Origin of the sequence: Heliorestis acidaminivorans, assembly GCF_008933955.1 — a bacterium.
GTDB classification, from domain to species: Bacteria; Bacillota; Desulfitobacteriia; order Heliobacteriales; family Heliobacteriaceae; genus Heliorestis; species Heliorestis acidaminivorans.
On the sequence record NZ_WBXO01000002.1, the window covers coordinates 1 to 230,686 of the forward strand.

General features: G+C 41.6%; 196 protein-coding genes and 5 pseudogenes (1 of these 201 cut by a window edge). 24 read left to right on the forward strand and 177 right to left on the reverse strand.

The features are described from left to right. Positions 1-117: 117 nt before the first annotated feature. The 53 genes and pseudogenes from F9B85_RS02975 to fabZ all read right to left on the reverse strand — a co-directional run bounded on the left by F9B85_RS02975 (position 118) and on the right by fabZ (position 55,718). Complete coding sequence (locus tag F9B85_RS02975) at positions 118-1,056, reverse strand: transketolase family protein (RefSeq protein WP_151618427.1); 939 nt, start codon at positions 1,054-1,056, stop codon at positions 118-120. A gap of 172 nt (positions 1,057-1,228) precedes the next feature. Further along, positions 1,229-2,065: a transketolase gene (locus tag F9B85_RS02980; RefSeq protein WP_151618429.1), complete on the reverse strand. Its 837-nt coding sequence runs from the start codon at positions 2,063-2,065 to the stop codon at positions 1,229-1,231. Between the two features lie 190 nt (positions 2,066-2,255). Next, positions 2,256-3,357 (reverse strand): peptide chain release factor 2 gene (gene prfB / locus F9B85_RS02985; RefSeq protein WP_151618431.1). Its coding sequence is split into 2 segments (ribosomal slippage): positions 2,256-3,287 and positions 3,289-3,357, totalling 1,101 coding nucleotides; the frame shifts between segments, so codons are not numbered across the junction. Positions 3,358-3,532: 175 nt separating this feature from the next. Next, entirely contained in the window at positions 3,533-6,037 is a 2,505-nt protein-coding gene (gene secA / locus F9B85_RS02990; RefSeq protein WP_151618433.1) for a preprotein translocase subunit SecA, read from the reverse strand. A gap of 348 nt (positions 6,038-6,385) precedes the next feature. Further along, on the reverse strand, positions 6,386-6,925 hold the full coding sequence (gene hpf / locus F9B85_RS02995; RefSeq protein WP_151618435.1) for a ribosome hibernation-promoting factor, HPF/YfiA family: 540 nt from the start codon (positions 6,923-6,925) through the stop codon (positions 6,386-6,388). A gap of 300 nt (positions 6,926-7,225) precedes the next feature. Next, a complete protein-coding gene (locus F9B85_RS03000; protein ID WP_151619064.1) occupies positions 7,226-7,948 on the reverse strand; it encodes an amino acid ABC transporter ATP-binding protein in 723 nt (240 codons plus the stop codon). Positions 7,949-8,472: 524 nt separating this feature from the next. After that, the gene (locus F9B85_RS03005) at positions 8,473-9,138 is read right to left on the reverse strand and encodes an amino acid ABC transporter permease (protein WP_151618437.1); all 666 of its coding nucleotides are present in this window, start codon (positions 9,136-9,138) and stop codon (positions 8,473-8,475) included. A 325-nt stretch (positions 9,139-9,463) separates the two neighbouring features. Then, complete coding sequence (locus F9B85_RS03010; RefSeq protein WP_243138049.1) at positions 9,464-10,252, reverse strand: basic amino acid ABC transporter substrate-binding protein; 789 nt, start codon at positions 10,250-10,252, stop codon at positions 9,464-9,466. A gap of 329 nt (positions 10,253-10,581) precedes the next feature. Next, positions 10,582-10,800, reverse strand: a complete 219-nt coding sequence (locus F9B85_RS03015) for a hypothetical protein (RefSeq protein ID WP_151618441.1) — start codon at positions 10,798-10,800, stop codon at positions 10,582-10,584. Between the two features lie 6 nt (positions 10,801-10,806). Continuing rightward, positions 10,807-11,001, reverse strand: a complete 195-nt coding sequence (locus tag F9B85_RS03020) for a nucleotidyltransferase domain-containing protein (protein WP_151618443.1) — start codon at positions 10,999-11,001, stop codon at positions 10,807-10,809. Between the two features lie 223 nt (positions 11,002-11,224). After that, on the reverse strand, positions 11,225-11,662 hold the full coding sequence (locus tag F9B85_RS03025; RefSeq protein ID WP_151618446.1) for a YaaR family protein: 438 nt from the start codon (positions 11,660-11,662) through the stop codon (positions 11,225-11,227). Positions 11,663-11,955: 293 nt separating this feature from the next. Continuing rightward, positions 11,956-12,234 (reverse strand): annotated as a pseudogene (locus F9B85_RS15095) (flagellin); the annotation flags it as partial. Between the two features lie 1,653 nt (positions 12,235-13,887). Then, positions 13,888-14,289: pseudogene (locus F9B85_RS15100) on the reverse strand (flagellin N-terminal helical domain-containing protein); the annotation flags it as partial. A gap of 346 nt (positions 14,290-14,635) precedes the next feature. Beyond that, the gene (locus tag F9B85_RS14970; protein ID WP_341474374.1) at positions 14,636-16,654 is read right to left on the reverse strand and encodes a flagellin N-terminal helical domain-containing protein; all 2,019 of its coding nucleotides are present in this window, start codon (positions 16,652-16,654) and stop codon (positions 14,636-14,638) included. A gap of 144 nt (positions 16,655-16,798) precedes the next feature. After that, positions 16,799-17,224, reverse strand: coding sequence for a flagellar export chaperone FliS (gene fliS / locus F9B85_RS03045; protein ID WP_151618448.1), 426 nt, complete (start codon positions 17,222-17,224; stop codon positions 16,799-16,801). Then, positions 17,224-17,583: an EscU/YscU/HrcU family type III secretion system export apparatus switch protein gene (locus F9B85_RS03050; RefSeq protein ID WP_151618451.1), complete on the reverse strand. Its 360-nt coding sequence runs from the start codon at positions 17,581-17,583 to the stop codon at positions 17,224-17,226. The genes fliS (F9B85_RS03045) and F9B85_RS03050 overlap by 1 nt, the downstream gene beginning before the upstream one ends. Continuing rightward, the gene (locus F9B85_RS03055; protein WP_151618453.1) at positions 17,580-20,144 is read right to left on the reverse strand and encodes a coiled-coil domain-containing protein; all 2,565 of its coding nucleotides are present in this window, start codon (positions 20,142-20,144) and stop codon (positions 17,580-17,582) included. The genes F9B85_RS03050 and F9B85_RS03055 overlap by 4 nt, the downstream gene beginning before the upstream one ends. 259 nt (positions 20,145-20,403) lie before the next feature. Beyond that, the gene (locus tag F9B85_RS03060; RefSeq protein WP_151618455.1) at positions 20,404-20,847 is read right to left on the reverse strand and encodes a hypothetical protein; all 444 of its coding nucleotides are present in this window, start codon (positions 20,845-20,847) and stop codon (positions 20,404-20,406) included. 219 nt (positions 20,848-21,066) lie between these two features. Further along, positions 21,067-21,459: a hypothetical protein gene (locus F9B85_RS03065; protein ID WP_151618457.1), complete on the reverse strand. Its 393-nt coding sequence runs from the start codon at positions 21,457-21,459 to the stop codon at positions 21,067-21,069. Further along, the gene (gene fliS / locus F9B85_RS03070) at positions 21,452-22,012 is read right to left on the reverse strand and encodes a flagellar export chaperone FliS (protein WP_279237705.1); all 561 of its coding nucleotides are present in this window, start codon (positions 22,010-22,012) and stop codon (positions 21,452-21,454) included. The genes F9B85_RS03065 and fliS (F9B85_RS03070) overlap by 8 nt, the downstream gene beginning before the upstream one ends. Positions 22,013-22,057: 45 nt before the next feature. Next, the gene (gene fliD, locus F9B85_RS03075) at positions 22,058-23,653 is read right to left on the reverse strand and encodes a flagellar filament capping protein FliD (RefSeq protein ID WP_151618459.1); all 1,596 of its coding nucleotides are present in this window, start codon (positions 23,651-23,653) and stop codon (positions 22,058-22,060) included. Positions 23,654-23,665: 12 nt separating this feature from the next. Continuing rightward, on the reverse strand, positions 23,666-24,025 hold the full coding sequence (locus F9B85_RS03080; protein WP_151618461.1) for a flagellar protein FlaG: 360 nt from the start codon (positions 24,023-24,025) through the stop codon (positions 23,666-23,668). Positions 24,026-24,224: 199 nt separating this feature from the next. After that, positions 24,225-24,920, reverse strand: coding sequence for an acylneuraminate cytidylyltransferase family protein (locus F9B85_RS03085; protein WP_207707026.1), 696 nt, complete (start codon positions 24,918-24,920; stop codon positions 24,225-24,227). Further along, a complete protein-coding gene (locus tag F9B85_RS03090; protein WP_151618465.1) occupies positions 24,917-25,975 on the reverse strand; it encodes a nucleotidyltransferase family protein in 1,059 nt (352 codons plus the stop codon). Before F9B85_RS03090 ends, F9B85_RS03085 begins: the two co-directional genes overlap by 4 nt. A gap of 19 nt (positions 25,976-25,994) precedes the next feature. Then, positions 25,995-26,639 carry an acetyltransferase gene (locus tag F9B85_RS03095; RefSeq protein WP_151618467.1) on the reverse strand — a complete coding sequence of 215 codons (645 nt, stop codon included), beginning with the start codon at positions 26,637-26,639 and terminating at the stop codon, positions 25,995-25,997. Positions 26,640-26,653: 14 nt separating this feature from the next. Next, on the reverse strand, positions 26,654-27,823 hold the full coding sequence (gene neuC / locus F9B85_RS03100) for a UDP-N-acetylglucosamine 2-epimerase (RefSeq protein WP_151618469.1): 1,170 nt from the start codon (positions 27,821-27,823) through the stop codon (positions 26,654-26,656). Between the two features lie 39 nt (positions 27,824-27,862). Then, positions 27,863-28,855, reverse strand: coding sequence for an NAD-dependent 4,6-dehydratase LegB (locus F9B85_RS03105; RefSeq protein ID WP_151618471.1), 993 nt, complete (start codon positions 28,853-28,855; stop codon positions 27,863-27,865). Between the two features lie 50 nt (positions 28,856-28,905). Continuing rightward, the gene (gene neuB, locus F9B85_RS03110) at positions 28,906-30,003 is read right to left on the reverse strand and encodes an N-acetylneuraminate synthase (RefSeq protein WP_151618473.1); all 1,098 of its coding nucleotides are present in this window, start codon (positions 30,001-30,003) and stop codon (positions 28,906-28,908) included. A gap of 87 nt (positions 30,004-30,090) precedes the next feature. Next, positions 30,091-31,293 (reverse strand): LegC family aminotransferase, encoded by a 1,203-nt coding sequence (locus F9B85_RS03115; protein ID WP_151618475.1) that lies wholly within the window; start codon positions 31,291-31,293, stop codon positions 30,091-30,093. 41 nt (positions 31,294-31,334) lie between these two features. Beyond that, positions 31,335-32,345 carry a radical SAM/SPASM domain-containing protein gene (locus F9B85_RS03120; RefSeq protein WP_151618477.1) on the reverse strand — a complete coding sequence of 337 codons (1,011 nt, stop codon included), beginning with the start codon at positions 32,343-32,345 and terminating at the stop codon, positions 31,335-31,337. A gap of 105 nt (positions 32,346-32,450) precedes the next feature. Continuing rightward, positions 32,451-33,761 (reverse strand): motility associated factor glycosyltransferase family protein, encoded by a 1,311-nt coding sequence (locus F9B85_RS03125; protein ID WP_151618479.1) that lies wholly within the window; start codon positions 33,759-33,761, stop codon positions 32,451-32,453. Between the two features lie 7 nt (positions 33,762-33,768). Next, positions 33,769-34,128: a DUF8042 domain-containing protein gene (locus F9B85_RS03130; protein ID WP_151618481.1), complete on the reverse strand. Its 360-nt coding sequence runs from the start codon at positions 34,126-34,128 to the stop codon at positions 33,769-33,771. Positions 34,129-34,133: 5 nt separating this feature from the next. Further along, positions 34,134-35,906, reverse strand: coding sequence for a motility associated factor glycosyltransferase family protein (locus tag F9B85_RS03135; RefSeq protein WP_151618483.1), 1,773 nt, complete (start codon positions 35,904-35,906; stop codon positions 34,134-34,136). Positions 35,907-35,974: 68 nt separating this feature from the next. Then, the gene (locus tag F9B85_RS03140; protein ID WP_151618485.1) at positions 35,975-36,790 is read right to left on the reverse strand and encodes a flagellin N-terminal helical domain-containing protein; all 816 of its coding nucleotides are present in this window, start codon (positions 36,788-36,790) and stop codon (positions 35,975-35,977) included. A 382-nt stretch (positions 36,791-37,172) separates the two neighbouring features. Next, a complete protein-coding gene (locus F9B85_RS03145) occupies positions 37,173-37,538 on the reverse strand; it encodes a DUF8042 domain-containing protein (protein WP_151618486.1) in 366 nt (121 codons plus the stop codon). A gap of 94 nt (positions 37,539-37,632) precedes the next feature. After that, on the reverse strand, positions 37,633-38,547 hold the full coding sequence (locus tag F9B85_RS03150) for a MerR family transcriptional regulator (protein WP_151618488.1): 915 nt from the start codon (positions 38,545-38,547) through the stop codon (positions 37,633-37,635). Positions 38,548-38,709: 162 nt separating this feature from the next. Next, a complete protein-coding gene (locus F9B85_RS03155; protein ID WP_151618490.1) occupies positions 38,710-39,216 on the reverse strand; it encodes a ferritin in 507 nt (168 codons plus the stop codon). Positions 39,217-39,343: 127 nt separating this feature from the next. Then, positions 39,344-39,571, reverse strand: coding sequence for a carbon storage regulator CsrA (gene csrA, locus F9B85_RS03160; protein WP_151618492.1), 228 nt, complete (start codon positions 39,569-39,571; stop codon positions 39,344-39,346). A 2-nt stretch (positions 39,572-39,573) separates the two neighbouring features. Further along, complete coding sequence (fliW, locus tag F9B85_RS03165; protein WP_207707027.1) at positions 39,574-40,050, reverse strand: flagellar assembly protein FliW; 477 nt, start codon at positions 40,048-40,050, stop codon at positions 39,574-39,576. A gap of 151 nt (positions 40,051-40,201) precedes the next feature. Beyond that, positions 40,202-40,762: a DUF6470 family protein gene (locus F9B85_RS03170; protein ID WP_151618495.1), complete on the reverse strand. Its 561-nt coding sequence runs from the start codon at positions 40,760-40,762 to the stop codon at positions 40,202-40,204. A gap of 63 nt (positions 40,763-40,825) precedes the next feature. Further along, positions 40,826-41,722, reverse strand: coding sequence for a flagellar hook-associated protein FlgL (gene flgL / locus F9B85_RS03175; protein WP_151618497.1), 897 nt, complete (start codon positions 41,720-41,722; stop codon positions 40,826-40,828). Positions 41,723-41,748: 26 nt separating this feature from the next. Beyond that, positions 41,749-44,040, reverse strand: coding sequence for a flagellar hook-associated protein FlgK (gene flgK, locus F9B85_RS03180; RefSeq protein WP_151618499.1), 2,292 nt, complete (start codon positions 44,038-44,040; stop codon positions 41,749-41,751). A 53-nt stretch (positions 44,041-44,093) separates the two neighbouring features. Beyond that, positions 44,094-44,657, reverse strand: coding sequence for a flagellar protein FlgN (locus tag F9B85_RS03185; protein ID WP_151618501.1), 564 nt, complete (start codon positions 44,655-44,657; stop codon positions 44,094-44,096). 20 nt (positions 44,658-44,677) lie between these two features. Beyond that, on the reverse strand, positions 44,678-44,986 hold the full coding sequence (flgM, locus tag F9B85_RS03190) for a flagellar biosynthesis anti-sigma factor FlgM (protein WP_151618503.1): 309 nt from the start codon (positions 44,984-44,986) through the stop codon (positions 44,678-44,680). 203 nt (positions 44,987-45,189) lie between these two features. Then, entirely contained in the window at positions 45,190-45,618 is a 429-nt protein-coding gene (locus tag F9B85_RS03195; RefSeq protein ID WP_151618505.1) for a hypothetical protein, read from the reverse strand. A gap of 81 nt (positions 45,619-45,699) precedes the next feature. Then, positions 45,700-46,536 (reverse strand): ComF family protein, encoded by an 837-nt coding sequence (locus F9B85_RS03200; RefSeq protein ID WP_151618507.1) that lies wholly within the window; start codon positions 46,534-46,536, stop codon positions 45,700-45,702. Positions 46,537-46,634: 98 nt separating this feature from the next. Beyond that, a complete protein-coding gene (locus F9B85_RS03205) occupies positions 46,635-48,845 on the reverse strand; it encodes an ATP-dependent helicase ComFA (RefSeq protein ID WP_170270128.1) in 2,211 nt (736 codons plus the stop codon). 200 nt (positions 48,846-49,045) lie between these two features. Further along, positions 49,046-49,810 carry a response regulator gene (locus F9B85_RS14860; protein WP_279237706.1) on the reverse strand — a complete coding sequence of 255 codons (765 nt, stop codon included), beginning with the start codon at positions 49,808-49,810 and terminating at the stop codon, positions 49,046-49,048. Next, entirely contained in the window at positions 49,767-50,945 is a 1,179-nt protein-coding gene (locus F9B85_RS03215; protein ID WP_151618511.1) for a sensor histidine kinase, read from the reverse strand. Before F9B85_RS03215 ends, F9B85_RS14860 begins: the two co-directional genes overlap by 44 nt. A gap of 217 nt (positions 50,946-51,162) precedes the next feature. After that, positions 51,163-52,596 carry a phosphoglucomutase/phosphomannomutase family protein gene (locus tag F9B85_RS03220; RefSeq protein ID WP_151618513.1) on the reverse strand — a complete coding sequence of 478 codons (1,434 nt, stop codon included), beginning with the start codon at positions 52,594-52,596 and terminating at the stop codon, positions 51,163-51,165. A 558-nt stretch (positions 52,597-53,154) separates the two neighbouring features. Beyond that, complete coding sequence (locus F9B85_RS03225) at positions 53,155-53,835, reverse strand: SH3 domain-containing protein (protein WP_151618515.1); 681 nt, start codon at positions 53,833-53,835, stop codon at positions 53,155-53,157. Positions 53,836-53,958: 123 nt separating this feature from the next. Next, positions 53,959-55,041, reverse strand: a complete 1,083-nt coding sequence (locus F9B85_RS03230) for an MraY family glycosyltransferase (protein WP_151619075.1) — start codon at positions 55,039-55,041, stop codon at positions 53,959-53,961. 236 nt (positions 55,042-55,277) lie between these two features. Then, positions 55,278-55,718 carry a 3-hydroxyacyl-ACP dehydratase FabZ gene (gene fabZ, locus F9B85_RS03235; RefSeq protein WP_279237707.1) on the reverse strand — a complete coding sequence of 147 codons (441 nt, stop codon included), beginning with the start codon at positions 55,716-55,718 and terminating at the stop codon, positions 55,278-55,280. A 140-nt stretch (positions 55,719-55,858) separates the two neighbouring features. Between fabZ and F9B85_RS03240 the strand changes: the two genes are divergently transcribed. Continuing rightward, a complete protein-coding gene (locus F9B85_RS03240; RefSeq protein ID WP_151618519.1) occupies positions 55,859-56,365 on the forward strand; it encodes a DUF4330 domain-containing protein in 507 nt (168 codons plus the stop codon). 32 nt (positions 56,366-56,397) lie between these two features. On the opposite strand, the gene F9B85_RS03245 is transcribed toward F9B85_RS03240, so the two are convergent. Then, positions 56,398-57,546, reverse strand: a complete 1,149-nt coding sequence (locus F9B85_RS03245) for a glycosyltransferase (RefSeq protein WP_151618521.1) — start codon at positions 57,544-57,546, stop codon at positions 56,398-56,400. 222 nt (positions 57,547-57,768) lie between these two features. Between F9B85_RS03245 and F9B85_RS03250 the strand changes: the two genes are divergently transcribed. After that, positions 57,769-59,694 carry an O-antigen ligase family protein gene (locus F9B85_RS03250; protein WP_170270129.1) on the forward strand — a complete coding sequence of 642 codons (1,926 nt, stop codon included), beginning with the start codon at positions 57,769-57,771 and terminating at the stop codon, positions 59,692-59,694. Positions 59,695-59,844: 150 nt separating this feature from the next. Here the strand turns inward: F9B85_RS03250 and F9B85_RS03255 are convergent, their stop codons facing one another. From F9B85_RS03255 to F9B85_RS03270, 4 genes are all read right to left on the reverse strand, one after another. Next, complete coding sequence (locus F9B85_RS03255) at positions 59,845-60,693, reverse strand: class I SAM-dependent methyltransferase (RefSeq protein ID WP_151618525.1); 849 nt, start codon at positions 60,691-60,693, stop codon at positions 59,845-59,847. Positions 60,694-60,960: 267 nt separating this feature from the next. Beyond that, a complete protein-coding gene (gene murJ, locus F9B85_RS03260; RefSeq protein ID WP_151618527.1) occupies positions 60,961-62,532 on the reverse strand; it encodes a murein biosynthesis integral membrane protein MurJ in 1,572 nt (523 codons plus the stop codon). 9 nt (positions 62,533-62,541) lie between these two features. After that, positions 62,542-63,906: a glycosyltransferase gene (locus F9B85_RS03265; RefSeq protein WP_151618529.1), complete on the reverse strand. Its 1,365-nt coding sequence runs from the start codon at positions 63,904-63,906 to the stop codon at positions 62,542-62,544. A 60-nt stretch (positions 63,907-63,966) separates the two neighbouring features. After that, positions 63,967-64,671 (reverse strand): SLAP domain-containing protein, encoded by a 705-nt coding sequence (locus tag F9B85_RS03270; protein ID WP_151618531.1) that lies wholly within the window; start codon positions 64,669-64,671, stop codon positions 63,967-63,969. Positions 64,672-64,846: 175 nt separating this feature from the next. Here F9B85_RS03270 and F9B85_RS03275 point away from each other — a divergent pair, with 175 nt between their 5' ends. The 3 genes from F9B85_RS03275 (at position 64,847) to F9B85_RS03285 (ending at position 67,128) form a co-directional block, all read left to right on the forward strand. Further along, on the forward strand, positions 64,847-65,509 hold the full coding sequence (locus tag F9B85_RS03275) for a uracil-DNA glycosylase (RefSeq protein WP_151618533.1): 663 nt from the start codon (positions 64,847-64,849) through the stop codon (positions 65,507-65,509). 107 nt (positions 65,510-65,616) lie between these two features. Beyond that, positions 65,617-66,249 carry a 4Fe-4S binding protein gene (locus F9B85_RS03280; protein WP_151618535.1) on the forward strand — a complete coding sequence of 211 codons (633 nt, stop codon included), beginning with the start codon at positions 65,617-65,619 and terminating at the stop codon, positions 66,247-66,249. A gap of 147 nt (positions 66,250-66,396) precedes the next feature. Further along, positions 66,397-67,128 carry a copper amine oxidase N-terminal domain-containing protein gene (locus F9B85_RS03285; protein ID WP_151618537.1) on the forward strand — a complete coding sequence of 244 codons (732 nt, stop codon included), beginning with the start codon at positions 66,397-66,399 and terminating at the stop codon, positions 67,126-67,128. A gap of 190 nt (positions 67,129-67,318) precedes the next feature. Here the strand turns inward: F9B85_RS03285 and F9B85_RS03290 are convergent, their stop codons facing one another. The 6 genes from F9B85_RS03290 to F9B85_RS03320 all read right to left on the reverse strand — a co-directional run bounded on the left by F9B85_RS03290 (position 67,319) and on the right by F9B85_RS03320 (position 73,637). After that, complete coding sequence (locus F9B85_RS03290) at positions 67,319-68,131, reverse strand: ABC transporter permease (protein ID WP_243138071.1); 813 nt, start codon at positions 68,129-68,131, stop codon at positions 67,319-67,321. A gap of 68 nt (positions 68,132-68,199) precedes the next feature. Beyond that, on the reverse strand, positions 68,200-68,904 hold the full coding sequence (locus tag F9B85_RS03295) for an ABC transporter ATP-binding protein (protein ID WP_151618541.1): 705 nt from the start codon (positions 68,902-68,904) through the stop codon (positions 68,200-68,202). A gap of 17 nt (positions 68,905-68,921) precedes the next feature. Next, on the reverse strand, positions 68,922-70,157 hold the full coding sequence (locus F9B85_RS03300) for an ABC transporter permease (protein WP_151618543.1): 1,236 nt from the start codon (positions 70,155-70,157) through the stop codon (positions 68,922-68,924). Further along, a complete protein-coding gene (locus F9B85_RS03305) occupies positions 70,154-70,747 on the reverse strand; it encodes a Fe-S-containing protein (protein ID WP_151618545.1) in 594 nt (197 codons plus the stop codon). Before F9B85_RS03305 ends, F9B85_RS03300 begins: the two co-directional genes overlap by 4 nt. Before the next feature lie 272 nt (positions 70,748-71,019). Beyond that, positions 71,020-72,528 (reverse strand): CAP-associated domain-containing protein, encoded by a 1,509-nt coding sequence (locus F9B85_RS03315; protein WP_151618548.1) that lies wholly within the window; start codon positions 72,526-72,528, stop codon positions 71,020-71,022. 263 nt (positions 72,529-72,791) lie between these two features. Next, positions 72,792-73,637: a Dps family protein gene (locus tag F9B85_RS03320; RefSeq protein WP_243138050.1), complete on the reverse strand. Its 846-nt coding sequence runs from the start codon at positions 73,635-73,637 to the stop codon at positions 72,792-72,794. Positions 73,638-73,801: 164 nt separating this feature from the next. Here F9B85_RS03320 and F9B85_RS03325 point away from each other — a divergent pair, with 164 nt between their 5' ends. Next, entirely contained in the window at positions 73,802-74,497 is a 696-nt protein-coding gene (locus F9B85_RS03325; RefSeq protein WP_151618549.1) for an HAD family hydrolase, read from the forward strand. 91 nt (positions 74,498-74,588) lie between these two features. On the opposite strand, the gene F9B85_RS03330 is transcribed toward F9B85_RS03325, so the two are convergent. From F9B85_RS03330 to F9B85_RS03345, 4 genes are all read right to left on the reverse strand, one after another. Continuing rightward, a complete protein-coding gene (locus F9B85_RS03330; RefSeq protein ID WP_151618550.1) occupies positions 74,589-75,194 on the reverse strand; it encodes a VanZ family protein in 606 nt (201 codons plus the stop codon). Between the two features lie 304 nt (positions 75,195-75,498). Next, complete coding sequence (locus F9B85_RS03335) at positions 75,499-76,044, reverse strand: hypothetical protein (RefSeq protein WP_151618552.1); 546 nt, start codon at positions 76,042-76,044, stop codon at positions 75,499-75,501. 234 nt (positions 76,045-76,278) lie between these two features. After that, a complete protein-coding gene (locus F9B85_RS03340) occupies positions 76,279-76,959 on the reverse strand; it encodes a phosphoribosylaminoimidazolesuccinocarboxamide synthase (protein WP_151618554.1) in 681 nt (226 codons plus the stop codon). A gap of 157 nt (positions 76,960-77,116) precedes the next feature. Further along, the gene (locus tag F9B85_RS03345) at positions 77,117-78,934 is read right to left on the reverse strand and encodes a CHASE2 domain-containing protein (RefSeq protein ID WP_170270131.1); all 1,818 of its coding nucleotides are present in this window, start codon (positions 78,932-78,934) and stop codon (positions 77,117-77,119) included. Positions 78,935-79,168: 234 nt separating this feature from the next. On the opposite strand from F9B85_RS03345, the gene F9B85_RS03350 reads away from it, so the two are divergent. The 6 genes from F9B85_RS03350 to F9B85_RS14540 all read left to right on the forward strand — a co-directional run bounded on the left by F9B85_RS03350 (position 79,169) and on the right by F9B85_RS14540 (position 89,774). Beyond that, positions 79,169-80,035, forward strand: a complete 867-nt coding sequence (locus F9B85_RS03350; protein ID WP_151618557.1) for an MBL fold metallo-hydrolase — start codon at positions 79,169-79,171, stop codon at positions 80,033-80,035. After that, entirely contained in the window at positions 80,032-81,612 is a 1,581-nt protein-coding gene (locus F9B85_RS03355) for an HD domain-containing phosphohydrolase (RefSeq protein WP_151618559.1), read from the forward strand. Before F9B85_RS03350 ends, F9B85_RS03355 begins: the two co-directional genes overlap by 4 nt. 442 nt (positions 81,613-82,054) lie before the next feature. Continuing rightward, on the forward strand, positions 82,055-83,068 hold the full coding sequence (locus F9B85_RS03360) for a Wadjet anti-phage system protein JetD domain-containing protein (RefSeq protein WP_170270133.1): 1,014 nt from the start codon (positions 82,055-82,057) through the stop codon (positions 83,066-83,068). A gap of 43 nt (positions 83,069-83,111) precedes the next feature. After that, positions 83,112-84,611, forward strand: coding sequence for a hypothetical protein (locus tag F9B85_RS03365; RefSeq protein ID WP_151618563.1), 1,500 nt, complete (start codon positions 83,112-83,114; stop codon positions 84,609-84,611). Further along, on the forward strand, positions 84,608-85,384 hold the full coding sequence (locus tag F9B85_RS03370) for a DUF6063 family protein (RefSeq protein ID WP_151618565.1): 777 nt from the start codon (positions 84,608-84,610) through the stop codon (positions 85,382-85,384). The genes F9B85_RS03365 and F9B85_RS03370 overlap by 4 nt, the downstream gene beginning before the upstream one ends. Continuing rightward, positions 85,368-89,774 (forward strand): coiled-coil domain-containing protein, encoded by a 4,407-nt coding sequence (locus F9B85_RS14540; RefSeq protein ID WP_207707028.1) that lies wholly within the window; start codon positions 85,368-85,370, stop codon positions 89,772-89,774. The genes F9B85_RS03370 and F9B85_RS14540 overlap by 17 nt, the downstream gene beginning before the upstream one ends. Positions 89,775-89,882: 108 nt before the next feature. On the opposite strand, the gene F9B85_RS03380 is transcribed toward F9B85_RS14540, so the two are convergent. Beyond that, positions 89,883-93,917, reverse strand: a complete 4,035-nt coding sequence (locus F9B85_RS03380; protein ID WP_170270134.1) for an S-layer homology domain-containing protein — start codon at positions 93,915-93,917, stop codon at positions 89,883-89,885. Positions 93,918-94,333: 416 nt separating this feature from the next. Between F9B85_RS03380 and F9B85_RS03385 the strand changes: the two genes are divergently transcribed. Then, the gene (locus F9B85_RS03385) at positions 94,334-95,065 is read left to right on the forward strand and encodes a hypothetical protein (RefSeq protein ID WP_151618569.1); all 732 of its coding nucleotides are present in this window, start codon (positions 94,334-94,336) and stop codon (positions 95,063-95,065) included. 104 nt (positions 95,066-95,169) lie between these two features. Here F9B85_RS03385 and F9B85_RS03390 read toward each other — a convergent pair whose 3' ends face one another. The 10 genes and pseudogenes from F9B85_RS03390 to F9B85_RS03435 all read right to left on the reverse strand — a co-directional run bounded on the left by F9B85_RS03390 (position 95,170) and on the right by F9B85_RS03435 (position 108,301). Further along, positions 95,170-96,207, reverse strand: a complete 1,038-nt coding sequence (locus F9B85_RS03390; protein WP_151618571.1) for a copper amine oxidase N-terminal domain-containing protein — start codon at positions 96,205-96,207, stop codon at positions 95,170-95,172. An 88-nt stretch (positions 96,208-96,295) separates the two neighbouring features. Then, positions 96,296-96,781: a hypothetical protein gene (locus F9B85_RS03395; protein ID WP_151618573.1), complete on the reverse strand. Its 486-nt coding sequence runs from the start codon at positions 96,779-96,781 to the stop codon at positions 96,296-96,298. Between the two features lie 103 nt (positions 96,782-96,884). Beyond that, the gene (locus F9B85_RS03400; RefSeq protein ID WP_243138072.1) at positions 96,885-99,119 is read right to left on the reverse strand and encodes a tetratricopeptide repeat protein; all 2,235 of its coding nucleotides are present in this window, start codon (positions 99,117-99,119) and stop codon (positions 96,885-96,887) included. Between the two features lie 152 nt (positions 99,120-99,271). Then, positions 99,272-104,662: a S8 family serine peptidase gene (locus F9B85_RS03405; RefSeq protein ID WP_151618577.1), complete on the reverse strand. Its 5,391-nt coding sequence runs from the start codon at positions 104,660-104,662 to the stop codon at positions 99,272-99,274. 238 nt (positions 104,663-104,900) lie between these two features. Then, the gene (locus tag F9B85_RS03410) at positions 104,901-105,101 is read right to left on the reverse strand and encodes a hypothetical protein (RefSeq protein WP_151618579.1); all 201 of its coding nucleotides are present in this window, start codon (positions 105,099-105,101) and stop codon (positions 104,901-104,903) included. Positions 105,102-105,402: 301 nt separating this feature from the next. After that, positions 105,403-106,281 carry a Wzz/FepE/Etk N-terminal domain-containing protein gene (locus F9B85_RS03415; RefSeq protein WP_170270136.1) on the reverse strand — a complete coding sequence of 293 codons (879 nt, stop codon included), beginning with the start codon at positions 106,279-106,281 and terminating at the stop codon, positions 105,403-105,405. 170 nt (positions 106,282-106,451) lie between these two features. Continuing rightward, a pseudogene (locus F9B85_RS14715) lies at positions 106,452-106,559 on the reverse strand (UTP--glucose-1-phosphate uridylyltransferase); the annotation flags it as partial. A 136-nt stretch (positions 106,560-106,695) separates the two neighbouring features. Beyond that, the gene (locus F9B85_RS03425; protein ID WP_151618582.1) at positions 106,696-106,902 is read right to left on the reverse strand and encodes a hypothetical protein; all 207 of its coding nucleotides are present in this window, start codon (positions 106,900-106,902) and stop codon (positions 106,696-106,698) included. A gap of 306 nt (positions 106,903-107,208) precedes the next feature. Continuing rightward, positions 107,209-107,370, reverse strand: coding sequence for a hypothetical protein (locus F9B85_RS14285; RefSeq protein WP_170270137.1), 162 nt, complete (start codon positions 107,368-107,370; stop codon positions 107,209-107,211). 649 nt (positions 107,371-108,019) lie between these two features. Beyond that, complete coding sequence (locus F9B85_RS03435) at positions 108,020-108,301, reverse strand: hypothetical protein (RefSeq protein ID WP_151618585.1); 282 nt, start codon at positions 108,299-108,301, stop codon at positions 108,020-108,022. A 501-nt stretch (positions 108,302-108,802) separates the two neighbouring features. On the opposite strand from F9B85_RS03435, the gene F9B85_RS03440 reads away from it, so the two are divergent. After that, positions 108,803-109,606 (forward strand): DUF3800 domain-containing protein, encoded by an 804-nt coding sequence (locus F9B85_RS03440; RefSeq protein ID WP_151618586.1) that lies wholly within the window; start codon positions 108,803-108,805, stop codon positions 109,604-109,606. Between the two features lie 72 nt (positions 109,607-109,678). Here the strand turns inward: F9B85_RS03440 and F9B85_RS03445 are convergent, their stop codons facing one another. From F9B85_RS03445 to F9B85_RS15010, 11 genes are all read right to left on the reverse strand, one after another. Beyond that, the gene (locus F9B85_RS03445) at positions 109,679-109,906 is read right to left on the reverse strand and encodes a hypothetical protein (RefSeq protein WP_151618588.1); all 228 of its coding nucleotides are present in this window, start codon (positions 109,904-109,906) and stop codon (positions 109,679-109,681) included. A gap of 42 nt (positions 109,907-109,948) precedes the next feature. Beyond that, positions 109,949-111,100, reverse strand: a complete 1,152-nt coding sequence (locus F9B85_RS03450; RefSeq protein ID WP_170270139.1) for a recombinase family protein — start codon at positions 111,098-111,100, stop codon at positions 109,949-109,951. Continuing rightward, positions 111,073-112,287 (reverse strand): recombinase family protein, encoded by a 1,215-nt coding sequence (locus F9B85_RS03455; protein WP_151618590.1) that lies wholly within the window; start codon positions 112,285-112,287, stop codon positions 111,073-111,075. Before F9B85_RS03455 ends, F9B85_RS03450 begins: the two co-directional genes overlap by 28 nt. Before the next feature lie 115 nt (positions 112,288-112,402). Further along, positions 112,403-113,320, reverse strand: coding sequence for a recombinase zinc beta ribbon domain-containing protein (locus tag F9B85_RS03460; RefSeq protein ID WP_423245047.1), 918 nt, complete (start codon positions 113,318-113,320; stop codon positions 112,403-112,405). A gap of 261 nt (positions 113,321-113,581) precedes the next feature. Next, complete coding sequence (locus F9B85_RS14290; protein ID WP_170270140.1) at positions 113,582-113,743, reverse strand: hypothetical protein; 162 nt, start codon at positions 113,741-113,743, stop codon at positions 113,582-113,584. 189 nt (positions 113,744-113,932) lie between these two features. Next, complete coding sequence (locus F9B85_RS03470; protein WP_151618593.1) at positions 113,933-114,190, reverse strand: hypothetical protein; 258 nt, start codon at positions 114,188-114,190, stop codon at positions 113,933-113,935. 35 nt (positions 114,191-114,225) lie between these two features. Continuing rightward, the gene (locus tag F9B85_RS03475) at positions 114,226-114,567 is read right to left on the reverse strand and encodes a retropepsin-like aspartic protease (protein WP_243138052.1); all 342 of its coding nucleotides are present in this window, start codon (positions 114,565-114,567) and stop codon (positions 114,226-114,228) included. A 22-nt stretch (positions 114,568-114,589) separates the two neighbouring features. Beyond that, complete coding sequence (locus F9B85_RS03480; RefSeq protein WP_243138053.1) at positions 114,590-114,829, reverse strand: hypothetical protein; 240 nt, start codon at positions 114,827-114,829, stop codon at positions 114,590-114,592. 307 nt (positions 114,830-115,136) lie between these two features. Continuing rightward, the gene (locus F9B85_RS03485) at positions 115,137-118,400 is read right to left on the reverse strand and encodes a recombinase family protein (protein WP_151618597.1); all 3,264 of its coding nucleotides are present in this window, start codon (positions 118,398-118,400) and stop codon (positions 115,137-115,139) included. 169 nt (positions 118,401-118,569) lie between these two features. Next, the gene (locus F9B85_RS03490; protein ID WP_341474378.1) at positions 118,570-119,670 is read right to left on the reverse strand and encodes a recombinase family protein; all 1,101 of its coding nucleotides are present in this window, start codon (positions 119,668-119,670) and stop codon (positions 118,570-118,572) included. 6 nt (positions 119,671-119,676) lie between these two features. Continuing rightward, positions 119,677-119,853 carry a recombinase family protein gene (locus F9B85_RS15010; protein ID WP_170270142.1) on the reverse strand — a complete coding sequence of 59 codons (177 nt, stop codon included), beginning with the start codon at positions 119,851-119,853 and terminating at the stop codon, positions 119,677-119,679. A gap of 391 nt (positions 119,854-120,244) precedes the next feature. On the opposite strand from F9B85_RS15010, the gene F9B85_RS03500 reads away from it, so the two are divergent. From F9B85_RS03500 to F9B85_RS03520, 4 genes are all read left to right on the forward strand, one after another. Beyond that, a complete protein-coding gene (locus F9B85_RS03500; protein ID WP_151618601.1) occupies positions 120,245-120,595 on the forward strand; it encodes a helix-turn-helix transcriptional regulator in 351 nt (116 codons plus the stop codon). Then, on the forward strand, positions 120,588-121,472 hold the full coding sequence (locus F9B85_RS03505) for an ImmA/IrrE family metallo-endopeptidase (RefSeq protein ID WP_151618602.1): 885 nt from the start codon (positions 120,588-120,590) through the stop codon (positions 121,470-121,472). Before F9B85_RS03500 ends, F9B85_RS03505 begins: the two co-directional genes overlap by 8 nt. Beyond that, positions 121,462-122,160 (forward strand): hypothetical protein, encoded by a 699-nt coding sequence (locus tag F9B85_RS03510; protein WP_151618604.1) that lies wholly within the window; start codon positions 121,462-121,464, stop codon positions 122,158-122,160. The genes F9B85_RS03505 and F9B85_RS03510 overlap by 11 nt, the downstream gene beginning before the upstream one ends. A 737-nt stretch (positions 122,161-122,897) precedes the next feature. Continuing rightward, positions 122,898-123,095: a hypothetical protein gene (locus tag F9B85_RS03520; RefSeq protein ID WP_151618606.1), complete on the forward strand. Its 198-nt coding sequence runs from the start codon at positions 122,898-122,900 to the stop codon at positions 123,093-123,095. Between the two features lie 124 nt (positions 123,096-123,219). On the opposite strand, the gene F9B85_RS03525 is transcribed toward F9B85_RS03520, so the two are convergent. From F9B85_RS03525 to F9B85_RS03540, 4 genes are all read right to left on the reverse strand, one after another. Beyond that, complete coding sequence (locus tag F9B85_RS03525) at positions 123,220-123,495, reverse strand: hypothetical protein (protein WP_151618608.1); 276 nt, start codon at positions 123,493-123,495, stop codon at positions 123,220-123,222. Between the two features lie 213 nt (positions 123,496-123,708). After that, complete coding sequence (locus F9B85_RS03530) at positions 123,709-127,347, reverse strand: recombinase family protein (RefSeq protein ID WP_170270144.1); 3,639 nt, start codon at positions 127,345-127,347, stop codon at positions 123,709-123,711. A gap of 117 nt (positions 127,348-127,464) precedes the next feature. Beyond that, complete coding sequence (locus tag F9B85_RS03535) at positions 127,465-128,583, reverse strand: recombinase family protein (protein ID WP_151618610.1); 1,119 nt, start codon at positions 128,581-128,583, stop codon at positions 127,465-127,467. A 461-nt stretch (positions 128,584-129,044) separates the two neighbouring features. Beyond that, positions 129,045-129,935 carry a hypothetical protein gene (locus F9B85_RS03540; RefSeq protein WP_151618612.1) on the reverse strand — a complete coding sequence of 297 codons (891 nt, stop codon included), beginning with the start codon at positions 129,933-129,935 and terminating at the stop codon, positions 129,045-129,047. Between the two features lie 342 nt (positions 129,936-130,277). Here F9B85_RS03540 and F9B85_RS03545 point away from each other — a divergent pair, with 342 nt between their 5' ends. Continuing rightward, entirely contained in the window at positions 130,278-130,559 is a 282-nt protein-coding gene (locus F9B85_RS03545; protein ID WP_151618613.1) for a hypothetical protein, read from the forward strand. A gap of 235 nt (positions 130,560-130,794) precedes the next feature. Here the strand turns inward: F9B85_RS03545 and F9B85_RS03550 are convergent, their stop codons facing one another. From F9B85_RS03550 to F9B85_RS03560, 3 genes are all read right to left on the reverse strand, one after another. After that, positions 130,795-131,832: a bacteriophage abortive infection AbiH family protein gene (locus tag F9B85_RS03550; RefSeq protein ID WP_151618614.1), complete on the reverse strand. Its 1,038-nt coding sequence runs from the start codon at positions 131,830-131,832 to the stop codon at positions 130,795-130,797. 72 nt (positions 131,833-131,904) lie between these two features. Continuing rightward, positions 131,905-132,807, reverse strand: coding sequence for a GIY-YIG nuclease family protein (locus F9B85_RS03555; RefSeq protein ID WP_151618615.1), 903 nt, complete (start codon positions 132,805-132,807; stop codon positions 131,905-131,907). 896 nt (positions 132,808-133,703) lie between these two features. Beyond that, positions 133,704-133,907, reverse strand: a complete 204-nt coding sequence (locus tag F9B85_RS03560) for a hypothetical protein (protein WP_151618617.1) — start codon at positions 133,905-133,907, stop codon at positions 133,704-133,706. A 510-nt stretch (positions 133,908-134,417) separates the two neighbouring features. On the opposite strand from F9B85_RS03560, the gene F9B85_RS03565 reads away from it, so the two are divergent. Together F9B85_RS03565 and F9B85_RS03570 are read left to right on the forward strand one after the other, a co-directional pair. Beyond that, positions 134,418-136,091: a DEAD/DEAH box helicase family protein gene (locus F9B85_RS03565; protein WP_170270145.1), complete on the forward strand. Its 1,674-nt coding sequence runs from the start codon at positions 134,418-134,420 to the stop codon at positions 136,089-136,091. Beyond that, a complete protein-coding gene (locus F9B85_RS03570; protein WP_151618620.1) occupies positions 136,088-137,236 on the forward strand; it encodes a hypothetical protein in 1,149 nt (382 codons plus the stop codon). The genes F9B85_RS03565 and F9B85_RS03570 overlap by 4 nt, the downstream gene beginning before the upstream one ends. Before the next feature lie 298 nt (positions 137,237-137,534). Here F9B85_RS03570 and F9B85_RS03575 read toward each other — a convergent pair whose 3' ends face one another. The 26 genes from F9B85_RS03575 to F9B85_RS03695 all read right to left on the reverse strand — a co-directional run bounded on the left by F9B85_RS03575 (position 137,535) and on the right by F9B85_RS03695 (position 164,038). Then, positions 137,535-140,468, reverse strand: coding sequence for a recombinase family protein (locus F9B85_RS03575; protein WP_170270147.1), 2,934 nt, complete (start codon positions 140,466-140,468; stop codon positions 137,535-137,537). A gap of 12 nt (positions 140,469-140,480) precedes the next feature. After that, positions 140,481-141,182 carry a recombinase family protein gene (locus F9B85_RS03580; protein WP_170270148.1) on the reverse strand — a complete coding sequence of 234 codons (702 nt, stop codon included), beginning with the start codon at positions 141,180-141,182 and terminating at the stop codon, positions 140,481-140,483. Between the two features lie 115 nt (positions 141,183-141,297). After that, on the reverse strand, positions 141,298-142,983 hold the full coding sequence (locus tag F9B85_RS03585) for a recombinase family protein (protein WP_151618626.1): 1,686 nt from the start codon (positions 142,981-142,983) through the stop codon (positions 141,298-141,300). Beyond that, a complete protein-coding gene (locus tag F9B85_RS03590) occupies positions 142,976-144,619 on the reverse strand; it encodes a recombinase family protein (RefSeq protein WP_151618628.1) in 1,644 nt (547 codons plus the stop codon). The genes F9B85_RS03585 and F9B85_RS03590 overlap by 8 nt, the downstream gene beginning before the upstream one ends. Positions 144,620-144,842: 223 nt before the next feature. Continuing rightward, entirely contained in the window at positions 144,843-145,874 is a 1,032-nt protein-coding gene (locus F9B85_RS03595; RefSeq protein WP_151618630.1) for an N-acetylmuramoyl-L-alanine amidase, read from the reverse strand. Then, a complete protein-coding gene (locus F9B85_RS03600) occupies positions 145,840-146,253 on the reverse strand; it encodes a phage holin family protein (protein ID WP_151619080.1) in 414 nt (137 codons plus the stop codon). Before F9B85_RS03600 ends, F9B85_RS03595 begins: the two co-directional genes overlap by 35 nt. A 318-nt stretch (positions 146,254-146,571) precedes the next feature. Continuing rightward, positions 146,572-147,639, reverse strand: coding sequence for a hypothetical protein (locus F9B85_RS03605; protein ID WP_151618632.1), 1,068 nt, complete (start codon positions 147,637-147,639; stop codon positions 146,572-146,574). Then, positions 147,636-149,168 (reverse strand): phage tail spike protein, encoded by a 1,533-nt coding sequence (locus F9B85_RS03610; RefSeq protein ID WP_151618634.1) that lies wholly within the window; start codon positions 149,166-149,168, stop codon positions 147,636-147,638. The genes F9B85_RS03605 and F9B85_RS03610 overlap by 4 nt, the downstream gene beginning before the upstream one ends. Continuing rightward, a complete protein-coding gene (locus F9B85_RS03615; protein WP_151618635.1) occupies positions 149,168-149,875 on the reverse strand; it encodes a distal tail protein Dit in 708 nt (235 codons plus the stop codon). Before F9B85_RS03615 ends, F9B85_RS03610 begins: the two co-directional genes overlap by 1 nt. Beyond that, on the reverse strand, positions 149,875-152,397 hold the full coding sequence (locus tag F9B85_RS03620) for a phage tail tape measure protein (protein WP_151618637.1): 2,523 nt from the start codon (positions 152,395-152,397) through the stop codon (positions 149,875-149,877). Before F9B85_RS03620 ends, F9B85_RS03615 begins: the two co-directional genes overlap by 1 nt. Positions 152,398-152,442: 45 nt before the next feature. Further along, complete coding sequence (locus tag F9B85_RS14295; protein ID WP_170270150.1) at positions 152,443-152,598, reverse strand: hypothetical protein; 156 nt, start codon at positions 152,596-152,598, stop codon at positions 152,443-152,445. An 11-nt stretch (positions 152,599-152,609) separates the two neighbouring features. Continuing rightward, positions 152,610-152,909 carry a phage tail assembly chaperone G gene (gene gpG / locus F9B85_RS03625; RefSeq protein ID WP_151618639.1) on the reverse strand — a complete coding sequence of 100 codons (300 nt, stop codon included), beginning with the start codon at positions 152,907-152,909 and terminating at the stop codon, positions 152,610-152,612. Between the two features lie 68 nt (positions 152,910-152,977). Further along, positions 152,978-153,550: a major tail protein gene (locus F9B85_RS03630; RefSeq protein ID WP_151618641.1), complete on the reverse strand. Its 573-nt coding sequence runs from the start codon at positions 153,548-153,550 to the stop codon at positions 152,978-152,980. After that, positions 153,538-153,882: a hypothetical protein gene (locus F9B85_RS03635; protein ID WP_151618643.1), complete on the reverse strand. Its 345-nt coding sequence runs from the start codon at positions 153,880-153,882 to the stop codon at positions 153,538-153,540. Before F9B85_RS03635 ends, F9B85_RS03630 begins: the two co-directional genes overlap by 13 nt. Next, a complete protein-coding gene (locus tag F9B85_RS03640; protein ID WP_151618645.1) occupies positions 153,879-154,250 on the reverse strand; it encodes an HK97-gp10 family putative phage morphogenesis protein in 372 nt (123 codons plus the stop codon). Before F9B85_RS03640 ends, F9B85_RS03635 begins: the two co-directional genes overlap by 4 nt. Continuing rightward, on the reverse strand, positions 154,231-154,566 hold the full coding sequence (locus tag F9B85_RS03645) for a phage head closure protein (protein WP_151618647.1): 336 nt from the start codon (positions 154,564-154,566) through the stop codon (positions 154,231-154,233). The genes F9B85_RS03640 and F9B85_RS03645 overlap by 20 nt, the downstream gene beginning before the upstream one ends. 3 nt (positions 154,567-154,569) lie before the next feature. Further along, the gene (locus F9B85_RS03650) at positions 154,570-155,133 is read right to left on the reverse strand and encodes a head-tail connector protein (protein ID WP_151618649.1); all 564 of its coding nucleotides are present in this window, start codon (positions 155,131-155,133) and stop codon (positions 154,570-154,572) included. 25 nt (positions 155,134-155,158) lie between these two features. Beyond that, positions 155,159-156,355 carry a phage major capsid protein gene (locus tag F9B85_RS03655; RefSeq protein ID WP_151618651.1) on the reverse strand — a complete coding sequence of 399 codons (1,197 nt, stop codon included), beginning with the start codon at positions 156,353-156,355 and terminating at the stop codon, positions 155,159-155,161. A gap of 4 nt (positions 156,356-156,359) precedes the next feature. Next, positions 156,360-157,124, reverse strand: coding sequence for a head maturation protease, ClpP-related (locus F9B85_RS03660; RefSeq protein WP_151618653.1), 765 nt, complete (start codon positions 157,122-157,124; stop codon positions 156,360-156,362). A 72-nt stretch (positions 157,125-157,196) separates the two neighbouring features. Next, complete coding sequence (locus tag F9B85_RS03665; protein WP_151618655.1) at positions 157,197-157,478, reverse strand: AbrB/MazE/SpoVT family DNA-binding domain-containing protein; 282 nt, start codon at positions 157,476-157,478, stop codon at positions 157,197-157,199. 322 nt (positions 157,479-157,800) lie between these two features. Then, positions 157,801-159,060, reverse strand: coding sequence for a phage portal protein (locus tag F9B85_RS03670; RefSeq protein ID WP_151618657.1), 1,260 nt, complete (start codon positions 159,058-159,060; stop codon positions 157,801-157,803). Positions 159,061-159,070: 10 nt separating this feature from the next. Then, positions 159,071-160,627 (reverse strand): terminase large subunit, encoded by a 1,557-nt coding sequence (locus tag F9B85_RS03675; protein ID WP_207707029.1) that lies wholly within the window; start codon positions 160,625-160,627, stop codon positions 159,071-159,073. A gap of 24 nt (positions 160,628-160,651) precedes the next feature. Next, the gene (locus F9B85_RS03680; protein WP_151618661.1) at positions 160,652-161,158 is read right to left on the reverse strand and encodes a phage terminase small subunit P27 family; all 507 of its coding nucleotides are present in this window, start codon (positions 161,156-161,158) and stop codon (positions 160,652-160,654) included. A gap of 190 nt (positions 161,159-161,348) precedes the next feature. Beyond that, complete coding sequence (locus F9B85_RS03685; protein WP_151618663.1) at positions 161,349-162,236, reverse strand: hypothetical protein; 888 nt, start codon at positions 162,234-162,236, stop codon at positions 161,349-161,351. A gap of 87 nt (positions 162,237-162,323) precedes the next feature. Then, a complete protein-coding gene (locus F9B85_RS03690) occupies positions 162,324-162,710 on the reverse strand; it encodes a hypothetical protein (protein ID WP_341474376.1) in 387 nt (128 codons plus the stop codon). Between the two features lie 68 nt (positions 162,711-162,778). Next, positions 162,779-164,038, reverse strand: a complete 1,260-nt coding sequence (locus F9B85_RS03695) for a site-specific DNA-methyltransferase (protein ID WP_151619085.1) — start codon at positions 164,036-164,038, stop codon at positions 162,779-162,781. Between the two features lie 452 nt (positions 164,039-164,490). Here F9B85_RS03695 and F9B85_RS15015 point away from each other — a divergent pair, with 452 nt between their 5' ends. Continuing rightward, positions 164,491-164,631 (forward strand): pentapeptide repeat-containing protein, encoded by a 141-nt coding sequence (locus F9B85_RS15015; RefSeq protein ID WP_423245046.1) that lies wholly within the window; start codon positions 164,491-164,493, stop codon positions 164,629-164,631. Here the strand turns inward: F9B85_RS15015 and F9B85_RS03700 are convergent. From F9B85_RS03700 to F9B85_RS03965, 54 genes and pseudogenes are all read right to left on the reverse strand, one after another. After that, positions 164,618-164,980, reverse strand: coding sequence for an HNH endonuclease (locus tag F9B85_RS03700; protein WP_151618665.1), 363 nt, complete (start codon positions 164,978-164,980; stop codon positions 164,618-164,620). The two genes, F9B85_RS15015 and F9B85_RS03700, sit on opposite strands and share 14 nt — an antisense overlap. A gap of 206 nt (positions 164,981-165,186) precedes the next feature. Next, positions 165,187-165,609: a DUF1492 domain-containing protein gene (locus tag F9B85_RS03705; RefSeq protein WP_151618667.1), complete on the reverse strand. Its 423-nt coding sequence runs from the start codon at positions 165,607-165,609 to the stop codon at positions 165,187-165,189. Continuing rightward, complete coding sequence (locus F9B85_RS03710) at positions 165,610-165,840, reverse strand: hypothetical protein (RefSeq protein ID WP_151618669.1); 231 nt, start codon at positions 165,838-165,840, stop codon at positions 165,610-165,612. Between the two features lies 1 nt (position 165,841). Then, the gene (locus F9B85_RS03715) at positions 165,842-166,258 is read right to left on the reverse strand and encodes a DUF7768 domain-containing protein (RefSeq protein WP_151618671.1); all 417 of its coding nucleotides are present in this window, start codon (positions 166,256-166,258) and stop codon (positions 165,842-165,844) included. Between the two features lies 1 nt (position 166,259). Beyond that, positions 166,260-167,627: pseudogene (locus F9B85_RS03720) on the reverse strand (SNF2-related protein). Continuing rightward, positions 167,624-167,914, reverse strand: coding sequence for a VRR-NUC domain-containing protein (locus tag F9B85_RS03725; RefSeq protein WP_151618673.1), 291 nt, complete (start codon positions 167,912-167,914; stop codon positions 167,624-167,626). The pseudogene F9B85_RS03720 and the gene F9B85_RS03725 overlap by 4 nt, the downstream one beginning before the upstream one ends. A gap of 144 nt (positions 167,915-168,058) precedes the next feature. Further along, the gene (locus F9B85_RS03730; protein ID WP_151618675.1) at positions 168,059-170,302 is read right to left on the reverse strand and encodes a phage/plasmid primase, P4 family; all 2,244 of its coding nucleotides are present in this window, start codon (positions 170,300-170,302) and stop codon (positions 168,059-168,061) included. Between the two features lie 102 nt (positions 170,303-170,404). Continuing rightward, entirely contained in the window at positions 170,405-172,345 is a 1,941-nt protein-coding gene (locus F9B85_RS03735; protein WP_151618677.1) for a DNA polymerase, read from the reverse strand. Beyond that, positions 172,342-172,899, reverse strand: coding sequence for a DUF2815 family protein (locus F9B85_RS03740; protein WP_151618679.1), 558 nt, complete (start codon positions 172,897-172,899; stop codon positions 172,342-172,344). Before F9B85_RS03740 ends, F9B85_RS03735 begins: the two co-directional genes overlap by 4 nt. A 13-nt stretch (positions 172,900-172,912) precedes the next feature. Then, positions 172,913-174,034 carry a DUF2800 domain-containing protein gene (locus F9B85_RS03745; RefSeq protein WP_207707030.1) on the reverse strand — a complete coding sequence of 374 codons (1,122 nt, stop codon included), beginning with the start codon at positions 174,032-174,034 and terminating at the stop codon, positions 172,913-172,915. Continuing rightward, positions 174,027-174,359, reverse strand: coding sequence for a DNA ligase (locus F9B85_RS03750; protein WP_151618683.1), 333 nt, complete (start codon positions 174,357-174,359; stop codon positions 174,027-174,029). The genes F9B85_RS03745 and F9B85_RS03750 overlap by 8 nt, the downstream gene beginning before the upstream one ends. Further along, positions 174,343-174,525, reverse strand: coding sequence for a hypothetical protein (locus F9B85_RS03755; RefSeq protein ID WP_151618685.1), 183 nt, complete (start codon positions 174,523-174,525; stop codon positions 174,343-174,345). Before F9B85_RS03755 ends, F9B85_RS03750 begins: the two co-directional genes overlap by 17 nt. A 150-nt stretch (positions 174,526-174,675) precedes the next feature. Continuing rightward, the gene (locus tag F9B85_RS03760; protein ID WP_151618687.1) at positions 174,676-175,161 is read right to left on the reverse strand and encodes a sigma factor-like helix-turn-helix DNA-binding protein; all 486 of its coding nucleotides are present in this window, start codon (positions 175,159-175,161) and stop codon (positions 174,676-174,678) included. Positions 175,162-176,036: 875 nt separating this feature from the next. After that, positions 176,037-177,152: a phospholipase D-like domain-containing protein gene (locus F9B85_RS03765; protein WP_151618689.1), complete on the reverse strand. Its 1,116-nt coding sequence runs from the start codon at positions 177,150-177,152 to the stop codon at positions 176,037-176,039. A 329-nt stretch (positions 177,153-177,481) separates the two neighbouring features. Beyond that, the gene (locus F9B85_RS03770) at positions 177,482-177,703 is read right to left on the reverse strand and encodes a hypothetical protein (protein ID WP_151618691.1); all 222 of its coding nucleotides are present in this window, start codon (positions 177,701-177,703) and stop codon (positions 177,482-177,484) included. Next, a complete protein-coding gene (locus F9B85_RS03775; RefSeq protein ID WP_151618693.1) occupies positions 177,703-178,971 on the reverse strand; it encodes an FRG domain-containing protein in 1,269 nt (422 codons plus the stop codon). Before F9B85_RS03775 ends, F9B85_RS03770 begins: the two co-directional genes overlap by 1 nt. A 151-nt stretch (positions 178,972-179,122) precedes the next feature. Further along, the gene (locus tag F9B85_RS03780; RefSeq protein ID WP_151618695.1) at positions 179,123-180,127 is read right to left on the reverse strand and encodes a toxin-antitoxin system YwqK family antitoxin; all 1,005 of its coding nucleotides are present in this window, start codon (positions 180,125-180,127) and stop codon (positions 179,123-179,125) included. 340 nt (positions 180,128-180,467) lie between these two features. Further along, positions 180,468-182,249, reverse strand: coding sequence for a DUF4209 domain-containing protein (locus F9B85_RS03785; protein WP_151618697.1), 1,782 nt, complete (start codon positions 182,247-182,249; stop codon positions 180,468-180,470). 486 nt (positions 182,250-182,735) lie between these two features. Further along, a pseudogene (gene galU / locus F9B85_RS03790) lies at positions 182,736-183,640 on the reverse strand (UTP--glucose-1-phosphate uridylyltransferase GalU). A gap of 20 nt (positions 183,641-183,660) precedes the next feature. Further along, entirely contained in the window at positions 183,661-184,647 is a 987-nt protein-coding gene (gene galE / locus F9B85_RS03795; RefSeq protein ID WP_151618699.1) for a UDP-glucose 4-epimerase GalE, read from the reverse strand. Positions 184,648-184,714: 67 nt separating this feature from the next. Then, entirely contained in the window at positions 184,715-185,740 is a 1,026-nt protein-coding gene (locus F9B85_RS03800; RefSeq protein ID WP_151618700.1) for an SDR family NAD(P)-dependent oxidoreductase, read from the reverse strand. Further along, positions 185,721-187,091: a UDP-glucose dehydrogenase family protein gene (locus tag F9B85_RS03805; protein ID WP_151618702.1), complete on the reverse strand. Its 1,371-nt coding sequence runs from the start codon at positions 187,089-187,091 to the stop codon at positions 185,721-185,723. Before F9B85_RS03805 ends, F9B85_RS03800 begins: the two co-directional genes overlap by 20 nt. A 185-nt stretch (positions 187,092-187,276) precedes the next feature. Next, positions 187,277-188,503: a DegT/DnrJ/EryC1/StrS family aminotransferase gene (locus F9B85_RS03810; RefSeq protein ID WP_151618704.1), complete on the reverse strand. Its 1,227-nt coding sequence runs from the start codon at positions 188,501-188,503 to the stop codon at positions 187,277-187,279. A 126-nt stretch (positions 188,504-188,629) separates the two neighbouring features. Further along, positions 188,630-189,274, reverse strand: a complete 645-nt coding sequence (locus tag F9B85_RS03815; RefSeq protein ID WP_151618705.1) for an acetyltransferase — start codon at positions 189,272-189,274, stop codon at positions 188,630-188,632. Next, entirely contained in the window at positions 189,271-189,879 is a 609-nt protein-coding gene (locus F9B85_RS03820; RefSeq protein ID WP_207707038.1) for a sugar transferase, read from the reverse strand. Before F9B85_RS03820 ends, F9B85_RS03815 begins: the two co-directional genes overlap by 4 nt. Before the next feature lie 148 nt (positions 189,880-190,027). Further along, positions 190,028-191,248 carry a glycosyltransferase family 4 protein gene (locus F9B85_RS03825; RefSeq protein ID WP_151618709.1) on the reverse strand — a complete coding sequence of 407 codons (1,221 nt, stop codon included), beginning with the start codon at positions 191,246-191,248 and terminating at the stop codon, positions 190,028-190,030. 21 nt (positions 191,249-191,269) lie between these two features. Then, a complete protein-coding gene (locus F9B85_RS03830) occupies positions 191,270-192,484 on the reverse strand; it encodes a glycosyltransferase (protein WP_151618711.1) in 1,215 nt (404 codons plus the stop codon). Between the two features lie 61 nt (positions 192,485-192,545). Further along, positions 192,546-193,811 carry an O-antigen ligase family protein gene (locus F9B85_RS03835; protein WP_151618712.1) on the reverse strand — a complete coding sequence of 422 codons (1,266 nt, stop codon included), beginning with the start codon at positions 193,809-193,811 and terminating at the stop codon, positions 192,546-192,548. A gap of 35 nt (positions 193,812-193,846) precedes the next feature. Beyond that, the gene (locus tag F9B85_RS03840) at positions 193,847-194,959 is read right to left on the reverse strand and encodes a glycosyltransferase family 4 protein (protein WP_151618714.1); all 1,113 of its coding nucleotides are present in this window, start codon (positions 194,957-194,959) and stop codon (positions 193,847-193,849) included. A 56-nt stretch (positions 194,960-195,015) separates the two neighbouring features. Next, positions 195,016-195,987 (reverse strand): SDR family NAD(P)-dependent oxidoreductase, encoded by a 972-nt coding sequence (locus tag F9B85_RS03845; protein ID WP_151618716.1) that lies wholly within the window; start codon positions 195,985-195,987, stop codon positions 195,016-195,018. 3 nt (positions 195,988-195,990) lie between these two features. Next, the gene (locus F9B85_RS03850) at positions 195,991-197,304 is read right to left on the reverse strand and encodes a nucleotide sugar dehydrogenase (RefSeq protein ID WP_151618718.1); all 1,314 of its coding nucleotides are present in this window, start codon (positions 197,302-197,304) and stop codon (positions 195,991-195,993) included. 513 nt (positions 197,305-197,817) lie between these two features. Continuing rightward, positions 197,818-199,098: an asparagine synthase-related protein gene (locus F9B85_RS03855; RefSeq protein ID WP_151618720.1), complete on the reverse strand. Its 1,281-nt coding sequence runs from the start codon at positions 199,096-199,098 to the stop codon at positions 197,818-197,820. A 7-nt stretch (positions 199,099-199,105) separates the two neighbouring features. Continuing rightward, the gene (locus tag F9B85_RS03860; protein WP_151618722.1) at positions 199,106-200,125 is read right to left on the reverse strand and encodes a glycosyltransferase family 2 protein; all 1,020 of its coding nucleotides are present in this window, start codon (positions 200,123-200,125) and stop codon (positions 199,106-199,108) included. Positions 200,126-200,255: 130 nt separating this feature from the next. Continuing rightward, positions 200,256-201,716, reverse strand: coding sequence for an MOP flippase family protein (locus F9B85_RS03865; protein ID WP_170270153.1), 1,461 nt, complete (start codon positions 201,714-201,716; stop codon positions 200,256-200,258). 86 nt (positions 201,717-201,802) lie between these two features. Further along, positions 201,803-202,033 carry a DUF1413 domain-containing protein gene (locus F9B85_RS03870; protein WP_151618726.1) on the reverse strand — a complete coding sequence of 77 codons (231 nt, stop codon included), beginning with the start codon at positions 202,031-202,033 and terminating at the stop codon, positions 201,803-201,805. 673 nt (positions 202,034-202,706) lie between these two features. Beyond that, the gene (locus F9B85_RS03875) at positions 202,707-203,303 is read right to left on the reverse strand and encodes an acyltransferase (protein ID WP_170270155.1); all 597 of its coding nucleotides are present in this window, start codon (positions 203,301-203,303) and stop codon (positions 202,707-202,709) included. A 27-nt stretch (positions 203,304-203,330) separates the two neighbouring features. Continuing rightward, positions 203,331-203,570 carry an acyl carrier protein gene (locus F9B85_RS03880; protein ID WP_151618729.1) on the reverse strand — a complete coding sequence of 80 codons (240 nt, stop codon included), beginning with the start codon at positions 203,568-203,570 and terminating at the stop codon, positions 203,331-203,333. 5 nt (positions 203,571-203,575) lie between these two features. Next, positions 203,576-204,508, reverse strand: coding sequence for a ketoacyl-ACP synthase III (locus F9B85_RS03885; protein WP_151618731.1), 933 nt, complete (start codon positions 204,506-204,508; stop codon positions 203,576-203,578). A gap of 615 nt (positions 204,509-205,123) precedes the next feature. Further along, positions 205,124-205,822, reverse strand: coding sequence for a WbqC family protein (locus tag F9B85_RS03890; protein WP_151618733.1), 699 nt, complete (start codon positions 205,820-205,822; stop codon positions 205,124-205,126). 96 nt (positions 205,823-205,918) lie between these two features. Then, positions 205,919-206,998 carry a DegT/DnrJ/EryC1/StrS family aminotransferase gene (locus F9B85_RS14720; RefSeq protein ID WP_151618734.1) on the reverse strand — a complete coding sequence of 360 codons (1,080 nt, stop codon included), beginning with the start codon at positions 206,996-206,998 and terminating at the stop codon, positions 205,919-205,921. Next, positions 206,995-208,020 (reverse strand): dTDP-glucose 4,6-dehydratase, encoded by a 1,026-nt coding sequence (rfbB, locus tag F9B85_RS14725; RefSeq protein ID WP_151618736.1) that lies wholly within the window; start codon positions 208,018-208,020, stop codon positions 206,995-206,997. The genes F9B85_RS14720 and rfbB overlap by 4 nt, the downstream gene beginning before the upstream one ends. After that, positions 208,017-208,892, reverse strand: coding sequence for a glucose-1-phosphate thymidylyltransferase RfbA (gene rfbA / locus F9B85_RS03905; RefSeq protein ID WP_151618738.1), 876 nt, complete (start codon positions 208,890-208,892; stop codon positions 208,017-208,019). The genes rfbB and rfbA overlap by 4 nt, the downstream gene beginning before the upstream one ends. Before the next feature lie 236 nt (positions 208,893-209,128). Next, the gene (locus F9B85_RS03910) at positions 209,129-209,512 is read right to left on the reverse strand and encodes a prepilin-type N-terminal cleavage/methylation domain-containing protein (protein WP_151618740.1); all 384 of its coding nucleotides are present in this window, start codon (positions 209,510-209,512) and stop codon (positions 209,129-209,131) included. Positions 209,513-209,640: 128 nt separating this feature from the next. Then, positions 209,641-211,800 (reverse strand): polysaccharide biosynthesis protein, encoded by a 2,160-nt coding sequence (locus F9B85_RS03915; protein ID WP_279237710.1) that lies wholly within the window; start codon positions 211,798-211,800, stop codon positions 209,641-209,643. Between the two features lie 286 nt (positions 211,801-212,086). Continuing rightward, a complete protein-coding gene (locus tag F9B85_RS03920) occupies positions 212,087-212,863 on the reverse strand; it encodes a tyrosine-protein phosphatase (RefSeq protein ID WP_151618742.1) in 777 nt (258 codons plus the stop codon). Between the two features lie 39 nt (positions 212,864-212,902). After that, on the reverse strand, positions 212,903-213,619 hold the full coding sequence (locus F9B85_RS03925) for a CpsD/CapB family tyrosine-protein kinase (RefSeq protein ID WP_151618743.1): 717 nt from the start codon (positions 213,617-213,619) through the stop codon (positions 212,903-212,905). Position 213,620: 1 nt separating this feature from the next. Further along, the gene (locus F9B85_RS03930) at positions 213,621-215,162 is read right to left on the reverse strand and encodes a GumC family protein (protein WP_151618745.1); all 1,542 of its coding nucleotides are present in this window, start codon (positions 215,160-215,162) and stop codon (positions 213,621-213,623) included. A gap of 59 nt (positions 215,163-215,221) precedes the next feature. Beyond that, positions 215,222-215,932, reverse strand: coding sequence for a hypothetical protein (locus tag F9B85_RS03935; protein WP_151618747.1), 711 nt, complete (start codon positions 215,930-215,932; stop codon positions 215,222-215,224). Positions 215,933-216,135: 203 nt separating this feature from the next. Next, a complete protein-coding gene (locus F9B85_RS03940) occupies positions 216,136-218,610 on the reverse strand; it encodes an S-layer homology domain-containing protein (protein WP_151618749.1) in 2,475 nt (824 codons plus the stop codon). A 358-nt stretch (positions 218,611-218,968) separates the two neighbouring features. Next, positions 218,969-221,644 carry an O-antigen ligase family protein gene (locus F9B85_RS03945; protein WP_151618751.1) on the reverse strand — a complete coding sequence of 892 codons (2,676 nt, stop codon included), beginning with the start codon at positions 221,642-221,644 and terminating at the stop codon, positions 218,969-218,971. A gap of 304 nt (positions 221,645-221,948) precedes the next feature. Next, positions 221,949-222,929 (reverse strand): stalk domain-containing protein, encoded by a 981-nt coding sequence (locus F9B85_RS03950; RefSeq protein ID WP_151618753.1) that lies wholly within the window; start codon positions 222,927-222,929, stop codon positions 221,949-221,951. Between the two features lie 190 nt (positions 222,930-223,119). Beyond that, entirely contained in the window at positions 223,120-225,390 is a 2,271-nt protein-coding gene (locus F9B85_RS03955) for a copper amine oxidase N-terminal domain-containing protein (protein ID WP_151618755.1), read from the reverse strand. Between the two features lie 261 nt (positions 225,391-225,651). Then, positions 225,652-226,731: a TolC family protein gene (locus tag F9B85_RS03960; protein WP_151618757.1), complete on the reverse strand. Its 1,080-nt coding sequence runs from the start codon at positions 226,729-226,731 to the stop codon at positions 225,652-225,654. 234 nt (positions 226,732-226,965) lie between these two features. Next, on the reverse strand, positions 226,966-229,203 hold the full coding sequence (locus F9B85_RS03965) for a copper amine oxidase N-terminal domain-containing protein (RefSeq protein ID WP_170270157.1): 2,238 nt from the start codon (positions 229,201-229,203) through the stop codon (positions 226,966-226,968). Positions 229,204-229,538: 335 nt separating this feature from the next. Between F9B85_RS03965 and F9B85_RS03970 the strand changes: the two genes are divergently transcribed. Beyond that, positions 229,539-230,162: a sigma-70 family RNA polymerase sigma factor gene (locus F9B85_RS03970; protein WP_151619090.1), complete on the forward strand. Its 624-nt coding sequence runs from the start codon at positions 229,539-229,541 to the stop codon at positions 230,160-230,162. Continuing rightward, positions 230,159-230,686 carry the beginning of a zf-HC2 domain-containing protein gene (locus tag F9B85_RS03975; RefSeq protein ID WP_151618761.1) on the forward strand. It continues 633 nt past the right edge of the window, so 528 of the gene's 1,161 nt are visible here — the first part of the coding sequence; the start codon lies at positions 230,159-230,161; its stop codon lies off the right edge, out of view. Before F9B85_RS03970 ends, F9B85_RS03975 begins: the two co-directional genes overlap by 4 nt.

Here is a 230,686-nt window from a genome sequence, read left to right on the forward strand (position 1 = left end):
ACCGCAGAGACGCAGAGTGTACAGAGGACTAATTTATTAATAAATTAGTCCTCTGTACACTCTGCGTCTCTGCGGTTTTTTCCTCTATCCTTCTGTGTTTTCCTAGCACCTTTTAAGTTATTTCTTCCGTGCCATAGCCTTTTTAGCTGAAGCTACGATGTTTTGGGCGGTGAGGCCGTATTTTTCTAGTAGTGCGTCTGGTTTGCCTGATTCGCCGAAGCTGTCTTGGATACCTACGCGCTCTAGTGGTGCTGGATTAGTTTCTGCTAAGACTTCAGCAACAGCAGAGCCTAGTCCTCCGATGATGGAGTGTTCTTCTGCAGTAACAGCACAACCTGTTTTGCCTACTGAAGTACTGATGCCAGTCTGGTCGATTGGTTTAATAGTGTGGATATTAAGCACTTCAGCGCTAATTCCTTCTGCTTGTAAGAGCTCTGCCGCTTCTAAAGCCACAGCGACCATAAGTCCAGTAGCAATGATCGTTACATCAGAGCCTTCACGACAAGTGACGGCTTTGCCAAAGCTAAATTCATAATCTTCATTGTTGAGAACAGGAACAGCTAGTCTACCTAGGCGAAGATAAACAGGGCCATTATAAGAAGCAGACCAGCGCACAGCCGCCGCTGTCTCTACTGCGTCTGCTGGAACGATGACAGTCATATTAGGGATGGAACGCATAAGTGAAATATCTTCTACCGTCTGGTGAGAAGCGCCATCTTCACCTACCGAGATACCGGCATGGGTAGCCGCTACAGTAACATTTAGTTTGGGGTAAGCAATGGTGTTGCGAATTTGCTCAAAGGCTCGTCCCGTAGCAAACATGGCAAAAGTGCTGGCAAAAGGAATCTTGCCTACTGAAGCAAGACCTGCCGCTGTACCCATCATGTTCTGTTCTGCTATACCCATGTCAAAAAAGCGGTCACCATGTTTTTTGGCAAAGTCGATCGTTTTAGTTGACTTGGCAAGGTCTGCGTCTAGTACAACAATATCTTGATTTTCGTCCCCCAGTTGAGCCAGCGTCTGGCCGTAGGCGTCCCGGGTGGCAATTTTTTTCATGCTCTGTAAAACCTCCGTAAGAATACAGTTCCTCCACAAGATATCTGCTTAAGCAATATCTTGCTTGCTTGTGAAAAGTTAAAAAAGCACATCAAATAACATTTATGATTATAGCTTTTGAAGATTATAGCTTTTGAAGATTATAGCTTTTGAATTTTCCTTTTGCTTTTGGCTAACTCAGTTCAGCTATTGCTTTTTCGTATTGCTCTGCATTTGGTGCGTTGCCGTGCCAGCCGACTTGGTCTTCCATGAAGGAGACACCTTTGCCTTTGATTGTTTTGGCAACGATGCAAGTAGGCTTACCTTTAGTTTCTTTTGCGGTAGCAATGGCTGACAATATTTCAGCTATATTGTGTCCATCGATTTCGATGACCTGCCAACCGAAAGCTTGGAACTTTTCTGCAATAGGGTCACAGGACATGACTTCCTCCAAAGTGCCATCGATTTGTAAGCCATTGTAATCAACAAAAGCGGTCACGTTGTCGAGCTTGTAGTGGGACGCCGCCATCGCCGCTTCCCAGATCTGACCTTCTTGCAGTTCGCCATCGCCAAGTAAGGCCCAGACGCGGCTCTCTTTTTGGTCGAGCTTGAGAGCAAGAGACATGCCGATAGCCGTAGAAAGGCCTTGTCCTAAAGAGCCTGTAGACATGTCGACGCCAGGGACTTTCTTCATGTCAGGGTGACCTTGTAGAAAGTGTCCTATTTTGCGTAGGTTTTTAATCTCTTCTAAAGGGAAGAAACCTTTTTCAGCCAAAGCCGCATAGAGAACGGGAGCGGCATGACCTTTGCTGAGCACAAAGCGATCACGGTCGGGCCACTGTGGGTTTTGGGGATCAACTTTAAGTTCAGCGAAAAAAAGAGCCGAAACGATATCAGCCGCTGATAAAGACCCACCGGGGTGTCCACTGCCGGCTGAATGGGTCATGGTGATGATGTGGCGGCGAATCTTTCGAGCTCTGTCTTCAAGACTATCGATTAAGTCTTGAACGACTATACGTTCCTGGTTCATTTTGCAGAATACCTCCTGTCATATATCTCGACAATATTCTGCGCTATTTTGTCGAATACCTGCATGGATAGGTAAAAGTTTTTACGAAAAACCTTAGTTTTTGATATATCCTGCGCACTCTGCGTCTTAGCGGTTTTCCTTCATAAACTAATCTAATGTTTCAAAACTACTTTATTGTTTCAAAACTTCTCTACTGTTTCGAAGCCCAGAGAAGGTAGCTAGAAATGAAAGTTTCTAGATCGCCATCCATTACTCCGTGGACGTTGCCTACTTCAGCATTGGTGCGGTGATCTTTGACCATATTGTAAGGGTGAAAGACGTAAGAGCGGATCTGACTGCCGAAGGCTATATCTTGTTGATCGCCTTTTAATTTGTTATATTCTTCTGCTTGCTTTTGTCTTTCTCTTTCGAAGAGTTTGGCTTGTAGCATTTTCATGGCCATGGCTTTGTTTTGGATTTGCGATCTTTCATTCTGACAAGCTACGATAATACCTGTCGGCAAGTGGGTAATGCGGACGGCTGAGTCCGTTTTGTTGACGTGCTGTCCACCAGCGCCTCCAGCACGATAGGTATCTACTTTCAAATCTTCTGAATTGATTTGGATATCAATATCGTCGCTCACCTCAGGTAGTACTTCTACAGAGGCAAAGGAGGTGTGCCGTCTTCCTGAAGCATCAAAAGGTGACAAGCGCACGAGGCGATGAACACCCATTTCTCCTTTTAGGTAGCCGTAAGCGTTTTCTCCCGTTATAGACAGGGTGGCTGATTTGGTGCCTGCTTCTTCACCGGCTAAGTAGTCTAAGACTTTTACTTTATATCCCTGCGCTTCTGACCAGCGAATGTACATGCGCATAAGCATATCGTTCCAGTCCATCGCTTCTGTCCCACCAGCGCCAGCATGTAAAGAAAGTAGGGCGTTATTGCGATCGTATGGACCGTTGAGCAAAAGGGCCAGATGCCACTGCTCAAGCTCTGCTTTGATAGAAACTATGCCTTTTTCTAGTTCCTCTAAAATTGATTCATCATTTTCCTCAGCGCCTAATTCTTGTAGCACTTGTAAGTCTTCGTAACGGCTGTATAAGTCTTGATAGGATCGTTCTTTCTCTTTGAGGCCGTTGAGCTCTTGCATGATCTTTTGTGCTTCATCGGGATCATCCCAAAAAGTAGGATCTTGGATCATTTGCTCAAGCTCAGCGATGCGTGCTTCTTTCGAAGCTAGGTCAAAGTGAATCCCTCAGTTCATGCAACGGCGCCTTCAGTTCAGCCAATTGCTTTTTTGTTTCTGAAAACAACGGTGTTAAACTCCCTTCGAAAATAACTATGAGCTTATTATTGGTTATGATTAACCTATAATTAACCACAGAGACACAGAGGGCACAGAGGTTTTCATCACTTAACCAGTTAATGGTGTAGGTTAAACAAATCCTCTTGTGTTCCCTGTGCCTCTGTGGTTTTATTATTTATTTGCTATTTACCGCAACAACGTTTGTATTTTTTGCCGCTACCACAGGGGCAGGGTTCGTTGCGACCAATTGAATCAGAAGAACGAACTGGTTGCTTGGGGCCTTCTTCTTCGTAACGATTTTCGGTGGCTTTGGAAAGCACCGTTTCTTGTTGTTCTTCAATTGGCTCTTTGACAACGTTGACGCGATACATATAGCGCAGGAAGCTTTCTTGAATGTTGTTGATCATTTCGTTAAACATGTCGTAAGCTTCGTATTTGTACTCTACTAATGGATCTTTTTGTCCGTAAGCTCGCAAACCAATACCATGGCGCAGTTGGTCCATCGCATCTAAGTGATCCATCCAGTTTTGGTCTACCATTTGTAGCATGATCATGCGCTCTAGATCTCTGATAATTTCAGTACCTAGTTCAGCTTCTCTATCTTCGTAGCGCTCTTTGCCTTTTTCTTGGAAGAGCTCGATGATTTCTTCTTTTTCCATCTCTTTAAGCTCTTCTTTGTCAATAGCACCTTGCTGTAAGAAAACGTCTTCAGCATAGGTTATGAGAGCATCAAGATCCCAGTTCTCTGGGAATTTCTCATCGCCGGCGATGCGGTTAACTTGGTTGGCAACGATGTTATCGATAAAGCTGTGTACTGTTTCTTTGAGATTGCCTCCGTCAAGAACTTGACGGCGCTGATCGTAGATAACTTCCCGTTGTTGGTTCATTACATCGTCATATTGTAAAACGTGCTTACGAATGTCGAAGTTGCGATCTTCTACACGTTTTTGGGCTTTTTCTATGGCTCTGCTGATGACGCCTGACTCAATAGGTATGGAATCATCCATGCCTAAGCGATCCATGAGACCTTGAATGTTATCTGAGCCAAATAGTCGCATAAGATCATCTTCTAAAGAGACATAAAATTTCGTTTCACCAGGGTCGCCTTGACGACCGGAACGACCACGAAGCTGGTTGTCGATACGTCTTGATTCGTGTCGCTCTGTGCCGATGACGTAGAGTCCTCCTACATCGGCAATGTCATCTCCTAAGACGATGTCAGTACCACGACCGGCCATGTTGGTGGCAATAGTGACCATGCCTTTTTGGCCTGCGTTTTTGATAATTTCGGCTTCTTTTTCATGATGTTTGGCGTTTAGGACCTGGTGAGGTACGCCTCGTTTTTTCAGTTTATCTGAGAGAATTTCTGATTTTTCGATTGATACAGTACCGACGAGCATAGGTTGTCCTGTACGATGATGCTCGATAATATCTTCTACGACCGCGTTAAACTTGCCTTCTTCGGTACGATAGACTACGTCAGAGTGATCAAGCCTTTGAATAGCTCTGTTGGTAGGAATGGTGACAACATCCATTTTGTAGATCTGGATAAATTCTTGCTCTTCTGTCTTCGCTGTACCGGTCATGCCCGAAAGCTTCTTGTACATACGGAAGTAGTTTTGTAAGGTGATAGTAGCTAGAGTTTGAGATTCATTCTGAATCTTCAAGCCTTCTTTGGCTTCAATAGCCTGGTGCAAGCCTTCGGAGTAGCGGCGACCAAACATGAGGCGTCCTGTAAATTCATCTACAATGACTACTTCGCCATCTTTGACGACATAATTGCGATCGCGCTTCATTAAGGCATGAGCTTTTAAGCCTTGGTTTACATGGTGAGCCCATTCTAAAGAGTCAGCTAAGTTTTCTATGCCTAGCATGCGTTCTACTTTGGACACGCCTTCTTCTGTAAGGGTAACTACGTGAGCTTTTTCATCTACTTTATAATCATCTTCTCTTTTCAGACGAGGAATGATGCGAGCTACGGCATAATATTTTTCCGTCGGTTTGTCAGCTTGTCCGGAAATGATTAGAGGCGTACGAGCTTCATCGATTAAAATAGAGTCAACTTCGTCGACGATGGCGTAGTGTTGTGGACGTTGTACCATGTTTTCAGGACGAACTACCATGTTGTCTCTAAGGTAGTCGAAACCGAATTCGTTATTTGTTCCGTAGGTAATGTCGGCATTATAAGCCGCTTTGCGCTGTTCAAAAGACAACCCATGGACGATTAGGCCAACTTCAAGACCTAGGAAGCGATGAATTTGCCCCATCCATTCAGCGTCACGACTAGCTAGGTAATCGTTGACAGTAACTACGTGAACGCCTTTACCTGTTAGTGCATTGAGGTAAGAGGGTAATGTAGCAACTAGTGTTTTACCTTCACCAGTACGCATCTCAGCAATTCTGCCTTGGTGTAACACAGTTCCACCGATAAGCTGGACGTCAAAGTGACGCATACCTAGTACTCGACGAGAAGCCTCACGCACAGTGGCGAAGGCTTCTGGCAAGAGATCGTCTAGCGACGCTCCCTTACTGAGGCGCTCACGAAACTCTACAGTTTTGTGCTGTAATTCATTGTCTTGCAGTTTTTGAAAGTCTGGTTCTAAAGCATTGATCTTGTCTACCGTTTTCTGTATTTTTTTGATTTCTTTAGGGTTGTCGTCGAGTAGTTTTTTCAGGAAGCCAAACAAAACAAAGACCCCTTTCTCTTTATCCCGTAGCGGTTTCTCTTCTCGTCATGAATTGCTTTTTCAGCGAAGTTCGATTATCAATTTTTCCGATATTGGTTGTATCTGGTTGTGTCTAGTTGAATCTAGCTGTATCTAGCTGTATCTGGCTTTATCTGGCTTTATCTAGTATTAAGTCTCCTTTAATAGGTCATATCTACTAGTGCTTGTAAGAAAAAATAGATGTGAAATTATTTATATACATTATAGTATTGTAACATCCGCTCTGCGCTGGTGCAATGTGAAGAGAATAAGGGCGATAAAAAAAGGATGCCCCGAAGGCATCCTTTTACTTTATTCTATTAAGTTGTATTAGTAGTCAGACTCAATTAGACCGTAGTTACCGTCTTTGCGGCGATAGACGACGTTAACTTGCTCTGTCTCAGCATTGGTAAAGACGAAGAAAGTATGACCAAGTAGGTTCATTTGCATGACAGCTTCGTCTACAGGCATAGGCTTGAAGGAAAAGCGCTTGGAGCGGACAATTCTAGGTCCGCGATCTTCTTCAACTTCCCGCTCAGGAGCGAGGTTCTCATAGATAAACTCTCTGAACCCATGGTTTTTGAGACGACGGGAAAGACGAGTTTTATATGCATCAATCTGTTTGGTTAACTTCTCAATGACCAGATCTATGGCTGCGTACATGTCAGGATGAGATTCTTCAGCACGCATGACAAGGTCGGAGGCCGGTACGGTTACCTCAACTTTATGCATATCCCCCTCTACAACTAGGGTAACGCGTATTTCTCCTATGTGGTTAAAGTATTTCTCCAGTTTCGATAAGCGCTTGTTGACATAGTCTCGTAGTGCTGGGGTGACTTCGATATTTTTGCCGCGTACTTGAATATTCATCTGGACACCAACTCCTTTATGAGTCTTGGCTTTGACCTTGTTCTTAGTATTCCCGATCACCAGCGGAAATTCCTGCCTCATCTTAGAAGTTGTTAGTTAAAAATTCTATAAAGTTTAAAAATGTTTGCAAAATTCTCTTAGCATACTAAGCAATTTTTGTTCTTTGTAACTATTATTGTCTATTGTGTATTTTTTAGTAACTCTGAATGTTATTAGCGATAATAGTTTTCCCCTTGTGATTAAAAGCTTTATTGCTTAAAAGCTATACTGCTAAAAAGCTTTTAAGCAAAGCTTTTCCCTTTACAGGATTTTGCTGAGAAAAAGTTTGGTTCTTTCTTGTTGGGGATTGCTAAATATTTCGTTAGGTAGGCCTTCTTCTACAATCATGCCTTCGTCCATGAAAATAACTCGATCGCCTACTTCTCTGGCAAAAGCCATCTCATGAGTTACTACGACCATGGTCATGCCTTCGCGAGCTAGATCGCGCATTACGTTAAGGACTTCTCCTACCATTTCAGGGTCTAGAGCTGAAGTTGGTTCGTCAAAAAGCATGATTTTCGGTCTCATGGCTAAAGCGCGGGCAATGGCTACTCGCTGTTGCTGTCCACCTGAGAGTTGTTCGGGGTAAGCTGTTGCTTTTTCGGATAGGCCTACTTTGGCTAACAGTTGCTGAGCTATTGTTGTTGCTTCTTCTCTAGTCATGTTGCGCACTTGCATAGGAGCTAAGGTGATGTTCTCAAGTACAGACATATGGGGAAAGAGATTAAATCGTTGGAAGACCATGCCAACTTCGGAGCGCACTTTGTTTAGCTCTGCTTCGTTGTTACTTAGATAAGTGCCGTCAATGTATATCTGGCCGCCGTCAGGTTTTTCTAGATGGTTGATACAGCGCAATAAGGTGCTTTTGCCGGAGCCTGATGGTCCGATGATGCAGACTACTTCTTGTTCTTTTACTGATAAGTTTACGCCTTTGAGGACGTGGAGTTTGCCGAATTTTTTGTGCAGGTCTTTGATTTTTATGATCATCGCTATTTTTGCCTTTCCTTGCTGTTGTGGCTTTGTGGGCGTTGAGTTATTGGCTTTTTTAGCTTGAACTTTTAGGTTTTTTCTGGCTTTTTCCGGTTATTTTAGGGTTATTGCTCGTGGTTATTACTTATGGTTATTACTTGGGGTTACTGCTAGGGTAGGGGTTGCACTTAGCTGGGGGGTACTCCTAGTTCGGGGGTACTCCTAGGGGTTATTCCTAGGGTTACTCTAATGCAGGACTTGGGGCGCAATTCCCTCCGAACGGACTGTTCCCACGCCGTTACCGTCAGCAAGCTGACGACGGCTGAGGTCGCCAAGTCCTCTCTCCGGAAATTGCGCCCCAAGTCTAGGTAGTTTTTTCTCTTGGACTTTCTTTTTTGTGTGTCTTTCATGGTTTTGCGGTGCTTTCAATTTTGTGGTTTAATTTTTGCTCTTGCTTTTGTAGTTGCTTTCATAGATTAACAGTGATTTTTTATGGATTAACGGTGCGCTTTCATGGTTGGACAGTTATTTTTTATAGCTTAACGGTGTGCTTTCATGGCGATTCTATTCTCGTACCAGGCTAGTAGGCGGCTGAAGGTTAGGACTAGTACGAGGTAGATTGCCGCTACGGGAAGCCAGGCTTCCCAGACTCGGTAGTAGGCGCCGTAGACGATTTTTCCGCTCATGGCTAGTTCGGGGAGGGAGATGACGGATACTAGGGATGAGTCTTTGAGGAGGGCTATAAATTCGTTGCCCATGGGGGGGATGACTCGTCGGAAAGCTTGGGGGAGAATGATATAGCGCATTGCTTTTGGATAGCTCATGCCTAGGGAGCGGGCCGCTTCCATTTGGCCTTTGTCAATCGATTGAATGCCGGCGCGGAAGATTTCGGCTACATAGGCGCCAGAGTTGATACTTAAGGCGATGATGCCAGCTGTCATGGGGTCAAAGGGGCGGCCAAGTAGGCCAGGGAGACCAAAAAAGACGATAAAGATTTGGACTAGTAAGGGTGTGCCTCGAATGACGTCTGTGTAGATAATGGCGAGCCAGCGCAGTGGGGCGAAGGATGATAGGCGCATTAGGGCTATGGCAAGGCCAAGGACTGTACCGATGGCTACGGAGATGGCTGTGATTTTGATGGTAATCCAAGCACCGATTAGGAAAAGATCAGAGTAGCTTAGTACGATATCCCAACGAAAGTCCATGGCTTGGGCTCCTTCCTAGTATGGCAGGATGGGTTTGTTTTTTTAGTTCCTTTTTTAGCTCTTTTTTTAGCTTTTAAAGAAACCGCTTTAATAACTATCAAATCGCTTTAGTAACTGTCGAAAATTGTAGGCTAGTAAATAATTTGTAAGGCTAGATTGTTTTGGGGTGTATTATAGAAGTAGTCGCAAAGTTGTCGCATATTGGGCAAGCAAAGAAGAGGCGTAACAGGCTGAGAACCTGTTACGCCTCTTCTACTTTAGGAAAGCTTTAATTATTGAATTAGTGAGTTGGAATTAGGAAGTTGAGTTGCAATTAGAAAGTTAATTAGCTACCCATGTGGGTGTCTAGGAATTCTGCGATTTTACCTTCTTGTTCTAGCTTTTCTAGAGCTTCGTTGATTTTGGCCAACAGTTCAGGTGATGTTTTACGGACAGCTAGACCAAAGTATTCTGATTCAAAGCTGTCGTCAACGATCACTTTAAGGCCACTGTTCGGGTTGTTGGCAATAAAGCGTTCTGCTACGGGCTTATCAGCAATAACTGCTTCTACTTGTCCGACCAACTGACTGTTAAAAGCGTTGGCAATGGTGTCAAAGCGACTAATGTTTTGGTTTCTTTCACCAAGTAGTTGAGCGGCTACTTCGCTACCGGTAGTACCGTTTTGGACGCCTACTTTTTTGTCAAGCAGGTCTTCGGCACTGGCAATATCGGAATCTGCTTTTACGACGATAGCTTGTACAGACTCATAGTAAGGCTTGGAAAAGTCTACTGTTTCCTGGCGACGCTCAGTGATAGTCATGGCAGATGCGATGACATCGATGTTGCCGTTTTGGAGAGATTGAATGAGGCTATCGAAGGGAATGTTGCGAATTTCTACTTCGATGCCTAGTTCTTCGCCAATAGCGTTGATTAAGTCAATGTCAAAACCGACGATGTTTCCTTGCTCGTCTCTCCATTCAAAGGGACGGTAAGTTGCTTCTGTACCAACTACAATTTTGGTAATTTCACCTTCTGTGCTGGTGGAGCTTGTTTCTGTTTGGTTACAACCTGTTAATACTGCAAATAGGGCAACAATGAGGATACCTATGATGGTGATTTTTTGCCATTTCTTCAAATGCTTTGACCTGCCTTTCGAGTGCTGTAATGATGAATGGTGCAATTGAGTCTTTTGATGTAGGAAAAATGGTGCTAATTAAAAGTGGTTACAGTGGTACATATGAAACTATGAGGCCAGGAAGCATATGAGTCTACTAGTCAATGTCACAACGGCGTAATTATACCTTTTTTGTGCATGTGTTTTCAAGTGCAATTTGTGGTATATGGCTATTTATAAAGGCAGGGTGACAAGTGTATGCTGACTAGGTTTTTTGTGAACTTTTAGCATATTGCGTTATTACCTTTTTTATAGAGCAACGTAGCATTGCCGGCATACGTTGAGCACTTTCATATACTTGTTCTGCTGTGACACGATTGTATTAGAGCTTCTTCTAAGGTAGCTAGTGCACGTTGTAAAACTTCTAGGTGAATAAGGAGTTCTTCTTTTTTCTTTTCCATATGATCACCTCTTTTTATGATCACCTCTTTTTTGCGAATAGCCACTTCTAGAAAGTCTTCTGCTACATTCTTAAAATCAACTAATTCAACTTGAGAAGGTATGGGCATTTCTTCTCATTCTTCTTTTAATTTGTTTAACATACTTGAAGATACTTTCTCATCAGTATAATAACCAATATCATAATCTGAATTTGCACGATAGTTTTGGGAAGCTCTTGAGCCAAATAAAAAAAGATCAGCGTCCTTCCCCTTAAACGCTGAAATTACTTTTTGTCGGATGGCTTCTTTTTCGTGCCAAATTCGTGCCAAATTTTAAAACCATCACTATCTTTAACTCGATAGCCCTTGGCTTTAAAAGGACGCCACTCTTTTCTTCTTCTGATTGGATCTTTTTCTGATAGTACAATATATTTATCCAATATAATTCACTCCAAAGTTATGAAGCTTAAGAAAATGCTGAATATATAGCCACTTTGTTGTGATATATTTCCACCAACTTGTACAGTTATCTATGCTCTTGCTTTCTAGCTTTTTAGCTGTAAATATCTATCAATAATCCTTTGATCTGCCCCACCATATCGAGAATTTGTAAGCTTTTGGCTTGTTTTTTTAGCACTGCGTCGGTGAGATCTAATAGTTTCTGATCAACAGTCGCAACGATTTTGTAGATCTTGGTTTTACCTCTTCTAGTGTGGCCACGTCGTTCTTCTAGTTTTAGGCCGTATTTGATGGCTTCTTCCATGAATTCTTTGACTAGTTTTTTGTAGCGGTTGAGATCTTCGACGGTACGGGATTCGGCGAGGAGTTTGCCTTGGTCTTCTATGTCTTCGACGAGTTTGTTGAGTTTGTCGGCTTGTAGCTCATTGCGGCGAGCGGCCATGACTTCGGAGAAGCTGATTTTTTCAGTGAGGCCTTGTTGTTTGGACTTGGTTTTATCTAGACCGGCGCGGCCGATTTTGTTTACTTCCATGGTGATCACTCTCCTTTTTGTTGTACTTTCTACATATCCGGCGGAAGGAACGAGGGAAAACCGTAAAGACGCAGAGGATTTGAGTATAAGTATCAAGTAAGTTAATTTTTGCAATTTTAATGACTAATGGCTTTATCGATGGTTAGTAATCTTCAATTTTTATATTACCATAGATAAGGAAAAGGGAGATGAGCCTTGGGCTTATCTCCCTTATATTTTTTCGTTTGTGGGGTTGGTTTTGTGGTTACTGGAAGTTTACGCTGTTGTGCTCGCTCTGATGTTAGCTCTTATATTTACTGTAGCAGTTGTAAGATGCCCTGGGGAAGTTGGTTTGCTTGGGCGAGCATGGCTGTGGCAGCTTGGTTGATGATGTTGTTTTTGGTAAGGTTGGTCATCTCTAAAGCCATGTCAGCATCGCGAATGCGTGACTCGGAGGCTGTGAGGTTTTCGGTGAAGACTTTTAGGTTGTTTACTGTATATTCTAGGCGGTTTTGCATAGCGCCAAGTTTGGAGCGTTCAATTGAGATGGTATTGATGGCTCTGTCAATACGGGTAATTGCTTTGGCTGCATTTTCAAAGTCTGTAAAGTCGAGGGCTTTTTCTTTGGTAATCTGACTGACTCCATCGGTAACGTTGTTAACAGTAGAATAGCCTTCTGCTTGACCAAGAACAGTAAGTCCTAAGGCAAAAGAACGAGTATCGCCAATGCTAAGACCCATCGTTTGCCCTTCATTAGCACCAAGTTGTAAGTTAACAGCCGCATCGTGGTTTGAACCAGTGTCCCATTTGCCCATGTTTTGAACTGCAAAACCAAGAACAGTTGAAGCATCGCCTGCTGAACCAGTCAGAATGCGTAATTCACTTCCACTGCCATTTAAGGAGCTAGATATGGTGAAGCGAACTCCATCATAGGAAACGCGAACGTCAGCCGCTTTTGTCGTAGCTTTGTTAATGCTATCTTCTAATTCTCTTGCTAGCCTTTGGTAATCTTCCTGGCTATTATAAGCACCTTCTTTTATAACTGCTGTTACAGGTTCACCGTCTATTACGACTTGTAATTGCGAATTATCACTATTGATATTGAATCCATTAGCTGGGATGGCAAAACTACTTACTTCAGCTACGCGAGGTGCCGTTCCTATCGCCCGCATATTAGCTGTTAGTCCCAAAGTTTCTAATAGATCTGAAGTACTATTTTCTAAGACAGTTAACTCACTTCTGCTTCCTGTCAAACCGCTGGTAAAAATAAGTCTGTCGTTATCCATGGTCACAGATACATTTTGGGAGCCCTTTAGAGAACTGTTGATTTTGGTTTCAATAACGCCGGCCAGATCGTCCTTGGCAATTAGTTTACTATTAGAAAAATCTAGGCTGATTTCTTCGCCATCAATGAAGAGGCTCAAGGTCCCTTGGAGAGATATCTTATCATCAGGAATTATTGAAATAGTCGGTTCATCAGTGCCAAAATTAATGATTGTGCCATCAATAGTAGCTGAAGAATAATCCGTAGTAATATCATCATTATCATTTATTGCATCTAATAAGCTTGAAACCTGAGCACCATGAACTGCTTGGTAAATAATCGCTTTGCCGTCCTCTAGCATTCCTTCTATATCATCTGGATCAGGATCAGGAATTCCTTCTACAACTAAAATCTCTACTTCATCAATTACATATTTTTCTCCTACTTTAAGGTGTGGAATATTAGCATAATACTCATTCGTATCTTCATCCTCAATTACTTCGACTTTATAATTTTTTACGACCCCACCATACAACTGGGCACTTGTCTCCGGCTTGATCTTCGATTCCTGAGCACCATAAAGACCTAAGGCTTCAGTAGCTCCTACGCCTAGCTTGTTATAGATGCGGAATACCTTTCCGTCTCTCGCGTTCATATCGTTGATGATCATAAGGCGGGGGTTGCCACTTAGCTCACCCTGTAATAACACTTTTACCTCATTATCAGCACCATTACGCGCCAATGATTCATTAATAGCCTTCTCGACAGCTCCAGCTAGCTCTGCGTAGCTCTGAAAGCCTCTAGGATCGCCAACATCATCAAGTGGAAAAGGTACATTTACACTAACCATATTGGTATTTCTTTCGCCCTCGACTTCGATATTAAAATAGATATCTGCAATATCATTTATATCGCTAAGATCCTCCATTTGATTGCCCAAAAACTGTGTAACAGGCGCCGCTTCCATATCGCCGTTTAATAATTTTCTTGTATTAAATTCTGTTGTATTTCCAACACGGTTAATCTCCGACAGAAGCTGATTCACTTCTTGCTGAATAGCATCGCGGTCAATTTCCGCATAAGTTCCATTAGCTGCTTGCACAGCTAGCTCACGCATACGTTGAAGCATTTTGTGTACTGAATCTAAAGCACCTTCGGCCGTTTGAATTAAGGAAACACCATCTAAGGTATTGCGTTCAGCAGCATTAAGACCGCGGATCTGGGAACGCATTTTTTCTGATATGGCAAGCCCAGCAGCATCATCGGAAGCTTTGTTGATTCGCATCCCTGAAGAAAGTCTCTCTAAATGTTTCGATACTGTTATTTGGTTTTGTGATAATTGACGATAGGCGTTTAAGGCTTGTATGTTATGGTTAATTCGCATTTATGGGTCACTCCTTGAAGGCTTTTTGAATCCTTTGTCTTATCTTTTAATAAAATTGCTTCTATGCTATCTATCGTGATTTTTTTAAAAACATTTACTTTTGTTTGCTTTGATTTCAAAAGCACTTTCCCCTTTATCTATATTCATTTAAATAAAAAAAAGAAGTTAGTTTTTTATTCCTAACTTCTTTTGAGACTTATATTAAATATTTACACTTGCTTACCTATATTTATCGAAAAAACTTCTTTTCTCATAATACACTGACAAATATTCAAATCAATTAGCCTAGCGAAAAAGCTATTGAGAAAATAAGCTAAATGCGTAGATGTTCAAGTAAGTAGTCTATTTACTGCAACAACTGCAAAATCCCCTGTGGTAATTGATTAGCCTGAGCCAACATGGCTGTAGCGGCTTGGTTGATAATATTATTCTTAGTTAAGTTGGTCATCTCTAAGGCCATATCAGCATCACGGATACGAGATTCAGAAGCTGTAATGTTCTCAGTGAAGGCTTGCAGATTGTTAACCGTATGTTCTAAGCGGTTTTGCATAGCGCCAAGCTTAGCTCTTTCGGTAGCAATTTGGTTAATCGCTCGATCTATACGTGTAATTGCTTTCGAAGCATTTTCAAAGTCTGTAAAGTCTATAGCTTTTTCACGAGTGATCTGGCTCATCCCATCGGTTACATTATTTACCGTTGAAAATCCTTCTGCTTGCCCTAAAACGGTAAGTCCCAGAGCAAAAGCACGGGTATCGCCAATATTAAGCCCCATTGTTTGTCCTTCGTTAGCACCAAGCTGAAGGTTCAAAGCGGCATCATGGTTCGAGCCCGTGTCCCACTTGCCCACTTGAGACCCTTCGACAGCAAAACCTAGTGTAACAGAAGCATCGCCAGCAGAACCTGTTTGAATGCGAATCTCACTACCACTGCCTTGCAGAGTACTCGCAATAGTAAAGCGAGTTCCGTCAAAAGTAACTCGCACATCAGCGGCTTTCGTTGTTGCTTCATTGATGCTATTTTGTAACTCTTGTGCTAAATCACGATAATTTGCTTGACTGCCGTATGTAGCGTTAGTAATAACAGCCGTTACAGGCTCTCCATCGACAATTATTTGTAGTTGATTGTTCATATCATTTATCGTAAATCCACCATCGGGAATAGCAAAGCTCGTTACTTCAGCAGTTCGAGGTGCTGTTCCAACAGCTGACATCCCTTTTGTAAGACCAAGCTGATCTAAGAGATTACCAGAATCATCACCTAGTATGGTTATTTCACTACGGTTTCCGTTGAGTCCACTTGAGAAAACCAAACTATTTCCATCGAGAGTCACTTTCACTTTTTCAGAGCCTTTTAGAGAGCTATTAATCTTTGTCTCAATTACACCTGCTAGGCTATCTCTCGATACTATATCATTGTTATAATCGAGGCTTAACTCTTCTCCATCAATTAATAAGGAAAGTCGTCCATCTAAAGTAACATTACCAGCCAAATCTGTTTGCAATGGACCGCCAAACAATTGTGCATTTGTTTCTGGCTTAATCTTCGACTCTTGAGCACCGTAAAGGCCTAGGGCTTCTGTTGAGCCTACATCCCTTTTGTTATAAATACGAAAAACTTTAGCTTCCCGAGCGTTCATATCGTTGATGATTGACAAGCGAGGATTGCCATTTCGTTCTCCATGAAGAGCTACTTTCACTTCATTATCGGAACCATTGGAGGCAAGTACTTCATTAAGCGATTTCTCAATAGCACCCGCTAGTTCTGCGTAGCTATAAAAACCCCTTGTATTGTTGGCTCCATCGACAGGAAAAGGTACATTAACGCCCACAATATTAGTGTTGCGTTCACCTTCAATTTCAATGTTAAAGAAAATAGAACCTAAATTATTAATGTCAGCAAGATTAGCCATTTCATTACCAAGAAAATGCGCAACTGGCGCTGCTTCCATTTCGCCATTCAAAAGCTTACGCGTATTAAACTCTGTTGTGTTACCTACACGATTAATCTCTGAAAGCAGTTGGTTCGCTTCTTGTTGAATCGCGTCACGATCGATTTCAGCGTAAGTCCCGTTGGCCGCTTGTACAGCCATTTCACGCATACGCTGTAGCATTTTATGGACAGAATCTAAGGCACCTTCGGCAGTTTGGATTAGAGAAATACCATCAAGGGTGTTGCGCTCTGCGGCTCCTAGCCCGCGGATCTGAGAACGCATCTTTTCGGAAATGGCCAAGCCTGCCGCATCGTCAGCTGCACTGTTGATGCGCATGCCCGATGAGAGTCTTTGGAGATGTTTTGATACAGCAAGTTGGTTCTGCGACAATTGACGGTATGCATTCAGTGCTTGTATGTTGTTATTGATTCTCATCAGTAGTATGTTCTCCCTTCAACGCTGTTGTCTTTAATAGTGTGTCAGAAGCCTCGTTGCGGGACTAGGAAAGTCTTGACGGAATCTAGGAGTCTTGAAAAGATGTGCTTTTAGAGTGTCTTGTGCCAAAAAAGCTACTGTTCTTTAGTCATTTTCGTATGAGAGATTTCTTTCATATGCAGTTGTCTTTGAGCGAAGCTGCATGCCTTTATGGCTTGGTCCGTTGGCATTGGCTGTTTTCCAAGCATCAGCGATGATGGTAAGCAATTTGTGTACTTCTTCAATCGCTTTTTTGTCTTTGTTGTAGTTGCCTTGAATCAGCTTTTCAGCCATATAGTTATAGAGGGCATCAAGCTGTTCTGCCATAACTCCGGCTTCGTAATTGATACCCGCTCCAAGTCTGTAGAGAATATCGTTACATTTCTGCAGCAATACATTGGCTAAGCCATAATCTTTTCTATCAAGTGCTTCCATCGCTTTTTCTAACTTCTCAAGAGCTGATTGATATAGTAGGCTGGTCAGTTCATGAGAAGATTTTTTATACAATTGATCTTCTGTTAAGGACTCCATTATAAAATTACACCTCCCGGATTGAACTCTCTTGTTGTGCTGATTGGTTTCAGTTCATTATCACTTTTCATATCTGATTCCATTTCTTCTAACATGAGCAAAATCTCGGCAATGACAAGATAAAGCTGTGGTGGAATATTGTCACCGAGATCCATGTCAATTAAGTTTTCAATCAAAAGAGGATCTTCCTGTAGGGGGATGTTTTTTTCCTTCGCCATATCAATAATTTTTTGAGCTAGATGGCCTTTTCCCTGCGCAATTACAGTAGGTGCATCGTTAGCTTCATCGTACCGAATGGCAGCGGCACTAGGGCCCGTAAGCTCTTTTTTCTTTTTTTGGTTGAACCATTTATAATTCATATTTTGAAGTCATACCCCCCTGTGCTCTGCGACCTTGGAAGTTCTGATCTAACTTTTACAGTCTCCTCCTTCGTCGTCACAGAAGCCTCATTATTCTTATCGTGATTTAATGCAGAAAACTTTACACCTGTCACGTTGTAGCCAATGGCTTGTAAATGGTCTTTATATTTTTTCACAACCGGTTCAGCTTTTTCTGCAAAATTAGGGCTGTCATTTTTGACGACAATTGATAAATTACGATCGTTTGATGCAATAAGGATGCCTGTTTCACCCATGCTTTTGGTATCTAAAAGAAAGTAAAGGCTACAGTTTTCCCAATCTATTTTTAAGCCTTCTTTATGGGCATTGACATACACTTTTACACTTTCTAGCTTTTCACCCATAGGCAAAGGAATGTTAAAAAAGAGGGTTTGCATATTGGAGTTGCCGTCATGTTTGCTAAGTAGCTGTTGTCCTGTAAGGTTTAGAAGGACTTGCTCCATGGGGGCATCAATTTTGCCTTGAGCGCCTTCAGCGCCACGGAGAAGCTGAATCATGACCGCTTTCATATTCTGTTGTAGATTTTCTTGTTGCACTGTCTGGTTTTGTCCCTGTAGGTGAAAGTTATGGGGGCTGTTGTTTGGGCTGTTCGGAGTGCTCAGATTGTTATTGGAACTTTGTGGATTCGATTGCTGTCCTCCTGGGTTGTTGTGGTGGTGAGTAAAAAGCTCACTTTTGCCTGACCCGCTGGCTTTCTCACGTAGAGCCGCTACTTCGCTTTCTCGTGATACCTTTTGGGCTACTTCACTATCATAGTTTAGTCCTAAAGAACGGAAGAGTTCAAAAGTCTGTCGAGCCGAGGCTTCTTGTCTTTGCAAGGAGTTCGCCATAGATAAGACTTGATCGGTCAATCGATGATAAGAAGGCCTGTTGTCTGTTATGAAGTGACTTTCTTTAGTTAAAAAGTGTTGTACCTTTACATCGGCCGGGCGCCAGTTCATCTTATCTAACATGGTTTTGACTTGCTGTAGAATTTCAGCCGCTTTGACGTTATTTCCGTTGGCTAGATATTTACGAGCTTCTGCAAGTTGACTGCTTGCTTGCATCAGCTGTTTTTCCATTTTCATATCAGTGTATAAGGTAAGGTCGCTTTTTAATATTGCTCGATCGAGTCGATCGATGGCTGATTCTAAGGAAGGTCTCACAGCCTGATAGATGTTAGCTCTCGTAGCCTGGGCAACTTGAAGTATGTTATCGAGGTTGCGAGTGATTTCTCGTTTTATATCTCGAAAATCAATAGCCGCTCGATTAAGACGCTCGTTGATCTCTGTAACTATAAGGTCTTTCGTTGTTAGCTTTAGTACTGCTAACATCTCTTGGTTTAGCTGGTATTCTTGATTGGCATTTTGTTGCACCAAGCCAGTTGGGTCGAAAAGTGCTGTTGCCTGATTGGACATTTCTTTGGAATTTTGCTTGCTTTCTTCTGTCTTTGATGAAGCTACTTCTTGTAATGTTGTGTTTATTTCCTGGTTCAGACGCTGTTGTTCTGCTGTAGATGTTGTTCTTTCTATTTTAGGAAGACCTGCTTCTACTTTCTCAAGTTCTTGATTCAGGATCATACTTGCGATCTTATCGCTTCCTAGACGTTGAAATTGTTGAGCTTCCTTGATAGCTTTTTCTATTTGCTCCATACCTGGAGTAGCTCTTTGAGGATTTTGGACAATCTGCCTTAGTTGTTCTAAGGCTTTATTCAGGTTGCCATCTTGTTGAAGTGTACTTTTTATAAGTTTGAGCTTTTGTTGAACTTCAAAGGCTTGTTCTTGCTTGGTGATAAGGGTCTCTGGGCGAGATGTCGAAGTGCTCATTTCTCTAGTAGGGCTAGCGACGTCACGATTCACTGGCACTTCTTGGCGTGGTGCTTCTTGACGTGGCGCTTCTTGGCGTGGCGCTTCTTGATCCCGTTGGAAGACTCTTTCTTGGAGACGCTCTCTAAAGGTTGGATCTAGCTTTTCAGCGGCCTCACTGATGGCTGAGCTTATAGCCGAGCCATGTAAAGCCGTGTGAACAGGGCGCATATGATTTTGTGTTACTTCTAATCCTTTATTTGCTATAGCCTGCACTGTGGCCATTCGTTGCTCTATTGTACCAGGACCTTTTTCGATAAAAGTTTTTAGATCAGCCAAGTTCTCTTTGGTGAGAGGAATGCCGCGCTCTAGCAACATCTGCGTTGCCTGTCGCAATTCGGGAGATGTGAATAAGCCTTGACTATGGTGGCTTGGTGATGCAGTCCTATCTTGTCCTTGTGCTTGTTGAGCTGTCGATGGCGCTGGCGAGTCAGCTACTAAGCGAACTCTATGTAGATCGCCTTTTTGCTCAAGAACTTGCAAGTTCACTCGATCTTGTTCTGGCACTTTCCCTTCAAATTGCACATGAACATTTCGATTGCCAATTTGCACGATTGCTTCCTGTGAAGACAACCTTTCTCGAATAAGGCCACGGTGAGTTTCTCCACTTTTTATATCGGCAGGGACATCACCAGAAGCTTGCTGTCCCCTGTAGTGGCTGTGGTCTATCTTTATCATGCTACTTGCCTCCCGCCCTAACGGTTTCTTATCTATGCTATATCAGTAAAAAAGCCGCTCATAGCGACTTAACAATATTCTTCATGCTCACCTTGTTGAACCAACCCTTTCATAGCCTTGCATACTCTGAGCCATGCTTGCTTGAAGGCATAAAAACATTTCTTATAGACATTATCGACACATCAGTCTAAAAACTTTACTACCAAAAAAACCACAAAAAAAAAGAAGACAACTGTCTTCCCTAGAAGTCACAATTCAATTACACGACATAGTTCAAATACTTTCCCGCTCCACCGTAGTGGGGATGTTGAAATACATTGACGTTAGTAAAATACATATATTGATTCATCTTTTGTTGCATTAGCCAGTTCTGATGATGATGGTAGTCTTCTTTGTTATCTTCTTGCTGTTCAGTAATGGCTTTTTCTATCTCATTATAGTCAACTTCTAGACGATTCCTATCAAGAAGGAGCTCACTTTTTCCTGCTTCCCAGGTTGGCTTGAAAGAAAAAGCCGGCGGCATTTTTTTCGGCTTATCTTGTTGCTCTTCATCAGGCACTGTAAAGTAACGAAGAGGATCAATAATAGGAGCTGTTTTTTGGATAGCAGAGACGGCGTGAACGGGAGGGTCAAAAGCGACTCTTGACAGTCGGTGATCCCAGTAAGGGTTGTTGTAAACACCATAGCCAACACGACTGACCATAATGAAGTCCCCCTCTCCCTGTGATAATGTCTCTCTTTCTATATAGTATACCACATATTAGCAAAAATTTCATTTTCACAAGTTAAGAAAAAGCCACTTCCTATTGCTGTAAACTCTAGTGCAGATCTGCTAGAAGATCTGAAAAAGCATACTAAATAAGGAAGTGGCTTGTCGCGCTTTATTGTTATACTCTATTGCTTTCTTTTGACAAAGTAAAAATCAGCGCTGTCGGTCCATGCGCATTCCAGACATGGGGTAATTGGTACCTTCGTACGCTTTGGAGATATCATTGTGTTGGTGAAGCTTCTGATTAAAACGTCGCGCTTTTTGCATAATCTGGTCATTCAATGCTTTTATATCCCGTAGAAGTTGACGACCTTCTGCAGTCTTTAAGTAAGGTTCTGATGAAGGATTCTGCAGGGACTGCTCTTTTTGTACTTCTTCAATTCGCTTTTGCATTTCTTCTCGCTGGTCTAGCAGTTCTTGAAACATTTCACCGTCCTGACTATCGAGACACTTCATCAGTTCTTGTGTTAGAAAAAAGTAATCTTTCCACAAAGATTGCTCTGAACGAGGAGGGTACGACTCCTTATCGTGCAGAGTCTTATTCATTAACGACACCTCGCTCTTTGCGAGCTAATTTGACAGCTTCAGCCCAAGTATCTCGCATTTCTTCAAGCATGCCACGGGCTTCTTCTAACTGCACTTTATCTTTAGCAATATTTCCTTGAACAAGACGATGTTGAATGTACTCATAAAGAGAGTACAAGCTTTTAGAGATTTCCATATTCATATCTAGTGTAGACATCAATTCTAAAATAATATCTTGAGCACGAATATTGCTATTATGAGCTTCTTGTTTATCTCCTTTGTCGATGGCTTGTAAGCTTTGATTGATAAAGCGAATGGCACCACCGTAAAGCAAAAGAGGCAGTTCTTCTTTAGGTCGCGTCAACACTTGCTGTGTCTGGTAAGTACTTACAGGCTTAGCAGTTGCAATCGGTGCAGTTGATCCCGTTCCAGCCCCATTAGCTACCGTGGATTCGGATTGCACCGATACAGTTGACTTTGGAGTTAGAGGATTGTTGATCTGAATCGGTCTCTTGTTTACGCCATAAGTTCCTGTGGGGGAATTTGTTTTGTATGCACCATAGCTTCCGCTCATCAAAATGGCCTCCTTAAAAAAATGGGTCCCTAAAAAATATGTCATCTAAAAGTTGGCGAATTGTTGCATTAACCAGCTACTTTGACTATTCATCTTATCCATGGCTTTTTCCATGGCTGTAAATTGACGCCAATAGCGATCTTCTGTTCTTTTCATGCGATCTTCAAAAGTAGCTAGTTGTCGTTCAAAATTAGAAAGTCGTCTACCCAAAAAGCTATTCGGATCTGCCGCAGGGCTACTACCTGCATGATCACGTAACTGGTCCGTTGTCTTCTGTGCTGTATCACGAAGTCTGCTAATAACACCTTCTGAACCCATAAAGAGCTTCACAAGGATTTCTGGATCTTCTTCTAAAGCCGCTCTCAACTTCCGCTCACTCTCTGGGTTTTCCTCAAACTCCAAAAAGCCACCTTTGGTCCAATCTCGACTTGTGGTTATACCTATAGAAGCGAGAGACTTGTAATTGCTTTCTAGACCATCAATCGGTTCAGAGATATTTAATCGCATTGTAGATAAGAAGCTGTTCAACATTGAGTCATTACGAAGTAAGCCACTCCTGGCTTTTTCTTCCCACATCTCAACTTCACGATCGCTCATATCACGGCGCTGTTCTTCTGTAAGTGGGTTGAAGTCGCGGTAAAAAGGCTGTCGAGTTAAATCGTTTAGTTTGGTAACAAGTTCGTTGTATGTTTTGACAAATTCTTTAATTGTTTCAACGGCTCCGTCGATGTTGTTGCCGACGGTGATAGTGACGTCTGTATCTAATTCAACTTTCTGCAGGTTATAAGTGACACCGGCAACGGTTATATTGTTGGTTGCACCTTCAAAATCAAATCCGTTTACTTTGATTTTGGCGTTTTCACCGGATTGTTCTTCTGCTATGATTATAGCCGTTGTGCCCGTTCCTGTTGATTTGTGTAAATTCAATGCATTCCATAAATTCGCTTCACTAGCTGACATAGTGGGTTGTTCTTCTCCAGCTTCAAGCTCTTCTTCAGGAATTGGGCTGGGACCAAAGTTAATTGTAGCATTTGAACCCGTACTAGTTGTACGCAAGAAAAATTGATCATAGTTAGCATCGTAACTAGCTCGAACACCAACATTGGCATTATTTATTTTTCTTGCTAGATCGTTAATTGTTTCTTTTGCAGGGTTAATCTTAATTTCCGCTCCATTAATATGAAGAGCCAGATTTCCACCTTCATCTAGTTGCAAATCATTTTCTCGGAAACCTAAATGCGTTATTATACTCGATTTATCAACTATTGTTTTTCCATCAACGTTACTTTCTACACCAATCTTGCTACCACTCGTCAAATTAACTCCACTAGCCAACTGCTCCACACGAACCATATTAGTCACCGTACCTGCATCTGATGTAGCTGTTGCTGTCACAATATCATTATTAGAAGAATTAACCGTCTTCGGGTTCATCTTATTCGTTCTATTAAAGACATCAAAAAGTTTGTTGCGAAAACTAATAATATCATTGCGAACATTGTGATATTCTGCCTTACGCCACTCTGTTCGTGTTTTTTCATGGAAAAGTTTATCGCCTCGCATGCGGTGGGCACGCATCATTTCTTTGATGATGCTTTCCGTATCAAGACCCGATGCAATTCCCCCGAAGCGAATAGTCATAGAACCGCCCCCTTATACCCGTGCGTCAAGAAATATTCCAATCATGTTGCGAATCTTAGAGATGGTATCTAAGAATTCTCGTGGTGGAAACTCTTTAAGTACCGTCTTATCTTTCATATCTACCATCTGAACCATCATCATATCCGTATCTTCATGAATGGCAAACTGCAATGATGTGTTTAATGCCGCCATGGCTTTGTTCATCTTGTCAATAGCGCTATTTAGTTGTTCTGGCTCAAAAGATTGATCTTCTTTGCTTTTCTTAACATCTTTGACATTAGCCATTTCCACATTTTTGTCTGTAGCAGATAACTTTTGTACCCGATTCTCAAAGTTTGGAATGTCTACCTTCTTAATTCCTGAAATATCCATAATTCGCCCTCCTTAGCGTTGAACCTATCCTTGTGACTCTTAACTCTTATATATATTTATATCGGTTCAGACGGAAAAAAAGTTTAGTACTTTTTTGCTAATAGGTCCTTAAAAACAACTTTGGTGGATAAAGAAAATCCCACCACTCTAAAAGAATGACGGGTAATAGGTTTGAAAGAAAAAGGTACTATCTAACACTTCAGTTTTTCAGGCCATTATTTATAATTGTTTCAAAAAACACCCAGTCCCGTTGAGTGTCAATATCAAGAGAGCGTTCTTTCGGCATTTGAAAAGCTAAGGTTTCACTAGTCAAAAAAGACTTCTTGTCTTTTAACCACTTAGCACGAGCAAAGTAAATTGCACCGTTCAGCGCAAATATTGGAGGGGTTTCTTGTCTTTGATTATATAAAGTTTCTGATTGAATAATGGAGTCCATTTTATAGTCCTTGCCGACTCTATACATCCAATAAGGTGATTTATCTACAAGAGCTACGGACACGCAAGCTGAAGCGTTGTTTTGCCAGCATAGTTCGATACAATTGTCTATGTCTTGCTCAGATCGCAAAGGCGAAGTTGGCTGTAATAAGATGATATATTCATATTCAGGAAGCACTTCTAGCGCATGTAATACTGGCATAATCCCTGGTGTATCATCTTGAGCTAACGATTCAGGTCTAACAAAAGGAACGTCACAGCCCCAATTTTTTGCAATAGCAATAATCTCTTCATCTTCAGAAGAAAGCACTAAGCGATCAATATATTTAGATTTTTTGGCAGACTCTATCGTCCAAGCAATTAATGGTTTGCCTCCAACGTATCTTATGTTCTTACGAGGTATACCTTTTGAACCACCACGAGCAGGGATAAGGGCTAATACAGATCCTTTTTTGTTCACCTTACATTCCATACTTTTAAATAGTCTACATTGGCTTTCCAATAATCTTCCATATGCCCTATATCCATCCAGTATTCTTGTATAGGAAAGACCGTTATTTTCTTTTTACGCTCGTGCATGCTATTGAATAACTGTGGCATATCAAAAAAAACATTTTTAGGAATATAGTCAATTACTTCGGGATTTAATAGGTAAACACCTGCATTTATGTAATGGCGCATAACTGGCTTTTCTTGAATACCTAGAAAATTTTCTACTTTGCTGTCTACTACACCATAAGGTATTTGAAATTCATATTCACGAACACAGATGGTTCCTAAGGCGCTGTGATCGTCGTGAAACTTCAGTAGTTCTTCAAAGTTCAGCTGTGTCAATAAATCTCCATTCATAACGAAAAATGGGTTGTTCGGTCTTTCTGGAAAAAGTTTTATGGCTCCTGCCGTCCCTAAAGGCTTTTTCTCTTCAATATATTTAATCTCCACACCCCATCGAGAACCATCACCAAAATGATTTCGTATCATTTCGGCTTTGTAATGAACAGAAATGTAAAATTGGTAAAAACCATAAGAAGCAAAGCGTTCCAAAATCGTTTCAAGAAGTGGTCTTCCTCCCACACTTAATAGCGGCTTGGGGCATTCTTCTGTTAGTGGACGCAAGCGCTTTCCAAAGCCACCTGCCATAAGTAATACCGGATTATCTCTTTTTACTGGAGTTAAAATTGTATCAACTGTTTCTAAACCTATCACTCGTCCTTGTTCATCTATAACTGGAAATTGATAAATGTTGCACTTTTTTACCTTCTCAAGTAGTTTTTTTCTATCTTCCCCTACACTTGCAACAACAGGTTTTTTATTCATAACATTGCTCACCAGAGTATCCATAGGCAGTCCTCTTAGAATTGCTCTTCTTAAATCACCATCCGTCATTGCACCTTGTAAAGTCATATTTTCATCTACTACCAGTGCAATCTTTAAGGCGCCCCGTTCAATTACTTCCAAAGCTTCCATCATTGTAGCTTGAGGATTAAGCAGTGTCCCTTGCCAGCATCTTTTCATCTTGTTGTTGCACCACCTTTTAGCGAATAGTTTTTGCTGGTACTCCCATTACTAAAGAATCATCTTCCACATTTTTCGTAACAACTGCTCCGGCGGCAACGGTACAAGAAGTTCCAATTTTTACAGACTGAATAATTTTTGCGCCTACTCCAATGTGTGTGTTAGCTCCGACTATCACATTGCCTGATATAACGACACCAGGCGCTATATGAACATGTTTAGATATTTTGCAGTCATGTTCTATGATAGCACCCGTATTAATAATGCTATTAGAGCCAATACAAGCATCAGGCTGAATAATTGCGCCGGCCATGATTTGAGCTCCCTCGTCAATTTCGACTCGTTGAGCTATTATTGCTGATGGATGGACTAATGTTGCAAATTGATATCCTTTTGCTTTGAATGTGTCGAAAATAACTTTTCTTTTTAGAGAGCTTTTTATAGAACCAATTGCATTAACAAGTTGAACTTCTTCTGGTGAATAGTTGAATACTTTATCATCTAAACCAATTACGGATATACCCAAAAAATCTTTATTTATTTTTTCCTGATTTGCTTCCGTAATGCCTAAAATAGGCCATTCTAACACTCTGGCAACATTAATAACAACTTTGGCATGTCCACCTGAACCGATAATAATTAATGGTTTTTTCTGCTGTGACACGCTTTTCACCCTTACTATGCTCTAATTAGATCAAAAAAGGGTTTCCTTAAGAGAGAAGTTAAATCTATTCTTTTTAGTATTTCTTTTGTATTTTTAGATACTTCCCCCGTACCATAGGGCGATTTAGTTGACTCTAATGTTTTTTGAAAATCTTTGGAAAGCGCTTTTTCTATAGCTTGCTGGATGCTCTCACTGTTTTCAGCACAATTGATGACTGAGGAGGCACACAATCTACCTTTTTGACGGTCTCCTATGTTAACGGTTGGCTTTTGAAAGTAAGGGACTTCAATCAATCCACTAGATGAATTACCTAGCACGGCATCTACGTATTTTATGGTACTTAGATAACGAATTTGTCCCAAAGAAGTAAAAGCTTTTACTCTATCTTTTCTAGCACTTTCATATTGTTGAATCTTTTTTATTATTACTCTTCCATCTGTATCAGCATTTGGCATAGTGAATATTATTTTAGCTTCTGGAAACTGATCTAGTGCCTTCAAAAGTGATTCTACTGCTTGCTCAGGACCTTTTTTGTTTAAGGTAACTGGATGAAAGGTAACCAAAAATGTAGTTTTGCCAAACTGAAAATCTAATTCTTTTTCTAGCTCATCTTTGCTATGAAGCTTCATTCTTCGAATATTTTCCAAGCCAGGCGTCCCAAAGTTATAGACTTTTTCTGGATGCTCGCCCATTTGGATTACTCTTTGCCTGTATTGTTCAGTAGATGTAAAGTGAAGTTGAGCCATTTTGGTAATAGCATGTCGAATCGACTCATCAATACATCCTTCTGTAGTTTCTCCTCCATGAATATGAGCTACAGGAATACGCGCTACAAGAGCAGACTGAACAGGAGCAAGTATCTCAAACCGGTCACCTAGAACGACAACAATATCTGGTCTTAATCTATCTAAAGCTTCGGCAAAACCTATTAGTCCCAAGCCTATTGATTTAGTAATACCGACTGTAGTATCGCTAGATAAAAGCATTTCTACTTTTGCATCAATGGTAAAGCCATCTTGTTCAATCTTTTGATAAGTTAAGCCAAACTCTGGAGAGAGATGCATACCTGTTACGATAAGCTGGAGTTCTAAGTCAGGATCTTCTTTTATCTCATGTAGTAGCCCATAGAGTAAACCATAATCTGCTCTAGTACCTGTTACTATGCAGATTTTTCTTTTCTCCATATTTAGCATTCTGCCTTTCTAATAAATTAGAAGGGTCTTTTAGATATTGTAAATACTTGTCTTATAGCTATTTAAGTTTCCTATAATCCATTGTGCCGTTTCCGTCAGGCCCTTTTTTAGACCTTCTCTCCCAGCATAGTTAGGTTTCCAATTGAGAAGCTCATATGCTTTACTGTTATCAGCCCAGAGGCGTTCAACTTCGCTTTTTTCTGGACGTAGTCGCTGTTCTTCACTAACGATTTCTACAGAAGTTCCCATAACTTCTGCAATTAATTCTGTAGTTTCTTTTATAGATATTTCATAATTACTTCCTATGTTGATAACCTGACCGAGGGCTTCTTTTGATCTAGCAACGGAAATAAAACCTGCAACAGTATCTTTTACATAGTTAAAGTCACGAGTTGGATGTAAGGCGCCTAACTTTATTGTATTTTGTCCTTTGGCAATCTGTGTGATAATTGTTGGAATTACCGCTCGTGCTGATTGGCGAGGACCGTAGGTGTTGAAGGGGCGTATTATAGCTACAGGTGTCTGAAAAGAATGGTAAAAAGATAAAGCAAGTTGATCAGCCCCAATTTTGGTAGCTGAATAAGGGGATTGCCCTTGCAAGGGATGCTCTTCCTTAATAGGTACACAGCGAGCTGTACCATAAACTTCGCTGGTAGAAGTGTGCACTATTTTTTGCACTCCTAATTCTCTGGCCGCTTGAAGAACATTTAAGGTTCCTTTAATATTTGTATCTACATAAGTACTAGGAGAGTGATAGCTGTAAGGTATGGCAATCAATGCGGCAAGATGCAACACTGTGTCATAGCCCTTCATGGCTTCTTTTACACCATAGGGATCACGTACGTCACCGGGAAAAACATCTATTTCTTTTTTAACTATTTCTTCAGTATGGTCAAGCCAGCCCCATCTATTGTTAGAATTGTAATGAACAAAAGCTCGCACTTGAAAGCCTTGACGAACAAGTTCTTCTGTAAGATGAGAACCGATAAAACCTCCCGCACCTGTTACTAGTACTTTTTGCATCGGTGACTGCTCCATTCCCTAAAGTTAGATATGTGGTAATATAGACAAGATCATATCAGATCGTCTTTTTTATAATCCGTTTGCGCTATTTTTCCGAGCCATTGCCAATATTGCATTGGTGAAATTCCTATACCTGGCCGTTTACATGTTAGATTTTCTTCTGTAAAAACTTCACCTGCGAGAATCGATTGGGAAGCAACGAGACTTTTACGAGCTACATCTCTATTTCTAATTTCAGACGATGTAATAGTTTTAAGAGAAGAACCTATAGCCTTTTCAACTTGACGCACTGCCTTAACAAGTTCATTTAGTTCATCAGGCTCTAAAGATGCTTGATGATCAGGACCTAGCATGTTTTTATCTAAGGTAAAGTGTTTTTCTATAACAGTTGCCCCTCGAGCAACAGCGGCAATGGCAACTGCTATGCCTGTTGAATGATCAGAGTACCCTACAGAGAGATTAAAAGCTGACCTCAAAGTATCCATGGCTTTTAAGTTAATTTGATTAAATGGCGCTGGATATTCTGAAGTGCAGTGTAGGAGAGTAACTTTTTCTCTTAAAAGAGCTTGCCCTTCAGCAGATAGATAGGCTTTTTCTAAGTCATCGAGAGATGGATATTTTCTATCTTTCTTTCCTTCTAAATATCCATAGGCAAGAATGCTTAAAGCTTCTTCAATCTCTCCTATCTTACTCATGCCCGTTGATATGATGATGGGAAGACCTGTTGTAGCACTATTAAGGAGTAAAGGTCCGTGGGTTATTTCTCCTGAAGGTAGCTTTAATAAAGAAACTCCCAAGTCAAAGGCCAGATATTGTAAGCTCTCTATGTCAAAAGGTGTAGACAGAAAGTCTATTTTCTTTTCATGACAATATGCTTTTAGAACTAGATAAGCCTCTCTGTCTAGTTCTAGTTTCTTGAGCATTTCCCACTGGCTTTCTGATTTGTCCGTTCTGTTCATCTGATAACTTGCTTTAGGTGCTTGATAAGTAACTTGTTTTTCCGCTTTGAAAGTTTGAAATTTTACAGCATCAGCACCAGCAGAAACTGCTACATCAACAAGTTGTAAAGCTTTCTCTAAAGAGCCGTTATGATTTACTCCTGCTTCAGCAATGATGTATGTTTTTAAATTACCACCTAACTTTAGCATGGCTCTTACTCCTTAGTTTAAGATAATTTTCTGAATCTATCTTTTAAGAAGGTTATCGAATTTTAAGGTTATCGAAAACTTAATATTTTAAGCTTCTATGAGATTTGCACTGCTAGGGATGTTAATGATTCGCTGAGCAAGGCTTTCTGTAACTTCCAAAGTCATAGCAGGGCACTTTTTATAGATCGGTAGTTGGTGTAAAGGTGTCCACACTGGGCGAGTCATGATACCTGATTTATTAGTTAGGCTAAGTAGCTTCTCTAACTCCTTTGGCCCATTTTCATTCAAAATAAGAGTGTTTAACCAGTAATTGCTTTGGGCGAAAGAAGGTTCTGTAAAAAACCGAAGTCCCCTAAAGTTTTTAAAGGTTTCTTCGTACTTCTGCGCAAGCTCCCTCTTTCTTTTTACTAGGAAAGGCAGGTTTTCTATTTGTGCACAGCCTAAGGCAGCATTAATATTTGGCAGTCTATAGTTGTAACCAACACTATCGTGGTAATAGGCCCAAGGATGTGCCGTCTTCGCTGTTGTTGTCAGATGCTTAGCTAGGATAGCTAGCTCTTGATTATTCGTTAAAATAGCACCGCCACCGCCAGTTGTTATGATTTTGTTGCCGTTAAAACTAATAGCAGCTAGGTCGCTCATAGTACCTGTATGGCGATTTTTATAAAAAGATCCTAAAGATTCGGCGGCATCTTCAATTATTTTTATTCCAAATTGTTGAGAAAGTTCTACTAAAGGATCCATATCAACAGGATGGCCAAAGGTATGCATAGGAATGATCGCCTTAATAATACGACCTGTTTGGCGGTTTCTACAAAAAGACTTTTGATCATTATTTTCAATGGTCGCTATTTCATGCAAGTAAGAACGTAGTTTATTTGCATCAATACCTAAGGTAGCTTCGTCTACATCCACAAAATGAGGTATGGCGCCACAATAAGATATTGCATTAGCTGTGGCAACAAAAGTAAGACTGGGCAACAAGACTTCCTCATCTGGTTGAACCTTGGCCAGTAGAAGACACATATGAAGTGCCGATGTCCCATTAACGGTAGCAACAACATAGGGAGCACCAGTATATTCTGACAGTAAAGATTCAAAGCGCTCAACATAACTTCCCGCTGACGATACCCATCCTGTATCTAAGCAATCTTTTACATAATGCCATTCTTTACCCAAAAACTGCGGTTCCTGAAGCGGTATTGTCTTTATTCTGTTCTTAGACAAAATATTTTCAAGGCTATAAATAATTTTTTGCACATCAATTTTTTCTTCATTTGCTTTATCCATGAACTTCCTCAACTTAGCAATTTTCCGTTAATACAACGTTATTAAACATCACCATCTTGTTTTTTGAAGGGTAGATCGCATTTACTGCATATGGATACCTTTAAGCAATTTCCCTTTTTGTGCATATTCCTTATGTGCATATATTTATTATTTTGCCAAATATTTCGAATGCTATCTTTGTGTAGATTACCAACTACATATTCTTTTTCACTATCAACACAGCAAACAATTACGTCTCCATCGGCAGAAACAAACATTCTTTGCCATAATTGACTACATGAAAAGTCTATTATCTTATCATCCTCTACAATGCTTTCCCCGACAGGTGTTCTGTACTCAACATAGGCAACAACATCAACAATATCTTTGAAAAGATTGACATAGCCTTCATACTCATCTTGATTGTCTTTCATTAAGACCATGGAAACTCTCGTAAGTGGTGACGTTTTGCCCATCTTATTACGGATTTCTACAAATCTTTTTATGTTCTCTAAAGTGCTTTCATAGTCTGCACCGACTCTTATCTCTTCGTACTTTTCTTTGTATGGTGAGTCGAAGGAGAAGAATATTTTGTCCAAACCAGCTTCAATAAGATCTTTTGCGATTTTTTCTGAGAGTAATACAGCGTTTGTATTGAGCATAACGTCTATGATACCTTTATCTTTAGCATACTTGACCATGTTAACAAGCTCTGGATGAATTAATGGTTCACCTAGCCAGTTTAATTTTATGGAATAGACGCCTATTTCTGTTGCTTCATCGATTATTTTTCTATATAAGTCCATGTCCATTGTCGTAATAGGAAAAGAATTCTTTTTGTTACTATCTTGTAATAAGACGGTTCTTGCACACATGGGACATTTTAGATTACAAGCATTAGTAGGCTCGATATCTAGATGCAAGGGCACTTCTTCTAGAATGTGGTTCTTAGGATTATGAGACCATTTTTTTCTGTATTCCCTGTATTTTTTGCACTTTTTTTCTTCCCACATTTTAGCCGAATGGTTAATAGTTTCTTTGTATGTTGGATTTATCGGTACATTTATGCTCATTTTAATTACCCTTTCAGTTTATCCTTTAGAATCCCTAGCTTGATTTTTACATATCTCAATTTAACATTTTACATATCGGGATACGGGGATAGGTAACGGGCCTATTTATTCTTTATAAAGTTCGCAATCTTCTCCAGAAAGATGACTGGTAAGGAATGGTTTTTGGTTAGAGAAGTTTCTTAAGGCTTCATGTTTGCAACCTTTTATGTAAGCTCCACCTTCTGTACAATTCCAAACTTCTACTTTATCAAGTGTACTAATATAGTTTTCAAACCACTGCAAGTAGCTAAATAGACTTCTTGATGTTCTTACTTGACCATTTTGGTAATAGTTTTTCACCAGCTTAAAATCATAATGGTCGGTGATATCACTTTTTCTATAAGCCAGGTTTGAGTGACTCTTATTGTTAGTGTAAGCAAGATCTTGTCCTATCAGTGCAATTCTTTTAGCTCCCATTAATACCATAAGATCTAATAAACAAGTCGCAACAGAGCCTCCTGTTGCGATTAGTGGTTCTTTAAGTTCTTCAGATCTTTTTTCTCCTTCAGGAAAACCTTTTTGCCATACAATATAACGTTTACCTTTGAAATGCCTTACAGCGTTATGATTGGCGGTAGATAAGTAAAACAAGGGAAAGTCCTGCTTTTGTAGTATCAATTGTTCTTTAACCATGTCTTGTGGATCTGATATCATTGCAAAGTGAGGCTTAATATCCTCATTAGCTAAAGAGCTTAAGGCTGTTCCGACTGATCCTATTATTATATCTCTCTTCAAGGAGATTGCTTTCAACGTTAATAATTGCTTATCTAAGGAAGGGCCACTTGACACAAGGACAAAGTCTCTATCTTTAAATCGGTCTATCCAATTGCTAATACCTCTATCTTGTAGTTGCAGGTTATTATGATAGTTTTTTTCTAATAAGCTCTTGTTTCTATCTATGCTACTCTTGTTCATCTTGAATGTTTCTAGTAGCTCTTTGATTTTATACAAACTTTTTGGGATTACATGTAGTGCGGGACCATAAATCAATAATTCTGTATCTTGAAAATTAATATTTGATATAAAGCTTTCTTTAATCTTTTCAATGTTCTCTGATACGTAATAGTTAGGTAAAAAAGCTTTTATATTTGCTTCTTTGCTTAACCCACTCTCTACCAACCATTGACCATATAATTCATTGAAATCCCATATTTCTATATCTATATTCTCATATTGCTTTTGCAAAGCCCTAATATGATACCCTGCACCCATGCCGACGATGATAACTTTCCTAGTACTGCTTTTTAAAATTATTTGCTTAGCCCATCTTTGGGCTTCCTTAAGTGGATCATATCGACTGTGTAAATAAAGAACTTTATTATCTTTTTTTACCCCAATTGTAGGTTCTGTTTTGGTATTAACTAGTTCAAATTTCATAGATTATTCACCAAGAAAAATCTTTTTCAAAAGCTATGACTTTTTTCAACCAATCACTTAACAAGGGGCTAATTTCGTATTCGATTAAATCATTAAGCATTACATAGTCTCCTATTTTGAGACCTTCTTCTATCTCTAACAAGAAAGTGTTTACTTCATCTGTATCTATATTTAGCTCATGACCTAGATTTTGTATTTCTGTAAGAGCTTTTACAACCCATTGTAAGCCTTCAATGTATTGTACTAATATGGCAAAGGCTTCTTGTTGTTTTTCACTTTGTAACTTTTCTACAATTTGATCGGTTGCTGAGATTAACTTAGGAATATATTCAATAATAGTACCCAACGTTTCTTGAACAATTTTCAAAAAAATCACCCCATCTTATAATTAGTTTTGCTCTGTTCAATAATCTCTGTTAACCAACTGTACATTTTTTCTGACTTGCTTTTTAGCTCGCTATATAATTTCAAATTTTTATTATATATTCTCTCATTTGCTTCCTTAAAACTTTCATTCTCTTTCTCTAAGTAATTGTTATTAACAATGAATAAAGCTGGCTGAAGAATATGAGACATTATATTGTTTTCACAACTAGTAGTTATTTTTTTATCTAATTTCGCTAACTTATTAAGGGTAACAGAATTAAATTGAAGATCATTTTTATTTATTGCTTTTAATATATTGACCGCTTTTTCGCAATAGTTAATTAGCTCCCCTAGATTCTTTCTTTCCCTTTCATATATTTCGCAAACTCTCTCCCATTCATCAGCTTGTTCACTATTCTTATAAAACATTGTGCTAATTTCTTCTTCATAGTTCTTTTGACAATATTCGTTCACAAAAGAGGAAAAAGCTATATTCTCCATGCCTTCTATTTGCAAGCCACCTTCTGTTGCATTAAAAAATTCATGCTTATCACCTTGCTCATTTATAAAGCTAATATAGTTTTCAAAAGCTTTTTTCATGGAAAGAAAAACGTAATCAGTAGGAACGTCTTCTCCGTAATAACCCTTTTGTAAAATCAGCTTTCTTCCTCTGCTTTGCAGATATTTATCTGCATTTTGTTGATTTATAATACCTGTAGCGTGAGTTAAGTTATTCGTATAAGCTAAATCTTGTCCTATCACACAAATAGGTCCTGAAGTTATCTGCCTAGCAATATCGAGGCAGATGTTAGCGACAGAAGGCCCTCCAATAACAAAGCCTATAGGCTCTTGAAATACTTTCTCAGTAAGGCCTACAGCGCTGACTTGATCCTCAAAGATAACTTTTTTTCCTCTATGCTGTAAGGGTATGTCTTTATGGGTGATGGAGTGAAAAAATAAAGGTACGTGGTCAATCTTTATATCCCTAAAGTTTCTGTAATTTTCTTCTCCTCCGTCAATTGTAACAATAGCATCTGGCTGAATATGATTTTTTAACAGTGCATTAATTGTTGAACCTGCAGAGATAATAAATGCTTTATTTTTAATTAACTTTAATAAAGGTAATTGTTTTATAAGTGATGGACCACCTGAAGCAATAACAACAGGACAGCTTAATTTATTACTTAAGCTGGCAAGTGGCACAGCGTTATAGTTATAAAAAAGGTTATACAATAAATTACGTTGCCATTGTTCTGCAAAATAAAAAGTAGTATTTATGTTTAATATCTCTATGGCAGTTGAATTTTTAATAGTTTCAATTATATCTTTGCTCATTTCAGGGTAAATTTTGCCGTAATTTGGCGATTCTATGTATTCGATTTTTCCTAAATATTGCTTAACGTAAGGGTGTATTATACGGCTGAAATCTGAAATGTCATCGCCTTTAACAATCATTACTTTTTTATAATCAAGATCCTTTAAGTTAAGTTTAATTGCTTCCTTTAGTAGATTTTCATTTGGTTCTATTATGATTAACATTTCGTTATCTTTTAACAAACCTATCATATACTTGGCGTAATAACCTAGCCCTACCCCGAATAAAACATGAAGATGATTTTTTTTAATCTTATTCTTTACAAACTTCTCTGCTTCTTTTAAAGGATCAAACTTACTATGTAGTAAAAATCCTTGTAATTGTACCGTATAAGCGTCCTGAGCTTTAGATTTTATTAAACTATATTTTGATTTCTCAATTTCATTGTTAATGCTACATTTCAAGATTGACACCTCTTCTGTTGAAAAAAAGGCAACCCGCAGGTTGCCTTTTAATAGTTATAAAGATATTTTTAACGAAGTAGTTGAAGAATAGCTTGCGGTTGCTGATTAGCTTGAGCTAACATTGCTTGAGCCGCTTGAGATATGATGCTAGACTTGGTTTGATTCATAATCTCTTTAGCCATATCAACATCACGAATTCGGGATTCTGCGGCAGACAAGTTTTCTGCACCTGTATTTAAGTTGTTAATTGTATGCTCTAAGCGATTTTGATGAGCTCCAAGCTTTGAGCGTTCTTCTGATACTGTTTCAATCGCTTTATTAATATTGGTAATTGCCGTGTTTGCAGCTCCATTAGATGTCACTGAAATATTAGCTGTAGACAAGGACAATGCAGCGGCATCCATCTTATTGATTACAAGAACAATAGTTTGTCCTGAATTAGCTCCTACTTGGAAATTATAGGTTCCAGCAGTTGCAATTAATTTTTGGGTGTTGAACTCTGTTTCTGTAGCAATTCTTGTGATTTCAGTTTGAAGCTGAGATAACTCGTTAGAAATCGCAGTACGGTCTGCTGTCACGTTAGTGTCGTTTGAAGCTTGTACAGCCAGCTCACGCATGCGTTGAAGGATTGCATGAGTTTCATTCAAGGCACCTTCTGCTGTTTGAATCAAAGAAATACCATCTTGGGCGTTTCTTGAAGCTTGCTCTAAGCCTCTGATTTGGCCTCTCATTTTCTCAGAAATAGAAAGTCCCGCAGCATCGTCACCTGCACGGTTAATTCGTAAGCCAGAAGATAGTTTCTCCATAGAGCTTTGTTGCATACCGTTTGCTACGGTTAATTGACGATGTGTGTTCATTGCTGGAATGTTGTTGTTGATAATCATAGTTTATCTTCCTCCTTGATATATAAGGCCGGCATCCGTGCCGTGCCTGTCTAATATTTTGAAACTGAACTTGAGCCTATCCAGCGAAGCTAACCTAGCGAGGCTGTTCATCTTAGCGGCCGTCTAAGATGTTTCTTCTATTGGATTGCTCACTTATATCATCGGAGGACTTTCTCTAATTGCTGTTTCCCCTCTCTCTCCCTATAGGAGCACCTTAGAGTTTCTGCAAAAAAGTACAAACCCTCACATAGAGAAGTTTGTACTTTCTTTTCACTAGCTAGATATTCAAGTAAAGCTATTGCTCACTTATTCCTCAACCCTTATACAGTAACGCTATAGTTATCGTTTAAAATAAAAAAAGCCAGGTTTACACCTGAGCTTACTAATTGGTTACCAGAGGCAACAAAGATTTCTCTAATTCTTGCTCCCATCTTTGATACATAGGCAGTAAAGAAATCTCCATATACTTCATAACCTGTCTTATTTCCTTTTCACTATAAGCTGTCGTTACATAGTGCAAGCTATCGGCTACGTTTTCACCAATCATCATAATCTTATCGACTATAGATTCTTCTATACCATTTACTAAATCATAGATATGCCAATAGCGAGCTTCCACATCTTTAATAATCTCCATCGCCTCTGTAAAAAGACCCTGCTCTAGCTTAAACTGGCTGAGTATCAAAGCTCCTAGGCCAAACTCAGCTAGCTCTAGAATCATCTTAGCTTTTCCCTGCTCTAATTCCATCTATCTCCCTCAGACATTGTACAGAATACTTTTTCTCTATTGTACATCTTTTCAACACTGAAGGAAGATCTTTCTGCAATTTTCTGAAAAATTTTTAAAGCGAGTGACTATGAATCCATGCTTCCCAACTCTTCAAATCCATGCCTATAGCCTGAACATTAGTTCCTACCAGACCACGACCAGGTAGAATAAGTTCAAAAGCCAGCTCCCTTCCTTCGCGCCCTTTGCGCAAAGCATCAGAAAAAACTTGTGCTTCTTGTAAAAACACTTCTTCACCTTCATCAACAACATAAGCTATGTAAGCAGGACGCAAAGTTTCTGCCGCTTCCAAAAGCTCTTGAGAACTTAGATCACTACCGCCATAGATAACACGAAAGCCTCTTCTCTTCAAAAAAACAGAAAAGATTATGGAAGCCTGTTCATGCTGTTCTCCAGCAGGACAAGCAAGTAGTACCATAGCCTTGTCCATACTCATAGGCAAACCAGAAAGCACTGTAGCCAAGCGAAGATTAATAAAATGATTAGCAAAATTCATCTGACTCTGCGCAAGCTCGGCCTGATTATAACAAGCACGTAATTCGTCCATCAAAGGTACAATAAACTCTAAAGCAACTCGCTCCACACTGAAAAGAGAAAGCGCTTCTTCTAAGGCTAATCCTGCCCCTCTTTCATCATAAGCCTTCAAAGCTGTCAAAGCCCTGAGCCAGAGATCGCTCAAAACATTATTACCTTTCTCTTCAACAGGCGAAGGCAGAGCCGCCGATTGTTGAGCCTCCTGTTGGCGCAACATCTCGACGGCTTGTCCTATAGATACACCACTTTTCACTTGTTGAGAAAGCCAACGAATCATCTGCACATCTTCTTGAGAATAGACACGATAACCATTACGATTGCGCTCTGGACGCACTACCTGATAGCGGTGTTCCCAGATACGTAAAGTGCCTGCTGGCACACCCGTCATCTGTTGCACTGCTTTTATATTATAGATGCTCCGCTTTTTGGTACTCATTGCTATTCACCTCTAGAGTAAGGAACATTCTAGTTTACTTGCTAAGTCTATTAGTATTTCATCTTGAAATGTTTATATAGTATCAATTTATGAAAGCTTGAGTCCATTTCGGAACAAATCATACTTTGCAAGATAGCTTTCCAAAGTATTGACCACTCATATCTATTCTGTCGGTGCTACCCAGGTCCGCTGAGCCATTTCATTATCTAGCAGATACATAGCATTCACATCTTGGCCAATCATTTTGAGCTTTTTAATCACACCCTGGAACATAGCTTCTTCTTCTACCTGCTCGTCAATAAACCAGCGTAGGAAACTAATCGTTGCATGCTCCCGCTCATCCATGGCCAAATCCATCAAGCTATAGATCCGCTTGGTCACATGCTTTTCATGAGCTAAGCTCTTTTCAAAAACATCAAGCACAGAAGCATAATGAATCTCAGGATTTTCAAAACCTGTGATAACCACACGACCGCCCATCTCGTTGATAAAGTCAAAAAACTTCATGGCATGAAACTTCTCTTCTTCCGCTTGTACCTTGAAAAAGTTGGTAAAACCATCGAGATCCTGATCAGCACAATAGGCGGCCATGGCCAGATAGAGCTGAGAGGAAAAGAGTTCATACTTAATCTGTTCATTCAACTGCTCTTGTAACTTTTCTGAAAACATGAAACATCCTCCTTATAAACTCACCTTGCTATTCTATAAAAACATTCTTCTCTCTCTTGTTACATGATCCCTTTTATTCAACCATGCTATGCGAGAAAATTTTTTCATTCTTACCGTGAGAATCTTATTATTTACCCGCTAATAAGTCTTCAAGAGCTTTCGGTGTAGGAATAGAGGTCACAGCTTCTCTATTCGCTCGTTGAATCGCTTCATAAACTTCTCCACGATGGACCGATATACTGCGAGGGGCATCAATACCTAGACGAATCTGCTCACCTTTTGTCTCAAGCACAACCAGTTTGATATTATCGCCAATAAAAATGCTCTCTCCCGCTCGTCGTGTCAGTACCAACATGTTCAGCCCTCACCCCCTGCTTGGGCAATTTTTGCTTCAGCACATGATTTTGTGCTTTGTTCGCTTTTCTTTGCCTGTTGCTTTGGAATTCCTTCAGGAAAAACAGCATGACGAGTTGTATATTCCTTATTTTCCAAAACAACTTGTGCGGCCTTGCGCTCTTTAACGTTAAAAACAACAGGTGCAACCAAGTTCGCCGTCATCTTCTCAAATTTCTCGGGCACTGTTACAATCGCCCACACGTGTGCTGGATTCTCTTCAGAAAGAGCCAAATCTTCCACATCATCATCTCTTAACTTTACCTGATAGCCTTGGAAAAAGACAAAAGGATCGACGAGCATAAAAGTTAGCTCTGCCGTTATCACCGATTGCAAAAAGGCAAAAGGACTGTCCGGTTGGTAAGGCAGAAAGACAAATGCTTTCTCCTCAGGAAAACCGGGCAATCCTTTAGGAAATTGAAACACTTCTTTTTCATCCACTTCGATTTGTCCAAAGCGGGTAGTCTCTATGAGCATTAAAGTACACCTCTGCATCTTTATTATTTATTTAGAAAACATCTACTTTATATAAATACATCTATTTTGCAAATATAACATCCACTTATATAATTTATATAATTTCGCATAAGTATTACAATTGTCTATTTATAACAGATCCTGTCGTCCAAAAACGAATTGAAGGCTTCTGCTCTAAGTAAGCTCGCACTGAACCCCACTGGTGTTGTCCCTGTACTTGACCGGGAGCAAAGTGACCTTCTACTTTCCCATTATTAGCTTGTACTCGAAGTTCCCCTTTGCGATAGCGAATATTCGGACGTTCTAGATAGCCAATATTAATATCTACAGGTGGGTCTTCTGAATTGTTTTTGGCAATAGAAGCAATGGGATTGCCGCCATGCTCAATACGCATTAAGGCGTTACCTTCCTGAGCTCTGCGAGCCGCTCCTTCCAAAGCGGCTTTACGGCCAGCTTGGGCATAATCCTTTAAGGCATCAGTACGATTTTTCAGTCCGAGGGAAGCACGGCTTGGATATTGATCAATCTCTAATTGTCCTTCACTTTGTTGCATTTGCAATCGTGGTTCCGCTATTTTCAACTGCAACTGAGGATGGCGAATAGACAATCTGAATTCCGGCTTCTGGATAGATAAGTTAATTTTGCCATACTGTTGGTTTATATGCAACTGTACCATGGCAACAACCTCCTTCATCACAACCTGAAGCCGGATTCAAGCTAAACTCTTCTAAAAGCTGTATTAACGCAAAAAGTCATTTAAACTAGGCTGAATAATGCGAGCCCCAGCCGACAAAGCGGCTCGGTAAACATTTTCCTGGCTTTGCAGATCAGTGATAACTCGAGCAATATTTACATCTTCAGCATCACTGCGCGCGCTTTGTAAGCTAATATTCAAACTTTCCAAACGGTTGATTGTAAAGTCAAGACGATTTTCTCTAGCACCAAGATTCGCTTGTTCATCAACCATATTATTAATTTGTTCAGTTACCTTCGTAATAAATGGTGAAATCTCTGTCGATTCGTTTTTGGGATCTCGCAAAGTAGCTGTAATATTATCTAGCAACTTAAAAACATTGTTATTCTTATCAGGATAGTCAAATAGCTTAGCGCCTACTGTATTGACGGTTACATAATTGCGATCGCCTAGTTCTAGTTTAATCTCTCCAAGGTTGCCGTTCCAAGCACCATCTTTTTCCGCTGGTTGTACGAGTGTATTAGTTCCCCCAAATATATAGCGCCCTGCAATGGATGTGTTGGATAACTGAAGTAAGTGATCTCGCAATTCTTGAATTTCTTTGGCTATCGCTTCTTTGGCATCCCCATCTAAAGTGTCATTAGAAGCCTGCACCATAAGTTCTCTTACTCTATGAAGTACTTGCACTGAATCGCTTACAGCACCTTCTGTTTGTTCTAGCCATAGTTTAGCTTCGTAGGCATTTTCTGCATACTTTTGCACTTCCACCTGATTAGATCGGTAATACATAGAACGAGCAACAAGCACAGGATTGTCACCCGGTCTATGAATGGCTTTACCCGTCGAAAGCTGGTTCTGGAACTTTTCCATTTGCCGATAGCTTGATTCTAGGTTACGCATAAATGTATTATTCAACATTTGCTGTGTAACACGTGTTACCAATTCAGTTCACCTGCCTTATACGTATCTTAACGTCCCACAAGACCCATGCGGTTTACAATAGTTTCAATCATTTCATCCATTGTTGTAAGCATACGTGCCGCTGAGTTGTAAGCATGTTGAAGTTGAATCATATTGGACATCTCTTCATCTAGTGAAACGCCTGATACAGACATGCGATGATTGTCAACTACAGTAGCTAGTCTTTCCTGAGTCTCCATCATACGCCAAGCCTGTTGAGAATTAACACCAAGCTGAGCTACTGTAGCACGATAATAATCATCAAAAGTAGAAGACTCGGGCAAGCCGGCAATAGATTTATAACGCAGGGAAACCATATTCAAGACGTTGCCATTATCACCAGGTGCTAATTTCACCGCCCCAAACTCCATTGTACCTGGAGCGGCGGCGGCGATGTAATCAAGATCATACAAAATCTTATCGTTTATGACAATGCGGTCCAGCGCTTTGGTATTACCGCTGTTATCTTTACTATCAACAAAGAAATCTACAACACTATACAGACCCTCAGGGTCGAAATAAGCGCCGCCACTGCCTTGATTAGCTGTAATAAACTTCATATCCACGCCTTGCTTATGAGCTTCATTGACTTCATCAATGAAGTTGTAAGCTAAAACTTCCAGCTTACGGCGCATATCAGATATTAAGCCTTCTCGTTTACTAATATTAATGATTGGAGGATTTGGAGGAGAGCTAGCAAGCTCGGCAAGATCAAGACGCATAATCTCTTCGCCTGCAGAATCTACAACTTTTACGATATTGCCAGAACCATCTTCAGCAGAAACTACATCATATGTTTTTCCGTAAGCATTAATAGTGACACCAGCAAAGGAAGAGTGCCCAAGGGCATCATAACCAGAAAACTTCATCGGTGTAGCTGAAGTTTGACCTGCTGAAATAGAGTTCCCGAATAAACTTCCCCCACCTGTACCAGCCGCTTCTGCAAGTACAAAGTCAATTGTATGTTCGATTTTACCTGCTTTGTCGCTTATAAATTCTAATTTTGCAGTTGGAGCATTAGGATCGGTATTGTCAACTATGTAATTAACTTCAACACCTGTTATCTTTTTCATAGCGTTAATTCGCTTCTCAAATTCTGCTAAGTCCAGTATTTTTTGGCCATCTAAGGTTTCAGAAAAATCGTTATCTGTCAAAGTAAATTTATAACCGTTTATTACTATGGCATCGCCAACTTGCGGTAAGTTATTTCCCATAAGTGGAAAGTCCGCTGTACTATTATGACCTTGCGTTGCTAGTACAGGAGTAGTTGGTGAATGATTCGTTAGGGCAGTTAATAAATCAGCTATATTATACTCCCCAGCAGGTGCTAGATGAGTCACATTCAAAACAGCTTCAATATTAGATCGCCACTCAAATTGACCTGTATTAAAAAGAGTAGTACTACTAGGTGGAACTAAAGATCCTCTCGCCTCTAAAGTCCCTTTTAGAGCACCTGACTGGAAGACAACACGCTTATCTGTGCCAGCCCAATAGATTTCATTGAGTGCTTTCTTTTGACTATCTGTTTCAAGCCTCGTCTCTAACTTGTTAACAGTAGCACCGTGGACAAGAGTACCATTGCCAAGGGTGACAACAATCATGCCATCAGGCATTTCGTAAGTATTTATGTCTGACAGCTCCGCCAGCTGGTCAAGCAAAATATCTCGCTTATCCCGCAAATCATTAGCGCTATCATTGGACACTTCAGCACGCTGGATCTGCAGGTTCAGCGAACGAATCTGTTCTGCAATGTCATTAACTTGTGTAACCTTGATCCCAATTTCTCGATCTAGATCGCGTTCTAAGTCATCAAGTCGCTTAGAGATATGGTAAAAAGTCTCCGATACAGCCATACCGCGCTGACGAACAACACTACGATTAGACAAACTTTCAGGGTTCTTAGCAAGATCTTGCCATGATTCCCAGAACTGATCCAAGACAGCTTGTAATCCATCATCAGAAGGCTCATTCAAGATATGTTCAATCTTTTTAAGTGTATCAACTTTGGCCAACCAATAGCCATATTCCTTAAGCTCATTTCGATATTGCAAGTCTAGAAAAGCTTCCCGATAGCGCTTAATCTCATCAACTTGCACACCAGTACCAATTTGGCCTGTCATATTAGGCTTCGTCAACGAAGGCACGGGCATAGGCGTAGCCGTACCAAATACAGCCTTCTGCCGCGTATAACCAGGCGTATTAGCATTAGCAATATTGTGGCCCGTCACTTCTAAGCCCCTTTTCTGAGCTCCTAAAGCGGCAGACATCATATTAATTCCAAAAAAACTTGATATGGGCATTGGTTCACCTCTTTATCCACAAAGGGCTTTGATTTATGTTCTGCAGTTAAACTTTATATTCTTCGGTTAAAAAGGACAGAGCGATCTTTTCTTTCGCTTCCTTCCGCTGAATTCTTTGTAGGATCGTAAGTCGCCTCATCTTCCACATCACTCAACAAATCATAAAAATGCTGACAAAACTCCAGCGACTGCTGAATCAATTGGTGGTTAATCTCATTTTGTCTGTTCAAATCACTAATTTTATCTTGTAACAGTTGTACCGGTTCCATCAAGCGAGGTCTCCATTCTTCCGGCAGATGAGACATAATTTCCGATACTGTCTTACTTTGTGCAGAAGAAAGACCCATGCTTTGAATCAGTTCCTCTGTCACCTTCTGCCGTAGATTCTCCACCTGACCGGACTGATTGATCAAGGTATTTTCAGCTTCTGTAAGCTTCTTGATTTCTTCAATATTAGACTCAATCAGAGCTTTTTCTTTACTCTTAGCCAAAGCTAAAAGCCCCTTAAAGATCTGACCTTGCATATTCATAACACTTAATAAACGTTGAAAAAGGTCCTCTCGGGCATCATTCATTACTACTCCTGAACCCAAGGAGACCTTGCAGTTATCTGTCATTCCCTGACCCACCTTTTGAACTATTTCGACTCAAGGCGATCGATAAGGCTTCGTCCGATCATCTTTTCTGCTATCTTCTCACCGCTTACATTGTACGTACCACTCTCTATCTTCTGCCGCAACTTCTCTACTACCTCTTCACGAATCTCTGGTGTCTCCTGGATCACCTTAGAGGCGGCCTGCAAAAGGCGAGCATCTTCCGAAAGGCTTACTTTGTCCTTGCCCATCTTCTGTACTTTATCAGCTGGGCGAGCTTCAGTCTTCTTCTCCACTCGATCAACGCCGTACATCTTTAAGATGTTCTGGATCTGGTTTGATGATATCTTCATGTCCCTCACACCCCTACCTCACAGGTTGAAAAAACAACGCTGTCGCTTCCCATGAATTCTTATAAGTTACTTATCGTAAAGGTAGTCAAAAAACTTTAATAAAAATTTCTTTTTAACACTTTAACTCAGTATGGAAATAATCAAAAATTCATATCCCCTTAAAAGAACCCAAAAAGAAAAAAGCCAGCATAAGCCAGCTTTTTCTACCACTTTTTGCCCTTCTCTTTTTCCACTGCAAAGACACGCTCACGACGCATCTTATTATACTCTTCTTGTTCCGTAGCTTTCAGTGTCCCTGCCGCTTTTCTTAAGTCGGAAGCCAACTCATCCTGACATCTTAAACAGATATTACCCTTATCAATAGGCTCTTTACAATGATCACAAGGCCAAGTCGCCTTCAAAGTAGAAGTTGCTTCCAAGCGTCCCTCTTTGATATAGCGAACAATTGTATCCTCATCAACACCAGTTTCATTAGCCACATCAATAACATTAGCGCCAGGATTTTTACGCAAATAAGTGCGGACAGCTTCATAATGTTCTTCTTCTTCTCGAATGCAGTGGGGACAAAGATTGCGTGTTCCTGGATGATGGACAAAGATCCGGTCACAGCGAGGACAGTTTTTTACATTCATACATTTTGCCTCCTCACAGGATTCACTTTATTCTATTATATCCTGCCAGAAAGTAGATCGGCAATAGGAATAATAACTGCTCTATACTCCAATTCCGGCAGAAGCTGTTACCACATAAACAGAATCTACTCCACTTTGCCGTAACACCTTAGTTGCTTCAGTAACCGTTGCCCCGGTTGTATACACATCATCGACCAGAATAGCTACCTTAGCTTGCTGTCCAGCCTTATTAAGCAGTACTGCCCCTTGGGCAAGTTCAAACTGCCCCTCTAAGTTACGCAAACGCTCATATCGCCCTAAGTGAGCCTGCGTCTCCGTATCGCCTTTTCGGACTAACACATCAGCTACAGGCAGAGCCGTTTCCTCTGCAATACTCTTAGCCAGTAAGTAAGACTGGTTAAAATTCCGGCTATAAAGTTTATCGGCATGTAAAGGAATAGGAATAAGTACCGCTCCATAAAGATCGCCCCAAGGATTCATTAAAGAACTATTAGGTCCATAGAGCCAGATTTGTTGCGCCATCATCTTTCCTAAAGGCACAGCCACATTGCGTCGACCTTTGTATTTTAGATCATGAATAGCCTGACGCAATAGACCTTCATAAGGTCCAATATTCCAAGCACCTTGAAACAAAGGTTCCTGCTCACTACAGTTTTCGCAGATATGCTCCCTTGGGAGTCGCAGATCCTTAAGCTTTCTTGATTCCAAAAACTCCTTAGGCAACCGCAAATACTTACTACAACGTTGACATTGAACAAGATCTAGTTCCAAAGCTTCTATTTCTTGTATGCAATTACGGCAGAGCCCGGAACGTCCCCAGCTTTTGCCACTTTGCCCTAGTGGGTTCTGACAAAAAGGACAATCCTGCCAGGTAGGAAAAAAAGTTTCTTTCATTTCCGTCCAAATCTGCTGTAACAACGCTCTAACCCTCCTAGCTTCTAATCAAGCCTTATGTTTTAACGGTTAAAGGACTTCAGTTCTGGACTGTTTAGTGAGCTACAATTCTGAACTATTTTTCATGCTAAAGGCCTAATTCGTTCAGTACTTCCATGGAGATAACCTTTCTTACGTGCTTCTTCATTAAGCCATACAATAGAGCGCTCTGCTTCTTTCATCGACGCTGTCAAACGAGTTCCTACAAACCAGACATCTCCATAAGGTCGCTCTGTAGAGCGCCCAGCTCGTCCAGCCATCTGAATAAGGGTGCGCTCATCATAGATGCGTTCATTTTCCGCAAAAAGAACAACTACATTAGCTCGGGGGACTGTAATCCCCCGCTCCATAATAGAAGTAGTAACAAAAAAAGGGAAAAGCTGTTGACTAAAAGCTTGTCTTTTCGCTTCGCGCTGTGGATCTCTAGAATGACTATACTCTACCCAGCTTCCCTTAAAATCGTTAAAAGGCGGACCTTTCGTTGCCTCTTTCAGAGACTCTCCCACTCTCTGGGCCAAAAAAATAGAGGGCACGAAGATAAAAACCTGAGACAAATCGCCTTCTACAGTACGATGTAAAAAGTTCAGTAATTTATCGGGAAAAATTAACTGCTCCCGATTCCAGCGCCATTCTTTTTCCAATATCATTTGAGGTTCTGGCACAGGATAACCGTGATGACGAGCTGGAATAGTTACTAAAGAAAGCTTTTTTTCTTTTACTTTTTTCTTCATCACATGATCCGGAGTAGCCGTCATGAAAACTATAGAGCCTTCTTTTTTCTTAGAGCGCATTACAGCATGATAAAGCATCTCACTACCCTGATAAGGGAAGGCATCAACTTCATCAAGCACAACAAGATCAAAGGCACGGTAAAAACGGATCACCTGATGGGTTGTGGCAATCACTAACTGGGCCTGATCATATTTGCGTGGACTACTTCCATAAAGTGTAACCACGGAAACACCAGGAAAAGCTTTTTGAATCCTCGGTTCTAGCTCTAAGACGACATCGCGACGAGGTACAGCAAAAAGCACTCTTCCCCCTGCTTCTAATAGCTGGGCAATAGCCGCAAAAGAAACCTCCGTCTTGCCAGCTCCACAAGCGGCCCAGACGAGAGCTTCTTTATTTTTTTCTCCATCGAGCCACTTAAGTAGATCGTCGCTTGCCTCTTCTTGTGCTTCCGTAAGAGGAAAAGATAAAAGAGGCCAAGAGCGGTGATTTTTTTTCCTACTTTCTCGAAACTCTTGTCCATGCCACTCTTTCCCTTCCAAAATAGATGAAGCAGATGATGAAGAAGTAGCCGTAGAGGTAGTTGACGAAGTAGTTGAAAAAGTAGCTGACGAAATAGCTGACGAAGTGGCTGAAGACTTAAACCAAGGCTCTACCTTTTCCTGCCACTGCTCTATCCAGCCTTCATCACCAGCAAGCGCATAAAGAGGTCGGCAAAGGCGCGATTCTCCCATACTAAGGCAACCATCGCAGTAATAACACTTTTCTCGACCACAACGAACACAGGAACTGACAGCAATTTGCTTGTTTTGCCCACAACGTAGACAGCGTCCTTTATCTTTTCCTTCCATGATCAAGGAAGGAAAAACTTCTACAGCACCTACTAAAGCGAGTAAATGCATCATGTCTTCTAAGTTGCCCGTTGGATAAGAAAGACGCTCTCGGCGCCAGCGCTCAGTAAGTGCTTTTTCAATCTCTCCCATGTAGAGAATGCGCCCTTCTAGCGTCTCTGCCAGAACTCGTAAATCTACAAGTCCAGTGACCAGCTCGCTTTCTACAGTCTTACTACGAACGGGCCCATAGATATGCAGTGCATAGCGTTGTCGGAACGAATCAGGTAATTCCTGCATACTTTGCAAGATTTGAGCCGCTTGATGAGACCAATAGGTTAGCTCCTCATCAATATTTTTACTTTCGAATCTTCGTGAGCTAATCTTTCCATTACCATTATTATCATTAGCAGTTTTAGAACTTCCAGTCGAATCATCCTCTAAATCAACTAAAGGCAGTCCCCAACTTAAAGTCTGCAAAGTTTTTTTCCAGAGCCGTTCTGCCTGTAGAAGACTCTGATTAAAAAGACTTCTTTTCTGAAGTCCTGACAGTCCTCGCAATTCTTGAAGTACATACAGAGCTACACCTATTGGTAAGGTAGGCGTTAGAGAAACAACTGTTTCATAACCTTCCCTCTGTAAAATAGTCAGATCAAGGCCAGGATCATGGGTGAACCCAAGCCAACTCTTCCCTTTTCCTCGAGCTAGGTAGACAAAGCCTTTCAGACAGACCACGGCATTCTCACCTTTTCCGCGCATATCCTTTATTGCTATTTTCTACCTTTGATTCCATAATCCTTCTGTTTCATGGTAAAAATATTGCATTTTTCTTTTAAAAACATAAAAAAACCCTGTAATCAGACCAGTACTCTGTACAATAGTCTGATTACAGGGGCGTGACTATGACCGTTGTGTTCAATAAAATATAAGCTCTGTTATATTTTAACAAGACCATGCTTAATGGCATAAAGAGCCGCTTGCGTTCGATCTGCCACTTGTAATTTGCGAAAAATATTGGTTATGTGGTTTTTAACGGTCTTTTCACTTATGTATAGGGTCCCTGCAATAGTAGCATTGCTAGCACCCTGGGCAATTAAGTTAAGTACATCTTGCTCTCTGTCTGTTAAATCATCGCCAGGGTGGTTATCCCTTTTTCGCGGCCCTAAAAAGCTACTTTGCTTTTTTTCCGATTCAAGAGACTTATGTTTTTCTTGAGTCACCTCAACAGACTCAGAGGAACTTTGCTTAAATCTGTTAGAACGCATACGAGCCTGTGCTAAGGCTTTGGTTATTACCGTTGATGACAAAACTGATTCTCCCTGAGCTACACAATAAATAGTGCTGTATAGTGTGTTAGGGTTAACGTCTTTGAGCAAATAACCGTCTACACCACTATCGATAACTTTAATAATCTCTTCTTCCTCATCATGAGCCGTCAAAATAATAATCCCAATTTCCGGCATTTCTGTCTTGATAACTTTGCTAGCTTCAATGCCTGTCATACCAGGCATATGAATATCCATCAAAATAACCTGAGGCCTGACCTTGCGAGCTACGTTGACAGCACCTTGACCATCGCCAACTTCATCAACCACTTCCATACGCTCATCAAGCTCTAAAATTTTACGTAAACCCTGCCTCACGAGAGTGTGATCGTCAGCTAGCAGAATCCGAATTTTTTCCTTGTTGTTCATCGTCATCACTTTTCTCCTCCAAAGGAATCCGAATCAACAAGGTAGTACCTTTGCCTTCACTGCTACGAACCTCTACAGTTCCACCTAATAAGGCGGCCCGTTCTTTCATACCTAGAAGACCGAAGTGCTCACCTTGTTTCTTTAATGATTCCTCCACATTAAAGCCCACACCATCATCTCGAATCAACGCTGTTAGGGTTTCTGCAGTCATCTCAACTTGTACTTTCACCGATTTAGCTTTGGCATGCTTGCGTACATTATTAAGCCCTTCTTGAATCATACGAAAAAGAGCAACTTCATAGAGCGTGCTTAAGCGTTTCTCAGCACCTTTAAAATGCCGCTCTACAACTAGATCTTTTTTCTCTGCAAAATCATCAAGATACCTTTCAATAGCACCATACAAACCAACTTCTTCTAAAGCCATAGGGCGAAGGTCATAAATAATCTTACGAACTTCCAGCAAATTGGTCTTTACCAAGCCTTTGAGTTCCTGTAGTTCACTGCGCACTCGATCTGGAGCAAGATCTAGCAATCTCTCACAAAGCTCAGCCTGCATTACAATGCTAGACATCACTTGAGCAGGCCCATCGTGAATCTCTCGAGCCACCCGGCGACGCTCATCTTCTTGCGCTAAAATAACGCGCAAGGCCATCTCTTGCCTCTGCTGTGCTTCTTCAAGCTTACCGCTAATCTCCTTGAGATTGCCACCAATAAAATTAAGTATAACACCCATCTGCGACATAAGTTGCTCAGCCCGCTCAACCATCGCTTGTAAGTGGCGTAGTCTACGTTCTAAGTCGTCTCTTTTTGCTCTCAGCTGTTGTTCCCGCTCTCTTAACACAGCCAGCTTCACTTGAGTTTCCTGAGCTTCTTCATAAGCTTTGCGAATATCTTCTTCTGTATAGCGATCAAGTCCACGGCTCACTTCCATAAGCCGTACACGAGATCTTTTCTCTCGCTTATAAAATTCGTCAACTAACGTAATAACTTGATGGGTCTTTTCTCTAATTTCTTTTAAGTCCTCTTTTACACGATCACATTCGGAGCGGGCATCTTCTGCAATGGAAAATATTTGTTCTTTTGCCTTTTCCATCGCTCCGACGGTCTCTTGGACAACCTTATCTAGAGCACTAAAATCCAATAGACTTCCCTCCCCCCGACTTTATTATTTTCGACAAGAGCCGCTAAGTTCCTGCTTAACTCTACATTTGTCATGGATTAACAACATTTGAGATTAGATGGTTTATCAAGATGGTTTATATCAAGATGCTTTACCTCAAGAGAATTGAAAAAGCTCTCCGGTGTGAATCGGAGAGCGGGGGAACTATGTGAAAAAGATGAGCCTAAAAAACTAGTCTTTATAGACCTAGTGCCTGCTTTACGTCTTGTTGAATTGCTTTTAGCTCCTCTTCGCTGTTAGCTTCTACATAGAGGCGAAAGAGCGGTTCTGTGCCTGATGGACGGACAAGGGCATAGGAACCATCTTCTAGCAAGACTTTGACACCGTCGATAGCTAGGCGCTTGACGACTTTTTGCCCAGCAACTGTAGCAGGGTTGTAACTTTTGAGGGCTTCTAAGATAGTTGCCTTCTCTTCTGGCAAAGTATGCAAATCAAGTCGCTCAGAAACTAGTGTACCATACTCTGCCGATATTTCTGCCAGAATCTCTGTAAGCGGCTTTTGGGCAATAGCTCTTACTTCAACCATCAACAAGCAAGCTAAGATACCGTCTTTTTCTGGTAGATGGCCACGTATGGACAAACCACCCGATTCTTCCCCTCCTAAGAGGCAAGCAGGATCACGTAAAGATTGACCAATATATTTAAAACCTACAGGCGTTTCTTCTACTTCCAAGCCTGCCTTGCTGGCAATGCGATCTAACATATGGGTGGTAGCAACTGTTCTAGCCACTTTTCCACGCTCTTCTTTACGCGTTAAGAGATGATGGAAAAGTAATGTTAAGACCTGATTGGGATTGATATAAGAGCCATCAGCCTCAATAATCCCAAAACGGTCGGCATCACCATCTAAAGCAAGACCAAGGTCTGCACCGGTAGCCAAAAGCTCTTCTTTCAAGGCTGTCAATACAGACGCCGAAGGCTCAGGCATAATACCACCAAAGAGTGGATCACGATAGTCATGAATCGCTTTACCTTCTAAGCCCGCTTCTTTTAAGGAAGCTTCAATATAGCCGATACCAGCACCCCACATAGGATCGACGACTATTTTTAAGCCAGAAGCGCCAATGGCAGAGAAGTCAACTACTTGCTTTAAAGCTTCGATATAGGCATCGTGAGGCTCAATAGAGCGAACTAAACCTTGCTCTTGAGCTTTTGGGACTCGTAAGCGAGGAATAGTAAGACTCTTCTGCTCTCTCATAGCTAGCATTTCGTTAACGAAACTTTCTATGCGATCTGTAATCTCTGGCATAGCAGGCCCTGCATATTCAGGAATAAACTTAATGCCATTATACTCAGGCGGGTTATGACTAGCTGTTAACATAATAGCTCCCGCCGCCTTATAGTGCTGAATTGCAAAAGCAGTCACTGGCGTTGGCAACGTCTTCTTCGACATTAAGACAGCAATGCCATTCCCTGTTAAAACCTCAGCCGATCTCTCTGCAAACTTTTCTGCAAAAAACCGATTGTCGTAACCGATTACAACACCACGATCAGCCAAACCCGCTTCCTGAACATAACGGGCAATAGCTTGCACGACAATTTCTAGGTTGGCAAAAGTAAATTCTTCAGCCATAATAGCCCGCCAACCATCGGTACCAAACTTAATGGTCATGGAAGTCCCCCTATCCTTTGACTAAAAGTAGATTACCCGTTACTTTCCTTCTCTTATACGGTCTAATTTTCCTTCTTGTCCTGTTGTTAACATTAGAAATGCATCGTAGATAGGTAATTGGTTCCATAACAAGATTTCCTTCTTCATCTACAGAGAATCGAACGAGACTCCCTTTCGGGAATGCACTCCATAACTCAATAGGAAGGTCTACTTCACCTTCTGCCGTCATCTGAATCTGTGCCAATGACAAAACGGGAACACCTCCGCCATAAAATTATGTCCTTTCTCAACCAGTGAACTAGGCGGATCACTGACTGGCGATGTAAGCATAACATAGCATCGGACAAGATGTCTTTAAAAAGCCGTCGAAGATCTCTGTCGAAAATAGGTCTATATTGTCGCAAAAGCACTATTACTTTGTCTAAAAAGGTTAGTCTAAAACATTAAAAAGCACCTGAACCAAAGTGGTTACAGATGCTTTCTTAATGGTTTACTTCTTTGTTAATTAACTTAAGAAATTAATTAATAAGACTTTTTTATTTTTCTCTAGCTTCCTACTTAGCGGAAACTAACTAGATCTTGACGAATAAAGCCAGTTCGTCCATCTGTTAGTCGCACCTGATACCACTTCTCTTTATTCACACCATCGTGAACATTTAAGATCGTAAATTCTACGCCCTGATCAAGAGTCGTCACTGGTCTATAGTCAACACCGGGACCGTAACGTAAGAAAACACCTACAGAAGGTTTTACAGCACCTGTTTGACTATTCTGTTCTTCAGCACCACGGGAAGGATTGTTAACTGGTGTGGCTGGCTCAGGCGCTGGAACTACAGTAGGCTCAGTAGAACCGTTAGCTACCGGCATAGGAGGTAAGTCTATTTTCTTCCCTGTACTCTCCTCTACATTTTGGCGCAAAACTTCGACCCTTTGATTGAGGCCCTTGATTTGATTATGTAGATCTGCTGTTTGTTCACCTAGAATACGGTTAAAATAACTTCTTGAAATAAGCGGATCAGCATTACTACCTGGTGTAATGGCACTGGCTATCACCATTTGACCCAAAATAAATCCACTGATTGTGAAAGCCAGTCCAAAAGATGTCAGCTTAATCCACTTACGCATTCTTTTACTTGATTTGTCAGCTGTTTCAGAGAACAAGACTTTCTGCTCTTCTTCTGTTAAGCCTAAATCTAACTCTCTTTCATTGTTCTCTTCTTTTGTTCGAAGATCACTCATTGATTTTTATACCTCCCAGCAATCTGATGGGTTACGTGGTTACCACTTGCGGTTACACGTTTTCCCCAAGCCTATTTCCACCAGATGGCCTATGAATCCAGCCCCAACCTCTCTTTATATAGGCTATGACGTTTCTTTCTCTGTTTTTAAACCAACTTGACTAGCCGCTATCTCCTGAGCACTGCCAGTTCTCCCTAAAATACCGACTCGATCAGCCATCAACAACATGAAGCTAGAAAGCAAGATAAGAATAAAGAGACTTTGTGCTGTCGAAACGGTTGTAAGAACAATAGCTGTAACACCAAGTACAATGTTGATTCCATAAATAATTAGTACAGTTTGAGGGTGAGAAAAACCGAGAGCTAGCAAGCGATGATGGAGATGATCTTTGTCAGCCTGAAAAATAGGTTGGCCTTTTTGATAGCGTCGAAAAATGGCAAATCCTGTGTCCAGAATGGGAATACCTACAATTAAGATGGGAATGATGACGGATATAACGGTAGCAATTTTCACTAGACCCATAATAGAGAGACAACCAAGGGCAAAACCTAGAAACATAGCCCCCGTATCACCCATGAAAATTCGAGCTGGATGAAAATTATACTTCAAAAAACCTACAGAAGATGCGGCTAAAATCAGTGCTAAATAGACAATGAGCACTTGACCTTGTGTCCAAGCTACTATAGCCATTGTCAAAGCGGCAATTGTGGCTATTCCCGAAGCCAGACCATCAAGACCATCAATTAAATTGACAGCATTAGTGACAGCAATGATCCAGAAGATAGTAATAGGAACAGCCAACCAACCTAAATCGAAAGTATGGTAGTTATAAAAAGGATTCGTAACAAAGTCTACCGATATGCCAAAAGGAATTACAGAAGCAGCTGCCACAATCTGGCCAAGCAACTTCACTTTCGGTGGCAGGTCATAAGTATCGTCCACAATCCCGACGAGAACGATAATGGTAGAGCCAACAATCAACCCTAGAATGGGAGGCTGTAAAAAGTCTCCATTCCAAAAGCCCATGGCTAGTACAGTAAGTACAAAACCACCATAAATAGCCAGACCACCTAAACGAGGCATAGTTTGCTGATGAACTTTTCGCCCTGAAGGCTTATCAACAGCACCAATTTGAAAAGCGAGCCAGCGCGCTACGGGGGTCAACGCGAGGGCAACCATGAATGCAGCCGTGGCTGCCAGAGCCATCGACACCTGGAACCCTCCTTAAAGGTACATCATCTCTGAAGAGTACTTTTTCATAAATAACTCCGAAAACTCCATTTTGTACAAGTTCATCTATATTCGTATTGTACTGCATTGACTACTGACCCTTCAATAACTTCCCAAAAGGATTGGCAAATAAATTCCCGAAAAGACCAAAAGATCCCTCTTTTTTTGCGTAAAAAGGCCAAAAATCACTACAAGAGTCCTAAATTTCTCTCTTATCGTTCTACCGCAAAAGTTAGCTCTGCTTCACAGACTAGATCCTCTCCGACATAAGCTTTGCCTGTGGCTTTACCAATATTGCGGCGCAGAGCTTTCATCTCTACCTCTAAACGCAAAATATCACCGGGAAGAACTTGTCTACGGAAGCGTGCCCCATCAATGCCTGCAAAAAAAGCGATTTTTCCTGCATACTCAGGCATTTTCAACAAAGCAACAGCACCCGTTTGAGCCAATGCCTCAACAATCAACACACCAGGCATCACAGGATGACCGGGGAAATGACCTGGAAAAAAAGGTTCATTAATCGTAACATTTTTTATTGCTACGGCACTTTTGCCAACCTCGAGCTCTACAACTTTATCGATAAGCAAAAAAGGAGGTCTATGTGGTAGAATACCCTGAATTTCCTGAGCTGATAGATTCACTTTCTCCCTCATATTCATCAATCTTCCTTTCTGTAAATTTGTTGGAAAAAAGGAACGACGGCACTTCGTGTCGAACTTATTGTCGTCCAAGTGGACATTCTTGTCAAATTATCACAATATCAACATCATAATGTAGGAGGAACAGTGTCGTAATGAAAATCGTTGACGAAAAAGGGCGTCTCTTTGGTTTAGTCAACCCCCTTGATCTAATCATCTTAATTGCTGTCATCGCCCTGGTAGCAGGTCTAGCTACCAAGACTAAGACTATTGTAAGTACTACCGTTACAGAAGTAGAACTTACCGCTTTTTTCAAAAAAGTGGAGCCCGAACTGCTTGGTAATTTGAATACAGAAGATCCTCTCGTTGGAGCTGGTGGTTTTATCGATGATGCCAAAATTGTGGCTATCGACGTAAGACCACATATTGAAACATCTATCACTAACACCGGCGAGCGTATAACAGCAGAAGATCCCTACTACAAAGACGTCCGCGTTACTGTGCGTGGTATCTCCCGGTCAGCTACAGCTGACTTACGCGTAGGCTTGCAGGAAATCAAAGCAGGTCGTGAATACTGGTTAAAAACACAGTTCATTCAACTACAAGGCATTACTGAGTCCGTACAAGTCCTTGACTCTCGTGAAGTAATCGCCGAGGAATGATTTTCCCTTTATAGTTAACTATAACTTAACCTCTAAGCCAAAGTCGTGACCATATCAGACAAACGACTTTCCCAAGAATGGGCTTCCGCCATTTGGACTCGCTCCCTTGCTTTTTCGGGACTATTTTCTGCTAGAGCCTTGTCAATGTGCTGGAGAAACTCTGCTTCATTATAACCGACAGCAATAACTGGCTCAAAAGGAATGACTTCTGGAAGAGCTGTAGAAACAACAGGACAGCCCGCGGCTAGGTATTCATAGATTTTTACTGGGTTTACGCTCATGGTAAGCTCATTAAGCTTAAAAGGCGATAAGGCAACGTCAAAGTGCTGTACGTGACTAGGCAATTCCTGGTAAGGCTTACGCCCCAGCAAAAAGACGTTTTCCATACCTTCTAAAGGAGATAAGTCTGTTTCGGCTGGGCCAATTACGACGAGCGCACAATCTTGGCGGTGTTGAGCTACTTTCGCCATCAACTCTATATCGATCCAGTCACCTAGACCACCGACAAAGCCAATGATACGGTCATAATTTCGAGGCAAGTCTTTCCGTTTCTCTATATCTTTTTTTTCGAGACCTAAAGGTCGACGGAAATGTTCCACATCGGCACCGTTAGGCACAATTTTTACATCTGGTCGCACTTTTTTCATTTTCTCAGCTAACGCTTTAGCTGAAGCGAAAACTGCATGGGATTGCTTGGCCAGATCATTTTCCATGGCCTGCATAACCTTTTGATCGATAAGGCCTGTGAAAGCACCGTGATCATCGACACAATCGTAGATCACTTTTGACCAAGAAAGATTTTTTGCTTCTGTAAGATCACAAGAGCCTGGCAAGTATGTCCATAAGACAGCCTCAGACCAGTTAAGTTCTTGAAAAGCTTGTGACAGAGACTGCGCTAGTATTTGCTGATTAATGCGATTTACAGACCTGTTCATGCCGTGAAATGGAAGAAAAAGAGGCGGTTTGAGCAAATAGATCTGGTCTTTTTCGATAATTTGCAGACCTTTTTTCTCTTGCCAACGGCTTTTCCAGAGCGCTGGATTTTTTAAGGGCGCTATATAAGTAATCGGGGGATCGACATAAAGAATCTTGTGACCTTGCGCGGCTAAACGCACCATTAACTGCTGGGCTCGGGCCCACATCCCCTGCCATTCTGCCGCCGCGATACAAACTATATTCAATAAACTTCATCCTTTGTTAATCTGCTTTGTCTAATCTGCTTTGAAAATTACTTTATCTTGAATTCCTTAGAATTCTTCATTTGTGAGGTGACTCTTCTGAATACCATTCAAACGCTTCAGCTGATAATTGTCAACAGCTTCTTTGTCAGAATGTTGCTCTACCTCTATCGGGGACTCCTCCAGCTAGAAAAGCTGTGGCTCGCGGGACGGTTTCATCATTTTTTGGAGCAATCTGCCAAAGTCTCCTCACAAGGTGTCGTAGGGCGTTATTTTGGCTCAGATCCGCTGGAGCGCTTGCACCGTCAAAGATCATCGTCCTTTATCCTAGGACTTTGGAGTAAAGTTACTAAGCCACTAGAACAGCTTCGATTAAAGTTTATCGCTTTTTTAGAAGAACTATCAAGAGGCAGTCTCTTTGCTACCATAGTCAGGCATATGGCTTGCCCCGAAGGATGGCAACTAGGGGGACTCGCTCGCGCTGGTCTAGCTTTTATAGCTGGCTTAACAGTAGGCTTACTGCTTTTAGGTGCATTAACCATAAAAAAAGCCCTCGCCTTTGCTTTGGTAGTGGCATTATTTCTTTTCTGGCGTAACAGTACAGTAACAATTCTGCGCATCTGGCGTCAATCAGTACCTGCTCAAGTGGCTGACTTTTTCGTGCCTGCTCAAGTAGCAAGTCCATCGCCAGATTCTCAAAAAGACTATCCTGAAGAGTCAAGTTCTCACGAATCCAGACGAGACCGCTATGACGTTGTAGCGCCACCATTAGAAGGCCTAAGCGCCTACACCATGTATGGCCTACTTCTGCTCTTTGGCGCACTTATCGGCTTTTTATGGGTACGCATGAATAGCCCTTATGTACTTGCCCTACCTTTTATCTTACTAATAGTGCAATTACTCTTTTTCCGACCTCTTTTGGGACTCTGGGCACTAGCCCTTTATGGTCCTTTCGACTGGTTCTTACGGCAGTATGTAGACCGCTTTGGACTTCCCAATTGGTGGGATGAAGCACTCTTACTTCTCATGGCCAGTGCCATCGGTGCTCACTGGCTTAGTCAAAGAGATTTTCGCTGGAAGATACATCCTACTTTTTATGCCTTGACAGCTTTCATTGCCGTCATGCTCTTTATCTTCTTAATTGACTATACCTACCCCCGAATTCACGTTCCCATTGATGGTTTGCGCGTTATTGTGCAACATATGCTCTGGTTCTACCTAGCTGTACAACTGCTAAGACATTCGAAAGATTCACTGAACTTACTTGTCGGATTTACCTTAGCTACCACGATTATTGCCCTTTATGGCGTATATCAGTACATCACAGGAGCACCCATGCCTTCTACCTGGGTAGACCAAGCAGAAGTAGGCATTCGGACCCGAGCTTACTCCATCATCGGCAGTCCTAACGTTTTAGGAAGCCTACTCGTCCTCTCCACCCCCCTAGCATTAGCTCTAGCTTACCGTGGCACACCGACACAACGGCTTTTCTATCTAGGCTGTGCCGCCATCATGGGACTTTGCATGGTCGTAACCTTCTCCCGCGGTGCTTGGCTTGGACTAGCCCTAGCCATCGTCCTCTTTGGAGCAATCTACGATCGCCGTCTCATAGCAGGCCTATTGATCGGAGCAATCTTACTACCTATCGCCTTACCCTCCGTAGCCGACCGAGTCAGCTATCTCCTAAGCCCCGATTACTTCAGCAAATCAGCCCAAGGCGGTCGTATTGACCGCTGGAACATGGCATTAGAAAAAGTACAAGAAAAACCACTAACCGGCATCGGACTTGGCCAATTCGGTGGTGCCGCCGCCGATCATAACAAAGACTTCCTCAGCCACCCCACACTCTACACCGATAACTACTACCTAAAAACAGCAGCAGAAACAGGCCTCATCGGCTTCTTCTCCTTCATCTTCCTCATGATCGCCGTCATGCGCATGGCCTTCGGCGTAGCCGCCCATGCCCCACCCCACCTCAAAGCCCTAGCAACAGGAGTAGCCTGCGGCCTTACAGGAGTAGTCTTCCATAACGCAGTAGAAAACGTCTTTGAAGTACCCATGATGGTCGTACTCTTCTGGCTCTTCACAGCAATCGCCTGGAAGTTCCGTGGCGGGGAAAGCCCTATGGACGTAAGGATGGACCATAGATAAACTTACAATTTCATTAAGTAGACCATTGTCTGGACCGGGGAATAAGTAAAGCCACTTACCATAGAGCATTAAATGCTCTTGGTAGGTGGCTTTTTTAATGTGGCTTTTTAACGTGGTTTTTTAACGTGACTTGTAGTTCTAAAGACTTAATTACTTTTCTAAGACTACCACTACCATGCGGACAAAGTACTCTTTAGCACCATTGATTTTGCTAAGAGGAGCAAGAAAATCACGCAAAGGTGCTTCACGGTAGTAGGCAACTTTTAAGTATGGTGTGGCTTTTAGGATCTTTTGAAAACGCTCTATAGTCATACCATTAACGTAACTTAAGTACTCTCGCCCCTGAGCGTCTTTGCTAAAACGAAAAGCAATGCGTTTCTCACTATCAGGATAGACACGTACTAAGTCTTTATAAGCATCAATCATAGTCTGCTCAGAAAAAAGACTATGCACCCAAGGAATAGCAATAGCATCCGAAAGATGAGCACCGTAAGGATGATAATAAGGAGGGAAATTAACGAAAAGACGACCACCTTTTTTCAAAACCCGATGGGCTTCCCGCAAAGCTCCCTCAGGATCACCAACGTGCTCCATAAAATCATTAGCAATAATAACATCAAAAGTCTCATCAGCAAAAGGCATCGCCGTCGCATCAGCCGCCACAAAATCAACAGAATCCAGAAGGCCCTCTTGCTCCGCTAAAGCCCGTGCTTCCGCAATAAAATCAGGCAAAAGATCAAGGCCCACAACTTTTTTCACACCACGCGTTGCATAATAACAAGTCTTCCCACCAGGCCCACAACCCATATCCAGCACAACCCGATCCTCAAAAAGCTCCCGCTCCGAAACAGCCTGCAAAAAATAACGCAACGTCTCCCCGCCACGCTCCATCTGCCACTGAGCCGTACTCTTCGTACCATCTTGAGCCATATTAAGAGGATGAGCTGGTTGTGGGAACAAAGTATTCAAAAACTTGAGCATAGAAACTGCTAAGGCCACGACACTAACCTGCCTTTATCATCAAAAGTACGAGAACAACAAGAACTCACCCAGAAACAACCCCAAAAACACAAAGCCCTTAGACCAAAGCCCCTAGACCGGGGGAAGATATTTCTGGAGAGAGGGCTTGGCGACCTCAGCTGTCGACAGCTTGCTGTCGAAACAGCGTGGGAGACGCCCGTTCGGAAGAAATGGCTTCCACCGGTCCAGGCATAATGTATCTCCAGAAAGCACTCCATTTTATGAACTTACTGACAAGAGGCACTCTTAAGAACGCAACTTCCCAGCAACAGCAACAACCTTTTCCCGCGCCAGATCAATAGCCATATTGACCTCCTCAATGCGCATCAACCAAACCAACAAGGCATAAACGGCAAAGCCAACACCAATAGCACCTGCTAGCTGGATAATCTCACCAAGTCCACGCTGATAACCCATAGCATGATAAAGATAATCGTTGACGAAATAAACAACAATACCCATCACAGCAGAAGCCAAAGCCACTTTAGCAAAGACAACTATTTGGCCTGACAAATTCCAACCGCCAGTGCGCTTCCACAAAATCCACCCGAGGATAATCATATTAATAGCCGTAGAAATAGAAGTTGCCAAAGCAAGACCGCCATGACCCATAGGACCAATAAGTAGTAAGTTTAAGACAATATGCAATGCCACTGACAAAGCGCCAATTTTCACAGGCGTCTTCGTATCTTGTAGCGCATAAAAAACGCGAGTATAAAGGTCACGCATAGCCGCTGGCAAAATACCTAGAGCATACCAGAACAGAGCAATAGCCGTAACAATCGTATTTTCCGGTGTAAAAGCACCACGCTCAAAAATCACACGAATAGTAGGCACAGCTAGGACCATCATGCCTACAGTCATAGGAATTAACAAAAGAGTATAGTAATTAGTCCCACGACCAAAAGCTCTCTGCATACCTGCAAAATCACCGCGGGCTACCAAAGCCGACAAAGCCGGGAAGATAGGTACAGCAATAGCCTGTACAAAAATACCCATCGGCAACTGCATCACTTGATTAGCAAAGTTCAAAGCGGCAATACTACCCGCTTCAAGGCCCGAAGCGAGAATACGGTCAATTAAAATATTCACCTGACCGATGCCCACACCAATAATAACAGGCACAATCAGCAAGCCCACCTGGCGAACTAGAGGATCTTGAAGATCCATAGTCATCTTATAACGAAAACCATAGCGCGACAGCATAGGCACCTGAATAGCTAATTGCAAAAAGAGGCCACCTAGAATCCCTATCGCAAGAGCGTAAACACCCATAGTAGGCGAAAGAAAAATAATAGCCAAAATTACAGAAATAGAAGCCACCAGAGGACCTAGCGCAGGAACTAAGAAATGATCATAGGAATTAAGCATCCCCATTGTAATGCCTGCAACAGAAACAAAAATCAAAGTAGGGAACATAATCCGCATCAGATCAACAGTCAAGTCAAGACGTTCACCAGAAAAGCCAGGCGCAATCAACTTGACTACCACTGGTGCAAAAAGCATCCCCAGAATCACCAAAACGGTAAAAGCAATAAAAACAACATTAAAAACTGTAGATCCAAGACGCCAAGCTCGTTCTCTTTCATCAGCCACCAGCAATTTAGTGAAGGCAGGAATAAAAGCGGCCATAAAAGCACCTGTCATGGTAACACCAAAAATATTCGGTAGCGTATAAGCTACTACATAAGCATCTACAAGCTCAACAGGAAAATAGCGAGCTGTGAGCATTTCACGAATAAAACCGAAAAAACGCCCTGCCAGGGTCACCACCATAATGAGGGCCGCGGCTTGGGCGATACGATTCGCTTTGAGCATCTTACACTCCTAGATCCACTTGCTCTTCTTTACTTTATCTTTGAGCGCGTTTTTACTTTTTTCTACTATTTGCTTGTCCTCATCCATCATATGCTCATAAAGCGCTTCCGTCCGTTCCGCCATTTTTTTGACGGTAAAACGCTCATGTATTGTTTTCAAGGCTGTCTGACTGAGGCGCTTCATCTTTTCACGATCTTCCAGGAGGTTAACAATGCCTGCCGCTAAAGCCAGCGGATCGCCTGCGGTAATAAGGACACCATCTTTGCCATCAGTAATCACCTCAGGGATACCACCAACACGGCTAGCCACGACAGGGCATCCACTAAGCATACTTTCCATTACTGTCAGACATAGACCTTCCGACAATGAAGGCAAAGCTAAAATATCAATAGCTCTATAAACAGGTGAAACGTCATCACGAAAACCAGCAAAAATAAAATAAGGCGACAAACCTTCTGCAATGACCATTTCCTCTATTTCAGGACGGTGAAAACCATCGCCGACAAGTAGAAAACGTACATCGCGATGTAATTTAACAATCTCTTTAGCCGCTTTTACTAGTACAGCATGACCTTTTACAGGATGAAAACGACCAACCATGCCAACTAGCGGTGTACACTCATTCAAGCCATAGTGCTTTCGCAATTGTTGAGCTATCTGATCCCGTTGAACAGGATTAGGCAATTGATCAATGCTGAAAGAATTGACACAGTAGGCTAAGGAAACGGCATTAGCATCCTCTTTACCATTACTTCCTACATCTTGGTCATCTTTTTTCTTATCGATACAATTAGAAGGACAATAGCTCTTCTCATCTAAAGGCTCTACCAGAGCAGTAGTGAACTTTTCCAGTTCCACTCCATTATGAATAACTGTAACTTTTTCTCGAGGAATACCCTGCTCGACAAGTGAAGTTTTAATAAATTCCGATATAGCTATATAACGATCAGTCAATCCACTCGTAGCGCATTCTAACCAGTAGTTTAGCTTTCGAGCTACTTGATCTGGATAATCGTGCTCTAAAACACTGTGCACCGTCGTTATAATCTTTCTAGAACCAACAAGCGCCGCCGCCAAGCGACCAATCATATTAGCTCGAACCCCATGGGTATGCACAATCTGAGGATCGACCTTTTTAATAACCTGAGCTACTTTCCAGAGGCTAAATATGTCAAACTTGCTCCGCATAGGTACAGCAACAGCAGACACCCCTTGTTGTTGTGCCCACTGTAAAAGCGGGGCCGGAAAAAGACAGCACAAATGCACCTCGATTTTACCAGGTGAAAGATGTCTGGCTAAGTCCAGGATATGAATCTCGGCGCCGCCGATTTCCCCTCCGCCAATTATATGCAATACTCGGATAGGCCTGGACATGGACTCTCCCCCATTGCCAGAATCATACTCATTATAGCGATAAATGGACGTTAAGACAAGCTATACCTCTGTTGGAGTAGGACTTTTTACCTGTAAAGACCAACGACTGAGGTCTGGTTTTTTCTTTTTAATCATTTCTTGAGGGTAGACAAATGTCCACATGCGAGCCTTACCTGGTGAGACCAGAAAGTTTTGCAACTGAAACTGCGCCCTAGCCACTTCCTCTTCCTGTGCATCAAAAAGCACGAGAGGTAATTGCTCTATTTTCAAAGTTTTTTCACTGCCATTGCGAATCACCACAGCAACGAGCAGTTTTTCCCCTTCCATCTGGGCCTGTAGCGGTGTAAAGCCAATCTCGCCTGGTTTCACCAAGGGCATCTTCAACAGTATATTCTGCAGATAAGCAAGTCGCTCAGCCGGATAATCTTCTGGAATACCTTCTAACTCAAAATCTTTCCGACCTGTACTGACTTCTTCCATATCAAAAGCAATAGCCCAATCATCTTGTTGAACCTGCTCTACAGACACATTTTCCCGAGCAAAAGACAACTCCCACATCACTTTACCACCCGGTGGAATCTTGCCAAGTGCAGTAAGATCAAAAGATTGTTTAGCTAGAATACGATCTTCTTTGTCCTTTAAAATCAGGGGAATCTGCTCCAAAATTACAGGCTGTTTCATATTGTTGTGAAAAACTACACCAACCTGAATCTCATCATCAAAATTTAATAAAAAAGAACCTGTAACGGTAACTTCACCTTGCACGCTTTACGCCTGCCTTTCTCCTACTTGTAGACCCTAATAATTATACTTGATTTTTTACCATGGCCTTAGTATTCTTCGGATACCATCTAAATCCTGCAATTAAGCTAAGATCTATCAATCTTTGAAAATTCCTTAACATATGCCCCAAAAACAAGCCATAAAAGGAGGAAGGACCATGACCATTCTCAAAAACGACTGGGCAACACTTTTAGAAGAAGAGTTTCAAAAACCTTATTATATACAGTTACGCCAATTCCTAAAAAAAGAATACGATACAAGCACAGTTTATCCAGACATGTATGATATTTTTAACGCCCTTCATTATACACCTTATGAAGAAACGAAAGTAGTCATTCTTGGCCAAGACCCTTATCACGGCCCTGGACAAGCCCATGGCCTTAGTTTTTCTGTACAACCTGGCGTCCCACTTCCACCGTCACTACAAAACATCTACAAAGAATTGCAAAGTGATATGGGCTGTCCTGTACCCCCACAGGGTACTCTTACTAGGTGGGCTCAACAAGGTGTACTTTTGCTCAATGCCGTCTTAACAGTCCGAGCCGGTATGGCTAATTCGCATCAAGGTAAGGGCTGGGAAGTATTCACTGATCAAATAATTCGTAAATTGAACGCTCGCGAAAAACCGCTCGTCTTTATCCTCTGGGGCAAAAACGCTAGAGAAAAAGAAGCCCTAATCACTGCACCACAGCACTTAATCATTCAATCGGCCCATCCTAGCCCCCTTTCAGCATACCGCGGCTTTTTCGGCAGTCGTCCCTTTTCAAGAACTAATGCTTTTTTGCGCAGTCAGGGCATGACAGAAGTTTCATGGATTTAACAAACTTCTTTTCCAAAATTTTTTCACTTTTCTACCCATACCCCCCTACCGTATCACTTGTTGTTGTGTTATAATCACGATAGTTAATTTTCAGGGAGGTTAGGGGTATGCACAGTAAGTACAAGGATTACGCTTTTATCATTACACTTTCTTATCTTACCTTGGGACTATTTTATCCTCTTTTTGGCTATGTGATGGCCCTTTGTATGCTCACAGCCATTGGGATATCACTATTTGCTGGCCGTAAATGGTGTGGCACTCTTTGTCCGAGAGGTTTTCTATATGATAAGTTTCTTGGCCAAAACAAGAAAAAGTCCATTCCCGCTTGGCTGAAAACAAAGCAAGCTCGCTATGGTTTTTTCGCTATCTTTATGGGTGTCTTTATGTGGCGTCTCTACTTGACAGGCGGCGATGTTTACGCCATCGGATCTGTATTCATCACCATGGGCATTATCTCAGGTCTTATCGGCTTTGGCCTTGGTATGCTATACAAAACAAGAAGCTGGTGCGCTATCTGCCCCATGGGTACTATGGCATCTTGGTTTGCTAGCTTAAGAGCCAAACCAGCCGCTCTAACTCTGGCGGCCGATTGCAAAACTTGCCGAGTCTGTGAGAAAAGTTGCCCCATGGATGTGCCTATCGTAAGCTACAAAAGTACAGAACCTGCACCTGTAGCAGATCATAATTGTATCAAATGTAAAGTTTGCGTAAGCACTTGCCCTCGTGGCGCTATAGCTTGATTTACTTGATTAATAGCTTGATTTAATAGAATCTAAATAAAAATTTTTTTCTTACCACATTTTGTCTTCATTAGGTCCTCTTCTTTTTGTATAATAACGATGGATAATTAAACCATTCGTATTATTTCAATTAGGAGGGGACTTTCTGTGCGTAAAAAGCTAACCACAGCGGCTCTAACTGGTGCATTTACCCTTTCCATCGCTTTTAGTGCAACAGCCGCCGACAGCCAACAGGCATCTTTTGCTATTGGCGCTAATGAGTTTAAAGTAAATGGACAAGCCATCTCTATGGAACAAGGTGTTGTTGTAGAAAATGACCGTACTTTCGTTCCACTTCGTTACCTCTTACCTGCTCTTGGCCTCAACCAGGACAATGTAGCTCTTGACGCAGAAGCTCAAACTGCTACTCTAACAGCAGGCGACAAAATTGTTGTACTTACAGCTGACAGCACCGATCTACTCGTTAACGGTGAAGCTACTGCTATGGATGTTGCACCTCAGTTCACCGAGAATTGTGTATTAACACCCCTGCGCTTTGTATCCGAAGCTTTCGGCTTTACCGTTAGCTGGAATCAAGAAGAACAGGCTATCGTTATTACAAAAGAGTGTACTGAAGAAGCTGTAGAAGAAGTAGTTGAAGAAGCTACTGAAGAAGTAGTTGAAGAAGTTGCTGAAGAAGTAGCCGAAGAAGCTACTGAAGAAGTAACCGAAGAAGCTACTGAAGAAGTAACGAAGAAGACTGAAGAAGTAACTGAAGAAGTAACCGAAGAAGCTACTGAAGAAGTAACTGAAGAAGCTACTGAAGAAGTAACTGAAGAAACTGCTGAAGAAGTAACTGAAGAAGTAACTGAAGAAACTGCTGAAGTTACTGAAGAGTAAGAAATACTCTCTATAAATAAACTCATAAAAAGAAGCCTTCCGAGATCCCTTGCAAGGGAAACGGAAGGCTTCTTTTTTTCTAGCAAATCTTCTAGTAACTCTTCTAATAAATCTTCTAGTAACTTTCTAGTAAATCTCCGAGCAATTCTTCAAGCAATGCTTTTAGCAAACCTTTGATCAAAATCTGCTATCAAAGTTGTTCCATATGCTTACCCTGACTCCAGAAAAATTTGCTTAAGGAAAGCAAAGCACCTAGAACTGTAGCCAGAAGCAAAGGCGTAATAGTACTGATCAGATTGCTAAATGTCCATGTAGTCGTAATCCCCATAGCACCAAGATCAGCTACCACCGTAGCACCCCAGAAACCGAGTACCATACCGCCTAAAGCTCCAATAAGCGACATTAAAGCAATTTCGCCAACCATGATAGTTATTAAAGCACGACGAGGAAAACCAATTGCTCCGTAGATAGCCATTTCTTTTTTGCGCTCTTGAACAGAAAGATTAGTAAAGGCTGTTACCAGAGCTACAATAGCCAACGTAGTTAAAACTAACAAGTAGAGGCGAAACAAAGCCATCTGCTCCACTAGTTCTTGACGACCTTCTTCAGCATCACGAATAGGCACAATAGTAGCTTCCGTAATAAGCTCAGTCAATTCAGCTATCACAGTTTGCATAGCTTGACTATCACGAGCCTGCGCTTCAATACGCGTCAAAGCTCCCCTGCCTTCTGCTGAATCATCAGCACCGAAAGACTGTACCCAAAGCAAATCGCCTCGTTCTACAAAGCGCTCCACTTCTATCAAAGCGTCATTAGGCAAATCACGACCGCGATAGGAAAGATCGGCTTGAATAGGAAAGCCCCCATAACGCAAAACCATCTGACCACTTCCTGGCGTAATGGCTAGGCGATTTTCCTGCGAAGCCAGACCTTGTTGCAACTGTCCTTCGGCGCTTTCTGTTAATGCATTCAAGCCACCATAAAAAGCAGTAGCTAAAAGCATAATCAAGATAAAAAAGATAGACCTTCCCGGGCTTCTGAGAACTCCTTTAAGAATTAAGTCAAACAAATTCAAGAAACTTCACCGGGCCTTGTAAGAGACCCCGAACCTTCCACAATAGCACCATCTTGTAAGCGAATCACTCGATGGGCTAGCGGCTCATAAGCAGGATTATGCGTAACCATCACGATAGTATGACCTTGCTTATTTAAGTCTGTCAAAAGAGCCATAACACGATTGCCATTAGCTACATCAAGAGCACCTGTAGGCTCATCAGCTAAAAGCAAGGGCGGCTCATTAACGATAGCCCGCGCAATAGCCACCCGCTCCTGTTCACCACCAGAAAGCTGTGCAGGAAGACGATGGCCTTTTTCCTCAAGACCTACTTTGGCTAAAGCTAACCTAGCTTTCTCTTTTTGCTCTTTTTTCGATATAGAAGTCATAACCAACGGTAACATTACATTTTCCAAAGCTGTTAAATAAGGCATCAAATGAAACTGCTGAAAAACAAAGCCTACATACTCGCGGCGAAAACGAGCACGCTCTTCTTCACCAAGATTAGTAACATCAATGCCATCTATTTGCACTATACCTGAAGAAGCTTTTGTTAAAACACCTAAGATAGAAAGCAACGTCGATTTACCAGAACCAGAAGGACCTACAAGAGCAACAAATTCTCCTTCGGAAATGGACATATTAACTTTTTTCAAAGCTTCATAAGCCCGTTCACCACTATCGTAAACATGGCAAATATCTTTAGCAATAATTAAACTCATCGTCTTTTATTCACCTCCTATTGAGAACCAAGCAGACGAGCTGGATCTTTTTTGGCAGTCTGAGAAAAAATCGGATAACCTGCCGCCATCCCCACTAAGGAAGCCGCCAACACTGTGAGTAAACCTTCCAAAGGATAGAAAAAAGTAACAGGCGACATTACACCAGGTGCCAGATAAGGCCAGAGAACTAAGGACAAACCTAAAGCAGTGCTGTAGCCAAGTAAGCCAGCTAACAAACCAGCCAAGCCAATTTGAGCGCTTAACAACAAAGTCACCGTCTTACGACCAAAACCGATTGCTTGAAGTAAGGCAATTTCCCACTGTCGCTCCCGCGCTTGTGCCGCCGCTGTAAGGCCGACGAGCATAATACCAGCCATAGCTACAACAAAACCTGTTAAAGCACTAAAAACGGTAAAGCGACCAATAATCATTTGTCGCATCTCTGCCGCTTCTCGCACAGCCTCCACTTGATAGCCAGGCAATACTTCTTCTATCTGACTCACAATAACCTCAATAGGACAGGTAGCGCAGAGAGCCGCGATTTCAATCATAGAAAGTTGCTCAGGGCGCTCTAAGAGATGAGCGGCTAAAGCAATATCGATCAGAGCCATATTATCTTCTTCCGTACCAAGCGGATCTAAGATAGCTTGTACCCTAAAGTGATACCCCGCAATCTCCACTTGCTCACCAATTGCCCAACCTCGATCTTCAGCAAGGGAGCGACCAAGCACTAAGCTTTGCAATTGCTGGCCCGTCACTTGCTCTCCCAGCACTTGCTCTTCAGGCACTTGCCATTTTGCACGTTCTTCTTCTAGATTCTTAGCAGACATATGGTTATAGCGATGAGGCGGCACATCACCGCGGAAAGAAGAAGGCCACTCACCTTCCACAGACCACCAACGCTTCAACCGAATTTCTTCATCAAAAGCAATACCCATAATTGTCAGATGCCCCTCTGGCGCATCTAAGATACCGAGCACCTTAGGGCTAACAACAGCAATGTTTTTGCTTTCATGAATAGAAAAAATCGACTCTACCACATCAAGAGGCATATCATACTGACCAGGCGGTGGTGCAATAATCATATTAGCACCAACTAGATCAAAAGCATCAGCTAAAGCCGTTTCCATAGAACGACTAATCATCCAAGGTGAAAGAGTTCCTGCTACAGCGATGGTAATACCGATTAGAAAGAGCAAGAAACGACCCCACTGACGCTCAATGCTCTTTCGGAAAAAGTAAAAAAGGCTCATCCGTTATATTCCCTTACACGCCAGCTCTTCGCCGCTGACTCATCAATAATTAACTTATCCCCTTCTACCACATAAGGCAGTTCATCGGGAGGATAAGCCATACAAGCACCAGACTTTCCTCTTAAAGTATTCAGATCCCATCGCGTAGTGCAGGTATTACAAACTAACTCCGTACCAGAAAGGCTAAAGCGATTACCATTACAAGGCTCACAAACACTAACAGCCGCTATGATGCGTCCATTAGGAGCTACGAAAGCAGTCAGTGGCAAATCCCGACTTTCCTGTGCATGCTCAAAGTAAACAATCTTGTTATCAATCACTTCTTGTAAAGACAAGACAATACCACCATCTTCCGTACTATAGTCCACATCTGCCATAGCTACCCTGATACCAGCATAAGAAGGCTTTTCACTAATCCAATAATCTCCACCATGAGCCGAAACAGGACTGTCCGAAGAAGGGGAGAATAGAAAGAAGCCGGCAACTAGAATAACTACAGCCACAGCAAGACCAGACCAAAGCATGGTCTTATTTTTTGTTGCTTTTTGTGTGTCCGCGGAGAACTGTTGACGCTTTTTTTCTCTTGACATGCCCTAATCTACCTCTCTTTTTTATAAAAAAAAGTCCTGCCCTTAGCTTTTTCTAAATGCAGGACTGTCACAAATTCTATCATGAAAATGTGAAAAAAATATGAGCATCGTCAAATTTCAATGAAAAAATTACTGGTACACCTTCCTGCCCTTGCCTATGTAGCAACTCCTTGTTGTAACAACTTCTGTAATGCCTTGTGTAACTACTTGATGTGCCAACTACTGTAACGCCTTGTTGTAACTCCTTGATGTGACTACTTGTTGCAACTACTTTACTGATTAATAAAGTTTTGCGTAAAGTAGCGTACATTTTTTCCGCTATCACTTTGACCATAAACTACACCTACACCAAGGCCATTATAAGTAGGGCTAAGTAAATTTTCACGATGACCAGCGCTGTTCATCCAACCAAAATGGGCATCAATAGCATCGGCCTGCCCCATAGCTAGATTCTCGCCACCGTGCCAGTAAGGTACACCAGAGCTCTTGAGCCGATCAGCAAGAGCTCCCGTATAAGGCGACGTATGGCTAAAAAAGCGATGCACAGCCATATCTCGAGAATGAGCCCGTGCCAAGTCAGCCATAGGCTCATGCCAGCGCAAAATAATAGAGCCTGCCGGTACACCTCTTTGCCTTGATAGTATTGACGTGGGCTCAATAAATTGACTTCTTGCCATATTAGTAAGATCTAGAACCTGCCGCTCATAAGCTTGAGCTACTGCTACAGAGCTTGTAACTCTATTGCCCTGAGACCAATTGCGAAAAACACTTTGATTATAAGTCGATATCTCGTAGCCATAACGTTGACTATCAAAAAGCGCTTGCACATCCATCAAAAAAATAGCAGACACTCGATTATTCCAATGGCGATCTATATAGAAAATCACAGCTTCATCGCCATCGATAAGCAAAGGACGTGTTTGCACATCTTCCTGAGTCAAGTTAAAGCGAATGTGACCACCAGGAATCGAAAAAGAAACTTGCCTTTTGATAGATACTTTTCTAGACAACTCCGTATATGTAGTTCCCACAGCAATATTACCAACAGCTAAATCTCTAGCAGGGCTAAAAAGGGCACGCACTTGGCCATCGCCAACACCTACCATAATTAACCTTTCAGGATTACTATTATAAACCCACCACTGATAGCCATACTCGCCAGGATCAACACGATTAGGCTCACCAAGAGTCTGTACAACTTTATGAGCAGAATCACCAATCTTTAGACCCCATAAAACCCAACCATCTCTAGCCTCAGCAGAAATTCCAGCTAACGATGGTGATGGCGAAGTTGGTTCAGGCCCCGTAATTAAAACAGTACGACTTGCATCAACCCACTCCACCTGATTACCTGTAACTTCACTTACAAAGGCTAACGGTACATAAGTTGAACCATTATGTAATAAAGGTGGCACTTGAACTGTTTTCGCTTCGCCATTTACTTGTACATAAGTTACAGAAGGCCACATCAAAACATGGCGCTCCCCTTTTATCATCTCAATAGTGCGACTTGCACCATGCCACTCAAATTGAGCACCTAAGGCTTCCCCTACAGCACGCAAGGGAATAAGCAAACGGTTCTGAGCAATGATTAAGGGACGAGCAAAAATAACTTCCTTACCTTCTGCAAGTACAGTAACATCCTGAACTAAAACATAATCACCATAAGCTTCTGCATTCCCCTGTCCCTGTTGATTGTCATAGAAGTTGGTCAACAGAAAAAAAGCCAAAAACATTAGTAAAAGAGTAGAAAAACACTGCCTTGCCTTTCTCCAACTCATACCTATTCACTCCTACCTTAGCAATATAGGAAATATCTAACCCATTATAAAAATTCGTTCATTTCATAAATTTTATCATACTTTACAATCCTGCTTATTGATACTTTTTGTAACTAAAGTAATGTTAAGCCACTCCATTAGAACAAAGGATAAAAAACAAAAGAAGCTCTGGCAAGTACTTAATTAAAAGCAGTTTTCAGAGCTTCTTTGTCGTAGTTTATGATGGCAGAGATACTGTGTTAATGAGTTGCTTTTTTACTGCCTTACTGTAGTTTACTATGAGGATCCATAGGACGATCGCCCGCTCGATCGTATTGACCATCCGTTATATGAGTCATGCCACGGACTAGGCTATCGTCCTCTAAAGTGCTGTAGAGATGGTAGCCCAGATCTTCTCGATCGCGCAGTACTTCTTCCAGCACTTCTACTGTTCCAAAGTCTTTTAGCTGATGGGCTCGATCAATTGTAGTTCTGAGCATAGCTTGCATTTTTAGTTCATGTTCTAAATCGTTACGGAGAAAATCTCGAATGCTATAGCGGCCTTCTACTTCATGCTTGATATAGGAAAGCTCATGCTGAGTAATAGGGTGAGCCGTAGGTACGCCACCAAGACGTGCTACCCTTTCTCCTACCATATCTATATGCTTTTGCGTTTTATCAATATGCTCATCAAGCAAGTGATGAAGACTGTGGAAAGCTTCAGCACCTTCGGTGAGCCAGTGATGCTTATTATATTGATGTAAAGCTACAGTCAATGCGCACTGATGATCGTCAAGCATCAAAGCCATTTCTAGACGAGTCTCATAGGGAAGACCAATGCCACTACCAATTTGCTTTACTGTCCGTGGCTGTTGGCGGAAAATCATGGAGTGATTAGTGCTGTGGCCAGGCATAGCACTGTTAAAGCCTGATTTATCGAGGTTAAAGCGACCTTGAAAATTGCCCATGTTAGTCATCAATTTTTGCAAGTCCTGTGGCGTATTTCCCATAGGCTGATAAATGCCAGCACCATGATAAGCTTGACGATACTGTTGATTCTGCTGACTTTGGTTTTGATGATTCTGGTGATTTTGATAGTTTTGATTGTTGTTGCCATGATCTCTATGCATCCCAATCGTTCCTCCTGTAGAAAATCTTGTTTTATTTTACTCGCTCTAGTATGCCTCAACTTGCAAAAGCTCATATAATTTGTAAGAATATCGAGGAGCGGTAATTATAACCAAGTTCAGCTTCCTATATAGGATAATTATACAGAAGGAGATCCGATCTACTTATGAAGCAGAATAAGCATTCTAAGCCCCAAAGCGATCTTGTAATTAAACCTCAAGAATACAAAACAGTTTTGTTTGATCAGGATGGTACGCTCATCGATTCTATAGAACTAATTCATAAGAGCTATCGACAAGTTTTTGATTATTTAGAACTCCCCTGGAAAGAGGGAGAAGTAATGAAGCATCTCGGTCGTTCTCTCGTAGAAATCAGTGAGCTTTATGCGAAAGATTCTGTACAAGCCGCTCAGTTTCGAGAGCTCTACAGTTACTTTTATCGGCAAGACCATGACGAGTATACGAAAGCTTTTCCCGAAGCAACGGCCTTTTTGCAGAATCTGCAAGCTAAAGGCTTTGTATTAGGTGTGGTGACAGGCAAAAGGCACGACCCAGCCAGAGAATCACTAGAGTACACTGGTTTATGGCCTTACATGAAAAATCTTGTAGGAGCAGATGAAGTTGAGCAAAGTAAGCCAGCACCTTATAGTTTACTTAAAGCATTAGATCAGCTTGATAGCAAAGCCAGCGAAAGCCTGTACATCGGCGATGGAGCTTTTGATATGACAGCCGCTAAAAGCGCCGGTATGCTAGCTATTGCTGTAACCTGGGGCATAGGGTCAGAAGAGGAACTTAGAGAAGCTGGAGCAGACATAATCGTAAAATCTTGGAAAGAACTAAATAATCTCTTTGAGTTAAATTAGTAAAGTAAAAGAGGAAAGCTTGTCTATTCATTCAAAAAGCGTCTAAGAGCATGTAAGATAGAGAACTTGCTTTTAGACGCTTTCATAAGTTTTAAGAAGACTGTGCCTGCGAAGGCTTCGCTTCTCTGTCTACAAATAATTTTTTGCGGACTCTGTGCCAGATAAGTTTGATCAACAGGTGAGCCATTAAGACACCTAATAGGACACCGGCTGTATCAACGACCACATCTTCTACTAGACCGGAGCGGGTTCTTTCAAAAGTCTGAATCAATTCATCACTTATAGCTACGGCCATCCCTACTGCTATAGGTGCACTAACTTTTCCTGCTGTAAGGCGGCCGATAGTAAACCGCAAAAGAAAGCCTAAGATAAGATAAACCGTAAAATGACCTATTTTCCTAACGATCAACTCTACTTCTACTTTTTCAACAGGCTTTTTGTACATTTTGCCAAAAAGTGCTTTTGCCCGATGCTCCGTAAGGCCTACTTTTTCAGCTTGCCGCAAAGCCCACTGCGTTGTTTCTAGCTGATAAACTTTATCGAAAAAGCGTTCTCTGTCGCCTGAGACTACACGGAAACCAGATTGCGTACTAGTGTAAACTAATGTAACCAACCATAGAAAAAGAAGAATCCAGGACATAATTGTAACTATGTTGAGAAATTTTTTTTCACTAACCGGGGGCGTGGCGTTTTTCAAAAAGCTCCTCCTTTTAGATTAGGGCTATTTACTTCCATATTATATGTTTATGGATAAGGTTTTTGCACCAGAAAAGAAAAATCACGAAGCAAGAGAGAAGAAAGAACAATAAAATTAACAATAATAGTAACAATAAGAGCCCTCTTATCCTTTATTAGTATACCAAAAAAAGCCTCTCAGGACTGCTTTATTAAGCAAACCTGAAGGCTTTTTTGTTGAAGCTAAAGGTTTTTTGCTGAAACTTAAGGCTTCTTTGCTAACCTGAAGGATTTTTTGTTAAAACTAAAGACTTTTACTAGTGCTTTTACTTGCCATAATCTCCGGCTACCACAATGCTCTCCGCTGGATTATCATGATCTACTTTGGAACTGTTCAGCCAATCAAAAAATTCATCTGCCGATAATTCATTAGCTTTCCAGACATCCTTATCGAGAAATGCATCCGTATCTTCGCCGACTACAACAGTAAGAGCACGCTCACCATTAGCTTTAAGAAGAGTAATAGCGACTACATCAATAAGAAAATCAGTGCGATAGGCGGCAAAGACAAAGTCTCGTGTAAACTGTCGTACTTGCTCTTTGCTATCATTTTCTCCCTCTAATTGCACGATCGCAACAACGCCAAGCTTTCCATTTCCTTTAACACCTTCACTAACAGCACCTTTGGCTTCTGGTGGTAAGTGCGATTCTAAGTATGGTTTCAATTGAGCCATCTCTTGAGGCACATCAAGAGGTGTTATGACACTACCTTGCGCCACTGGAGAAGAACAACCGGCGATCAAGAATGCCGTAAACATAATTAAAGCTATAACTAGAAGCGAAACTTTAGACCTAAGCATCTGAGCGCCCATTTTTATACCTTCCCCTTTTGTGATTATTGAACTTCAGTTGTAATGATTAATTGAAATTTAATCGAGTATGAAAAAGTAATGAAAAACAATATTCATTATAACGCAAAAAGAGGTAGTTGAGATCTTGCATTTTATGTCAGTAATAATTAGCCAGCATTTAGAGAGGCAAAGAAAAAAGCAGGCCTCTCTTATAACAAAAGAGTAAGCCTGCTTTAATAGTTTTATTAATAACTACTATAACAGCATTAACTTTTCTAATTCCAAGGGCTCGATATATTGACCATCTTTGTAAGCGCGCATATTGCCGCCAGAGATTTCATCGATTAAGACGATTTGCCCGCCTTCAACTCTACCGAATTCGAACTTGATATCATAAAGGTCAATACCTTTTTTCGCAAGTTCTTCTTTGACAACGCCGCCAATTTCTTGTGTTAGATTTTTCAACACTTGGTATTCCTCTTTAGTAAGAAGACCAAGCATAGCTAATGCGTCTTCACTAATAGGAGGATCTTGTCGGCCATCATCTTTTATTGTAACTTCTACGAAAGCGTCAAGCTCTGCGCCTTCTTCAACATAAAGGCCGTAGCGACGCAAGAAGCTTCCTACAGCGCGGTAACGGCAAATTACTTCTAGACCCTTACCGAAAACAGTAGCAGGCTTAACAGTCATAGTAGCTTCTTCAATGTTAGCATCAACGTAATGAGTAGGAATATCTTTTTCCTTCAACACTTCAAAAAAGAGCTTAGTCAAGCGGAGGCCAGCTCGACCAGCGCCTTCAATAGTAAGGCCTACGGTGTTAGCACCAGGATCGAAAACGCCGTTTTCTCCTGTTACATCATCTTTGAAGGCTAGTAAGTAGTTGCCATCTTCTAGTTCATAGACGTTTTTGGTTTTACCTGTGTAGACAAGCTTCATTGATTGTCTCGTTCCTTTCCTATATAGAATTTGTGTATATGATTTACGAACTACTTCATTATGCACTATTTTTATAGATAGCCCAAGATAATATCTGCAAAAATAATGAAAGAATAGCACAGAGGGACGGATTCGAGACCACTGTGCATTGTGCTCCCTAACGAACTGTATAAATCTTTACAGGCTGAACCATGCCACGGACAGCCACATCACCAAGTTCCACAATCTTCAAGTCTTCAAGAGCAGGCAACTGCATATAACGCAACGTCCGCTCGCTGAAGATAATCTGCGTTCCTTTTTCCTTATTCATACTTTCTAAGCGAGCGGACAAGTTCACATCTTCACCGATTACTGTATACTCCATCCGCTCAGGACTGCCGATGTTACCAGATAAGACAGGACCACTATTTAAACCAATACCAATACCAAAAGGCTTCTCTCCTCGAGCTTCCCAAGTTCTGTTCAACTCTTCAAGAGCCCTGCACATTTCCAAGGAAGCCCGCAAAGCACGCTCAGCATGATCTTCTTGAGGAATAGGCGCTCCAAAGACGGCCATCATACCGTCACCAAGATATTTATCCAAAGTACCACCGTGCTTAAAGACGATAGAAGTCATAACTGTAAAGTACTCATTAAGCCGAGAGACAACTTCTTCCGGCGTTTTACCTTCACTATAGCTAGTAAAGCCTCGAATATCAGAGAAAAAGACCGTAACAATTTGCCTTTGGCCACCTAGAGCAACTTTATCAGGATTTTTTAAGAGCTCATCAACAACCTTATCAGAAACATAACGACCAAAGAGCCCTTGCACCTTTTTTCTTTCCTGCTCCACGAAAAAGTGGTTATAAGCTGTTGCCGCCAAGTAGACAAGCAAAGCAGTCATAGCAGGAGCTACAAAATCAACCCAGAGATTCATTTGTGACCAGAGGACTCCCGTAAAGAAATACCAGAGCAGAGCCAAAAAGATTAGAAAAAGCAGTCCCTGCCAGGGGCGGCGACCACTACTTACAACATAAGCACTAAAGCCTAAGAAGACTAACGACATTAGATTGACCCATAAAGGTGCTTTGAAGAAATAGCCTTGATTAAGATAAGCATCAAGAGCTGTGGCATGAAGCTCTACGCCTGGTGTAGGCAAAGCACCTTTTAGCGCCATATTACTTTGCGTATAAGGCGTATTAAATTCATCCTTAAACAAGGGAGAAACAGGGCCAACTAAGACCCACTTGTCAGCAAAATATTCGGGAGGGTAATCGCCATTTAGCACTTGATAATAAGGAATAGTCTCATAAGTCTCCGCCGGACCTCGGAAGTGAATCAAAGGACCTTGCCCATGAAAAGGTGGTAAAGCCAGACTTCCCGCCACAATTAAACCATCTTCCTGCCAATCTAGCTCAGAAGGATCAAGACCTTCGCCAGCCATTGCTGTTGCTAAGGCCAGTGATGGTAAAGGATAACCATCAAACAAAGTCATAGGCAAGGCTCGACGCACTATATTATCTTCCTCCGTAGGGAAGTTGGCGAAGCCGATACTGAAAGTTTCCATGAGCAATGGATCAACAGGCAAGCGGAGCACTTGATTAATATAGTCCCCCTCTTGCTCTAAAGACAAGTGCGCGGCCAAGACAACACGACCATGCCGTCCAATAGCCTCAGCCAAAGCCTGATCTTCTTCTTCTTGAGAGTCACTAGCAAAAGAAATATCTATACAGACTACCTTGGCTTGCTCTAGCCTATCTAGTAACTCTCCATGAATACTACGGGCCCAAGGCCAGCGACCTACTTGATGCAAAGACTCATCATCAACACCAATTATCACAATCGATTCTGGTGGCGCTTCTGCACCTTTTTGCTGAAAGCGGCTATCATAAACTTTCGCTTCTAATAGCGACCAGAGGCCTAAAGTAGCACTAAAAAGCATCAAAAGTGTAACCAAAGCGGCCAAAGCCTGGCCTCCATGAAATTTACCTTTCAATAAATCCATCCTCCTAAAGTAAATGGCAGAGAAATGCTAATGCCAGACAAATGCTTTTATTTCTTTCTATTAGACAACAATATATTCCTGCTCTTTCTATTTCTAACTTGAAAAAAACAAGGGCAAAGAAGAGGAAAAAAGGAGAAAAAAGAGAAAAGGTTCTATTAACTTTGCCTTTGAAGTAAGTAAATTGCGAATAATAATTGGCCTTTTTCATGAAAGGATTGATCCTAATTGGATGCAGAAAAAAATAGGCGAAAACCAATAGAAGTCACCTTTTGGGGTGTTCGTGGATCATTACCAGTGGCCAACCCTTCTGTAGAGAACTTTGGAGGCAACACAGCTTGCGTACAAGTGCAAATCGAAAAGGAGCAATACATCTTTGATGCTGGTTCAGGCATCTATCCACTAGGCTTAAAGCTCCTCAGCACAGAAGAAGAAAAGACGTCAAAAATCCACCTTTTTCTCAGTCACGTCCACTGGGATCACCTCATGGGTTTTCCATATTTTCAGCCATTCTATAATGCATCCTCGCAGATCGCCATCTACGGCGAAAGAAAACAAGATAAGTCTATTCGCCAGCTTTTAGAAGGCCTGATGACAGCACCTTACTTTCCAGTACCACTCCACAAACTACCTGCCCAGTTAGACTTTATTGATATAGGAAAAGAAGAAAAAATAGACTTACCTAATCAAGTAACCGTAGAAACGCTAGCCCTTCATCACCCCAATGGTTGCCTAGCTTATCGCCTTACCGTAGGAAACTGCATAATCTGCTATGGCACTGATCATGAACAGGGGACTTACATAGATCAAGAGTTAATCGCCTTTGCAGAAGGTGCTGACTTGCTTATCCTAGATGGCCAGTACGAAGAAGCAGAGTACAGAGGCTCAGGAGACAAGAAGAATAAAAAAGGCTGGGGCCATTCTACGTGGAAATCAGCTGTAAAGATCGGTCAAAAAGCCCAAGTAAAGCGTCTAGCGCTATTTCATCATGATCAATTGCGAAGTGACGGTGACTTAGAAGAGATCGAAAAAGAAGCCCAAGAACAGTTCCCCCAAGCTTTTTGCGCACGAGAAGGGATGACGATTCGGCTATGAAAACGCTAAAAAGTTACTCACCAGAAACTTTAGAGCAAGTAAAAGATTTACTCCATATAGGCATCGCCTTATCATCAGAAAAAAATCACGACCATCTCTTAGAACTGATCGTAACAGAAGCGCGTCGTATTACCGCTGCTGATGCCGGAACTTTGTATCTCTGTCGTGATGAATGCCTACAGTTCAAAATCATTCAAAATGAAACAATGCAAGTCTTTCAAGGTGGTAACGGAGAAGAAGTAACACTTCCTCCTGTTCCCTTGAAAAAAGAAAACGTCTCCGCCTATGTAGCACTTACCCGTCAAATCGTCAACATACCAGATGTCTACAATGCTGAAGGCTTTGATTTTTCAGGCCCTAAACGGTACGACCAGATGACAGGCTATCGAACAGGCTCTATGCTCGTGTTGCCTTTGGAAAATCACGATAATGAAGTTATCGGTGTCCTACAGCTCATTAATGCCAAAGACTCTGCTGGCCAAGTCATCCCTTTTGCCAGCCACTATGAAAAAGTAGTCGCCTCTCTAGCTTCTCAAGCGGCGATTTCTCTAACGAAAGAACAACTTATCGCTGATGTAGAAAAGCTTTTTCAAGCTTTCGTGGAAGTTATGGCCACAGCCATTGACGCCTTAAGCCCCTATAATGCCCATCATACCCGTCGAGTTGCCGAACTGTCCGAATTTTTAGCTCATGCTATTAATGAAGAACAAGAAGGCCCTTACAGTAACCACTATTTTGATGAAGAACATATCAAGCAGATCGCCATGTCAGCCTGGTTTCACGATATTGGCAAAGTAGCCATTCCTTTATCAGTCATGGATAAGCCGACTCGTTTAGGCGACCAATTAGAACAAGTACTTATGCGTCTAGACTATATTAAAACCTGCGAAGAAAGGTCCTACTTAAGAGCAAAGCTTGCTGAGCTTTCGGAAGGAAATAGTTGGGCTAATCAAGCAACTAATATTTCATCTAATACATCTAATAATCCATCTTCTAATAGCTCTTATGTGGAAGGTCTTGACCCTGATAGTTGGTGGGCACAACGCTCTCAGGAAATTGAAAGTGCCCGAGAACTAATTCTCAAAGCTAACAACCCTGCAACTTTTGTAGACTCAGCACTGCAAGCAGAACTACAAGCACTAGCTCAACACAGCTACAGCAACGAAGACGGCAGTGCCTCGCCCTGGCTTACCGAAGCAGAGCTTACAGCCCTCATGGTGTCGCGTGGAACGCTGACAGAAGAAGAACGCAACATCATGCAAAGCCACGTAGAAGTGACGAACCGACTCTTAGAAAAAGTCCCCTTCACCAAAAAACTAGCCAACGTCCCTCGCTGGGCTTCACTGCACCACGAACACCTCGACGGCAAAGGCTATCCTCATGGACTAGCAGGAGAAGAAATACCAGTAGAAGCACGCATCCTAGCCATCGTCGACGTCTACGACGCCCTAACAGCCGACGACCGCCCCTACAAAAAAGCCATGCCCAAAGAAAGAGCCCTCGCCATCTTAACCTCCATGACCAACGAAGGAAAGCTAGACAAAGAGCTTCTTGACATATTCAAAAAACACATCTAAAGCCAGGGGGACGCTTCGCTTGGCATCAAGAAGCCAGGGGGACGTTTCGTTTGGCATAAAGAAAGCCACATGCCGAGAGGCATGCCAAGAGGGCGTCAGACAGCGCGATAATTAGCCTAACTTTTTGACTTCATCGCTCCCATTTCAGCTTAATTCTGCTTCAATATCATAAATAAAACGAAGAGAACTAGTGTCTATATAAGCACCAGTTCTCTTTTTGCTCTTAACATTTGTAACATTTCTTCAACCCCAAGCATATGCACAGCCCTTTTGAAGTTATAGGCTAAAAAAGATGCCTGTATCCCTCAAAAAGTATTTCATAATTCCAAAAAATGATATAATTTGACTATCTGCTATCGAAAAGGGTGGGATTATGGGAAATGTAAAACTGCACAGAAGAACCGTCCCTCCGTGCTCCCCCTGTTCCCTTAGGGAACTCATCTTGCAATACCTTAAAAAGTCCAAGAAAAAAAGAGTACTTACATCAGATCTAGAAGCTCTAGTACCTGGTATGACAAAATACGACGAATTCGCACAGAGCATCTTGCAGTTAGTAACCGATAAAATCCTTGACCCTGTCTCTGCTCAAGGCACTAATCAGCGCTCTCCCGAATTGCACAATGCTTATTCTATCAAGAAGCAACACCTAGGCAAGTCTTATCATGAAGAGATCCGCACCTTACAACTACAACTTCACCCAGCCCTACAATTAGACGGCTACTTCTCTCTACCCGAAACAACGTGGCGCAAAGAGAAGCCCTGGCTTCACAAAATAGACAGTTACCTGAAAGAACAGGGCTTTCCAAAGGAAGAAACTTCACCAGCAGAACGCTCTTTTGCCCTCCTAGGTGACGAGAAATGGATCAGCCAAGGCGGTGGCAAAAGCTTCCTCGAACGCCTTCAACTATATGAGGCCTTCAAAATAGCCGGCCAAGCCGATCCCCTCATGTTCTCAATCAATCCGCGAAAGCTTACTAGCCAGAAACACCTCCACTTAATTGTAGAGAACAAAGGGACATACAGCGCTTTAGCACCCTTCTTAACAGCAACAGTCTTTACAACCTTGATCTACGGTGCCGGCAAAGCTATCCTCTCTTCCATCTCTCACCTAGAAAGTCAGCTAAACTTACCATCTCCTGAGTACCAACACCATCTGTACTACTTTGGCGACCTTGATTACGAAGGAATATATATCTGGTATCTACTCCAACAACGACGCCCAGCACAACCAGCTCTAAACTTTTACGAAGCCCTTTTAGACGAAGAAGCAACAAAAGGCAAAGAAGCACAGCGGCGAGAAGAAAAAGCAGTACAAGCTTTTCTGGAACACTTCCCTGAAAAGAAAGGAAAAAATACTTCGACCTTGCTTCAAAAAGGCTACTATCTACCACAAGAAGCATTATCTACCAAAAAACTGCACCAACTCTGGATGAATCCTTTCTGGGAGCGTTTGTAGCAACCAAAAATATTCATATAGTAAAAAGTAAAAAGGAGTAAGCATGGACGAACTTACCCATGATGCCTTACGTGGCTACGGCGAACGCTATAAAAGGCTAGCTATCTTCATGCCTCTTTTTCAATTAAAAAGCAAGCGCAAAGGCCCTTTTGGCGAATCAACTGAAGATAGTTCATTAGACTGGTTTGGTCTTGGCCTACTCACCTTGCTCTTCTTTTTTGAAAGCATGCTGAGAAGAAGATCCAAGCAAGGCGCTAAAGAATTGGCCCAATACCTTTTTCAAGTAACTAACTCCAAAACACAAGCACCTTTAGAAAGTTATCACGACATAGCCCACAACATCATCGAAAGCTTTCGCGACTCTCGCGGCCTAAGCCACGAAGAGCGTTTTTTCAATTGGGAAAAAGGCCTAGAGGAAAACTATCGCTTTACCATTCTAAAAGCGGAGAAATACGACAAAAAAGCAAACCGCCAATACTTCACTTTAGCACCAGCAGGACTAGAGCTCGTTTTTGCCACCAAAGAATTTTTCAGTGAATTTCGCATTTCCATCAATCAGCTACTAGTGCGCAAACGCTTAGAAAAAGGCGAATTTGCCAACGCTCTTCATGAAATTAACGAAATGCGCGTCTCCGTCGAAGCCTTACGCGAAGAAATCGAAAGAGTGAGCAAAGAAGTAAAACGTAACATCATCTCCGAAGAAATATATAAAAAATACGAAGAAACACTTCAAGACACTTACGATCGGCTAGAGCGAGAAGATGAAGAATTTCAAGAACTTTACGCTTTTGCCCTCGACACTAAGAAAAAAATAGAGTTACATAACCAAAGCGAAAAAGATGAACAAGCTTATAAGCAAATTAATAAAGTCACCCTAGAATTAAGCGACGTCCACAGCCTCCACCGCCTCCTCCTACGGGAGCTTCTCCAACTGAAAAGCACAACTCTCGAATCAGCGCGACAAGCACTCTATAGCATGGGCATGCAGTACTTTAATTTTGACCAAGACATTAACGGCCGTATCGTTTCTTCTCCCCTACCCCCCCTAGCAACGAAAGGGCTACTAGCGCCTTTTTTGAGACCTCATCAACAACAAAACTGGTCTCTTTTTTCGCTTTTTGCCGAACAACGGCTCTACAAATCGGGTGAAGAAGCAGAGCCGCAAGTCTACCCCGAAGCAGATCCGGATGCAGAAAAAGCACAAAAAGAGCATCTCAAAAGACAAGCCCACAACTTCAAGCTTATAATGGAACAAATTCTCGCTGTCATAGGTAATAAAAGTAGCTTTGAGTTAAAAGAACTCATCAATCATCTACCAACAGCCCTGCTAGAGCACCGCTCTTTTTACGACTTCTGGCTCTTACTTCACCAACGCTCCCCCTTGACAGCACAGCAAGACAAAGAAGAACACCTTTTTGATAGTGCCCTCGCCCTAATAGAAGGCGAAGAAATTATTGTCACCGAATGCCCCGAAAAACTGCAAGTAACAGAACGTTACAGCATCCAGAATATGCGCCTAGAACGAAGGAGAATTAACTTATGAACTATCGCTCCTACTCGTCGCAGGATGTCCTTCAAGCCTTTCGTCTTTATGCTCGCTTAGCTGAAGATTCCGTCTTGTCGGGCGAAGCAATCCATAGCTACATTCACAATGAAGAAGTACAAAGTCTACTAGAACAATTTGCTCAAGAAGTAGACTGCGTCGTCCTCCGCGCCGGTGAAGAACTACACTTAGTCCCTCAAAGCAAAGTCTCTTCTTTTCATTTGAAAAATGAAAGTATTCGCAAATACTTAGGCGCACAAGCGACTAACATTGACCTCTATATGATGTACTTTTCCATCCTCGTCTTTATCGGACAATTTTACAACAACTTTCAAAGCACCGCCGTACAACGAGACTTTCTCACCACAGAAGCTTGGCTTCAGCAAATCAACGAACGAATAGAAACACTGAGACAACAAGGAGAAGCAGAACTGCTCCGCTACGGACAAGAAATGCAGTACAACTGGCTACCAATTATAGAAAAGTGGGATGCCATCAACGACATCAAAGAAAGCGCCCTGAAGCAAAAAGGTAAAACCATCAGCCACTTCAGCTTTCTCGACAAAGTCCTACAATTTATGATTGATGAAAAAATCGTAAAACAAATCGGCGAAGAGGAATACGAACTAACAGAAAAAAGCCAAGTCATTGTACAAAAATACTTTATGGACTTAGATCATAACCGCAACATACTAAAGTTTATGTTCCAATACGATGGCAAAAAAACAGACCCTCCAGAGCAGGAAGGAGCAACCAATGCCTTCAATCGCTAAAATTCGCTTTGCTAACGTAATCTACGAAAATGGTCAAAAAAGATATAACGACGAAATATTCCATTTTGATGGACATACAGGTGCTATCGTTTTAGAAAACGGCGGCGGCAAAACAGTTTTTATCCAAACAGCTCTACAAGCTCTTTTGCCCCATGCTGATCTAGGTAACCGCAAAATCCGTAACACCTTAGCACTAACGAATTCAGCCCATATAGCCATCGAATGGATACTCAACGACCGCCCTCGCCAGTACGGACTAACGGCAGTCACTTTATTTATGAGTAATAATCGCTTGAGTTCCCACAAGTTCACCTACCGGTATGGCCCTAATGACAATCATGCTTTAGATTTGTTACCTTTTACCATTAAGACATCGACAGGACGGCGGCCGGCTACAGCGGCGGAGATGAAAGATTACTACCAAGAGCGTTCTAACCAAGTGATGAATGCTCACTATTTTGACAGCATTACAGAATACCAACAGCACCTTGAAGAAGAGTTCAAACTAAGTAACTACGAATGGGAATCTATGGCTTTAATCAATAGTGGCGAAGGTGACGTAGAAGCCTTTTTCAAACAATGCTCAACAACTAACGATCTCGTCAACAAACTTCTCATTCCAACGGTACAGCGAACCTTGCAAGGAAGCGACGAAACTGTCGATTTTGCTCAACTTTTTGAAGAAAAACGCATGCACTTTAAGAAACACAAGCAGTTTAGCGAACAAATCGCCGAAAGTCAGAAAGTAGAGCAAGCCATTATTGACATGATGTCCTACTTTGCCGCCCTAGATGAAGCAACGAAAAAAACAGACAAGTTAAAAATACAAGCCAAAAGCTTCTACCATTCTGCCCAAGCTCATTTGCAAAGCCTAGAAAAAGATAGAGAAAGTCTGAAAGGGCAATTTCTAGCCTGGCAAGAAGCTTTCAACTTACATAAAGAGCACGAAGCATCGCTCAAAGTAGCCAAGCTACAAGCTAAGGAAGAAGAAGCCCAAAAAGAATACGACAAGAAAAAAGCTCTATACAATCAAGCCAAAGATGATTTTGACCATTTGAAAAAAGAAGTAAGCCACTTAGAGTATTTGCGAGACAAATCAGCTTTAGAGACCAAAGAAGCACAGCTCGCTAGAGAAGCAGAAAAACTGAGTAACTTAGAAACAAAAAAAGAAGCTGAAGAAATCAAAGTACAACTATCTCAAGTCGAAGGCCAACTGCGCACTTATTATGAAGAAAAAATTCAAGCTTTTAACAAGACCATAGAACTTCTAGCTCAAGAGCTTCACCAATACAAAGCAGAAGAAAGAGAAGCCAAGAAACAAAAAGAACTATGGCAAAAGAAAATACATAATGAAGAGCTTCGGGGAGCTCGTCTAGAGGAGCAGATCAAAGCCCAAGAAAAAGTAATGGATACTATAGCGCGACGGATCTTGGAAAATCCAGCCAAGCAAAAAGTCTCCACAGAACTGCCCCATTGGCGACAAAAAACAATCGAAATCCAAGAAGAACTCATAGAAGTGCAAAAAGCCAAGCAAATCAGGCTCGATGAGAAGCCGAAAAAGCACCAGCATCTGAGCTCTTTACGTAATGAACAGATAAAGGTCCAACAAGATCTTACAGAAAAAAATATCTGGCTTAACCATGCTCAAAGGGAAGAAAAGGAACTAATCCATCTCCTCAGCTCTTTTCCTGGCTTAAGAACAGTCCAAAGCTTATACCTAGACCAAGCAAAAGCAGAAGCTATCTTAGAAAACGAACGACAACAACGGAGAAAAGCTTTGGAAAAAGCCCAACAAGAAGAACGCTTAGCCTTGCGCCTCTATGATATGTACCAAGAAAGCCACACTTTTGCGGCCGAACCTGCTCTCGTTCAATTGGTAGATCGATTAGATGGCACTGCCGAATTAGGGACAACTTTTTTAAGACGCCTGATGGAGCAAAAGCAAGAACAAGCCGAAGACCTCCTAAAGCGCTTTCCCTTTTGGCCTCACGTCATCATCGCACAACGGCAAAATTTAGAAAACATCAAAGGGCGCTTGCAAAAACAGCGCGACCTGTTCAGCGCTCCTTTGCTAATTTTCACACCTGAAGAAGCCCGACAAATTGCAGAAATGACAACACAAGAGCTAGTAGGCACAGCATTATTGCCACCTTTTTGGTCTTCAGCCATTACAGAGCAAGGCTTTACAGCGTGGCAAGCAAAACTGAGCGAAGAAGCTCAACAAGTTCAGCAAAAGCGAGAAGAAAAAGAGACTAGTTTCTATGAATTAAATAAAGTCATCGAAAAAATGCATCTCTTTTTAGAGCGCTATCCTGCCTCTACTTATAACAGCTATCGTCAAGAAGCCCTACACTTACAAGAAAGAACTAAAGAACTTCAGCAGGAAATCGAAAAGCTAGAAAAGTCTTTAGAAGAAATTGAAAAAGACCTAAAAAATCTCGATATTCAGGAAAAGAACTTACAATTTCAGCAGAATCACTTAACTAACAAGATCGAATTAGCTCTACAGTGGCAAGAAAGCGAAAAAACACTCCTAGCATTACAGCAACAGTTCCAGAGCTCTCAAGCAGAACTTAGAGAGCTAATCTTACAGGAAGCAGAAATAGATAAGTCATTATTCAAGTTGAAGCTCCACATCGAAAAAGTTGAAAAAGAACGACAAGCATACCAAGAACAACGCTCTAAAATTGAAGGTGAAGAACTTTATCAAATCGTAAAAAAACAGCCCCTCTTAAGAGCTCGTGAAGAAGAGCAAATCTTGCGCTCCCAACGACACCATCTCCTTGAAGAGCTTTACAAAGTAGACTATGCAAAAACATCTATCGAAAAGCGCATCGCAGAGCTAACTAATGAGATTAAGGACTATAAAAATCGCTTACTTGCCTATAAAGTAACTATGCCTAGAGAAGCTCGCTTCCCTTACGATGGCGTCTTACTTTTGAAAAAGTACAAAGAAGAATTAGAAGCCCTTGAACCTCTAGTAGAGCGGGCCAATCAGCAAAAAGAAACAGCTGGCCATACTTTAGCAAGCGCAAAAGGTCAAGTCCTGCAAGCCCTTAAGGATTATGAGCAGGAATACAGCAAAGAGGTCCATCTTTTTACAGCGCCTTTAGATGAAGTTGCACAAAGTCTGACTAGAGAAGCAAAAGCTTTGCGCAAAGAAAAAGCTCACTTAGATGAATCAACATCACAAAACCATCAAGCTTGTGAGACCATAGAAAAGCTAATCCTCGAGTTAGAAACGCGCAACGGCAAGTTCGATTTTTTAATAGACACAGTTCCTGACAAAGCTCTGACAGCTGAGGACCAAAGAGATTTTCCCTATCAGCCTGATAAATTAATTAAGCAAGTCTTAAGGCAATTAGAAAAAGAGCATCAACAGCTACAGCTACAAAAAGAGAAAGTAAAGCAAATTCGCAACGAATTTGAGCTCTTTTGCAACAGAGAAATAAAAAAATCAGAGAAGATGCGACAAAACGCTTTGCGAATCATAGAGGAAAAGCAAAGCTATAGCGATATGATGGAATGGGCAGGGCAGATGAAAAAGCAGATAGCTTTGGCCATCAAAGTTGCCGAGAATCAGCTCAAAGAATTCAATGAAGATGTAAAGCATTTTGTCAACCAATTACACATTTACCTCGTCACACTATGTGATGAAATCGCGGAAATAGGCAAATACACATCGGTCAAAGTAGAGGACACTTATAAAGCCATCTACACCATTCAACCGCCTACCTGGGAAGAAACAGAAGGCAAAAGAAAACTCTATCAACAATTAGACATGATGACAGAGCGCCTAGCGACAGAAGAATTTATCAACGAAGAAGGCCTAGAAGATACAGGCAAAGTGCGCCGAGCCATAGAAAAGTGGCTTAACCCGTCCCACTTGTTTAGACAAATCACTTCAAAAACCTTCCAAGTAAAAGTTCGCAAAGTCTCCAATGACAAAAAGATTAACCCCTACCCAGTTGACTGGTCTACCTCTAACTCCTGGTCAGGTGGAGAACGATGGAGCAAAAACATGGCCCTTTTCTTTGGCATCCAAAGTTACCTAGCCGATAAGAAAGGCCAGAAAAGAAAAGATCGCGTCGTTCTTCTCGACAACCCTTTCGGACAAGCCTCCAGCGACCATGTCTTAGAGCCTGTTTTCTATATCTCTGAAAAACTAGGCTATCAGATCATCGCACTAACAGCGCTAGCAGAAGGAAAATTCCTGCGAGACTACTTCCCCATCATCTACAGCTGTCGACTGCGCCCAAGCCTGAATGAACAGACAGCAATTATGACAACAGAAAAATCAATCCGCCATGCCTACTTCCAAGACCACGCCCCAGACTCTTTGCAGAGATTAGGTACTAAAGCTGAAGAGCAGATTGAGTTGTTGCTGTGAAAAAAGGGGGTTTACGATTCGAGATCAGAGGGACGGTTCTTCTGTGTCGTTTTGCGACACGAAAGAACCGTCCCTCCGTGTTTGATTCCTCTGATTCCTTTGTGGCTACTAAGGCGAAGTCACATTAATATCACCTTTATCAAAAGCTATAACAGTCCAGTAATCAGTAACAATATCTTCTAAGATATTTACATATACTTGGAATGAACCTTCATCGCCCCAGTCCTTTACAGGTATATCTGTAACATCAAAAGTGTGAAATCCACTCTTTTCACTTGTTTTAAAGGAGCCAAACATTCTATAAGTGTTTAGATTAGTCGTATTAAAACCTACATTGAGCGAGGCTCTCTCCATTCCTTCAAAAGAATATGCTATTTCTACTTGGAAACTAGTGTTCTCCCCGGCAGTAGCAACATCAGGCGTTACACTAATAATATTGATGCTTCCTCTTGCTGTATTACTATCACCGATTCCGCCACTACCACTGTCATTAGTTTCTTCACCACCACTGTCACCAGTTTCTTCACTACCACTGTCGCCAGTACCTATCACAATTCGAATGGGCTCAATAGTGATATAGGTATTGCTAAATCTCAGATTATTTAATTCATCGAATGAAGAGGCATATCTATTATTTCCTATGAATAGAGCCTCTAGATTATAAGGTCTGTTCCGATCTAACTGGTGCGTATTTATTAATTCTTCAGTAATAACAAGCTTAGCCTCACCAGAAGAAGTCGTAGTAGCCTTACCTATTTCTACCCAAGATTGATCTGGCTGTTCCAACATAAAGATTACTTCTTGACCAGTTAGTGGTGCGTAATCATAACGTGATGATTCATGATAATATAACCATGCCGATATGCTATTAGAGCCAAGGATGTAATTATTTATATAAAGATCTACAGTCCCATTATTAACATGGAAGTTATTTCTAACATACATATCGTTATTTAATCCAACCTCAATTGTAGGTTCCATGAAATTATTACCAGGTCTTACAGGTTCCAAATTAACGTAATATCGGCCAGGTTGTTCTGGAATAGGAATGGAAAAGTTACCTTCTAGATCGCTATATATAGTAAACCGTTCATAAGGTTCAGAAGTATTATCATCTCTAATAGCATATCTAATTTCCCCATTCACTACGGGACTTTCACCTTGTGCATCTTTTACTTGCCAAGTAAAGTAAAGAGCCAAAGGCGCTCCAGCTTCACTCGCATGCACAATCTCGCTGTCAGTTTGCTTAATATAATTGTAACCAACGTAAAGAGGTCGATATGTCACAGCTTCTGTTACATCGACACCTTCATAGCTGTTGTCACCGCTGTAGATATAATGAACATAGAATATGTTTGAACTAAGGTTTGCTACACTAGCCAAATCTAATTCATAGGAGAAGCGGCCTTCATTACTAGTAGTTAAAGTTTCGGAAAATCTTTCTGATGAGTTTTGCTCTCCTTGCTTGGGCCACCTATCAACTGTAATCGAAACGTCACTATTGCGAATGGCCTGCCATGAAGATCCGTTGTAATACTCTAATATACCTGAAAGTTGAAATTTATCAGAAGGATTAGATGTAATGCTTCCATATAGGAATTCTTCATTTTCTATACGGAAACGACTGTTGCCGACAATAGAGAGGTATTCTCTTTCCTCTACAAATTCTCCAACATAGCTTCTTGGAGTAAAAACTAACTCGTATTCGCCAATGGGAAGCGAAGGAAGCTCCCATTGTGCTTTACCATCCTGATCGGTAGTTAAAGTAGCACTAACAGCTTTGTTCACATTGCCCACTACTTCAAATACAGGATTTTCCGTGTAACGGTGATAAAGACCTACATAGACATCCTGATAAGGTGCATAGCCACTAACGGCCTCACGCTCATAATTATAATCTTGATAAGTAGTTTCAACTGTTGCTATTACCTTTTCTGTGTACACAGCTTCAGACACAGAAAGATTTGCATTTATATCAACTTTGTAATAGGGACGATAATTATGAGGCCACTGAAAGTCTACACTTCTACTAGCTTCACTGAAATAGTAATTTCCGTCACCTTCAAAAGTGGCCTGTACACGGTAACTTTCCGATAGGTCTAGTTGTGGACGTATAGTCCAACTCACACGACCTAAAGAATCGGTCCTCAAAGTAGTCTCATCTAGGACAGTACTGTTGTAACCTTGTACAAATTCAAGGTGCAAGCTTTTGTTGGCTAAAGGTCGGTTCGTCGAGTCATATAAGGTAGCCTTTACTGTAAAAGGCTCATTAAAACGATAGCTATTATCTGGTCCGGGGTTGACAGGATTAACACCATTATCTACAGGATTAGTTGGGTTATTTGTGTTAGGTGGGTTAGAACGACCACCTCCACTTCTAGGTGTAGTTGGTGTTATCTGTAAATCATTATCTTTTTGCTCCTGTGCCAAAACAGCTACATTTTCAGCATAAGAATCAATAATTTTTTGTACTATTTCTCGATAAGCATCTTGAAAAACTTCTTGCTTAATATCTTGCTCCGGCTCAATAGCTCTTGTATCAGGCATATTGTCTATGATTGCTTCTAAGCGAGTATCTAACCAGCTACGCACACCATCCCAAGCTAATAATGTTTCATCAGAAAAAGGAGCTGGTGCAAGGGGAGACTGGGCTTCTTGTTTATTAACTTCCTGTTCAGAATAAATAACGTCAACTCCACGGTTCGATGAAAGCAAGACTTCCCCATATAGAACGCTAACTGTTCCAGAATCTACTGAATCAATAGCTGTTTGCCACCAAGTTCCTTGAACAGCGGCTACACTCCAAGGCGTATCTACTTGAACTCGCGTCCTCTTCTGCTTAAGCTTTTGCCACCAAGATGCTTTGTTGTTTTCATCTCCAGAACGCAATCTATCTTGAGCTGAAGTTACTTCATCAAGCACTTGCGAACCTATGTTTTCTGCAATTAACGTAAGCTCAATTTCTTGACCTGCAAAATCACCAACTAATTCCACTGAGCTTTTAGCCACAGCATCTGCAGAAACTGTTTGAGAGAGAACAGCGTGAAAAGGTTTTTCTTGAGCCATTTTTTCTTGAGTCAACTTAGCTAAATCACTAGAACCTAGGCTAGGATAAAGTTGCTCAAGGAAGTAATAAGAAGCAATAACACCGAATACAGAGCCCTGTGGAACTTCAATATGTAACCATTCTACAGCCGTCCCAGGCTCTCCATTTTGCTTAATATAAGAACGCCCTTTGCCTTCTTTAAGGACAAGTACACTACCAGGCAATAATAATAGGCCAGATCCATCATCAAAATTGATCTCACCACGGCCATCCATATGTATAGTATCGCCAAAGCGCAAGGTTGCTTTTCCAGATGTCTCTTGGCTTACCCCATTTGCTCTAACAATTTTTGCTGTCCCCTCTGTCACTTCCAGAGTAAGTGCAAGTGGAGCAGTAGATACGGTTGGTCCTTTTGTCATTACCATAGATAAAGCGCGACTCAACTCTATGCGACTAAAAGGCTTTTCGGGCTCTAAGCCTTCATCTTTATGGGGCTTACGCAAAAGTCCTGCTTCTAAAGCAATGGCTAGATCCTTTTTAGCCCAATGTTCTGGGGAGATATCATTATATAGTAGACTAGGAAGATCTTCATCTTCTATATAGCTTTCTTCTTCCAATCTAAGGATCAGAGCCAGCGCCTGCGCACGAGTTAGCGGATCGTCAGGACGAAAAGTACCGTCTTCAAACCCTTGGAGTAAACCATGCTCATAAGCCGTTGCAATAGCTGAATAAGCCCAATGGTCAGCGTAAAGATCAGAAAAAGGAAGGCTTGCAGAAGATATGAGAGGTAAACCTGCTGATCTTGCAATAATATGGGCGGCTTGAGCTCTTGTAAAACCTTCCTCAGGTCGAAAAGTCCCATCTGGGAAACCATTTAACAGGCCACGATGGTAAAGATAGTTAACAAAAAGACTATAACGCTCATCTTCTGTCAGATCACTAAAGAGAGATGTGCTATTCTTTACATCATTAGAAGCTGGTAATAATAATTCATTGTTTTCTTCTGCCGCAACTGCTCCAATAGGTACAAACAAAGTAAAAATCAATACAAAAACAAGAAAAAAAGAAATGCTCTTCCTAGCCCTATTTCGTTTCATCGAACAATAAGACATTCTCGTTAAACTCTTCCTTTCTATTATCTCGCCTACTTCAGGTGCACGAAGCCCGAGGTCATTAGTTTAATCGGGGATTAAATTTTTTAGTATCTCAACTGAGCACAATGTATATATCTACAAAAACGCACCCCTCCCTTAGTAAAATACAACACCATCATAGAGATCCATAGAGATCCAATATGTTACTCACTAATGGATTATACGACAAGCTAAAAGAATTTAATGTCAAAAGATGTCGAAAGTAGTTGTTTTTTCATTTTTTCGCTAAAGCTTATCCTTCTTTGGCATAATCATAAATAATCCAAAAAAAGGGGGTTTACGATTCTAGTAATACAAGAGATAATATAAGAAAAGACAAAGACAATATAATTAGAACTTCACTTTAAGGTGGTGTTTCTGTGTCATTGGTAACTTTACATAAAAATATTTCCTCAGAATCAACTTCTACAACGTCTACTACTTCTTCTGCTTCTTCTAATTCCTATACTACTTCCGCTACTATGCACTCATCTGCTACATCTACAGATGTAGGTACTAATAATTCACCAAGCTTCTCACAAGTACTAAACGAAAAAACGATAGAACAAGGAAAACAAGGCCACATGCACCAAGCTACAGCACCAGCAGATCCCTGGAAGCGCGAAAACTGGAGTGCCGATAACGCTTATCGCCAGAGCCTCCTTAACCCTCAACTTCTCCCCGATACAGGTCATGAGCGCTACAAATTAACAGCACCTTCAGACAAAGGTTCTCGTAGTACAGACGTTCATGCGAGTGAATTTAAAGCATTATCTTGCGGAAATATCATGCGTTATGACTACGGAGCTGGTGGAGAACTAGTTTGGCAAACTTTTATCCCTAACAATGAATGGCAGAAGACTCAAAACGTAAATACTGATGCTACTATAGGCACTGTTTACACAAGACAAGATTCTGCCTATGGCTTTACTACACGTTATGATCGCACTAGTCAAGGCAACGGCTCACCTGAAAACTTCCAGCCTGAAGCCAATCGTGTTGCACTTGATAAAATGATGGCTCAAGCCCAAGTTTATCAGGACGCTTTTGCCAAGATTCGTAACTACTATGCATCCAATCTCCAGCAAAGTCTTTTGAAAGATCTGCCTTAATCTGTCATAATCAGCGTAACCTACTTTACCTCTCTATATTAAGTTCATAATTAAAAAAAGCGGAGGCATCAACAGGGTCAATCCCATGTTGATGCCTCCCTTTATCATTTTCCCTTTCGAAGATGGGCTTGCCCTGTTCCTCCATCCCAGCTTACTTCGTAGCCCAGCCTCTCTGCAACAGCTCGAAGAGGGACCATTAAACGGCCTGATTCACTTAATACTAAAGGAGCTTCCATAGTATCTACAACAAGACCATTTTGTCGCAAACTACTATCACCTACAGTAAGTTGTATAAAAGTAAGACCAGAAAAAATAGTCAATGTCTCACTGTTGCCATCCCAAAGAATATCTTCATCGGACAAGCCTATTCCTTCTAAGAGAAATCGCAAAGGTAGATAGAGATGTTCACCTTCTATATAAGGAACTACGTCCATTTCTCTTTGCTCATCCTCTACCCAGTAAGTCTCTTCACCTACCGTAAAATGAAGCACTTCAGGTCGACTATATGTAGGAAAGAGATATTCTTTCTCCGACTGTCTGTCTCCTAAGTAAGGAGAAAAGGCCCACTTATCAGGTAATTGTGCCGAAGCAATAACGACTTCTTCTACTGTATCATTGGCAAAACCAGTTGTCTCATTAAGAGCAGTACCTTTTATCTTAACAACTACATCACCAGAAGGAACAGAACGACTAACTCGTAGATTTATATTGGAAATGAGAATTCTTGTAGGACTACTCGATGAAGATACTATTGTTGCAGAAGCATAATGAAAACCAGTCCTATCGTAACGAGTAGTAACAGAGCCTGCAGAAATCAGAGCATCACCTTCAACAATTTTGAAGCTCGGTATCTCCTCAAAAGATATACCTAAAGGTAAGTAAAGACGAAGTTCATTGTGACTTTCACGAGCCATTAACGATTCCGGTACTACTTCTGTAAGTGTGATATCACGAGCTTGCTGTTGATTGTGACCAATATAGACAACAGGTATATCTCCATAGGAAGAAGCAAAGTCACTAGTTACTACTTTTGCTTCTTCCGCCCAGATAGGTTGTATGAGAATAGGTTGTATGAACATAGAAGAAAAAAGAAAGAAACAAGAAATTGCTACTACAAAAGAACCTTTTCCATAAAAAAACACCTAAAACACCATCCTTATTAAAGAGATGCCCGTGACAGGTCTATCCTGCACGGGCATGGTCATTGATGCTACTAACTTTTTTTATGATTTACTCAGGGTAAATACGCAATTGTGTCTTATCTTCTCCATAGAAAAGATAAAGCTCAAATTGATCTTTTGGTACATTCTCTACTGCAAGTATACGATTACGCTTAGGGCCAAGGTAACCAACGACAGCTCCCAGACCATCTTCAGTTAGACCGATAGAATCATCATCGGTAGTTAATTTGATGGAAGGATCATTACTGAGAACAACAATTGCTACATCAGAAATAACATCATCGGTAGCATTAATAATTTCAAAAGGAGTACTTTTTGTTTCAGCATTGTAACCGCCTACAGTCACTTTAAAAGGTTCTACCGTATAAGATTCCTGCTTCGACAAGGTATTAATTTGTTCTGCAGGAATAGTAACGGTGGCAACTTCATTTTGGGAAGACTTACCACAGCCGGCTAGCAAAGAAACAGTAATGGTGGCGACAACAAGCATTCCAGCCATTTTGCCTGCTTTGCTTTTCATCATCTCTAATGTCATTCCTTTCCTCACTACAAAAAAACTATAAAATAATGCTTTTTTCGTGCACAGCCTCTATTGTACTAAACCTTTTCGCACTGTGCAAAGGTTACATTTTCCTTTTCTATTCAATATGCACTGTACCAGAAGTAGCATCATAATTCACCTTAGCACCTAGTCCTTCGGCAACAAAACGAAGAGGGATTAACAAACGACCACTTTGAGCATCGATTTGAGCTGGTACATCAATTTGACGACTTTCACCGTTTACAGAAACGGTAGTAGAACCGACTGCTAATTGCACAACACGACTCTCTTTCACCGCTGTTGCTTGACGACTTTGCTCATCCCAGCTTAGTTCAGCTCCCAATAGCTCAAATATAAAACGCATAGGAACGAGCACTCGATTTTGCTCTAAGCGCATTTGCCCATAAGCAGGATCAATTTTCACAGCCTGCCCTTGATAAGTTAAAGCAATTCCACTACCTACAGTTACCTTTTGCGTCGCCTTACTTTTAGCTCCACTAGCTTCTTCTACAATCAAAGAAAGCTCATAGATTCCAGGCTGTTCAAAAGTATAGCGTACTTGCGATCCATCTCCAATCTTTTGCCCATCTACATACCAAGCATAAGAGGTAAGTCCATCTTTTTCTTTGGCACTATCGGTAGAAGAACGACCATCAAGGGTTACAGCCAGAGGCGCTGGCCCTTCTGCTGGTCGCAAAGCCATATGAGCTTGTGGTAATTTAACTCGATCAAGCAAAGAAACTACATCTGGATCAAGCCTTTTCGCATATTTGAACTTTTGTTCAGCTTGCGTAGCTTCACCTTGTTTTTGCAGTATAAAGCCAAGTCCCATATGAGCACGTGGATCGCTTTGATTTTGTACCATTGCTAAATCGTAGTAACGTCTTGCTTCACTCATACGATTTTGCAAAAAGTTTACATCACCTAAACCTACAAGGCCATCAACACTGTTAGAGTCTAGCTGATGAACTCTCCAAAAAGTATCTCTAGCTTCTTCATAGCGCCCCTCATCACGTTGCACTTGAGCTAACCCTAAGAGCGCACTTTTGTAGTTACTTTTTGCCTGTAAAGCTTTGAGGTAATATTCTTCTGCGCGATAAGTATGTCTCTTTTCATAATAAACATGGCCAAGAGCTGTTAAGAACTCAGCATTTTGAGGCTTTCTAGCTATAGCTTGCTCTAAAGGCTCAATCGCTTCATCATAACGCTTTTGATCAAAATATAGTAAGGCAAGAGCATATTTATAAAAAGCTTCATCAGACACTTCTAAGCCTGCTTTTGTTAATTCTTCTAACTGCGCAGAGTTCTGAGGTACTAAAGTTAGCGCCTTTTGCAAAGCTTTTTCTGCATCACTCCAGGCTTTTTGTTTACCGTAGATATAGGCAATTTCTAGAAGCGGCTCAGGCCATTGAGGCTTTAACTCTGAACCTTTTTGGAAAAATTGTAAGGCTAGAGAATTTTCTTTATTACCTGCAAGAGATCGACCTAGCTTCAAGTATGACATAGCTCTGTCTTCAGGTGCAGTCTTAGCAACAGCCTCCATATAGTATCGAGCGGCGTCAACGTATTTTTTCTGTTTCTCATAAAGCTTTCCTAAGAGCATAGCCGCTTCAGGATCATTCGGATTCATAGTCTGAGCTTGATGAAACTCCCAGAAAGCAAGATCGTATTCATTTCGGTCAAGAAAAATTAACCCTAACCCTTTGCGGATCTCAGGTACGTTCAAGCCATGGCGCAAAGCATATTTGTAAAGCTCATCAGCATCGTCAAGGCGTTGCTCTTGTCGATAATATTGGCCAAGAACAAGATAAGGTTCTACTCCATAAGGATTTTGCAGAATGCTTTTACGCAAAATGGTTTCAGCTTTGCTTCCTTCTTCTTTGTCTATCAAGACTTGCCCGTAACCAGCATGGGCACGAGGTCCACCACCATAAGCAACAGCTTTACTATAAGTATCAAGAGACTCTTCAAAGCGTTCTGTTTTGTATTGCAGATATCCTAAAGTTTCGTAATAAAGTGCTTCTCTAGGAGCAAGTGAAATAGCCTGACGCAAAGACTTTTCAGCTTCTTCATAACGCTTTAAACCTAACAAAGCCTGCCCCAATCCGTGATGAGCACAAGGGGCATTCTTATCACTTTTTAAGGCATCACGAAAAGCCCGTTCAGCTTGTTCGTAACGCTTTTGCTTGATCTGGCTATCTCCAAGATAACAGTGAGCCCGTGCTTCTCTATTTTCTGAAGCATAAGCATTACTAGCAGTTAAAGGACAAAGAGTGGCAGTTAGAAAAAGTGACATGGATAGGCAAAGAGATACTAAGGTGTGTGGTTTCATTTTTTTCACGAAAAATACCACCTTTCTTCATTAGTGGAAGATATTCTGCATAGACAGAATAGTTCCTGCTTATGAAGAAGGCGGAACTTTTTCAAAAAAAAGAGTCCTCCAGTGCAAAGCGCACTGAAAGGACTCTTTCTTCATAAACGGTATTAGTAATTTAAAGTAATTTTTCGGAGAGTTAATGTGCTATACAAATCATTTCCCCAGTATTCTTCGACTACGATTGTGTATTCCCCGGCAGTCAGCTTTGTTCTAATAAAGGAGTAGACACCATTATAATCATCGTTGTAAGCAATCAGTTCACCTTGAGCATTATATAGATAGAGCTCCGTATCACATTCTTCCAAGTAGAAAGATGTTTCAATTTCGTAAATGCCATCTTCAAGTATCGTAATCGGTACAGTGTATTGCGAATCAGATCCATCAAAATGCCAGGTGCCTAAATCTACTCTAGTGACCGACTCAGGGATTAGGATGTGAATGTCTGTAACCAGAGCTTGACCTGGATGAATGGTAGCTTCTTTTTCTTCGAAGATATACTCAAGTTGATAGGGGTCAAAATAGGTCATCTGTGCAGTGTAGTTACCTGGTTTTAGTGAGTGGAAGATATGATGGCCTTCCCCACCTGTTAAACCATAAGTGACCATGTTGTCATCCTGATCGAAAACAGTAAGAACGGCTGTGCCATGCAAGTGCTCATTCAGGTTTGTGCGAATGGTCCAGCTTCCATATTCGTTCGGTTGAATCTCTTCTAGCATCGCTTTTAAGTCGATAACGCCGTAACCCAGTTCCTCTGTGAAGCCTTCGCCTTGAGCAGTCTTCTCCAGCTGATTCTTCACTTGCAGAGGCGTCAAATCAGGATACTTCGATAAGAGCAATGCTACTGCTCCAGCCACATAGGGAGATGCCATGGATGTACCATTCATATAGGCGTATCCGGAATTGCTGATAGTGGAATAGATGGCTACCCCTGGTGCGGCCACCGATGTCCATGACCCAGTTGTTGAAAAATCGCCCTTCCCATTGGTCGGCGTGGATGCCGCTACAGAAATTACGCCGTTATAGGTACTAGGATAACTAGCCACCCGTTTGTAGTCGTTGCCGTTGGACGTGACGAAAACAACACCTTGTTGCAAAGCATAATCGATGGCATCTTTGAAGGCAAAGTTGTATCCTCGACCACCGATGCTCATATTGATAACGGCTCGGTATTCTGGATTAGTCTCAACATAATTTGTAACGTAGCTGGTCCCCTCAATCAAGTAGGAAGTCCATATTTCACCAATACTATTCATCACTCGGACGGGCATAATGGGTGAGTCCCAAGCAACCCCGGCAATTTGACCATCCCTGCCGTCATCAGCGGCGATACCAGCTACATGTGTACCATGTCCATTGTAGTCAACGTCTGAAAGATTTTCACCGGTAGCATCATAAGCACCGATAAAAGTCTTTTTCGCAAACTCAGGATGGTCTATTTGCACGCCCGTATCGATAATCGCTAAAATCACCTTGTCTGACCCTGTTGTTTCTTGCCAAGCTTCTTCAGCACGGATATTATCAAGTCCCCATAGTTTTTCTCTTTGCACAGTGGAACCTGTATGGCTAGAGCTGACTTCTAGCGATTTTGTTGTGAGCTTATTGTCGGGTTCAACCACATGAGGTTGAGGTATTTCCAAGCGATAGTCTGGTTGGGCCATGATCACATTGGGATCTTTGAGCAGTCTGTGAACAAAGGATTCAACCGTCTTTCCTGCCGGCACTTTTACCTTTGCCCAACCAATAACATCCCACTTCTTCACAACAGAACTTCCATATCCCTGCATTATTTTATCTATATGTGTCAAATCGTGGGTTTTGACCAACAGGTGTTCCTTATCATATTCAGTTCCAAAATCAAGATATGCAGGTTGAGCGTCACTTGGATTTTCTTCATTGGTAAACTTTGTAGTAAAAATGTTTTCACCCTCAAGGGATCCATAACTAAGTCCACCATAGGTAGACATTGCATAAGAATATCCATCTGATCCATGTTTGTACAGGACAAAGGCGTATCCATCAGTGATATCCCATGAGTAGACATTACCAGGTTCTAAGGCATAAGACAAAGGCAATTGATATTCAAAAGCGTCTATGACATCAGAATAATGGTGTCTCCATTGAGTCAAATTATAAATCTCAAAATAGGAACTGTAGCTAATAGAACCATACTGCTCGAATACTTCAAAGTTGTCGCTGGAGGAATCAATATGCCAGGAGAATTTGGGCCTTAGCTCTACATCTTTCTCTCCATTTGCTGGACTCTCTAAGATCACATTCATGGCCGGTAAGGGGATCACAAAACGAGTTAATGAACCACTTTCGTTGTCACCAAAGCTGTTGTACGGGACCACTTTATAATAAGTTTTCTTACCTATTTCCAGTTGGCTACTGTAATCGTCATATCTACTTTGCCACACTGTACCGATTTGTGTAAAGTTAACACCATCAAAACTGCGATATACCTTATATCCTTTTGCGCCGGTGACGCTTGCCCATACTATTACATTATAGACAGATAGGTCATTAGGTATGGAACGCAGATCCAAGATGGTACCTTGTTCAGTCCTCAATACTTCTTTTTCTTTATTCGAATTCACCTGTGCTTCATCGTCAGGGAGGGAATAGAAACCGATATTGACACCTCGAGTGTATGAAATAGCGTTAAGAACTGTCATATTATTGGGAAGGGTCATATCATTTACGCCGTTATTTATATTGATGGGAATTACATATAAAACAGAGTTTTCATTTCTATCATAAGCCAGTACTTTCAAATAGGTCGCTCCGTCAGGATATAGGGACGTATTAATGGTGATTGTGCCTTCTGAGCTTCCAGTGTTAAATCCTTCTCGGGGGAATCGTTGCTCTCCGCCTAAGTAGACATAATAGACGAATGTATCGGCTTTTTCAGAGGAGTTCGGGCCGCTGTAAACTGACAGTTGTACCGTCACTTCTCCTGAAAGGATATCACCTGGCTCTACACCGCTTAGTTGAATATAGGGTGGAGTGCTATTCCATGAAGGATTGAATTCATCACGAAGAGGCACTTCATAGAAGTAATTCAGTTGGCCTATTCCATAGACATAGTCATAGACGCTGTCGGCAACTGTTCTATTATTGCCGTATAGGCCAGATAGGCTTTTCCAACTAGCACCTTGAATTCTGGCAGAGGAAAAACCTTCTTTACGGACAAGAATATCACCCGGTTGCTCGAAGATGTTCTTGGGGTAAATCAGTGTAGCTTCTGGGAGACCGGGGCCTCCACGAGCGTGAGTAACAAAACCTTCGATGATTTTATCCTGATCAGTGCTTTCAATCTTGAAGTAGCCTTGAGTGTCGGTGAATACTTTTGGTTCAGTGGTAAAGCTCCATAAGGGGCTTGAACTTTCTGCACCTTTTTCATCTTTGGCAACGACTTTCCAGTAATAAGTGGTTAAGCTTTTCAATTTACCCATAGGGGTAAAAGTGGTTTCCTCTGATCCAGTTCGGACCTGGACAGAATGGTCAAGTTGATCCACCAAACCCTGTTCTGTGCCCAAATAGAGGTCATAAGTAAGTTTGTCGCCATTGGGGTCAATGCAGTTCCAGCTTAGAGTAGGTGTTACACTGACTTCATCTTCCCCATTAGCTGGAGTGGGGTTGGAAGGTCTTTCAGGTGGGTTGTTAGGAATTACCACTGTTGTAAAAGATAACTTCACTGGAGATGCTTGAATGTTTCGGCTGTCATCTTCTGCGACAACATAGATGTCATATTCAGTTGCCGGCTCTAAGCTTGTGACCGAGATGGTTACTTCTACGTTGGCTGTCATTGCGGCAGAGCCTTTCAAGTTTGTAGGCAAGGAGACGCCCGAACCATCCGTTCCTGCTTTGACTTGTGCCGCTGTGGGAGTAGCCGACTCTTTAGCTAAAACAATGTAATAGACGGTGCCAGACTCATTGATTTTGACGAGTATACTGGCTGAGTTAGAGCTTACAGATCCTGCTTTCGGATAAGATGAGGCAAATTCAGGGGGAGTCCTATCAGTGGTGTCACTATCATCACCACTTCCATCGCCACCGCCGCTTTCACCGTTTCCATCGCTTCCGCCGCTTCCACCACTACCGCCGCTTCCGCCACTTCCGCCACTTCCGCCACTTCCGCCGCTTCCACTGCTTCCACTGCTTCCGCCGCCTCCTGCACCGGCTGACCCAGTAGGTCCGATGGAGACAGTGACACCTTCAGAGAGTTGTCTACCTTGTGGCTCTTTGTCGAGTATGACGCCGTTTACCTTGATATCAGCACTCTGAATACCCTCAGCGCCATTGACTTCGGCAGGTGAGTTAAAAGTAATCTTGCTCACCTTGGAGCCTTCATTGAAGTTCAATTTTAGATCAGATAAGTTTTCATTGACAGTTATTGTCTGGATGGTTGTCTCTCCTTGAGTAGTGACAACCACGTCACTTGCGGCGATCTCAATATTATCAAATTCACCGCTGAGGATGACTTCATTGCCTTCTGCTTCCTCAGAGATGACTATGTCAACAGGATTGCCATCATCACCAAGCACGCCTTTAGCAACGATGCGAACTTTGCCGTCTACCTTTTCAATGATGATTTTTTTGTAATTGCCACCATCAATGATAATGCTGTCTGGTCCACCGCCACGAATGTAAGTGTTTCCTTCTACAGTTACTTGGTTGAGGGTGACAGTTCCCTGTCCCACTTGCTCTGCTATTGTTAAGTCACCTTTTACGGTTGTGTTTTGTAGGATCACGCCATCTGCTTTGATGACAACGTCACCTTCGATAATCTTGTTTCCTGCTTCTGGGCCATATGTACCTGCTTGATCATATTCAGTGATTACTGGCTTGTTGGTGTCTGGGACTGTTTCCAACACTTGATCGAGTGCAACGAGAGCTTCTGCTCTTTTGATCGGATTATTCGCTTTGAATGAGCTATCGGGGTATCCTTTCATATACCCAGCATCAACTATAGCGAAGATGAATCCTCTGCTCCAATCGGAGAATTGTTCAGCGTCTGTTAAGTGAACTGAGGTTTTATCTTTGGGGTTAAGCTTTTTGAGCTTTGCAATGATGACTGCCACTTCTTGACGAGAGATCGGTTCATCCGGTTTCATTGTCCCATCAGGATATCCTAATATGTAACCTGCTGTTTTTGCTTTTGCAATGACAGGCTCATACCAGCTACCTGCTGGAACGTCTTTGAATGATATGGAATGTTGTTCCTGCTGTTCTGTAAAACCAAAAGCATTGTTGGTCAAGGCCATGAATTCAGCCCGCGTAATGGGATGATCGGGTCGGAATGTGCCGTCTGGGTAGCCACTTGCTAGTCCCTGTTCAAGCCATTTTTGAACAGTTTCTTTGGCCCAATGGGTGGATAAATCGCCTGCTGTCGCTGGTGTCGCCGCTATTGCACTGAAGGGCATGAGAGTGATAAGCATAGCGAAGATGAGCAATAGCGCCAGAACTTTGTGGGCCTTTCGTCTGTGCAAGGCCATAGGTGATCCCTCCTTTTTTCTTCCAATTTTATACTGGCAACTTAATTTTACCACTAAATTTTTATAATTGAAGTGGTTTTAGAAAAATTTTTCACTAGTTTGGATTTTGATTGTCTCGAATGATTAATCCAGGATTATCTTTGTTCGAAGCACGATACCTCGCTCGGCTAGTTTCCTAAAACCCCATTTTATGCCCCATGATCTGAGTTAGATAAAAAGAGCAAAAAAGTAGAGATACTTATTCTGCCATACAAAAATCAGGATATGGATAAAAAAATGGTCCTGAGGATTTTTCAGAATATTCACCATTGTGTTTGAGTTTTCGCGGGGTCAGACCCCATTTTGGGACAGGACCTTGATTGCCCCATGTTACAATGGCTATCATTTTAAAATGACTTCTGATAATGCCGCCGATTTTGTTGTTGATGTAGTAAATCATAAGTACAACTTCGGGGAAATTGTAGAGATGATTGAAAAGCATTCGAGACCTCAAGAAAATGAAAGCCTTTGACCAGCAACTATGTGAACTGGTCTTTGCTAACTTTGAAAAATTAGCAGTACAAAACCCTAACCGCGCCAAATAGTTATTTGACACGGTTAGGGTTTTTTGCTTGTTGCTAAGTTTTCAGAATATTCATGATTGTGTCTGAGTTTTTGCGGGGTCATTGCACGCCTAAGATGGTCGTTTACCTGATGTGGCAAGCGAAGCGTCCCCCCGGCCTTCCCTTTGACGCTTACTCTTAAGCACCCATAGTCTTTCCACTTTGTCTTTCCCGCCGAGCATTTGAAATAAATTCAATAGCAAAAGCGCCGAAAACACCAACCATTGCGCCTACCACAGCTCCTAAAGCTACATTAAGCTTATTGTTAGGCTTAACAGGGCTTATCGTTAAGGTAGGCTCCCGCAAAAGTGTTGTAGGATTAATATTATTATCAGACATAGCAAGTTCTAAATCCATCACTTGCCGCTCATAGGTTGAACGAACTTCAGAAAGCTTTGCTTTTTCTAGTACTAAAAGAGCCGCTAAAGCACCATCCCGATCAGGTAAAGAACTAATACGTTCTTCATAAGATATAATTCGAGCATCAAGACGCTCAAACTGCTCATTAAGTGAGGTAAGACGCAGTTCTGTGTACTCTTTTTCTTCATCAAACTTTAAGGTATGTTCTTCTTTAATCTTATCAATCACATTATTAAGTACTGCCTGTGCTTCTTCACTACTATAGCCTTCAGCCGTAAAAACAATTAGATTTTTTATGTTTCGATCCTGCTCAATATTACGAAGTCGAGGCATTGGTCTAGAGCCCTCACTAGAATCGCCTACGCGGTACTCCTCTTTTAACCGTTGCACCAAAATAGCAGGATCTTCAATCGTCTGCCCTCTCACTGTTTGACCTACCTGCAAAACAGCACGACTCTCGTAAACTGGAGTAATGGAGAAAGTGTAGAGAATCGATAGAAGAAGAACAGTAATAAAAGAGCCTATGATAATTAACTTACGCTTTACAAGAGTATCCCATAGCTCAATTAAGCTAATCTCATCATCATGGTGAGCCAATTGATACTGAGGCGGCACAGGCACTTCCGTATATGTAGGACGCTTTTCCTCTGATGACACGATATCACTCTTTCTGTCTACGATTGTAGTTAATAGTTACTTCATATTAGTTCGTTAACAATGAAAGAAAATAAGTGGATAAAAAGACTAGAAAAAAACCCTAGCCTTTGAAATTATCGCATATAATGCTTAATAGTGCAACAAGCTCACGGCAAGCTTGTTTGTTTTCCATCTTCACATCCAGACTCGACGGCTTCCTCGATTACGTATTGAAGAGTAGGCTTGTCCACAATGGGCAACATTTCTTTCGGTTAAGCTTTGGTATCCGGTAAAAACCTCGCTGTTCGTACTGATCTTGTTCATGATGTCGTTTCATTGGGTAGAAGATATCTTTCAAGGTCTGGTTATCAAAGCGCTTCTCCTGTAAATTTCTCATTCGTCTAGATCTTATAAACCGCATCGGGCGTCCATTTTTTATTGCCTCTGGCTGTTAAGATGCCGTCTCGCATTAAGCCTTTGGCAATCAAGGCTGTTCCTTTGGCCGGCGAGACATTCGGAGTAGATTCCTCGGATGACGGCCGCTTCCTCTTCGTTGATGACAAGGTTGCCATTTTCATCGGTGTCGTAGCCTAGAAAGTAGGTTGTTGGGATATGGGCGTTGCCTCGTTGGAATCTCTTCATTATGGACCATTTTGTGCCCCCATGATCCGAGTTAGATAAAAAATCCAGATATAGTATCGAGCTGGCGCGCCAAATCACTAGATGTAGTGTTGTTTTGGTGTTTTTTTGATCAAACGATTACTTTTATCAATATGTTTCGTAGATTAAAAGAGCAAAAAAGCTCCCCACCGGCTAGGTGACGAGTTCTTCATTAGAGGAATTTTGTTTCGATATTTTGAGAGCACAAAAGATCCTTCCAAAAATAAAAAGACCCACCTTAGTGGCTTAATGACCTTAGTGGGTTCAGTTCACGCAAGATATCTTAGGCTAGGTATCTTGCCTGTTTTTTGCATTTTTCATTTTTTCGATAAGCTTTTTCGTTTCCATTTCTTGCTTATCAGATATTTTTAAAGGAGCAACATAAACACCATCGTCCACTGCTCTTTCCAACTTGATTATTTCATCCCGAGAAAATTTTTTGGGTTTCATACGATCACTCCTCAAAATAAGTACAAACCAACCTCTTCGACGCCCCTACTTTCCATAGCTTGTCCAATATGCAGGGAAGTTCTATAACCTTTGGTCACTTCAAGAAGTGTCCAAGACACTAGAGGTCGCCGTGGGAGCCTTGAAAAACATGTGGTTTTCGGTTTAACCTTTTGAAAAACCGATTTGGTTTATGTGTCTCTTCCTCTACCCCTTCTTCTTTCGTTTAGGGAAGCATGTTTTTTGCCAAACTAAACTTAAGAGCATAGAAGGGGTTTTTGAATTGGAAGGAATCAACTTTTTTAAAGGCTTAATTATTGGTACGCTAATCAGCGTACCTTTATGGGCGCTGATCGTGTTTTTTGTTTATCTGGTGATTTCACCATAAATCCAGCCTTTACATTTCCCAGAGTTGCTATAAGGTCTAGTCATAAGATATGTACCAATGTTTGTCGCCACTCGATATGCGGCTAATAAATGGTCGAGTTCAAATGAGTACGAGGAACAAAAGCTCATATGAGTTTTTAGCGAGAAGGTGCCTGCACCATCTCGTATTTTTGTTTTAAAGACCATTTCGTTCTGGAGCATGCGTTTTTCCAGGGGCGGTAAAAACATGGTTAATTAACTATCGCAATTCATATTCCTATTAAGTTCAATCTCTTTCAACCAAAGCTTCTAGATACATATCTTCCTTTTGCTTAATCTCGGTGATCCTGTATCTACCGGTGTCGCAAACCAAAACCATGTTCTCCTTAACCTCAACTCCAGGTATTTGTCGGAGCTGAAAAGATGTTCTCCCCTCTTCTGATAAAGCATGCAGCTCCTCTCGATACGCCCCCATGCTGGCTACAATGTGATCGGTTACTCCCTGGCCGCTTTTGAGCGGGGCCAATTCAATCACATCGATGAATGTTTTCACTCTTCCAATACCCATCTTGGACACTCCCTTCCTAATTTAAAGCAAAAGAAAAACCCTGTGCTGACTTTACATCGGCACAGGGCTGAACAGATTCTTGAGAGAGAGACTTGGTGACAGTTGTTTTCTTTCCTTCTTGCCGGCCATCATCATTCTCCCCTCCCGAACCCATTCATTTTGGTAGTAAGAGTATCGCTCTAGAGCAGGTCTATATCAAGAGAAATCCGAGGGATACTTGCGTATTTGCGTGTCCAACGAAAAGCCCCCATGGCTCTTATGGATGTCTTAACCTGTTTAAAAAGAAAAAACTCACCATTTACGGCGAGTCGAAAATTTATACCAAGGAAATACCCTTTTCTTGTCGAAAAATAAAACAAAGATTGGCGTCCCACGGAACGAGTCTCTTTGTTCAGACAGTTCTCGCAATCCACGGAATGAGAGATTTCTGTCCTTCAGGTGAATTTTACTACTTTTCTTTACGTTTGTCAATCTGGGCTCTGAAATAGGAGGTATGGTCAAATGGTAGAAAGCAAAATGCTTGTTTTTTTCGATGAAAGTGGTAAGCGCAAGGATAAACCTACTTTGATGGGTGGCTTTCTTATTCCACACGCTATCTATAATAACAAAGCTTTTCAGGATTACAATGAAAAATTACGTAGTAATGAATTGAAACTACATTGGAATAAATATAGCGGCAATGCCTACGACAGAGAAAGAATTGTCCGTCTTTTTTCTATTGTAATGAATTACTCGAATCTTTTTAGATTCAACGTAATCAACTACCACCTACCTACTGAAGTCAGACCTACAAGCTCAATTCAAATGATTCCAAAAATGGTCTATAGTAAATTACCAGAAAGAATTCTCTATGGTTTATTAAGAAATTTTGGCCATGAAAATTACCTTAACGTAGATGTTATTGTTGAAAAAGCTTCAGAATATGAAAAAACCGAGCTCTCCAAAAGTATTGTTGAACAGTTAAATATACAGTCTTTATACAGAGGAGAACGCTTTTGGATCAAAAAGTGTGAATTGGTTTCAAAAGGACAAGAAATAGGTTTAGAACTAACTGACTTGATATTAGGAGTTATTCGTACAATTATTCAAAACAAAAATTCACTCATGTCTAAAAGCGTTGAAGCTAAAAATTTGCTTGCAGTAGAGCTCTTATCAAATGATTCTTTTTACAATTTTCTTTCTAATATACAATATTATGAATGGACGGCAACAAAAGAACTTAGGGAAATTGATTTTGGACACTTTATAATGCTCTTTTTGTCGCAACATCAAGTAAACTTTGAATCTCTTCCAGCAACTCGATAATAACGCAACAAAAAGTCCACCAAGTAGCTATCTAAATCCTAGACGCTAACTTAGTGGGCTTTCTCTATTGATTCACTTTTTCTTAAGAACCCTTTCCTTCCTCTGCCCTTTCACCTTCAACTTATAGGATCGCTTCTCTTCAAGATAACACTCCCACTTGACTCCTGTGCTTAGTGTATAGACAATCCGGCCGTCGGGATGAACAACGCCACTTTCAACAAGGCGCTCGAAGATATCTCCTCGGAAGTCCACTCGGTGCTTGAGTGGATCAAACTCATCCAAGCCCTCTAATTCTTTCATGAGCCACTTTGATTCAGCTCGATACTTTTCAGCCTTTTCTTTTCACTCTTCATACTCATCTAGCTGATTTTTGCATTTTACGATATGGTCTGTTAACGCTTCGACCTTTTTGGTATCTTGGCCTGCTTTGTTTAGCTCCTCGTCTACGGCCTCATATAGTTCCTGGTTGAGTTGCTCCATCTTTGCTTCGATCGCTTTCACTTCAGCAAGCTCTTCACTTGTTAAGTCTGTCTTGGTTGCTACAGCTTCTGCCTCTATCTGAAATCGTTCATTTGCTCTCATTTCCAGCAATGCGGTCATAAAGTTATGCTCTAGATACTCTTGGCGAAAGCTCTGCGCACTGCACTTGGCGGAGTAGTTTTTCCCTCTACTGACAATGCATCTCCAGTAGTGCTTTGCACCTTTCTTCGGATCTTGGTAGTTGTACTGCAAATGATGACTCAGGATTCCTCCGCATTGACCGCACCTAAATATTTTATGAAAGTTTTGTGGCTCCCTTCTTTCTTCTGGCATGATCTTTATTTTTATTTTTTTGGATTCTCTCAGTTCTTGAGTGGCATCCCAAACTTCTTGTGTGATAATGGCTGGATGATGGTCTTCGATGTAATACTGGGGAAGCTCCCCTTTGTTAACCAATCTTTTTTGCGTGATTGCATCTTGCGAATAGGTCTTTTGGTATAAGTAACAGCCTTTATAAAAGATAGACTGCAAGATGCAATCGACACTGTTTTGATGCCAGTAGTTATTTCCGCTGGCCGATTCGATCTTCTCTTCGCTTAACTCTCGGGCAATTGTTCTGCTGCTCTTGCTGTTTAGGTAAGATTGAAAGATTCTTCTAACCACGGCGGCTTGTTCAGGGTTGATAACCCATTTTTTCTCTTCATCAAGGTCGTATCCATAAGGGACTCGGCTCACATTGACAATGCCTTGTTCGGCTAGCTTTTGCTTTGCCCATTGGCTACTGCTCCCTAAGCTGACCGCTTCTTCTTGGGCCATACTGCTAAGAATTGTTAGCATCAATTCACTGTCTTCATCGGCTGTGTTGATGTTTTCCCGTTCAAAGTGTATATGTACCGGCGGGTCCAGTGACTTTAGCATTCTTACCCAAGAAAGGGCGTCGACCGTATTTCTGCTGAACCTTGATATGGATTTGGTCAAAATGAGATCTATTTTTCCTTCTTTGCACTTTTGCATGAGCCGATTAAACTCTGTTCTGTTTTTGCTTTGTGTCTGATTATCAAATCGCTTCTTAAAGGCTTCTTTAAGTTCTGATTCATAGAGCCTGTAAGAAGAGAGCATATTTCCATGCCAAGTTTACTTTTTCTGCAGCGCCAACAAGGGGTGGCGTAGTCCGTTAAGAACTGATAATTACATCCGCATAACCCGCAGAGGATGCGACTGGATAAGGAGCGAAACTCTGCTTTTTTCATATTCTTTTTGTACTCTGTCGCTTGGATACGCTTTTGCACTTCTTCAAAGGTGGCCAGGTCAATAATGGCTTGATGGTTGTTCTCAATGTAATAGCTCTGTCTCTCTGTTGCTTTGCCTTTGTTTAGAAGATCATTGGACTTAAATGTGGCAAGTCGATTTCCCGTATAGGTCACATTGGTTAGAATTTTTTTGACCGTTGTTCCGTCCCAAACAGCGCTTCCTCTTGAGCTGATCACTTTTTGTAGCATCAAATATTGGGCGATTTCATTGTAGTTTTTTCCTTCTAGGTATAATTGATAGACTTTTTTAACGTACATTGCTTCTTCTTCGTCAACGGTGATGTGGGGCTTTTTTTGATAGTGGTGAACATGATACCCGAGAATCCGCTCAAACTTAGGCACGCCTCGTAAGGTTCTTTGCTCATAGCCCCAACTGACGTTTTTTCCTAAGGTTTCTACTTCGTTTTGAGCAAGGGCGGCATAGGTAGCCAGTAAAAATTCGTTGTACTCTTTTGAAGTGTCGAGGTTTTCTTTTTGAAAATACAAACCCACATTGAGCTTTTGTAATTCTTTCACCACTTCCATAAGCTCTTTTACGTTCCGTGAAAATCTGGATATACTTTTGGTGACAATGTAATCAATTTTTCCTTCTCGACAATGGCGCAACAAGCGGGTCATGCCTAAGCGGTTGTCCATTTTGGTTCCAGAGACACCTTCATCGTAATAAATTGAAACGAGCTTAAAATGTGGCTTCTTTTGAACAAACCTTGTGAAGTAGTCAATTTGAATTTCTAAGGACTGCAATTGCACGCTGATTTTTTTGCTTGTTCTAGCGTAAGCGGCGACTCGGATGACCTTTTGCTCTGTTCCTAGTAGGCTTGCTTTTTCCTGGGCTAATGGTTTCCAGAGAACTTCCTTCCACTCATGGTTTTTTAGAATGTCCTCGGACAAAGAAAAACCCCCTCCTCTTCTATTCAAGATTGGCGATCTTTCCTCACCTGTTGGTACTGGGGAGGTACGTTATCTATCACTCAATCTTGCTAGAAGTTCAAGGGGGTTCTTTATTTTATTTTTTCCGGTTAGCTATAAAGCTTCGGGTAATGCCGCATTTGAATTCAATGGTCACTTTCAGGTCTTTGTTGATGGTGCCTTTTTGCACGACCTGTCGGAAGATTTCTTCTTGGAAGGCTGGTTCTTCTTGTTCTTGTTCTTGTTCTTCTTCGAAGCTTTCTCGTTCTTCGAAGCTATTTAAATAGGAAAGTAATGTTTCCAAGTGCCGCTCCATATCTTTGCTTGTTTGTCGCCTCTCATCGAGTTCATCGTACTCGGCTTGTAGTAGCTCTTGTTCGTAGTATAGATGGTTGATCGAAGCTTCATAGATGTTGGCAAGAGAAGAGTTGCTTTGTTCTGTTAGCTTTTGTATTTGCTCATTGATTTGCTTAATCTGTGCTTCAAGACTTAATTGGCGCTCTTTTTCTGTTGGGCTGAGATCGTGTTCATCAATGACTTGCTGAGCATCCTGGAGCAATTCAGCCTTTCCTGCTTTTAAGTCGCTTAGCAAGGTCATAAACTCACTTTCCAGAGCAGATTCCCAGACGTACCTTGCTTTGCAGTCCTCTTTGTATTTTTGGGGGTGCGTTTTCGTTCGGCAGTGCCAGGCGGTGAAGAGGTACTTCTCTCCATTTTTCTGTGAGCTCATTCGCCTTCTTACGATGGGGTGGCCGCACTCGGCGCAGTAGAGTATGTTGGAAAAGCATGACCTGTTGGAGTAGTTTTGTGCATATTTTCCATCGGGGTTTCTGAGCATGTCGTTTCTTCGTTTTAGCTCCTGCTGAACGGCGTTCCAATCTTCTTCTGAAATGATGGCGGGGTGATGTTCTTTAATGAAATATTGTTGTTCCCTTCCGTCATTCCGGATTCGTTTGTGGGATAAGTAATCGATGGTTATTGTTTTGTTAGTTAAGGCCGAGCCCCATGATCCGATTTAGATAAAAAATCTAGATATAGTATCGAGCTGGGTTTTAGGTTGCTAGATGTAGTAGTGTTCTGGCCTTTTTTCCGCGAGAAATAATTTTGCATGAGTATGCTTCGTAGATAAAAAAATAAAAGCCCACCACCGGTTAAGGTGATGAGCTTCGTTAGAGGAACTTATTTTTGGGAGCACAAAAGAGCCTCCCTGAAAACGAAAAGACCCACCCTGGTCCTCATGACCTTAGTGGGTTCAGTTCACGCAAGATATCTTAGGTTAGGTATCTTGCCTGTTTTTTGCATTTTTCATTTTTTCGATAAGCTTTTTCGTTTCCATTTCTTGCTTAGCAGATATTTTTGAAGGAGCAACATAAACACCATCGTCCACTGCTTTTTCAAATTTGAGTATCTCATCCCGAGAAAGTTTTTTGGGTTTCATACGCTCACTCCCGCAAACCAAGTTCAGACCAAACTTTTAGATGCCTCTGTTTCTAAAACCATTTTAAGCTTCATACGGGTAAGTACAAAACTCCAGTAATTCTTTAGTCCATCATTTTTTCATCAGCTTGGTCACTAGCTTGATCACTGGCTTAGTCACCAACTTGATCACTAATATAGAGGTTCTAGGTTAAACGGTTTCCATTTCCTTTTCGTTCATGGCTTCCAAGAAATCATCTACTGACTTAACTAATGTAGGTGATTTTAAAGCCCGTTGTGTTCGTTTGAATGTTGCTAAATCTCTTGAGCCATAAACACCGATACTTAATTTTGGATTTTCTTTTTTAATTCGTTGCAGGGCTTGTTTTGCTTCTTCACTTGTAGGCAATTCAAGAATAACTTTTGCCTTTGTATCACGGTGCGTAGAACAAATATAAATTTTGCTCATCAGAGACACCTTTCCCATTAAATGTGCTTTTCTCCTTAGCGATACATCTCTAGTTTTTTAAGATCTATGATAAAGCCAGCATCTAGTAAAACATCAAGCCCTAATAAGCCATCGATACCTTCATAATCCATACCACTAAAATCTAGCTTACGATCTTTTAACTGCAAAGAGCCTATATGAATTGAGTCAACTTGCTTCGTATATGCATGTTCTTTACCACCAATGCCGTAGTATGTGACAATATGATCTCCGCTTTCTACTCGTAAATCGATATCATCGACTGCATTTTGAGAAATAAGTGTTTTAGCGGCTCCTGTATCGATAACCATATTATCAATTACTTTAGACCTACCTTGATAAACAAGCTTTATTGACACAAACAATAAACCGTCACGATACTTAATCTGCATAACTTACTTTTCCTCTCAAGCCAATGGCGCCACGAACCTTTAGGACAATTTCCTCATGGCTGGTGTGATACACGAGATATTCGCCTTTTGACTGTAACAATTCACGAGTTGCATTGGCATCTGGAACCATACCGACTACAGCCATATCCTCTATGATTTCCTGAGTACCTTCTAACCGAGACTTTAATACTTGTAATTTTACAAATTGATTGGGATACAATGAACGCACTTCTTGCCACTTCAACGCTCTCACCTCAATTAATTTAAGCTTGATGTATAGTGTATATTCCTTTGGTTATTTTTTCTATGGAAAACATCTGAAATCCTTCTGTTTGATAGGTTTTTCTGAAGTTGCCTCCCTCTTGGCATATTAAAACAGTGTTTCTTTCCCCGCTACCGTTCTTACAGGACCGAGTCATCTTAATTTTTCTCTGACACATCGAGTACCTAATAACCTTAATACTATTATACAGAAAAAACCCACCAAATAGCCATCTAAACCCTAGAGGCTAACTCGGTGGTTTTTTTCCTTCCCCTCACTTCTTATTCCTATCCTTACTTCTCGGCATTCTCTGATCAGCGCCATAGGCCGTCCACTTTATCCCCAAGCTAAGATCGTAAACAATGCGGCCGTCTGCATAGACTTCCCCGCGTTGAATAAGTCGCCGGAATATATCATCTCGAAATTTTGACTTCTTTGTGATTCTTTTGAGCTGGCTCAGCTCTGCCAGTAACCAATCTAGCTCCTTTTGCATTTCTTTCGCTTTTTCAATTCTTTCGTTATATCCTTCTAGCTCTTTTTCAAGGGTGATGATTTTATCTGTCCTTTCCTGTATCTCAGGGCTTTGGGTATCTATATCGCCTAGTTCTTCAACGATTCTGTACAACGCATCGTAATTTTCTTTTTGGTCATTCTGCAGTTTATCCATCTGCTTTTGCTCTTCTTCATTGAGCTGTATTTCTTTTATGGCTCCTTTTGCTTCAAGGCTTAGCTGTGGGTTTTCTTTCATTTCCTTTAGCATAATCATAAAGGTTTGTTTTAGTATCTCTTCTCGGTAACTTCTTACTTCACACTTTATCGTAAATACGTCTCCCGACGCTGCGGCACATCTCCAGTAATGGTACTTCTTTCGTTTACCATCTATCATTTTTGGACTCGAAAGGTAGTGCCACATTAGGCTTCCACAGTGAGCGCAGTAAAGAATATTAGAGAATTCACTTTTATGCCTCGTTTCTTTTTTCTCATGATTTCTTCGCCGTTCCATCTCCTGCTGAACCGCTTCATATACTTCCTGTTCAATGATGGGTGTATGATGATTTTCGATAATGTATTGCGGCAGTTCTCCTTCATTTCTTTTACGCTTTGATGAAAGGTAATCAGTAACGAATGTTTTTTGAAATGTGACATGTCCCACATTTTTCTCTGAACGCAAAATATCCTTTATGGTTGTCACGTTCCATGCTTTCTTGCCACCGGGGCTCAATATGCCATCTTCTGTTAAACCTTTGGCGATATCTCTATAGCTTTGGCCTTTTAGGTATTCATCGACAATCCTTCTAATCACTTTCGCTTGTTCTTCGTTGATGATCCAGTTCCCATTTTCATCAGAGTCGAATCCATAAAAGAGATAGGCTGGTACTGTCACGATCCCTCGCTCGGCTAACTTCCTGAAGCCCCATTTTACGTTCTCCGAAATATTTCTAGCTTCTTCTTGCGCCAAGGTGCTTAATATGGTTAGCATTATTTCACTTTTTTCATCTTCTGTGTTGATGTTCTCTTTTTCAAACAAGATATGCACAGGCTTGGGAAGTCCTTTGAGCATGCGAATATGTTCAAGTGCGTCTAGGGTATTACGAGAAAATCTAGAAATCGATTTGGTTATGATTAGGTCTATTTTTCCGGCTACGCAGTCGGCTATCATTTTGTTAAAGTTTGTTCTTTTTTCTGTTGATGTCCCCGTTATTGCTTCGTCTGCATAAACGCCGGCAAATTCATACTGAGGATTCTTGTGAATTGTGTGGGTGTAATAGGCTATCTGAAACCGATAGCTTGCTAGTTGGTCTTCTTCGCCTGAGGATACCCGCACATAACAGCAAACACGCTTTTTGCTTTTGCTGCTTTGCGGTTCATTTAGGATTTCAATACTTTTTGGCCTGGAGTGCTCTTCGATTGGAGTCACTTCGGTGTTGATGGTGTGATTATTGTTAGAGTGATTATTAATAGGAACGGCTTTGATAGAAAGGGGATCGTTATTGTCGATCCCCTCAGGTTTCATGGCCTCTGCATTGGCTGATATCAACATCTTCATATCCTCCGATGGTTTCCTTTTCCGACCTTTCCCGCAGTATTTGCTTTCTTTAAGTTTACTTTCTGTTCCGTCAAACCAGGTTATCAGAAAGTCAAAGGAAGGATAGACCTCTATGCGTAGGATGAAAGCTCGCATAAACTCAAAGGTTAAATCTTCATCGGTTAATGCTTTCTCTAAGCTCGTAAGCGCCTGATCTCGATACTTTTTATCTTCCTCTACTTGCTCCCAGAAAACTTCTTTTTTCAGAATCTCATGTTCCAGCCTTCGCTTTTCTTTGGTTGCACTATCATTAGGAGGTCCATACCGTTCTCTTTCTCTGGCTGCTTCCAGTTCATAGAATAAGCTTAGGCGGTGATATTCAAAGTTTGCATCGTTGGTTCGCTTTAGCTCTCTTTTCATTTTATCTGGGTCTGAAAAGTCATAACGCTCTCGCATCGCTCTTTGCATGATTTCTTTTATCTCATGTTCTCGAATGGGAATCGCATCACATTTTTCTGGATGTGATTTGATTTGCTTGCATATCCATGATTGACTTTTCTTATCATTGGTTCGGTAACATCTACAATGGCATAAGCCACAAAATATCCTTCCTGCTAATGGCCGAGGTGCTTCTCTTTCCGGCGCTTTGCTTTTTTGCTTTACAATGCGCTTTTGAACTTCATCAAACATTTGCTGGCTAATAATTGGTGGGTGGTGGTTCTCGATTAAATATTGAGTGCGCTCACCTGTATTTCTTTTCTTGTAATCGCTGAGGTAGTTTGGCTTAAAGAAACGCCTAAATAGTACGTTTCCCGTGTAGCGATAATTGGTCACTATAATCTTCACTGTAGCATAGGCCCATTCATTAGACCCTCTGGCTGTTTGATATCCTCTCTCCATCATCACTCGGGAAATGTTAGTTAAGGACACTCCTGCATGAGCCAAGGCAAATATTTCTCTTACAATGGCCGCTTCTTCTTCGTTAATGGTTATCTTTGATTCTTGACGATTGCGCTCAACGTTGTAGCCGAGAATTCTTATGAATGCTGGCTTTCCTTGGGCAGCTCGCTTTTCCTTGGACCAGATTTCATTTTCTGATATATTCCTTAGTTCTTCCTGGGCCACCGCTGCCAGAGTGGATAGCAAAAAAGAACTATTCGAAGATAAGGTATGGATGTTCTCTTTTTCAAAGTAGATGTCTATGCCTTTTTCTTTGAGGTCGTTGACTACCTCTAAAAAGTCTTGCGTATTTCTGGCAAATCTTGAAACGCTTTTGGTGATGATTAAGTCAATGCGCCCTTCAGCACAGTGCCGTAGCATGCGTAAAAAGCCCGTTCTTTTTTTCTTGCCTTTGCCTGATATGCCTTTATCGATATAAAGGCCGGCCATTCTCCAGTCCGATCGTTCTTCGATGTACCTTGTATAGTACTGTACTTGGTTTTCTAAGGAGTTTAGCAATTCTTCTTCCTTGGAGCTCACCCGGCAGTAACAGGCGACTCGGGTTTTTTTCAAAGTAAATACCCCCTTTCTTCAATTTGAGTGTCCTATCTATCACTCATAACCAACTGCTTTGCAAGTGGTTTTTGAAGAAAGGGGGTATTCGTTTTAGCAGGGTATCCGTGAACAGGGATATTCTCTTAACCTGAGGTGTTCACTTGTTTTAGGGTACTGTTTTTTAATCTTACTTGCTCTGGGCTTCAACCTTTCTGCTGATGCCGCACTTAAATTCAAATACAACTTCTCGGTCTTTGCTGAGAATTCCGCTATTGGCTGTTTGTTGAAAGATATCGGCTCTAAAGGTTCGAGCATTTTCCAGCTCATCTAGTAGTTTCAACAGCTCTTCTAATTGCTTTTTCAGGTGCTTGCTTTCCTCTTGCTTTTCATATAGATCTTCTAGTTCAGCTTGTAATGCTTCTTGTTCGTAATATAAATGCCGGATGTTTGCTTCATACACATCTGCAATCGTGGAGTTTCGGTTTTCGGTCAATTCATGGATGCGGTTATTAATTGTGTCTAGCTGTTCCTCTACGATAATGAGTCGTGCCTTTTCCATATCGCTTAGGTCGTACTCTGCTATGATTTCGTTGACTTCGCTAGTGACTTGATCCTTCTCTTCTTTTAAGTCGTAAAGCACTTTCATAAACGCCTCTTCAAGTGAACTTTCCTGAATGTATCTTGCTTTGCAATCAGCAACGTAAATTTTCGGGTGTATCCTCGTGCGGCATTGCCAGGCTGTGAAATGATATTTCTCTCCATTTTTCTGTGAGCAAATCCTTCTCCTGACCACTGGGTGGCCGCACTCGCCGCAGTAAAGTTTATTAGAAAAGTAGGACCGGTTTGAATAGTTTTGCGCGTACTTCCCATCAGGATCGCGAAGCATTTTATTTCTTCGCTTCAACTCCTGCTGAACCGCCTCCCATTCTTCTTCTGAAATAATGGCTGGGTGATGATTTTTGATGAAATATTGTTGCTCCCTGCCATCATTTCGAATTCTTTTGTGGGATAAGTAATCGACGGTTATTGTCTTCGAGGTAACCGTATTTCCACAATGCTTTTCATTTTTGAGTATCTTCTGCACCGCATCGGCTGTCCATTTTTTATTGCCCCTGGCTGTTAAGATGCCGTCTCGCATTAAGCCTTTGGCGATCAATGACGCTCCTTTTCCAGCGAGGTATTCTGAAAATATTCTTCTGACTACGGCGGCTTCTTTTTCGTTGATGACAATGTTGCCCTTTTCATCGGTGTCGTAGCCTAGGAAGTATGTTGTTGGAACGTGGGCTATGCCTCGTTAAAAACGCTTCATGATGCCCCAGCGAGTATTCTCGCTTATGCTCCTAGACTCTTCTTGGGCCATGGAGGAGAGAATCGTAAGGAACAGCTCACTCTTGGCGTCTAAGGTGTCGATGTTTTCTTTCTCAAAGTAAATTCCAATTCCTACGCTCTTAAGCTCGCGGATATAGCGCAAACACCCCTTGATGATCCAAGGATAAAATCACTATATCTAGTGTCAGGATTTGCTCTAAGACACTATATATAGTGCCAATCTTGCCCTTTTTTGCCCGGAATATGGTTGTGCATGAGTATGCTGTATAGATCAAAAAAGCCCACCAGTCTTTGCGACCGTGGTGGGTAAGCTCAGTAAGATAATTTTATTGTTAGGCATCTTGCCTGTTCCTTTTGCGCTTTTTATTTTCTGGAATTCCCTGGCTCTCTAGGCGTCCTTGTGAATGTAACTAAAAGTTTCATCGCCCAGTGTTATTTATTGTTTTCTTCTTTTCTTTGCGTTGTATTGTTATTTTTAGTATCATATAATTAAGAAAGGCCATACTATGTACTGTCTGAAAGGAGGCCGTCACATGAAAAAACTATCAACCGCTAAACTTGCTGAAACAGTAAAAGTAAAACGCGAGGAAAAAGGGTTGACGCAGGAAGAGCTCAGTCAACTTACCGGCATCAACCGAGTTATGATTGGCCGTATAGAACGGGAAAAATTCATTCCTTCTATTTCTCAATTTGAAGCTTTAGCTAATGTTTTAGATTTTGAAATCACTGACATGTTTCTTGAAAAAAAGGAATCAAACTCATTTATTGCTTTAAGAAGCGAAACGCTTAGTGAAGGGGAAAAAGAGGGCGTTGATCGATTATTCAAAATGATGTTAACTCTTAGACAACAAATCCTGTTAAGGAGAAAATACGAAAATGAATAACGGGATTGTGCTTGAAGAACTACAAATAGAAAATATTCGCAATTTAGCGAGTGCTAAACGCCTATCTTTAGGCTTTGCAGGAGAAACGCCAATTGCTAATGACATTTTTACAATAATCGAAAACCTCGACATAAGACTACTGGAGTACCCTATTAAATCAGAGAACAACAACCCAGCTTTTTCTGCTGCACTTATGTATTCTGAAGAAGGTGGAGAAGAACTTGTTTTTATCGGATTAAATACGTCTGATTATTTCGATAAACAAGTTTTTGCTCTTGCTCATGAACTTTATCATTTTTACACCAAGACCGGCTCTCACCTGAGCCGATTAGAAGATGAAGAGCATAACTTAACCGAGGCACAAGCCAACCGGTTTGCTGCTGAATTTCTTTTGCCTGAAAACATATTGAAAAGCATTGTTCTTAGAGAATTCAAAAGCAAATCACTTCAAGAAGTGCAAACTAAGACCATACTGCGTTTCATCGCCAGACTACAGTGTACATGGTGGCTACCATATCGCTCTTTAGTCAAAAGGCTTAAGGAGATCGAAGCCATTTCAAGTGAACAGTATTCTGAACTTTACAAAGTTGATGAACGTGATCTAAAGGGTGAGTATGGACGATTAGGAAAAGCCATTAACAAGGATATATTTCTAAAGCTCAATACGATTACTGATAATATCGGTATATCTCCTAAGGATATCGAAGTGATCATTCGTAACTTCGAGGACCGCATTATAGATGAACATAATTTTGCTGACGCATTAAGTTTGTTCCATAAAACGCCTGATGACTTCGGATATGAATTTACAATTTCTCCTGACGATATAGCTGAGTTTGATGATTTCTTCAAAGAGGAGCGTGACGATGAAAGTTAACGTAGCCTCCTCGAATTCTGGCTTAGAAAGTATTATCAAGCATCCTGATCAAATCATTACAATGGATGCTAATTTCCTCATTCCGCCTGATAGAAGCAAATACGCAAATTATCGTTTTGACTTTCCTAAGTTTAAAGAAGTATGGCTAGATCCGATATTCGAAGCATTTCCTAACTTAGCCATACACGAGGCTGTTTATGATGAGTTAGTTTTGCCACCCCTTCAGTCTTATATTGATGGCCTTATTAACAGTACTCCACAACGCTTAGCCGTGCATCAAGATGAAGCTTTGACTGACGAGGAAAAAGTGCTCCGAGATTCGATTGAAGAAAAAATCTATCCTTTGACCAAGTACGAACCATTACTAGATAATAAAGAAGACCGTGGTGAAGTAAAATCTCTAGCGTACATTGCTGTAAAAGATTTGCCGTACTTTGCTGCTCATGATTCAAATGCGATTCAATTGGTTGAAAAAGCTGAACAGTGGAACACTGGGCTAGACAATGTACAAGCTATTAAAATGTATGAGCTTATTTATTTCTTGCAAAAGATAGATATTGGCGATAAAAAATCTTTAAGAATGTTGTACAAGTATCAGTACCATCTAACAGAATATGAAAAAAAGCATAACCCCGAATGGGGCCAATTTGTTGATAGAATGGATACCCTCTATTCCTCTTATAAATAAAAATTAGCCACCCCACCTAGCATAATGACCGTAGTGGGAGCCCTGAAAAACATGTTGTTTTTGGTTTAACCTTGTGAAAAACCGATTTGGCTTTCGTAGATCACCATACCAACCCCTCTCTTTGTTTGGTTTAGAAAAGCATATTTTTTGCCAAACTAAACTTAAGAGCATAGAAGGGGTTTTTGAATTGGAAGGAATCAACTTTTTCAAAGGCTTAATTATTGGTACGCTAATCAGCTTGCCTTTATGGGCGTTGATCGTGTTCTTCGTTTCTCTGGTGATTTCACCATAAATCCAGCCTTGACATTTCCCCAGAGTTGCTATAAGGTCTAGTCAAAAGATATGTATCAACTGCTTGTCGCTACTCTCGACATACGGCTAATACGCGGTCGAGTTCAAATGATCTTAAACCAAGGTAAACTTACTGCCTCTACATGCAGTACTGGGGTGTAATATATGAATTGCGGTGTAAGCTTCGGCTTGCACTTAAGGGGACTAGATGCGTCTAGTCCTCTTTTAATTTTTATCTCACCATTGCAGGGTGGTACCCATCGAAGCCCAGGTCCCCAGTTCACTTCGGTAGTCTGTTTTGTGACCAAGTGCTTTGTCTTGTTTTTATCCTTGAATTGCGTTGCTAATCTCTGTAACGTACAATTTAAGTTAAGAAGGTCTCAAACTGCGTGCTACTTTGGAATACGATTTTTTGAGGGGTTGAAAGAAAAGGAGGAGAAAGAGAAGTGAAAACTGTAATCAGAGAGACGAAAAACAGAAACTTAATCCGTAAAGGGTCTCTGCGCGGGAAACAATTTCGTGCAGCTTTAACTAAGGAATCAAAAGAGAGAAGAATTCAGCGCCGCTTACGAGCTGCCTATAGTTTGCTCGGTATGTGGGGAGATAAAGACACCTCTTTCTTTGACAAAGATGGACGCAGATAACTCGATGAAGGATCTACTTAAGAAGGACAAAAAATATGCCCACAACCAGTTAAGGTCATGGGCGTGCTTCTTATGTTCTTCGGTAGAAGTAACGAAACGAATAGTAGCCAATAGAACCAAGTACTCAATCCTTTTCAACCAAAGCCTCTAAGTACATATCATCCTTTCTCTTCACCCTGGTGATCTTGTATCTGCCGGTGTCGCAGACCAAAACCATGTTCTCCTTAATCTCGACTTCAGGTATTTGCCGTAGGTGAAAAGCCGTTCTCGCCTCTTCTGTTAAAGTGCGCGGTTCCACTCGATACGCTCCCATGCTCGCTACAATGTGATCGGTTACTCCCTGGCCGCTTTTGAGCAATTCGATCACATCGATGAATGTTTTCACTCTTCCAATACTCATCTGGAACACTTCCCTCCTATTTAAATAAAAGAAAAACCCTGTGCAGACTGGCACAGGGCTGAACAGATTCTTGAGAGAGGCTTGGTGTCAATTGTTTCCTTTCCTTCTTGCTGGCCATCACCATTTTCCCCCTCCCCAATCCATTCATTTTGGTAGTAAGAGTATTGCTCTAGAGCAGACTTATATCAAGGGAAATCTGAGGGAGTTCTCGTGCTAAAAATTAACGCTTCCCTCATCCCCAACCCCTTCTACAGAATAATAAATCATCATCCTGCGGTTACGCTTTTCCGGGAACTTCCTCTTCACCCTGCCTTGCTCTAAAAGCACGTTCAACACCGTTTCTCTAAAATGCGATTCTGATATAAACAGCATTCCATTCATAAACTTAAAGAGCGCTGAAAAAGGCTTTGGCTCTTGGCAAAACTCTAAGAGCGCTTTTACTTCCGGGCCTTCTAAAAAGGCTTCTTTCTTCGCCCTGCGCTCGGCTGCTTTTTGCTCTGAGATGAGTTTCTTGTAATCTTCATTCTTAAAATCAATCGACCACTCAAGACCCAGCTTAAGCTTGTAGACAATCTTGCCATCGCTGAAGATTTTTCCACTCTCCACAATCCTGGTGAAGATGTCCTCGCGAAAAGGAACTTCTTGGTCTTTCCGAAGTACCTCGAGGCTTTCAATGGCTTTGTCGTCTATCTTTCGTAGCTGTTTCCAAAGACAATTCAGCTCTTGCTTGTATCGTTGTGCTTGCCTTTTCCGGTCTGAATAGCTCTTGCGTTCATTATGTAGCTTCACAAGTTCCTCTGTTAGTTCATCGACTTTTTGAGAGTCTTGTCCGTCTTTATTGAGTTCTTCATTCACAGCCTCGTAAAGCTGCTGGTTGAAAAACTCAATTCTTTCCTGAAGCTCTTCCTCTAAACACAGTTCCTCTTGATTCAAATCGGTCTTTTTTATCAGCTCATCCATTGCCTTCTTAAATGTCTTGTCCCTCTTGATAGAAAGCAGCGTTTTCATGAAGTTAAGCTCTATAAACTTTTGCTGAAATCTTCCCGCCTTACAACGGTTGACCACATAAAGCTTATTAGCCAAGTTGCAGATCCAACTGTGCATTTCGTAGGTTTTTTCAACATATCGTCTATGGCCGATCAGGCTCCCGCAGTCACCACAGGTAAAGGCATCAAGAAAAGCGGTGTTTTTAGGGTTTTCCTTTGGGTATTTCTTTCGATTTCTATTTTTGAATTTTGCTGACCGCTCTTCCAGTATGGATTGAACCTTTTCCCAATCACTACTGGAAACAATCGCTTCATGGTGGTCCTCAATAAAGTACTGTGGAAACTCTCCATTGTTAGGGACAATTTTTGCTTCAATGCTATCGGCTGTAAAGGTTCGTTGGTAAACATAATTGCCTCGATAAGCTTCATTTTCTAATATTGCTTTGATTCTCGATGTATACCATTTCACTTTCCCTTTGGGGCTTTTGATGCCTTCTTCGGTCAATTCTTTGACAATCAGGTTATAGCTTTTTCCGGCCAAGGTGTCTTGAAAAATCCTCCTGACGATCTTGGCTTCTTCTTCGTCAATGACCCACCTTTTGTTCTTGTCAAACTTGTAGCCATAACAGATGGTCCCCGTTTTTACAATGCCCCGCGCTGCATACTTTCTTTTTCCCCAGGCAATTGACTCGCCTAAACCAATGCTTTCTTCTTGCGCGATGCTGCCAAAAATAGAGATCATCATTTCACTGGTAGAGTCTTTGGTATGGATGTTCTCTTTTTCAAAGTACACATAAACAGGGTGCTGTAAAGAGCGCAGCATTCTAATCGTTTCTAAACAATCCAGCGTATTTCTGCTAAATCTTGAAATGGATTTGGTAAGAATCAAATCGATGTTCCCGGCTTTGCATTCTTCTAACAGCTTCAACAATTCTGTTCTGTTTTTCAGAGACTTTCCGGAGATCCCTTCGTCTGCAAAAATGCCGGCAAATTCGTAGGTTGGATCTTTTAGAATCAGATAGGTGTAATAGGCGACTTGGGTTTTTAAGCTTGTCTTCTGATCTAGCTGGTCTGTTGATACCCTGCAATAGGCGGCCGTGCGAAGTCTGGGCTTGCCTAGTGCTTGAAAGGGATTCATAAGCTCTACGTTTTTCGCTGTCTGAATCGCTTGCATGGTAAGAGCGCTTTGACTCGGCTCAATCTTAATAACCTCTCTGTTTGTATCCATATCTACTGGAGCCTCCTTGGGAAGGGTTATGCTGGCGCTTGCAAGAATCATTTTTTCCTGTTCTTTTACCAGCTTCGGTCTTAGCTCCGCCTTGCCATAGGGCGTGCAGTCGCCGATCATGGTTTGCTGATCATCAACCCAATAGACTCGATAATCATCGGTAGAGTAGATTGTCATTTCAATTACCCAAGATCGCAAATGTTCGATCGTAACCTTTTCCAGCCATTCATCGACGCTGTTGATTTTTTGCAACCATTCAATCGTTGCGTTACGATACTTTCGATCGTCTTCCAGTTTGGCCGCTTTTTCTTCAAAGGCAAAGTAGGCTTTTTCCATCTTCTCGATGTCTTGATGGTGATCTAGCAATATCTGCTCCTGTTTGGCGAGCTCTATTTCTGTAATATATTTAAGCCGGAGAAATTCAAAGTGATCATCTTGATTGATCCTCTCTATCTCCTGGGCTAGTCTTTGGAGCAGGCCAGGCTGTTGAAAATCATATTTTTCTTCCATGGCCTTTAGCATCATCTTACGTAAGGGCTCTTCTTTTAGTGTTTTGACGTGGCATACACCTACATCGCTGGGGTTGCATTTCCAATAGTTCACGCCTCTTGTGGGATAGTTTGAAAGTGTATAACCGCAATGACCGCACTTCATTCTCCCCGATAAAGCTTTTTTCTTTTTTTGCTTTACCGCTTTCTCTTTCGGTTTTATTTCTTCCAGTCGCTTCTGGGCCAACTCGAAAACTTCTGGGCTGATAATGGGCTGGTGGCAGTTTTCGATGAGAATTTGGTCTCTTGCTCCTTGGCTTGTTTTGTTGGTAAAGATATCTTTGGTTCTTACGCGCGTTAGCTTGTTTCCCGTATAGGTCACATTGGTCAGTATGTTTTTAACAGTGCTTCCTCTCCATAAATCCTTGCCGGCAGACGTTTTAACGCCTTCTTGGATCAACTGGCGTGCAATTTCGGAAAGGGAGAGTCCCTTTATAAACATGTTGAAAATGCTTCTAACAGCCTCTGCTTCTTTCTCATTGATTTGAAGGTGCGATTCTTCATTGCTTTTAACGACATCGTAACCGAGCATGCGAGAGTACTTGGGTTTTCCTTTCATGAACTGTTTTTCAAAGCCCCACCTCGTTAGCTCAGACATGCTCTCGATCTCTTTTTGGGCCAAAGCAGAATAGGTGCTAAGTAGAAATTTATTGTACTCAATCGATGTGTCGATGTTTTCCCTTTCGAAGAAGATGCCAATGTTCCACTCTTTTAGCTCTTTCACAATTCTTAAAAGCTCTTCTGTGTTTCTCGAAAACCTCGATACGTTTTTGGTCAGTATAAAGTCAATTTTCCCCTCTTCACAATGCCGCAAGAGTCGTTGAAAGCCTCTTCTGTTTTTGTAGTTCGCGGCGCTGGCACCAGCGTCAAAATAGATGCCGACAAACTTCCAGTTTGCTTTGTTTTTTATAAAAAGGGTGTAGTGATCGATCTGGTTCTTTAAGGATGTTATGGACTCATCTTTGCTGCTCACCCGGCAATAAGCGGCCACTTTGATGCCCTGTCTTTCGCTTTCCAGTGCGCTTTGCTTGATTTCATGGATGGGCTCCCAAAGGGTTTGTATCCACATTCTCTTTTCGTTTTGGTCCAATAAAAAAAATCTCCTTTCTACTTGAGCGACAGCTTTGAGGCATGTCATTAGTCGCTCATTTCTAGAGAAAATGCAAGTCTTTCTCTAGTTTGAAAGGAGATTTTTATTGGTTTTTTATTACGGTCTGCCTACTGGTTTTTTGCGGACAATGCCGCATTTGAATTCAAAGGTGACTTTTTTGTCTCTATCGAGAATACCTCGCTCTACTGTTTTGATGAATATTTCATCGCTAAAGCGCTTGGGTAGCTGGTCAAGGTATTCTAAAAGTACCTCCAATTGTTTCTGGAAGTATAAGCTTCCCTCTTTTTTATCTTTGAGTGCATCATATTCTTGTTTGAGGATTTCTTGCTCGAAAATCAGGTGCCGTAAGGTGGCATCGTAAAGGGCGTCTGCACTGCCCATTTCTCTCGCGGCTAGATCGCTAATTCTATTTGTTACCGCTTCAAGTTGCTTTTCAAGCTCTTCAAATCTTGCTTGCTCCTTTTCCGATAACCTTTTATCTGCTATGGCCTGCTCTGCATCTGCTATAACTTCATCCCTGTTGTTGCGCATTTCACGTAGAAGCTCTGTGAAACAATCTTCCAAATCAATCTCCCAAACGTACCTTCCATTGCAGCCTTTATAGTCTGGGTCTCTCCCTACCGGTACTCGACATTGCCAGGCTGAGAAAAGATACTTCTCGCCATTTGTTTGGGATGTTAATCTGCGTCTGACCACAGGCCTGCCGCAATGGCCGCAGAAAAGTTTATTGGAAAAAGAGGCTTTTCCGCTATAGTTCATTCGATACTTGCCATCGGGATCTTTGCGCATGTTATATCGGCGTTTGATCTCCTGTTGAACGGCCTGGAATTCTTCTTCCGATATAATGGCCGGGTGGTGGTCCTTAATGTAGTATTGAGGCAAAATATCTCGGTTGGGGACGCGCTTGTGGTTCAGGAAGTCTATGGTGACTGACTTCTGGCAGAGTACGGCGCCATAGTACTTCTCCTGTTTTAAGATTTTTAGAATGGCGTTTCCCGTCCATGTTGCATTGCCTCTGGCGGTAAGAATGCCATCTTGCATCAGCCCTTTTGCGATTATCGTTGCGCCTTTGCCTTCTAAGTACTCTCGAAAGATTCTTCTGACTACAGCTGCTTGCTCTTCATTGATGACGATGTTCCCTTGTTCATCCGTATCGTATCCTAAGAAGTAGGTGGTTGGGCAATGGGCTTTCCCTTGTTGGAATCTTTTCTGCACGGCCCATTTTGTACCCCATGATCCGATTTAGATAAAAAATCTAGATATAGTATCGAGCTAGATTTTGGGCTACTAGATATAGTGGTGATCTGGCCCTTTTTTCGTGAAACGATTACTTTTATCAATATGCTTCGTAGATAAAAAAAGATCAAAAAAAGCACATCACCAATAATTAGTGATGTGCTCGTTCGAGTATGAAAAACCTGGGCCGGTTGGTCACCAGAGTATTAGCATTATTCGATATAAACGTATTTAAGATTTGTCAAGAGAAAACTTTATCTCTTCATGAATCCTAGTTGTTCTTGTAAACGTTTAAGTTGAAACTACTGCGCTGCCATCAAAGACAATTCTAAAAAGTTTTTCAAGACAAAAGCCCCGCCAGGACACTGCCCGCGAGGTTCGCTAAGACAGGACATCATCCCTCTTAGCAAGCGTAATTATACAGAATTCCGTTCAAGATGTCAATAGTTAATGTCATTTATTTTTTGTTCTCTAACGATTTTTAACCCAATAACATCTAATGGCTCCAAGCTTTCTTGATTTTCAAGGGTAATTTTTGTCCGCTCCATTTCGCGTTTCCAAAGATTACGTGAAACTATTGTGGCAATAAAATCAATGATCTCGCTTCCTGCATGCGTAACCTCTTTGCCAGTTGACACTTCTTCTTTGCCCACAAATCGTATTTCATCATACAGCTCATTAATAATCTCTGGGCGAAAATGTTTTGTTCCAATTGTAATAGCATGATGATAAGCTTCTTTCAGATCTTGTCTTTCTCCTAATCCGACATCGCCATCATATCTTAATTTAGTTGAATACCATTTGTTTTTATTTTCAATTCCAACTTGATTTTGTTCTTTCAATTTAATAAGGTATGGTACCATTAAATCTAAATGTTCTTTAAATGCAATGTATGGTGGTTGATATGAACGATTCTTAAGCCAAGCTCCTTGCTTTCGAATAATATGTTCCTTATTGACGTTAATTCCAGTTATATGTATGAAGAATTCCATTTCTTCCAAGGTGTTAATAATGTCCTTAAAAAAATGATATACTTTCAGTCGATCAACATTATCAGTATTTTTTTCCTTGAAAATGTTTATCCATTCTGGTTTATAAGGTTTCCTTGGATTAATTTGAAGTAAGTATTTCACATCTGTAAAGTGTATGTTTAATCCGTCAGGAACATTGTACTCTTTTCGCAATTCTGCCCATTTTACCTCAATTTCATTTATGTACTTTTCTCTTAAAGCAGTAATACTTGCGATTGTATAATATTCCTCTTTAGTGTTAAAATCTACCAAGCGCGACTCGTCTAGATATGTTATACAAATATTTTCACGATTTCGCATAGAATCTTCTCCCAATAGTTCTTTTTCCTAATGTATGGGCATAATATAAAAGACATGCAAAATGGGTTTTTCCTGATTTTGCAGACCCCTTACAGGCATTGTCCCGGTAAGGGGGTTTAATATGATGTATAACTTTATCTATATACCAGGAATTTTTCCAAATATACACAGGCTAACCAGCTGGTATAGGTTGTTTTAATAGATTTTATCCTTTTTCGATATAAAACCTTAGATTCCTCTTTTTGGTTAAAACCACTTGTTGTTTTTTGGATTATTTTGTTGATAATAATTTGCTTACAATCTAAATACTATTACTTTGAAGTAAATAGGAGGTGCAATTTTTTGAGTAAAATTAGTGAAAAGTTTGACCTGGCCACACTCAATGAAATCGAAAGAGAGCTTGAAGAGATACACTCAATCGCAATCACTTGTTATCGTGATAACCCCCAGCTTTTTGATACTATAGACCATTTAGCAAGAGTTGCAGGAATGTTTTGCTCAGCCATCTCTCAAGAGATGGAAGGTCATATAGAGACAGGTGATCCTCAAGGATATATTCAAGGAAAGCTTTCTATTCCTATTTCACATATGAAGAGATATAAGGAAACGCATTCTACTTCTTAAACTATACTGTTATATTACTTCTTTGTGACCGAGCATTTCACCTTCATATATGCACTTCTCTATTTTTTTATTTACATCTCAGTGATAGTCGGTTACCTCGAACTTTCTTGTAGAATATTGCAAAGAACCCACCTTGGTATCTATGACCTTGGTGGGTTTTGTTTATTATAATTCAAATGGCTTATCTAGAAGAGCTCTTAATCGGCTTTCAATCATTTCAATTTGACGTGTATCTCTATAATTGGAACAACTCGATTTTCTGCTCATCAATGCCCATCATGGCAGCGAATTTTCTTATTCTATCTTTGTCTCCATCACTGTACCAACTGATTTTCCAACGCAGCTTCCTAGGATCTTCGTTGCACTCGATTATTTTCCTGAAGTAGGGATGATCAACTGGGGATAAGGAATGACCAATCACAACAATCTCTTCTATGTTTTTTAGTGTATCAAAGAATGGTCTATTATCGATTATGATTTCGTCAGTTTTCTTGGCTGAATCAGTGAAATAACCTTCAATCGTCCTAGATGCATGATCTGCAGCATAGTATCTGATCGGATTCCTCCAATTCCCCTTGCTTTCATCCTTCTGGAAATAAGTAAGGTAAGTCAAGCTATCATTTCTATATTTTCCGCCTTTTCGTCCCCTACGATAATGACTAAATCGCTTATCACTTTTATTTCTTTCAAACCAATCCTTAAAATCCTTATCCGGATTACGGCCATGGCCTAATATCAGATTATTTTTGGTATCTCTTCTATCACCGTGTATGTATAAGATATTAGTTGCTGGCACTCCATACAGCGATTCAAGAAACTCGGTGTAATTGAAGTTAATAAGTATTACATCTGGATTGAGCATTGCATCACATACCTTGTTCTTCCCAGATTGAGGCTGCAACGTCTTGATCCATTGCTTAAAACGTTTAGGTAAATTCTCTGTCAGGTCAGGAACTACCTGGGTCCCTGTTTCAATAGCTGCAAAGTAATCGGCGTAAGAAAAGTCATCATCATCCTCATCAAACGTATCCATGAAGGTATCTAGCATTGTATCTACTGACTCCATGACCATCTCACGCGATAGAAATGCTAGGTTATTTTCAAAATCGCCCCAAAAGTTCTCACACTCAAAATAAGTATCCATTTCAAAGCTTAAGGACTTGTCACGTCTTTTGATAAAATCCCGGAACTCATAATAGCTGGATTTGACGCCATGGGACAAGTCAAACCCATTTCCTATAATGTATAATGTTTTAGGTTGTTGAATTGCCATGGTCGTCAAGCCTCCTCTGGCTTTTACACATATAACTTGATTGCCTGATATTTCGGGTATTCAAGAAATTGTTTATAGTTGATTTGTCAATGATGACTCATATTCACTTAAAGAGATCCCTTCTGGTAGCTTCCATAACCTCTGGCCACTAGAAGAACTACCTAAGACAATGGATGCTGCGGTGGAAGCACTGGAAAAAAGATGGTCTTTAGAAAACACAATTTCATCATTAACTTCAATGAGAACTTTTTCGTTAATGAGTTTTTCTCTCAGATTTTTCATCCACGGTGGCAAAGATTGAGCGACATTTCTGGTTATTTTCGAGCCTTTGAATACAACAAAACCTTCTGCTGTAGGTCGGCCTTCTGCATCAGCGCCACGCCGGCCTTTAATATAAAAGATTACTGACTTATTGTTCTTGCCACTCTCATCGCCGCCATTTACCGTTCGCTTGACAGCTGTTGATTTCTTCAGCTCATCAAAAACTTTGTATCCTAACGTGCTGACTAGTAACTTTATGTTATCAAGAAACTCTTCCAGCTCAGCAATGTCAGCTTCGGATAATGTGCCACCTATCGGTGTAAAATCATTTAGAACCTGATATCTCATGGCATGTCCAGCTGATTCGATCATTTTCTGCTCTAAATATCGAATATGTGCTTTGTTAAGGTTGTCATCTTTGCTTATTATGATGAGCGACTCGTTCCAGAAATCTTTCTTCAAATGTTGCTTCAGTCTAACTAGAATATTTTCTGATTCACCGATGTAGACGGCTTCTTTATCAATTGCTTCGTCTTTACCAAATAAGAGATATACTCCAGAACTATTCAATTCATTTCTATCGCTAGAATCTTTTACCATTGTTCTTGGAATTTTATAGGCTTTCCCAGTCCAGTTAGACAACTCACATGTTAACCTTCCATTTGGATCGCCATCTATCAGAAGCATGGTGATTTTTTTGCCATAGATTTTCATATTTCTATCCCCTATCATGGTGATAAAGTACCATACCCTTAAACCTGCGCTGCAAAGACTTAAAGCAACGTTCTAATTCGAAAAAAGAAAACCTTTAAGATAATTTTCAACAAAATATTACAGTTCCCTCTTTGGGCTGGGGCTTTTCCTTTTCTATTATTGTGTTTTTTTCTGACCTAACAATTTGGTTTTTGTAGCTCGTCAAACCAACCCCTCTCTTTGTTTAGTTTAAGCAAGCTTGTTTTTTGCCAAACTAAAATCAAGAGTATATAAGGGGTTTTAAGTGTGGATAGAATGGATGAAGGTCTTAATTTTTTCAAAGGATTAATAGTTGGTACGGTAATCAGCGTTCCTCTATGGGCATTAATCGTATTCGTTTACCAAACGATTTCAAAATAAATCCATCCTTTACGTTAAGATGAATTTCCTTGTTACCGTATTTCAGGGCTGAGTCATCTTGATGTCGGGATGTCTCTCTGCCACGTTAAGTGCCAAATAAATTAATATTCTACAGAAAAAAACGCCCCACCAAGTAGGCACATTAGAACCGACTCGGTAGGGTGCTATTTCGTCTTCGTACGCCTCTAACTCACTTTTTACCTGGTCCGATAATTTGCCATCGGTTCAATCATCTGTTTATCGAACCTCACCTTAGTTTTAAGATGGGGTTTTATTTGGATTGCCAAAAAAAATAGAAACGATTCAATCCTTTTCAGCTAAAGCTTCTAAGTACATATCATCCTTTCTCTTCACCCTGGTGATTCTGTATCTGCCGGTGTCGCAGACCAAAACCATGTTCTCCTTAACTTCAAGTCCCGGTATTTGCCGGAGCTGAAAAACCGTTCTCGCCTCTTCTGTTAAAACATGCAGTTCCTCTCGATACGCCTCCATGCTTGCTACAATATGATCATTACTCCCTGGCCACTTTTGAGTAGCGCCAATTCAATCACATCGATGAATGTTTTCAATCTTCCAATACCCACCTTGGACACTTCCTTCTTTTTTAGGCAAAAGAAAAACCCTGTGCAGACTGGCACAGGCTGAACAGATTCTTGAGAGAGACTTGGTGACAGTTGTTTTCTTTCCTTCTTGCTGATCATCACCATTCTCCCCTCCCCAACCCATTTTATTTTGCCAGTAGGAGTATCGCTCTAGAGCAGGCCTATATCAATAGAATTCGAGGGGTTCTCGTGCTAACGACATATAAAACCCCGGACCCGCAGGCCAACGGAGTATGATCATTATTTGTTTACGCGTGTAGGGCAAACTTAAATTAGTGACTTGTTAATCAAGATTTTCTCTGGGACGCAGCCTCATTAAAAAAGTTACAACAACAGACTTCCCCAAGTTAACCACAGGCCTGCCAAATTCCTCCTGCCCCCACTACAACACATTGTATCGGAATCTTTGCCTGATAACTGCCGCTAAAATAGGAGCTCTAAGTGTTACGGAATCCTCATCTTGTTTTCAAGTTGGGGATTTTTTGATTCTTACTGTTTTAGCAGGTTGTTTTTTAGCGGTATCGTCAATGAAAAGCTTAAATGGACAATCTTTAATAATTGGTGAACAAGCATAAAAATAGCATGAAAGAAAAAAGGAGGGTCAAAGAATTGTACCATAAACCTTTAATTGTCCATCGCAACGGAAAGGTGTTCTTGATTCAAGACCATGATCCCTATGGTCACTTAGCCCAAAAGCTAACAGACTTTGCAGACATGATAAAAATACCAGAAGGGGTATCTACATTTGAGTTATCCTCTTACGCATTGTGGTCAGCAGCAGCAAAAGGATATAACGCCAAAAACCTATGTTCATTCCTAAAAGATAATGCATGTAACACATTAGATAGTACATTAGAATCCATGATTCTTCAAAATATGAGGCAATATAACAGTCTAAAGTTATTTCGGCACGGAAAATATTTAGCATTACAAGCAGTAAGGCCAGAAATAATTTTAGAAATTTTAAAAGATAAACCATTAGAAAAGAAAGTGGTTAAAAAGATTAATGATTGCACCCTTTTATTTAATGCTTCTGAAAAAGTAGAACTAAAAAAACAGCTATTTAAAAAAGAGTTTTTCGCCATTGATTCAACTAATGAAATGGGTAAGGAACTAGATATTAATTTACTGAACATAACAAGAAGGGGTCAAGAATTTAAGCTAAGAGATTATCAGATACAAGCAGCCCGTGCATTCTTAGATAATAAAGATAAAGCTGGGGGCGGTGGAATAGTTATCATGCCACCTAGGTCGGGAAAAACCTTTGTAGGCTTTGAGATTATTGGTAACTTAAAATTGAATACGTTGATAATTACAGAGAATCACTCAAGTGCAACAAGTTGGAAAGAGGAAGTGTTAGATAAGACTGATTTAGCTGAAGAAAGTATTCTCCTTTATAACAGCAATCAGCAAGGCTTAGAACCGATAACAATTACTACATATCCATACCTTAGTGCAAATAGTGAAGCATTTGAGCATTTAGCCGCGCAGGAGTGGGGCCTAATTATATACGACGACGCTCATAAACTACCTGCTAAAAAAAACATGGCAACGGCAGATATCCCCTCTAAATATAAACTAGCGCTGGCGGCAACCCTTGCCCGCAGTGACGAACAAGGAACATTAGTATATGCACTAATTGGTCCAAAATGGTATGAAATACTACCTCAAACATTGAGAGGACTGGGGTACTTAAGCAATATAGATTGTGCTGAAGTAAAGGTGCCTCTATCTGAAAAAGCAAAAGAAGAATATACCTATATTGAAATGAATGGAAATGATCATAAAGCATTACGAAAGGTAGCTGCAGAAAATGATAAGAAAAAAGAGGCTCTTGTTCATCTAATTAAACCGCAGAAAAGAACTGCTATTGCCTCATATTATAAAGAGCTCGCCAAACAAATAGGGCAAGATTATCAGATTGATTATGTAACTGGTGAAATTAATCCGAAAATAAGGCTGAATTTGGTTGAAAAATTTAATACAGAAGAGATTAATTGTTTAGTTTTTACATTAGTTGGTGAGCAATTTAACCTACAAAATTTAGATGTATTAATCGCCATCTCCTACCAGGGAGGCTCTGCTAGAGAAGAATACTTAAGGTTAGGAAAGTTAATGGAGGTAAATAAGAAAGGGACTAATGGCTGGTTTTTTTCGATAATTTCAACTGAAACCCTTGAAGAAAGTGATTATAAAGGTAGACGTAGAAGCCTTATTAATTATGGCTATAGGTTTAAAATACTGGAGTTAAAAGATTTAGAGGAAGGAGAAATAATCTCTTGAAATTAATGGAACTCCTAGATGAGATGGATATTGAAGAAGTAAAAAAACTGGCTCTCGAGCTAGGTGGAATAAGTATTTTCAAAGATACAGTTAAGGTTTATTTAGAAAAAAAGATATTTGAAAAGTTAACTAACTTACATTTCTTGGTTGTTACAATAGAAAAAATGGATGAATCATGTATTATAACACTGACTCAGCTGGTTTTCTTTGACGATTGTAAAAATAAGAATCATTTAGAGCCTCTCCGAAAAAAAGGGTTAGTCTTTAGAGATATGCAAGTCCCTGATGAAATCAAAGAACTTGCTAGAGAGTACTTACAGTCTAAAATCAGAAAAACTTTCAGTAAACAATTGGAAGTAAAGCAAACACCTTTTTTAAATTTAATTTTATTAGTTGGTCTAATAAAACGAAATGAAATCGCCATCAAGAGACTGAAAAATAACAAATTAAACATTAAGTTGAAGGTAGAAAACAAAAATGTATATTACCATCTTGAAAAGGAGCTAATACCATTATTAATTAGCTTTTTAGAGTTTCAAGGATTAGTTTATTGGGAAGAAAATTCACTGCTAGCTGACCGTGCTGCACTAATTAAATGGATTAATAATGACAATTTTACGAAACTTGAGTTATTGTATAACTGGTTGAAGCCCGGACATGAAAAGTTATTTAAGTTGATATCTATTTTATCTCAAATACAAGATGATCTAGAAAGTTGGATCGATCTAAAGGTTTTTGTTGAGAGCGATATCCCCCATACAGTGGAAGCCATTGAAAAATTCAACCTTATTAGATTTTTAAAAATGAATAAGCGCGGCTATGTAAAACTTACTCCCGAAGGATGGTTTTACATAAAAGGAATCTACCCTTCTCATTGGTATAGCAAAAGCATCCTAATTTCAGCCGACTTTGAAGTGTATATTCCTCATGACTTTGACCCAAACCTCATTTCCCTTTTGGATAAATATGGCCAACTAAAAGATAATGATTATTTTTTAGTGTACGATATAGACCCCATTAATTTGAATAGAAATCAAGACCGTAAAAATTATAAGTCATTCATTAATGAACTAGAAGATAAAAGCAGTGCAATGCCTCAAGTAGTAAGTTATGAGTTGAATAATTTTTACAACTCCCTATCTTGATCCGCATATCAGACACTTTTTTGACACCTTTTTCTATCTGGTCAACATGGTGTCTTCGGTCACAGGGCCTTGAAGAAATTCTTGATGAGAGACTTTGGCGACAGTAATTCCTAATTCCATTCTCTTCTTGCCGGGCATCTGGCCATCATTATTTACCTCCCTAGTCTTTAAGATTAACGCTTTAGAGAGGGCTAATATTTAGGAAGTTCGAGGTCGGTTCTCATGCTAACGAAATAAAAAGCCCACCAAGTAGCTATCTAAATCTTAGACGCTAACTTAGTGGGCTTTCTCTATTAATTCATTTTTTCTTAGGAACCCTTTCCTTTCTCTGCCCTTTCACCTTCAACTTATAGGATCGCTTCTCTTCAAGATAGCACTCCCACTCGACTCCTGTGCTTAGTGTATAGACAATCCGGCCGTCGGGATGAACAACGCCACTTTCTACAAGGCGCTCGAAGATATCTGCTCGAAAGTCCACTCGGTGCTTGAGCGGATCAAACTCCTCCAAGTCCTCTAATTCTTTCATGAGCCACTTTAGTTCATCTCGATACTTTTCGGCCTTTTCTTTTCGCTCTTCATACTCATCTAGCTGCTCTTTGCATTTTACGATCTGTGCGGTCAACGCTTCGACCTTTTTGGTGTCTTGGCCTGCTTTGTTTAGCTCCTCATCTACTGCTTCATATAGTTCTTGGTTGAGTTGCTCCATCTTTGCTTTAATCGCTTTCACTTCAGCAAGCTCTTCACTCGTTAAATCGGTCTTCGCTGCTACAGCTTCTGCCTCTATCTGAAATCGTTCATTTGCTTTCATCTCCAGCAATGCGGTCATAAAATTATGCTCTAGATACTCTTGGCGAAAGCTCGGAACATTGCACTTGGCGAAGTTGTTTTTCCCTCTAGCGACAAGGCATCTCCAATAATGCTTTGCACCTTTCTTCGGGTCTTGGTGATTGTACTGCGTGTGAGGGCTCAGCTTTCCTCCGCATTGACTGCACCTAAATATTTTATGAAAGTTTTGGGGCTCCCTTCTTTCTTTTGGCGTGATCTTTACTTTTGCTTTTCTAACTTCTCTCAGTTCTTGCGCGGCATCCCAATCATCTGGTGGGATAATGGCTGGATGGTGGTCTTCGATGTAATACTGGGGAAGCTCCCCTTTGTTGACCAATCTTTTTTGTGTGATTGCATCTTGTGAATAGGTCTTTTGGTATAAGTAACAGCCTTTATAAAAGATAGACTGCAAGATGCAATCGACACTGTTTTGGTGCCAGTAGTTATTTCCGCTGGCCGATTCAATCTTCTCTTCGCTTAACTCTCGGGCAATTGTTCTGCTACTCTTTTCGTTTAGGTAAGATCGAAAGATTCTTCTAACTACGTCGGCTTGTTCAGGGTTGATGACCCAGTTTTTCTCTTCATCAAGGTCGTATCCATAAGGGACTCGACTCACATTGACAATGCCTTGTTCGGCTAACTTTTGCTTTGCCCATTGGCTACTGCTGCCTAAGCTGACCGCTTCTTCTTGGGCCATACTGCTAAGAATTGTTAGCATCAATTCACTGTCTTCATCGGCTGTGTTGATGTTCTCTCGTTCAAAGTGGATATGTACCGGCGGGTCCAGTGACTTTAGCATTCTTGCATAGGAAAGTGCGTCCACTGTATTTCTAGAAAACCTTGAGATGGATTTGGTTAGTATGAGGTCGATTTTTCCTTCTTTGCATTTTTGCATGAGCCGATTAAACTCTGTTCTGTTTTTGGTTTTTGTTCCCGACAGCCCTTTGTCGGCAAAGATCCCGGCAAAGCTCATATCAGGGTTTTTCAAGATCAGATAAGTGTAGTAGGCAACTTGCGATTCTAGACTGATTTGTTGGGGGTCTTTTTCCGTTGACACCCTGCAATAGCTGGCTGTTCTCAGTTTTGGTTTTTCTAGCTGCTTTCTTTGAACAGCCTGCTCCACTTTGATGATGTTCTCTTTTTTTATTTGGCGTGTTAGATAACCCTTTGCTGGTGTGTTTATCTTTGCTTTATTGGTTGAAGTAAGCGCATCTCTGTGGACATGAGTATCATTTTGAGCAAGAGTATCCCCTTGGATGAATGTATTATCTTGGGCTATCACATCACTCTGGATGAGCGCATCATCTTTTATAATCACATTATCCTGCACAGGTGCATCGCTCTGGCTAAAAGTATCGCCTTGGATGAGTGTATCATCTTTGGGTATCACATCACTCTGAATACGCCCATCGCCTTGGTCAATCAAAACAACCTGCACAATTGCTTCGCTCTGGGCTAACACTTCATTCTGGCTAACTTCTTTCCCCTGGACTATCACATCTTCCCCCTTCCTTGATTGCTCCTTGGCGTGATTTAGATTCCTCCATGTTTTAGGTGGCTCAGGTGTATCGCCTTCTCCTACCTGTGTTTCTTGCTGGTCATACCATTGAACGAGAAACAAATCTTTTGAATAAATCGTCATGCTAACGATCCATGCTCGTAAGCGATCGATGGTAGCTTGTTCAAAAAAGTCATCGAGAGAAGAAATGCTTTTCATCCAAGCGATGGATTCTTCCCGATAAGGCCTGTCCTTTTCTATCTTTTTGAGGTGACTTTCAAAGGTAAAAAGCTCCTCTTCTAGCTCTTTCTTTTTGTCCTGGATTACAGGCAATTCACATTCGGGCGCCTTTTTTTCCATCTCTCTGATCAAACGGAGCCGGCTGAAGTAGAGCAAGCGGCGCTGTTCGTACTGATCTTGTTCATGATGTCGTTTCATTGGGTAGAAGATGTCTTTCAAGGTCTGGGTATCAAAACGCTTCTTAAAGGCTTCTTTCATCATCTCAAGTAGTTCTGATTCATAGAGCCTGTAAGAAGAGCATATTTCCATGCCATATTTACCTTTTCTACAGCGCCAACAAGGGGTAGCATAGTCCCTTAAGAACTGATAGTTACATCCGCATAACCCGCAGAGGATGCGACTGGATAAGGAGCGAAACTCTGCTTTTTTCATATTCTTTTGGTACTCTGTCGCTTGGATACGCTTCTGTACTTCCTCAAAGGTGGCCAGGTCAATAATGGCTTGATGGTTATTCTCAATGTAATAGCTCTGTCTCTCTGTTGCTTTGCCTTTGTTTAGAAGATCATTGGACTTAAATGTGGCAACTCGATTTCCCGTATAGGTCACATTGGTTAGAATTTTTTTGACCGTTGTTCCGTCCCAAACAGCGCTTCCTCTTGAGCTGATCACTTTTTGTAACATCTAATATTGGGCGATTTCATTGTAGTTTTTTCCTTCTAGATATAATTGATAGACTTTTTTAACGTACATTGCTTCTTCTTCGTCAACGGTGATGTGGGGCTTTTTTTGATAGTGGGAAACATGGTAACCGAGAATCCGCTCAAACTTAGGCACGCCTCGTAAGGTTCTTTGCTCATAGCCCCAGCTGACGTTTTGGCCTAATGTTTCTACTTCGTTTTGAGCAAGGGCCGCATAGGTGGCCAGTAAAAATTCGTTATACTCTTTTGAAGTGTCGAGGTTTTCTTTTTGAAAATACAAACCCACATTGAGTTTTTGTAATTCTTTCACCACTTCCATAAGCTCTTTTACGTTTCTTGAAAATCTGGATATGCTTTTGGTGACAATGTAATCAATCTTTCCTTCTCGACAATGGCGTAACAAGCGGTTCAGGCCTAAGCGGTTGTCCATTTTGGTGCCAGAAACACCTTCATCGTAATAAATCGAAACGAGCTTAAAATGTGGCTGCATTTGAACAAATCGAGTGAAGTAATCAATTTGAATTTCTAAGGACTGCAATTGCACGCTGATTTTTTTGCTTGTTCTAGCGTAAGCGGCAACTCGGATGATCTTTTGCTCTGATCCTAGTAGGCTTGCTTTTTCCTGGGCTAAGGGTTTCCAGAGAACTTCCTTCCACTCATGGTTTTTTAGAATGTCCTCGGACAAAGAAAAACCCCCTCCTCTTCTATTCAAGATTGGCGATCTTCCCTCACCTGTTGGTACTGGGGAGGTACGTTATCTATCACTCAATCTTGCTAGAAGTTCAAGGGGGTTCTTGGTTTTATTTTTTCCGGTTAGCTATAAAGCTTCGGGTAATGCCGCATTTGAATTCAAGGGTCACTTTCAGGTCTTTATTGATGGTGCCTTTCTGCACGACCTGTCGGAAGATTTCTTCTTGAAAGGCTGGGCCTTCTTCTTCTTCTTCGAAGCTTTCTTGTTCTTCGAAGCTTTCTCGTTCATCGAGGCTATTTAAATAGGAAAGTAATGTTTCCAAATGCCGCTCCATATCTTTGCTTGTTTGTCGCCTCTCATCGAGTTCATCGTACTCGGCTTGTAGTAGCTCTTGTTCGTAGTATAAATGGTTGATTGAAGCTTCATAGATGTTGGCAAGAGAAGAGTTGCTTTGTTCTGTGAGCTTTTGTATCTGCTCATTGATTTGCTTAATCTGTGCTGCAAGATTTAATTGGCGCTCTTTTTCTGTTGGGCTGAGGTCGTGTTCATCAATGACTTGCTGAGCATCTTGGAGCAATTCAGCCTTTCCTGCTTTTAAGTCGCTTAGCAAATTCATGAACTCACTTTCCAGAGCAGATTCCCAGACGTACCTTGCTTTGCAGTCCTCTTTGTATTTTTGGGGGTGCGTTTTCGTTCGGCAGTGCCAAGCGGTGAAAAGGTACTTCTCTCCATTTTTCTGTGAGCTCATTCGCCTTCGCACGATGGGGTGGCCGCACTCGGCGCAATAGAGGATGTTGGAAAAGCATGATCTGTTGGAATAGTTTTGTGCGTATTTTCCGTCGGGGTTTCTGAGCATGTCGTTTCTTCGTTTTAGCTCCTGCTGAACGGCGTTCCAATCTTCTTCTGAAATGATGGCGGGGTGATGTTCTTTAATGAAATATTGTTGTTCTCTGCCGTCATTTCGGATTCGTTTGTGGGATAAGTAATCGATGGTTATTGTTTTGTTAGTCAAGGCCGAGCCTGTAAATTTTTCATTCGTCAAGATCTTATAGACCGCATCGGGTGTCCATTTTTTATTGCCTCTGGCTGTTAAAATGCCGTCTTTCATTAAGCCTTTGGCGATCAAGGCTGTTCCTTTGCCGGCGAGGCATTCGGAGTAGATTCTTCGGATAACGGCTGCTTCTTCTTCGTTGATGACAAGGTTGCCATTTTCATCGGTGTCGTAGCCTAGGAAGTATGTTGTTGGGATATGGGCGTTGCCTCGTTGGAATCTCTTCATTATGGACCATTTTGTGTTGAGACTTATGCTTCTGGACTCTTCCTGTGCCATGGAGGAGAGGATGGTGAGAAACAGTTCGCTTTTTGTGTCTAAGGTGTCGATGTTCTCTTTTTCGAAGTAAATGCCTATCCCCAATGCCTTAAGCTCTCTTATGAATTTGAGGCAGTCGAGAGTGTTTCTTGCGAATCGACTGATGGATTTGGTGAGAATGTAGTCTATTTTTCCTTCATAGCAGTCTTTGATCAAGTTTTGAAAACCTAAGCGATTCTTGATCGATGTTCCTGATATACCATCATCGGCGTAAATTTTGACGAGCTTCCAGTTGGGATTGCTTTTGATAAAGTCGGTATAGTAGGCAACTTGAAGATCGTAACTTCCTGCTTGAGATGGATCGTTTGTTGAAATCCTGGCATAGGCGGCAACTCGCTTCTTTGCCCCATCATCATTTGCTTCATTTCGTCCTGTTCTAACTTTTGCAGGTATTACCCTAACCTTTGGAGAGCGCTTTTCACTCAATCGGTATCATCTCCTTCTTTAAGTCAACTTTGACTACCTCCCCCGTTATCCAAGTGAAGGCAAATAAAAAAGGTGATAGCGCTTTCACACGTATCACCCAGGCTCTTACATATTCAATTCCACTGAATTCATCAATTAATCTGTCGTATGTTACATCGGGAAAGGACATCTTTTCAAGCTTTTCAAGTGCATCTTTTCTAAATGCGCTGTCCGCTTCGATGAGATTCCACTGTTCTTCTTTTTCCTTTAATTCTAGCTCAGTTGCAGCCCTTTTTGCTCTTAAACCCTCTAGCAGTTCATCTTGTCCCTCTAGGATTGCCTTACTTTCTTCAAAAAGGATTTTTTCGACTTTGATTTGGAGTTGGTTGTACTCGGCATCTCCTTTCATCTCAGTGTTTTTAATATCTTTTTTCATCTTAAGAATGGTTTTTCTAACCTCTTCCTCATCTTGTTCCGTTGGCTCATATTTTCTTTTTAGTGCTACTACCATGGCATTGACAACGTTTTCTTCTCTGATTCCGCTCATTGAACAAAGTTGGTTGCTCTTGATTCTTTTTCCGCATCTCCAAGTCACTACACCTCTGCAAACAAACCGTTGCAAGTTTCCACCGCATGTTCCGCAAACAATTCTGCTAGATAGAGGGTAGCTACTCTTACTCCCCCCTTTGTTCCGCTTGTTTCTTTGATTTAGCTTCACCTGAGCCTGCTCGAAGATTTCTTTATCCACAATTGGTTCATGATGGTCGCTAATTAGGTAGATATTTCTTTCTCCCTTGTTTTTTCTGCTCTTGTGGCTGATGTGATCTCTGGTATATGTTTTCTGGCCAATAACCTCTCCAATATACTGGGTATTTCGGAGTATCTCTCTTATGGCAGTCCCTGACCATTCCTTATTCCCATGGCTAGTCTCGTATCCTTTTCGCATGAAAAGTCTTGCAATCTCTGGTGGCGTACGCCCTTCTATACACAGTTCAAATGCTTCTCTCACAATGTTGGCTTCTTTTTGATGGATCACCCATTTTTCATCTTTGTCTCTTACATACCCAAGTAGCCGACGGAAGCTGGGCTCTCCTCTCTCTAACCGTTTGAGATTTGACCATTTTATATTTTGGGAAATGCTGTGGCTTTCTTCTTCTGCAACAGCAGCCATCATCGTCAAGATGAATTCACTTTGCATATTCTCAGTGTCAATGTCTTCTTTTTCGAAGATCACTCTCACGCCATTTTCTTTAAGCATTCGTACTGTATCGAGTGTGTCTAGAACATTTCTGGCAAAGCGAGAAACAGATTTGCAAAGGATCAAGTCGATTTTTCCTTCTAAAGCATGCCGCATTAATCGGTTAAAACCCGATCGGCCTGTCGTCATTGTGCCGCTTTTCCCCTGATCGGAGTAGATACCCACCATTTGATAATAAGGATTTGAACGAATATGTCTTGTGTAGTAATTGGTTTGAGTTTCTAATGAATCTTCTTGTTCCGTAGAAAGGGTACTCACTCTTACATAGGCCGCCACTCTTACAGGCTTGGGTTGCAACCCCATGCTTTGTTGCCTTAATGGGTAACTTGAAGCGATCCTACTCGTCGCTCCTTCCCCAATCATCGGCTCACTATCCTGGCCAAATAAGGTGACTCTCATTAGAATTCCTCCTTCCTTGCGTTTCTTTCTGTTTGTTAAAGTAATAGTCTGTAGATAATTCAATCAGTGAGAGAAAAAATATATGTCCTTGAAAGCCCTTGTTTCAAAGTTATTAGGGTTTTTGAGTCATCGTATATATCACTCAAAAGCAATCTAATAGCAAGACCATACTTAGATAAAACCGCTATTTATATAGAAGAAAAAAGGAGCCAATGCCAAAACATCAGCTCCGAATATACCCCGCAAACCCCGCCGCTTCTAACTGCTTCAATAGCGCCTCAGCATTTTCTCTTTTCGTAAAAGCGCCCACCTGTACGCGGTAGTATTTGTTTCCTTCCGGCGCAGCCTTCGTTGCCGGCGGTTCTCGTTCTTCTATCTCCTTGGCCGTAGGCACAATGATGATCAGGGCGCCTTTATCAATCCACGTCATGATGCCGGCTGATTCTGCTTCTGTCTTTTTGTTTATCTTTTTGCCTAAGAGCACGCATTCTTTGCCGCCTCGGACAACAGGCTTTCCTCGAGAAAGGATCTGCGTTACTTTGTGGTAGCTTCCTTGGATCACCCAATCGGGAATAGCTGGTCCGCCGGGGTAATAGTGCCTTGTACCAGGCTTTATAGCTACGACGGTGCCGACTGTTATGCCGAGCGGTCTTTCTGCTTGCTCCTCATCTAACGCTTTTTTTACTGCAGCGCGATAACTGTCCATCGATTCTTTATGTTGGGCAAACCAATGCAAAGGGTCGGCATGATTGCTGGCGATACCGCTCTTGAAGCCTTCAACATGGCCGATCACATCTTCTTCGCTAAGACCATACTTTCTGCAAAGCCACGCTGTCAGGTCTACTGCATTTTGCCAAGCCTTTCTAAAGTAGGCTTCTTGCTTGGCCACATCATAATCGACCATGGTACTGCCGCTGGCGTCGGCGTAGCGAAAGCCTCCAGGTTCGCAGATCTCAATTCCAATGTGACTGTTATTGGCTTCTCCACCGGCATGCCAACCACGATGGTCCCAGGGGAGGTACTGCCAGATTTCCTGATCATCTACAAAAGCATGGACACAAACTTGGCGGTTCGTTTCGCCGGCTTGATAGGATTTGTTCCAGAGGTTAAACCAAGCGGCGGCCTTTACACCAGGCGTGGCTGTGGAGTGAATCATAATGCCTTTGGGGCTGATTTTTCGACCGGCTCGGAAGCAATCGTTGTTGGTCATATATTTGCTGTTAAGTATCGTTCCGATTTTCAGGCCTAGGTTCATCTCTTTCCTCCTCTTTGTCCTTGAGCTGTTCCATCGAATCTCTGAGCTTGGCGGGAATAGGCAGTCCCAGTTTGCCAGCGTTTTCTATGATGCTAATCCCTTCATTGGAGAGATAAAAAAAGATGACGGCTGTGCGAATCACAGAGCCCTCACCGATAATCTGGCTATCAATAATCTGAGCAACACCAACGAGGATAAAGATAACGACCTTTTTGAAGATACCTTTAGAGCCAATATGACTGGAAATCTCTTTGGTAACGTAAGCAACCATAAGGCCGGTGATGTAATCTAGCACGATGAACATAATCAAGGCGTACAAAAAGCCATCATAACTGCCAAGAAACCAGCCGAGGAAAGCACCGATGGCTGCAAAAGCCATTTTCAGATATCCCAAAAAATCTCCATTTACCAAGGTAAAGCACCTCCTTCTCTTTCACTCCTGGTAATCTGTTCTTGTTTCTTTTAGCTTCTTTTAAGTTCTTCTATTTCTTCTATATAAAAAGATGCCTCTGACAGTCTTGTCATCAGGCATCTAGAAAGTCTGTATAGGTATTGGGTATTGGGTATTGGGTATTGGGCATTAGGTATTGGTTTGCATACTATAGCTAGCGATTTCAACAAGTCCCTATTTTTGTAGCTTTTATCTGTCTAATGATCCTTTTCTGTTAGAGTGAGCTTGCTGCATAATATCCTCTATTTAATAGGAAGCAAAATAAACATATCCACCATTTACAGTAATATAAAAACCATTGCCTGGTACATAGATTGCGCCTCGAAAAGCATGGTCAGCAGCGGTGGTAAAGCCTGTTTGCTCCCAGCTCTCCCATTCAAGGCCATCGGCGGATAGGTAGATCCTGTTCTCGCTAAAGAGCAGGTATCTTCCCCACTGTTCCATCCAGATGATGTTTTCCGGATTGGGCGCACGATTGTCATCTAAAGAACCGACAAAAGATAGGTTCGTTTCCGTCACTTCCGTTGCGTTATCATTGAGCACACAAAGTTGAATCTGATGGCTGTTAAAACCAACGGACCAATAACGTCGCCCAAAGAGCTTATTGTGAACAGAACGAATCAAAGCGTAGCGGATGCTCTGATCATCTTCTTCAATCGTTTTATTCCATGTACCAGGACTGGCTGAACTGGCTGTTGCAATCTCGCGCCGATTGTCCACCACACCTACAAATCGATCTTTATGGGCTGTAAGAGAGTTAAAGACAGGAACAGAAAAGCCATCGGCACCGACCAAGGTCCACTCCGTTCTTTCTGTTAGCGAATCAAAACTGTAATAAAGAGGCGAGCGGGCAAACCACCAGCCTACAATGCCGCTATTTCGATTCATATCATAAGCGCCTGTGATCATCTCACTTTGCGCATTGAGGCAGTAACCGGCGTTATGCCAGGTGATTCCGTTGAAAGAAGCGATGATGTTACCAAAACCAGTGATCTTGGCTAGAAAAACGCCATCACCGGCCCATAGAATTTCCGGTACGCCATGGCTCCACCAGGATACACCGACGACAGTCCACCGTTTTGTCGAGTGGTTAAAGTAGGACATATAGGGCGTTCGGGCATGGTAGACACATATCTGGGCTTGGCCATTGTTGTGTACGGAAATTCTATTTTCACTTTGATGGCGACTATAGCCAAAGTCATTGTAGTATTTCTTTTGCCATTGCAAGACTGGCTTGGGAGGAAGAAGCGTGCCTCGACCGCCAAAAGCTGTCCAAAGAACCAAGGGGTTGTTGAAGTTGCTGCGATAGGTCATGACGTCTCCCCCTCCACTTTTTCAATGCCTGTAATGCGGCCGGTGCTATCGGTTGAATAATTGTAAGTCGCCACAGTGCCATCCACATAAGTGACTTCAAAAGTCTCATTCTCGACGAGCAAGGTTGATACTTCTTTTAACAAAAACTCTGTAAAAATCTCTTCCAAGGTGATGCTTGTAATCTGTCCACTGCCGTCGGTGCTGTAGCTGTACTTGGCACTAAATTGACGAACATCGCCTTTTTCTACTGCATAGGTCACGTAAAAAAATTGGCTATCCATGGTTAGGCTTTTAACGATGGTTGATGATTTGCCCAGCTGTTCAATCTGTTCTTGGATGCCCCCTACAGAATGATTCACTGCCTCAAAGGAATGATCGACTCGCTCAAAAGAATAATCGACTTTTTCAAAAGTGTGATGGACATTCTCTCTGAACTCTTCAATGTATTGATCCAAGGTGTAAAGAGGCTCGCCCAGCTCGACTTTGCTGTTTTGGGCGCTCAGCAAATCTTTCTCCAGGGCGATCACTTTGATCGTAAAATTCAAGCCTAAGAGCTTGTGCTTGACTGTGACGGTGTCTCCTACTTTGACTTGTAAGAGCGATTGGTAATTTTCATATTCTGCTGTTTGAGCAAGTTGAATGAAATCGATTTGATAGTTGACGCTAAAGGTGCTGTGCTTGGCTAGATAGTCTAGCGCTTCTTGCCGTAGTGTCTCTTCATCTTCCGCGTCGAGAAATTCTACTTTCTTGATCAGTGGGAAGTCAGGAAAGTCATCGGGGTCAATTGACGTAGTGCTGTAACTTGGCGTAGTGGTGTCACTTGGCATAGTATCGCCACTAGGCGTGCTACTGTCACTTGAAGCAGTGCTGCCACTTGATGTAGCAGTTACATATTTTTCAGGCAAAGTTAAGCCCCTAGCACCAACTGGATAGATAACGGTAACCACTTCATCGGCACTGATTTTTTCTGTGATGCCGAGAACGTTTTTACCGTACTGCACTGTCACGCCCTTGTTGTTAGGCTGGGGCTTTTTGATGGTGATGGAAAAGTTATCTCGATAAAGCTCGCCACGCCAGCGGTTGACGATAAGGAAAAAAGCTTCTGCCCCATTTTTTTGGATTACATACTGCGTTTGCTTGTCACTAATATCACTATCAATTTGATACAAATCAGAAAGGCCTGTCTCTTGCAGCACCATATTCATCGCTTCTAGGCAAGTTTTATCAACGGCTCTTTTGTCTTCAATAAAAAAATGGGCCAGATCATAAAAGATATGGCGCCCTTTGGCATAAAGAAGATTTCTCCGGCTGTCTTTTTCTACGTGGTACAGGCGAAAGAGCTGGCCCTCTGCTTTGATAATGTTAAAAGGTTGTAAGTAGGCTGCTTTTTTCAAGTGCAGAGGATAGGCGAGATTCAATTCATAGAGGCCATTTAGCTTTTCCATGATGGTGCAGCTTTCGCATTCTTGTAACACAGCTAAGCCGTTTCTAGAAAAGTTGCTTTCCTTTTTGTCATAGACAAGGATCATTAGAGCCACCGCCAGTTTGGAAGAAGCTCTATTTTTTGAACGTTGCCTGTCCAAGTAATGTGGTTGTCGCCTCGCTTCAGAATCGGAAAATTGCCGGCCATCTGGTTGTTGCTGTTTTGGAGCGCATCGTCATAGCAATCTTTGAGTTCTGAGTTGACGATGATTTTGCCATCTACATCAAAAAGTTCGATTCTCTCGCCGTTGATGGTCACTGTCACATTGCCTTGGCCAAAAATGGTCAACACCGGCTCGCTCTCTACGGTACCGGGATTGTAAACATATTGACCACTTGCTGTAATTGTAATCATATTGTTTACAAGTGCGTATTTGAAAGGGCGGCAATGAAAGAGTATGGGAAAGGTAGAAGCGTATCGATAGACTTGCGTGAAGTCGATGGCATTGACTACTTGGGCTCGATATTTTTTGTCATCTTGAAAAGAAAAGATAAGATCACTCTCGCCGGCTGCAAAAAGCCAGCCTTTGATGGCGTCGAGGCGGCTGACGAGATTCTTTCTTGCTAGCAAAGCGCATTCAACCAAGATGGTAATGTCCTCGTAGGTCTTTTCATCATAGCGCACAGCAGAGTGGCGCCCTGGAATGTCCATGAAGTGCACTCTTCTTTTTGGCGATGGCAAAGTCGGTCTTTTTACAATGACCAAGCCAAAGTCTTTATAACTTTCTTTGCCGTCAAAAGTAAAACTCAACATTACCGCCGCCCCCTTCCTAGCGCAATTCTCTGGCGATAAAATTCCAGTTCATAAGCCAGTCGCTCAATGTCTTGGCTTGAGTTGTTGATAAACTGCTCAATCGTTATGTTAAAGCCAGAACCACTGGATGAAGATGAACCTTGATCAAGCATTTGCTTTGTTTGCTGGTCATTGTAGATTTTCGCTCCTCGTGGCAGTTGCACCAGTTCTGGCCCCAGCTCTCCCACCATGGTCCAACCGCCTTGGAAAAAGCTCGTACCGCTATAGTTGCGAGCTACTGCGCCTGATTGCGCCCCACCGGAAAATACTTGCCTGACTCGTTCCGTAACGCTGAACACTTTCTCTCGCACCGTCGTGGCATTCCACTGACGAATGCTCTCGACGCCATCGTGAATGGAACTTCTAATGCGCGTAAAAGCATGGCTTACATGATTGGCAATGGCAGAGAATGATCCGCTTGTTAAGCGATCCATCATAGAGAGGGCTTCTCTCCAGAGGCTTTGATAAATTTGGGTATAGGTTAGCAAGACGCCTCGAATCCCGCCACCGTTGGCTTCAATCGTTCCTTGGATCTGGCTCCAAGCTGTTGTGGTGCTGTTTTGCAGCCCATTCCACAACTCTGTCATTCTCGTTCTGACGCTCTCCCAGGTTGAAGCTATGGTACTACTGATATGGCCAAAGGTCTGTGCCGTAAAATTGCGCATCATCTCCCAGCGCAAAGCAATGGCTTCACCGAGAGCAGCAGCTTTTTCTTGAATGGTATCCCAGTTCTTCCAAAGGGCGATGCCAACGGCGGTGATAGCTATAAAAGCAGCGATGGCGATCCCAATAGGGCCTGTTAATGCTGTAAAAGCAGCGGCCAAGAAGCCTTTAATAGCCACTAAAGCACTGGCAGCGGCAGAAGCGCCTGCGATGGCCGTTGTTTTTCCCGCTAAGGCAAGAGAGATTTTACTAAAAGCACTGATAACCGCACCAGCAGAGGCGACGATTTTACCGCCGATAACCAAAGCCGGCCCTAAAGCAGCCACTAGAAGAGCGATTTTGACGATGATCTCTTGGGTGGCCGGGCTTAAGTTTGCAAACCAGGCTACCACTTTTTGCAACAGCGAAACGAGTCGCATCAGATGGGGCAGTAAGATTTCAAAAATCTCAATGGCCACCCCTTCTAGTTGAGACTTGAGAATGGTCAATTGTCCTTGCAAGTTGTCTTGCATAATCTCTGCCATTTCGGCAGCAGCGCCATTGTAGTTTCTTGTGGCGTCGGTCAGTTTTTGATAGTCCTCTTCGGTAGCATTGATGATCGCGAGCATACCGCTCATCGCTTCTTGACCAAAAATGGTGGCCGCGTATTGAGCTTGCTGTTCTTGAGAGAGGTTGCCAAAAGAGGATCGGAGCTGATCCATTACTCCTTTAAAAGGAAGCAACTCGCCATGGGCATCGGTCATAGACACACCAAGCTCTCGAAGTAGCGCTCCGGCAGCGGCTGTTGGTTTGCCCAAACGAGTGATAGCACCGCGCAAAGATGTACCCGATTGACTTCCTTTAATCCCCGCATTGGCCATCAACCCCAAAGCCAAGGCTGCGTCTTCAGCGGAGTAGCCTAAAGAACCAAAGATCGGAGCTACATATTTGAAAGACTCACCCAACATACCTACATTGGTGTTGGCGTTACTGGAAGCACTGGCTAGCAAGTCGGCAAATTCGCCGGCTTCGCTCGCTTGCATGCCAAAGGCGGTGAGGGCATCGGTTAATATGTCAGATACAGAAGCGAGGCTTTCTCCACTGGCGGCGGCGAGCATCATGACACCATCGAGTCCTTCTAGCATTTGGTTCGTGTCCCAACCGGCCATGGCCATGTAGTTTAGCGCTTCTGCCGATTGACTGGCGCTAAATTTGGTGCTAGAGCCCATCTCTTTTGCTTTGTTGCTCAGCTTTTCCAGATCTTCACCGGTGGCACCGGAGATGGCTTGCACTTTGCTCATCTCAGCTTGAAAGTCGGAGCCGATCTTAATTGCGGCAGCGCCAATGCCGGCAAGGGGTAAGGTGACTTTGGTGGTCAGGCCTTGCCCCACACTTTCCATCTTCTTGCCGACATCTTCCATGGACTTACCTACAGGCTCTAAGCTTTTGCCGAGTTTGTGCCACTGGGACGATTGAATCTCGATTTCTCGATTGACTTTTGCTACGTCTTGCTCTAACTGCACGAGTTTCGCTTTAGCGTTGTTGAGCTTAATCTCTAACTCCGCTGTCGCTTTGGCGTCTTTGCCTTTTGTTTCAACGGCTTTTCTATGGGCTTGTTCTAAAACAGACACTCTTTGTTTTTGGATTTCTTTTTGCTTTGTCAAAGACTGTGATTGTAGGCGCAGTCTATCGAGAGCACTACCGTGGTTGCCCATTTGTGCACTGGCCAGCTTAAACTCGGCTTGCACTCTGCGCATTTCTCGGTTTAGCAAGCTAATGCCGTTTTGAAAGCCCATGGAGTCTAAGCCGATTCGTACCGTTAAGCTACCGATGTCGGACATCTCACCACCTCCTTGAGGCATAAAAAATACACCTTTTGGAAGGTGCTAGAGAATTTCATCGATATAGCTTTGGGGCTTTTCCATTTTGCGTTTTAAGAGTTGGAGATAGTAGAAGATGTCCATCTCGTCGATTTCAGGTAATGTCCAGCCTTGCTCTAAGAGAGATAGATAAAATTGATCCATAAAATCCCGGGGGTCCATGGGCGCCCCTTTTAGATCTTTTTTGGATCACCTTGCGTCACTGTCCCCATTTCACCGACTACTTCTTGGATGCATCCCATCAAAGTAGGAATCAGTTCTTTTGAAGGCAGGCCATCATAAACATCGTCGATGGTAAATTGGTTGCCAAAAAGCTGAACGAGATAGTCAACCAAAATGTCTAACTCATCGGCTGTGATCTCTTCAAAGTTGAGGCTTTTGGACAGTTCAATCGTTCGCCGGACCATGCGGGCGCTGATAAAGTCGGCTATAAAGGTTCGGTTCTTGCCGTCGATTTTTAATTCTATCTTCACAGATGAGCCCACCTCTCTTTTCTAATGTGACTTTTCAAAATCATGAAAGTGCCTCTACAAAAACACTCTTAATAACCACTGCCCTCTTCTGACATATCGCCCGGCACTTTATCAAACCAGGTGTCTGCGCCAGTAAAGTCGTCGTTATCTTCATCGGCTGTATGTTTCCACTGTCCATCATGGGCGCGAGGCATAAAAGTGAGCTTGAGCTTCGGTGTTTTATGGTCGATACTATCGGCTTTGGTGGAGTAGTCCTCAGCCATGGGCTCGGCAGTTCCTTTTAAGAGCCAGAGATAGCGGTAGGCGCCGTTGGACTTTAGACTCTTAAAGCCAAGGGCCAGATAAGGGGCCAGGTCAGTTGCTTTTTCGATTAAGACGCCATTTTCAATGCTGTGGCCGCCTATTTTGGCGCGAGCTTGTAAGGGTAGATCGGCTGTTTCAATTTCTACGTCAATTTTGCCTAAAGCAGAGACTGACTCCCAGAGTTGATCGTCTGCATAAAGCTCTTGGCTGTTGACGGTTGGATTGATGGTAGCATTGATGGCGCCAATTAAAGGCTCCGGTGCTTCATAAGTGAGATTGCCCTGACTATCTTCTATTAAAAGGGCAAAGTGTAGATCCTTCAGTCCTACTTGGGCCATGTTGATGCCTCCTTTACTTTTAGATAACGCATCACTTTGTGATAGATTTTTAAGTCCTTTTCATAGAGGTCCGTGAAGCTGATCTTTTGAAAGCCTGCCTTCTCCATCTGGTTGTGAACTTCTTGCACCAAGACTGTATAGTCGCCTCTGCTCCAAATATCGATTTGAACATAATGGCCTGTAGCAACTTCTCGATCATCGGCATGTTGTTCTGCTTTGTCTAAGTAGGTGAAAAAAGTGATGTAGGTGTCGGCTTTGCCGCTGTAGGTTTGAAATGAGACAGGTACAGAGAGGCCTGACAGAGCGAATAGTATTTCTTGGTTGATCGTCATAACCCCAGCCCTTTTCTCATTTCAGAAGCGATGGTTTGAGCGGCCTCTTTTTTAGACTTTTCATAGCCCCTCGACATAAAAGGATTGGCCGACATTTTTACAGTGCCAAACTCGACGAATCGGCCGTACCATCCTTCTTTGCCGGGGTCGACTTTTACAAACTTTTCTGTGCCTTCTGTTCTTACATTGGAGCGTCTGATGCTTCTTTTTAAGGTGCCTGTTCTTGTAGGCGCTTCTTCTTGGATGGCACTTTGAACTTTATCGCCTGCTTTTCTTAATGCGCTGTTTTCGATGCGGCTACCTTTTTGGCCTAACTTTTCTAGCTCTCGTAACAGTTCATTGACACCTTCAAGCTCTACCCTGGTCATCTTGTATCACCTCTCGGGCTTTGATCTCCATGTACTTGTTCTCGTAGTTGATATTGTCTAGGGCTGTGATGTTGTAGACTTTTCCACGAAAGAGAATGCGCATGGAGCTATCGATATCTTTTTGATAGCGAATCGTAAACTTGACTGTTTTTTCGGCTTGCACAGCAGCGGCGGCAAAAAACTCACGACCTCGCAGGTTCGAAACAGAAGCCCAAAGGGTGCAGACATCTTGCCACGATTCAACTTCAAAGCCGTTGGCTGTTTTGGATAGGATCTTTTTCTGTAAAGTGATGCGCTCTTTTAGTTGACCGATCAAAAGCTACCACCTCAAGACTTTATAGGGGTAAAGCAGAGCCGATACGGAAAAGGGGATCTCACTGCCATGAGCGTAATTGTCGCGCATCACTTCTCGGTTTTCATAAAAGTGACCGCAAAGTAGGAGAATGGCTTGTTTGATGCTAAGAGGCACTTTTTTATAACCTACCACCGCTTCGATGCGCAAAGAGCCGGGCAAAAAAGAAAGGTCTGTCGGCCAGGGTTTTCGCGGTGCAATTAGCGGTGGCTCTAAAAGCAAGGCGCTGTTGTAGTCACTGGCCGGCAGTTCTTTGGTTACATCATTTCTATCCTGGTAGGTGATTTTTACAATCTCTTGCACAGGGTAAAGAGGTAATTGAATCGACCCATGAGGAAAGTGGTGATCGATGAAAAGGACGTGCCGCTCGATGAGGCTTCGTCTGGTGAAGTTTTCGCAAAAGTCAATGGCCGAGGCGATCAGGCTTTCTATATAGGCATCTTCTAAATCCGACTCAACTCTCAAGTGTATCTTAACTTCATCTAAAGTAAGAATCGCTTGTTGATGCTCCTGAAGGGTTATTACGTCCATGGCCTCACCTTTTTTCTTCAATCCTTTAGGCTGACTTTTGCTGCAGAGCTACCATGGCTTCAGGCAGGATCAGTTTGCCATCTAAGCGCTGCCAAGCTAAGAAACCGACTTGGCCGTTGGCGGCATAGAGTTCGTTTAAGCGCTTGAAGGTGCGGCCTTGGCGATCGGCGATCCAATAGTAGCTGAAATCTCCAAAGAGGATCGTTTTTTGTCCGGCGCCGCCTTCGGGCATGTACTGGGATGTGACGACAGGGCGGTTTAAGATGGTGTCTGGCGTGCCGGCTGTTACTGAGGGCTGCCATAAGAACTGGCCTTGTCCGTCTTTGAGCTTGCGGATCTTTTTGATGGTGCTGTCATTGAGAACGAAGGTGGCTTTTTTGCGATAAGGAGCAGGCAAGCTGTGGTAGAGATCGATAATCTCATCCATGGTGATGGCTGTGGCGCTGGCTGCATTGACACCAATGGGGGCGCCGCCGATGTTATGCAAGAGTCCCGTTGGTTTGTTCTGGCCATCGCCTAAAAGGAAGGCTTCTTCTTCGGCCGCTCCGATTCGGCGGGCAAACTCGCCGGCAATGTAGTTTTCTAGGTCAAAAAAGGCGTCATGTAAAAGTTCATCCGAAACTTTGAGCATCGTACCGACTTTGTAGGCAGAAAGGCTCACTTGGCTGAAAGTGTCGTCACTTTCTGTAAAAGGCCCTGCTTCATCCATCCAAGCGGCCGTACCCTGGCTGGCTACGACAGGGATTTTTCTGTCACCATGGCTGGTGCTGATGACATGGCAGAGCTGGCGCAGTACGTTTGCTTCTTCTAGAGCGGAAATTAACTGGCGCTCATATTCATCAGGAACGAGATAGCCGCCTTCTGAATCTTGACCGATCTGTAGCGCATTTTGCACCGAAGGGTTTACTTTGTTGCGCATGGCGCCCCAAAAGGCTTCTTTGTAGTTTTCTGTGGCGCGGCCTGTTTTTTCTGCTCCTCTTTGTTCAGGGCGATGGGATAAAGTTTGTGAAGTAGCGGTGGCTAGTTCGCGGTCCAGTCGTTCTTGGCGCTCGAGGCGCTCGATTTCTTTGCCGAGGTCGACCACTTCTTGTTCCATCTTTTCGTAGGTGGCGTTGTCTTCGGGAGAAATGAGGCCATTTTCTTGGCGGCGCTCGTCTAAAAACTTCTTGGTTTGATCCCAGACTTTGGCTCGTTTTTCTCTTAGCTCTTGCATTCGACTCATTGTTTTACCTCCAGTTTTTGATCAGTTCCAGCCGCTTGTGCAGCTGAGCGACGGGGATGGTTCTGTCAGAGGTGACTCTATCAAGAGCCTCATGCTTCTGCTTCTCTGAATCAGATTTTTTTCGTCTAGCCGTCGGCAACTTGTTGATTAAGGCGTTGGTGACGGTGAGCTTGTCAAAGATAAAAGCGCCAGATGCTTCACCAGTCGACTCGTCTGTATAGAGCAATCGGTCGGCAAACTTTAATTCGATGGCTTTGTGGGCGCTCATCCATGTTTCGGCATTCATCATGTGAGAGATCTTGGTTCGAGAAAGTCCTGTCTTCAGTTGATAGGCATTGATGATGCTTTCTTTGACTTCGTTTAACAAGTTGATGCCGGCTTCAAGATCAGATACTTCACCGGCGATGAACATGGCAGGATTGTGGATCATCAAAACAGATAAGGGTGAAAGGCAGACTTCGTCACCGGCCATGGCGATGACGGAAGCGGCACTGGCAGCCAAGCCATCGACGTGGACGCTTACTCGTCCCGGGTATTCTTTGAGCATGTTGTAGATTTGAGCGGCTGCAAAGCAGTCGCCACCGGGCGAGTGGATCTTTACGATGATGTCATCGGAAGGATCACCTCCTTCGTATAGTTCAGCCTTAAATTGCTTGGGCGTGATGTCATCGTCGAACCAAGAGGTTTCAGCGATGTAGCCTTCCATGTGCAAGGTTCGTATCGGTTTTTCACTGGCTTCGTTGGTTGCCCAGCGCCAAAATTTGTCCATCTCGTAGCCTCCTTTTTTGGGCATAAAAAAAAGACGTTGTGATAAACGTCTGGGGGAAAGCTTTTTATAAAGTTAGTTTTTTGGTGTTTTGTCCTGCTTTTCTTCACACATTTCTCTTCTGACTTCTTTGACCAAGGCTACCACATCTTCTTCAGACTCAAGACCAAGCCTTTTTGCTTCACCTTCAAAGGCGTCTTGCACTTGCAGAAGTGCCATCATCGTTGAGTTGGCAATCAGTATAACTCCGTCTTTCTCTATGAAAGCGACTTTATCCCCTTCTTTGAGATTAAGCTTCTTTCTGACACTCATCGGTATGGTTACTTGACCTTTAGCCATCACTTTCGCGATTTCCATTTGCAAGCATCTCCTATTCACCCTGCTTCTTAGCTTCTAGTATGCTCTATAGGTCGAATAAGCTCAACCACTATTTCCCTACCAATCACTCAACCTCGTTTGAACATAAAAAGGGAGTAAAACATATAGTTCTACTCCCCCCATAAATGGAATATTTGGATTCAGGCATTACCCTTGCCTTCCTATGGTGACGTAAGTATTATTCGGTTGCCCTTTCGGCAGTTGGATATTCAATGCGCCTTTCGCTTTAGCGATTATACCATTTTTTCACTTATATAAAAAGAGAAGTCTGCTAAAAACCCAAGTGAAACCGTTGGGAAGTTCATGGTGTTTTTTCTCCTACGGCATCGTTTCCCTCTACCCCACTCTCCTGCAAGGCCTTCTTGGCATAGGCCCCGGCCATCTTCAAAGGCAGCATATTGCCGTTGGTCAGATAAAGATCGCCGCCTTCTTCCGCAGGAATGGGATCTAAGTTCTCCATGCGCCGCACATCGTTGACAGAAAAGAAGCCGTTTTGAATGCCGATGGCGTAGCCGTCCATGCGGGATTTGTAATCGCCACGCATAAGAGCAGAGGCGTTGAAGGAGACGAAGCATTGACCTTTTTCTTCTACTTTGAAAAGCTTGCGGTTCATGGCTTGTTCGATTCGGACGAGCCAGGGTCTAACGGTATGAACGACAAAGCTGATCGATTGGTTTTCGATGTTGCTAAAAGAGCTTTTGCTTAAGTCTGCAACCATGTGGGGTGGGACCTGAAAGATGCGGCAGATCTCTTCAATTTGAAACTTGCGAGTCTCTAAAAACTGGGCATCGGAGTTGGGCATGCTGATGGGTTGGTATTGAAGACCTTCTTCTAAGACAGCCACTTTGTTGCTGTTGCCACTGCCTCCATAGGCGGCTTGCCAGGCATCTCTTACTTTGCTAGGGTCTTTGATCGTTCCGGCGGTCGATAAAATCCCGCTCGGTCTAGCGTTGTTAGCAAAGAACTTGCCGCCATATTCTTCGGCCGCAAGACTTAAGCCAATGGCGTTTTTGGCTAGGGCAATGGGTGAGTAGCCCATGACTCCATCAAAGCCGAGTCCTGGAATGTGCAGTATATCATCGGAGCGAAGGTAATAAGTCTGGCCCTCTTTGTTGTAGCTGTAATAGAGCTTGCCTTTACTATCTCGGTCCACAGTCATTTTATCGGGCAGTAAAGGATAGAGAGCCAAAACATCGCCGCGACCGTTGCGTATGATCTGCAAATAGGCGTTGCCCCAGAGAAGCAGATGGGTCATTATCGTTTCTCGGAGGGTAAAGGAGGTCATCTCTTCGTTTGGTTCGTCATGAAGAAGGCGATACAAGGGATGGTCGACCATTTTTTCTTTACCGTCGCCTACATAGCGATAAGTGTGCAGAGGCAAGGATGCGACAGTTTCAGCAATGATGCGGACACAAGCAAAGACGGCTGTTGTTTGCATGGAACTGCGCTCATTGACCACTTTGCCGGCTATGCTTTGGCCCATGAAGAATCTAGGCGCACTGCTGACGGTATCTTGCGGTTTGTCGCGGGCTTTGAAGAGGTTCTTGAGAAAGCTGAACATCGCTTTGCTATCACTCCAAAATGATCATATCTCGTTCGTCATAGATCGAGTCACTTGCTTCTGATGAGTGTACCGTCGCTCGAGCTAGTCCCATAATCAAAGCGACGATCCCGTCGATTTTCTCGGTCGACTTTTCTTTGTCTACTTTGATGTTGCCGGCTGGGTCGGTTTTGACGACGATGTTATCGGCCATCCAGCGCAAAACGGGATTGCCGCCGTGGGCGATTTGTTTGCTTAAGACAAGGCGCATCAGTTCTTTTGTCGGTGGGGACATATCTTTGAAGCCTTGACCAAAAGGCACGACGGTAAAGCCCATGGCTTCTAGGTTCTGGCTCATCTGCGTGGCGCCCCAGCGGTCGTAGACGATTTCTTTGATGTTGTATTTTTCGCCTAGCTTTTCGATGTATTTTTCGATAAAGCCGTAGTGAACTACATTGCCTTCAGTTAAGTTCAAGAGGCCTTGGCTGTTCCAGACAGAGTAAGGGACGCCATCGCGTTTGACTCTTTGGGGGAGCGTTTCTTCAGGAAGCCAGAAAAAAGGCAGCACCTGGTATTTGTCTTCTTCATCGAGCGGTGGAAAGACGAGGACAAAAGCGGTAATGTCGCTGGTCGACGATAAGTCCAAGCCGCCGTAACAGGCGCGACCTTGCAAAGCTTCTGGATCAACAGCAAAGTTGCAAGCGTCCCATTTGTCCATGGGCATCCATTTGATCTCTTGCTTGAGCCACATATTGAGGCGCAGTTGCTTAAATAGTGCCAAGTCGGCGGGGTCATCTTTGACTTGCTGGTAATGTTCGCGGACCCGCTCGATTTGAATAGTGTGGCCCAGGCTCGGATTGGCTTTGTACCAGTTCGCTTCATCTTCGATGTCGGCATCTTCTTCTAAGCCATAGATGATCGATAAAAAAGTGGGGTCAATTCTTTTGCCATCTAGAATGTCTTTGGCTTTGCAGTGCATTTCCCAACCATAGCCGGAGAGTTTGTTGCCGGCTGTTGTTAAGTATAGAAAAAGAGGTTGGCTGCGGGCATCACCGGAACCAGTGGTGAGCATTTTGGCCAGATCCTCGTTGGGGTAGGTCCAGATTTCATCTAAGATGACACAAGAAGCGTTGATGCCTGATTTAGATTTGACGTCAGAGCTTAAGACTTGAAAAAAACTGCCTGTTTTGGGGTAGACGATGCGCTTGGTGGAGCGAACGAGGTTGGTCACTCTCGATAAAGTCCTGTTGCCTTCGACGAAATTAACGCTTGTGTTGAAGATGATGCTGGCTTGTTGGCGATCACAGGCGGCTACATAAACTTCGGCATTGGACTCGCCATCGGCTAAGAGCATGTACAGCGCAATGGCCGCTCCCAGTTCGGACTTGCCGTTTTTCTTGCCGATCTCTACATAGGCTGTACGGTATTGGCGAGTGCCGTCTTCTCGCAGCGTGCCAAACAAGCGTTTGACCAAGTCAAGCTCCCACGGCAGAAGGATAAAAGGCTTTCCTGCCCATTTTCCTTTGGTCAGTCGCAGTTGCTGGATAAAATTGATGGCGTGATTGGCATGGGCTTCGCTATAGGGCATAGCCTCCTCTCCTTTCTGCCTCATTTACTCTGATGACTTAACAAAATCGTCGGCTTTAGGGATGGAAGCCAAGAGTTCTGCCATCTCATCGCCTTCAATGGTGCCACCGCGGTTTTCAATGTTTAAGCGGCTTCTGGCCGATGGACTGAGGCCCAATTCGGAGCAAAAGTTGCGCATCTGTTTTAGGTTCTGCTGGGCAATCGACACCTGGGGAATCTGCTGGATGTAGCCGGAGCTGGTTTTGAGAATTGAGCCGTGCTTGGAGATAAATTCTTCTGCTTCTTTCCAGCGAGCGTAGGCTTGGCAGTAGCCGGCAAAAACGGCCAGATCGATTTGGGTCAGCAAACCCATGGCTTCTAGTTCTTTGGCCAGTCTACGCCATTCTTTCTTGGCTTCAGGCTCGAGCCATGACGGGCATTTGGGCGCCTTTTTCGGCGGCTTCGGTTCGTTTTTGTTGAGCGGTCGTTTGCCTGGATTGCCTTCTAGTTCTTTAAGGGCCGTTGGTTTAGGGGGCCGTCCTCTACCTGCCATAACTTTCACCTCCTCCAAGGGTTGGCGAGATTGGGCCATGAAAAAAGGAACTCTCCTTTTGGGAAAGCTCCTTGGCTTGATAGTGGCTGGTTTTTACTTTTTGCTCTCGAGGGTTTAAGGCTATGTGGCAGTGTGGTGTTGGGCTCTATGGGCTTTGCTGCTTAGTTGAGTTGATTGCTTTGCTTGTGCTTTACTCGCTCTTTCCATCTCCTGTTGCTTCTGGAGCTGCTGCATCTAGTGCTTCTGCTGCTTGCTCTTTTTCTTCTAAGACCCCATCGAGCAGGCCTTCAATCTTACTTGGCGAGGTTGGCTTTCTAAAGGCACCGTTTCCTGCTAACTTTTCCGTAAGCACTTTGCGGCTTTTCTTGTAGTCGCTGCCGTTCATGCCGATGCGAATGAGCCAGGTTCTAAAAGCGTATTTGGGGTTCTCTTCTTGCACTTGCTTGAAAGAGGCGCGTTTTTGTTTTAGTGCTTGTTGGTGAACCAGGGCGATGAGGTCTTGAAAAGCGGCGATTCTCTCGGGCGTTAAGCTATCTGTGACCAGCTTGATGGCGTAAGTCTTTTCTGCAAAGTCGAAGTCTAAAGCTGGGTAGCGGTCTTTTCCTAGTTCTTTCAGGGCTCTTTCTAAATCTTCTAGGGTCTTGATTTCGTATTGGCTCAAGTCTTCGGCAAACGTTGCATCCATGAGCGGCTCGGTCACTTCAAAGGCTTTTCTGATTAAGTGCTCTTTGCTGTAAAGCATGTTGATTAGGTTTCTCAGGCTTGTCCCGCTATGGTCGGCGAAGGGAATCTTTACTTCCATGCAGTCGAAGGGTAACAGGTTCGGGTTTTCCATGGGGCTTTGACTCGACTCTTGCTGTTCAGCTCCTTGGTCGGGCTCATCTTCGGGCGCAGGCGGGTTCAGAATCTCCTCGATGGTTATCACTTCCCCTGTAGCTTTTGTGATCGTCCCTTCTCGGTCGATCCGGTAGCTTTCTTCTTCGGTGACAATCTCGTAAGCAAAAGTTGGGGCGCTGAGATACTTTGGTTTGACACCTAAGTAGTCACCTAGTTTTTGGACCAGCTCTTTTCTGCTCATCGGCATGACCTCCTGTGTTTTGGTAGTACATATATCACTCAAAGCACAGGAAATAGCAAGCCAATTCTAGCGATAAGATGCATGTTTTTAGGTGAGTTCTAGAGCTGTGTAGCGAGGGAATTCATAGCCTTCGCTGTTCACTAGAACTTTTGTTCCAGTTTTGGCGTTGATCACGCGGATGCAGCGAACCTCTCCTTGTGGGGTTACGCCTCCGCTTTCTGGGCTGATCCAGTCTTGGTCGGCAAAGAAGTCACTGGCAAAAGCGCGAAATTCCTCATCTTGAAGGACCACTTCTTTGGTGACTTTGTAGGATTGTCCTTTTTGTCTTACCTCGAGGGCTCCCTCCGTGGCTTCTCTCAACTCTCTCAGGTTGCTGAACTTTCTCCCAAAAAGTGCTCTCATGGGCTTCACTCCACTTCTACATAGTCCATCAGGATTGGCTGAAGGTAGTAGCATATTGCCATAGGTTTTCATCGATAGCAACTTCATGGGTTTTCAAAAATTTGAGTTAAGAGATATAGCTAAAAAGACTCAGCAAAAAGCTAAGCCAGCAATGCATCTTCTTTCGCTTTCGGCTTTGGTAAATCAGCAAAAGCGGTCTTTACGCCATCGCGCAGGACAAAGACTTCTTCATCAGTGCCCACTTGCTCGATAAATCTTTTCACAATGACAGTGGCGTACTTGGGGTCTAACTCTAGAGTGAAACAAATTCTATCGATCTGTTCGCAAGCAATGAGCGTCGAACCACTGCCGCCAAAAGGGTCGAGGACGATGGCGTTGACTTGGGAGGAGTTTTTGATGGGATAGCATAGGAGCGGGACTGGCTTCATGGTAGGATGATCGCTGTTTTTCTTTGGTTTGTCGTAGTTCCAGACCGTTGTTTCTGAGCGGCCTGTGTACCAGCGGTGCTTGCCGCCTTTTTTCCAACCAAAGAGGATAGGTTCGTGTATCCAGTTGTAGGGGCTGCGGCCGAGGACCAAGGAGTTTTTCTTCCAGATACAGACGCCGCTTAAGTGAAAGCCTGCTTCAATGAAAGCTTTTCTAAAGTTCAGTCCTTCTGTGTCGGCATGAAAGACGTAGGCCGAGGCGCCGGGGGCCATGTTTTCGGCCATGTTGGTAAAGGCAGAGAAGAGAAATTGATAGAAGGCTTCATTATCTTGCTTGTCGTTTTGAATCTTCAAGCCACTGGCGCTTTCAAAGTCCACGTTGTAGGGTGGATCGGTTAGGAGCAAGTTGGCTTTTTTGCCGTCCATCAAAAGTCGCAAATCTTCTGCTTTGGTGGCGTCGCCGCAGAACAAGCGGTGGTGGCCTAAGAGCCAAAGATCGCCGCGTTGGACAAAGGTCCCTTCTTCTAAGGCTTTGTTCACATCGTAGTCGTCTTCTTTCGCTTCTTTGTCGTGTACCTGGTTGAAGAGATCGTCAATCTCGGCGGCATCAAAACCTGTCAAAGTTACATCAAAGTCTTGTTCGTCTAGCTCTTTAAGTAAGTCGGCCAGGGCTTCATACTCCCAGTCGCCTGTTACTTTGTTTAAGGCTACGTTGAGGGCTTTTTCTCGTTCTGGTAATAAGTTGACGACAACACATTCTACTTCTTCATAGCCTTCGGCAACTAAAACTTTGTAGCGCTGGTGGCCGCCGACGATGTGCCCTGTCGTTTCGTTCCAGATGATAGGCTCAACATAGCCAAACTCGCTGATAGAGCGCTTGAGCTTTTCATAAGCTGGGTCGCCGGGCTTGAGGTCTTGGCGGGGGTTGTACTTGGCCGGCTTTATATCATTAACCGGCACTTTGCGGATCGTCATGGCGTCCATCAAAGGTTTGCCTCCTTTATGTGTTCTTTTGATTCAATCGTTTTTAGTGAGTCCTTTTGGGCAATCGTCTAGGGTAGTTCTTTTGCTTATACCCCTTTGGGAACTTCTGTTGAATGAATCATTTTAGGCAACAAAAAAAGCTCGAGCGGTGATGCTTCGAGCGAAAAGAGTTTAGAACGAGTGCAGAAAAAAGCGTAAAAAGGCTAAAAAATGTGCCTTTTTCACTATGAATCCATAGAGCAATCGCTACCACTTTGGAATTCCCTAAAATTCTGTAGACCTTGATTTTCTAAGGTTTTTGGCTCAATCACCCAAACTTTCTATAGAGCCAAGAAGCCCTTAGATACCCCCCTTACGATTTTCGCGAATTCTAACAGACGACCAAGGCGCGTTTGGGGCCGGAGCCTTCTGGTAAGACAATAACCCCCTAGGGGTACTGCTTTGTGAATGCTGTTGGAGCAGGTTGTCCGTTCAGGGGTTGTCCGTTCAGGGGTTGTCCGTTCAGGGGTTGTCCGTTCAGGGGCTGTTCCTTCAAGGGTTCTTGCCTAGAGTTCTTGGTGCGCTTGTTCCCTAGAGGTTCTTAACGGGGTTGCCAAAGCCGCCGTCTTCTTGGGCTGTCTTTTTGCTGTGACATTTCTTGCATAAGCTCTGCCAGTTGTTCTGGTCCCAGAAGAGTTTGATGTCACCATTGTGCGGGATGATGTGATCGACTTCGGTGGCTTCAGTAACTCGACCGGCTTGCAGGCAGTGGGCGCAAAGGGGATGGGCTCGTAAGAAGGCTTTGCTCTTTTTGTGCCACCGGTAGGTGTAGAGCTTGCTGTTTTTCTGATTATGCTCTTTGGTTATTTGTCTTTTATGGCTATCGCAATAGCGGTCATGGGTTAGTTCGTTGCATCCTGCATAGCTGCAGATGTGTTTTGGTTTCCAGGGCATGATGGATCACCTTTTCTTGTTTACAGGCATAGAAAAAGCCCTCAAGCGTTTTTGCTTCAAGGGCTGGTCTTTCAAGAATGCTGCGTTTCCTAAGAATCGGGGCGATCTAGCTTAGGCTTATCCTACAGCATATGGTGTTCTTGTGCTTTTTCTTATGCCTGGTCAGTTTATAGATTAGCAGATTTTCGAGTCGCTTACAGTCGCTTTTAGTCGCTTCTTTTCAAAAGGGCTTCAATTTCTTTTAAGGCTCTGCCGTGGACTCGAAAGACCCAACTGCGGTCGTAGCCTAAAGTCATAGCGATCTCGTCCCAGGTCTTGCCGCTGATGTAACGCAGTTCTAGAAGAAGGCGGTAGTTCAAATCGCTGACCTCGTTGATTGTAATCAGGATCTCTCGTTTCAGATCGACGAAGCGGTCGATGTCACGGTTGATCTCTTCTCCCAGATCAACCACTTTGATGATGGCTTGTTCCATCGTAGAGTTGATGCTTTTGCCACCGGATACTTTTTCTTGACCGATGCTTCTGCTTACTTTCGTTGTTAAACTCTTTAAGTACTCTAATTGTTCTAGCTTGCTGTTGATCATTTGATCGAGCCAAAGGGCTTGAGATAAGTATTCTTTGGCATTCACCTAGCTCGCCTCCTCTCCTTCTAACAACTCCATGCGGCCGTCGTAGTAGAGTTCGATGATTCGCTCTCGAGTCAATTCATCAAGAGAGTTTATTCGCTCAAGGGCTTTTTGTCTGTCTTGCTCAAATTGTTTCTTCGTTTTATAAAAAGCGCATTCAGGGTCTTGGCATTTTCTCACGTTGAGGATTTGGCATTTGCCTTTGTAGTAGCCAAAGCAATTGGACTCGTCCATCTTAACGATGACCTCCTCTCGGTTTGCAGGAACTGGTGAAGTAACGAATCGGTATGTTTTGTCTCTTTGCTTCTTCGATTTCTACGGCCATGCCGGAAGATATGTGTCTACCGAAAACCCAAAGTTCATGACATTTGCTAAGCAAGACCATGCCCATCTCAATGCCTAGCTGGCGTTCATTCGGGTCATCTTCAAAGAGAAATTGCGGGTACATGAGATGAGGAATAATAGGGACGACTCTTTTGGTGACAGCAAAGCGGCCGTAACGTTTGGCTCGTTCGGTGTTGCCTTCAATGTCGCCAGCGAAGGGACTGCAGATAAAAACAACTTTTCTCTTTTGCTCTCTTTCCACATTGTTCAGGGCTTCAAAAGCGGTAGGGTCTTTATAGCCTTCACTGTTGTAGAGACTGTTGGTCATCTCAATTCTCCTCCTTTTGTTGATCGATCGTCGCTTTGACCGCTTCCATAAGGGCTCGTTGACTGGTGTCTTTTGTTTCTAAAGCTTTCATGACGCGTTCGTCGATGGTATCTTTGGCAAGGATATGATGGATCACGACTGTTTGCTTTTGTCCTTGTCGATGCAATCGGGCGTTGGCTTGTTGATATAGCTCTAAGCTCCAGGTAAGGCCAAACCATACCAAAGTGCAGCCACCTGCTTGCAAGTTAAGTCCGTGTCCAGCGGATGCAGGATGAATTACAGCTAATGGAATTTCCCCATCATTCCACCGCTTAATGGAACCGGCGCTATCTAATTTCTCCGCCGGAAACCGTTTTAAGATTCGCTCCAGATCATGTTTGAACCAGTAAGCTACTAATACCGGTTTGCCGTTAGCTGCTTCGATTAAATCTTCCAAGGCATCCAGCTTACGGTCGTGTATTTGCACCACACCGCCATCTTCGTCATAGACAGCACCGTTGGCCATTTGCAGCAATTTACCTGACAGGGTTGCAGCATTAACGGCATCAATCTCCCGGCCCTTTAGCGGTAGTACCAATTCCTGTTGTAGTGTCTGGTAGTTCTCCATCTCGTTCTCCGATAACTTAACGTGTATTTCATTCAGCACCAGTTCCGGTAGTTTCAAGTAGTCGGTGTTCTTCATGCTGACGGTGATGTCGGAGATGAGCCGGTAAGTGGCTTCCTCTGCTCCCGGTTTGGGCTTGTACGAAAATATCACTTGCCGGTTTCGTTTATCCGGTACGAAATAATCCTCTCTGTATCTGCCAATAAAACGTCCCAATCTCTGCCCCATATCTAGGAGACGGAACTGGGCCCATAAGTCCATCAGACCGTTAGCCGATGGTGTTCCCGTAAGTCCAACAAATCTTTTTATTACAGGTCTCACTTTTATAAGGCTTTTGAACCTTTTTGTCTGGTGAGATTTAAAGGAACTCAGCTCATCGATAACAACCATGTCGTAGTCAAAAGGAAGTCCGCTTTTATTAACTAACCAGTCCACGTTTTCCCGATTGATAATATAGATGTCAGCTTTTTGCAGTAGCGCCGCTTTCCTTTGGGCTTCGCTTCCAATGGCCACCGAATAAATCAGTCCCTGCAGGTGATTCCATTTCTCAATTTCTGCTGGCCATGTATCCCTGGCTACCCTAAGAGGGGCAATAACTAAGACTTTACAAACCAAGAAGCTATCCAGGGCCAAGTCAAAGATTGCCGAGAGGGTGATCACTGTCTTACCTCAACCCAAGCCCATATCGAGAAATATCGCCGCCACTGGCTTCTCAAGAAGATAGTCAATGACATACTGCTGATAATCATGCGGTATGAACTTCATCTGGCATCACCCCCTGTAATCTCTGAGATTATCTTCTGTATCTGCTTCCCGTCATCCAAAACATAAACCTTAAAGCCCAGCTGCCGTAACATCCTGTGCCGTTTTATCTGTAAAGGTCGGGGTTTCATCCCGTGCCTCTTAACCTCAACAAAAGCCATTTTGCCTCCCGGGAATAACACCAAGCGGTCAGGCATCCCGCTTAGACCTGGACTAATAAACTTCGGCGCTATTCCTCCCTCTGCTTTAACTACCTTAATTAGCTTTTGTTCAGTATATTTTTCAAGCATGTCCGCCTCCTTAGCATCGGGGATAAGTGGGTGTGCAGGTCGTGCAAGTCATATATATAACTTTATATATAGTCTATTTTTTTTAAGCTCTAAGAGAGGTTTAAGAAACGACCTTCACGACCTGCACACTTAAGGATAAATAGACTACTCCAGAAATTCCGACTTCAGCCTTAAACCCTTTACAATCACACCTTTTCGGGTTTTTTGTCTTGTAAACTCTGCTAATTCCAGGGCAGTGTAAAAATCTGCTGTGCTTCTTGTGTACTCCCCAGTTCTTATGCAAAAGGCACGATATTCATCATAAACCTCTCCAGATTTTTCTACATAGCTTTCATCTAGCTCGCAACATTCCTCAAGAAAATGGGCCAGCCAGTCATTATTTTCCTTATAAGCGACAATGGCCTCTTTGACTTTTTGGGGAGGTTCTATCTTGTAATTTTCCTTTATTACTTTTTTCGCACCCTCGATTATCCAGCTAAGTATCGCCCCGCCCGCCTGCTCGAAAAGGTAATCACCGTAGTTTTTAACATCTTGTTTGCCTTCAATCTTGGCTGCAAACGGGATGACGATTAACCTTCTCCATGTACCTTGATCAATGGCTCCCACCTTTGGTAGGTGATTGGTATAAAGCACCAACGTATGGCTTGGAATATAGCTGAAAGGATCTTTATATTTCTTTTCCGCATAGATTTCGTCAGTGGAGCAGAGCTGTTTAACATTAGAGGTGTTAAGGCGCATGCCTTCTTCCATTTCCGCTGCAATCAGTAGCCTTTTTCCCTTTGCTTCAGCCAGCTCCGGTTTTACATTTCTCCTACAGCCAACGGTCAGTATGTCTGCAGAAATGTTGCCGCTATAGGTGCCAAGCACCCTGGAGACTACGTTCCAGAAGGTAGATTTACCATTGCGGCCTTCTCCATAGGCAATAATTAAAGCCTCCACGTAAACCTTACCAATGGCAGCAAGTCCTACTACTCTTTGCACATAATCAATTAAAGCTTTATCTTTTAAGAAGAAGGTATTTAGTGCGTCCACCCATTTATCTAAACCTAATGCCTCGGGTTCAACCGCTGTTTCTTTGGTAATAAAGTGCTTAGGATCATGCTCCACCTTGGTGCCAAATCTTAAATCATAGGTAGCTTTTGGCGTGTTTAATAAAAACTCATCTGTATCAAGATCTCCTTGCCTAATTTCCAGCATGGGTCGGGCTTCTTTTAGTGATGCTGCGATATACTTTGTGTCCCGGCGTTTAATGGCATAATTTCTATACTTGTTAGCAGCCTCGTACATATTAAAGGCATGGGACTGTTGTTTATTAAAAGCAGTTGCTGCCTTTTTCGCCCCCATCGTTGCCAATAGTACAGCTGCTCCGTTTTTCACCATTTCATCCATTGCCTTTTTCATTTCTGCTTCAGCTTCTTCCAATTGTCTGGTGGTAAGTTCCTGAGCTATTGCCTGTGCTTTTGGCTTCGATTCCTCCCAAAAGCTGCCGTTATAGACAATGAAATCTGTGGACGGAGAGTACCTGAGTTTTTCCCCATACTCCCTTGCTAAAACAACGGCTTGCCCCACATCCGAAAAATCAGCCGGTTTTAATAAACTATCTGAGTTGTAGACCTCCGGTGGAATATACCCGGCTTGTGCAGCTACCTTTTTCCCAAAGTTGACTGCACTATTCCAGATAATTTTTAATTCACTTTCCTCCAAAGGTGGATTGCATTTTTCCGCTTGTTTTAGAAACCGAGAATAGGCTTCTTCGGTATTGCCAAAGCGCTTAATAACTCTCCCGGCATAATGGGACATGGTGCTATTACGTCTTCCCTCGGGGATTTCTTCTTGGCTTTCGTCCCAGTCAGCAAAACTGGCTTCAGCTAAGAATTCTTTAACATTCCTATCCCCTTTAGAAATCTCAACATCTCCATGATCGGAGCCAAAAATTAACCTAGCACTGTCAAGAGCGTTTGTATCAAAGAAGGGAAAACTTGATGCAACCTCTTGTTTTAAGGTAGCGTATTCTACTTGGTCATTAATTGTTGGAATCATAAAATACACATGAAACCTGGGCCTCGGGGACTTGTTACCTTTTTGCTTCATATGGTTTCTGCTATAGGATATGGCATAGGAAACCCCGGAGAAGGCTGTGGCAACATCAGCAGCAAAAACCCAGTCTTGGGGATCATCTGAGTGGTCATTATCACAATCAAGCACAATATTGTCGGCCTTTATAAAATTGGTATTGCTTCGATAATTGTCCTTATACTCGGCACTGACATGGTCAAACTTGATGGCTTCAAGAAAAGAACCCCTATCCTTAATTACCGCCTTTTTAGGGTATGTGCAGTTTGAAAGGTTTCCCGTACAGTCCGCCGTGTAAAGGGTAAATTCAATCACTCCAAAGCCTCCTCACCTTTAACATAGAATTTCTACCTCCTCGAATTTGATTTTGGCCTTCACTATCCTCAGGACAGAAGGCACAGTTTTGAGTACCTCCTGTCAATCTTTCTGATAAAAATTACATTCAAAACCGTCGGCTTGCAGTAAGAGTCCCTTTGCCCAGGGTGGGATTAGGCTCATCTGTTCACATACAGCTTCAACTGACATTTGCTTATCGGCTTCGATGACAACTTCATCGTGGATATGTAGCACGATAGGGTAATGCCGAAGGTTCTGCATGGCATAACAGAGGATATCCCGACTGACTGCTTGAACGATGTTTTCAACAAATTTTGGCCCGTATGACTCCAGTCGTTCCCACTTTTTGGCTCCACCGACACCCTCATAGGTGATGAAATCGGAACCGAAGCGGTTAGTACCAATGCGGGGCTTCACGTAGGCAAGCCGTCTGCCAGAAGGCAATATGATAAAGAGCATTCCGCTCCGATAAGAAAAGCGGATACCGTGTGTTTCTGTGGTGGTGCGCTCCTTGACCGCTTTCATGGCGGCACGGTCAACATCCCACCAAAAACGTACAATGTTTGGATTGGCAGCCCGCCATGAGGTAACGAGGGGTTTAAGTTCATCTTCAGTGATTCCCATTTCCAAAGCGCCCATTGCTTTTAGAGCGCCCACTGAGCCACCGTATCCTAAGGCCAGTTCGGCTATTTTGCCTTTTTGCCGGAGGTGACCATTGACCCCATTCTTTGCTACCGGAACCCGGAACATTTGAGAAGCGGAAGCACAGTAGATATCCCCTCCGGATGCAAAAACCTCGTTACGCCATGGCTCCTTAGCCAGCCAGGCAATAACCCTGGCCTCGATGGACGAAAAGTCAGCTACGATGAATTTGCAGCCTTCCTTGGGAACAAATGCCGTGCGTATAAGTTCTGACAGCACCTCCGGTACGGAATCGTAGAGCATGTCCAATGCTGCGAAATTACCGGTTCGCACTAGGCTTCTCGCCTGCGCCAAGTCAGGCATATCATTCCTCGGTAAATTTTGCGGCTGTAGAAGCCTGCCTGCCCATCGACCGGTTCGATTGGCTCCGTAAAATTGAAATATTCCACGGGTGCGGTTATCTGAGCAAACCACACTTTCCATAGCCTGATACTTTTTTACTGATGATTTAGCCAACTGCTGACGAAGTGACAGCACTTCATCAAGGGGTTTAGGTGCCGTCTCCAATAATTCCGCCACAGCTTTTTTGCCGAGGGTATCTGTCTCAAGTCCTTGGTCAGCCAGCCATTCTTTTAACTGCTGTACTGAATTTGGATTATCAAGGGCAGTGAGTTCTTCCAGCCTCCCTAGCAGTTCAGAGCGGGAGCACTCATCGGCTTTGATGGCACCTTGGACAAGGGTCATATCTAAAGCCACACCCCGGTCGTTTATCTCTTGGTCGAGGTGAAATTCATTCCATATGCTCTCTGGCACAGGAAATTTGGCTAACTTCTCCTGTACAGCCATTTCGGTTTCCACATCCCGGCGATTGTAGATTTTGAACCTTTCCCATTTGTCAGGTGCATGGATAGGTAAATTTCTCGTACGTCCGTCATTGGCGATGGTTGGTTTACATGGGGTGCAAAAGTAGCGAATAAGGTCTTTGCCTTCTGTCAGCTTTTGTTTCTCTAACCCCAATACCACACCTACACCTTCAAGGGAGAGGGGGAGTCCCATATAGGCCGACCAGACCATGGTGCAGCGCCAAGGCCTTGGGTCTAAGTATTGGCCTGTGGGCATACCCAACCACTTAGACAGACAAATCCGCTCGAATTGACTATTAAAGGCCCACTTTGTAACGTTAGGGTCGGTTAGTGCATTGATTATTTCTTCTGGCAACTTATCACCGGATGCAAGGTCAACTACCTGCACTTCGCCGTCGTCAAGGGAGTAGCTAAAGAGCAGGATTTCAAAGTTTGGAGATTCCGTGTAGCGGTAGACCCCACTTTTAGTGAGGTCTACATTGCTATACGTTTCGATATCGATATTGAGCGTTCTCACGAGAGGAAGTCCTCGTCATCAACAGTAGCAAAGTCGTCTTCCGGTCTACTCTTGCCACCTAGAGGTTCGCCGTCACGAATTTTCTGCAGGTTGTTTAACCCGCAGGCAATTCCTTTGTTGCCGTTGGAATTAAAGGCGTAGAAGTTAATGCTTGCTCTGCCATAGACACCGCTGTAAACCTCTGATCGCTCAAGGATAGGCTGGCGATCGGCATCCACGATGCCTGGTGCAGTTGAGGAATTGGCATTAATAAAATAGGCATTGGCATAAGCGGGATCGTCAGGCCTTTCGGTATCGCCGTCACGAAGAGGGGTTTTGATAGCGGAAAGGGGTGGCACGGTTCTACCGTTACCTTTCAGTTTGGCTTCGCCCTCATGATAGGCAGCTTCAATGGCAGCCTTGATCTTGGCTACTGTTTGGGTGTCAGACTTAGGAACGATAAGAGATACTGAAAACTTTGGGGCACCGCCGTTAATTGACTTGGCCTCCCAGATGTTGGCGTAAGACCAGCGAGTGTTAGGGCCGGTAATAACTTTCATAGGGTTTTTAGACATATGATTTTCCTCCTTAAAATTCACTAAAGTCTTCTTTGGCTGTATTGATAGCCGGGCGTTTATCGCTCTCCGGCGCAAGAGTCGGTTTGCCTTGGGGCTTTTGGACAAGCCCACCGAGTAGTTCAGCAAATCTGGTTTTGCCCAGAGCTTTCTCCATGGCGGTGATACCCATAACCTTGCGTTCATAGGGGTCATAACCTGCCGCTTGCACCGCCTGGACCACCGCATCTTCATTGATGTACTTGCGAGTACTTCTACCTGCGACAAGCTTCCAGCCGCTCCACTCTTTACCGCCTAAGGCAGCTTGCAGAGCATAATCTTTGATGTCATTTGCCCACGATATGAGGGAATCTATTTTGCTGAGTATGTCTTCCACCTCATCGTCTTCCAACAAGGGGGGAAGCTTGAAGTCATAGCGGGCGAGTTCCATGTTAAAATCGGCTCTGGTCCGGCACTCATGCTTTGCTTTACAAAACTGGCACCACTCTCCACACTGGAATTCCCCGTTCCCGGCAAAGGCCAGTTCAGCGGCGGGTTTTAGCACTTCCTCAGCCCACTGGTACAAAGATTCCTTAAACACTGTGTGGGTAGAAACATTGTCCCGGCGGGGCTGGTAAACAGTCATGGAAACACTATGGATGTCGTAGATGCCGTCGAATAATTCCAGCGCTCCCAGTGCGTACAACTTCATCTGCGGATTGCCCTCGGCTTGTACCAGAACCCCTTGGCCGTGTTTGTAGTCCACAACATGGAGAATCCCGTCACCGATAACAATGCAGTCGCCTGTACCAAAGCCACCTTCAACGTATCTTGAGTAGTCAAGCTGCTGTTCAATAAGTACAACCGGGTCGGTGCAGGTTTGCTTTGCCGCTTCGACCAGTTCTAAGATGTAAGCAGCATAGCCGTCTGCACATTCCTCCATCTCTTCGCTGTAGTAGTTAAGGTCAGGGGTAGGGTCTTTGGCATCTATGCCCAGGGCTTTTTTTAATTTGTACTCGCAGAGTAAGTGAGCAGCTGAACCCTCGGCAGCATAGTCGCTGCCTCTATCCGCGTAGCTTTCGCAGAGCCTCACCGATGGCGGGCAGTTTAACCACCTGTGGGAGGAGGATGCCGAGAGTAACGCATGCTTACCCATTGCCAAGCACCTCTGCTTCCGCAAGCAGTGCAGGGTACTTGGCCGGATCAATTTCCGACAGCTTGGCAGCACCGTGCTTTTCTAAAAGTGCCCGAACCTCGGCGGTATGACCGTTGCGGGATTTCTCTGCCAGAACTGCTCTAACCGCTTCAAGGGTGAGAGGCTTTTCTGTCGGTGCAGGAGTTTCCGTCTTTTGCTGGTCCGATGCCTGGGTACCACCGCTACCACTAAAAATGTCTGCAAGGGTGTCTGCTGCGCTAATAAGTGATTGGGCAGCATTCCTAAGTTCTGTTACCACCAGGGGTAGTTCACTCGTCTTGCCCATCCGGTTTCCCTCCTTTCTCCATAAGTGCGTCCTGCTGCTGAAGCGTTAATAGCTTTTTAGCCAGACGCCGGGACACGACACTGATGGCAGTCAAAATACCGGCTAGTTCTTCATCTAGTTCCTGATCTCGGAAGTTCGTGTCTTTGTCATTTGTTTGTGGCTGCATATCGTTACCTCCGTTTCCGAGGGAGATTGTTTTCCCCTCACCATCCACAGGACAGTTGCAGTAGTTTTGAGTACCAAAGGATGAGAATTCTTTTTACGGAAACTGCCCTCTAATATCCACAGGACATTAAAGGGCAGTTTGAGTACTTATTTATTGGAAATCTTTCAACTGCTGGCGTAATTGGTCAAAAATCTTGGGTTTTCGCTTATTCACACCTTTTTGGGAAAGTCCAACTTTAGCGGCAATTTCCCTCTCTGACAGGCCCTCGCCATACAGTTCAGCGATTCTGCGGTTTTTTGGGTCCAGCTCGTTAAGGGCGGTTGCCAGCTCTTCAAAGAGCAGCTTGTCCGCTATCAGTTCAGCAACATCGATGGAATCGGTCACTTCGAAGCCGTCCTCAATAAACTTGTCCAAACTGAGGACACTGCCTGTCCTATCTCTATCGCACTTGCTGCAATCTTTTGTGCAACGGTTTCCTTTCTCATCTCGGCACCTTTTTTCACGCTCTTTGCGCTTGCGCTCTGTCCAAACTGGCCGCTTGTAAGCACGGTAAACCTCTTCTGTAACTGGGATTTCCTGACCGTCAATTGTCAAGAAATACTCTTTTGTTGACTGCTGATTGTCATTGATTAGCATAAAATTAGCCCCTTTCTCCAGCGAGAAAAGGGCATAATAATCAGCCAAAAAACTCGCCGTTTTTTTTAACGGGAGCCTTTCGGCTGTTTAACTTTAACGAAGGAGCTTGTCCTCCGCTTCTAAATCTAGTTTAGGGGATAAAAAGATTGCCGTGGAGGACACCTCATGCCCTGTTGTCAAAGCAGCTATTTAACAAAAAAAGAGCCATACACAAAACCTAAATAGGCTTCATGTATGGCTCTCATATAAAAAAACGGACATCCCGTGCCCGCTTTTCTAAAAATTTACCTTATAATGGTTCAGCTCCTTGTTGTAGTAAGAAGGTTCGAATTTCTTCTACCGTTTTTGCGGGAGGGAGACCGTTTGCTTACCTCCCGCAAGGAAGACGTTCTCTCCCCTGGTTGCCCTATGTCTGGTCGTTTATCCAGCTCAGTGTCGCTCAGTTAAAAAGTATAGCTTTCTGGATAAAGTGCCCATTTTCCTGAGCCTTTTATCTGTTTTCGTTGCAGTGCTATGTCTATTTTGTCCGCACAATCAGGTGCGTCTGAGAATCTTCAGTTTAGGAAATTCATTGCCTGCAATTTAGCAAAATAAGAATATTGCGAAAATTCCAGACCTATGGAGAACTAGTTTCCATAGGGGAGCCCCTAGTATTAAGGAATCCTGTATTAAGCACTCACCATCAAAGCCAGCTTCTCTCCCCTAGTCTTTTTTTCAACCACAATCGCATACTGATCAGTGCCGAACTTTTGTATAGCCCTCACCTGCATTGGCGCTTTGTGCTTGTTTATAGAAGTTACCTGGTTAGACGAATACGAGGTTGGATTGATATGATTTTCCCCATGAAGGTATTGTTTGTCCATTGGTTACAGGCCTCATGTGTTATCGATATTACCATTAATTTTTCTAAACTCTAACTCTTCGAATTCTTCTAATGCTTTTCTTGATGAATCTAGATATTTATCTAAAATTTCAAGCATGTCATCTAATGATTCCTTTGATTCTTGACATATATCTTGGAATTCCTCATGAACACTATCCATAGCCTTCTGAACATAACCTTCTAAATACTCGTCATAGGCTTCTGCACTATATTCATCTTGAATTATCTGAATTGCTCGTTCCGAAGAATCAAAACAAGCTAATTCGTATACTTCTTCATTAGAAGATACATCTTCAAATTGATTCTCTAAAGTTCTCAAAGCCTCATAATAATCGTTTAAGTCATCTAGGATGTATTCTTCCTCGGTCAAGTGATCTGATGCATCACAAATCGTACCCATAAGTTCTGAACATTTATCTAGCTCTACAATAATGTTATCTATTGTTTTTTGGTTTAATCTTTCTTCTGTGTCATTATAGAAGTATCCTTTTCCATCTAAATCATCATAATAAGAGTAAATTTGATCAAACAATTCTCCTCTAAGAGCAAACAAGTTTGATAAATGCATTTTTATTTCCAGTAACAATGGAAGATAATCATATTCAAAATATGGTGTTGATGACTTCTCTAGTTCTTTTGTGATTTCTTCTTTCAAGAATGTTATAAAATCTATATCTCGACTAATAATACCGAATTCAATGTTATATACGCTTTCCTCAGAATAATTTGCTGAGCCAACATATGCTAGATTATTTGTCATTATGATTTTTCCATGGTTGTCAAAATTAAAGAAAACACTAACTTTCTCCCCAATACTGTCGGGTTTCAGTTTAGTCAGATAAACATTTATCTTCTTCCTGGCTGTATTCTTATAAGCATCTCCATAATATGTGTCCCATCTCGAAGGGATATTCGTAAATATACTTATTTCTGCATCTGAAGACGCTTCAGACAATTTTTGGATGAGCAGCAACTGTTTCTCTGAGATATTGTAAGTAACAATAATAATTTCTTCAGCATTTTTAAAATCATCTAAGACTTCCTGATACCCTAACTCATCCTTAGAATAAATGAACTTCGCATCAGACAAAAAATATTCTTTCTTCAATGAATCCCCTCCATTCACTATACGTTTTCACATTTATTAACAAGTCATCACACCAACTCATCCATGAACGTCAGAATCCACGCATTTTAATTGAAAGCACAATGTAAAAACCCGTTTTTCAATCAGTTAGAACTTTATACATCTAACTAATTCCCAGATTATGGACTCAGGGGTTTTTGCGCGATTTACGTCGAATCTCGTCTATCATAGTGATAGGAAGGTGGAGAGGTTCTATGGATTTTTTTACAGAAGATCGATTGGGCACAGCCTTAGATGCCATTTCAGAAATCAATCAGCGGGAAGTTTCTTCCCGTATAGCTTTGAATGACTTAGGCATATTCGCTTGGCTCTAAAGATACATCTTCGATAACAGAAGAAGATTTTTCTGGATCTTTTACTGCGTCTGTCAGCCATATGTTCCATTTCTTACCAGACGATAGCGAGGTATGAAAAGTATAGGGAGCTATTGATGAGATTGTGATCATGAGAGTCTTATTTTCGTCCATTTTTAAGGATGTAATTATACCTTGGGTATGTTTCTTTTCTGTCATTAAGGAATCAACTCTCCAGATGGTCGGGTTGTTAGCTTTATTCCATACTCCTTTTCTATAGAAAAATCTTTATACATCCTGTCTAACCTCCGTCTTCTCTGTCTGCTAAGGTGAAATGGATGTGAATTCCCAATAATGATTTTTTTATCTTCAAAAATGATTGACTCAGCAAGTAACTTTTTACATTTTGTTTTATCAGTAAAGTACGTACTTTTATCAAATGCATAATCAAACGCATCTTCAGTAAATGTACTAGACTCTTTAATAGTTTCAATAATATCCATTAAGTCTATAAGGCCTTCATGAGGATAAATCAATCTTCCTTGGTCCATTCTTTCATATATTTCTTTTGATAACTTTTCCGAATGGCGGAATCTTAATTTTTCGAAGGTGCTATCTTCCTGAAGAGGAAATTCATCCGTCATTTTTATGCCATACCCATGCTGCATATGGCACCTCATAAATGGCTGAAAGCCAATTGGCAAAACATCATTAATTAAATTTTTTGCATCCTCATTGCTTGAGTGTTGACCAGCATTATTAAACATACTTTGTGTACTAACTTGCCATTGCGGTATATGAAAAATCATCCCGTACTTCGTGCCTTCAGTTTTCTCGGTCATTTCTTTTGTTAAGGGTTTCCAGCTTTTTTCCTCTCCGTCATAATAGCAGGTTGCAAAAAATAAGGCTACATTAAAATCATTTGTAATATCCAGCCAATTTGTCTCCAATCCGTAATGCTGTGCCAAAGCTTCAAATAAAACATCACTATAACGTGTTGCCCAGTTTTTTACAAAATCAAATTCAAATAAAAACATCCCAAACTCTGCGATCCGCATATCTGCAACAAGCTTATAAAGTTCTTTATCAATCTCTCTATTATACTGATTAAGCGTTCTAATTAATGATGGAACACTCTTTGAAAATATTTGATTTTCTCCACGGTAATAGTTATTTCTTTCTGCCTGTCGAATAACCACACCATGTGGGTACTGCATGATGAAACCCGATGTTTTCGGGTCCCTATAAAGAACTTCTTTATAAAATTCAAAGCGTAAATTACTTGGATTATCAGAATAAAAGTTTTTTCCGGCATAACTATCTCTAGTTACTGCCTCGCACTCTTTTGCATCTTTTTCATTCTCATGGAGAAGTGCTTTAATATCTTCATATGTGATATCAATGATTCTATTGTCTAGTTTATCAGTGTATCTTCTTGAAATATATTCACTCATATACTCACTCCAAGTATCAGATTGAGCAGCCATCAGGATCCACTTTCAAATCCACGGCCTGTGTTTTCCTAAAACTGAATGACGTATTTGTTCATCAAACTCTTAATCTTGCTTCCCTCCAACAAACGATCATCTGGACCTATTTTACTTGGAGGAATGTTCCTTAACGCCTCTTCCATAGGACTCAAGCCTTGAGAAACTCAGATGCCTTCTTCATTATACTTCCTTCTACAACTGTCCTCGTTCCATCTGCAACTTGAAGATCGCCAACCATCATTTCTGATGAACACCTTTTCAATTCATATAAGTCGCTAGTGCTTTCAATCTGTTGAATTGTATTGCCAAGTATTTCTCCTGATATATCTAATTTCACATCGTAAATTATTCCATTAACCAACTGATCCTCTTGCCAGTCTCCTTCTTTACCCTTTTTGCCATTGAGTAAATATTCAACGCCTTGCCCAGACCGCTTGCCGGCATTAAAGCATCCTTCGTATTCTAGAAATCCTTCTTCATGGAATATTTTGGCCTTACCTTCTACAATGCCATTTTCATCAAATAAAGCGTCGCAGATTATGTTTTCTGATTCATCATAAACTTTGTAACGATTATCCGGCAAAATTTCAAATACTTTCTTTCCTTTAGAACTGTATTTAACTCCGTTGGTGAAAGTTCTTTTGTTGCTCACATCAAGTAAATTAAAGATTTGAATTGCTTCTTTCGACATGATATCATCGAAGTTGCTTAAACTTTTCATGTAAAAATAGTACATAGGGTAAACAGGTACAGTTATTAATCGGAGCAACTTGTCCACTGATCTTTTTGCATCCCAAGGGTCTCCGTTTTTCTCGTGGTCAGCAATATCTTTGAGCGTTTCCATTATCTTGTTGAAATAAAGAAATTCTTCTTCAGAAAGCAAATGGCCAATGGCCGCTATCATGCCTATGTGATTATCAGTAATTCGAATAAAGTCAAAAGTTTCCCAATCATTGACGTATTTGCTTTTAACGGCTCTATGAATGCCATTCTCTAATAGGACAAACAAAGTTCGCTTTACTCGTTTGATTTCTTCAATTTCAGCACGTTTTTCATTATTGCGCTCTAAACGGTAGATAAAATAAGCTAGTATTATTGTTGCTTCTATCGTTAACACTGCCAAATATAATCCAATATATGTACTTGATGTCATCGTTCCGGAAAAATCCAAGGGTATACTTAGAGGATGATGCGGCAAAGCACTCGCAATCAATTGGAGCGAGTGCAGTGTTATGGGGAGCAGTATTGAGGGGAGAAAAATTGTCCCGATTATAGTTAGAATGACCCACCTCTTTTTCAATATGTGTATCCCTCTTTCATGGCTTGTTGCTCTGTTGGTCATTCTTGTAGGAAAATGTAAGCTTTATCAGGTTTGTCATCAGTTGAAAGGGTCTCCGCCAGTTAGGGTGGTGAAAATCCATTCGATGGTAATCTTAGTTACTGATTGGTAATTGCATCGCAATCAAAAACCGGAATCTGTAGAAGGTTTATTCTTAAATGTCAAACATGGGGTCGGTTATCTTCATATAAATAAATAAGACCAATGTTGCAAGTTTTTCGTTACACATATTAATATCCACAAGTCCATGCGCAAATATATTTCTTAAGTTATACCCAGATTGGTCAACAAGTATGAATTGAATAAATTTATGGAAGTCTACGTCAATAGCCTCTTTGATATCAGGTCGCTCTAAAAATGAATTGAGAGTTTCTTCATGTTGTGCATTACCTTTTTTAATGGTTGTTGTCGCATATCCGGCTTTCGTAAACACTTTCCTTATGCAAGCTTCAAGCTGAGGAAGTAATATATGTAAACTACTAACATAATCACCTTTAAAATATCTATTGATACCTATTTCGACAATATCATAATTCGAATCTTCGATCATCCCCCAATTTCTCAATACAGATAAAATATCTGATGCTTGTAAGTCTTTATCATTTTTGAGTATATTGAATATTGGCATTAAATAAAATTCAAGAATAATCGTCATGTTAATTGAGTAATTCTGATTAACATAAAAGAGAAATTCATCTTTATCGTCGGTCGTTTGAAGTATCTTTTTTCCTTCATTTACAATGGTTGGCTGTATTAACTTCCTATGCAATAAGTTGTTTTGATTTTTAGTCATTTTAATTATCTCACACAAGGATGGTATCATTGACACATCCATCTTTAAAGTTTCAATAATTATTTCTTTAGGGTATTCTTTATATTTGGAAATTCTTTCTTCTAAAGCCGTGAATAAACATTCTGGAATTTCGGTCTTTATTATATGCGTTTCAAATTCACCTTTTTCCACTGCCTCGTTATAAGCTTGTCTTATATTTACTTTCATTTCTAAAACCTTATCTTTATTTCCGATGTTCGCATAATGTTCCAATGCTTTTTCTAAAAAGTGAGCTTCTACAATGCTAGATTTATCAATTCTATTTTGTTGATATTTAGATTCTTCCTCAAAAGATAGTCCGATTTTGTTTAAATAATAGTTTACTTCTTCTTCGCTAGATTTCATATATTTGTGCCATCTTAATATCTCATTACAAAATAAACGCACGTAATGGTAATCCTTGTTTTCCCAATAGAACCCTATTGTTTCAGATAATTTCATATTTAATTCAGCGATATCTTTTTCAGTTAACAACGAATTTGTTTTCTTAGAACTTGCGATTTGATAAAAAAATCTTGAGGGTTCTAGAACCCATCTTTTATCACTTTCAAAAGTATTATCGACAATCTTTTTTAGATTATTTATTATAGTGGTAATCTGTTTTTTTAATCCTAACCGTATGGATACCTCAATAGACCTAGCTACACAGTCGTAACACGATAAATAGTTGCTTCTTAATAAATATTTTTCTGCTAATTCAATTAACAGAATTACTAGTTTCTGACCGATTATAAATTTATCTTTTTTGTAGATTTCACCTCGATAATCAAATAATATGTCAGCATATCTACTTTTCAGAAATAAGTTATTTGAGTTATCTAACCGCGTTTTATAATAATCTAATTGTTCTTTAGTAAATAAATCGATATTGAAAGCTTGGATTTCAAATCTTCTTGTATACGGTTCTTGTCCATAAGGTTTTTGAGGATATAGACGCATAGCTTCAATTTCAAACTGCATATATTTTGCAATTTCAATTTTATTCAATTGAAGAGCCAACTCTTTCACACCAGAGAAATAAGTAGATGCTGTGCCTAAGTGTTCGAAATAATCCATGTTCTCAATATGATTTATACTTTCTAACAAACGAGTGTCATCTTCCACAAAACCACTCCCTCAATAAATTTTCTTCCCAACTAGAGTGCGCTTAATAAACTTCCTCACCACCCTTCAAATGACAAAACCAGCCTAAAACAGACTGTTAGGCACAGCCTCGGCTGGTTAATTGCGACAATGTTTTCACTTGCACAGCTTTATAATAGCACATTTCCAATCATTGGCCTATCGAAAAATGCCATATCTTTGGTATTTTCTTGGCAACCGGTGTTTATCAACATAGGGCAACCAAGAAAAGAACTCTGCAAATCTTTTATTTTAGGTATCAATAATTAAGAATACTCTGAAAATTCTACACCTCAGTTCTTCCTAAAGCCCATCAGGAGCCCCCTGTGCAGAGGACTCCCTGAATTCTTATCTTGACCAAACAACCTTTCACAAACTGGACAATAGGTCGATTTATTTGACGCTTCCATTCCAAGGAAGAACAGATAAAGACTTTTGCACAAAACAACGCAGTCCGTCTTGAAAAACCTAAGCACTCACCGTCAAAGCCACTTTCTCTCCCCGAGTCTCCTCTTCAACAGTCTTCACCAAGTAATTCAAAAAGTCTTCTCGTAAGTCATCTCTTGAAAGAGCAAAATCCACCGTTGCTGCAAGAAGCCTTGCTTGTCGCCTACATCGTACCTGCGTCCTTCGAAGATATAGGCATACATGGCTTCTTGCTGGGCCAGTGCTTTTAAGGCATCGGTGAGCTGAATCTCTCCGCCTTTACCAGGCTCTGTTCTTTCTAAGATTTCAAAGATAGCTGGGGTGATGACATAGCGACCGAGGATGGCGATGTTCGAAGGCGCTTCATTGATAGAAGGCTTTTCTACTAAGCCTTTGACTTTGTAGACGCGATCTTCGATATGCTTGACATCGACGATGCCGTACTTGCTTACATCTTCTTGGGCGATCTCTTGCACGCCTAAGATGGTCGTTTTGTATTGGTCGTACATTTCCACCATTTGTTGCAGACAAGGTTTTTCATTGACGACAATGTCATCTCCAAGCAAAACGGCAAAAGGTTCATTGCCGATAAAGCTTTTGGCACAGAGAATCGCGTGGCCTAGGCCTTTTGGTTCTTTTTGACGAATGTAATGAATGTTGACCATGTCTGATATGTTACGAACCGTTTCTAGTAGCTCTTGCTTACCCTTGGCTTCAAGCTCTAGTTCCAGTTCGACGGATTTGTCAAAGTGATCTTCGATGCTTTTTTTGTTTCTGCCCGTGATGATCAAGATCTCTTCACATCCCGACATAACAGCTTCCTCGATGATGTATTGAAGAGTAGGCTTGTCCACTATGGGCAGCATTTCTTTTGGTTGCGCTTTGGTGGCTGGTAAAAACCTTGTTCCCAGGCCAGCGGCTGGGATGATTGCTTTGCGTACTTTCATTTGTGATCCTCCGTGAGACTTTATTTAGAAAAACCGTCTGGATTGTTCTTGTGCCAATTCCAGGCGTCTTTAATAATCTTCTCTAAAGATCCGTATCTAGGCTCCCACCCTAATACCTTTCTTGCTTTATCTGATGAAGCAACCAATACGGCTGGATCTCCTGCTCGTCTTTCTTTTAATTCATCAGGTATAGGATGTCCTGTTACTTTCCTAGCAACATCAATAACCTCTTTTACAGAGTAACCATTGCCATTCCCTAGATTGAATATATCGCTAGAGCCATCTTTTCTTAAATACTCTAAGGCTAAATAATGGGCAGAAGCTAAATCCATTACATGAATGTAATCTCTGATACAAGTACCATCTTCTGTAGGGTAGTCGTCACCAAAAATAAATATCTTATCTCTCTTTCCAAGTGGTACTTTCAATATAAGTGGAATTAGGTGTGTTTCTGGATCATGATCTTCACCGATCGTTCCGCTTTCGTGGGCACCAGCAGCGTTAAAGTATCTAAGTGAAACATATTTGATTCCATAAGCCTGTTCAAACCATTTCATCATTTTTTCCATGGCTAATTTTGTTTCGCCGTATGTATTGGTTGGGTTGGTTTCATCATCTTCTAATATAGGAATGTTCTTAGGTTCGCCATAGGTGGCTGCGGTTGATGAAAATACTATCTTGTTAACATTGTTATCTTTCATGACGTCTAAAAGACACATGGTTCCATAGACGTTGTTATGATAGTATTCATAGGGGTTTTTCATGCTTTCGCCAACTAAGGAGTTAGCGGCAAAGTGAATCACCGCCTCTATATCATGTTTCTTAAAGACTTTATCCAGAGCTTCTTTGTCTCTAAGATCGATTTGATAAAAATGCTCTACATCTACTGCATTGCGATGTCCACTTTGCAGGTTATCAACTACGACTACTTCTTGGTTTTGTTCTAAAAAGAATCTCACAGTATGTGAGCCAATGTATCCTGCTCCACCGGTTATTAAAATAGACATATCAGACAATCATCCTAACAATTCAAGCTTTAGAATTATTGATGGTCTAGAGAAATATTAAATCTGTTTATTTCACCCCATAATACTCCACATACCAATCAGCAAACTTCTGAAGACCTTCCTCAATTGAAGTCTGCGGCTTAAATCCTACGGCTTTGTGTAACAGATCGGTTGAAGCATAGGTGGCTGATACATCGCCTGGTTTGATGGGTTCGTAGGCTTTATTGAATTCTATCTTACGTCCTGTAGCATTGCTTAAGGCTTTTTCTAGTGTTTCAATGAAGACCATCAGCTTCTCTGGGTTGTTGTTGCCGATGTTATAGACCTTATGAGGTACAGAGTCTGTTGGTGCTTTGCTGATCAGTCGTTCGATACCTATTACGATATCATCTATATAAGTAAAGTCGCGGTAGAGGTCATTGTCAAAGTCGCCGTTGTTGAAGATCTGAATGGGCTTTCCGGCGAAGTATTTGTTGGTGAAGCTGAAGTAGGCCATGTCGGGTCGGCCCAGGGGGCCGTAGACGGTGAAGAAGCGTAGACCTGTGGCTGGGATTTTGTATAGGTGGCTGTAGGTGTGGGCCATGAGTTCGTTGGATTTTTTGGTTGATGCGTAGAGTGATACGGGGTTGTCTACAAAGTCTGTCTCTTCAAAAGGCACTTTTTTATTGGCTCCGTAGACAGAGCTGGAGGAGGCGTAGACGAGGTGTTCTACGGGGTGATGGCGGCAGGCTTCTAAGATGTTGAAAAAGCCGATGATGTTGCTTTGGATATAGGCATCAGGATTCTCAAGAGAATAGCGGACACCGGCTTGGGCGGCTAGGTTTACGACGACTTGAGGTTTGTGCCTTTCAAAAAGGTGGGTGATGGTGGCTTTGTCAGCAATGTCGGCTTTGATGAAGGTGAAGTTCTTATAGGGGTTGAGTTGCTCTAAGCGTGCTTCTTTGAGGGTTACATCATAATAATCATTCATATTATCAAGGCCGATTACTTGGCAGCCCTGATCTAGGAGTTTTTTCGATAGGAAATATCCGATGAACCCTGCTGCTCCGGTGATGAGATATCTTTTGCTCGGCTCAAGAAGCTTGTATGTCAAGGTTCTTCGACTCCTTTTGGCTTTCTCTTTGGACAGCTTCTCTTCCTATAGAATGATACTCTACGCCTGCTTCTTTCATTGCTTCGATGGCGTAAATGTTTCTACCGTCAAAGACCAAAGGTGTTCTCATGCATTTCTTGTAGGTTTCAGGGGCTACTGCTTTAATTTCTCCCCATTCGGTGAAAATAAAGCAGACATTGGCATTGTCTAAAGCTGCTTCTACATTGTCAACATAAGTTATCGTTCCTCTGCCATTTTTTCCTTCTGGATAGACTTTCGCAAAGTTATCAGCGCCGACAGGATCGTAAGCGTAAATGTCGGCGCCTTGTTCTAGCAAGAGAGGTACATTTTCTAGTGATGGCGCTTCTCTTAAATCGTCTGTTCCAGGCTTGAAGGTTAGGCCGAGGACGGCGACTTTGAGGCCGTTGAAGGTGATCAGTCTTTTGCTGGCTTTTTTATAGAGCATTGTTTTTTGGTCATTGTTTACATCGATGGCTGCTTTGATGGTTCGTAAGGCATAGCCATGTTGTTTGGCCAGGTACTCTAAGGCTTTGGTGTCTTTGGGGAAACAAGAACCGCCATAGCCGATGCCGGCATTTAAGAATTTGCTTCCGATGCGTTCGTCATAGCTCATGCCTTGGGCTACGTCTTGAATGTCGGCGCCGACGAGTTCGCAAAGGTTGGCGATGTCATTCATGTATGAGATTTTCAGGGCTAGAAAATCGTTGGATGCATATTTGATCATTTCGGCTGAACGTCTGTTGACAGAAACAATGGGTAAGTGAAAGGGTGCATAGATTTTCATCAGGAGTTCTTCGGCCCATTTGCTTTCTGTGCCTATGATAATTCTGGCGGCTTCTAAGGTGTCTTTGACGGCTGAGCCCTGGGCTAGGAATTCGGGGTTGGAGGCGACTTCTACTTTTACATTATGGACTAAAAAGTCTTGGATAAACTGCTCTACTTTGTCATTCGTTCCCACTGGAACGGTTGATTTGACGACGACGAGGCAGTCTTTTTCAATCGTTTCGGCGATTTGTCTGGCTACGGTTGCTATGTAGGAAAGATTGGCAGAACCGTCTGGTTGTTCGGGTGTACCGACGCCGATGAAGATGGCATCGGCATCTCTGTAGGCTTCTCTGTAGTCGGTTGTGTAATCAAGTCTTCCAGCGGCGTAGTTCTTCTGCATTAACTCTTCTAGGCCTGTTTCGTAGATGGGGGAAGTTCCGGACTTCATGAGTTTTACTTTGTTTTCGTCAATGTCTACGCAGGTTACCTGGTGACCTATTTCAGCGAAGCAAACGCCGGCGACGAGGCCGACATAGCCTGTTCCTGCTACTGCGATTTTGAACATTGTGTTGTCATCCTTTGCTTTTTTTGTTATTTACTAAAAAACATGGTCGTCTTCATCATGTTCCTTTTTAAAACCATTGTACTACTCAGAATAAACAGGGCTAAAAGAAAGATACAAGCATACATAACTTCTTGCTAAGCCAAGTCAGCTATTGCATCACTTTCCCAATATGTTTCATAAAGCACTCAAAGTTTCTTGAATAACTTCTTAATCACTTCCACCACGCGCATCTGCTCTTCCTCCGTCAAGCTCGATCCAGAAGGCAAGCAAATACCTTGGGTAAAGAGCCGTTCAGATACACTTTCCCCTTCTACATGAGGATAGTAGAGGCAATCAGCAAACAAAGGCTGTAGATGCAAGGGCTTCCAGACAGGTCGCGACTCAATATTCTCTTCTGCCAAAGCTTCTATAACATCAACAGGTTTGAGGCCGCATTCATTCTCATCAATAGTTAAGGCCGTCAGCCAACGGTTAGAACGACCATTGGATAGCTCAGGCATAAAGGTAACACCAGGCAGATCGCCAAGGGCTTGTACATAGCGGGCAAATATGGCTCGTCTGGCTTGAACGCGATCATTGAGCACTTCCAACTGTCCTCGACCGATAGCAGCGAGAATGTTGCTCATGCGGTAGTTGTAACCCATTTCGCTATGTTGATAATGTAAGGCCGGATCGCGGGCTTGGGTGGCCCAATGACGCGCTTTTTCCAAAGCTTCTCGATCTTCAGAAACAAGCATGCCGCCGCCGGAGGTTGTGATGATCTTGTTGCCGTTAAATGAAAAAATGCCAAAGCGTCCAAAGGTGCCACTTGCTTTACCTTGGTAGGTGGCACCTAGTGATTCGGCAGCATCTTCGATTATTGGCACATTATAGCGATTGCAGATCGCCAATATTGGTTCCATCTGCGCACTTTGTCCATAGAGGTTGACGACAATCACAGCTTTTGGAAGCTGGCCTTTTTGTTCGGCATGAGTAAAAGCACGCTCTAAAGCTTGGGGCGACATGTTCCAGCTTTCCTCGTCTGAATCAATGAATACGGGTCTGGCTCCTTGGTAGAGAACAGGATTGGCTGTGGCCACAAAAGTAAGGGTTGAGCAAAAAACGATGTCGCCTGTTCCAACACCGAGAAGACGCAGTGCCAGATGAATGGCGGCTGTGCCGGAGCTTAGAGCTAGTGCTCTGTAGGTGGAGTTAGCACATAGAGGCTCGGTATTGTAGTTTGAATTAGATTCTTTTGATTTTATATAGTTACATTCGCATGCATTTATGTACTCGGATAGTTCTTTTTCAAAAGCATCAACATGTGGACCGAGCGGGGCGATCCAGTTCGATGTGAAAGCTTCGGTCATCAGTTTCTGTTCTGCTTCACCCATGTGTGGTGGTGAAAGGTAGATGCGTTTTTGGGTAATCATAAACAGTTCTCCTATTTGTACGTTTGCACTGAATATTTTTCTAATCAAATCCACAGTTAAAACCATTGCCAGTTCAATCTTCGAAATTTAGTATCTTAATTGAATATATATTCCAAGTTCATTTTCTTAACCATTCTTTTTAATGACTTTCGCTGGGACACCAACAGCCGTGACTTGTTCAGGTACTTCCTTGGTTACAACAGCACCCGCTCCTATGATGGACCATTTTCCAACTGATAGTGCTGGCAGAACAGTACTATTTGTCCCTAAATCGCAACCTTTCTGAATATAAGCCCCTCCTGAAAGGTTGACCGAGGGAGCTATGGTTGCATAATCATCTATGACTACATCATGACCGATGGTTACATTCTTATTGATAATCACATGTTTACCTATTTTTATATCTGTTGAAATCATTGAACCAGCACAAACAATCGTCCCTTCTTGGATATCGACACGATTGCCCACCCAAGCACGTGGATGAATTAAAGTAGCAAAGCGTTGGTGGTTGATATCTTTCAGCTTTTCAATAACGTTTTTCTTTATCCTAGGTGAACCTATAGCAATAACTACATCTGCTTCTGAGTGTCTTTGGAGCCAATCGAGCTTACCTAGGACAGGGTAGCCATGAATCTCTTGACTCTGTAGTGCTTCCCCTTCGTCTAAAAAGCCGATAAAATTCCATGACTTTTTGTCTTCTTGAATATCTTCATATACTTGATGAACTTCACGACCAAATCCGCCGGCCCCAAAAATAATGAGGTCCCTCATTGATTTAGCTCCTTCGTGCCCTTAAATTCCGGCATGGTGACATGCCCCTCAGCACTAACACCCTCACTTTTTAACACCTTTAAAAACGTTAGAAATAAGATCTTAAGGTCAAGAAAAAAAGAGCGATTATCGACATACCATACGTCTAGTTTAAATCGTTCTTCCCAACTTATTGTATTGCGCCCATTGATCTGAGCCCAGCCAGTTATTCCTGGTCTCACTTCATGTCTTCTTGCTTGCTCTGGTGTATAACGTTCTAGATAGGCCATTCGTAAAGGTCGTGGCCCCACCAAACTCAGTTCTCCCTTGACCACATTAATTAGCTGTGGCAATTCATCAAGACTGTATTTGCGCAGAAAGCGTCCAAATGGCGTTAGTCGAACATTATCAGGAAGAAGATTGCCATGCTCATCCCGCTCGTCAGTCATGGTGCGGAATTTGTTTATGTAGAAAGGTTTGCCGTGCAAGCCGGGGCGTTTTTGTTTAAATAAGACAGGGGAGCCTAGTTTGATTCTAACGAGCAAAGCTACAATGAGCAGTAGGGGCGATAAGATGAGTAACCCTAGTGCGGCTGAAAGGAAGTCGAAGAGTCGCTTCAATGTGATAAGCTCCTTCCTTGGCTTCTCTTTAAGGTTGCTTCACAACCTGTATAGTTTTTTAACCCTCATGCTAGTGTAAAGATTATCGCAGTAGTTTTTTTGTTTCCTTTTTAATGATTTACCGCAAAAACACAGCATTCATTTATCCTAAAAACTACTTGTTTTCATTTACAACTTTTTGAAATATCTTTTCTAACTTATCCGCCATATCATCACGACTGAATTGAGATTCTGCAAGTTTACGTGCATTGTTACCCATTGCTTTTCTATTCTCAACATCAAGATTTACAATTGATTCAATAGCATCAGCCAGCGCTTGTGGATTTTCTTTCTCAACTGAGTATCCAATTTTATTTTTTTCGACTAAATTACCAACCCAACCACCCATGTTAGTGATTACAGGAGTGCCTGCGGAAAGAGCATCAAAAAATTTGTTTGGAGAGTTTGTACTGAGAATCGGGAGGCCTTTAAAAAGAACTAAAGAGCTTATGGCTCGATGGTATAAGGCAGCTACATCTTGTTTGCTAACGTGGCCAAGAAAAAGCACATTTTTAAGGTTTTTTCCCCTTGTCATTTCTTCCAGTTTTGGCTTTTGCCTTCCCTCACCGGCGAGTACAAGTGTAACTGGTACTTTTTTCTTTTGTAAGATTTCCGCAGCTTCAATCATTAGATCTGGAGCATTTGCATCACTAATGGCACCACAATAGGCCACGATTGCTGTATCAGGTAGTTGATATTTTTTCAATCGATCTTGTAGGTCTTTTTGTGGGTCAAAAATTTTTAAGTCACAGCAATTTGGTATCATTGTTACTTTTTCTTTTGAAATACCTGTATCTATTACACCTTGTGACATACCTGGAGAAAGAGCTACAACGTGTTTAGCATAATTATATGTGTACTGCTCAAACCATTTTAACATCTTAATCATAAAGGGATTCTTAATGGCTCCAACTTGAATAGGAACTTCTGGCCATAAATCTCGTACTTCAAACACCAGAGGGACGTTGTGAAGTTTGGCAAGGCGAATTCCTGGTAAGGCTACTGTTAAAGGTGTAGATGTAGCAAAAACGAGCTCGAAGTCTTCTACTTTCTTGCCTGCTATTAAAGCTTCTCTGGCAAAGCGTAAGAAGCTTTTCATGCGTCCACCGTGGCTCATGTAGTTGGAATAGTCTGTGTCTAAATAAATGACTTGAATGCCATCGATGTCTTTGGTTGTTGATTTGCCTTGCGGTGAGTTACTATCAAAAGATCGCATTCCTGTGATCATCGTGACTTTATGGCCTTTTTGGACGAGTCTTCTGGCAAATTCGTAGGAACGAGTGCCACCACCTCGTTCTGGGGTGTTGAAGTATTGGTGAATGTAGAGAATGTGCATATAATGCTCCTCGAAATTAATTTATTGATTATAACCTTTTCTTCTCCCTAATGCTTCATTCCATCGCTTAATGTATTTTTCCATTTGCCTCTCAACATTGAAATTATTTTCAATTTGATGATGCGCTTCTTTTATTACGTTTTTATACTTTTCTTGATTAGCATAAAAATCAATTATTATTTCTGACGCTTTTTTTATATCACTTGAATTAACAACAAATCCATGAAGACCATTTACGAGCAGTTCATCAATACCTTCGCTGTGAGTAGTAACACATAAGCATTGGCAAAGCATGGCCTCTTTGACTACATTTGGTAACCTTTCAGATGCGTGTTTTGTCATAAATAAAAATACTTCAGCATTAATTAACTCATCAAAAACTTCTTTATGCGCTACGTGTCCTTTAAATACTACAGATTCTTTTACATTTAATTCTTCAGCTAATTTTTCAAGATTTTCTCTTTCAGGACCATCTCCTAAAATTGTAAGAGTTGCAGAAGGAAATTTTTTCTTTGCTTCAGAAAAAACTTTTACTACATCATCCATACCTTTACTCTGAATTAATCTTCCAGCTGTAACAATACTAAACTTTTTTTTGTTTATTAACTTACCTGTATTTAGAATGCTGTTTACGTTTATTCCTCGATGTACTACGGATACTTCTTTTTCAGATATTTTTTTTTCTAAAGTAACTAAATTGCTAAAACTGTGCGTAAAAATAACGTCTGCTTTAGATGCCACGTAGTTGCTACAATCGTAATTTCTAAGTAGGTCATAGGCACCTAAAAAAATCGATACCACTGTGTTAGGACAGTGTTTTTGAACGAGATATCCTACAAGTGAGGGATAGTGCCCCCAGAATAGATGAACTATATCAGGTTTTTCTTTGTTTATCTCATTAAATATATCTATAACTCTAGGTAAAAGAATTAAGCTTTTTATAAACTCTTTTGGATTTTTCACTAATAATGAAATAAGCCAAAATAAAAATTGTAAGAGCATAACAGGATTCTTTAATCCAGTTATTACTCCTTTTGCATAAGAAACAATAGAGTTATGAGTAAGCTTTATTGTTTCGAGTCCCCGTTCTTTTAACATGACATCTGCCGTAGGGTGTATGGGCCTTAGAGAATGCACAGTAACGTCGTGTTCTTTTTGTAATAGCATCTTAATATCGCTCGCAGCAAATGTTTCGGATGGGGCTGGAAACTGCATTGTAATATAATGTATTTTCATTGGTAATCCCTTTTATTTTTTATAATTTTATGCAATAACAATCTCACATTTTTTTTGTGTATTAAGCTGTTTTTTTAGCCCCGGAAAAGAGTAGCAGTGAACATATAAATGATAAAACTATTGTTTCAAATCTTAGTTGAAAAAAATTTTGACTAAATACATTGTAAGTCAGCAGCATTATAAATTGACTAAGTAACAGTGCTCTTTCATACCCTTTATTTTTTTTAAAAATATTAATTAAACAAAAATATAAGAAGAAAGCGAACAAAGCAATAAATAAAAAACCATATTCATATAATAATCTTAAATAACCGTTATGAGAAGATCTCCCAGTGTCATGAAGAAAAGAGTCATGACCCTTTCCAATTATCAACTGAAAAAACGAAGACGTATTTATGTTTTGAAGTCCTGCTGACCATATTTCGATTCTTCCACTACCACTCTCAATTCCTCTAAGTCTGATAATATTTGATTCAAGATAACTGAATATATTGTTATTTAATTCATAAGAGGAAACAATTATTATTAATACTACAAAACTTATAAATATAGTTAAACCAGACAAGACTTTTTTATTTTTATTCTTATTTATTTCAATACCTTTTTTTACTAAGTAAAAAGTGGATAGCCCGCATAGAAAAGTGAAAATTGCACCTTTACTTCCAGACCAGAACAACCCAATAGTAATTAATAAAATAAACAACAAATACCTTGCTTTGGTTTTTACGTTTTCTTTATTAATTAGATATAAATATATAGCAAAAAGATTTGTCAACGCCAAAAATATGCCAAATCGATTTGGATTTCCGAACCAACTACTGACTCTGGGGTATAATGGATCGTAACTTAGTGAAAAACTACCTAGCGATATTTCTCCAATAAAAAAAACATAAAAAACTATAAAAACTGCAAGCACCCCAATATATACTATTGATTGTGCAATCATCTCTACATATTTTTTTTTGTCTATATTAAAGTATGTTTTTATTAAAAAGAAATTAAAAACCAGTGATAAATTCATAGCTATAATTACTAAAATGCTATTCCATTGATTTGTATCAAGAAAAGCGACTAAAAAAGGATAACTAATTATTAATAAATAAAACCAAAGGAAATGCCTGTTGATACTAACAGACTTTCTCTGCATAAACGTAATAAAAGTTAATACTAAAAATAAGAAAAAGCTAAGTAAAATGCCTTCTTTATAAAATTGGGAACCTAGCCCATAACCTGTGCCTGAGTTTGGCACATAGGATATCAAGAAAATATAAATAAATATGTATAAAGTTACGAAAAACTGAAGCAAGCTACTACGTTTCAACTTCATAATAATCCTCTTTGCATTTTGTGGAATTTGAAAAACTATTTTAAATAAATTTTATTTAGAATATCTTCAGCTCTCTTAAACCAAGTATATTTTTCTATTAAGATCTTTTGAGCTTCTGTACCTAGAGCACTTCTCAAATCTTCATTGCAAATTAATTTATGTAATGCTTCTACCCATTCGTCTGTATTTTCCGGATCACAAAGCAGGGCATTCTTTTCATGTATCAATACTTCCTGTAATACGGGTAGGTTAGAGCAGATTATTGGTTTCCCGGATGACATATATTCAAATATTTTTAACGGAGACATCCACTTGCTAGTATCTACTTTTCCGCCATGAACAGCCACTTTTTTTTGATAAGGTGCTAATAAAATATCAAACGAGTTACGTAATATTTCCGTTTTCGAATGTTCAATAAAGCCGTAGAAAATGACATTTTTCTGACCTTTAAATATTTTTTTCCAATAATCAATGTCTTTGTCCATTCCTCCCACTAAATGAAAAATACAATCGTCGAATCTTTTTGAAAGTTCTAATATAACTTCTAAACCGCGACCAGGATACATATGACCGATGTAGCCAATATTAATTTTGAAATTATCTAAATTACTTTGAACAACTGTTTCATTGAAATCTGCTCCATCATGAGCAACGATTACTTTTTGGGGTTTTAACTGTGTATATTCTTTTAAATACTCCTTCTTAAGGGCATTAGATATAGTTACTAGGAAAGAAAAATTATCTGTACTAAACAAGTATCTCTGTATTAAACTTTGTATATGTGAGTTTAGTGGAGAGTGTACTTCTAAAACAAACTTTTTGTTGAGTTTAGCCGTTGCCATGAGTGCGTATAAATTGCGACCATATATTATATCAACTTTCTTATTTTCTTTAACCCATTTATACATTTTCAGCGATAAATGCAATATAGCCCCAGGGATATTTAGTCGTTCAAATCGAACTAACTCAAAACAAGGTTCTACACCATATTTTTCAAATGCATCTTCTACAGTACCTCCACCATTCCAAGCCAATAATGTTACTTCATAACCATGCTTAGCAAAAGCTTGACACATTTTCATTACGTGAACTGAGTTGGCTGCCTTTGAGGGTATTGTAGAAGCAGATAGATAAACAATTTTTTTCATATTTACACCTTATACAGATTAATTTCATTATAACAATTCTATTTTTCTCTAAATTATCACAGTTTAACTTTCTTCAACCAATCCCAATTCTCTTTCGTCCATTTCACAGTTCGCTCAATGCCTTCTTCTAGAGATACTTGAGGCTCCCAATCTAGCAGTGCTTTAGCTTTGCTGATATCTGCCCAGGTAGCTGTGATGTCTGCTTTGTGAAAGGGTTTGTGTTCATATTGCGATTTTTGAGCACTGTAGTTTTCGATGTATTCGATCATCTTCGAGAGCTTGTCAGGGTTGTTGTTACCCAAATTGATCACTTCAAAACCTAAGGGATTCAGTGCTTTGATAGTGCCACGAGCAATGTCGTCAACATAGGTAAAGTCTCTGCTTTGACTGCCATCACCGAAGATTTCTAGTGACTTTCCTTCTAAGGTCCACTTGATAAATCGAAAGACGCTCATATCAGGTCTACCCGCGGGACCGTAGACAGTAAAGTAACGAACGATGGAGATATCTAAGCCGTATAGGTAATGATAGCTGTAGGACATGGCTTCGGCTGCTTTTTTAGAAGCTGCGTAAGGTGAGATAGGTGTATTTACAGGTAGTTCTTCTGTAAAAGGCATTTTTTGTCCGGCGTATAAAGAAGAGGTGGAGGCCAAGATGACTTTTTGTATTTCATATTTACGGCAAAATTCTAGGATATTAAGATGGCCGTTGGCATTGGTGGTCATATAAATATGGGGGTTTTCCATGCTGTAGCGAACACCGGCGCGAGCAGCTAGGTTCATGACGGCGTCAATTTTGTGGTTTTGAAAGACTCGATCGAGATCTTCTAGGTTTTCGATATCGATTGGGTAAAAGGTAAAGCTGTCTTTTTTTGTTTCTAATTGAGCTAAGCGCCAGTTTTTGATTCGTACATCGTAGTAGTCATTGAGATTGTCGATTCCGACGACGTGATAGCCTTGGTCGATCAGCATTTCTGTGACTTTACTGCCGATAAAACCAGCTACGCCTGTTACTAGAATAGTCTTCAACTTCTATAACCTCCAGTAAGAAAAGCCAGCTTCTTCGGCTGTTTCTTTGTTGTATAAGCCTTTTACATCGATTAAGACGGGTGAGCCGTTTGATGCTTTTCTCAGCCAGGCTAAGCCTTTTTCTTGAAACTCTTTATGCTTGACAGCGATGATCACAGCGTCATAGGACTTTTCTTTTTCTATGTCTGTTAACAGTTCGATGTTGTATTCTTCCTTCGCTTCTTCATGATCGACCAAAGGATCGAAGACAAAAGCGTTGATACCATACTCTTGAAGTTCTTCATAAATATCGATGACTTTGGTGTTGCGAATATCTCTTACGTTTTCTTTAAATGTCAATCCAAGAATTAAGACGCGAGCACCTTTGACTTGTTTTTCAGCATTGATTAATCGCTTGACGGTCTGTTCTGCTATGTACTTGCCCATCTGATCGTTGATGCGACGTCCTGATAAAATGACTTGGGGATGGTAACCAATCGATTCAGCTTTGAAAGTTAAGTAGTAAGGATCGACGCCAATACAATGACCACCGACGAGGCCTGGTTCAAAGCGTAAGAAGTTCCATTTGGTACCGGCGGCTTCTAAGACGGCGCGGGTGTCGATGTTCATTTCATTAAAGATTAAGGCCAGCTCGTTCATTAAAGCGATGTTGAGATCGCGTTGAATGTTCTCAATGACTTTGGCAGCTTCGGCTGTTTTAATGCTTGGAGCGACATGAATACCTGCTGTAATTACAGTACCGTAGATGGAAGCTAAGAGTTCTGAGGTTTCCTGATCTTCCCCCGCAACAACTTTGACGATCTTCGGAAGTGCATGCTCACGATCACCTGGGTTAATTCTCTCTGGTGAATAGCCTACTTTGAAGTCTTGTCCCCACTTTAGGCCAGAATGCTTTTCTAAGATAGGCACGCAGATTTCTTCCGTTACACCGGGATAGACTGTTGATTCGTAGACAACGATGGAGCCGGGTGTTAGGTTACGACCAATCATTTCACTGGCTTTCTGTACTGGTGTTAAGTCGGGCATGTTGTGTTCGTTGATAGGCGTAGGTACTGTTGCAATGATTAGTTTGGCTTCTTTGAGCTTTTCAGCCTCTGTGGTGTAGTCTATTTGTGTATTGGCTAATTCGACTGTTGTGACCTCATCAGTACGATCATGATTGATTTGCAACTCATTCACTCTTTGGGCACTGATATCAAGACCGATGACCTTGAAATGGTGAGATAAATGGACGGCTAGGGGTAGACCTACGTAACCTAGGCCAACTATTGCAATTTTATTTTTTTTGTTTTTAAAGTCCAGTAATGTGAGTTGCATGGAGGGTTCCTCCCTTGTGTAATGAATGCCTTTAATTTTTCTCCGCTTGTAATCATAAACTAAGATGACTATTAATGCTGATAACTTATAGAAGCCGCCAGGCACGCTAATGCAACGTTCATATAGTTATAATTGCGTATTAGCTCGCCTTAAACATGGCTACATACTTGATACTTATAGTAATCTACAAAAACATAGTCAGGGCTAACTATAAAAATCATAAAGTGGTTCTTTGAATTTGAGTGCTTATAAAAATCTTGAAAAAAACTTTTCACTTTTGGCCATTTTTCATCGGTAGGCGCAAAATGAATAAACCAAGCTAGGATAATGTTTAGAAAAAAACTGAGCATGAAACAATTAAGATGGCCACTTATTGACATGTAAGTTAGTTCATTCAATTCGTAGTGTTCAATTGTTAATGGTAAAACAAAAGATCGAGAGACAGCTAAAGCAATGATAACCACTTTTCTTTAAGCTTCTTTCCATACCTGTGCAAGCTCTTTTATAATGATTCTAGCAACTTCGGTCTTCTTCGCGTTGTTCATCTTCAACCTTCAAGTTAATCTCTAAAGAAGTTAGCACCAATAGTGCATCAGCATAATTTCCTTTTCTCTGCTGATGACGCTCCCAAATTGAATCCATATCGATCCAATCTACAGTACCTCTTTTTTTCAAGTCTTGAATGTTATCATAAACGATTTCTTTTAAGTCAAGACGACTTCGCAATCCTCCATCAAAGTCAATGTAATTAAGCATTGGATTACGATCCAGGGAACTTCCCGGTAAGAAACGTCTAGCGGCAGCACGTGCTCGAAGGTCTACACGCCTGATAAGTCTCTGCCACTGTGGAGCATCAAGAGGCAGACCTATATTGGTCTTTGTAGGCAAAGAGAATAATTTAGGAAAAGCGGTTTTTAGAATTTCTTTGTATAACCATTGGTTTTCTCGATATTTTCGCGGTACATTTAAGATGAAGCTGACCCATTCAGGATGCAAAAAAGGCGTTTGATAATTATATCCTGACGGAAGAACGATTTTTTTAATGCAGGCGTGCTGTCGGACTGCAAAGTCTAGTTGTTCATCGTAGCTTATAATATCTTGATTCATTAATGGCTTCTCTGGTAAAAAGCTTTCCGGAGTAATTCCTTCTGGTAACACGTTAAGTGATCTCGTCCAGCGATTTCTCTTGCAAAAGTATTGCTTAGCTTCATCCCAGGTTTTACTCTTTTCTTTAGGCAGATGAGCTCCTGTCAATGCCTCGCCCATGTATCCACTCCAATAGGTAGCATCTTTTCCAAATTGATTTACAAGTAATCTATTATAAAAAGCATCGAGTAGATAGGTCCAAGATCCGCCATGCTTTATAACGTTGATTAAATCACCTTGATTGATTTTTATTTGTGTAAGATCCACTTTCTCGTGAGGAACTCCCATTTCTTTTGCTACGTAATGACCTATTTCATAATCTAATGCACCAGGTGTGCCGAAGCTTACAGTAACGATTTGATCTTTTAGACCTGCTTCAAGTAAACATCCTAATATTGCACGTGAGTCAAGGCCGCCGCTTAAGGGGAGTACGTGGGTACTGTTGGTGGGAAGGTTTTGGTATGGTGCTTTTAGGGCATTGATTCCTTGTTGGATTAAGGCCTTTTCGTTATTATTATCTGTTATATCTGCTATGTATTTTTTATCTTTAATGTTATTTTCATTAAGAAACAAGAAATTTTTAAGTTCATGGCTTTTCATGCTATTTGGTAGGTATCCATAATAAAGATAGGACTTTACATTCTCCATCAAATATCTAGCCTCTTTTAATACTATTATATGATTTTAATTTTTTTATTAAACTGTATGTTCTAGGCATGTTCACTACTAAATTTACTACAAGCTTATCTTTTATTGATAAATATGAACTGAGCTCATTAAATTGCTCATTCTTAAAGCCATGTTTATTTTTAAATAAGCAAAAAAAGTTCTTAATACTTTTGCTTTTTTGCCTAATTAATTCTCTCTCATAATGATAATTAGTGTATTTATTAAACTGGTCGTACATTTTTATAATGCCAAAAAGATGTTTTTTTCTCTTATCAAGATTAGCGGCAACTCTTTTAGACCACGCTTCTGCAATTCCTTTTCGATATACCGACATTACTTCATTAACGTAATAAACAGCTCCGTTTGTAGCGCAAATTAACGCGAGTGGATAATCCCCAACAGGCGCTTCTAAATAAAATTGCGGTGGATTGTCCATAAGATGTTTTCTAAACAAGATCGAAGCTGTGGGGCAAAGGCCTCCTCCGCCTAGTATTACTTCTTCTGTTCTTAGTTTAGTATTTTTATTTCTTGGGCTATGTATTTTATCAGGCCTTGATCCATCCTCATAAACAATCTCCGCCGCATGAAAACACATCGAACACTCCGGATTCGCTTCCATATAATCAACCTGCTTCTGCAGCTTCAGAGGATCCGTCCAATAATCATCCCCTTCACAAAGAGCTATATACTTTCCTTGTGCTTTTGGGTAAACAAAAGTTGGACTTATTTTTATACCCTTTGAATATTGATTTTCTTTCTGATAAATCGGCTTAATCAAATCCGGGTGTTTTTCTTCATAAGTTCGAATTATCTCTGCTGTTTTATCAGCAGACGCATCATCATGAATTATGATTTCAATCGGAAAGTTGGTCTTTTGCATCAAGAAGCCTTCTATGGCATCTGCAATATATTTTTCATGGTTGTAAGTAATACAACAAATACTTACAAGTGGCTTTTGTTTATTACTTTCTTCAGTACCATTTTTTTGGGTCTCAACAACAGCCATTTAAAAACACGGCCTCCTTCCTCACTTGTGGCTAATTCAAAATATTGTAGTATTATGACAAGAAGCTTTTTTAGTTCAAATCTTTAACTATCTCAATTTAACACCTCAAGGAGAGATTACAGATAAATCATCACTTCATGAATTGCCCCTTTTTACTCTGTAAAATATCTAAACCTTCTACAAAAGCTGATAGGCGTAGTAGGAAGCACAATGTTGGATAAACAATCATGCCAGTGATGACTTGAGCGATGAGCAAGGTAAGCATATTGGGGAACTCTAAGGTTCCTAGAGCGTATACAATCGTTCCCATGAAAAGAGATGCTGCTAAGTAGGGAAATACATCTTTGATCTGCTCTCGTGCATTGTAATCTATTAATTGGCCTGTGTAGTAGCTGTTTATAAAATAGCCTACCATGGATGTGACCACTTGGCCGTATATCATAGCCATGATTCCCCAACGATAGGTTATAAAAATAGTGACTACGACAAGTACTTTTTTTATGATCTCTAGCCGTAGAAATAAATCTGAGCGCCCTTTGGCTTTTAATAGATTTAAGTTTATTGTATGTAAAGGGTACGTTAAACCTACTATACATAAGACTTGCAGATAAGGGATGGCAGGGGCCCATTTTTCTGTAAGTAACACTAAAACTAATGGTTCTGCAGTAACAGCTAAACCTATCATCAGCGGAAAGTTGAATAACACTAATGTGGTGAGTCCTTTTTTTATGCCCTTTTTTAAACGTTGCTGGTCGTTTTGGATTTTAGAAAAGGCTGGAAAGGCTACTCTTCCTACAACGCTAGAAAGTGTTTGAGTGGGAATTTCCTCAAGTCTGCGCGCCTGGGTGTAATAACCAAGATCTGTTGCTGAATATACTTTACCAATGGTGATTTGATAAATGTTTTGAAAAACTGTATCTAGTAAGCTTGAGGCAAGTAGGCGTGAACCATAACCAAATAATTCACCTAAGGCCTGAAAACTAAACTCAAATGAGGGTCGCCAGCTATTCAAAAGCCAAAGTAGTGCTGTTCTAAATAAGGTATTGCTAACTGCTTGAATAGCCAAGCTCCAGACGCCAAAACCCATGAAAGCAAGTGTAATTCCTATGATGCCTGATGTAACGCTAGCTAGTAAACTTACTTTCGTTAAAGTCTTAAAATCAAGCTTTTTTGTGATTATGTTTGTCTGAATTATTCCGAAAGAGCCAATAATTAAATTCAGCGCCATGAATTGAGTTAGTAAAACTAATTCCGGTTGATTATAAAAGGATGCAATATAAGGTGCCGAGAGCCATAATACGGCTGCCCCAAGAAGCCCTAAGGCAATGTTAAAATAGAAAGTCGATGAATAATGGATTCTTGTTGTGTCTTGTTTCTGTATTAAAGCAGAACCAAAACCACTATCTACAAAAGTTTGTCCAACAGCAATAAATACAGCAAGCATGGCGATTAAGCCGAAGTGCTCTGGGAGCAATTGACGTGCTAGTACGATATAGATACCTAGGTGAATTATTTGTGCTCCAAATTTTTCTATGGCACTCCAGATTAGGCCGTTTATGGTTTGTGATTTTAGGTCTGACGTTGGACTCACCTCTGATTGGAAGTCTTTGAAACATATGTGCTTGTTTTTCGTTAGAAAAGTGACTTTTTTTTATTTACTATAACTGGTTGTCGTACTTATGAATTTTTAAATCTCTTCACATACCATTTATGATTCGAAGAGTCTTTTCCTATGTAAATAGTATTCTCTAATTGGTTATTATCGACAAGCTCATATAGTATTTTTCCAGCTTGCTTATTGTCAACCTCGTCCATTGCTGAATATACATCTACTAATTGAAAAACATGTTTAGGGGGTATTTCATTTGCTTTACTAATCAATTGTTCTTTTATTTTGTTTTCTTTCATAGTAAATACCTTTCAATCAGAATTATTTATAATTTTTTCCATGTTTCAATGAAATCTTCTTTTAAGCACATTAAGTTAAAAATCTTGAAGTGCCATTTTTAAATCCGAATAGATTCATAGTTCACCAAGGCCTCACTTCTATAGCCAACGACATAAACGGATTTTTTCCCACCGAGCTGCTTCACGTATTTAGTCAATGACATCTCTTAATGAGCTATCCCACAACTTCAAATATTCGATAAGTGATAAAAAAGTAATTCACTTTAGGTTAAAGGCCATCACTTGAAGTTAATCAGCGCCTCGATAGCCACAGGATGGTGAACAAAGTAGCGTTCTACGTGATTAAAGGCTTTAAGATTGCGAAAAGTAATATTTTCTATCTCTCAACGCACACAAGGGATTCGTGCTCTGATTTTCTAGGCTTACGCATTTCTTAATCATAAATGATGTTATCCCCACCGCCAACTTGCTGGGTCACGACAATAGAATGATAATACTCCGTGCTACCATTTTTTCTCAAGTCACCATATTGGTTATTTAACTCGGTTCTATTTTGGCTAATGATAAATTTCCAAAATATTCATAATCGTCTTGGAGGCGCATTTTCATTGAGACTTCCTTAGTAATCTTTTTTGCAATGAAGTTTAAATTACTAATATTTCCTCCAGGAAAATTATAGATGTTTGCTCCAATCTATTTGTTGAAGAGCAATCTGACGCTCTTCTGTTGGTTTTTCTCTCTTACCAATTGCCCTACACGGACTACCTATATAAACTGTCCAAGGTTCTAAATCTCTCTTGACTAAGCTATTAACTCCAACAACTGCACCTTCACCTATCTTCACACCTGGCATAATTGTGCAATTAGCACCGATATATGCATCATCTTCAATTTCAATATCACCATAGTCAGTTTCTTGGCAACCTTCTGGTAAATGTTCTACTGTGTAATACCCATGAATTTTATATGTTGAGGTAAGTAATTTAGTTCCAGGTCCTAAAAAAACACGATCACCTATTCTAGTCTTTGCGCCACCTTCAATTAGAACATTCCAAGTTAATGTTGAATATTTGCCAATTTTAAGGCTCTTTCCAGCATCGATAAACACATAATCAAAAATCTGACAATGATTATCTAGCTCTGCATTTTGCGCACGAATCATTTTACACAAAGGGTATAACCGAACTCCCTCTCCACAAAACTTTAACTTGTCCTTAAAATTGTTACCCATAAACTCCAAGCCTTCCAATTCATAAATTCCTTTATTCATTGTTTGTTTTTCTCCTTTATTATTCATCTAATTATTCAATTTTTCATTAATATACTTAGCAAGCGAGTTAATTGTATTTAATTTTTCAACATCTTCTTCCGGAAAGGTTATTCCGAATTTTTCTTCAAGTTCAAACAATACATTAAATGTCTCTAGCGAATCAATTCCTAATTTTTTGAGCTCAGTATCTAAATTTTCTTCTTTAATTTCTAAATTACCTACAACTTCAGTTATTACGTCAATCACTTCTTCATGAATTTTTGACATTTTTATTACTCCTTTTTTCTCTTTTCAATCACACAGCTACCCCAGGATAACCCTAAACCAAATCCACTCATAAGAATTCTATTAATTGGCTTTGTTATTGACTGCTCTAAAATTAAAGGTATGGAAGATGAAACTGTGTTTCCATGCTTATTAAGTTCAATTGGAACTTTCTCCTTATCTAGCTTGAGTCTTCTAATTAGGGTATCAATTATATATTTGCTACCTTGATGAAATAAAATTAAATCTATATCATCTAATTTCATGTCAATTTCCTTTAACAAATTATTAACTTGTAAAGGGACAACTGTTGCTGAGAAGTTAAAAACTGCTCTACCATCCATTTCCAAAACACCATTATTGTTATGAAGAGCACCGCTACCTTTTCCATTTGTTGCGAAAAGAAACTTTCTGGGAAACCAACTGTTTTTCGAATTTGTTAGTAGAGTCACTGTAGCAGCGTCACCAAATAGTAAAGATGTATTTTTATCATCTTCATCTATAATTTTAGAATAAGGGTCAGCTGTAAACAGTAAGCCCTTATTCATGCCGTTCGCTTCCATAAATGATTTTATTATGGAAAGAGAATAGACATATCCAGAACAGCCTAGAGAGATATCAAAACATGCGCATGATTCTTTTCCCTTAAGTTTACTATGTACTATTGAAGATGTGTGTGGTATGCCATTATTGTCAGGATTTTGTGTACACACAATTAAACACTCTACATCTTCAATATTAATATCAACTTTTGTCGTAAGATGTCTAAAAGCTTCAACACACATATCGGAAGTGTCTTCATTTATAGATTTTCTTGTTACTTGTTCAACACCTATTTTATCTTTAATAAAGTTATCATCGATTTCGAATTTATCTTTTTTATCATAGTTAGATATATAATAATTAGGTACGTATATTCCAACGTTTTCAATTCCTATCATACTTACACCTCCAAAGAAAAATGTATATTAGACACATCACCCCAGTTCAAAACGCTTTGCTCTTTATAGTTTACAGCCAAAGCATGAACCTTATCATAAATAAACACTTAGGTTTTTTTCAAGCAATGTCATATATATCCTCCACGTCGCAAGCATTGTCAAAATATGGACAGGAAGTATGATTGATACATCTTCTGAAATCTTTTCTTTTTATTTCTTGAGCATTCATATTTAACGTATGAGAAACTATACCTGATGGCGGATACTTATACACACATTATTTTCAGATTGCTCGTACTCATTCAAAGAATATGGAATATCCACTTATAGAAAATTTTCACCTATGTTATACAAACTGTGATTTATACCTACTTGGTTTAGTTGTTAAGTCATGCAATTGCAAATGTATGATGGCATAAATACATGTTCTGGTTTAAGTTCTTGTGATAAACATAAAAAAGCTGATCTTGCAGCTTGAAATTTATAGGCTTGCTAATGAATCTCTTTTCTTTTTGATAGCTCGAGCTTAAAGTAATCGCCTATATCCCTTTCAAACATTATTTCTTTTATCTCACATAGTGAATATCTTTATTCTTCTAAGTAATGCTTTACGCCTTAAGAAAGATCATACTTTAACAGCAGTCTAGCTATATCTTCTTTTGAATTGAACATCATAACATCTATTATAGACAAGTTTTGCACGAACTCGTTTTTAAATTGTTGGTATACAATGTCGTTACTTTTCAAGAAATTTAATTGAATTCCCTGTAAAGCAAAGTCCTGTTTTGAATAAAGTTCTATACCACCTATTGGATTAATATACTGCTCAGCCTTAAGCAATTTGCAGATTTCTATTACTCTTTTTTGACTACGTAGTGCATTATTTTTAGAAATATCAGAAGACAACATAATTTGGGTATCTATATTTAAGTATTTACACACTTCTCGGATTGAAAAGGTCAAATATTTTGATAAATTTCGCTCGTTTTGATTTATTATTTTTATAATTATCGGAAATACATCTTCGAAAAAAGGTGATTTAATATAAGCGCTTTCGATTTTTTTAAGTAATTTATTATTGTAAACATCATTGCCTAATGTTTCAATTTCATTTATACGCTTATTTGGACTAGCTTTATACGTTTGTAAATTTATTAGCTCAGCCTTTCTATTTAGTAATATTTTGTTTCTATTTATCCAGCCACCCTTTATATAATTCACATCATCGTATATTACATACTTGTCTACAGCATTGAGTAATTGCCAATAACCAATATAAGGAAAGAAGTACGGCTGCATTATGGCTACCTTCATTAGTTAATCCTTTCTCCACTTTTTCTACCTATTGATTTATAAGAACTTTAACTTCATAACAAAAGAATCTGCTTTCAACTTCCTGATAGGAAAGTGTTATTTATGCAAAACATTAATAATACTGTTTGCAATGGTGTTTTGACTTTCTAGATTTATACCACAATATATGGGCAAACATAATATCCGAGATACAATATCTCTTGAGTTGAACATATTTGAACTATATGATGTATAAGAAAGCGTATCTAATGACGGATAAAAATATCGCCTTGGAAAAATATTTTCTTCATTTAATCTTCTTTGAACCTCTAGTAGCTTCTCTTCACTTTCGAGCAGTATAGGAAAATAGCTATAATTATTTGAAGAGAATTCACTTCTTTTTTGCAAATCTACTAGACCTTGTAGGTTATCATAGTAATAGTTCCATGCTTTCTCCCGTTCTTCTAGTACGTAATCTATATCATCAAGTACACAAAGGCCCATAGCAGCTTCAAATTCGTTCATTTTGCCGTTAATACCGATATGACTTATTTGTTCCGGTCTCTCTATGCCAAAGTTTATCAACCTTCTAACTCTTTCAGCGATCGTATCGTCTGCTGTAATAATTGCTCCACCTTCAATCGTATGAAAGAGCTTTGTGGCATGAAAGCTTACTGTTGTTATATCGCCCCAGTTGAATACACTTTGATCTTTATATTTTACGGCGAATGCATGAGCACCATCGTAGATTAGTTTCAGGTCTTTTTTTTGAGCTATTTTTTCAATAGCTTCAACAACGCAAGGGTTACCGAAGACATGAACTGGTAGTATTGCTGATACATCTTCTTCTATTGTTTCTTCTATTTTAATTGGATCTATATTCAACGTTTTCGGATCTATATCTGCAAAGAGAGGTTCTAAGCCTTCCCATACTAGTGAACTGGTTGTTGCAACAAAGCTAAAAGGCGTTGTTATGACCTTTCCTTTGATGTCTAATGCTTTATAAGCAACTTGTAAAGCGATTGTTCCATTGGCTACTAGAATCAGATTCTTTACGCCTAAGTATTCTTGTAATCGTTCTTCTAATTCTCTAACTAAAGGCCCTCGATTGGTTAGTTGATTTGATTCGTATATCTTATCTACGTAGGACTTGTATTTATTGATATCTGGTAGATACGTTTTAGTTACGTTAATCATTGGTATTTCTCCAAGTACCATTGTACTGTTTTTTCTATGCCACTTTCGAAGTTTTCGGAAGCAAGCCAATTTAGTTCTCTTTCTATTTTCGTTGCATCAATGGCGTAACGTCGATCGTGTCCTGGTCGGTCTGTTACATAGGTGATTTGGTTTTGATAGCTTTGTCCATCTGCTCTAGGTCTGTGTTTGTCTAAGATTGTGCAGATTTTTTTTGCTATGTAGATGTTCTCTCTTTCATTGCGACCGCCGATGTTATAGGTCTCACCGGCTTTTCCTTGATGGAAAGCTAAGTCTATGCCCAGGCAATGATCTTTCACATAGAGCCAGTCTCGTACATTTTTGCCATCGCCGTAGATAGGGATTGCTTTTCCTTGTATGGCATTACGGATGATGGTTGGTATTAATTTTTCATCGTGTTGCTTCAGGCCATAGTTGTTCGAGCAGTTGGTGATAACTGTGTTTAGACCATAGGTGTGGTAATAGCTTCTGACAAGCATGTCGCTGGCGGCTTTGCTGGCCGAGTAGGGACTGTTGGGCGCGTAAGGTGTTTTTTCTGTGAACAGTCCTGTGTCGCCTAAAGAGCCGTAGACTTCATCAGTTGAAACATGAAGGAATCGGCAGTTTTCGTAGCCTTTTCTGTAGCTGTGCGGTCCTTGCATCCAATGTGTTTTTGCTACATCAAGTAGGGTGAAGGTTCCGTTGATATTGGTTCGAATAAATACTTCTGGTCCTTCAATTGAGTTGTCAACATGGCTTTCTGCTGCAAAGTGAATAATTGCTTGAATATTGTGCTCTGCAAAGAGGTGTTCTATTAGTTCACGATTGCAGATATCGCCTTTTACAAATCTATGGTTCTTATGATTCAGTTCCTCTGTTATATTATCTAAAGTTCCGGCATAGGTGAGCTTATCTACGTTGATGATATAATAATTGTTATATTTATCCAGAAAGTAGGATAGGAAGTTTGAGCCGATGAAACCAGCGCCACCTGTGACTAGTATTGTTTTTTTTGCTTTATTCATTGCTCTCGTGCCACCTCTTGTAGGTATTGGCCGTATCCATTTTTCTTCAATGGTTGTGCCAGTTCTAGAAGTTGTTCTGTTGTAATCCATTTGTTGCGCCAAGCAATTTCTTCAATGCAAGCTATTTTATAGCCTTGTCTGTTTTCTATGGTTTGAACAAATTGAGCCGCTTCTAATAGGCTGTCGTAGGTTCCTGTATCTAGCCAAGCAAAGCCTCGACCGAGTCGCCCTACATGAAGAAGCTCTTTTTCTAAATAAACACGATTTACATCGGTTATTTCTAGTTCTCCTCGAGCTGATGGTTTTACTGTTTTGGCGATTTCGATTACATCGTTATCATAAAAGTAAAGACCCGTAACTGCATAATTGCTCTTCGGGCTCTTGGGTTTCTCTTCTATAGATACAGCTCGATAGCTCTTGTCAAATTCTACAACGCCAAAACGTTCTGGGTCTTTTACTTGATAACCGAATACGGTTGCACCTTTTTCTCGTTGGACCGCTTTTTTTAGCATCGTTGAAAAGCCTTGGCCGTAAAAAATGTTATCTCCTAAGACGAGTGCTACAGAGTTGTTGCCGATAAAGGATTCTCCAATGATAAAGGCCTCTGCTAAACCGTTGGGCTGGGGCTGTTCTGCATAAGAAAAGCTGACTCCTATTTGTTCACCGGTACCGAGTAGTTCTTGAAATTTAGGAAGGTCTTGGGGTGTAGAGATGATTAAGATTTCTCTGATTCCCGCTAGCATGAGGACTGATAGTGGATAGTAAATCATGGGCTTATCGTAGACCGGTAAAAGCTGTTTGGATGTTGTCAGCGTAATGGGGTAAAGTCGTGTACCGCTTCCTCCGGCTAGGATGATGCCTTTTGTGTGCATTACGCTTGGCTCCTTTATGTAATCTTTTTGATGGATTATTTCGTTTTACTATGTAATGTTGGTATTTTTTTAACCTTTAGCTTTTTGTAGCTAAAAAATTCACTTTAGTAGCTCAATACTTAATTGGAACCTTCATCTCAATCCCAGCCAACTACTAAACCACTAAAATCCTTCAAGCAAAACTTATCTAAGATGAATACTCACTTCCTCACCATCATTCAATCACAGACTCCCTATCACAAAACTGGAACCCCTTCACTTTCACCATCCTCTTCATCAAAATCATTCCTAGGATGCACATTACATTGCACCATTTCATTAATATACATAAACTGCCCACCACTAGGACATACCACTTCCCCATCATACTCCTGCAAGAATGCATCAAAAAACATACTACTATGTTCTGCATCTTCCAAGATCATGTAAGCCTCATACAATTCCTGCACTTGCAGGCTATTGTCATTACAAACTTTTGCATTCATTTTTTCAGTAGCTCCAGTTAGCTTCGTAGTTACTACTGTGAGTAATATAGATATGACGGCGATTACTATGATAATTTCAATTAAGCTGAACCCTTTGCTACATTTTATGGGATTCCTACTGCTTGTTGTAGGCATTGTTGAGTCGCCTCCAAGCTTTGTAACTGTTTCTGTAGGCTTGTTGTGGCTTGCTGTTCTTTTTGGGAAAGTATATTACCTTATGAGCTGCCAAAAGCGGTAGCTCATAAGGTAATTTTTTTATTCAGCTATACGGCAAATGCTCCTTTTTTACCGCTCTTTTTTGAACTCCACTCTCCCTCATCAGGTTGTAAAGCTATGACTTTGTCAGGCTTTTTTAGTTCTGCCTTACTTATTGTTGCGGTGGTGCTTTGATGGTGGTAGGTGGGGTTTACGCCTTCTAGCCATTGGATAGCTTCTTGACGGCTCAAATGGTACATGCTTTCTTCTCTCATCTCTAGTAGCTTTTCTATAGGTTCATAAGAACCTTCATAAGCTTTAGCGCATTGAGCGATGCGCATGATGCGGTTGTGCTCTGTTTTTTCTAAGTTTTCGCCGCTGTGGCTTAGTTCTTCGTAGAGTTTCTCACCAGGGCGGATGCCGCTGTATTCGATTTTGATGTCTTTGCCTGGTGTGAGGCCGGAGAGGCGGATCAGGTCTGTTGCTAGATCGGTTATTTTTACGGGTGTGCCCATGTCGAGGACGAAGATTTCGCCGCCTTCAGAAAGAGCGCCCGCTTGGAGAACTAAGGTGACGGCTTCGGGGATGGTCATGAAGTAGCGGATCATTTCAGGGTGGGTGACTGTAACAGGGCCACCTTGAGCGATTTGCTTTTTGAAGATGGGGATGACGGAACCACGACTGCCGAGGACGTTGCCGAAGCGCACTACGGCGAAGCGAGTCTGCGATTCAGATAGAGATTGGGCTTGAGATTGGAATTGGGCTTGGGCTTGAGATTCAGTTATTATGGTATTGCCCTTTTCTTGGCTTGGAGTTAACCCTGTCTGGCTCTTGCCATGGTAAGATTTATTATGCTTTGCATAATGCTGAACGATAATTTCTGCAAAGCGCTTGGAGGCGCCCATGGCGTTAGTTGGGTTGACTGCTTTGTCCGTTGAGATCATGACGAAGCGTTCAACTTTATGTTCTACAGCTAACTGGGCTAAGATCTTGGTGCCCCAGGCGTTGTTTTTTACCGCTTCTTCTGGTTGCTTTTCCATGAGGGGGACGTGTTTGTGAGCGGCGGCGTGGAAGACGACTTCTGGCTGGTGCTCTGCAAAGATTTTGTTGACTGTTTGTTGGTTTTTGATGTCTACAATATAGCTATGAATTATACAGCTTTCTTTATTGTTGGTTTGACTATATTGGTCGTAAGCATGACTGTTCTTACCATAGACTTGGCCATTTGTATCAGAGCTTAGCAAGGAGCGCAGTTCCTGTTCAATATTGTGTATGCTATTTTCACCTTGTCCGATAAGGATAATTTCTTTGGGGTTGACGCGGAGGGCTTGTCTACATAGTTCACTGCCGATTGAGCCGCCGGCGCCGGTGATGAGGACTTTTTTGCCTTTTAGGTAGCCGGCGATCTGGTTAATATCTGTTTTTACAGGTTCGCGGCGCAGGAGGTCTTCTACTTCTACGTTACGCAGGTGGTTGACGCTCACTTTGCCGCTCATTAGTTCGTGGAGAGCGGGGAGAATTTGCAGTCTGGCACCTGTTTTTTTGCATTGCTCTACTATTTCGCGTACTACTGCACCAGGCACGGAAGGCATAGCGATGATGATTTCTTTGATGCCTTCTGATTCTACGATGCTTTCTATTTCCTTCGTCGTGCCGAGGACTTTGAGACCTAAGATGGATTTGCCTTTTTTGATGGGGTCGTCATCGATAAAGCCGATTGGTTTGAGGCTAGAGGGTGCTTGAAAAAGTTCGCGGGCTACCATGACGCCGCCATCGCCTGCGCCGACGATGAGGGTGCGCTGGATGGTGCCGTTTCTGTGGATTTTCTGGCCTGTAATCATTTCGCAGTAGATGCGCCAGCCTAGGCGGCTTGCTCCGATGCCTGCTGTGGTGAAGAACCAAGCCATGATCATGACACTGCGTGGGATTGTGCTGTTGGGGGTGAAGTAATCGACGGCCGCTAGGCCTGTAAAGGCTACGGTGACGGCTTTACCTATTGTCCAGAGGTCGGGGACGCTGGTGTAACGCCAGATGGTGGCGTAGACGCGGAAGGTAACAAAGGAAGTAAGTAGGATAAGGATGCCCCAAGGTAGGAAAAAGCTGATGTTAGTCCATTCTTTAGCCGGTATGACCATTTCAAATCGCAAGAAGTATGCAAAAAGGAGGGCTAAACTGACTATGAATGCATCAACAATCATGACGGTAAGTCGACGAATTGGTTTTTGCATGCTTAATAGTTCCCTCCTTCTGTCTAACGTTTATGTAACTATGATAGCATAGCTATACTGTTTAGGGGTTAGTTTTTATCTATTTTATAGTGATTATCTTATGGTATGAAGTCCACTTTTTTGCTCTATTAGTGAATAATAAACAGTGTATTAGTATTGCTTATTAATTGGTTCGTACCTTTTTTAGCATATTCTAGTTCATTTGACAATGCTTTCGACTTTTTTCTACACAAATAAAATGTTGCAGTCTTATATATTGTAGCGCTGGTATGTTGTAGTGTGGTTATTATGAAAAAGCCCAGATCTTTTTCCACCAGCTTTTTTCTTTTTTGATGAGATAGGGTGGTTCTTCACCTTTGATTATAGCATGGTTATTAGCAATTAGCTTTTGCGGCTCTAGTCCCCAGGTTTGGAGCTTTGTTAAGGCTTGGGAGATTTGAATGGGACGATTTTGGGGGCTATGGGCGTCGGAGCCGATGAAGCTGATTAAGCCTTCTTCGAGAAGTTTTTCTGCTTGTGCTTCTACTTTGGAGCCGTATTGACCTAAAATACTGCCGGCGTTAATTTGCATTAGTAGACCGCTTGCGGCTAGTTGGTGCAGTTCTTTGGTGCTTTTTCTAAATTCTCTGTAGCGCTCTGGGTGAGCTAAGATAGGTCGCAGTCCGAGGAGTGTTAGTTCGTAGAGGCTTTCTTCCACCCAGAGTGGGTACTGGTGCATGGGCAGTTCTATAAGCAAATAGGAGCTTTGGGCTAAGGTTAGTATTTTGCCTTCTTGGTAATGTAAAGCTGTATCTGGGGAGAGGTAAACTTCTTGTCCTGTCTGTATGGTTAGCTCTATTTGTTGGGCTTTGAGCTTTGCTGTTAGTTGCTGGCAAGCTTGAGTGATCTCTTCCGGATTTGTCTCTACTGTGCCTTCTATGTAATGGGGTGTGGCTATGATGGTGCTGATTCCTTGTTGATAAGCTTGCTGAGCCAGGGCAAGGGCTTGGTCTATGTTTTTCGCTCCATCGTCAAGGTCGGGGAGTATGTGACAGTGGATGTCGATCAGTTGATCGCTTTTCATGGGGTGCACCACTCCTTCGCTTTACCCAAAAAAGCTTTTTTAGCTTTCTTTTTCGCCGTAATAGTAGTAATAGGAGTAGTCCTGACTACTCATCTCTAGGCCGTTTAGGATGGCGCCGATTATTTTGCCGTTGGCTTGTTCGAGTCGCGCTTTTGCTTCTAGGGCTAGATCTGTTTTGACAGCTTTGGATAAAAGGATGAGAACGATGCCATCGACGGCGCCGGCTAAAACGGGGGCATCTGTTACAGCTATTGTTGGTGGTGCGTCGATTAAGATTAAGTCGTAGTTTTCTTTTAATGATGCTAATAGATTTTGCATGGCCCTACTGCCTAACAGTTCTGAGGGGTTGGGTGGGATGGGGCCACTGGGGAGCACTTGTAGGTTATCGTTTGGCGTTAAGGTTAGTACTTCTGTAAGCGGTCTTTTATCTACTAATAGGTTCGTTAAGCCTTTACTGTTACTGATGTGAAAAATTTTGTGTTGCACTGGCTTTCGTAGGTCGCAATCGATTAGTAAGGTTTTTGTTCCCGCTTGGGCAAAGGTGACAGCTACGTTGGCTATGGTTGTTGATTTGCCTTCTCCTGGTCCAGCGCTGGTGAACATAAATATTTTGGCATTATCATCGGCTGTGGCGTAGTGCATGGATGTGCGGATGGTGCGGTAGGCTTCTGCTAGTGGTGATTTGGGATCTTCTTGAGTGATTAAGTGGCGCGTTTCTGGGGAGTTTTGTTTTTTTCTTTTTAGGAATTTGAACATTTTAGCGCTGTGTCCTCCTCATAGCTGTTTTCACCATATTTTTGTCGTATTTGGGTATGGTGCCGAGGACAGGCAGTCCTAGTCTTCTACGTACGTCTTCTTGCGTCTTGATGGTGTTGTCCATCATTTCTAAGACGAAAGCTAAGGCTACGGAGATCATGAGTCCGACGAGGAGGCCTAGTGCCATGTTTAGGCTTTTGTTAGGTTTTACGGGGCCACCTGGGAGGCCAGCGAGGGAGGCGATTTTTACTTGTGTTTCTCCCTGTGAGACAAAGGCGGCTACTCTGGTTTGGGCTTGGGTGTCTGCTAAGAGGTTGTGGATGTTGCTAATTCGATCTACGTCTCGCTTGAGTCGTTCGTATTCTGTTTGCTTGAAGGCTAGCTCTTCTTGTACGGCTTTCCACTGAGCTTCTAAGGCAAAAATAGCGCTGTCTATGGTAACTAGCTCTGCTCTTTTGCCTGCTAAGGAGGCTGACATTTCGGCTAGGCGGTTGTTCAGGCTCTGGTAAGCTGGGTTATGAATTTGTTGTTCTGGTGGGGTCGTGGTAGAAAAATTCTGCCCTGAGTATTGCAGGCTCTGGTAGCTGTCATTTGTGCTGTAGCCGTTGGTTATGGTGCTTTCTGTGCCTAAGTCTGCAAGCAGTAATGCTTCAGCTCCTGCTTCTTGGTTTAGCTGGCTGGGGCGGTAAGTTGTTGCGCTGTTGACGGTCTGGTAAGGTGGGATTGATTGAAGCTGGCGCGATAGCTCTGTTGCTTGGGCTTGCAGTTGTTGAATTTCTACTTGCGATTGTATTTTGGCGTTTCTGTAGTAGCGTAAGCTTTCTAGTAGGTTTTTGCTTTCTTGTTCTAATACGTAAGGGTTGTTCGGTTGGCCGAGAAATTCGTTAAGTCGCTGAGTAGCGATTTGCAGGTTTTCTTCTTCTTTTCTGCTTTGTTGCTCTAGTAGCTCGCCCGATTGGATTAGTTTTTCTACGTTACTGCGGGCCATGTAGTCTACAAATTCTTGGCTAAAAGCGTTGGCTATATCGCGGGCTAGTAAGGGGTCGGTGTGGGTTACGCGAAGTTCTAGCAAGTTAGTGTCACGAATGACAGAAGCTGAGATCATAGAGAGGATGCTTCGCGGGCTGTATTCTTTATGTAAATCTAGTTGCTCGATCACTGATTGAGCTACTTCTTCGTTGCGAATCTGATTGGCGTATGATTGTAAGGTCAGCTCAGGCAGGCGCACGGCCGCTGTAACTACGTCTTCGATAGAACCTTGTCGCTGAGCTAGTTGGTTAGTGTTGGTAGCTTGTAAGATGAGTAAGGTGGCACGGCTTTCATAAACAGGGGTGATGACAAAGTAGCTCATCACGGCGGCTGTTAGGAAAGATAGAAAAGTTAGCATGGCTATGAGCCATTTCCATTTATTAAGGACACCAAAGAGTTGACGTAAGTCAATCTCGTCTTCAGCCGGTGCAGAGGAAGTGTGGTACATAGCTTGTCCTGCTGGTTGCTGGTATGGTTTTTCTCTGTATTGTCCGTTCTTCGGTCTGTTGTCCATAAGAATTACTACTTCCCCCTATTTAGCTTTTTCGGCATGGTGAATATTTTCGCGGTTTTTTATTGATTATCTAGAGCTAGTTGGATAATTTCCCGTTGTTTGATTTGTACTTGTCTGTTGTAATAGGTGCGAACTGCTTGGGTTAGTTCTGTGGAAATTCCATGGCGAGCGAAGTCTCGTTCCATTTCTCGTAGGAGCTTGTTAAGGCGTTGATCGGCTTCTTTTTGGAGGGCTTTGCCTTCACTGTAGTATTTGGTGGCGATGCGAGCCATTTGGACTGAGGAGTTTTTGGCTTTTGCTTCTGTGTATTCTTTTTGGCCTGCTCTTAGCAAGTTGTTCAAACGGTTTTCGTATTCTGCTTGGAGGTTTTGTAGTCTTCTGTTGTATTCAATTTTTACTTTTGTTGCTTCGTCTACTTCTTCTAGTTGCTCTGGCTTATTGTCTGTTGATAGCAGTGCTGTTGGGTCAAGAGGGTTAAGGTTGATGTTGTATAAGTTGAGGTCATTAGTGCCTTCTTGTCCTTGACGCTTTGCTTGTAAGTTAGCTAGTTCGGGGTCAGCATCTAAATCGATGCCTAGGAGAAAGGCTATTTCTTCTACTGTTATCTCACGCTGTCCGATAAATTTCTCTACAATCAAAAGAGCTGGATCGCCTCGTAAGAGTTCTTGGCGATCTTTGTCTGATAAGCTTATGAGGGTTACGGCTGTGGCAGTCAGGGCAACGACAAAAAGGGCGGCTATTGTTGTAATAAGGATGGTTTTGCGGTTCATTTTGACGCCTGTTCCTTCCTTAGAAGTATTGTTAGGTCCAGCTTAAATATATTTATTTGAATTACATAGTAACATTTGATTGTTAAAAAATTTGTCGAATACTGTCATCGTAGAGTTGCTATTTTTACACGCTTTTTGTTTATGTAAGGTTATATGCTAAAGCCCGATCTGGGAAAAGAGATCGGGCTTTAGCTTTGGTTTTTTTACTTTAGGGTGAAGGTGAAGGATTGACTGCCGATAAATAGTTTGAGGTTTACTTCTTTATTACCTAGCTTTTCTTCCAAGTCATCATAAGATAGGTCAGATAAAGCTTTAGTTTGTGCTATGCCTATAGCAGTTTTTACGGCGCTTCTAACAGCGTCTATTGATTCGTCTTTTAATTTACCATCATTGTACTTAAGTTCAATTACATCTTGATTGTCAATTTGTATTTTATCAACTGTTAGAAACTCTACTGCTTCGATTAGTGTATTTACATCTAGAACATCAGAAACTAAATCTTCGCCGCCACTGTAATCGATAGCTACTGCTTGTCCCGTTAATGTTAAGAAGCCAAGGCCATCGGCAATATTTTTTGCCTTGAGTTCCACACCGTTAGGGGTGGCGTAGACTATTGAATAAGAACCGTAAATCACTCTATTGTCGTCACACGTTTTACTACCATATACTTTGAAGGTGTATGTTTTGCCATTTTGTAGTTCACTAACTATGGCAAATAAATCAAAAGTATCTACAGTTTTTAGTTTACCAGTACCCCAGTTTTCGGTTTTTTTACCTTCATATACATCAACTAAGTATCCGTTTGCTTCTGTGCTTTCCCATTCTAACGTTACTTTTCTATCCCCTGGTGTAGCCTTTAGGTTTTTGATGGCCATATTATTTAAAGTTTCGATTTCATCATTATCATAAGTTTTAGTACCAATTTTAACACTATCTACGTTATTACCTAAAGTAATCTTCTTTGGAGGATAGTCTAGTACTACTTTAGGATCATTAATTTCTGCTTCTTCAATATAATCAGCGCCAGTAACTGTCACTTCAGCATTAATAATAGCTTTTTTGACTGATACACCTGGGGCAATAATTATTCTAGTCGGTGCATTAACTTTTAGTTTATTATTGTTAGCTCTTTCATTCCAAGTATTTGGCTTAATGGCATCTATTGTAATATCACCGCTAACAGTTACATTGTTATTTACTGTAGCCTTAGGTGTATTAACTGTTAAATTACCATCAATACTTTGGTCACTATCACCATTTAGTGTCACGCTTGTTAATGAAGATCCTCTGATGGTTAAGTTACCCTCTAAAGTATAGCTTGCAAAATTGATTGTTTTATTTGTGCCTTTAGCTTCTACATTAAGATCACCATTAATGTTACCAGTAAAGTTAATTGTTCTTATATTACTGTTTTCTAAAGCTCTCTTTAATCCATCAGTAGAATTTACATTTGTAGATGTTGCCGGCGAAGTTGAACTGCCGCCGCCTCCTCCTCCACCGCCGCCACTTCTAATAGCGCCAGTTGAGAAAGAAGCTCGAATTTCATCTAAGGATGTGCTTTGCTGACCTACAGCAACATCTTCTTTAATAATCCGGAAGCCTTCTGAGGCTTTATCGGGATTGACTGCTCTTATTGTGTACTTGCGGTCTGGTAAAACGAAAAGGCTGTATTCACCTTGACTGTTTGTTTTTGTTAAGAAAGTGGGGTTTGTGGTAAAAGCAACATCTGTGTTATCTAAGCTTTTCCCTGCGCTGTCAGTAAGTTTTCCTTTTACTTCTACGGCAGATTGAAGCTCAATAACGATATCTTCGTCATTAACGTTAACATTTTTCAGGTAACCAAGTTTACCATCTTTTTCAACAGTTAAGTCGTAGTTGCCTGCTTTTACTTCAAAGGAAAAGCTACCAAAACTGTCTGTTTTACTTTCTGCAATTACTTCTACGCTTTCAGTAGCAAAAAGTCTAACTTTAGCATCGCTTTGAGCTTCGTAATTGTAAAGAACTTTACCTGCTAAAGATAACTTGATCTCTTCTGTTACATCATAGGAAGTGCTCGGTGCTACTTTGTCATAGCCTAAGGCTTTGTCTATTAGGACTGCTGTTTCGGCACGACTGATGGGGTTGAGAGGCTTGAATTGTCCATCGGGATAGCCTTGCATTAGACCAGATGCGTTTACAGCTGAGATACTGCTTACAGCCCAGTTTCCAATTTGCCCTTGATCTGTGTAAGCAGGTAGGGAGGCGTTTTGGTTAAGGCCAAGCAGGTTAGTCATTAATACGGCCGCTTCTTGACGGCTGATAGGTGCATTTGGCTTGAATGTTCCATCTGGATAACCAGATATGTAGCCTGCTTCTTTAGCTGAAGCAACTTGGCGATAGAACCAGTCTGATGAACTTACGTCTGTAAAAGTAGCTTCTGCTGATGCATCATAGGTGTTAAAAGAATTATTCACAATGGTAGCAAACTCTGCTCTTGTGATTTGCTTGTCTGGCTGGAAAGTTCCATCAGGATAGCCTGAGACAAAGCCCTTTTGAATCATCTTATCAATCCAGTTTTGTGCCCAATGGCCTCGCGCGTCTTCTGGCGTTTGTGCCATAGCCGCTAGGGGGAGTAATGTCAGAATCATGGCCATGGCAGTGAAAATAGCCATCAATTTTACTTTTTTTCGATTAAACAATTGATAATGACCCTCCTTTTTTTAATACATTCTTAAGTCTTAGATATGATAATAGGATTAGTTTTTAGCGGTTTCTCACCTCCTTTTCTATTCAAACTAGTCCTTTTTACATCTGCAGTCGCTGTATGCTATTATGTTTCATTTGCATGTATAGAGCTGTAAAATCATACTTTTCTCAGCTTACTTTAGCATATACAGATTAAATTTTTTGTCGAATGCTGTCATATGAACATTTGGATTTTTATTTTATTTAAAAATAAGGAAAAAAGCCTTTCACTTGACAATAATCTATTGTCAAATGAAGGCTTTTTTCAACATTCATTTATTATTAATTCTATTTATTTAACATTAGTTGATCCTAATATCCCAGTTCTTTCAATAAATTGTAAGCTCTTTTGGCTTCATCCGACTTCTTGCTGGCATTATTCATCATGGATCTACCTTTTGAGTTACCTAGTTGTTGGTTAGTTGCTCCTAGCCAAACTTGCGCTAATGCTTTTTGGTTTTCATCTTTGATTTTAGCGGCATTTTCGAGGTGTTTTTTTGCTTCTTCTAGGTCACCAAGCAAGAAGGAGGCTTGACCTGCTCTGTAAGAAATTGAGTGAGTAATTCTTAAGTCGTAGTTTTTGCGGCGAAGATCTCGGATATCTTCAGGGATGGTTTCTACTTTGGTGGGAATTTCTGCAGTGATAGCTAAAATTCTGTTAAGAGAGTCTTGATAGATTGCCTGTTCATTCTGAGAATTTGGGGAGCTTTTTTGCTTCGCTTGTGCTATTTTGATTGCTAAATCTACATATAGGGCTGTTGCATTTTCATAGGTGCTTATATGCCAGGGGGCAAGTTCTATGGCTCTTTCTATTTCTTGTTGTGCTTCTTCAAAGCGCTTAGCGCCAATGTATGAGCTAGCTAAGCGAATGCGCCGTTCTGCATTGTAGCTATCTCGTTGGACTGCTTTTTCATTAAGGCGAATGCTTTCTTGAAGCAGTGATTGTTGAATTTCTGGGTCTTCGTTAGCTCCTATACTAGATAGCAAAATTGCACTTTGAACGCTGTAGTAATCTGCTTTCCAAGGATCACTCCGACTAGCTTCTTGTATATGGGCTAGAGCTATATTAGCCTGTCCCTCATTAATAGCTTCGTTATATCGAAGGGCACTAGCTTCGCCACCTCTAATGTTCATGGTCAGAATAGTTAAGCTTATGGCTACTAGAGATAGAAGTGCTGTCGTTGTGGCCGTTATTGGTAAGCTTAAGCCACTTCTCTCTGTTGCTTGATTTGCAGTCTGAGCTATAGGGATGCTTTTTGATAAGAAGGCTGTTATTCCAATTCCTAATTGTGCTTCTAGGTGAGCAAAGAGGGCTAGTAATGCCCAGAGAAAAAGCGCAACAGCGCTGAGGGATAGGTTAAAGTCCATGGTAGAGTGTATGGCGATGGTGATAATGGCTGTACCTATGGTCCAAGCAAGAGCTTTTTCTTTTCTGCTTCTCTTATTGATAAATAGTGTTCCCATAGCGATAGTTGTAGCGACAAAGGGAGTTAGGAAGGCAATTAGACCTATTGTTCCTGTTTCTACCCAGACCTGGTAGAAGTGGTTGTGCACTTCTGTAGTGTGATAGCGGAAAGATTGATAGGCAAAATAGCCACTCTGCCAGCCACCGCCTCCCCAGCCAAGCAATGGTTTGTCAAGGGCCATTTCTTTGGCATCGTTAGAAAAGAGGAAACGATACTGTAGATTCCGCTCATCCATGCTGATGTTTTTTATCCTTTTGGTTAGGGGTTCAAAGGCTTCAAAAAAGCTTGATTTTTCTGTTACTGCTGTACCATCTGTCTCTATGACTTCCTGATTGCTGTTGCTAAAGGGAGAGACTAACAGGATAATTGCTAAGATAGCTACTATGGCTGTGACACTACCTGGGATAAGCCATTTTATTAAGGGATTTTTTTCTGTTACCTTTTCCAGAGAGTTATTGTCTGTACTTCTTTTCTCAAGTTGATACTGTAGAGCCGTCCAAAGAGCTCCCCAGAGTAAAGGAATGACCACCGTAATGGTAAAAGCCGTCCAGTTCGGTTGGGTTTTCAATAGTTCTGGTGTTACAGTTTGAATACTTAGGATTGCTGATACTAAGATAGTTCCTATTGTAAAAAGACTTGCTTTCAGGGGTCTGGCTTGACCGATGCTAAAAAGTATAAGGACAACAGGTAAGACAAGCCAAGCGCCACGGCTCTGACTGCCAATAATCGCCAAGAGCATGATGATTGAAAAGGCTGGAAATAAAATAGTTTCGATAAGACGACGACCTTGCAGGGAAAGATAAAGAGAAAGCATCAGCGTCGCACTCACGTAAATAGCTAATGTGTTAGGATATTGTAAAGTAGAGCTAATTCTCCGGCCAAGAATGCCACCTTGTAATTCTATAATACCTTGAAAGGCCATGATGCCAAGCACAGAGACTACAGTACCAGCAACGGAGAGGGCTATCATGAACCAGTAGATGAAAGATTCTTGAAGCATCGTTGAAGTCGCTACTGGGAAGGAAGGGTTAGATTCTTTCTCCTTTTGTATATGCGCGGTGGATCTTTCTTTCCAGAGACCGGCCGCAAAATAGAGGAGGATAAATACTAATAGGTAGTCAAGATGCCTTAACCATGTGAAAATGGCTTCACGCTGATTGATAGCTCCAAAAAAAGAAAGGCCGTAAAGTGTCGTAAGAACTGTTAAAGCCCAAAAGTAAGGTGATAGAAAAAGTGATCTCAAATGCTGTTGGTAAGGTGTGCTTCCAGTTACATCAGGGATGGTAGCTTTGGATGTGTTTTTTCTATCACTTTTTTTACCACTTTTGTTACTGTCCTGACTTAAATAGGCAAGTATAAGAAGACTTGCTGTAATTAGAGCCGCTGTTGCTGTAAGGTAATGATGAATACCCATCTCTTGTTCAAAAAAAAGTCCGCGATAAAAGGGGGCAAAACCGATGAGTGCCAAAGCACTGATGCCGACGAAGCGACTGGTAAAGTTATAGAGAAATTGATCTTGCAATTTTACATACCCTCTTCTTACTTTGTATTTGCTGTTATTCTTTGTTCCATATTTTTGCTTTCTCTGTTTACATAAGGTTGGTGGTTTTTTGCTATATTTCGATATTCTTTTCTTCTGTAGTTACTAAGCTTTTTCCTGCTACTTAAGAAGGTTTTTCAGAGGGAATCTTGGGATCTTGTGGTAGGAGGTTTAACCTATTATAGTAGCATTAGATTAGAATATTAGTTTAGTTATTACAATAAACAGTAAAAACCATCTCTGGCAAAGAAATTGCTGGAGATGGTTTTTACATTAATAAAATTCTTTACTCTAATACATGTACAGTCCGAGTCAGTGCATCCCAGTCTACTTTTACTCCTAGTGCATCGGCAACTAGTCGTAGTGGTACGAAGGTTGTATCTCCTACTATTTCTGGTACTGCTGTTTGTGCACTTTCTAGAGCCAGAGGTTGACCGTTTTTCACAACATCACTTTTTCCGATCCACATGTTAACCGTGTCTCTTCCTCTAACGATGTCGATTTTTTGCTCTTGGCTGTTCCAGTTAACTCGAGCACCTAGGCTTGTGCTGATAATACGTAAAGGCACTAAGGTTCTTTCATCTTTAACAAATGGAGCTCTTTCTGGATTAACAACTGCGTAGTTAACCATCAAGCGGATCTGATCTGTTGCTTGCTGACTAAGTTGTGGACTTGCTTCTTTCGACCAAAGCAGGGCATAGCGACCAGCACCGCGATTAGTTTCTGCTTCTACAGAGCCGTTTTGGCCGTTCCAGAAGACGGTTGAGGGAATTATGGTCCAGTTTTTCTCTGATTCGTCCCAATAGCCTATGCGAAAGCGAGTTATTGGAAGATTGGTGTTAAGGTCGCTGGCACGGCGAAAGTCTATTTCGTCGATGTCAAATTTAAGTCTCATGGATTTAGAAAGGGCATTGACGGTTTGGCCACTTCTATTGGTCATTCTGACTTCTACTGCTCTAGTTACGTGATAAGCATCAACTGCTGTTAGTCGACTGCTTTCAACTCGTTCAAGTTGCAAACGAATGGATTGATCATATGTATTGTTGGGAAATTGCAAGGTTACTTTGTTCTGTACACCCTGCTCTAGTTGGCATTTGGCATAGATGTTGCCGAGATCGCATGTAGTTGCACCATATGATACTGCGGGGAAAGTTACACCACCGATAAGCAAAGAAGTTGCAAGGACTGCGGTGAGAAGAACTTGCTTTTGCTTTTTACTTGTATCACTAATAGATGAGCTTGTGTCATTATTATTTGGGACAGACACCTTCAAATTCCTCCTTACAAATATGGATACGATTTATCAATATGACATTTACTACATTAATAAGGAAATTTCCTGCTGTTTTACCTTTTATGCATAAGATTTTTTATCGCAGGTTCATTAAAATACATTAAAAAAATGAAAGAGCCCGAAGCATAGGCCTCGGGCTCTTTAGAAAATCACTTACTATAAATTAGTCAGCAATCTCCATGTTGATTGTTACAGTTTGAGTAGCAGCATCCCAACCAGGTACTGCACCAAAACGCTCAGCGATAAAGCGTAAAGGAAGCATTACACGGCCTGGATCTACAACTTCAGGAGCAACATCCATAGTGATAGCAGCGCCATTTACAGTCATAACGTTGGAACCGATTGTTACTTGAACAACTGTAGCACCTTGGATGAGAGTTACAGTGCTGTTAGCGCCATCCCAGACGATGTTCTGGTTAGCAATTCCAAGAGCTTCAGCAACGTAACGAACAGGTAAGAAGGTACGTCCGTCTTTGATGTAAGGAGCTACGTCCATAGTCTTCTCTACACCGTTTACGAAGTAAGTAGTTTCGTTAACTTTGAACTCAGCGGAGCGCTTCATTTCACCAGGAGCAGGAGTAACAACTTTAGCAGCTGCAACTTTTGCTACTGTGGAAGATGGGAAGGATACTTCGCTGGTAGCAGAATTATTGCTCTTAATAGCAATTTCTAGATCTCCTTCAGGAACAGTACGGTCAATATTTAGTTTAACGTTAGAAACTTTAATTTTGGAAGGAGTCGTGCTTGTTGCTTTGACATTAATAGCTACAAAATGCTCACGACCATGTTGCGCCCAATCAGTTGTTACAGAGTCTTGTTCTAATACGAGATCTCCCTCGATGACTTCAAACTTAGGTGTGCTTGCAAAGCTTACACCATTAGGAGCATAGATTCGAAGTGCTCTGTTACCTGGCTTAGACATTAATGCTTCTGTCATACTTTCAGTGATGATGAGGTCAGATACTTCTTGTGCACCTAAACCGATTTTTACTTCAGGTACGCTATCTGCACTCATGTACACTGGAGGAACAACTTTACCAACTACGATCTTACCAGAAACACCAGCGTTACCGCCTACTTCTAGTACCAAATCACCTCTAAAGTTAGGGGCAATTTCAATTTCACCTTGTTCAAAAACGAATTTTCCAGGGTTGCGTACTGAATTTTCAGTTACATTGAATCTGACAATTCGTCTTTCAACACTGTCAACAATACGAGCATTGTCAAAATATAATCCATTACGGTCTGAGTTTGGAGCGTCTTCTTGTGGGAATGCATATCTTGTCTCAGTCACATTACCGTCTTCATCTACTGTTTCTGTACGACTCCAGCGTGTGTTTTCAGGCAATGCAAAAGTGATGCTTCTACCAACAACTAAAGTATCGGGTAAGAGTTCCTCGATTACGAACTTACCGATTTCTTCATCCGCTCTACCAGCAAGTAATGTAGGTGTGTCACCGAATGCTGTTACTTTAGCTTCGAAGTCACCATAACGACCAACAACTAATGTAGATGGAGTTGTAGAGCTTTTGCCAGAGATAGTAACTGCTACGTCACCTTTTCTTGCAATAGACTCATCAACAGCAATTCCAAGGTTAGAAAGGGTTAGGTACGCGGCTTCCGTCGTTCTTCCAAGTCGAAGTTCTAACGTACGTTCATTGTCGCTTAAGCCAAAAACTTCATCCTCAATAAAGTTATCGCTTCCCCAGTTTGTCACTAAGGTTGTTGCTTCTGGAGCTTCTTCGTCATCTAGTTCTCCATGGATAACCCAAGTAAAGCCTTGAGGTAGCTTAAATTTAACGGAATCAGATGCCGCTTTAAATGCACCAGGACGGTCTTCTTTTAAGCGGATTGGTTCAATTGCATCGATTCCAGATGAACTGAAGTTCAGTACATCATCGATTGTAATATTAACAGTACCTTCACCCACTGTTGCAATGGTTACAGCAGCGTTGCTAAATACTGAGTTTCCTGGAGCTTCAAAAGTTACTTTGAAATCTCCAGAATGTCCAGATGGAACAATAGCACCATCAATGTCTACAATAAGACGTACTTTGTCAGCGTTTGTCGCTGGGTCATTATCTGTGGACAAAGTGTATTGTTGAACTACAGCTGTAGTGCTATCTTCTGTACCGAATGTGTATTCGTTACCAGAACCTTCATCGTATACAACATCAGTAACATCTACTCCGCCACCATCTGCAAAGCGAGTGTTGGCTGGAAATCTAATTAGCAATGTGTTATCTTGTGCTTTTATGGAGTTCTCAGAAATTTCAATAACTACACGAGCATTAAATTCACCATTTGGCGCTGTTTCACCTGTTACTGTTGCAGTGTACTTTACACTTGCAAATGCGGCCATCGGCAGAATCATGCTGAGTACAAACATCAGCGTGACCATCAGTGCGATGGACTTTTTGTTCTTTCTGAACAAAATAATTCCCTCCTAATAATTTTTGATTAAGTACTATTTCCTAAAGTGAGACTACCAAGAGTGGCAGCATCCCTCCTTTAGCTGATTTGGCAATGCTTCATATTGCATTCGTTACTTTAGACATTACAAGTTCGCAAAAAGTTCCACCTGTACAAAAACTTTTTAAAATAATTTTAACTTTTTTATACGGAACGCATATATGTGCCATTGGATAAATAGAAAAAGCCTTACCCTTTTATTAAGGATAAGGCTTTTATATGCTTATGCACCTACTCTTGATGCCCAAGGCTTTTGAAACTGTTTTTTTAAGGTTTCGTGATTGCAAAGTAAGTCAAACAAGTTTTTCTCTGCTCTTAAGGCTACTGCTTCCGCTGAAACGAAGTCCGTTCTGGTAATCATGCCTACTTCATACATCACTTGAGCTACACGTAATTCTTCTTCGGCTCTGCGTAATGCTTCGGTAAGTCCTGTGTATTGCTCTTCTAAGGCCTTAATGTTGTAGAAAAGGTTACGAACTGCTTTATCAGTACCTTCACGCACTTGGCCGATAGCTAAATTAGCTTTGTTAATATCGATCTGCCCTGTGTTAAAAGGCCTAGCGGCATTTCGTGTTGCTTTTAAGATGTCATGTTGATACTGGGCTTGAATAAGAGCTGGGCTAGTAGCTAGTGCTTTAGCAACTTCATGGTCTACGTTGTCTGATCTTATTGGTTCAAACTGAGGTTTGTACGTTAAGTTAGGACGATTATGTTGGTTAATACCTAGATGAGTATTGAACTTCTCATAGGCATTTGTAAGGTTTTGCCTGGCTGATTCTAGACCTGCCCTAGCTTCTGCGACTGTAGCTTCTGCACTTACTAGATTGCTTTTGCTTACAGTTCCTACTTGATAACCTGCCCTAGTTGCTCGCATACGCCAATCTGCCGCTTCAAAACTCTTCTGAGCTGTTTTTACGGCTTTTTCTGCTTGTAATACTGACATATATAAGTTTACTGTTTCTACTTCTATGGCATCTTCTACAGATTGAAGCTCTTTTTTACTCATCTGCCAGCGCATATCGGCTGTTAACAAATTAGTGAAAGATGCGGCAATGAAGGGATCATTGGGCATTTGCGGTTCAAAAGACATGTTGTCTTTGGCATCGTCACGAATTACCCAGGCTCTGTCAATATCGTACTTCGCTTGCTGATAGGATTTGCTGTTGCGAAGAGCCATAGCTTTTGCTTCATCTAGACTTAATCCTTGCTCTATATGGTCACTTGCTAAAAGTGGTGTTGCGGAAACCGCCAACAATGCTCCTGTTAGTATAATAGAAGCGGCTTTGCGTAGTATATGCTTCACGGCGGAGTCCTCCTTTGTTATGTATTTGCTTTTAGTGTACCTAATGCTAATGATGTCGTCAATGGCAAAGACTATGTACAGCTTCTCAAGTAGCTATTCTTATGGGAATCTGACTTTTATCTTGTCTTTCTACATAAATGAAAGATGAGAAAAAAGCCGAGGGATTGCTCCCCCGGCATAGACTTGGTATCTAATTGAAGCTATTTCGGTTCTGTGAGAGTGTTGCTTTGAAATTTAGTTCAGGTTAGCAGTTTGAGTTGCGGCATCCCAAGTTGCTACAGCACCGAAGCGCTCAGCAATGTGACGAAGTGGCAACATAACGCGACCTGGTTCTGCGATTTCAGGAGCAACATCCATAGTGATAGTAGCGCCGTTGACAGTTAGTACGTTAGAACCAACAGTAACTTGAACTACTGTAGAACCTTGAATTAGGGTAGCTGTTTGGTTAGCGCCATCCCAGATGATGTTGGATTCTGCAATACCTAGAGCGTCAGCAACGTAACGAACAGGCATGTAAGTGCGGTCGTTCTTGATGTATGGAGCGGCGTCCATAGTCTTGGCAACACCGTTTACATAGTAAGTGGTGTCGTTAACTGTGAAGGAAGCAGTGCGCTTCACGTCGCCAGGAGCTGGTGTGCTTACTTTAGCAATTACAGCTCTTGCTGCTGTGGAGCTTGTGAAGACGCCAGCAGGAATCTCAGTGAGAGCGTTGCCTCTGATGGAAACTTCAACGTTACCTTCTGGAACTGTGCGGTCTACAGTGAGGTTAATTCCGCTTACTTTAATTGTAGAAGGAACAGTACTAGTTGCACGAGTGTTAACGATAGCAACTCTTCTGTTGTTAATAGTTGTAGTTGTTGCACTACCAGGCTCTAGTACAAGGTCACCTTCTACAACTTCAAACTTTGGAGTGGAAGTGAAGTCAACACCTAAAGGAAGTTCGATAGCGATTTGGTTATGACCAGCGCGGGACATGATAGATTCTTGAGCAGACTCTGTAATCACGATATCAGAAGCTGGTTGGTTAGCAAGACCAATTTTAACTTCGTTAACATTGGCTACTTCTGCAGTTATAGGTGCCGCTACTTTACCAAGTAGAAGCTTACCAGATACACCTGCTGTACCAGCAACTTCAACGATTAGGTCACCTCTGAAGTTAGGAGCAATTAAGATTTCACCTTTTTCGAAGACAACTTTAGCTGCATCTTCAGATGGAGTATTGATAGTTGCACGAATGGTGCGACGCTCGGTGTCTACAGGAGCCCAGATACCGTCGCCAAAGGATGGAGTTACAAATAGACCATCAGTGTTGTTGGACTCACTGCTATCAATTACAGGTGCTTGTGTCAAGGCATTGTTAGCACCTTCTGCTCTGTTATGAGCCCACTTGGTGTTTTCAGGAAGAGTTAATGTGATGGTACGACCTCTAGGCATGCTACCGGCAAGAGTTTCTTCGATAACAATTTTACCGATTTCTTCGCCACTACGGCCAGCTGTTAAAGTTGGAACTTCTCCAAAGCTATCAACATTCACGCCATAGTCACCATAGAAGCCAACAACTAGAGATGATGGTGTAACAGAGCTTTTACCACTTAAAGTAACAGCAACGTCACCTTTTTTGGCTAAAGACTCATCTACTTCAACTTCTAGATTAGAGAGAACAATGTAAGAAGCTTGAGTGGATTGACCTCTGTTGTTTCCAGTGCTGTATACATAAGGATCTGCTTCTGTTCCAGCACCAGTTCTTTCAGCTACTTTAACTTCTAGAGTACGTCCCGCATCAGAAACTCTACCGTAGTAAGCTTCTACGTTACCCCATTCTGGAGCGATTACTGTGTTTTCAGCAGGTGCTACCCAGGTAAAACCTTGGGGAAGCTTCAGCTTGATGCTATCGTTACCAGATTTGAATGCACCAGGGCGGTCTTCTTTGATGCGGATTGGTTCAATTACAGTACCAGAAGAACCAAAGTTATTTACATCGTCAATTGTTGCAGTTACTGTTCCTGCTCCAACAGTAGCGATGGTAACAGATGCGTTTTTGAAGATGGAGTTTGCAGGTGCTTCAAAGTTAATCTTGAAGTCTCCTGTGAGACCTGAAGGAACAGTTACTTCATCTAGATCAATGACGAGACGGCCTTTTGCGTTTTCAGATTCAAGTGAAACTACAAATCTGTATTCTGTATCACTGTTTTGGGTAACTGCTGCATTTTTGAAAGAACCAGTTACATTGTAAGCAACTTCAGCTACAGTGCTGTTATTAGGAAGTCTAAGAATAAAGGCATGGTCACCATCGGCTGCTGCAAATTCTGGAACTTCTACAATTACACGAGAATCAAAAGTTCCACCTGGTGCGGCTACACCAACTTGTGGTACTGAGAAAGTGCTTGCAAATGCGCCCATCGGTAAAATCATGCTGAGTACGAACATCAGCGTGACTAATAAAGCGATAGACTTTTTGTTTTTCTTAAACAAGTCTTGTCCCTCCTGAAGTATGTTTCTTTTAATAGTGGTACTTTGGAAGCTTGAAACCTTGGTGCGAGTCTTGCTATAAAACTTTTGATGTACAGACAGCCAGTTTAGTGGCTGACCACCTCCCCCGTAGGGTGTTTTTTGTGTTATTCTGTTTACACTAAGATATTTCGCTTTTTTATGCATGAATGTTGGGGTCGTTTTAGAAAAACTGTGAAAAATATTTTTTTAGTTTATCTAATGGGGCAAAAGGAACTTTTTCTTCTTGTTCTTTGTCTAATTACATAACCGGGCTCGTTATTGACTTGTCCGGAAGGAGCGTCGTAAAGTTGGACAATATGAGACTTCTAGTGCAACAGGCCCAGAAAGGCGATCGACAAGCTTTCGAGAAGCTCGTTACTATGTATCAAGATCGCGTCTATGCGCTCAGTTATCGTATGGCTGGCAATCCTGATGATGCACAAGATCTGGCGCAGGAAGCTTTTATCCGCGCCTACTCTTCTCTGGCTTCCTTTCGACAAGATGCTGACTTTGGCACTTGGATTCATCGCATTACTGTTAATACGTGGATTAATATGCAGAGAAAGAATAAGCGTGCTACTGTTGTTTCTCTCGATGAGCCCATGCATACAAGCGATGGTGAAGTGCAGAGGGAGTTAGCGGCTACGAGTGAAGGGCCAGAAGAGTTTGTGGAGCGGCGAGAGACAAGCGACCGGATTCGCCAGGCTTTGTTGGAGTTGAAACCGGAGCATCGGGCTGTCATCGTCTTACGGGAAATGCAAGGTTATTCTTATGAAGAAGTAGCAGAGATGCTTGACTGTACTTTAGGAACGGTAAAGTCTCGCATCAATCGGGCTCGTAACGCTTTAAAGGAAAAGTTATTGTCCCTTGCTCCATCGACGGGCATGGGTCTTACTCATAAGAAGTCTAAGTCTACGCGACAGGGAGGTGAAGGAATATGATGAACTGCCAGGAAGTTAAAGAGCTTTTGTCTCTTTATATAGATGAATACGTGAGCGAGAATGAAGCTATGGCCATTGAGCAACACCTGGCAGACTGTTCTTACTGTCGCGAGGAGTTAGATCTGTTAAGAATGGTTATGGAGAGTCTCCGTGATGTAGGTGACTCTTATCCTACGAAAGCCCCAGAGGGTTTTGTACAGTCTGTCATGGAGAGGTTGCCACTATCTGAGCCTACCACCTCTACTTCAAAGCGCTCATTGTGGAGTACTTGGAGCTATAGCTCTCGACGCTATGTAGCGGCGGCGGCGGCACTTTTTGTGGTAGCCGCTGGTGCAATGGGCTTGACTGTTCAGCAAAGCGGTGTAGATGGAACTAATCAGATGGCTGAGCAAGGCTCTTCTTCTCAAGGTGCTGGTCTAGATAATAGAGCAGGTCTAGAGCTTCTGGCCCAAGAGGATTTTTCTCAGCAGGGTCTTGCTAGTTCTGCTTCGGACGATAGATTGTTAGGCTCTGAGGGAGCGACA

Coding starts and splice junctions, on each gene's coding strand:
- F9B85_RS03140 (WP_151618485.1), bottom strand. CDS start 36,790: ATGATTATCAACAACAACATTCCAGCAATGAACACACATCGTCAATTA.
- F9B85_RS03370 (WP_151618565.1), top strand. CDS start 84,608: ATGAACTATCGCTCCTACTCGTCGCAGGATGTCCTTCAAGCCTTTCGT.
- F9B85_RS03155 (WP_151618490.1), bottom strand. CDS start 39,216: ATGTTTTCAGAAAAGTTACAAGAGCAGTTGAATGAACAGATTAAGTAT.
- F9B85_RS03080 (WP_151618461.1), bottom strand. CDS start 24,025: ATGGATATTTCAGGAATTAAGAAGGTAGACATTCCAAACTTTGAGAAT.
- F9B85_RS03870 (WP_151618726.1), bottom strand. CDS start 202,033: ATGAAAGAAAACAAAATAAAAGAACAATTGATTAGTAAAGCAAATGAA.
- F9B85_RS03355 (WP_151618559.1), top strand. CDS start 80,032: ATGAAAACGCTAAAAAGTTACTCACCAGAAACTTTAGAGCAAGTAAAA.
- F9B85_RS03670 (WP_151618657.1), bottom strand. CDS start 159,060: ATGTTCAGCTTTCTCAAGAACCTCTTCAAAGCCCGCGACAAACCGCAA.
- F9B85_RS03815 (WP_151618705.1), bottom strand. CDS start 189,274: ATGAGGGACCTCATTATTTTTGGGGCCGGCGGATTTGGTCGTGAAGTT.
- neuB (WP_151618473.1), bottom strand. CDS start 30,003: ATGCTAAAGTTAGGTGGTAATTTAAAAACATACATCATTGCTGAAGCA.
- F9B85_RS03445 (WP_151618588.1), bottom strand. CDS start 109,906: ATGAAAGAATTAGAGGGCTTGGATGAGTTTGATCCACTCAAGCACCGA.
- F9B85_RS02980 (WP_151618429.1), bottom strand. CDS start 2,065: ATGAACCAGGAACGTATAGTCGTTCAAGACTTAATCGATAGTCTTGAA.
- neuC (WP_151618469.1), bottom strand. CDS start 27,823: ATGGAGAAAAGAAAAATCTGCATAGTAACAGGTACTAGAGCAGATTAT.
- F9B85_RS03930 (WP_151618745.1), bottom strand. CDS start 215,162: ATGGACAACAGACCGAAGAACGGACAATACAGAGAAAAACCATACCAG.
- F9B85_RS03650 (WP_151618649.1), bottom strand. CDS start 155,133: ATGGACGTAATAACCCTTCAGGAGCATCAACAAGCGATTCTTACTTTA.
- csrA (WP_151618492.1), bottom strand. CDS start 39,571: ATGTTGGTACTGACACGACGAGCGGGAGAGAGCATTTTTATTGGCGAT.
- F9B85_RS14860 (WP_279237706.1), bottom strand. CDS start 49,810: ATGACGATGAACAACAAGGAAAAAATTCGGATTCTGCTAGCTGACGAT.
- F9B85_RS03750 (WP_151618683.1), bottom strand. CDS start 174,359: ATGGGCAAGACGAGTGAACTACCCCTGGTGGTAACAGAACTTAGGAAT.
- F9B85_RS03195 (WP_151618505.1), bottom strand. CDS start 45,618: ATGAATGTAAAAAACTGTCCTCGCTGTGACCGGATCTTTGTCCATCAT.
- F9B85_RS03665 (WP_151618655.1), bottom strand. CDS start 157,478: ATGGAAATCGCGAAAGTGATGGCTAAAGGTCAAGTAACCATACCGATG.
- F9B85_RS03715 (WP_151618671.1), bottom strand. CDS start 166,258: ATGACCAACAGTCTCTACAACAGTGAAGGCTATAAAGACCCTACCGCT.
- F9B85_RS14295 (WP_170270150.1), bottom strand. CDS start 152,598: ATGGACCCCCGGGATTTTATGGATCAATTTTATCTATCTCTCTTAGAG.
- F9B85_RS03230 (WP_151619075.1), bottom strand. CDS start 55,041: ATGGCTCTGGCAGCCACGGCTGCATTCATGGTTGCCCTCGCGTTGACC.
- F9B85_RS03935 (WP_151618747.1), bottom strand. CDS start 215,932: ATGAACCGCAAAACCATCCTTATTACAACAATAGCCGCCCTTTTTGTC.
- F9B85_RS03610 (WP_151618634.1), bottom strand. CDS start 149,168: ATGATCCTTGTCTATGACAAAAAGGAAAGCAACTTTTCTAGAAACGGC.
- flgK (WP_151618499.1), bottom strand. CDS start 44,040: ATGCCCATATCAAGTTTTTTTGGAATTAATATGATGTCTGCCGCTTTA.
- F9B85_RS03725 (WP_151618673.1), bottom strand. CDS start 167,914: ATGCTTGAAAAATATACTGAACAAAAGCTAATTAAGGTAGTTAAAGCA.
- galE (WP_151618699.1), bottom strand. CDS start 184,647: ATGTCTATTTTAATAACCGGTGGAGCAGGATACATTGGCTCACATACT.
- F9B85_RS03920 (WP_151618742.1), bottom strand. CDS start 212,863: ATGAAAAGCGATCAACTGATCGACATCCACTGTCACATACTCCCCGAC.
- F9B85_RS03855 (WP_151618720.1), bottom strand. CDS start 199,098: ATGGAGAATGTAAAGTCCTATCTTTATTATGGATACCTACCAAATAGC.
- F9B85_RS03185 (WP_151618501.1), bottom strand. CDS start 44,657: ATGACAGATAACTGCAAGGTCTCCTTGGGTTCAGGAGTAGTAATGAAT.
- F9B85_RS03240 (WP_151618519.1), top strand. CDS start 55,859: ATGAAAATCGTTGACGAAAAAGGGCGTCTCTTTGGTTTAGTCAACCCC.
- F9B85_RS03060 (WP_151618455.1), bottom strand. CDS start 20,847: ATGGTCAGTCGTGTTGGCTATGGTGTTTACAACAACCCTTACTGGGAT.
- F9B85_RS03540 (WP_151618612.1), bottom strand. CDS start 129,935: ATGCGAAATCGTGAAAATATTTGTATAACATATCTAGACGAGTCGCGC.
- F9B85_RS03450 (WP_170270139.1), bottom strand. CDS start 111,100: ATGCAAAAGTGCAAAGAAGGAAAAATAGATCTCATTTTGACCAAATCC.
- fabZ (WP_279237707.1), bottom strand. CDS start 55,718: ATGAGGGAGAAAGTGAATCTATCAGCTCAGGAAATTCAGGGTATTCTA.
- F9B85_RS03225 (WP_151618515.1), bottom strand. CDS start 53,835: ATGAGTGATCTTCGAACAAAAGAAGAGAACAATGAAAGAGAGTTAGAT.
- F9B85_RS03320 (WP_243138050.1), bottom strand. CDS start 73,637: ATGCATAGAGATCATGGCAACAACAATCAAAACTATCAAAATCACCAG.
- F9B85_RS03005 (WP_151618437.1), bottom strand. CDS start 9,138: ATGGACTTTCGTTGGGATATCGTACTAAGCTACTCTGATCTTTTCCTA.
- F9B85_RS03090 (WP_151618465.1), bottom strand. CDS start 25,975: ATGAAAAGATGCTGGCAAGGGACACTGCTTAATCCTCAAGCTACAATG.
- F9B85_RS03655 (WP_151618651.1), bottom strand. CDS start 156,355: ATGAGTCGAATGCAAGAGCTAAGAGAAAAACGAGCCAAAGTCTGGGAT.
- F9B85_RS03015 (WP_151618441.1), bottom strand. CDS start 10,800: ATGCCCATACCTTCTCAAGTTGAATTAGTTGATTTTAAGAATGTAGCA.
- F9B85_RS03365 (WP_151618563.1), top strand. CDS start 83,112: ATGGACGAACTTACCCATGATGCCTTACGTGGCTACGGCGAACGCTAT.
- F9B85_RS03105 (WP_151618471.1), bottom strand. CDS start 28,855: ATGCAAAAAGTACTAGTAACAGGTGCGGGAGGTTTTATCGGTTCTCAT.
- F9B85_RS03550 (WP_151618614.1), bottom strand. CDS start 131,832: ATGGCAATTCAACAACCTAAAACATTATACATTATAGGAAATGGGTTT.
- flgM (WP_151618503.1), bottom strand. CDS start 44,986: ATGAAGATATCATCAAACCAGATCCAGAACATCTTAAAGATGTACGGC.
- F9B85_RS03660 (WP_151618653.1), bottom strand. CDS start 157,124: ATGGACAAATTTTGGCGCTGGGCAACCAACGAAGCCAGTGAAAAACCG.
- F9B85_RS03425 (WP_151618582.1), bottom strand. CDS start 106,902: ATGAAGAGATTCCAACGAGGCAACGCCCATATCCCAACAACCTACTTT.
- F9B85_RS03560 (WP_151618617.1), bottom strand. CDS start 133,907: ATGATCAGCAAGAAGGAAAGAAAACAACTGTCACCAAGTCTCTCTCAA.
- F9B85_RS03410 (WP_151618579.1), bottom strand. CDS start 105,101: ATGATTTACTACATCAACAACAAAATCGGCGGCATTATCAGAAGTCAT.
- F9B85_RS03910 (WP_151618740.1), bottom strand. CDS start 209,512: ATGCCTACAACAAGCAGTAGGAATCCCATAAAATGTAGCAAAGGGTTC.
- fliD (WP_151618459.1), bottom strand. CDS start 23,653: ATGACTATTCGCTTCGGGGGAATTGCATCGGGTCTTGATACGGAAAGC.
- F9B85_RS03775 (WP_151618693.1), bottom strand. CDS start 178,971: ATGGCTGCTCAATCTGATACTTGGAGTGAGTATATGAGTGAATATATT.
- F9B85_RS14540 (WP_207707028.1), top strand. CDS start 85,368: ATGCCTTCAATCGCTAAAATTCGCTTTGCTAACGTAATCTACGAAAAT.
- F9B85_RS03755 (WP_151618685.1), bottom strand. CDS start 174,525: ATGCAGCCACAAACAAATGACAAAGACACGAACTTCCGAGATCAGGAA.
- F9B85_RS03380 (WP_170270134.1), bottom strand. CDS start 93,917: ATGAAACGAAATAGGGCTAGGAAGAGCATTTCTTTTTTTCTTGTTTTT.
- F9B85_RS03690 (WP_341474376.1), bottom strand. CDS start 162,710: ATGAAAACCTATGGCAATATGCTACTACCTTCAGCCAATCCTGATGGA.
- F9B85_RS03880 (WP_151618729.1), bottom strand. CDS start 203,570: ATGTCAAAAATTCATGAAGAAGTGATTGACGTAATAACTGAAGTTGTA.
- F9B85_RS03470 (WP_151618593.1), bottom strand. CDS start 114,190: ATGAGCAAAATTTATATTTGTTCTACGCACCGTGATACAAAGGCAAAA.
- F9B85_RS03170 (WP_151618495.1), bottom strand. CDS start 40,762: ATGGTACAGTTGCATATAAACCAACAGTATGGCAAAATTAACTTATCT.
- F9B85_RS03810 (WP_151618704.1), bottom strand. CDS start 188,503: ATGATTACCCAAAAACGCATCTACCTTTCACCACCACACATGGGTGAA.
- F9B85_RS03710 (WP_151618669.1), bottom strand. CDS start 165,840: ATGGACGAGTCCAATTGCTTTGGCTACTACAAAGGCAAATGCCAAATC.
- F9B85_RS03915 (WP_279237710.1), bottom strand. CDS start 211,800: ATGCAAAAACCAATTCGTCGACTTACCGTCATGATTGTTGATGCATTC.
- F9B85_RS03280 (WP_151618535.1), top strand. CDS start 65,617: ATGCACAGTAAGTACAAGGATTACGCTTTTATCATTACACTTTCTTAT.
- F9B85_RS03115 (WP_151618475.1), bottom strand. CDS start 31,293: ATGGATAAAGCAAATGAAGAAAAAATTGATGTGCAAAAAATTATTTAT.
- fliS (WP_279237705.1), bottom strand. CDS start 22,012: ATGAGCGGAAGCTATGGTGCATACAAAACAAATTCCCCCACAGGAACT.
- F9B85_RS03335 (WP_151618552.1), bottom strand. CDS start 76,044: ATGGGCGCTCAGATGCTTAGGTCTAAAGTTTCGCTTCTAGTTATAGCT.
- F9B85_RS03525 (WP_151618608.1), bottom strand. CDS start 123,495: ATGAGTATTGGAAGAGTGAAAACATTCATCGATGTGATCGAATTGCTC.
- F9B85_RS03315 (WP_151618548.1), bottom strand. CDS start 72,528: ATGAGTTGGAGAAAGGCAAGGCAGTGTTTTTCTACTCTTTTACTAATG.
- F9B85_RS03700 (WP_151618665.1), bottom strand. CDS start 164,980: ATGCCCTGGAAACCAAAACACATCTGCAGCTATGCAGGATGCAACGAA.
- F9B85_RS03780 (WP_151618695.1), bottom strand. CDS start 180,127: ATGACATCAAGTACATATATTGGATTATATTTGGCAGTGTTAACGATA.
- F9B85_RS03050 (WP_151618451.1), bottom strand. CDS start 17,583: ATGAATTATAAATGGTTCAACCAAAAAAAGAAAAAAGAGCTTACGGGC.
- F9B85_RS03510 (WP_151618604.1), top strand. CDS start 121,462: ATGAAAGTTAACGTAGCCTCCTCGAATTCTGGCTTAGAAAGTATTATC.
- F9B85_RS14285 (WP_170270137.1), bottom strand. CDS start 107,370: ATGAAACCCAAAAAATTTTCTCGGGATGAAATAATCAAGTTGGAAAGA.
- F9B85_RS14720 (WP_151618734.1), bottom strand. CDS start 206,998: ATGATTAACGTAACTAAAACGTATCTACCAGATATCAATAAATACAAG.
- F9B85_RS03745 (WP_207707030.1), bottom strand. CDS start 174,034: ATGGGTAAGCATGCGTTACTCTCGGCATCCTCCTCCCACAGGTGGTTA.
- F9B85_RS03265 (WP_151618529.1), bottom strand. CDS start 63,906: ATGTCCAGGCCTATCCGAGTATTGCATATAATTGGCGGAGGGGAAATC.
- F9B85_RS03500 (WP_151618601.1), top strand. CDS start 120,245: ATGAAAAAACTATCAACCGCTAAACTTGCTGAAACAGTAAAAGTAAAA.
- murJ (WP_151618527.1), bottom strand. CDS start 62,532: ATGCTCAAAGCGAATCGTATCGCCCAAGCCGCGGCCCTCATTATGGTG.
- F9B85_RS03440 (WP_151618586.1), top strand. CDS start 108,803: ATGGTAGAAAGCAAAATGCTTGTTTTTTTCGATGAAAGTGGTAAGCGC.
- F9B85_RS03055 (WP_151618453.1), bottom strand. CDS start 20,144: ATGATAAAGATAGACCACAGCCACTACAGGGGACAGCAAGCTTCTGGT.
- F9B85_RS03825 (WP_151618709.1), bottom strand. CDS start 191,248: ATGCACATTCTCTACATTCACCAATACTTCAACACCCCAGAACGAGGT.
- F9B85_RS03635 (WP_151618643.1), bottom strand. CDS start 153,882: ATGACGATCAACCAAGAAATACTATTCGCTCTGTCAGGCCTCTCTGTA.
- F9B85_RS03555 (WP_151618615.1), bottom strand. CDS start 132,807: ATGAAAATCTATGGCAAAAAAATCACCATGCTTCTGATAGATGGCGAT.
- F9B85_RS03685 (WP_151618663.1), bottom strand. CDS start 162,236: ATGAGCAGAAAAGAGCTGGTCCAAAAACTAGGTGACTACTTAGGTGTC.
- F9B85_RS03740 (WP_151618679.1), bottom strand. CDS start 172,899: ATGTCTAAAAACCCTATGAAAGTTATTACCGGCCCTAACACTCGCTGG.
- F9B85_RS03275 (WP_151618533.1), top strand. CDS start 64,847: ATGACCATTCTCAAAAACGACTGGGCAACACTTTTAGAAGAAGAGTTT.
- F9B85_RS03305 (WP_151618545.1), bottom strand. CDS start 70,747: ATGTCAAGAGAAAAAAAGCGTCAACAGTTCTCCGCGGACACACAAAAA.
- F9B85_RS03605 (WP_151618632.1), bottom strand. CDS start 147,639: ATGACCTATCGCAGCAACTTCAACAACCCCTTGGTTCTTTGGACAGCT.
- F9B85_RS03340 (WP_151618554.1), bottom strand. CDS start 76,959: ATGAAGCTTGTCTACACAGGTAAAACCAAAAACGTCTATGAACTAGAA.
- F9B85_RS03830 (WP_151618711.1), bottom strand. CDS start 192,484: ATGAAAATACATTATATTACAATGCAGTTTCCAGCCCCATCCGAAACA.
- F9B85_RS03695 (WP_151619085.1), bottom strand. CDS start 164,038: ATGACGATCCGCAAAGTGCCGGTTAATGATATAAAGCCGGCCAAGTAC.
- F9B85_RS03590 (WP_151618628.1), bottom strand. CDS start 144,619: ATGAGAGTCACCTTATTTGGCCAGGATAGTGAGCCGATGATTGGGGAA.
- F9B85_RS03435 (WP_151618585.1), bottom strand. CDS start 108,301: ATGGGTATTGGAAGAGTGAAAACATTCATCGATGTGATTGAATTGGCC.
- F9B85_RS03125 (WP_151618479.1), bottom strand. CDS start 33,761: ATGAAATTTGAACTAGTTAATACCAAAACAGAACCTACAATTGGGGTA.
- F9B85_RS14970 (WP_341474374.1), bottom strand. CDS start 16,654: ATGAGAATCAATAACAACATACAAGCACTGAATGCATACCGTCAATTG.
- F9B85_RS03890 (WP_151618733.1), bottom strand. CDS start 205,822: ATGAAGGTAGCCATAATGCAGCCGTACTTCTTTCCTTATATTGGTTAT.
- rfbB (WP_151618736.1), bottom strand. CDS start 208,020: ATGAATAAAGCAAAAAAAACAATACTAGTCACAGGTGGCGCTGGTTTC.
- F9B85_RS02975 (WP_151618427.1), bottom strand. CDS start 1,056: ATGAAAAAAATTGCCACCCGGGACGCCTACGGCCAGACGCTGGCTCAA.
- F9B85_RS03295 (WP_151618541.1), bottom strand. CDS start 68,904: ATGAGTTTAATTATTGCTAAAGATATTTGCCATGTTTACGATAGTGGT.
- F9B85_RS03300 (WP_151618543.1), bottom strand. CDS start 70,157: ATGAGCCTTTTTTACTTTTTCCGAAAGAGCATTGAGCGTCAGTGGGGT.
- F9B85_RS03145 (WP_151618486.1), bottom strand. CDS start 37,538: ATGGAATTAGAGCAGGGAAAAGCTAAGATGATTCTAGAGCTAGCTGAG.
- F9B85_RS03925 (WP_151618743.1), bottom strand. CDS start 213,619: ATGTTCAAATTCCTAAAAAGAAAAAAACAAAACTCCCCAGAAACGCGC.
- F9B85_RS03860 (WP_151618722.1), bottom strand. CDS start 200,125: ATGGCTGTTGTTGAGACCCAAAAAAATGGTACTGAAGAAAGTAATAAA.
- F9B85_RS14290 (WP_170270140.1), bottom strand. CDS start 113,743: ATGAAACCCAAAAAACTTTCTCGGGATGAGATACTCAAATTTGAAAAA.
- F9B85_RS03615 (WP_151618635.1), bottom strand. CDS start 149,875: ATGTTGAGTTTTACTTTTGACGGCAAAGAAAGTTATAAAGACTTTGGC.
- F9B85_RS03835 (WP_151618712.1), bottom strand. CDS start 193,811: ATGAAGTTGAAACGTAGTAGCTTGCTTCAGTTTTTCGTAACTTTATAC.
- F9B85_RS03595 (WP_151618630.1), bottom strand. CDS start 145,874: ATGAACCTAGGCCTGAAAATCGGAACGATACTTAACAGCAAATATATG.
- F9B85_RS03675 (WP_207707029.1), bottom strand. CDS start 160,627: ATGCCCTATAGCGAAGCCCATGCCAATCACGCCATCAATTTTATCCAG.
- F9B85_RS03885 (WP_151618731.1), bottom strand. CDS start 204,508: ATGATAGGAATTGAAAACGTTGGAATATACGTACCTAATTATTATATA.
- F9B85_RS03620 (WP_151618637.1), bottom strand. CDS start 152,397: ATGTCCGACATCGGTAGCTTAACGGTACGAATCGGCTTAGACTCCATG.
- F9B85_RS03680 (WP_151618661.1), bottom strand. CDS start 161,158: ATGGCAGGTAGAGGACGGCCCCCTAAACCAACGGCCCTTAAAGAACTA.
- F9B85_RS03405 (WP_151618577.1), bottom strand. CDS start 104,662: ATGGCCTTGCACAGACGAAAGGCCCACAAAGTTCTGGCGCTATTGCTC.
- F9B85_RS03065 (WP_151618457.1), bottom strand. CDS start 21,459: ATGAATAAGACTCTGCACGATAAGGAGTCGTACCCTCCTCGTTCAGAG.
- F9B85_RS03150 (WP_151618488.1), bottom strand. CDS start 38,547: ATGAGTACCAAAAAGCGGAGCATCTATAATATAAAAGCAGTGCAACAG.
- F9B85_RS03770 (WP_151618691.1), bottom strand. CDS start 177,703: ATGACAGAAAAGAAACATACCCAAGGTATAATTACATCCTTAAAAATG.
- F9B85_RS03395 (WP_151618573.1), bottom strand. CDS start 96,781: ATGACATTAGAGATGATGAAAAGCAAAGCAGGCAAAATGGCTGGAATG.
- F9B85_RS03760 (WP_151618687.1), bottom strand. CDS start 175,161: ATGCTAATCAATGACAATCAGCAGTCAACAAAAGAGTATTTCTTGACA.
- F9B85_RS03970 (WP_151619090.1), top strand. CDS start 229,539: ATGAGACTTCTAGTGCAACAGGCCCAGAAAGGCGATCGACAAGCTTTC.
- F9B85_RS03400 (WP_243138072.1), bottom strand. CDS start 99,119: ATGAAACCACACACCTTAGTATCTCTTTGCCTATCCATGTCACTTTTT.
- F9B85_RS03220 (WP_151618513.1), bottom strand. CDS start 52,596: ATGACCATTAAGTTTGGTACCGATGGTTGGCGGGCTATTATGGCTGAA.
- hpf (WP_151618435.1), bottom strand. CDS start 6,925: ATGAATATTCAAGTACGCGGCAAAAATATCGAAGTCACCCCAGCACTA.
- F9B85_RS03325 (WP_151618549.1), top strand. CDS start 73,802: ATGAAGCAGAATAAGCATTCTAAGCCCCAAAGCGATCTTGTAATTAAA.
- F9B85_RS03805 (WP_151618702.1), bottom strand. CDS start 187,091: ATGTTCAAAATCGCAGTAGCAGGAACAGGCTATGTCGGCCTCGTCGCC.
- F9B85_RS03505 (WP_151618602.1), top strand. CDS start 120,588: ATGAATAACGGGATTGTGCTTGAAGAACTACAAATAGAAAATATTCGC.
- F9B85_RS03120 (WP_151618477.1), bottom strand. CDS start 32,345: ATGAGCATAAATGTACCGATAAATCCAACATACAAAGAAACTATTAAC.
- F9B85_RS03630 (WP_151618641.1), bottom strand. CDS start 153,550: ATGGCCCAAGTAGGACTGAAGGATCTACACTTTGCCCTTTTAATAGAA.
- fliS (WP_151618448.1), bottom strand. CDS start 17,224: ATGGAGTCCTTAACAGAAGATCAATTGTATAAAAAATCTTCTCATGAA.
- F9B85_RS03850 (WP_151618718.1), bottom strand. CDS start 197,304: ATGCAACTCACATTACTGGACTTTAAAAACAAAAAAAATAAAATTGCA.
- F9B85_RS03600 (WP_151619080.1), bottom strand. CDS start 146,253: ATGGCTTTTGCAGCCATCGGTGCTTTCCTCGGCTGGTTTCTTGGCAGT.
- F9B85_RS03025 (WP_151618446.1), bottom strand. CDS start 11,662: ATGGAAGTAAACAAAATCGGCCGCGCCGGTCTAGATAAAACCAAGTCC.
- rfbA (WP_151618738.1), bottom strand. CDS start 208,892: ATGCACACAAAAGGCATCATCCTAGCCGGAGGAAGCGGTACACGACTT.
- F9B85_RS03840 (WP_151618714.1), bottom strand. CDS start 194,959: ATGAAAAAAATTGTTTATCTATCTGCTTCTACAATACCCTCAAAGGCA.
- F9B85_RS03875 (WP_170270155.1), bottom strand. CDS start 203,303: ATGAATAAAGGAATTTATGAATTGGAAGGCTTGGAGTTTATGGGTAAC.
- F9B85_RS03290 (WP_243138071.1), bottom strand. CDS start 68,131: ATGCTTTTAGCTACTGCTTTTTATGGTGGCTTGAATGCATTAACAGAA.
- F9B85_RS03640 (WP_151618645.1), bottom strand. CDS start 154,250: ATGACCAGGGTAGAGCTTGAAGGTGTCAATGAACTGTTACGAGAGCTA.